This is a genomic window from Nocardioides cynanchi, assembly GCF_008761635.1.
GTDB lineage: Bacteria > Actinomycetota > Actinomycetes > Propionibacteriales > Nocardioidaceae > Nocardioides > Nocardioides cynanchi.
Map to the genome: position 1 here is coordinate 1,516,009 of NZ_CP044344.1, position 228,233 is coordinate 1,744,241.

215 protein-coding genes, 2 tRNA genes, 3 pseudogenes and 1 riboswitch (2 of these 221 only partly in view) are annotated in these 228,233 nt (G+C 71.8%); of the genes and pseudogenes, 84 read left to right on the plus strand and 136 right to left on the minus strand.

The genetic code is table 11. The features are described from left to right. Nucleotides 1–46, plus strand: the 3' end of a protein-coding gene (locus tag E3N83_RS07515) for a phytoene desaturase family protein (protein WP_151082697.1). It extends 1,244 nt beyond the left edge of the window; 46 of the gene's 1,290 nt are visible here — the last part of the coding sequence; its start codon lies off the left edge, out of view; its stop codon occupies nt 44–46. 1 nt (nt 47) lies between these two features. Here E3N83_RS07515 and E3N83_RS07520 read toward each other — a convergent pair whose 3' ends face one another. Together E3N83_RS07520 and metF are read right to left on the minus strand one after the other, a co-directional pair. Then, nucleotides 48–650, minus strand: coding sequence for an SIMPL domain-containing protein (locus tag E3N83_RS07520; protein WP_151082698.1), 603 nt, complete (start codon nt 648–650; stop codon nt 48–50). Nucleotides 651–682: 32 nt separating this feature from the next. After that, nucleotides 683–1,564 (minus strand): methylenetetrahydrofolate reductase [NAD(P)H], encoded by an 882-nt coding sequence (gene metF, locus E3N83_RS07525; RefSeq protein WP_151082699.1) that lies wholly within the window; start codon nt 1,562–1,564, stop codon nt 683–685. Nucleotides 1,565–1,664: 100 nt separating this feature from the next. On the opposite strand from metF, the gene E3N83_RS07530 reads away from it, so the two are divergent. Continuing rightward, entirely contained in the window at nt 1,665–2,774 is a 1,110-nt protein-coding gene (locus tag E3N83_RS07530; RefSeq protein WP_151082700.1) for a polyprenyl synthetase family protein, read from the plus strand. A gap of 188 nt (nt 2,775–2,962) precedes the next feature. Here the strand turns inward: E3N83_RS07530 and E3N83_RS07535 are convergent, their stop codons facing one another. From E3N83_RS07535 to E3N83_RS07560, 6 genes are all read right to left on the minus strand, one after another. Next, nucleotides 2,963–3,397 carry a barstar family protein gene (locus tag E3N83_RS07535; RefSeq protein ID WP_151082701.1) on the minus strand — a complete coding sequence of 145 codons (435 nt, stop codon included), beginning with the start codon at nt 3,395–3,397 and terminating at the stop codon, nt 2,963–2,965. Further along, entirely contained in the window at nt 3,394–3,798 is a 405-nt protein-coding gene (locus E3N83_RS07540) for a guanyl-specific ribonuclease (protein ID WP_238343116.1), read from the minus strand. The genes E3N83_RS07535 and E3N83_RS07540 overlap by 4 nt, the downstream gene beginning before the upstream one ends. A gap of 5 nt (nt 3,799–3,803) precedes the next feature. After that, nucleotides 3,804–4,175 carry an Rv2175c family DNA-binding protein gene (locus E3N83_RS07545; RefSeq protein ID WP_151082702.1) on the minus strand — a complete coding sequence of 124 codons (372 nt, stop codon included), beginning with the start codon at nt 4,173–4,175 and terminating at the stop codon, nt 3,804–3,806. Continuing rightward, entirely contained in the window at nt 4,172–5,272 is a 1,101-nt protein-coding gene (locus tag E3N83_RS07550; RefSeq protein ID WP_151082703.1) for a hypothetical protein, read from the minus strand. Before E3N83_RS07550 ends, E3N83_RS07545 begins: the two co-directional genes overlap by 4 nt. Before the next feature lie 105 nt (nt 5,273–5,377). Continuing rightward, nucleotides 5,378–6,496, minus strand: coding sequence for a glycosyltransferase (locus E3N83_RS20200; RefSeq protein ID WP_202879347.1), 1,119 nt, complete (start codon nt 6,494–6,496; stop codon nt 5,378–5,380). Between the two features lie 26 nt (nt 6,497–6,522). Continuing rightward, nucleotides 6,523–7,098: a TetR/AcrR family transcriptional regulator gene (locus tag E3N83_RS07560; RefSeq protein WP_191908001.1), complete on the minus strand. Its 576-nt coding sequence runs from the start codon at nt 7,096–7,098 to the stop codon at nt 6,523–6,525. A gap of 161 nt (nt 7,099–7,259) precedes the next feature. Here E3N83_RS07560 and pknB point away from each other — a divergent pair, with 161 nt between their 5' ends. Genes pknB through E3N83_RS07580 form a run of 4 tightly spaced genes read left to right on the plus strand, consistent with a single transcriptional unit; the run spans nt 7,260 to nt 11,964 of the window. Beyond that, complete coding sequence (pknB, locus tag E3N83_RS07565) at nt 7,260–9,254, plus strand: Stk1 family PASTA domain-containing Ser/Thr kinase (RefSeq protein ID WP_151082705.1); 1,995 nt, start codon at nt 7,260–7,262, stop codon at nt 9,252–9,254. A gap of 34 nt (nt 9,255–9,288) precedes the next feature. Next, nucleotides 9,289–10,182: a DMT family transporter gene (locus E3N83_RS07570; RefSeq protein WP_202879348.1), complete on the plus strand. Its 894-nt coding sequence runs from the start codon at nt 9,289–9,291 to the stop codon at nt 10,180–10,182. A 27-nt stretch (nt 10,183–10,209) separates the two neighbouring features. Continuing rightward, nucleotides 10,210–11,103 carry an NADase-type glycan-binding domain-containing protein gene (locus E3N83_RS07575; RefSeq protein ID WP_151082707.1) on the plus strand — a complete coding sequence of 298 codons (894 nt, stop codon included), beginning with the start codon at nt 10,210–10,212 and terminating at the stop codon, nt 11,101–11,103. Nucleotides 11,104–11,151: 48 nt separating this feature from the next. After that, complete coding sequence (locus tag E3N83_RS07580; RefSeq protein WP_151082708.1) at nt 11,152–11,964, plus strand: COG4705 family protein; 813 nt, start codon at nt 11,152–11,154, stop codon at nt 11,962–11,964. Nucleotides 11,965–11,985: 21 nt separating this feature from the next. Here E3N83_RS07580 and E3N83_RS07585 read toward each other — a convergent pair whose 3' ends face one another. Genes E3N83_RS07585 through E3N83_RS07600 form a run of 4 tightly spaced genes read right to left on the minus strand, consistent with a single transcriptional unit; the run spans nt 11,986 to nt 15,811 of the window. Beyond that, the gene (locus E3N83_RS07585) at nt 11,986–12,981 is read right to left on the minus strand and encodes a threonine aldolase family protein (protein ID WP_272950295.1); all 996 of its coding nucleotides are present in this window, start codon (nt 12,979–12,981) and stop codon (nt 11,986–11,988) included. Nucleotides 12,982–13,013: 32 nt separating this feature from the next. Next, nucleotides 13,014–13,685 carry a hypothetical protein gene (locus E3N83_RS07590; RefSeq protein ID WP_151082709.1) on the minus strand — a complete coding sequence of 224 codons (672 nt, stop codon included), beginning with the start codon at nt 13,683–13,685 and terminating at the stop codon, nt 13,014–13,016. 5 nt (nt 13,686–13,690) lie between these two features. Then, complete coding sequence (locus E3N83_RS07595) at nt 13,691–14,467, minus strand: glycosyltransferase family 39 protein (RefSeq protein WP_151082710.1); 777 nt, start codon at nt 14,465–14,467, stop codon at nt 13,691–13,693. A 9-nt stretch (nt 14,468–14,476) separates the two neighbouring features. After that, nucleotides 14,477–15,811, minus strand: a complete 1,335-nt coding sequence (locus tag E3N83_RS07600; protein WP_151082711.1) for a class II 3-deoxy-7-phosphoheptulonate synthase — start codon at nt 15,809–15,811, stop codon at nt 14,477–14,479. Between the two features lie 99 nt (nt 15,812–15,910). Between E3N83_RS07600 and E3N83_RS07605 the strand changes: the two genes are divergently transcribed. Continuing rightward, a complete protein-coding gene (locus tag E3N83_RS07605; protein WP_191908002.1) occupies nt 15,911–16,858 on the plus strand; it encodes an NADP-dependent oxidoreductase in 948 nt (315 codons plus the stop codon). Next, nucleotides 16,855–17,538: an MOSC domain-containing protein gene (locus E3N83_RS07610; protein WP_238343117.1), complete on the plus strand. Its 684-nt coding sequence runs from the start codon at nt 16,855–16,857 to the stop codon at nt 17,536–17,538. Before E3N83_RS07605 ends, E3N83_RS07610 begins: the two co-directional genes overlap by 4 nt. An 18-nt stretch (nt 17,539–17,556) precedes the next feature. On the opposite strand, the gene E3N83_RS07615 is transcribed toward E3N83_RS07610, so the two are convergent. From E3N83_RS07615 to E3N83_RS07625, 3 genes are all read right to left on the minus strand, one after another. Next, nucleotides 17,557–18,597, minus strand: a complete 1,041-nt coding sequence (locus E3N83_RS07615) for a 6-phosphofructokinase (RefSeq protein WP_151082712.1) — start codon at nt 18,595–18,597, stop codon at nt 17,557–17,559. 218 nt (nt 18,598–18,815) lie between these two features. Next, entirely contained in the window at nt 18,816–20,525 is a 1,710-nt protein-coding gene (locus tag E3N83_RS07620) for an NHL repeat-containing protein (RefSeq protein WP_151082713.1), read from the minus strand. 212 nt (nt 20,526–20,737) lie between these two features. Next, nucleotides 20,738–22,018, minus strand: coding sequence for an MFS transporter (locus E3N83_RS07625; protein WP_191908003.1), 1,281 nt, complete (start codon nt 22,016–22,018; stop codon nt 20,738–20,740). 85 nt (nt 22,019–22,103) lie between these two features. On the opposite strand from E3N83_RS07625, the gene E3N83_RS07630 reads away from it, so the two are divergent. Then, nucleotides 22,104–22,928, plus strand: coding sequence for a DUF1028 domain-containing protein (locus E3N83_RS07630; RefSeq protein ID WP_151082715.1), 825 nt, complete (start codon nt 22,104–22,106; stop codon nt 22,926–22,928). Continuing rightward, a complete protein-coding gene (glpK, locus tag E3N83_RS07635) occupies nt 22,925–24,409 on the plus strand; it encodes a glycerol kinase GlpK (protein ID WP_151082716.1) in 1,485 nt (494 codons plus the stop codon). Before E3N83_RS07630 ends, glpK begins: the two co-directional genes overlap by 4 nt. Before the next feature lie 86 nt (nt 24,410–24,495). Here the strand turns inward: glpK and E3N83_RS07640 are convergent, their stop codons facing one another. From E3N83_RS07640 to E3N83_RS07665, 6 genes are read right to left on the minus strand one after another with little or no spacing between them, the layout of a single operon-like run. Continuing rightward, the gene (locus E3N83_RS07640) at nt 24,496–25,380 is read right to left on the minus strand and encodes a hypothetical protein (RefSeq protein WP_151082717.1); all 885 of its coding nucleotides are present in this window, start codon (nt 25,378–25,380) and stop codon (nt 24,496–24,498) included. Further along, nucleotides 25,377–25,832 carry a GNAT family N-acetyltransferase gene (locus E3N83_RS07645; protein ID WP_151082718.1) on the minus strand — a complete coding sequence of 152 codons (456 nt, stop codon included), beginning with the start codon at nt 25,830–25,832 and terminating at the stop codon, nt 25,377–25,379. Before E3N83_RS07645 ends, E3N83_RS07640 begins: the two co-directional genes overlap by 4 nt. Further along, nucleotides 25,825–26,508 (minus strand): response regulator, encoded by a 684-nt coding sequence (locus E3N83_RS07650; RefSeq protein WP_151082719.1) that lies wholly within the window; start codon nt 26,506–26,508, stop codon nt 25,825–25,827. Before E3N83_RS07650 ends, E3N83_RS07645 begins: the two co-directional genes overlap by 8 nt. A gap of 9 nt (nt 26,509–26,517) precedes the next feature. After that, complete coding sequence (locus E3N83_RS07655; RefSeq protein WP_151082720.1) at nt 26,518–27,015, minus strand: flavin reductase family protein; 498 nt, start codon at nt 27,013–27,015, stop codon at nt 26,518–26,520. Between the two features lie 9 nt (nt 27,016–27,024). After that, the gene (macS, locus tag E3N83_RS07660; protein ID WP_151082721.1) at nt 27,025–28,173 is read right to left on the minus strand and encodes a MacS family sensor histidine kinase; all 1,149 of its coding nucleotides are present in this window, start codon (nt 28,171–28,173) and stop codon (nt 27,025–27,027) included. Beyond that, nucleotides 28,170–28,943: a lysophospholipid acyltransferase family protein gene (locus tag E3N83_RS07665; protein ID WP_151082722.1), complete on the minus strand. Its 774-nt coding sequence runs from the start codon at nt 28,941–28,943 to the stop codon at nt 28,170–28,172. The genes macS and E3N83_RS07665 overlap by 4 nt, the downstream gene beginning before the upstream one ends. A 171-nt stretch (nt 28,944–29,114) precedes the next feature. Between E3N83_RS07665 and E3N83_RS07670 the strand changes: the two genes are divergently transcribed. The 3 genes from E3N83_RS07670 to E3N83_RS07680 all read left to right on the plus strand — a co-directional run bounded on the left by E3N83_RS07670 (nt 29,115) and on the right by E3N83_RS07680 (nt 31,628). After that, a complete protein-coding gene (locus E3N83_RS07670) occupies nt 29,115–29,894 on the plus strand; it encodes an alpha/beta hydrolase (RefSeq protein WP_151082723.1) in 780 nt (259 codons plus the stop codon). 10 nt (nt 29,895–29,904) lie between these two features. Next, the gene (locus tag E3N83_RS07675; protein WP_151082724.1) at nt 29,905–30,294 is read left to right on the plus strand and encodes a hypothetical protein; all 390 of its coding nucleotides are present in this window, start codon (nt 29,905–29,907) and stop codon (nt 30,292–30,294) included. Nucleotides 30,295–30,437: 143 nt separating this feature from the next. Continuing rightward, the gene (locus E3N83_RS07680; protein ID WP_151082725.1) at nt 30,438–31,628 is read left to right on the plus strand and encodes a hypothetical protein; all 1,191 of its coding nucleotides are present in this window, start codon (nt 30,438–30,440) and stop codon (nt 31,626–31,628) included. 21 nt (nt 31,629–31,649) lie between these two features. On the opposite strand, the gene E3N83_RS07685 is transcribed toward E3N83_RS07680, so the two are convergent. The 5 genes from E3N83_RS07685 to E3N83_RS07705 all read right to left on the minus strand — a co-directional run bounded on the left by E3N83_RS07685 (nt 31,650) and on the right by E3N83_RS07705 (nt 36,134). After that, entirely contained in the window at nt 31,650–33,074 is a 1,425-nt protein-coding gene (locus E3N83_RS07685) for a hypothetical protein (RefSeq protein ID WP_151082726.1), read from the minus strand. Between the two features lie 65 nt (nt 33,075–33,139). Beyond that, a complete protein-coding gene (locus E3N83_RS07690; RefSeq protein ID WP_151082727.1) occupies nt 33,140–34,081 on the minus strand; it encodes an ROK family glucokinase in 942 nt (313 codons plus the stop codon). After that, the gene (locus tag E3N83_RS07695; protein ID WP_151082728.1) at nt 34,078–34,488 is read right to left on the minus strand and encodes a hypothetical protein; all 411 of its coding nucleotides are present in this window, start codon (nt 34,486–34,488) and stop codon (nt 34,078–34,080) included. The genes E3N83_RS07690 and E3N83_RS07695 overlap by 4 nt, the downstream gene beginning before the upstream one ends. Then, entirely contained in the window at nt 34,485–35,678 is a 1,194-nt protein-coding gene (locus E3N83_RS07700; RefSeq protein WP_151082729.1) for an ArsA family ATPase, read from the minus strand. Before E3N83_RS07700 ends, E3N83_RS07695 begins: the two co-directional genes overlap by 4 nt. 15 nt (nt 35,679–35,693) lie before the next feature. Continuing rightward, nucleotides 35,694–36,134 (minus strand): SRPBCC family protein, encoded by a 441-nt coding sequence (locus tag E3N83_RS07705; protein ID WP_151082730.1) that lies wholly within the window; start codon nt 36,132–36,134, stop codon nt 35,694–35,696. Nucleotides 36,135–36,285: 151 nt separating this feature from the next. On the opposite strand from E3N83_RS07705, the gene E3N83_RS07710 reads away from it, so the two are divergent. The 11 genes from E3N83_RS07710 to E3N83_RS07760 all read left to right on the plus strand — a co-directional run bounded on the left by E3N83_RS07710 (nt 36,286) and on the right by E3N83_RS07760 (nt 47,321). Further along, nucleotides 36,286–38,073, plus strand: a complete 1,788-nt coding sequence (locus tag E3N83_RS07710; protein WP_151082731.1) for an AMP-dependent synthetase/ligase — start codon at nt 36,286–36,288, stop codon at nt 38,071–38,073. Between the two features lie 257 nt (nt 38,074–38,330). Then, nucleotides 38,331–39,119, plus strand: coding sequence for a Flp pilus assembly protein CpaB (gene cpaB / locus E3N83_RS07715; protein WP_151082732.1), 789 nt, complete (start codon nt 38,331–38,333; stop codon nt 39,117–39,119). A gap of 6 nt (nt 39,120–39,125) precedes the next feature. After that, nucleotides 39,126–40,313 carry an AAA family ATPase gene (locus tag E3N83_RS07720; RefSeq protein ID WP_151082733.1) on the plus strand — a complete coding sequence of 396 codons (1,188 nt, stop codon included), beginning with the start codon at nt 39,126–39,128 and terminating at the stop codon, nt 40,311–40,313. A 4-nt stretch (nt 40,314–40,317) separates the two neighbouring features. Then, the gene (locus E3N83_RS07725; protein WP_238343119.1) at nt 40,318–41,820 is read left to right on the plus strand and encodes a TadA family conjugal transfer-associated ATPase; all 1,503 of its coding nucleotides are present in this window, start codon (nt 40,318–40,320) and stop codon (nt 41,818–41,820) included. 8 nt (nt 41,821–41,828) lie between these two features. Beyond that, nucleotides 41,829–42,848 (plus strand): type II secretion system F family protein, encoded by a 1,020-nt coding sequence (locus E3N83_RS07730; RefSeq protein ID WP_151082734.1) that lies wholly within the window; start codon nt 41,829–41,831, stop codon nt 42,846–42,848. A gap of 1 nt (nt 42,849) precedes the next feature. Continuing rightward, nucleotides 42,850–43,788, plus strand: coding sequence for a type II secretion system F family protein (locus E3N83_RS07735; protein ID WP_151082735.1), 939 nt, complete (start codon nt 42,850–42,852; stop codon nt 43,786–43,788). Between the two features lie 9 nt (nt 43,789–43,797). Beyond that, the gene (locus E3N83_RS07740; RefSeq protein WP_151082736.1) at nt 43,798–45,393 is read left to right on the plus strand and encodes a sensor histidine kinase; all 1,596 of its coding nucleotides are present in this window, start codon (nt 43,798–43,800) and stop codon (nt 45,391–45,393) included. Continuing rightward, nucleotides 45,390–46,055, plus strand: a complete 666-nt coding sequence (locus E3N83_RS07745) for a response regulator transcription factor (protein ID WP_151082737.1) — start codon at nt 45,390–45,392, stop codon at nt 46,053–46,055. The genes E3N83_RS07740 and E3N83_RS07745 overlap by 4 nt, the downstream gene beginning before the upstream one ends. 201 nt (nt 46,056–46,256) lie before the next feature. Continuing rightward, on the plus strand, nt 46,257–46,463 hold the full coding sequence (locus tag E3N83_RS07750; protein ID WP_151082738.1) for a Flp family type IVb pilin: 207 nt from the start codon (nt 46,257–46,259) through the stop codon (nt 46,461–46,463). Between the two features lie 261 nt (nt 46,464–46,724). Continuing rightward, nucleotides 46,725–46,931, plus strand: a complete 207-nt coding sequence (locus E3N83_RS07755; RefSeq protein ID WP_151082739.1) for a Flp family type IVb pilin — start codon at nt 46,725–46,727, stop codon at nt 46,929–46,931. 180 nt (nt 46,932–47,111) lie between these two features. Next, a complete protein-coding gene (locus E3N83_RS07760; protein WP_151082740.1) occupies nt 47,112–47,321 on the plus strand; it encodes a Flp family type IVb pilin in 210 nt (69 codons plus the stop codon). Between the two features lie 62 nt (nt 47,322–47,383). Here E3N83_RS07760 and E3N83_RS07765 read toward each other — a convergent pair whose 3' ends face one another. The 4 genes from E3N83_RS07765 to E3N83_RS07780 form a co-directional block, all read right to left on the minus strand. Further along, a complete protein-coding gene (locus E3N83_RS07765; protein WP_238343120.1) occupies nt 47,384–48,637 on the minus strand; it encodes a M48 family metalloprotease in 1,254 nt (417 codons plus the stop codon). After that, the gene (locus tag E3N83_RS07770) at nt 48,634–49,836 is read right to left on the minus strand and encodes a hypothetical protein (protein ID WP_151082742.1); all 1,203 of its coding nucleotides are present in this window, start codon (nt 49,834–49,836) and stop codon (nt 48,634–48,636) included. The genes E3N83_RS07765 and E3N83_RS07770 overlap by 4 nt, the downstream gene beginning before the upstream one ends. Before the next feature lie 73 nt (nt 49,837–49,909). Further along, the gene (locus E3N83_RS07775; protein WP_151082743.1) at nt 49,910–50,839 is read right to left on the minus strand and encodes a C40 family peptidase; all 930 of its coding nucleotides are present in this window, start codon (nt 50,837–50,839) and stop codon (nt 49,910–49,912) included. 80 nt (nt 50,840–50,919) lie between these two features. After that, nucleotides 50,920–51,103, minus strand: a riboswitch (cyclic di-AMP (ydaO/yuaA leader). Between the two features lie 179 nt (nt 51,104–51,282). Further along, the gene (locus E3N83_RS07780; protein ID WP_151082744.1) at nt 51,283–51,489 is read right to left on the minus strand and encodes a hypothetical protein; all 207 of its coding nucleotides are present in this window, start codon (nt 51,487–51,489) and stop codon (nt 51,283–51,285) included. A 110-nt stretch (nt 51,490–51,599) separates the two neighbouring features. On the opposite strand from E3N83_RS07780, the gene E3N83_RS07785 reads away from it, so the two are divergent. The 3 genes from E3N83_RS07785 to E3N83_RS07795 all read left to right on the plus strand — a co-directional run bounded on the left by E3N83_RS07785 (nt 51,600) and on the right by E3N83_RS07795 (nt 57,272). Then, a complete protein-coding gene (locus tag E3N83_RS07785) occupies nt 51,600–53,423 on the plus strand; it encodes a DEDD exonuclease domain-containing protein (protein WP_151082745.1) in 1,824 nt (607 codons plus the stop codon). Nucleotides 53,424–53,432: 9 nt separating this feature from the next. Further along, nucleotides 53,433–53,711 (plus strand): Lrp/AsnC family transcriptional regulator, encoded by a 279-nt coding sequence (locus E3N83_RS07790; protein WP_151082746.1) that lies wholly within the window; start codon nt 53,433–53,435, stop codon nt 53,709–53,711. 126 nt (nt 53,712–53,837) lie between these two features. Beyond that, nucleotides 53,838–57,272: an Ig-like domain-containing domain gene (locus E3N83_RS07795; RefSeq protein WP_151082747.1), complete on the plus strand. Its 3,435-nt coding sequence runs from the start codon at nt 53,838–53,840 to the stop codon at nt 57,270–57,272. An 80-nt stretch (nt 57,273–57,352) separates the two neighbouring features. Here the strand turns inward: E3N83_RS07795 and E3N83_RS07800 are convergent, their stop codons facing one another. The 12 genes from E3N83_RS07800 to E3N83_RS07855 form a co-directional block, all read right to left on the minus strand. After that, the gene (locus E3N83_RS07800; RefSeq protein WP_151082748.1) at nt 57,353–58,852 is read right to left on the minus strand and encodes a DUF2142 domain-containing protein; all 1,500 of its coding nucleotides are present in this window, start codon (nt 58,850–58,852) and stop codon (nt 57,353–57,355) included. Beyond that, entirely contained in the window at nt 58,849–59,853 is a 1,005-nt protein-coding gene (locus E3N83_RS07805) for a Gfo/Idh/MocA family protein (protein WP_151082749.1), read from the minus strand. Before E3N83_RS07805 ends, E3N83_RS07800 begins: the two co-directional genes overlap by 4 nt. Continuing rightward, complete coding sequence (locus E3N83_RS07810) at nt 59,846–60,925, minus strand: DegT/DnrJ/EryC1/StrS family aminotransferase (protein ID WP_151085020.1); 1,080 nt, start codon at nt 60,923–60,925, stop codon at nt 59,846–59,848. Before E3N83_RS07810 ends, E3N83_RS07805 begins: the two co-directional genes overlap by 8 nt. 10 nt (nt 60,926–60,935) lie before the next feature. Beyond that, nucleotides 60,936–61,520, minus strand: coding sequence for an acyltransferase (locus tag E3N83_RS07815; RefSeq protein WP_151082750.1), 585 nt, complete (start codon nt 61,518–61,520; stop codon nt 60,936–60,938). Beyond that, on the minus strand, nt 61,517–62,449 hold the full coding sequence (locus E3N83_RS07820; protein ID WP_191908005.1) for a glycosyltransferase family 2 protein: 933 nt from the start codon (nt 62,447–62,449) through the stop codon (nt 61,517–61,519). Before E3N83_RS07820 ends, E3N83_RS07815 begins: the two co-directional genes overlap by 4 nt. A gap of 71 nt (nt 62,450–62,520) precedes the next feature. Further along, on the minus strand, nt 62,521–63,738 hold the full coding sequence (gene hemW, locus E3N83_RS07825) for a radical SAM family heme chaperone HemW (protein WP_151082752.1): 1,218 nt from the start codon (nt 63,736–63,738) through the stop codon (nt 62,521–62,523). A 181-nt stretch (nt 63,739–63,919) separates the two neighbouring features. Continuing rightward, nucleotides 63,920–64,255, minus strand: coding sequence for a hypothetical protein (locus E3N83_RS07830; RefSeq protein ID WP_151082753.1), 336 nt, complete (start codon nt 64,253–64,255; stop codon nt 63,920–63,922). A gap of 121 nt (nt 64,256–64,376) precedes the next feature. Further along, a complete protein-coding gene (locus tag E3N83_RS07835; RefSeq protein ID WP_151082754.1) occupies nt 64,377–66,026 on the minus strand; it encodes an MFS transporter in 1,650 nt (549 codons plus the stop codon). A gap of 31 nt (nt 66,027–66,057) precedes the next feature. After that, on the minus strand, nt 66,058–67,875 hold the full coding sequence (locus tag E3N83_RS07840; RefSeq protein ID WP_151082755.1) for an AMP-dependent synthetase/ligase: 1,818 nt from the start codon (nt 67,873–67,875) through the stop codon (nt 66,058–66,060). A gap of 102 nt (nt 67,876–67,977) precedes the next feature. Beyond that, complete coding sequence (locus E3N83_RS07845; RefSeq protein WP_191908006.1) at nt 67,978–69,390, minus strand: AMP-binding protein; 1,413 nt, start codon at nt 69,388–69,390, stop codon at nt 67,978–67,980. 93 nt (nt 69,391–69,483) lie between these two features. After that, nucleotides 69,484–70,416, minus strand: coding sequence for an aminoglycoside phosphotransferase family protein (locus E3N83_RS07850; protein ID WP_151082757.1), 933 nt, complete (start codon nt 70,414–70,416; stop codon nt 69,484–69,486). A gap of 46 nt (nt 70,417–70,462) precedes the next feature. Then, nucleotides 70,463–70,786, minus strand: a complete 324-nt coding sequence (locus tag E3N83_RS07855) for a hypothetical protein (RefSeq protein WP_191908007.1) — start codon at nt 70,784–70,786, stop codon at nt 70,463–70,465. A 176-nt stretch (nt 70,787–70,962) separates the two neighbouring features. On the opposite strand from E3N83_RS07855, the gene E3N83_RS07860 reads away from it, so the two are divergent. Beyond that, nucleotides 70,963–72,081: a winged helix DNA-binding domain-containing protein gene (locus E3N83_RS07860; RefSeq protein ID WP_151082759.1), complete on the plus strand. Its 1,119-nt coding sequence runs from the start codon at nt 70,963–70,965 to the stop codon at nt 72,079–72,081. A gap of 7 nt (nt 72,082–72,088) precedes the next feature. On the opposite strand, the gene E3N83_RS07865 is transcribed toward E3N83_RS07860, so the two are convergent. From E3N83_RS07865 to E3N83_RS07890, 5 genes are all read right to left on the minus strand, one after another. Then, nucleotides 72,089–72,727 carry a hypothetical protein gene (locus E3N83_RS07865; protein ID WP_151082760.1) on the minus strand — a complete coding sequence of 213 codons (639 nt, stop codon included), beginning with the start codon at nt 72,725–72,727 and terminating at the stop codon, nt 72,089–72,091. Nucleotides 72,728–72,794: 67 nt separating this feature from the next. Further along, nucleotides 72,795–74,324: a GNAT family N-acetyltransferase gene (locus E3N83_RS19770; RefSeq protein ID WP_202879349.1), complete on the minus strand. Its 1,530-nt coding sequence runs from the start codon at nt 74,322–74,324 to the stop codon at nt 72,795–72,797. Then, the gene (lepA, locus tag E3N83_RS07880) at nt 74,324–76,189 is read right to left on the minus strand and encodes a translation elongation factor 4 (RefSeq protein ID WP_151082761.1); all 1,866 of its coding nucleotides are present in this window, start codon (nt 76,187–76,189) and stop codon (nt 74,324–74,326) included. The genes E3N83_RS19770 and lepA overlap by 1 nt, the downstream gene beginning before the upstream one ends. Nucleotides 76,190–76,283: 94 nt before the next feature. Beyond that, nucleotides 76,284–77,099: a S8 family serine peptidase gene (locus E3N83_RS07885; RefSeq protein ID WP_191908008.1), complete on the minus strand. Its 816-nt coding sequence runs from the start codon at nt 77,097–77,099 to the stop codon at nt 76,284–76,286. Next, on the minus strand, nt 77,096–77,647 hold the full coding sequence (locus E3N83_RS07890; protein ID WP_151082763.1) for a GAF domain-containing protein: 552 nt from the start codon (nt 77,645–77,647) through the stop codon (nt 77,096–77,098). Before E3N83_RS07890 ends, E3N83_RS07885 begins: the two co-directional genes overlap by 4 nt. Nucleotides 77,648–77,779: 132 nt before the next feature. Between E3N83_RS07890 and E3N83_RS07895 the strand changes: the two genes are divergently transcribed. The 4 genes from E3N83_RS07895 (at nt 77,780) to E3N83_RS07910 (ending at nt 79,710) form a co-directional block, all read left to right on the plus strand. Continuing rightward, nucleotides 77,780–78,448 carry a Crp/Fnr family transcriptional regulator gene (locus tag E3N83_RS07895; protein WP_191908009.1) on the plus strand — a complete coding sequence of 223 codons (669 nt, stop codon included), beginning with the start codon at nt 77,780–77,782 and terminating at the stop codon, nt 78,446–78,448. 25 nt (nt 78,449–78,473) lie between these two features. Then, nucleotides 78,474–78,674 (plus strand): hypothetical protein, encoded by a 201-nt coding sequence (locus E3N83_RS07900; protein WP_151082765.1) that lies wholly within the window; start codon nt 78,474–78,476, stop codon nt 78,672–78,674. 119 nt (nt 78,675–78,793) lie between these two features. Next, nucleotides 78,794–79,294 carry a hypothetical protein gene (locus E3N83_RS07905; protein WP_151082766.1) on the plus strand — a complete coding sequence of 167 codons (501 nt, stop codon included), beginning with the start codon at nt 78,794–78,796 and terminating at the stop codon, nt 79,292–79,294. Nucleotides 79,295–79,335: 41 nt separating this feature from the next. Continuing rightward, on the plus strand, nt 79,336–79,710 hold the full coding sequence (locus E3N83_RS07910; protein WP_151082767.1) for a VOC family protein: 375 nt from the start codon (nt 79,336–79,338) through the stop codon (nt 79,708–79,710). A gap of 48 nt (nt 79,711–79,758) precedes the next feature. Here E3N83_RS07910 and E3N83_RS07915 read toward each other — a convergent pair whose 3' ends face one another. Both E3N83_RS07915 and E3N83_RS07920 read right to left on the minus strand, forming a co-directional pair. Next, nucleotides 79,759–81,486, minus strand: coding sequence for a thiamine pyrophosphate-dependent enzyme (locus tag E3N83_RS07915; RefSeq protein ID WP_151082768.1), 1,728 nt, complete (start codon nt 81,484–81,486; stop codon nt 79,759–79,761). 9 nt (nt 81,487–81,495) lie between these two features. After that, the gene (locus tag E3N83_RS07920) at nt 81,496–83,079 is read right to left on the minus strand and encodes an FMN-binding glutamate synthase family protein (RefSeq protein ID WP_151082769.1); all 1,584 of its coding nucleotides are present in this window, start codon (nt 83,077–83,079) and stop codon (nt 81,496–81,498) included. A 107-nt stretch (nt 83,080–83,186) separates the two neighbouring features. Here E3N83_RS07920 and E3N83_RS07925 point away from each other — a divergent pair, with 107 nt between their 5' ends. From E3N83_RS07925 to rpsT, 3 genes are all read left to right on the plus strand, one after another. Further along, a complete protein-coding gene (locus E3N83_RS07925; RefSeq protein WP_238343122.1) occupies nt 83,187–84,134 on the plus strand; it encodes a phosphotransferase in 948 nt (315 codons plus the stop codon). Continuing rightward, nucleotides 84,131–85,108, plus strand: a complete 978-nt coding sequence (locus tag E3N83_RS07930; RefSeq protein ID WP_151082771.1) for a phosphotransferase — start codon at nt 84,131–84,133, stop codon at nt 85,106–85,108. Before E3N83_RS07925 ends, E3N83_RS07930 begins: the two co-directional genes overlap by 4 nt. Before the next feature lie 100 nt (nt 85,109–85,208). Then, complete coding sequence (gene rpsT / locus E3N83_RS07935) at nt 85,209–85,469, plus strand: 30S ribosomal protein S20 (protein WP_151082772.1); 261 nt, start codon at nt 85,209–85,211, stop codon at nt 85,467–85,469. Between the two features lie 67 nt (nt 85,470–85,536). Here the strand turns inward: rpsT and holA are convergent, their stop codons facing one another. From holA to leuS, 5 genes are all read right to left on the minus strand, one after another. Further along, complete coding sequence (gene holA, locus E3N83_RS07940; RefSeq protein ID WP_151082773.1) at nt 85,537–86,520, minus strand: DNA polymerase III subunit delta; 984 nt, start codon at nt 86,518–86,520, stop codon at nt 85,537–85,539. A 61-nt stretch (nt 86,521–86,581) separates the two neighbouring features. Then, nucleotides 86,582–88,885, minus strand: coding sequence for a ComEC/Rec2 family competence protein (locus E3N83_RS07945; RefSeq protein ID WP_238343123.1), 2,304 nt, complete (start codon nt 88,883–88,885; stop codon nt 86,582–86,584). Between the two features lie 6 nt (nt 88,886–88,891). Further along, nucleotides 88,892–89,860: a ComEA family DNA-binding protein gene (locus E3N83_RS19775; RefSeq protein ID WP_202879350.1), complete on the minus strand. Its 969-nt coding sequence runs from the start codon at nt 89,858–89,860 to the stop codon at nt 88,892–88,894. Between the two features lie 71 nt (nt 89,861–89,931). Further along, the gene (locus E3N83_RS07955; RefSeq protein ID WP_151082774.1) at nt 89,932–90,849 is read right to left on the minus strand and encodes a DegV family protein; all 918 of its coding nucleotides are present in this window, start codon (nt 90,847–90,849) and stop codon (nt 89,932–89,934) included. Nucleotides 90,850–91,153: 304 nt separating this feature from the next. Further along, on the minus strand, nt 91,154–93,643 hold the full coding sequence (leuS, locus tag E3N83_RS07960) for a leucine--tRNA ligase (protein ID WP_151082775.1): 2,490 nt from the start codon (nt 93,641–93,643) through the stop codon (nt 91,154–91,156). A gap of 187 nt (nt 93,644–93,830) precedes the next feature. Between leuS and E3N83_RS07965 the strand changes: the two genes are divergently transcribed. Beyond that, entirely contained in the window at nt 93,831–94,604 is a 774-nt protein-coding gene (locus E3N83_RS07965) for a hypothetical protein (protein WP_151082776.1), read from the plus strand. A gap of 18 nt (nt 94,605–94,622) precedes the next feature. On the opposite strand, the gene E3N83_RS07970 is transcribed toward E3N83_RS07965, so the two are convergent. Further along, nucleotides 94,623–94,949 carry a hypothetical protein gene (locus tag E3N83_RS07970; RefSeq protein ID WP_202879351.1) on the minus strand — a complete coding sequence of 109 codons (327 nt, stop codon included), beginning with the start codon at nt 94,947–94,949 and terminating at the stop codon, nt 94,623–94,625. A gap of 12 nt (nt 94,950–94,961) precedes the next feature. Continuing rightward, nucleotides 94,962–96,665 carry a sodium:solute symporter family protein gene (locus E3N83_RS07975; protein WP_151082777.1) on the minus strand — a complete coding sequence of 568 codons (1,704 nt, stop codon included), beginning with the start codon at nt 96,663–96,665 and terminating at the stop codon, nt 94,962–94,964. An 80-nt stretch (nt 96,666–96,745) separates the two neighbouring features. On the opposite strand from E3N83_RS07975, the gene E3N83_RS07980 reads away from it, so the two are divergent. Then, nucleotides 96,746–97,507, plus strand: a complete 762-nt coding sequence (locus tag E3N83_RS07980) for an SDR family NAD(P)-dependent oxidoreductase (RefSeq protein ID WP_151082778.1) — start codon at nt 96,746–96,748, stop codon at nt 97,505–97,507. Here E3N83_RS07980 and E3N83_RS07985 read toward each other — a convergent pair. Genes E3N83_RS07985 through E3N83_RS19500 form a run of 3 tightly spaced genes read right to left on the minus strand, consistent with a single transcriptional unit; the run spans nt 97,500 to nt 99,388 of the window. Beyond that, nucleotides 97,500–98,345, minus strand: coding sequence for a nucleotidyltransferase domain-containing protein (locus E3N83_RS07985; protein WP_151082779.1), 846 nt, complete (start codon nt 98,343–98,345; stop codon nt 97,500–97,502). The two genes, E3N83_RS07980 and E3N83_RS07985, sit on opposite strands and share 8 nt — an antisense overlap. A gap of 20 nt (nt 98,346–98,365) precedes the next feature. After that, a complete protein-coding gene (locus E3N83_RS07990; RefSeq protein ID WP_337692373.1) occupies nt 98,366–99,196 on the minus strand; it encodes an NAD(P)H-binding protein in 831 nt (276 codons plus the stop codon). A 39-nt stretch (nt 99,197–99,235) separates the two neighbouring features. Continuing rightward, nucleotides 99,236–99,388 carry a hypothetical protein gene (locus E3N83_RS19500; RefSeq protein ID WP_191908010.1) on the minus strand — a complete coding sequence of 51 codons (153 nt, stop codon included), beginning with the start codon at nt 99,386–99,388 and terminating at the stop codon, nt 99,236–99,238. 498 nt (nt 99,389–99,886) lie between these two features. Here E3N83_RS19500 and E3N83_RS07995 point away from each other — a divergent pair, with 498 nt between their 5' ends. Beyond that, nucleotides 99,887–100,738 (plus strand): hypothetical protein, encoded by an 852-nt coding sequence (locus tag E3N83_RS07995; RefSeq protein WP_151082781.1) that lies wholly within the window; start codon nt 99,887–99,889, stop codon nt 100,736–100,738. Between the two features lie 67 nt (nt 100,739–100,805). On the opposite strand, the gene E3N83_RS08000 is transcribed toward E3N83_RS07995, so the two are convergent. From E3N83_RS08000 to E3N83_RS08055, 12 genes are all read right to left on the minus strand, one after another. Continuing rightward, a tRNA-Ala gene (locus tag E3N83_RS08000) sits at nt 100,806–100,881 on the minus strand. Nucleotides 100,882–100,920: 39 nt separating this feature from the next. After that, on the minus strand, nt 100,921–101,586 hold the full coding sequence (locus E3N83_RS08005; RefSeq protein ID WP_151082782.1) for a histidine phosphatase family protein: 666 nt from the start codon (nt 101,584–101,586) through the stop codon (nt 100,921–100,923). After that, on the minus strand, nt 101,579–101,962 hold the full coding sequence (gene rsfS / locus E3N83_RS08010) for a ribosome silencing factor (RefSeq protein WP_151082783.1): 384 nt from the start codon (nt 101,960–101,962) through the stop codon (nt 101,579–101,581). Before rsfS ends, E3N83_RS08005 begins: the two co-directional genes overlap by 8 nt. Continuing rightward, entirely contained in the window at nt 101,959–102,630 is a 672-nt protein-coding gene (gene nadD / locus E3N83_RS08015; protein ID WP_420371839.1) for a nicotinate-nucleotide adenylyltransferase, read from the minus strand. Before nadD ends, rsfS begins: the two co-directional genes overlap by 4 nt. A 155-nt stretch (nt 102,631–102,785) precedes the next feature. After that, complete coding sequence (locus E3N83_RS08020) at nt 102,786–104,042, minus strand: glutamate-5-semialdehyde dehydrogenase (protein WP_151082784.1); 1,257 nt, start codon at nt 104,040–104,042, stop codon at nt 102,786–102,788. Nucleotides 104,043–104,083: 41 nt separating this feature from the next. Then, on the minus strand, nt 104,084–104,785 hold the full coding sequence (locus E3N83_RS08025) for a phosphoadenylyl-sulfate reductase (RefSeq protein ID WP_151082785.1): 702 nt from the start codon (nt 104,783–104,785) through the stop codon (nt 104,084–104,086). A 1-nt stretch (nt 104,786) separates the two neighbouring features. After that, nucleotides 104,787–105,956, minus strand: a complete 1,170-nt coding sequence (locus E3N83_RS08030; protein WP_151082786.1) for an NAD-dependent epimerase/dehydratase family protein — start codon at nt 105,954–105,956, stop codon at nt 104,787–104,789. Nucleotides 105,957–106,244: 288 nt separating this feature from the next. Further along, nucleotides 106,245–107,210 carry an electron transfer flavoprotein subunit alpha/FixB family protein gene (locus E3N83_RS08035; protein WP_151082787.1) on the minus strand — a complete coding sequence of 322 codons (966 nt, stop codon included), beginning with the start codon at nt 107,208–107,210 and terminating at the stop codon, nt 106,245–106,247. Between the two features lie 21 nt (nt 107,211–107,231). Further along, nucleotides 107,232–108,035, minus strand: a complete 804-nt coding sequence (locus tag E3N83_RS08040) for an electron transfer flavoprotein subunit beta/FixA family protein (protein WP_151082788.1) — start codon at nt 108,033–108,035, stop codon at nt 107,232–107,234. Nucleotides 108,036–108,243: 208 nt separating this feature from the next. Next, on the minus strand, nt 108,244–109,167 hold the full coding sequence (locus tag E3N83_RS08045) for a hypothetical protein (RefSeq protein ID WP_151082789.1): 924 nt from the start codon (nt 109,165–109,167) through the stop codon (nt 108,244–108,246). A gap of 141 nt (nt 109,168–109,308) precedes the next feature. Continuing rightward, a complete protein-coding gene (locus E3N83_RS08050) occupies nt 109,309–109,722 on the minus strand; it encodes a hypothetical protein (RefSeq protein ID WP_238343124.1) in 414 nt (137 codons plus the stop codon). A 101-nt stretch (nt 109,723–109,823) separates the two neighbouring features. Next, a complete protein-coding gene (locus tag E3N83_RS08055; protein ID WP_151082790.1) occupies nt 109,824–110,603 on the minus strand; it encodes an enoyl-CoA hydratase/isomerase family protein in 780 nt (259 codons plus the stop codon). Between the two features lie 196 nt (nt 110,604–110,799). Between E3N83_RS08055 and glgX the strand changes: the two genes are divergently transcribed. Further along, complete coding sequence (glgX, locus tag E3N83_RS08060) at nt 110,800–112,971, plus strand: glycogen debranching protein GlgX (protein ID WP_151082791.1); 2,172 nt, start codon at nt 110,800–110,802, stop codon at nt 112,969–112,971. Between the two features lie 134 nt (nt 112,972–113,105). Here glgX and glgP read toward each other — a convergent pair whose 3' ends face one another. Continuing rightward, nucleotides 113,106–115,685, minus strand: a complete 2,580-nt coding sequence (gene glgP, locus E3N83_RS08065; protein ID WP_151082792.1) for an alpha-glucan family phosphorylase — start codon at nt 115,683–115,685, stop codon at nt 113,106–113,108. A gap of 149 nt (nt 115,686–115,834) precedes the next feature. On the opposite strand from glgP, the gene E3N83_RS08070 reads away from it, so the two are divergent. The 7 genes and pseudogenes from E3N83_RS08070 to ppdK all read left to right on the plus strand — a co-directional run bounded on the left by E3N83_RS08070 (nt 115,835) and on the right by ppdK (nt 128,078). After that, entirely contained in the window at nt 115,835–117,853 is a 2,019-nt protein-coding gene (locus E3N83_RS08070; protein ID WP_151082793.1) for an alpha-1,4-glucan--maltose-1-phosphate maltosyltransferase, read from the plus strand. Then, nucleotides 117,775–119,595: pseudogene (treS, locus tag E3N83_RS08075) on the plus strand (maltose alpha-D-glucosyltransferase); the annotation flags it as partial. The gene E3N83_RS08070 and the pseudogene treS, both read left to right, overlap by 79 nt. Nucleotides 119,596–119,755: 160 nt before the next feature. Further along, a complete protein-coding gene (locus E3N83_RS08080) occupies nt 119,756–121,135 on the plus strand; it encodes a maltokinase N-terminal cap-like domain-containing protein (RefSeq protein ID WP_191908012.1) in 1,380 nt (459 codons plus the stop codon). After that, the gene (gene glgB, locus E3N83_RS08085) at nt 121,132–123,363 is read left to right on the plus strand and encodes a 1,4-alpha-glucan branching protein GlgB (RefSeq protein WP_151082794.1); all 2,232 of its coding nucleotides are present in this window, start codon (nt 121,132–121,134) and stop codon (nt 123,361–123,363) included. Before E3N83_RS08080 ends, glgB begins: the two co-directional genes overlap by 4 nt. A gap of 253 nt (nt 123,364–123,616) precedes the next feature. Then, nucleotides 123,617–124,345, plus strand: coding sequence for a hypothetical protein (locus E3N83_RS08090; protein ID WP_151082795.1), 729 nt, complete (start codon nt 123,617–123,619; stop codon nt 124,343–124,345). After that, entirely contained in the window at nt 124,342–125,400 is a 1,059-nt protein-coding gene (locus E3N83_RS08095; protein WP_151082796.1) for an NUDIX hydrolase, read from the plus strand. The genes E3N83_RS08090 and E3N83_RS08095 overlap by 4 nt, the downstream gene beginning before the upstream one ends. A 17-nt stretch (nt 125,401–125,417) precedes the next feature. Then, nucleotides 125,418–128,078: a pyruvate, phosphate dikinase gene (gene ppdK, locus E3N83_RS08100; RefSeq protein WP_151082797.1), complete on the plus strand. Its 2,661-nt coding sequence runs from the start codon at nt 125,418–125,420 to the stop codon at nt 128,076–128,078. Between the two features lie 36 nt (nt 128,079–128,114). Here ppdK and E3N83_RS08105 read toward each other — a convergent pair whose 3' ends face one another. The 9 genes from E3N83_RS08105 to E3N83_RS08150 form a co-directional block, all read right to left on the minus strand. Further along, a complete protein-coding gene (locus tag E3N83_RS08105) occupies nt 128,115–128,909 on the minus strand; it encodes a PIG-L family deacetylase (RefSeq protein ID WP_151082798.1) in 795 nt (264 codons plus the stop codon). A gap of 7 nt (nt 128,910–128,916) precedes the next feature. Further along, on the minus strand, nt 128,917–129,888 hold the full coding sequence (locus E3N83_RS08110; RefSeq protein ID WP_151082799.1) for a tetratricopeptide repeat protein: 972 nt from the start codon (nt 129,886–129,888) through the stop codon (nt 128,917–128,919). 10 nt (nt 129,889–129,898) lie between these two features. Further along, nucleotides 129,899–131,128 carry an acetyl-CoA hydrolase/transferase family protein gene (locus E3N83_RS08115; protein ID WP_151082800.1) on the minus strand — a complete coding sequence of 410 codons (1,230 nt, stop codon included), beginning with the start codon at nt 131,126–131,128 and terminating at the stop codon, nt 129,899–129,901. 12 nt (nt 131,129–131,140) lie between these two features. Then, entirely contained in the window at nt 131,141–132,883 is a 1,743-nt protein-coding gene (locus E3N83_RS08120) for a coenzyme B12-dependent isobutyryl-CoA mutase large subunit (protein WP_151082801.1), read from the minus strand. A gap of 46 nt (nt 132,884–132,929) precedes the next feature. Further along, entirely contained in the window at nt 132,930–133,931 is a 1,002-nt protein-coding gene (locus E3N83_RS08125) for a beta-ketoacyl-ACP synthase III (RefSeq protein ID WP_151082802.1), read from the minus strand. Nucleotides 133,932–134,002: 71 nt separating this feature from the next. Continuing rightward, the gene (locus tag E3N83_RS19780; RefSeq protein ID WP_202879352.1) at nt 134,003–134,551 is read right to left on the minus strand and encodes an MmcQ/YjbR family DNA-binding protein; all 549 of its coding nucleotides are present in this window, start codon (nt 134,549–134,551) and stop codon (nt 134,003–134,005) included. A 15-nt stretch (nt 134,552–134,566) separates the two neighbouring features. After that, nucleotides 134,567–135,058 (minus strand): MarR family winged helix-turn-helix transcriptional regulator, encoded by a 492-nt coding sequence (locus tag E3N83_RS08140; RefSeq protein ID WP_151082803.1) that lies wholly within the window; start codon nt 135,056–135,058, stop codon nt 134,567–134,569. Between the two features lie 25 nt (nt 135,059–135,083). Then, nucleotides 135,084–136,046 carry a methylmalonyl Co-A mutase-associated GTPase MeaB gene (gene meaB / locus E3N83_RS08145; protein ID WP_151082804.1) on the minus strand — a complete coding sequence of 321 codons (963 nt, stop codon included), beginning with the start codon at nt 136,044–136,046 and terminating at the stop codon, nt 135,084–135,086. Between the two features lie 8 nt (nt 136,047–136,054). Next, nucleotides 136,055–137,242 carry an acetyl-CoA C-acetyltransferase gene (locus E3N83_RS08150; RefSeq protein ID WP_151082805.1) on the minus strand — a complete coding sequence of 396 codons (1,188 nt, stop codon included), beginning with the start codon at nt 137,240–137,242 and terminating at the stop codon, nt 136,055–136,057. A gap of 157 nt (nt 137,243–137,399) precedes the next feature. On the opposite strand from E3N83_RS08150, the gene mce reads away from it, so the two are divergent. From mce to E3N83_RS08175, 5 genes are all read left to right on the plus strand, one after another. After that, nucleotides 137,400–137,849 (plus strand): methylmalonyl-CoA epimerase, encoded by a 450-nt coding sequence (gene mce, locus E3N83_RS08155; RefSeq protein ID WP_151082806.1) that lies wholly within the window; start codon nt 137,400–137,402, stop codon nt 137,847–137,849. Between the two features lie 107 nt (nt 137,850–137,956). Next, on the plus strand, nt 137,957–139,294 hold the full coding sequence (gene ccrA / locus E3N83_RS08160) for a crotonyl-CoA carboxylase/reductase (RefSeq protein ID WP_151082807.1): 1,338 nt from the start codon (nt 137,957–137,959) through the stop codon (nt 139,292–139,294). Nucleotides 139,295–139,385: 91 nt separating this feature from the next. Beyond that, entirely contained in the window at nt 139,386–140,711 is a 1,326-nt protein-coding gene (locus E3N83_RS08165) for a coiled-coil domain-containing protein (RefSeq protein ID WP_151082808.1), read from the plus strand. A 47-nt stretch (nt 140,712–140,758) separates the two neighbouring features. After that, entirely contained in the window at nt 140,759–142,069 is a 1,311-nt protein-coding gene (locus E3N83_RS08170) for an AI-2E family transporter (RefSeq protein WP_151082809.1), read from the plus strand. A 30-nt stretch (nt 142,070–142,099) separates the two neighbouring features. Then, nucleotides 142,100–143,047 (plus strand): formylglycine-generating enzyme family protein, encoded by a 948-nt coding sequence (locus tag E3N83_RS08175; protein ID WP_151082810.1) that lies wholly within the window; start codon nt 142,100–142,102, stop codon nt 143,045–143,047. A 33-nt stretch (nt 143,048–143,080) separates the two neighbouring features. Here the strand turns inward: E3N83_RS08175 and E3N83_RS08180 are convergent, their stop codons facing one another. After that, a complete protein-coding gene (locus tag E3N83_RS08180) occupies nt 143,081–143,848 on the minus strand; it encodes a helix-turn-helix domain-containing protein (protein ID WP_202879353.1) in 768 nt (255 codons plus the stop codon). Between the two features lie 18 nt (nt 143,849–143,866). Beyond that, entirely contained in the window at nt 143,867–144,166 is a 300-nt protein-coding gene (locus E3N83_RS08185) for a putative quinol monooxygenase (protein ID WP_151082811.1), read from the minus strand. 165 nt (nt 144,167–144,331) lie between these two features. Between E3N83_RS08185 and E3N83_RS08190 the strand changes: the two genes are divergently transcribed. Both E3N83_RS08190 and E3N83_RS08195 read left to right on the plus strand, forming a co-directional pair. Beyond that, nucleotides 144,332–144,781: a VOC family protein gene (locus tag E3N83_RS08190; RefSeq protein WP_238343125.1), complete on the plus strand. Its 450-nt coding sequence runs from the start codon at nt 144,332–144,334 to the stop codon at nt 144,779–144,781. 6 nt (nt 144,782–144,787) lie between these two features. After that, nucleotides 144,788–145,285: a GNAT family N-acetyltransferase gene (locus E3N83_RS08195; protein ID WP_151082812.1), complete on the plus strand. Its 498-nt coding sequence runs from the start codon at nt 144,788–144,790 to the stop codon at nt 145,283–145,285. A gap of 39 nt (nt 145,286–145,324) precedes the next feature. Here E3N83_RS08195 and E3N83_RS08200 read toward each other — a convergent pair whose 3' ends face one another. From E3N83_RS08200 to E3N83_RS08210, 4 genes and pseudogenes are all read right to left on the minus strand, one after another. Beyond that, nucleotides 145,325–146,461: a zinc-binding dehydrogenase gene (locus tag E3N83_RS08200; protein WP_151082813.1), complete on the minus strand. Its 1,137-nt coding sequence runs from the start codon at nt 146,459–146,461 to the stop codon at nt 145,325–145,327. A 107-nt stretch (nt 146,462–146,568) separates the two neighbouring features. After that, the gene (locus tag E3N83_RS20205; protein ID WP_337692381.1) at nt 146,569–147,042 is read right to left on the minus strand and encodes an isocitrate lyase/phosphoenolpyruvate mutase family protein; all 474 of its coding nucleotides are present in this window, start codon (nt 147,040–147,042) and stop codon (nt 146,569–146,571) included. Between the two features lie 97 nt (nt 147,043–147,139). Further along, nucleotides 147,140–147,550, minus strand: a pseudogene (locus E3N83_RS20305) (isocitrate lyase/phosphoenolpyruvate mutase family protein); the annotation flags it as partial. Continuing rightward, entirely contained in the window at nt 147,445–148,599 is a 1,155-nt protein-coding gene (locus E3N83_RS08210) for a sterol desaturase family protein (RefSeq protein ID WP_151082814.1), read from the minus strand. The pseudogene E3N83_RS20305 and the gene E3N83_RS08210, both read right to left, overlap by 106 nt. Before the next feature lie 137 nt (nt 148,600–148,736). Between E3N83_RS08210 and menC the strand changes: the two genes are divergently transcribed. The 4 genes from menC to arr are packed head-to-tail and all read left to right on the plus strand — an operon-like array spanning nt 148,737 to nt 153,711. Then, nucleotides 148,737–149,849: an o-succinylbenzoate synthase gene (menC, locus tag E3N83_RS08215; protein ID WP_151082815.1), complete on the plus strand. Its 1,113-nt coding sequence runs from the start codon at nt 148,737–148,739 to the stop codon at nt 149,847–149,849. Beyond that, nucleotides 149,846–150,637 carry a GNAT family N-acetyltransferase gene (locus E3N83_RS08220; RefSeq protein ID WP_151082816.1) on the plus strand — a complete coding sequence of 264 codons (792 nt, stop codon included), beginning with the start codon at nt 149,846–149,848 and terminating at the stop codon, nt 150,635–150,637. Before menC ends, E3N83_RS08220 begins: the two co-directional genes overlap by 4 nt. 55 nt (nt 150,638–150,692) lie before the next feature. Beyond that, on the plus strand, nt 150,693–153,257 hold the full coding sequence (locus tag E3N83_RS08225; protein ID WP_420371840.1) for a DEAD/DEAH box helicase: 2,565 nt from the start codon (nt 150,693–150,695) through the stop codon (nt 153,255–153,257). Nucleotides 153,258–153,276: 19 nt separating this feature from the next. Continuing rightward, a complete protein-coding gene (arr, locus tag E3N83_RS08230; RefSeq protein ID WP_151082817.1) occupies nt 153,277–153,711 on the plus strand; it encodes an NAD(+)--rifampin ADP-ribosyltransferase in 435 nt (144 codons plus the stop codon). Nucleotides 153,712–153,756: 45 nt separating this feature from the next. Here the strand turns inward: arr and betC are convergent, their stop codons facing one another. From betC to E3N83_RS08255, 5 genes are read right to left on the minus strand one after another with little or no spacing between them, the layout of a single operon-like run. Beyond that, nucleotides 153,757–155,316: a choline-sulfatase gene (gene betC / locus E3N83_RS08235; RefSeq protein ID WP_151082818.1), complete on the minus strand. Its 1,560-nt coding sequence runs from the start codon at nt 155,314–155,316 to the stop codon at nt 153,757–153,759. After that, nucleotides 155,313–157,181 (minus strand): ABC transporter ATP-binding protein, encoded by a 1,869-nt coding sequence (locus tag E3N83_RS08240; RefSeq protein WP_202879354.1) that lies wholly within the window; start codon nt 157,179–157,181, stop codon nt 155,313–155,315. Before E3N83_RS08240 ends, betC begins: the two co-directional genes overlap by 4 nt. Beyond that, a complete protein-coding gene (locus tag E3N83_RS08245; protein ID WP_151082819.1) occupies nt 157,178–158,086 on the minus strand; it encodes an ABC transporter permease in 909 nt (302 codons plus the stop codon). The genes E3N83_RS08240 and E3N83_RS08245 overlap by 4 nt, the downstream gene beginning before the upstream one ends. Further along, nucleotides 158,083–159,054 (minus strand): ABC transporter permease, encoded by a 972-nt coding sequence (locus E3N83_RS08250; protein WP_151082820.1) that lies wholly within the window; start codon nt 159,052–159,054, stop codon nt 158,083–158,085. Before E3N83_RS08250 ends, E3N83_RS08245 begins: the two co-directional genes overlap by 4 nt. A 15-nt stretch (nt 159,055–159,069) precedes the next feature. Then, the gene (locus E3N83_RS08255) at nt 159,070–160,713 is read right to left on the minus strand and encodes an ABC transporter substrate-binding protein (protein WP_151082821.1); all 1,644 of its coding nucleotides are present in this window, start codon (nt 160,711–160,713) and stop codon (nt 159,070–159,072) included. A 170-nt stretch (nt 160,714–160,883) separates the two neighbouring features. Between E3N83_RS08255 and E3N83_RS08260 the strand changes: the two genes are divergently transcribed. The 9 genes from E3N83_RS08260 to E3N83_RS08300 all read left to right on the plus strand — a co-directional run bounded on the left by E3N83_RS08260 (nt 160,884) and on the right by E3N83_RS08300 (nt 169,974). Next, nucleotides 160,884–162,005 (plus strand): serine hydrolase domain-containing protein, encoded by a 1,122-nt coding sequence (locus E3N83_RS08260; RefSeq protein ID WP_191908013.1) that lies wholly within the window; start codon nt 160,884–160,886, stop codon nt 162,003–162,005. Between the two features lie 56 nt (nt 162,006–162,061). Then, complete coding sequence (locus tag E3N83_RS08265; RefSeq protein ID WP_202879355.1) at nt 162,062–162,856, plus strand: IclR family transcriptional regulator; 795 nt, start codon at nt 162,062–162,064, stop codon at nt 162,854–162,856. Nucleotides 162,857–162,958: 102 nt separating this feature from the next. Then, on the plus strand, nt 162,959–163,894 hold the full coding sequence (gene kce, locus E3N83_RS08270) for a 3,5-dioxohexanoate:acetyl-CoA acetone transferase (protein ID WP_151082824.1): 936 nt from the start codon (nt 162,959–162,961) through the stop codon (nt 163,892–163,894). Continuing rightward, nucleotides 163,891–164,859 carry a 3-hydroxyacyl-CoA dehydrogenase NAD-binding domain-containing protein gene (locus E3N83_RS08275; RefSeq protein ID WP_191908014.1) on the plus strand — a complete coding sequence of 323 codons (969 nt, stop codon included), beginning with the start codon at nt 163,891–163,893 and terminating at the stop codon, nt 164,857–164,859. Before kce ends, E3N83_RS08275 begins: the two co-directional genes overlap by 4 nt. Further along, nucleotides 164,852–165,340, plus strand: coding sequence for a thioesterase family protein (locus tag E3N83_RS08280; RefSeq protein WP_151082826.1), 489 nt, complete (start codon nt 164,852–164,854; stop codon nt 165,338–165,340). The genes E3N83_RS08275 and E3N83_RS08280 overlap by 8 nt, the downstream gene beginning before the upstream one ends. Further along, a complete protein-coding gene (locus tag E3N83_RS08285; protein ID WP_202879356.1) occupies nt 165,337–165,912 on the plus strand; it encodes a thioesterase family protein in 576 nt (191 codons plus the stop codon). Before E3N83_RS08280 ends, E3N83_RS08285 begins: the two co-directional genes overlap by 4 nt. A 9-nt stretch (nt 165,913–165,921) precedes the next feature. Then, on the plus strand, nt 165,922–167,082 hold the full coding sequence (locus E3N83_RS08290; RefSeq protein WP_151082827.1) for an acyl-CoA dehydrogenase family protein: 1,161 nt from the start codon (nt 165,922–165,924) through the stop codon (nt 167,080–167,082). A gap of 6 nt (nt 167,083–167,088) precedes the next feature. Continuing rightward, nucleotides 167,089–169,164: an acetate--CoA ligase family protein gene (locus E3N83_RS08295; RefSeq protein ID WP_151082828.1), complete on the plus strand. Its 2,076-nt coding sequence runs from the start codon at nt 167,089–167,091 to the stop codon at nt 169,162–169,164. Nucleotides 169,165–169,191: 27 nt separating this feature from the next. Continuing rightward, nucleotides 169,192–169,974 (plus strand): enoyl-CoA hydratase-related protein, encoded by a 783-nt coding sequence (locus E3N83_RS08300; protein ID WP_151082829.1) that lies wholly within the window; start codon nt 169,192–169,194, stop codon nt 169,972–169,974. A 2-nt stretch (nt 169,975–169,976) separates the two neighbouring features. Here E3N83_RS08300 and E3N83_RS08305 read toward each other — a convergent pair whose 3' ends face one another. Further along, nucleotides 169,977–170,945, minus strand: coding sequence for an EamA family transporter (locus E3N83_RS08305; RefSeq protein WP_151082830.1), 969 nt, complete (start codon nt 170,943–170,945; stop codon nt 169,977–169,979). A gap of 39 nt (nt 170,946–170,984) precedes the next feature. Between E3N83_RS08305 and E3N83_RS08310 the strand changes: the two genes are divergently transcribed. Beyond that, nucleotides 170,985–171,515, plus strand: coding sequence for a CGNR zinc finger domain-containing protein (locus tag E3N83_RS08310; protein WP_151082831.1), 531 nt, complete (start codon nt 170,985–170,987; stop codon nt 171,513–171,515). A 47-nt stretch (nt 171,516–171,562) separates the two neighbouring features. Here the strand turns inward: E3N83_RS08310 and E3N83_RS08315 are convergent, their stop codons facing one another. Next, nucleotides 171,563–172,429 (minus strand): alpha/beta hydrolase, encoded by an 867-nt coding sequence (locus tag E3N83_RS08315; RefSeq protein ID WP_151082832.1) that lies wholly within the window; start codon nt 172,427–172,429, stop codon nt 171,563–171,565. A 64-nt stretch (nt 172,430–172,493) separates the two neighbouring features. On the opposite strand from E3N83_RS08315, the gene E3N83_RS19505 reads away from it, so the two are divergent. Next, nucleotides 172,494–173,030: a hypothetical protein gene (locus E3N83_RS19505; RefSeq protein WP_191908015.1), complete on the plus strand. Its 537-nt coding sequence runs from the start codon at nt 172,494–172,496 to the stop codon at nt 173,028–173,030. Between the two features lie 25 nt (nt 173,031–173,055). Here E3N83_RS19505 and E3N83_RS08325 read toward each other — a convergent pair whose 3' ends face one another. The 4 genes from E3N83_RS08325 to E3N83_RS08335 are packed head-to-tail and all read right to left on the minus strand — an operon-like array spanning nt 173,056 to nt 175,775. After that, nucleotides 173,056–173,847 (minus strand): alpha/beta fold hydrolase, encoded by a 792-nt coding sequence (locus E3N83_RS08325; protein ID WP_151082833.1) that lies wholly within the window; start codon nt 173,845–173,847, stop codon nt 173,056–173,058. Nucleotides 173,848–173,884: 37 nt separating this feature from the next. Further along, nucleotides 173,885–174,649: an endo alpha-1,4 polygalactosaminidase gene (locus tag E3N83_RS08330; RefSeq protein WP_151082834.1), complete on the minus strand. Its 765-nt coding sequence runs from the start codon at nt 174,647–174,649 to the stop codon at nt 173,885–173,887. A gap of 1 nt (nt 174,650) precedes the next feature. Further along, a complete protein-coding gene (locus E3N83_RS19510; protein ID WP_191908016.1) occupies nt 174,651–174,797 on the minus strand; it encodes a hypothetical protein in 147 nt (48 codons plus the stop codon). 9 nt (nt 174,798–174,806) lie between these two features. Continuing rightward, on the minus strand, nt 174,807–175,775 hold the full coding sequence (locus E3N83_RS08335) for a helix-turn-helix transcriptional regulator (protein WP_151082835.1): 969 nt from the start codon (nt 175,773–175,775) through the stop codon (nt 174,807–174,809). A gap of 99 nt (nt 175,776–175,874) precedes the next feature. On the opposite strand from E3N83_RS08335, the gene E3N83_RS08340 reads away from it, so the two are divergent. Genes E3N83_RS08340 through E3N83_RS08350 form a run of 3 tightly spaced genes read left to right on the plus strand, consistent with a single transcriptional unit; the run spans nt 175,875 to nt 177,504 of the window. Then, on the plus strand, nt 175,875–176,468 hold the full coding sequence (locus E3N83_RS08340; RefSeq protein WP_151082836.1) for a DinB family protein: 594 nt from the start codon (nt 175,875–175,877) through the stop codon (nt 176,466–176,468). Beyond that, complete coding sequence (locus E3N83_RS08345) at nt 176,465–177,046, plus strand: DinB family protein (RefSeq protein WP_238343127.1); 582 nt, start codon at nt 176,465–176,467, stop codon at nt 177,044–177,046. The genes E3N83_RS08340 and E3N83_RS08345 overlap by 4 nt, the downstream gene beginning before the upstream one ends. Next, complete coding sequence (locus E3N83_RS08350; protein ID WP_151082837.1) at nt 177,043–177,504, plus strand: VOC family protein; 462 nt, start codon at nt 177,043–177,045, stop codon at nt 177,502–177,504. Before E3N83_RS08345 ends, E3N83_RS08350 begins: the two co-directional genes overlap by 4 nt. 8 nt (nt 177,505–177,512) lie before the next feature. Here the strand turns inward: E3N83_RS08350 and E3N83_RS08355 are convergent, their stop codons facing one another. Together E3N83_RS08355 and E3N83_RS08360 are read right to left on the minus strand one after the other, a co-directional pair. Then, nucleotides 177,513–178,112 (minus strand): TMEM175 family protein, encoded by a 600-nt coding sequence (locus tag E3N83_RS08355; protein WP_151082838.1) that lies wholly within the window; start codon nt 178,110–178,112, stop codon nt 177,513–177,515. Nucleotides 178,113–178,132: 20 nt separating this feature from the next. Beyond that, nucleotides 178,133–179,944, minus strand: a complete 1,812-nt coding sequence (locus E3N83_RS08360) for a 3-hydroxyacyl-CoA dehydrogenase family protein (protein WP_151082839.1) — start codon at nt 179,942–179,944, stop codon at nt 178,133–178,135. A 161-nt stretch (nt 179,945–180,105) separates the two neighbouring features. On the opposite strand from E3N83_RS08360, the gene E3N83_RS08365 reads away from it, so the two are divergent. Beyond that, entirely contained in the window at nt 180,106–181,890 is a 1,785-nt protein-coding gene (locus tag E3N83_RS08365) for an ABC transporter substrate-binding protein (protein WP_151082840.1), read from the plus strand. A 41-nt stretch (nt 181,891–181,931) separates the two neighbouring features. Here the strand turns inward: E3N83_RS08365 and E3N83_RS08370 are convergent, their stop codons facing one another. Next, nucleotides 181,932–182,831, minus strand: a complete 900-nt coding sequence (locus tag E3N83_RS08370; protein ID WP_151082841.1) for an FAD-dependent oxidoreductase — start codon at nt 182,829–182,831, stop codon at nt 181,932–181,934. Nucleotides 182,832–182,884: 53 nt separating this feature from the next. Between E3N83_RS08370 and nucS the strand changes: the two genes are divergently transcribed. After that, nucleotides 182,885–183,559, plus strand: coding sequence for an endonuclease NucS (gene nucS, locus E3N83_RS08375; RefSeq protein WP_191908017.1), 675 nt, complete (start codon nt 182,885–182,887; stop codon nt 183,557–183,559). A 13-nt stretch (nt 183,560–183,572) separates the two neighbouring features. Here the strand turns inward: nucS and E3N83_RS08380 are convergent, their stop codons facing one another. Next, a complete protein-coding gene (locus E3N83_RS08380) occupies nt 183,573–184,040 on the minus strand; it encodes a hypothetical protein (RefSeq protein ID WP_151082842.1) in 468 nt (155 codons plus the stop codon). Between the two features lie 131 nt (nt 184,041–184,171). Beyond that, nucleotides 184,172–185,701, minus strand: coding sequence for an MFS transporter (locus E3N83_RS08385; RefSeq protein ID WP_151082843.1), 1,530 nt, complete (start codon nt 185,699–185,701; stop codon nt 184,172–184,174). Between the two features lie 101 nt (nt 185,702–185,802). On the opposite strand from E3N83_RS08385, the gene E3N83_RS08390 reads away from it, so the two are divergent. Next, nucleotides 185,803–186,420, plus strand: coding sequence for a TetR/AcrR family transcriptional regulator (locus E3N83_RS08390; RefSeq protein ID WP_151082844.1), 618 nt, complete (start codon nt 185,803–185,805; stop codon nt 186,418–186,420). A gap of 19 nt (nt 186,421–186,439) precedes the next feature. Here the strand turns inward: E3N83_RS08390 and E3N83_RS08395 are convergent, their stop codons facing one another. Next, a complete protein-coding gene (locus E3N83_RS08395; RefSeq protein WP_202879358.1) occupies nt 186,440–187,588 on the minus strand; it encodes an MGH1-like glycoside hydrolase domain-containing protein in 1,149 nt (382 codons plus the stop codon). Continuing rightward, a complete protein-coding gene (locus E3N83_RS08400) occupies nt 187,585–188,172 on the minus strand; it encodes a histidine phosphatase family protein (RefSeq protein ID WP_151082845.1) in 588 nt (195 codons plus the stop codon). Before E3N83_RS08400 ends, E3N83_RS08395 begins: the two co-directional genes overlap by 4 nt. A 40-nt stretch (nt 188,173–188,212) precedes the next feature. Between E3N83_RS08400 and E3N83_RS08405 the strand changes: the two genes are divergently transcribed. Continuing rightward, nucleotides 188,213–188,773: a DUF952 domain-containing protein gene (locus E3N83_RS08405; protein ID WP_151082846.1), complete on the plus strand. Its 561-nt coding sequence runs from the start codon at nt 188,213–188,215 to the stop codon at nt 188,771–188,773. Continuing rightward, the gene (locus E3N83_RS08410) at nt 188,770–189,258 is read left to right on the plus strand and encodes a DUF427 domain-containing protein (protein ID WP_151082847.1); all 489 of its coding nucleotides are present in this window, start codon (nt 188,770–188,772) and stop codon (nt 189,256–189,258) included. Before E3N83_RS08405 ends, E3N83_RS08410 begins: the two co-directional genes overlap by 4 nt. 4 nt (nt 189,259–189,262) lie before the next feature. On the opposite strand, the gene ppk2 is transcribed toward E3N83_RS08410, so the two are convergent. The 4 genes from ppk2 to E3N83_RS08425 form a co-directional block, all read right to left on the minus strand. Continuing rightward, entirely contained in the window at nt 189,263–190,123 is an 861-nt protein-coding gene (gene ppk2, locus E3N83_RS08415; RefSeq protein WP_238343128.1) for a polyphosphate kinase 2, read from the minus strand. Nucleotides 190,124–190,328: 205 nt separating this feature from the next. Next, nucleotides 190,329–190,493: a hypothetical protein gene (locus E3N83_RS19515; protein ID WP_191908018.1), complete on the minus strand. Its 165-nt coding sequence runs from the start codon at nt 190,491–190,493 to the stop codon at nt 190,329–190,331. Nucleotides 190,494–190,530: 37 nt separating this feature from the next. Beyond that, nucleotides 190,531–192,570 carry a protein meaA gene (locus E3N83_RS08420; RefSeq protein WP_151082848.1) on the minus strand — a complete coding sequence of 680 codons (2,040 nt, stop codon included), beginning with the start codon at nt 192,568–192,570 and terminating at the stop codon, nt 190,531–190,533. 76 nt (nt 192,571–192,646) lie between these two features. Then, nucleotides 192,647–192,955: an STAS domain-containing protein gene (locus tag E3N83_RS08425; RefSeq protein ID WP_151082849.1), complete on the minus strand. Its 309-nt coding sequence runs from the start codon at nt 192,953–192,955 to the stop codon at nt 192,647–192,649. A 179-nt stretch (nt 192,956–193,134) separates the two neighbouring features. On the opposite strand from E3N83_RS08425, the pseudogene E3N83_RS08430 reads away from it, so the two are divergent. The 3 genes and pseudogenes from E3N83_RS08430 to E3N83_RS08440 all read left to right on the plus strand — a co-directional run. Then, nucleotides 193,135–193,704 (plus strand): annotated as a pseudogene (locus E3N83_RS08430) (cob(I)yrinic acid a,c-diamide adenosyltransferase); the annotation flags it as partial. Nucleotides 193,705–193,825: 121 nt separating this feature from the next. Beyond that, nucleotides 193,826–195,298, plus strand: a complete 1,473-nt coding sequence (locus E3N83_RS08435; protein WP_151082851.1) for a S10 family peptidase — start codon at nt 193,826–193,828, stop codon at nt 195,296–195,298. A gap of 52 nt (nt 195,299–195,350) precedes the next feature. After that, nucleotides 195,351–195,767, plus strand: a complete 417-nt coding sequence (locus E3N83_RS08440) for a ribonuclease H family protein (RefSeq protein WP_238343129.1) — start codon at nt 195,351–195,353, stop codon at nt 195,765–195,767. 7 nt (nt 195,768–195,774) lie between these two features. Here the strand turns inward: E3N83_RS08440 and E3N83_RS08445 are convergent, their stop codons facing one another. Both E3N83_RS08445 and E3N83_RS08450 read right to left on the minus strand, forming a co-directional pair. Next, nucleotides 195,775–197,163, minus strand: coding sequence for an NAD(P)/FAD-dependent oxidoreductase (locus E3N83_RS08445; protein WP_151082853.1), 1,389 nt, complete (start codon nt 197,161–197,163; stop codon nt 195,775–195,777). A gap of 19 nt (nt 197,164–197,182) precedes the next feature. Then, nucleotides 197,183–200,515: an ATP-binding protein gene (locus E3N83_RS08450; RefSeq protein WP_191908019.1), complete on the minus strand. Its 3,333-nt coding sequence runs from the start codon at nt 200,513–200,515 to the stop codon at nt 197,183–197,185. Nucleotides 200,516–200,637: 122 nt separating this feature from the next. Here E3N83_RS08450 and E3N83_RS08455 point away from each other — a divergent pair, with 122 nt between their 5' ends. Next, nucleotides 200,638–202,041 (plus strand): FAD-binding oxidoreductase, encoded by a 1,404-nt coding sequence (locus E3N83_RS08455; protein ID WP_151082855.1) that lies wholly within the window; start codon nt 200,638–200,640, stop codon nt 202,039–202,041. 40 nt (nt 202,042–202,081) lie between these two features. Here E3N83_RS08455 and E3N83_RS08460 read toward each other — a convergent pair whose 3' ends face one another. The 18 genes from E3N83_RS08460 to rho form a co-directional block, all read right to left on the minus strand. Then, nucleotides 202,082–203,209: an MFS transporter gene (locus E3N83_RS08460; protein ID WP_337692374.1), complete on the minus strand. Its 1,128-nt coding sequence runs from the start codon at nt 203,207–203,209 to the stop codon at nt 202,082–202,084. Nucleotides 203,210–203,244: 35 nt separating this feature from the next. After that, the gene (locus E3N83_RS08465; RefSeq protein WP_151082857.1) at nt 203,245–203,682 is read right to left on the minus strand and encodes a DUF2550 domain-containing protein; all 438 of its coding nucleotides are present in this window, start codon (nt 203,680–203,682) and stop codon (nt 203,245–203,247) included. A 39-nt stretch (nt 203,683–203,721) separates the two neighbouring features. Then, the gene (locus E3N83_RS08470; protein WP_151082858.1) at nt 203,722–204,054 is read right to left on the minus strand and encodes a F0F1 ATP synthase subunit epsilon; all 333 of its coding nucleotides are present in this window, start codon (nt 204,052–204,054) and stop codon (nt 203,722–203,724) included. A 37-nt stretch (nt 204,055–204,091) separates the two neighbouring features. Beyond that, a complete protein-coding gene (gene atpD / locus E3N83_RS08475; protein WP_151082859.1) occupies nt 204,092–205,546 on the minus strand; it encodes a F0F1 ATP synthase subunit beta in 1,455 nt (484 codons plus the stop codon). A gap of 59 nt (nt 205,547–205,605) precedes the next feature. Next, entirely contained in the window at nt 205,606–206,520 is a 915-nt protein-coding gene (locus E3N83_RS08480) for a F0F1 ATP synthase subunit gamma (RefSeq protein WP_151082860.1), read from the minus strand. A 3-nt stretch (nt 206,521–206,523) separates the two neighbouring features. Further along, complete coding sequence (atpA, locus tag E3N83_RS08485; protein ID WP_151082861.1) at nt 206,524–208,167, minus strand: F0F1 ATP synthase subunit alpha; 1,644 nt, start codon at nt 208,165–208,167, stop codon at nt 206,524–206,526. 60 nt (nt 208,168–208,227) lie between these two features. Further along, the gene (locus tag E3N83_RS08490) at nt 208,228–209,037 is read right to left on the minus strand and encodes a F0F1 ATP synthase subunit delta (RefSeq protein WP_151082862.1); all 810 of its coding nucleotides are present in this window, start codon (nt 209,035–209,037) and stop codon (nt 208,228–208,230) included. Then, nucleotides 209,037–209,567 (minus strand): F0F1 ATP synthase subunit B, encoded by a 531-nt coding sequence (locus E3N83_RS08495; RefSeq protein ID WP_151082863.1) that lies wholly within the window; start codon nt 209,565–209,567, stop codon nt 209,037–209,039. Before E3N83_RS08495 ends, E3N83_RS08490 begins: the two co-directional genes overlap by 1 nt. A gap of 43 nt (nt 209,568–209,610) precedes the next feature. After that, nucleotides 209,611–209,871, minus strand: a complete 261-nt coding sequence (locus tag E3N83_RS08500; RefSeq protein WP_420371842.1) for a F0F1 ATP synthase subunit C — start codon at nt 209,869–209,871, stop codon at nt 209,611–209,613. A 71-nt stretch (nt 209,872–209,942) separates the two neighbouring features. Further along, nucleotides 209,943–210,785, minus strand: coding sequence for a F0F1 ATP synthase subunit A (atpB, locus tag E3N83_RS08505; RefSeq protein ID WP_202879359.1), 843 nt, complete (start codon nt 210,783–210,785; stop codon nt 209,943–209,945). Beyond that, nucleotides 210,782–211,237, minus strand: coding sequence for an ATP synthase subunit I (locus tag E3N83_RS08510; RefSeq protein ID WP_151082864.1), 456 nt, complete (start codon nt 211,235–211,237; stop codon nt 210,782–210,784). Before E3N83_RS08510 ends, atpB begins: the two co-directional genes overlap by 4 nt. A 9-nt stretch (nt 211,238–211,246) precedes the next feature. Further along, entirely contained in the window at nt 211,247–211,462 is a 216-nt protein-coding gene (locus E3N83_RS08515; protein ID WP_151082865.1) for an AtpZ/AtpI family protein, read from the minus strand. A 301-nt stretch (nt 211,463–211,763) separates the two neighbouring features. Next, a complete protein-coding gene (locus E3N83_RS08520; RefSeq protein WP_151082866.1) occupies nt 211,764–212,915 on the minus strand; it encodes an MraY family glycosyltransferase in 1,152 nt (383 codons plus the stop codon). Next, nucleotides 212,915–213,592, minus strand: a complete 678-nt coding sequence (locus tag E3N83_RS08525) for an L-threonylcarbamoyladenylate synthase (protein WP_151082867.1) — start codon at nt 213,590–213,592, stop codon at nt 212,915–212,917. The genes E3N83_RS08520 and E3N83_RS08525 overlap by 1 nt, the downstream gene beginning before the upstream one ends. A gap of 49 nt (nt 213,593–213,641) precedes the next feature. Beyond that, on the minus strand, nt 213,642–214,523 hold the full coding sequence (gene prmC / locus E3N83_RS08530) for a peptide chain release factor N(5)-glutamine methyltransferase (protein ID WP_151082868.1): 882 nt from the start codon (nt 214,521–214,523) through the stop codon (nt 213,642–213,644). A gap of 1 nt (nt 214,524) precedes the next feature. After that, complete coding sequence (gene prfA / locus E3N83_RS08535; RefSeq protein ID WP_151082869.1) at nt 214,525–215,598, minus strand: peptide chain release factor 1; 1,074 nt, start codon at nt 215,596–215,598, stop codon at nt 214,525–214,527. Between the two features lie 74 nt (nt 215,599–215,672). Continuing rightward, a complete protein-coding gene (rpmE, locus tag E3N83_RS08540) occupies nt 215,673–215,921 on the minus strand; it encodes a 50S ribosomal protein L31 (RefSeq protein ID WP_151082870.1) in 249 nt (82 codons plus the stop codon). A 131-nt stretch (nt 215,922–216,052) separates the two neighbouring features. After that, nucleotides 216,053–217,984, minus strand: a complete 1,932-nt coding sequence (gene rho / locus E3N83_RS08545; protein ID WP_151082871.1) for a transcription termination factor Rho — start codon at nt 217,982–217,984, stop codon at nt 216,053–216,055. 303 nt (nt 217,985–218,287) lie between these two features. On the opposite strand from rho, the gene E3N83_RS08550 reads away from it, so the two are divergent. The 3 genes from E3N83_RS08550 (at nt 218,288) to E3N83_RS08560 (ending at nt 220,264) form a co-directional block, all read left to right on the plus strand. After that, nucleotides 218,288–218,638: a VOC family protein gene (locus E3N83_RS08550; RefSeq protein ID WP_151082872.1), complete on the plus strand. Its 351-nt coding sequence runs from the start codon at nt 218,288–218,290 to the stop codon at nt 218,636–218,638. 158 nt (nt 218,639–218,796) lie between these two features. After that, nucleotides 218,797–219,768: a cupredoxin domain-containing protein gene (locus tag E3N83_RS08555; protein WP_151082873.1), complete on the plus strand. Its 972-nt coding sequence runs from the start codon at nt 218,797–218,799 to the stop codon at nt 219,766–219,768. 73 nt (nt 219,769–219,841) lie between these two features. Next, nucleotides 219,842–220,264, plus strand: a complete 423-nt coding sequence (locus tag E3N83_RS08560) for a VOC family protein (RefSeq protein ID WP_151082874.1) — start codon at nt 219,842–219,844, stop codon at nt 220,262–220,264. Nucleotides 220,265–220,266: 2 nt separating this feature from the next. Here E3N83_RS08560 and thrB read toward each other — a convergent pair whose 3' ends face one another. Genes thrB through argS form a run of 5 tightly spaced genes read right to left on the minus strand, consistent with a single transcriptional unit; the run spans nt 220,267 to nt 226,659 of the window. Continuing rightward, nucleotides 220,267–221,166 carry a homoserine kinase gene (gene thrB, locus E3N83_RS08565; protein ID WP_151082875.1) on the minus strand — a complete coding sequence of 300 codons (900 nt, stop codon included), beginning with the start codon at nt 221,164–221,166 and terminating at the stop codon, nt 220,267–220,269. Next, nucleotides 221,163–222,263, minus strand: a complete 1,101-nt coding sequence (gene thrC, locus E3N83_RS08570) for a threonine synthase (RefSeq protein WP_151085057.1) — start codon at nt 222,261–222,263, stop codon at nt 221,163–221,165. Before thrC ends, thrB begins: the two co-directional genes overlap by 4 nt. 29 nt (nt 222,264–222,292) lie before the next feature. Continuing rightward, nucleotides 222,293–223,594 (minus strand): homoserine dehydrogenase, encoded by a 1,302-nt coding sequence (locus tag E3N83_RS08575; RefSeq protein ID WP_151082876.1) that lies wholly within the window; start codon nt 223,592–223,594, stop codon nt 222,293–222,295. Next, entirely contained in the window at nt 223,591–224,994 is a 1,404-nt protein-coding gene (gene lysA / locus E3N83_RS08580; protein ID WP_151082877.1) for a diaminopimelate decarboxylase, read from the minus strand. The genes E3N83_RS08575 and lysA overlap by 4 nt, the downstream gene beginning before the upstream one ends. Nucleotides 224,995–225,003: 9 nt before the next feature. Then, on the minus strand, nt 225,004–226,659 hold the full coding sequence (gene argS, locus E3N83_RS08585) for an arginine--tRNA ligase (RefSeq protein ID WP_151082878.1): 1,656 nt from the start codon (nt 226,657–226,659) through the stop codon (nt 225,004–225,006). 123 nt (nt 226,660–226,782) lie between these two features. Between argS and E3N83_RS08590 the strand changes: the two genes are divergently transcribed. Continuing rightward, nucleotides 226,783–226,854 (plus strand) — tRNA-Arg (locus tag E3N83_RS08590). A 180-nt stretch (nt 226,855–227,034) separates the two neighbouring features. Here E3N83_RS08590 and E3N83_RS08595 read toward each other — a convergent pair. Both E3N83_RS08595 and E3N83_RS08600 read right to left on the minus strand, forming a co-directional pair. Continuing rightward, nucleotides 227,035–227,649, minus strand: a complete 615-nt coding sequence (locus tag E3N83_RS08595) for a hypothetical protein (protein WP_151082879.1) — start codon at nt 227,647–227,649, stop codon at nt 227,035–227,037. A 128-nt stretch (nt 227,650–227,777) separates the two neighbouring features. Beyond that, a protein-coding gene (locus E3N83_RS08600; RefSeq protein ID WP_238343130.1) for a penicillin acylase family protein crosses the window boundary here: on the minus strand, nt 227,778–228,233 show its end. 1,965 nt of this gene lie beyond the right edge of the window; 456 of the gene's 2,421 nt are visible here — the last part of the coding sequence; its start codon lies off the right edge, out of view — the gene reads right to left on this strand; its stop codon occupies nt 227,778–227,780.

Genomic DNA, 228,233 nt, shown 5'->3' on the forward strand with positions numbered 1-228,233 from the left:
CGGCCTGTCGGCCGCTCTGGTCGCCCAGGTGGTCGGGCCGGCGTGAGCTAGCGGAGCTGGAAGGTGACGGTCACGCTGGCGCCGACCGACGTCTCACCGGGCTGGAACGACGCGTCCGAGGCCGCCGCCGCCTTGGCCATCCGGACCGGGCCACCGCCGAACCCGCCGCCCTCGGTGATCTCCTGGACGTCGCCGAGCTCGGCCGAGGCCAGCCCGGCCAGATGGGTCGCGCGGTCGACCGCGTCGGCGTAGGCCGCTTCCCACGCCGCGGTCGACGCCTCCGCCTGGTCGGCGACCTCGAGCGAGACCGCCTCGATCTCCAGGTGCTCGCCGACGGCCTCGGCGAGGGCGGTGACCAGGCCGCCGGCGGCAGCGATGTCGGGGCACCGGATCACCAGGGAGTGCCGTGCCGAGAAGCCGGTGGGCCGGTTGGTCTGGTCGTGGTCGCGCCAGATCTGGAGCGAGGTCGAGCGCACCCGCTCCGGCGTGATGAAGCCGTGGGCGGTGGCCGCGATCGCACCGGCTGCGCTGTCGGCCCCGGCGAGGGCCTCGGCCACGCCGGGTGCGGTGTGGACGGCGGAGACACGGACGACGGCGGAGTCGGGAGCGACCCGGGCCTCGCCTTGGCCGGTCACGGTGACGGTGCGCATGGTCGAAACCGTAGCCCCGCACACCCTCCGGGTCAGGCGGTGATCTTCAGCGCCTCGAAGATCTCCAGCGTCGCCCGGGACCGGTTCAGCGTGTAGAAGTGCAAGCCCGGAGCTCCGCCCGCGAGCAGGTCCTGGCACAGCTCGGTGGCCAGCCGCACCCCTTCACGTCGTACGTCGGCAGGCTCGGTGAGGCCGTCGAAGCGGGCCAGCACGGAGGCCGGCACCTCGGCACCGGAGAGGTCGGCCATCCGGCGGACCGAGCCGAGGTTGGTGATCGGCATGATCCCCGGGAGGATCGGGATGTCCGAGCCGGCGGCACGCACCCGCTCGACGAGGTCGAAGTAGTCCGCGGGCCGGAAGAAGAGCTGGGTCACTGCGAAGTCGGCGCCCGCCGCGGCCTTGGCCGCCAGGACCTGGGCGTCCTGCTCCCGCGACTCCGCGGCGGGATGGCCCTCCGGGAAGGCGGCCACCCCGATGCTGAAGCCACCCAGCCCGTGCACCAGCTCGACCAGCTCCGAGGCGTAGGTGAGGCCGCCGGGGGTCGACGTCCACGGGGCGCTGGGGCCGTCCTTGGGATCGCCGCGCAGCGCCATGATGTTGCGCACCCCGGCCGCCCGGTAGGACTCGACGATCGCGACCAGCTCCTCGCGGGTGTGACCCACGCAGGTGAGGTGACCCATCGCCCGCATCGAGGTCTCGCGGGCGATCCGGCCGGTGATCTGCACCGTGGTGTCGCGGGTCGAGCCGCCGGCGCCGTAGGTCACCGAGACGAACGTCGGCTGGTAGGGCTCCAGGTCGCGGATCGCCGACCACAGCTGCTCGGCCCCCGCGGCGTCGCGCGGCGGCATGAACTCGAAGGAGATCGAACGCTCCCCGTCGCGGACGAGCTGGCCGATGGTCGGCTTGTCGGTCATGTCCCGAGTCTAAGGAACCCGGGCGTCGTGACCGAGTCGGCGTCCAGCCGGGCGACCGGTCGCCGTGCCCTCAGCCGGTGCCTGCACCTAGGCTCGCCCCGTGACCAGCACCGCGAGCGAACTCGCCGGCGGACCCGCTCCCGCGTGGGACGCCGCCGGCTTCCGGGACCGCGTGCAGGTGGCGCTCGACGCCTTCCTCGACGAGCAGGCCGCGCGGCTCGCGCCCCTCGGCGACGACGCCGCCCGGCTCCTCGCCGAGGCGCGGGCGTCGGTCTCCGGGGGCAAGCGGTTCCGGGCCGCCTTCTGCTACTGGGGCTACCACTCCGTGGCCGGCCCGGCCGATGACGATGCCGTCGACGCGGCGCTCGTACGGGCCTGCGCCTCTCTCGAGCTGCTGCACGCCAGCGCGCTGGTCCACGACGACTACATGGACGCCTCCGACACCCGGCGCGGACGCCCGGCCACCCACCGCGGCTTCGCCGACGAGCACCGCGGTGACGGGTGGCGCGGCGACCCCGAGCAGTACGGCGCGGCGGCCGCGATCCTCCTCGGCGACCTGCTCCTGAGCTGGTCCGACGAGCTGCTGCGTCGGTGCGGGCTGCCGCTGGAGCCGGTGGTGGACGCGCTCGACGTCTTCGACCGCTGCCGCAGCGAGGTGATCACCGGCCAGTTCCTCGACGTGTCCGTGCAGGCTCGCGGTGCGGCCGACGTCGACGCGGCGATGACCGTGCTGCGCTACAAGTCCGCCAAGTACTCCATCGAACGGCCGCTGCACATCGGCGCCACGCTGGCCGGCGCCGACCAGGGCCGGCTGGCCCGGCTCAGCTCGTTCGGGCTGCCCCTCGGCGAGGCCTTCCAGCTGCGCGACGACCTGCTCGGCGTGTACGGCGACCCGGCCGCCACCGGCAAGCCCGCCGGTGGCGATCTGATCGAGGGCAAGCGCACCGTGCTGGTCGCGCTGGCCCTCGACGGCGCGCCCGCCAGCGACGCCGCCCGGCTCGACGCGGCGCTGGGCACCGAGCTCGACGAGGCTCGAGTGGCCGAGCTGCGCCGGATCATCGACGACTCCGGCGCGCACGCGCAGGTCGAGTCGGTGATCACCGACCTCGCGGCCCGGGCGACCACGGCGCTGCGTGCCGCCGACGTCGACGAGCATGCACGCGGCGTACTCCTCCAGCTGGCCGCCGCTGCCACGGACCGCCTCCACTGAGGTCGGCCCGACCGGTTGACTGCCTTGCCCGCAAGCGGGCGGGTGGCGCTCCTTGCGGCCGGCGGCCCCTCGCCTTGCCCGCAAGCGGGCGGTGGCGCTCCTTGCGGCCGGCCCTTCGCCTTGCCCGCAAGCGGGCAGCGGCGCTCCCTGCGGCCGTGGCGCCCCGGCTGCGCCGGGTCGCCACGTCCTCAGTCGAGGCTGGGGACGCCGGGTACGTCGGGCCCGTCACCTCGCAGCAGGACGGCGAACCGCCCGCCCTTGTCGGCGTTGACGCGTCCGCCGAGCACCGACAGGGCCACGGAGAAGGCGCGCTCGTCGGCGCGGGCGAGCGGGCCCCAGCCGTCCCAGAGCAGGACCCAGCCCTCGCTGTCGCCGGCGGTGACGTCGGCGAGGCAGTCCGCCAGCGCGTCGAAGTTCTGCCCGTAGTGCTCGGGGAAGTCGAGCGCCTCACCGATCGCGGCCAGGAACTCGGCCTTGGTGTCACCGTGCCAGCCGTCGACCTCGGCGAACCTCCAGCCGGCATGCTCGACGGTGTGCCGCACGTCGGCCACCTCGAACGCGCCGTGCCAGCGGTAGATGCCCGGCGGGGAGTGGTGGGCCAGCAGTCCGGCGAGTCCGCTCATGGGGTCGTGATCCTCTCGAACGATCGGTAGTGGTCGCCGGTGTAGTAGAGCTCACCGGCGCTGCCCGCGATGATCCGCCGTGCCCCGCGGTCGGGCGAACCCGGGGTCGGCACGGTGTACTCGTGGTAGTAGCCGGAGTCGTGCGCGGGCAGCAGTCCCTCGCGGTTCTCGAAGACGACGCCGTCCTGGTCGTAGGGGAAGGGTCCCCCGCTGTCGATCAGGGCCAGGGTGTGCCGGGCCTCGGGAGGCAGCACCGACGCCGCGACCGTGCTGCTGCTGCTCGGCGCACGGCCGCCGCTGCCGGCGCCACCGTCGAACGCGCCGTGACCGAGCACCCAGGCCAGCAGGACCAGGGCCACGGCTCCGGCGACGGGAGCCCACGACCGCCCGCGCGCCGCCACCGGTCTCAGAAGCCCATGGACTGGGCGCGGCGCTTGGCCTCGGAGCCGCGGTTCTCACGGAGCGCGTCGATCGGCCGGCCGGGCAGCGAGGCGTCGGTGAAGAGCCACGCGATGCACTCACGGTCGTCGTACCCGTTGTCGTGCAGCACGGTGAGGAGTCCGGGCAGGCCCTTGACCACCAGGCCCTCGTCGTCGATGAAGGCCGCGGGCACCTGCTGGCCGGTCCCGGGAGCAGGTACGGCGGCGGCCAGCTCGTGGTCGCGGATCATCGTGCGCACCTTGGCCGCGGTGACGCCCAGACGCGCCCCGGCCTCCGCCCAGTCGATCCACTCGTCCACCAGCGCGCTCAGGTCGGCGTCGGCGAGTGAGGAGCTCATGGGCCAACTGTGTCACCGACCCGCGCCGCACTCCACCCAGGGGCGTCGATCGGGCGCAGCACGACCACCAGCTGGTCGTCGGGCAGTCGGACCCGTGGCCACCTCCGTCGGTAGGCGGCGAGGGCGGCGGCCTGCCCGGCGTCACCGGCTCGGAGCACGGCGCCCGTGGCCCGGCACCAGCGGCCGGCGTACAGCACCTCGAGCGGCGCCTCGGCCAGCAGGTTGCGCCACCAGGTCTTCCCCTCCGGGTGCGCGGGTACGACGACGAGCCGGTCGGTGGCGCCGACCTGCTGGACGGCGTACTGGACGGGAAGCTCGAAGACTCGCCCGCTGCGCCTGCCGTGCACCCGGAGTCCGAGCAGCCGGTGCCCCGCACCGGCACCCCACCGGCTGCCGAGCAGTGCCAGCAGTGCCTGCGCAGGTGGCGGCGGGCCGTCGAGCGCAGGTCGCAGGGCGCCACAGACGAAACCGAGCACGGCTCCTGCGACGAGGCCGGTGACGACGCCGAGCGAGATGGTCTGTTCCGGCTGCCAGCCCGCCGACGGAGCGGTCGCCCCGGCGAAGATCACGACCATGGTGGGGAGCCAGGCTGCCGAGCTGATCGACACCCATCGCCACGGATGGGCGACCCAGCCGCGCAACGTGAGCGCCTGAGCGAGTCCCAGCACCGCACCCAACACCACGCCCAGCCCGGCAGCTCCGAGCAGCACCGGACCGAGCGCTGGCGCCGTCCCCGAGTCGTCCGCGCTGAGGGCAGCGGGTGCCGAGGCGGCCGCCCAGCCCAGCCCGGCGACACCGATCGTGACCAGGGACCAGGCGCGTGCGCGAACACCGAGGACCGGCCGCATCAGCCAGGCCTGGGCGACTCCGAGCGCTGTTCCCTCCACGAGCCCGCCCGCCACGATCACGGCGAGCACGGACAGGCGGTCGCGGTCGGTCTGGCCGAGGCGGTCGGACACCACCGCGGCCGCGGACGCGGCCGTCATCCCGACCGACTCGGCGGCCGCGCACGCGACCACCCAGTCCCGGACCCGTCGTTGCGCTCTCCCCCGCGCACCGCCCCGGGCCGACGTGCCGACGACCTGGATCCTGGTCATGGGCCCTCCTCCGTTCTGCGCACCCCCAGTCCATCGAGGGAGCACGGGAGGCGCCAGAGGACCAGGCCGCCACGGCTCGGGACGTTGGTCCGTCCCGGTGGGCACTCAGGGTCGCGCGAGGGGATGCTCCGGTTGCGGTGCGCCGTCGGTCATCAGCGACTCGATCCGGTCCGCCGCGTTGCGCGCACCGGGCAGGGCGCGGATCTCGGCACCGAGCCGCGCGGCGGCCTCCCGGTGCGGCCCGTCGGCCAGCATCGCCGCGACGACCGGGGTCAGGTCGGCCGCCGAGGCCTTCTTGGGTACGACGCGTCCCGCGCCGGCCGACGCGACCGAGCGCGCCACCATCGGCTGGTCCAGCAGCGGGTGCATCGGCATCAGCACCAGCGGTACGTCGTGCGCGAGCGCCTGCATGGTGGTGCCGTGGCCGCCGTGCCCGATCACCAGCGCAGCCCTCGGCATCAGCTCGGCGTGCGGGACGAACCGGTGCACCTCGGCGTTGTCCGGCGCCCGCAGCTCGGCCGGGTCGACCACCGGACCGGTGGTCACGACCACCCGGGCGTCCAGCCCGGCACAGGCATCGAGGATCGTCTGGAGGCAGCCGGCCATCTTCGGGAACCGGAAGGTGCTCAGGCTGACCAGCACCAGCGGGTCAGCGGGCACGCGCTCCGCGACCGGCACCACGGGCCCGACCCAGGTCAGGTCCGACCGGGACCGGGCACCGGCCGGGTCGAGCGACGGCAGCGAGGCGACCAGGCGGAGGCGGGCTTCGGCCAGCGAGCGGGCCGGCTGCAGCCGCTGGAGCCGCATCCCCAGCCCCATCGGGCCCTTCAGCCAGCCGCCGCGCAGATAGGCGTCGTACAGGTGCTCGAGGACGACGTACGGCGTGCCGGCCGCCCGGAGCTCGGCCATCACGCCGAACAGCAGGCAGTCGACCACGACCACGTCGGCCGGCCGGTCGGCCAGCGCCGCGAGGACGTCGCGTCCGAGGCCACGGTCGCCGAACATCGCGACCAGGGCCAGCGGCGAGTTGGCGTCGAGCGCCGAGAACGCCCGGGCGTGCAGGGACGGCGCGACCTCGAGGCCCGCGGCAACCAGCGACTCCCGCTGGCGCGGGTGACCGACGAAGCGGACCCCATGGCCGCGTGCGACCAGCTCGGTGGCGATGCCGACCGCCGGCGGCACGTTGCCACCACCGTCCCAGGTGACGAACACGATCTCGGCCATGGCGGGCTCCTCGGTTGTGGGGTGACTCAGGGCAGCAGTGCGTCGACAAGGCGGCGGATCCGGCTCTCGGTGCGCTCGCGGCTCAAGCGGCGGTCGCGCCGGAGCAGCTTCCAGGTGTAGACGTCGGTGGCGACGACGAGCAGGTCGGTGAGCTCCTCGGCGTCCTCGGCGGCGGCGAGGAACGGGGCGAACACCTCGGTCACCCACGCCCGGTGGAGGGCCTTGCCCTGCTCGGTGATCCGGGCCATCAGGTCCTGGTGGGTCTCCTGGGCGAGCATCAGCAGGGCCTGGTCGCCACGCCGCTCGTAGTGGTCGACGATCACGTGCACGGCGGCCCCGACATCTCCGACCGGCGTACGACGCTCGTCGGTGACCGCCTGCTGCGCGTGCTCGAACGACGCCTCCTCGAGCCCGGCCCGGCTCCCGAAGTGACGCAGCACGGTCTGCACGCTGACGCCGGCCCGGCCCGCGACGTCGTCCAGCGCGATCTCGGTGACCGGCCGCTCGCCGTGCAGGGCGACGCAGGCGTCGATGATCCGGGCCCGGGTCTCCGCGACCGCCACGGCCCGAGCGGTCATCGTGTAGGAACGAGTCGTGTTCATGTCAGTGACAGTTGACATCAATATCCTATTGATGTCAATGGCCATTCACACGAAGTCGTCCGGGGACGGCGCGCCGACGGTCGCGGAGTCGAGGTCGGTGACCGGGAATCCGTAGGATGGCTCCGCCGGAGCACTTCCCCGACCGGTGACGGAGGGTCGACGTGGAGCAGGAGTCGCGCGCCCACGCGGGCAGCGCTGTGCTTGCCGACCCCCTGAGCGGGCAGGTGCTCGACGGCCGCTACCGGATCGGCCGCCGGATCGCGCGTGGCGGCATGGCCGGCGTCTACGAAGCGCTCGACACCCGGCTCGACCGCATCTGCGCGGTCAAGGTCATGCACCCGGGGCTCGGTGACGACGAGGCCTTCGCGGCCCGGTTCGTCCGGGAGGCACGCTCGGCGGCCCGCCTCTCCCACCCGCACGTGGTCAACGTCTTCGACCAGGGCGAGGACCCCACCGTCGACGGCGGCACGCTCTACCTGGTGATGGAGCTGATCTCCGGCCACACGCTGCGCGACGTGATCCGCGACGAGGCCCCGGTGCCTCCGGCGCGGGCCCTGGCCCTGATCGAGCCGGTGGTCTCGGCCCTGGCCGCGGCCCATCGCGCGGGCCTGATCCACCGCGACATCAAGCCCGAGAACGTCCTGATCGCCGATGACGGCCGGGTCAAGGTAGCCGACTTCGGCCTGGCCAAGGCGGTCAGCGCCGACACCCAGCACACCGCGACCGGCGGGGTCATCATCGGCACCGTCTCCTACCTCGCGCCGGAGCTGGTCGTCGACGGCACCAGCGACGCCCGCGCCGACGTGTACGCCGCCGGCGTGGTCCTCTACGAGCTGCTCACCGGCAGCAAGCCGCACGAGGGCGAGTCCCCGATCGCGGTCGCCTACAAGCACGTGCACGAAGACGTCCCGCCGCCGTCGCGCTCGGCGCCCGGCATCCCGGCGTACCTCGACGCGCTGGTCGCCCGCGCCACTGCGCGCGACCGCGCCCAGCGCCCGGCCGACGCAGGCGTGCTGCTCCACCAGCTGCACCGGGTCTCCCAGGCCCTCGCCAGCGGCGCCTGGGCCGACCACGAGCTGACCACCGACCTCGCCCTGACGCCCTTGTCGCAGTCGGTTGGCAGTGCGCCGGTCACCGAGGACACCAGCGACCTCGACCTGGTGCCGATGACCCCCGCCGAGTTCGTCTCCCCCGAGCCGCAGCCCACGACGGTGCGCTCGGTGCCGCCGCCGTCGGAGCCACCGACCACGCCGGTGCGCGGGCGCCGCTCCCGGCGCGGCCCGGTGCTCCTCGGCCTCGCCCTGGTGATCGCCCTCCTCGCCGGTGTCGGTGCCTACTGGTTCGGCTGGGCCCGCTACACCGCCACCCCCGGCGTGCTCGGGCTCACCCAGCAGGCCGCCACCCACAAGCTGGAGAAGGCCGGGCTGCACGTGACCGTCGGCGCCGCGGCCTTCTCCTCGAGCGTGCCGAAGGGCGAGGTGGTCGGCACCGACCCCGGGCCCGGCGCGCGCGTGCTCGACCACGGCACCGTCACTCTCACGCTGTCCAAGGGCCAAGAGCTGTACGCCGTCCCGCAGCTGCGCAACCTCACGGTCAACCAGGCCCAGGACGCGCTCCTCCGGTCCCACCTCACCTACGGCAGGTCGATCCGGCAGTACGACGAGAAGGTCGCCCGTGGCCACGTGATCGGCAGCAACCCCTCGGCCGGGAAACGCGAGAGCCCGAAGACGCTGGTCGACCTCGTGGTCAGCCGGGGACCGCAGCCGATCCACATCCGCGACTGGACCGGCGCGCCCGCGGCGCGCGCCGAGCAGGTCCTCAAGGCCCAGCACCTCGATGTCGTGCTCGGCACGGCGGAGTACTCCGACCAGGTCGCGCAGGGGCACGTGCTGTCCCAGACCCCGCCGAGCGGCGTCCTGCACCGCGGCGACCAGGTGACGCTCGTGGTGTCGAAGGGTCCGCAGCTGGTGCCGGTCCCCGACAACCTCACCGCGATGGGCGTCGCCGCGGCCACCGCCGAGCTGAAGGGCCTGGGCTTCCAGGTGAGCGTCGTGAAGTCGCCGTACTACATCGGCGTCGGCTACGTGTACAGCTCGAGCCCGGGGGGCGGCGAGATGGCCCCGAAGGGCAGCGTCGTCGTCCTGCACATCATCTGACCGGCGCCGCGAACCCGCGCGATAGCGTGCCGTGGTGCCCGCGTCCCGTCGTACCACCCTGCTGGCGACGGCGGCGCTGCTCGGCGTCACCGCCACCTGGGGCAGCACGTTCTTCCTGATCCACGACCTGCTGTCGCGGGTGCCGACCCTCGACTTCCTGGCCCTCCGGTTCGCGATCGCCAGCATCACTCTCGTGGCGCTCGCCCCCCGGGCCCTGGGCCGGCTCACCGCCGCGTCGCGACGGCAGGCAGCGGTGCTCGGCGGTCTGTACGGCGTGGCGCAGATCCTCCAGACCGCCGGGCTGGCGAAGACACCGGCCAGCGTCTCCGGCTTCATCACCGGGATGTACGTCGTGGCGACGCCGATCTTCGCCGCCCTGATCCTGCGCACCCGGATCGGCCGCGCGACGTGGGCGGCGGTGGTGCTGGCGATGGCCGGTCTCGGCGTGCTCACCCTGAGCGGCTTCTCGATCGGCTACGGCGAGGGCCTGATCTTCGTGGCCGCGATGATCTACGCCCTCCACATCGTCGGGCTCGGCGCCTGGTCGGAGCCGGGACAGGCCCTCGGCATGTCGATCGTCCAGCTGATGGTGATCACCGTGATCTGCCTCGTGTGCACCGCGCCCGACGGCATGGTCTTCCCCGACCGGCTCGGCGACTGGCTCAGCGTCGTCTACATGGCGGTGGTCGCCGGCGCGGCAGCGATGATCGGCCAGACCTGGGCACAGGCCCACCTGCCACCGGCCAGGGCCGCGATCATCATGAGCATGGAGCCGGTCTTCGCCGCTCTCTTCGCGGTGCTCTTCGGCGGCGAGAGCGCGACGGTCCGGATGCTCGTCGGCGGTCTCATGGTGCTGGCGGCGATGCTGATCGTGGAGCTGGTGCCCCGCCGCAGGGTCGAGGTCGAGGTCACCCATCTCGCGGTCTGAGGCGTTCTTCGCCTAGCGTGCTGCCTCATGGACAGGACGGCGGCGTACTGCGTGAACTGCGGCGCGCCCGTCAGCGGCCGGTTCTGCAGCAGCTGCGGGGCCGCCGTCGCCGGCGTACCGGAGACGCTCACCCGCGAGCCCGACCTCCTGGCCCCGCCTCCCGCTCCCCTGCCGCCACCGGCCCCCGGCACCGACGACAGGGCCGTCGGAGGGCCCGGTCCCGGTCTCTGGATCGGCGCAGCGGCGGTGCTGCTGGTGATCGTCCTGCTCGGCGCGTTCCTCCTGCTCCGTGGAGGCGGCAGCCCGTCAGCCGGGCCGACGCCGCCGATCATCCCGCCGAAGAGCCACCCGACGCGGGCGTCGCAGACCTCGCCACCGACGACGGCACCCACGACGCCGCCGACCAGCCCGGCGACCTCCGCCCCGACGGGTCCGGCCGCCGAGGTCGCAGGCCTGGCCCGGGCCGTCGCGCCGGCCCACGCGCCCGCGTCCGTCGACTTCGCAGGCAACCCGGTCACCTATGACGCGTCCAACCTCGTCGACGGCGCGCCCGACACCTGCTGGCGGGTCGCCGGCGACGCGACCGGGACGACCCTGACCTTCCGCCTCGACCAGCCGACCCGGCTGACCCGGGTGGGCCTGATCAACGGCTACGCGAAGACGGCGTACTCCCGCGGGCACCGCTTCGACTGGTACGCCGGCAACCGTCAGGTCCTCTCCGTGGAGTGGCTCTTCGACGACGGCTCCTCGGTGAGCCAGACGTTCGCCAGCACCCGGGCGATGCAGACCCAGACCATCGACCCGGTCACCACCTCGACGGTCCGGCTCCGGATCACCTCGGTCTCCCCTCCCGGCACCGGGCGGGCGGCGCGCGACGACACGGCGATCAGCGAGGTCTCCCTGGTCGGCAGTCCCGGCTGACCTCGTCGGTCAGGTTCGCATCAGGTCGACGTTCCTACGTTCGAACACATGACTGCGCCACGCTCCTTCCTGATGCCCAAGGTGCCCGAGGTCTTCCTCCTCTTCTGGGTGATCAAGCTGCTCACGACGGGCATCGGGGAGACGGCGTCGGACTTCCTCGGCACGTGGAACCTGGCGGCGGCCGGCGTGATCGGCGTCGGCGGCTTCTTCGCCGCGCTCCGGTGGCAGACCCGGGCCACGACGTACCAGCCCGTGCGCTACTGGGTGACCGTGCTCATGGTCGCGGTCTTCGGGACCATGATCGCCGACGGCCCGCACGTCGCCCTCGGCGCGCCGTACTACGTCGACGCCGGCGTCTACGTCGTGCTGCTGTGCGCGCTGCTCGCCTGGTGGCACCGCTCGGAGGGCACCCTGTCGGTCCACTCGATCACGACCAGCCGGCGGGAGCGCTTCTACTGGGGCACGGTGCTGCTCACCTTCGGCCTGGGCACGGCGCTCGGCGACACCACCGCGACGAACCTGCACCTGGGCTACTGGTGGTCGGCGGTCCTGTTCACCGCGCTGATGGCCCTGCCGATCCTCGCCTGGCGCCTCGGCGCGAGCTCGGTCGTCTGCTTCTGGGCGGCGTACTCCCTCACCCGGCCCCTGGGCGCCAGCGTCGCCGACGGCCTGGCGGTCCCCCGCGTGCACGGCGGCCTCGGGTGGACCACCGGTGTGGTCTCCGCCCTCGGGCTCGCCGGCTTCGCCGCCCTGGTCGCCTACGTCGCGCTCACCCACTCCGACGAGGAGGGCGCCCACGCCGCGCACGCGGCCGGACGCGAGCTCGACGACGAGCCGCTCCCCGAGTTCGAGCTCGACTGAGCCCCGGTCGTCGGCTCCCGGCTACAGCCGGCGCAGGACCGCAGCGGCCTGCTCGGCCTGCTCGCGGCTGACGTCGAGGTGAGTGACCAGGCGTACGGCGCGTGGTCCGACCGGCGCGACCAGCACGCCGCCGGCGCGGGCCCCGGCCACGAAGTCGGCGGCGTCGTCGCGCGGGACCACCACGATGTTGGTGTCGACCGTGGCCGGGTCCAGCCCGCAGGCCTCGGCGAGCAGCCGGGCGTGCGCATGGTCGTCCGCGAGCCGCTCGAGGTGGTGGTCGAGCGCGTACGACCCGGCGGCGGCGAGGATGCCCACCTGGCGCATGCCGCCGCCCATCCGCTTGCGCCGCACCCGGGCTTCGGCCACGGCGGCGGAGGAGCCGACCATCAGCGAGCCGACCGGGGCACCGAGCCCCTTCGACAGGCACACGGACAGCACGTCCACGCACGCGCCGTACTCGGCGAGCGGGACGCCGGTCGCCACGTGGGCGTTCCAGATCCTGGCGCCGTCGAGGTGGACGCTCACCCCGACGGAGTCGGCCCAGGCGCGCAGGGCGCGCAGGTCGTCGATCGGGAGCACGGCACCGCCGGCGAAGTTGTGGGTGTTCTCCACCGACACCCCGGTGGTGCGGACGAAGAACGGCCCCATGTCGGGGGCGTACATCTCGGCGATCGCGTCGAGGTCGACCTGGCCGCGCGGATGGCGCCAGGTCCGCATGGTCAGCCCGGTGATGGCGCCGTGCGCGCCCAGCTCGGCGCGGGCGATGTGGGCCGAGGCCTCGCAGAGCACCTCCTGGCCGGCCGCCACCAGCGAGGCGACCGCGAGCACGTTGGCCATCGAGCCGGTCGGCGTGAACAGGGCGTCCTCGTGCCCGAACAGCTCCGCGACCCGCCGCTGGAGGGCCAGCACCGTCGGATCCTCGCCGTACACGTCGTCGCCGACCTCGGCCTCGGCCATGGCGCGACGCATCTCGGGGGTCGGCCGGGTCAGGGTGTCGGAGCGCAGGTCGACGGTCACGCCCCCACGCTAGCCAGCGCGGCGCCGCTCGGTCAGTCGAGGTGGTGCAGCCGCGGCCAGAGCAGGGTCCACGGCGCCTTCGGGGCCTGGCACACCGCGATCGGCAGACCCTGCTCCTCGTTGTCGACACTCGTGCCACTCTCGAGATGGTCCACCACCCGGCAGCTCGCGAACAGGCGGCTGGCCTGGTCGTACTGGCCCCCGACGACGACCACGGTGGTCGCGGTCGCGGGCGGCCGCGCCTGGTCGTAGAGGGCGTTCTGGGCGCTGTACACCGGGACGTCCGGCGCGTAGTGGTGGACGGCGCCGGCCTCGCCGTAGTTGGAGGTGAGCACCACCGCGTGGCCGGGGTCCGGCAGGGCGTCGTACGCATGCGTCACCTGGTCGACGTACGCCGGCCAGCCGACCGAGTCGCCGACGATCGGGTTGACGCCCGGCACGGGGGTGGAGCCCACCGTCCCGACCGCGAGGAGCGGCAGGCCGATGAACGCCGAGACCACGCCGTTGACGGCGAACAGCCCGGCCCAGACCCGGCCCAGGTGACGCTCCATCGCGACGACGCCGGCCGCGAACGGCAGGGGCAGCAGGAAGACCGGGTAGTGCGGCTGGGTGCCGCCGACGAAGGTGAACACCAGGAGCAGCCCGAACGCGGGCACGAAGAAGCGGACCCGCCGGTCGCGCCAGAGGGCGCGGAGGCCGGCCACCCAGATCACCACCAGCGGGGGCCGAACAGGACCACGAGCAGCGGGAACATCGCGACCCGGGTGTCGGCGGCGTTGTTGGCCGCGAGGGCCCGGCCCATGTCACCCTCGGGCCAGCCGTTCAGCGCCTGGTACAGCACGTTCGGGAGCCCGACCAGGAGCGCCACCAGGGCGCCACCGAGCACGGGTGGGGACACCAGCCGGCGGCGCGGGCCGACCAGCAGGAGCCCCAGGGCGATCCCGGCCACGAGCACCCCGACGAGCAGCCGGTTGTACGTCGCCAGCCCGGCCAGGGCGCCGGCTGCGAGCCACCAGCGGGGGCTCGGGCGCAGCTCGGCCCTCAGCACGCACAGGCAGATGGCCGGCCACAGCGTCAGGTCGGCGGTCGAGGTGAGGAAGACGTGGGCCAGCACGGTGACCGCCGAGGTCGACGCCACGCCCCACGCCGTCCAGGCCTGGGCCGTGGCTCCTCCCCCGAGCTCGCGGGCCAGGAGGGCGGTGAGGATGACGCAGCCGGCAGCGAACAGGGTCGCGGGGACCCGCAGCAGCCACGGCCCGCCGTCGTACACCGAGGCGATGGCGTGGGAGAGCAGCGGCGTGAAGGGTGGCTGGTCGACGTAGCCCCAGGCCGGCTTGAGCATCGAGAAGTAGAGCTCGTCGCGGTGGTAGCCGTAGCGGTCGGAGAACGCCGTGAGCACCACGACGACGACGAGCACCGGTGGCGTGATCCGCCGCCAGGCGACCGCCGGCGGGGCGCTCCCCTCGATGGAGCCTGTCGAGACCACGCGAGCAGGCTAGGCGCTGCGCAGCATCTCGGCGACGAGGAAGGCGAGCTCGAGGGACTGCACGCGGTTGAGCCGCGGGTCGCAGACCGACTCGTAGCGCGAGCCGAGGTCGATCTCGGCGACCTCCTCACCACCTCCGACGCACTCGGTGACGTCGTCGCCGGTGAGCTCGACGTGGACGCCGCCGGGCCAGGTGCCCAGCGAGCGGTGGACGTCGAAGAAGCCCTGCACCTCGGCGATCACGTCCTCGAAGCGACGCGTCTTGTAGCCCGACGACGCCTCGAAGGTGTTGCCGTGCATCGGGTCGCAGACCCAGGCCACGTCGAGCCCGGCGGCGGTGACCTTCTCGACCAGCGAGGGCAGTGCGTCGGCGATCCGCCCGGCGCCCATCCGGGTGATGAAGGTGAGCCGCCCCGCCTCGTTGTCGGGGTTGAGCTTGGCGGCCAGCGCGATCAGGTCGTCGGCACTCGAGCGCGGCCCGACCTTGACCCCGATCGGGTTGCGGACCCGGCTCAGCAGCTCGGCGTGGGCACCGTCGAGGGCGTTGGTGCGCTCGCCGATCCACACGAAGTGCCCCGACACGTCGTACGGCGTACCGGTGCGGCTGTCGATCCGCGTCATCGCGTGCTCGTACTCCAGCAGCAGCGCCTCGTGGCAGGTGTGGAAGTCGACCCGGTGGAACTCGTCGGGGTCGGCGCCGATCGCGGACATGAAGCTCATCGCGCGGTCGATCTCGCCGGCCAGGGCCTCGTAGCGCCGGCCGACCGCCGAGCTGACCACGAAGTCGGTGTTCCAGGTGTGGACCTGACGCAGGTCGGCGTAGCCGCCGGTGACGAAAGCGCGCACGAGGTTCAGCGTCGAGGCACTGGAGTGGTAGGCCTCGATCAGCCGCTCGGGGTCGGGGACCCGCGACTCGGCGGTGAACTCGAAGCCGTTGACCGCGTCGCCGCGGTAGGCCGGCAGCGTCACCCCCGCCCGGGTCTCGAGATCGGAGGAGCGCGGCTTGGCGTACTGCCCGGCGAGGCGGCCGAGCTTGACCACCGGCACCGACGCGGCGTAGGTCAGCACGACCGCCATCTGGAGTAGCACCCGGAGCTTGTTGCGGACGTTGTCGGCGGTGGCGCCCTCGATGGTTTCGGCGCAGTCGCCGCCCTGGAGCAGGAAGGCCTTGCCGTGCGCGACGTCGGCGAGCTTGGCCTTGAGCTCGTCGCACTCGCCGGCGAAGACCAGGGGCGGCATCTTCCGCAGGCGCTCGACCACGGCGTCCACCGCCACGGGGTCGGGGTACGTCGGCTGCTGTGCTGGGCCCAGCGCGCGCAGCGCAGCCAGGTCGGGGATGCTCACGCCGCAAGGGTACGGCGTACACCCGGGCGGACCCGCGCCGGCGACGTCATCCGGACGCAGGCCGTGGAATGCCCGACCGACCGGAGTGGTTGGCCGCACATGAGCATCTCGAGCCGCCGGGTCGTGGCCACCGCCTTCGGTGGGCCGGAGTCTCTCGCCGTGGAAGAGGTGAGCCTGGCCGAGCCGGGCTCGCGCCAGGTCCACGTGGAGGTGCGGGCCAGCGGGGTGAACCCGGCCGACGTGAAGTCCTACGCCCGGGCCGGGAAGCCGTCGGACCTGCCGCTCCCGCTGGGCTACGAGGCGGCGGGGGTGGTGCGGGCCGTCGGCGAGGGTGCGGCAGACGACGCCGGGCCGCTCTCCGTCGGCGACGAGGTGATCGTGTTCCGGACCCGGGGCGCCTACGCCGCCGACCTGGTGGTCCCCGACAGCGCCCTGACCCGCAAGCCGGCCGGTCTCGGCTGGCCCGAGGCGGGCGGTCTGCTGCTGGCGGGGGCGACGGCCTTCCACACGCTCGAGGCCACCGCGGTCGCTGAGGGCGACACGGTGCTCGTGCACGGTGGGGCCGGAGGCGTCGGGCTGGCCGCGGTCCAGCTCGCCCGGCTGCGGGGCGCGCGGGTCATCGCGACGGCCGGGGAGCGCAACCACGACCTGCTGCGCGAGCTCGGAGCCGAGCCGGTGACCTACGGCGACGGCCTGCTGGACCGGGTCCGGGCCCTCGCCCACGACGGCGTCGACGCTGCCCTCGACCTGGTCGGCAGCGACGAGGCGATGGACGTCTCCCTGGCCCTGGTCGACCGCGACCGGATCGCGTCGATCGCGAACTTCACCCGTGGACCGGAGGAGGGCATCCGCCTGCTGGGCGGAGGGCCCGGCGCCGACGCCGGCGACCAGCTGCGGGCGGCGGCTCGCCCCGAGCTGGCCCGGCTCGCTGGTGAGGGCCGCCTGCGGGTGCTGGTGGCCGCGACGTACCCCCTCGACGACGCGGCGCAGGCCCACCGCCAGATCGCGACCGGCCACACGACGGGCAAGATCGTGCTGGTCCCGTGACCGGCGCCAGCCGGTCGCCGGACATCCGCGTCTCCCGGGTGCAGAGCGTCAACGTCGGCCGAGCGGAGCCCAACCCGTGGAAGGCCGGTCTGCTGACCGGCATCGGCAAGCGGCCGACGTCCGGCCCGGTCGAGGTGCGCGCGCCAGGACCGAAGGGCAGCGGGCTGGGCTCGGGCCTGGTCGGTGACTACGTCGGCGACACCCTGCACCACGGCGGCGACACCCAGGCCGTCTACGCCTTCGCTCGCGAAGACCTCGACCGGTGGGCGGAGCGGCTCGGCCGCGAGCTTCCGGACGGCTTCTTCGGCGAGAACCTCACCACCGTCGGCATCGACGTGGCCGACGCCCGGATCGGCGAGGTGTGGCGGATCGGCGACGAGGTGGAGCTCCGCGTCACCGCTCCGAGGATCCCCTGCTCGACCTTCCGCGGCTGGACCGGCGAGCAGGGCTGGCTGCGGACCTTCACCCTCGACGCCCGGCCGGGCACGTACCTCGAGATCGTCGCTCCTGGCCCGATCGCCTCCGGCGACGCCCTCCTCGTCGTACGACGTCCGGAGCACGACGTCAGCGTCTCGCTGGCGTTCCGGGCGATGACGGTCGAGCGCGGGCTGGCCCCGCGGCTGGCCGCTGCTCGAGAGGACATGACCGACGAGCTGCGCGACTGGCTCGGCCTCGACTGAGCGGCGGGCCGTCGGCGCTCAGCCGAAGAAGACCTCGGCCTCGGCGTACTCGGCCGGGCTGACCAGCTTCAGCTCACCGGTGCCCTCGAGCAGGGGCACCCGCACGATGTCCGCGCCGCGGAGCGCCACCATCTTGCCGAAGTCGTGCTCGGCGACAGCGTCGACGGCGTGCAGCCCGAAGCGGGTGGCCAGCCAGCGGTCGAACGCCGTGGGGGTGCCGCCGCGCTGCACGTGACCGAGCACCACGGCCCGCGCCTCGGCGCCGGTGCGGTGCTCGATCTCGCTGGCGAGCCGGTCGCCGATGCCGCCGAGCCGGACGTGGCCGAACGCGTCGGTCTCCTGGTTCAGGAGCGTCATGCCGTTCTCCCCCTCTTTGGCCTCGCGCGGCACGGCGCCTTCGGCCACCACGATGATCGGGGCGTACTGCGTCTCGAACCGCTTCTTGACCAGGTCGCAGACCTGCTCGATGTCGAAGGCCTGCTCGGGGATCAGGACGACGTTGGCGCCGCCGGACATCCCGGAGTGCAGGGCGATCCAGCCGGCGTGCCGGCCCATCACCTCCACCACGAGCACGCGGTGGTGCGACTCGGCGGTGGTGTGCAGCCGGTCGATCGCCTCGCTGGCGATGTTGACCGCGGTGTCGAAGCCGAACGTGAAGTCGGTGCCGGACAGGTCGTTGTCGATCGTCTTCGGCACGCCCACCACGGAGACGCCGAGATCGGCGAGCTTGGTGGCGACGCCGAGCGTGTCCTCGCCCCCGATCGCGATCAGCGCGTCCACGCCGTCGGAGGCGAGGTTGTCCTTGATCCGCTCCACCCCGCCGTCGATCTTGAACGGGTTGGTCCGGCTCGATCCGAGGATGGTTCCGCCGCGGGGCAGGATGCCGCGCACCTGCGGCACCCCCAGCTGCATGGTCAGGCCCTCGAGCGGACCCTTCCAGCCGTCGCGGTAGCCCACGAAGTCGAGCCCGTGCACCCCCACGCCCTTGCGAACGACCGCGCGGATCACCGCGTTGAGTCCGGGACAGTCGCCGCCACCGGTGAGCACTCCGACCCGCATTGCGAACTCCTGATCTCGTCGTTTGAACGTTACAAGCCGGTCGTCAGCCTAGGGCCAGCCGCCGCGGGCGCGTCAACCGTCCGAGGACCCTCTCCCGGGTGCCAGTTCCTCCGGAATCCGACAGCAGCCGGCCCACGGACCCGCACCTGTGCGGGATCCGTGGGCCGGCCGGAGGGCCGCCCCGGACCACGGGGGTCCGGGGCGGCCCGGTGGCTGGGTCAGCCGACCAGCGTCGTGCCCTCGACCGCCGCAGCGCTGCGGTTCCTCGCCGGGGTGACCACGATGACCTGCTTGGCCTTCCCGGGCTGGTAGTCGGGGTTGCCGGTCTGGATGGCGAACACCGTGCAGGTCCCGCGGTGGTTGAAGCTCACCAGACCGTGGCGACCGACCGAGCAGGCACCGAGGCCGGTGATCCGCACCTTGCGACCGGACTCCGTGTTGCCGGTGGCCTTCGCCTTGTACGTCGTACCGGCGTGCGCCCGGTGCGGCGCCTGGGAGGTGAAGGCGACCGTCTGGATCGCGCGGCGGGTGTGGATGACCTGCGTGGCGGAGCCGGCGAGGTAGTCACCGTTCCCGGGCTGGGAGGCGTGCACGGTGCAGTCGCCGGCGTGGAGGAAGGTCACGACCCCGTCGGTCGAGACCGAGCAGGAGTTCGGCGAGCTCGACTCGAAGGCGACGGCCTCCGGCGAGTCGCTCCCGGCCGTGGCCCGGTAGGTGTCGCCGACCCGCGGCGTGGAGGGCTCCGACGTGAACGCCAGCGCCCCGGCGGCCAGCACCTGGAAGGACTGCTGCTGGGCGCCGGCCAGGTAGCCACGCGTGTCGCTCTGGGCTGCATCGATCGTGCACGTGCCACGCCCGGTCAGCCGGACGGTGGCCGAGCTGTCGAGGTGGCTGACGACGGTGCAGACGTCCGCGGAGTCCGGGCCGGCCGAGAAGGTGACCGGCTTGCCCGAGTCGCCGCCCGTGGCGGTGACGTCGTACCGGTCGCCGACGGTGGGTGTCGCCCCCGGGTCGGAGGTGAACGAGACGGCCTGGGGTGCGCGGTTCTGAGAGACGGCGATCCCGTAGACGTACCCCGAGTTGCTCGACGTGAGCGCGGTCTCGGGTCCGTCGACACCCTTCTGCCAGATCACGCTCCCGCTGTTGAACATGAAGTCGTCCTGGCTGCTGGCGATCACGGTGCCGGTCGCGTCCACGGCGAGGCTGCGCGCGTAGTAGACGTTCTGGAAGCCGACGTCGGTCTGGGTGCCGTCGGCCGCGATCTGCAGGATCCGGTTGTAGGAGTCGGCGACGACGACGCTGCCGTCAGGGCCGGCCGCCACAGCCGTGGGGTAGGACAGGGACGTGGCGACGTCGGACTGGACACCTCCCGGGGTCACCTTGACGACGCGTCCGTTGCTGCCGTCCGCGACGAGGAGGTTCCCCTCGGCGTCGGCGGCCACGCCGGAGACCCCGTTCAGTCCGTCGATCGGAACCGTCTGCTCGACCCCGTCGGTGGTCATCTCCACGACCCGGTTGTTGTTCGGGTCCGCGAGGAAGATGTTCCCCGCCGGGTCGGCGGCGAGCTGGTAGCCGTAGGAGACCGTTCCGAACACCACGTCGGTCCGGGTGCCGTCGGCGGCGATCTTGACGACGTCGTTGCTGTCCTGGGCGATGAAGAGGTCGCCGGCGTCGTCGAGGCTCAGTCCGAAGGGCTGGACCCCGCTGACGTAGACGGACTTCGTGCCGTCCGGCGCCACGGCCAGCACCTGGTCCTGCCAGACGTCGGAGATGAAGACGGTGCCGGGCACGGCCGGGGTGAAGCCGGGGCCGGCATAGGCGGCTCCGGCCAGGGAGGCCATACCGACCACCGAGACGGCGGAGGTCAGGGCGACGACGGCGAGGCCGGTGACGCCGAGACGGCGCGGACGAGCGAGACGTTCGGGCATGGGGGTCCTTCTGCTTGGGCTGGCGAGCACACCGAGATCAGGGGGCAGAACCAGAGAGGAGTCGGCGGTGAGTACCACCGGCCTGCAGCCAAACACGCGTCCTCCCCAGACGTACGACGCATGGCCGAGACGGACGGAATGGACCAGAGAGTCTGACCGATCGGCCACACCCACAAGGGTGGGCGAGCCCGGGTCGCCGGCCGGCTACCGGCTCAGTCCGGCAGGGTCGCCGGATCGGGCACGGGCGTCGGGTCGACCTGCGCCAGGTTGGTGACGGCCCGGCCCGCCAGCGGCATCCGGACCCCCAGCACCTGCACGAGCAGCGCCCAGACGAGGCACAGCAGCAGGGTGCCGCCCCACAGCGCGAGGGCGCCGCGGTGCAGCAGGGCCGAGTACAGCAGGGGTGCCACGGCGCCCGACGTGCTCCACGCCAGCTGCATCGAGGCCATGTAGCGGCCCCGCTGGTCGGGCGGCGGCGCCTCGGCGGCGAGGGCGGCCACCACCGGCCCGGCCGTCATCTCACCGAGGGTGTAGACGACGGCGGCGACCAGGACCAGTGCCGCCGCCCCGGCGACCGGGAGCCGTCCGGCGGCGTAGAACATCGCGAACGATGCCGCGGTGAAGGCGATCGCCGCCTGCAGCACTCGACGGCGTACGGCGCCGGTCATGGCGCGCACCACGAGCCCCTGGCCCACGCCGATCATCACCGTGTTGATCACGAAGACGGTGCCCGGCACCCAGCCGGGCAGTCCGACGGTGTCGACGAAGTAGACCGGCATCGCGACGTTGAGCGTCATCTCGGCGAGGGCGTAGCAGAGGATCACCGCGAGCAGCGCGCGGTAGCCGCGGTCGGCGAAGCCCACCCACCAGCGCCCGTCGTCGCGGGCCGGGGCGTCGTCGGCACGGACCGGCCGGGCACCGCCGGCCACTCCGAGCATCAGCAGGAACGCCAGGACGTAGGAGCCGGCGTTCAGCAGCACGACGGACTGGTACGCCGCGCCGGTCCCGATCGTGAGCGCGACCGCCGCCAGCACCCCGCCCACGCCGTAGCCGGCGTTGCGCATGGCCTGGAGGAAGCCGAACCAGATCTCGCGCTCACCGGTCTGCGTGATCTGGGTGACCATCGGGCCCAGGGCGCTCCAGAACCCGGACCGGGTGGCGCTCGCGGCGAAGACCAGCAGCGTGACCATCAGCATCGAGTGCGCGAAGGGGTAGAGCGCGAAGGCGGCGGCGGCGCCCGCGTTGCCGGCCTGCATCACCAGCCGTGGCCCGTGCCGGTCGACCAGGGTGCCGATCAGCGGCACCACCGGGATCACCGCCAGGTTGGCGACCGTCATCGCCAAGCCGAGCTGGACCAGCGTCAATGACGTCTGGTGGAGGAAGTACAGCATCGACAGCGGGATCCACACCCCGCTGCCCACGGCGTCGATCGCCAGGGCGGAGACGAACCTCCGGTGGGGACCCACGTCGGGGAACCCGAGTCGCTGCAGCACTGTGCCATCCTCCAACCTCAAGCGGGGTCGAGGGCAAACGGTTAAGCCCCGATGGGTGCCGAGGCGCAGGTCGTAGGCTCCCGCCATGACGTTCTCCATCGTGGCGCGCTCCACCGACGGTGAGTCGTGGGGAGTGGCCGTCGCCTCCAAGTTCCTGGCCGTCGGCGCCGTCGTACCGGCCGCGGTCGCGCAGGTCGGCGCCATCGCCACCCAGGCCGATGCCAACGTCGCCTACAAGGGTCTGGGGCTGGCACATCTCGACGACGGAGCGACCGCCTCGGTGGCGTTGCAGCGCCTGCTCGAGGAGGACGACAAGCGCGACGAGCGTCAGGTCGGCATCGTCGACTCGGACGGCGGGGCGGCCAGCCACACGGGGCACGGCTGTCTCCACTGGGCCGGCGGCGTGACCGGTGAGGGCTACGCGATCCAGGGCAACGTCCTGGCCGGGGAGTTCGTGGTCGAGGCGATGCAGGACGCCTTCGAGGCGACCGATGCCGACGAGCCGCTCGCCCGGCGGCTCCTGGCCGCGCTGGCTGCCGGCGACGACGCCGGCGGTGACAAACGGGGGCGGCAGTCGGCCGCGCTGCTGGTGGTCAGCGACGGTGCGGGGTACGCCGGCGGCGACGACATCGTGGCCGACCTGCGGGTCGACGACCATCCCGACCCGGTCACCGAGCTGTCCCGGCTCCTGGACCTCAACGACCTGTACCTGACCGCCTCCACCGAGGCCGAGAAGGTGCCGATCACGCCCGCCCTCGAGGAGGAGATCGAGAGCCTGGTGCACCAGCTGGGCCATCCCGACCTGAACAGCTGGGCCGGCACGGAGAACTTCGAGATGCGGGTCGACCCGCACGGCGCGTGGATCGACGAGAAGGTGCTCGACGCGTTGCGCGAGGCTGCCGACTCGTGAGCGTCCTGGCCATCGACGCCGGCACCACCGGCGTCACCGCGGTCGTGGTCACCGCCGACGGCCGGATCGCTGCGCGGGGCTACCAGGAGTTCTCCCAGCACTTCCCCCAGCCGGGCTGGGTCGAGCACGCGCCCGAGGAGATCTGGCAGGCGACTCTCGAGGCGACGCGCGAGGTGCTGGCGACGTACGACGCCTCGCAGCTGGAGGCGGTCGGCATCACCAACCAGCGTGAGACGGTCCTGCTCTGGGACCGCGAGACCCTCGGCTCGCCGCGCCGGGCGATCGTGTGGCAGGACCGTCGTACCGCCTCGATCTGCGACCGCCTGCGCGACGCGGGCCACGAGGGGCGGGTCGCCGAGCTGACCGGGCTCCGGCTGGACCCCTACTTCTCGGGCACCAAGCTGACCTGGCTGCGTGAGAACGAGCCGCGCACCTGGGCCCTGGTCGAGGAGGGCCGGTACGCCGTCGGCACCGTGGACTCCTACCTCGTCGCCCGGATGACCCGTGGCACCTGGCACGTCACCGACGTGTCCAACGCCTGCCGCACCCTGCTCTTCGACCTGACGACCGGGGACTGGTCCGACGAGCTGTGCGCGCTGTTCGGCGTACCCCGCGACGCGCTGCCCGAGCTGGTCCCCAACTGGGGCGAGATCGCGACCACCGACCCGGCGTCGTTCTGCGGGCTGTCGCTGCCGATCTCCGGGATGGCCGGCGACCAGCAGTCCGCGCTGTTCGGCCAGACCTGCTTCGAGCCGGGCGACGCCAAGTGCACCTACGGCACGGGGTCGTTCATCCTCACCAACACCGGGTCGTCGCTCGAGCGCTCCGACGCCGGGCTGCTCTCGACCGCGGCCTGGCGCTCCCCCGACGGCGAGCTCACCTATGCCCTCGAGGGTGCCATCTTCGTGACCGGCGCCGCGGTGCAGTGGCTGCGGGACGGGCTCCAGATCGTGGGGTCGGCCTCCGAGACGGCCGCGATCGCGGCCACGGTCGACTCCTCCGAGGGGGTGGTGTTCGTGCCGGCGCTCACCGGCCTCGGCGCACCGCACTGGGACCCACGCGCCCGCGGCCTGATCATCGGGCTGACCCGCGGCACCACCCGCGCCCACATCGTGCGCGCCACGCTGGAGGCGATCGCGTTCGAGGTCCGCGACGTGCTGGCCACGATGCCGGCGGCCGCCGCGGGTGCGAACGCCCTTCGGGTCGACGGCGGCGCGAGTGCGAACGACCTGCTCTGCCAGCTCCAGTCCGACCAGCTCGGAGTGGCCGTCGAGCGCCCCGAAATCGTCGAGACCACAGCTCTGGGCGCGGCGTTCCTGGCCGGGCTCGGGGTCGGGGTCTGGGGCTCCACCGACGACCTGCGCGAGACCTGGCAGCTCGACCGCCGCTTCGAGCCCGCACCCGACCGCTCCGCCCCGGACGCGTCGTACGCCCGCTGGACCGAGGCCGTCCAGCGCTCGAAGGCCTGGGCCACCGACTAGCCCCACCATCGGGATAGTCCGTGACGAAACGCATCCGAGATCGCCCTCAGGACCTGCGTTTCGTCACGGACTATCCCGACAAGCGGTCAGTCGAGGGTGGCGAGGGTCGCCAGCGCAGCGTCCCGATCGCGTACGGCGTGGGTGTGGGCCGCCTCCGCCTCACCGTGGGCCTCCTCCGCCTCGGCGAGCTCCTCGTCGGTCTCCTCGGCATCGCTCTCGAGGGCGGCCAGCTTGCGCTTCAGCTCGTCGATCTCCGACTGGAGCTGGAGGCTGCGCGCCTGGAGCTCCTCGACCGCCGTGCGTGAGGTCTCCAGCTCCCCGGCCGCCTCGGTGACGGCGGCCTCCGCCTCGGCCAGCGCCTCCTCCGCCTGCTCGCGCTTCCGCGCCGCCTCGTCACCGGGTACGACGTGCAGCTCCGGCGGCGCGGGGGTCTCGGCCGCGGTCGGCGAGGCCGCGAAGCCCAGCGCGTCCGGAAGGGCGACCGCCGCGGAGACGTCGACGGCGTCGACGCCCGTGGCGGTCAGTGACCGGACCAGCAGCCCGCTCCGCACGGCCCGCGCCGCGTCGGCGTCGACCATCGCCGCCGTCAGGGTCGCCTCGACCTCGTCGGCCACCGACTGGGTGACCCGGACCCCCTCCTCGAGCGCCAGTGCGCGGGCCTGGCCGGTGACCGCGGAGGTCACCTGTCGGCGCTGCCGGGTCAGGACCCGCAGCTCGGCACCGTCCATCCCCTCCTGGGCCTCACGCAGGGCCGCCCCGACGGCCAGCACCTGCTCCACCTGCGCGGCGTCTCGGCGTACCAGCAGGTTGACCACCCAGGCCGCCACCGACGGCTTGCGCAGCGCCTTGATCGCGGCCACGAGCTCCCGGTCACCCTTCGCGGCCTTGGCCCGGGCGTCGCGGTCGGGGGTGAAGCGGTCCAGCGGCAGCGCGTACAGCTCGTCGGCCAGCGCCAGGAGGTCGTCGTTCATCGGGCGTACTCCATCTCCCGTGGGTACGGCGGCCACTCGGCCGCGCCGTCCCGGCCGGTCGGGCTCCAGCCGAGGTGCTCGTAGAGCCCCCGGGCGCGCCGGTTCTCGACCAGGCACCACAGCCGGGTGGCGCCGACGGCCCGCTCGACCGCCAGCCGGCCCAGCCCGGTCCCCCACCGCTCCGGCCGGACCGCGAGGTGGCGCAGGGTGGTCGGGTCCCAGCACACGTAGGCGTCGAGCAGGACGTCGGGCCCGCAGACCTCGACCCGCACCTCGGGATCGGCCAGCACCCGCGACCACCGGGCCAGCACCTCGTCCTCGGGGTAGGGCACGCCCGGGAAGACGTGGGCCAGCGCGACCAGGTTGGCGTCGCGCTCCAGGCCGGTCAGGGCGACGGCGTCGTCAGGCCCGGCCACGCGGAACGCCGACGTCCCGGACCTGACCTCACTCATCGTCCTCGTCACCGAGCCCGCGCTCGAGGACGTAGCGGGTCAGCTCGACCCGGTTGTGCATCTGCAGCTTGCGCAGGGTGTTCTGCACGTGGTTCTGCACGGTGCGGTGCGAGAGCACGAGCCGGTCCGCGATCTGGCGGTAGCTCATCCCGGTCGCCACCATCTTCAGGATCTCGGTCTCGCGCGGGGTCAGCTCGTTGTCCGGCTGCGGCGCCGGGCCCTCGGCCATCCGCCGGAACTCGCCGAGCACCAGCCCGGCCAGGCCGGGGGTGAAGACCGTGTCGCCGCGGGCCACCCGTCGTACGGCGTCGACCAGCTCCTCGCGGGACGCGGACTTCACCAGGTAGCCGGTGGCACCGGCCTTGACGGCCTCCAGGACGTCGCGCTGCTCGCCCGAGGCCGAGAGGATCAGCACCCGCGCCGACGGGTCACGGCCGAGGACGTCGGCGGTCACCTCGACGCCGCCGGGGCCGGGGATCTGCAGGTCCAGTACGACGACCTGCGGCCGCGCCGCCGGGAAGCGGGCGATCGCCTGGTGGCCGTCGGCCGCCACGGCGACGACGTCGAAGCCGGCGGCCACGAGGTCGCGCTCCACGGCGTCCCGCCACATCGGGTGGTCGTCCACGACCATCACCCGCAGCGGCGGCTCCACCCCGCTGGCGACCCCGTCGGACATGGGCCGACCCTAACGCGCGTAGCGCCCGCGACGGTGCTGCAACGGCTCGTCGTCGTCACCGACCTCGAGCTCCTCGACGACCGTGGTGACCAGCCGCGACCACCCGACGGCGAGCTCGGACTCCACGCGTACGCCGGCCCAGGTCGTCGCGCCGGCCAACCGGGGCCCCCACGTCACCTGGTCGAACGGGGCCTGGCTGAACATCCCGCCCGGAGCCGGCGCGGTGCCCGCGAACATCTCGGCGAGGTCGCGGTGCTCCCACGTCAGGAGCTGGACGACACCCACCCCGGTGGCCAGCAGGGTCTCGGTGAGGTCGGCGTCCGGGTCGAGCAGCCCGATGATCCGGGTCTCCTCCCCCGCCCCCACGAGGTACGACGTCACGGTCAGCCCGGCACGGGACCGGCCCGCGCCTGCGGTCCACAGGCTCACCGTGCCGCCCACCCTCCCGCGGAGCCGGCGGGCGGGGTCGGGCTCCTCGGCGAACGGGTGGCCGGTATGGATCGTCACGGCTCGAGGCTAGTCGGCGGGCCGACGCGGCACGGCGAGCTGCCACTCGGTGCCGAAGGAGCCCGACGAGACCTCCGCGGTGCCGCCGATCTCGGCGAGCCGGCCCCGGATCGACGACGCCACCCCGAGCCGACCCTCGCGCTCGGCCTGCTCGACCCGGCCCGGCGGGATCCCCGGCCCCTCGTCCCGCACAGTCAGGTGCACCGCGTCGGCCGAAGCCTCCAGCAGCACCCAGGCCGGGGCGTCGGTGCCCACGTGCGCCACCACGTTGTCGAGGCAGGCCGAGACCGCGGCCACCAGCGCCTCGGCGGTCCGCCCGGACAGCAGCACGCTCTCCGACGGAGTTGCCACCGAGACGCCGCGCCGTCGCTCGAGCACGGACAGGGCGCCCACGAGGTCGACCACGCCCGGCGTCGCCTCGACGGTGTCCTGCTGGCGGATCAGCGCCCGCAGTGCGGTCTCCTGCTCACCGGCCAACCGGCCCAGCTCGGCGCCGTCCGGGCCGAGGTCGGGGGCCCGCCGCTGCACCAGGGCCAGTGCCTGGAGGACGCCGTCGTGCACGACCCGCGCGAGCCGGGTGCGCTCCTCGGCGGAAGCGGCCGCGCGCTCGGCGGCCGCGGTGCGGGCCGCGGAGCGCAGGAGAGAGTCGACCATCAGCCCGACGATCGGGCCTCCGACCAGCAGCAGGAAGAGGTTGCCGTAGATCGTCTCCGACAGGTAGTGCCGGGTCAGCACGTCGTCGACGCACAGCAGCACGGCCGCGACGAGACCGCCCGGGAGCCGCCAGTGGATCGACCAGGCGAACATCGCGGCCATCACCCAGAAGCCCGGCACCGTCGAGTGGTAGCCCGGTTCCTTGACTGCCGCGGTCAGGGCCACGGCCGTCAGCGCGACCGCGAGGTCGGCGACCACCCAGGCCGTCGTACGCCGGACGAAGGAGTGGTAGACCCAGCTGATCAGCAGGCTCCAGCCCACGAGCGCGGCGACCAGGGCGGCGGCGGCGACCGGGTGGGAGAAGTCGCCGCGGTACAGGTTGAGCCCCACCGTGTTGGCGACCAGCACGAGCCGCAGCACCGCCAGCCAGCGGTACATGCGGTCCTCGACCGCGATCGCGGCGGGCTCGGTCGGTCGCAGCGGGAGCCGGAGGCCGGGGGTCAGGACGCCTGCTTCTGCTCGTCGGCCACGGCGTCGCCGGCCGCCTCCACAGCCTCGCGGGCCTCACGGTCCGCGCGCTTGGCGTCGGCGGCGGCCTTCGCCGAGGCCTCCTTGGCCTTGCTCGCGTACAGGTCGACGTACTCCTGGCCGGAGAGCTGCATGATCTCGTACATGATCTCGTCGGTGATCGCGCGCAGGATGTAGCGGTCGTTCTCCATGCCCTCGTAGCGGGAGAAGTCCAGCGGCGTGCCGAAGCGCACGCCCGGGCGGGTGAAGGTCCCGAACTTCTTGCCCGGGGGCGCGACCTTGTCGGTGCCGAGCACCGCCACCGGGATCACCGGCGCCCCGGTCTCGAGCGCGAGGCGGGCCACGCCCGTCTTGCCGCGGTAGAGCCGGCCGTCGTGGGAGCGGGTGCCCTCGGGGTAGATCCCGAACAGGTCGCCCTCCTCGAGGATCGCGCGCGCGGACGACAAGGCGCCCTCCGCGGCGTTCGCACCGGACCGGTCGATCGGCACCTGCCCGGCACCGGAGAAGAACTTCTTCTGGAACCAGCCCTTGATGCCCGGCGTGGTGAAGTACTCCGCCTTGGCCACGAAGGTGACGCGGCGGGGCAGCGTCAACGGCATGAACATCCAGTCGGCGTAGGACAGGTGGTTGCTGGCCAGGATCGCGGGGCCGGTGGCCGGCACGTTGTCGGCGCCCTCGACCCGGGGCCGGAACACCAGCTTCAACCAGGGGCCGAGCGCGATCCACTTCAGGAACCAGTAGAACACCGGGCCCCCTCCTGCTCGAACGTCCAGTCGGAGCACGCTGCTGGTGCGTGCTGGGGCACACCCTAGTCCCAGACCCGCGGCCTCGACCGGGCCCGACACCGGCCCAGCGGTGGCTCACCACGGGGCGGGCACCGCCTGACAAGCCCCACGCCGTACGGCAGGATGCGCGGCATGACCAGCCCTGCCGACGCCGGCGCACCCGAGGCCCCGCTCTCCGTCGCCGCCCGTCCCGAGCTCACCGGCGGGAAGCGGATCGGGGTGCTGCTCAGCCACGGCTTCACCGGGTCGCCGTACTCCATGAAGCCGTGGGGTCACTACCTCGCCGACCTGGGGTACGCCGTGGCGGTGCCCCGCCTGCCCGGGCACGGCACCAGCTGGCAACAGCTCAACGTCACCACCTGGGACGACTGGTACGGCGAGCTGTCGCGCACCTTCGACGTCTTGCGCAGCGAGAACGACGCCGTGGTCGTGGGCGGCCTGTCGATGGGCGGCGCCCTGGTCCTGCAGCTCGCGGCCCGGCACGACGCAGACATCGCCGGGGTGGTGCTGGTCAACCCGGCGGTCGCCACCAAGCGCAAGGACGTCAAGCTGCTGCCGGTGCTCAAGCACCTGGTGTCGTCGTTCCCGGCGATCGCCAACGACATCAAGCGGCCCGGCCAGGACGAGCACGGCTACCCCAAGACCCCGCTCAAGGCGGCACACTCGATGATGTCGGCCTGGCCCGGGGTGATCGCAGGGCTGGGCACGATCACCAAGCCGGTGCTCTACCTCCGCTCCACCGAGGACCACGTCGTCGACGAGCTGTCGGAGGGGATCATCACGCGCGGGCTGGGGTCGACCGACGTCCGACGCTCGGCGCTGACCAACAGCTACCACGTGGCGACCCTCGACAACGACGACCAGCAGATCTTCGCGGAGTCCGCGGCGTTCATCGCCGAGGTGACGGCCTAACCTTGGTCCGGTGAGCAGGAGGGACGACGACGCGACCTGGCGCGAGATCGTCGACAACTACGGCGACCGGCCGGTCGTCCCCGCCGAGCCCCCCGCGCCCGCGGAGTACGTCGTACCCGAGCCCGTGCAGCCGGACCCGTTCCGGCTCGAGGTGTACGACGAGGCGTTCGTGCCACCGCCGCTGCCGCCGCCACCGGTGATCGCACCCGAGCGCCGCCTCGCCTGGGTCGGCCTCGTCGCCGCCCCCCTCCTGCTGGTGCTGGTCACCCTGATCGACTACCGGCTGCCGTCGGTGCTGACCGGCGGCCTGGTGCTGGCGTTCCTCGGCTCCTTCGGCTACCTGGTCGCCACGATGTCGCAGGAGCCCCGCGACCCCGACGACGACGGCGCTCGGCTCTGAGCAACGGCCGCCGCGAGCCGGGTGGACCGACCTGTCCGGTCGGACGGAATTCTGCGGAGATCCGCGCCGACGGCTTCGTCGCGTGTCATCCTGCGCTGGTTTCCTGACGTCGGGAAGCACGACGACGGCCCGGGGGGTGCTGGGTGGACAGGGTGCGGGGCTGGAAGTGGTACGCCGTACCGCTGCTGATCTTCGTCGTCACCCGGCTCGTCGACGTGGTGCTGATCCTGGTGGTCGCTGCCCACCAGCTGCCGGCGTCGACCTTCCCGTCGACCCTGGTGGCGCCGATCATCGTCGACCCGCCGACGTACTTCCACGTGATCGCGAGCTGGGACGGGCAGTGGTACCGGATCATCGTGGAGCACGGCTACCCGTCGCACCTCCCGATGCTCCACGGGGCCGTCAACCAGAACCCCTGGGCCTACTACCCCCTCTACCCCGGCCTGATCCGCCTGGTGATGCTCACCGGACTCCCGTTCGGGGCGGCGGCCTCCGTCGTCAGCCTCGTCTGCGGCGCGCTGGCGATGTGCCTGCTGTACCGGCTGCTGGTGCCGCGCACCGGCCGGTTCGTCGCGGCGATCACGGTCCTGGCCCTGTGCACCTATCCGGCGGCCGTCACCTTCCAGCTGGCCTACGCCGAGAGCCTGGCGCTGCTGCTGGTCCTCGCGGGTCTCTGGTGTCTGCGCCATCGGCGCTACGGGCTGCTGGTCATGGCGGCCCTGCTGCTGGCGCTGACCCGCCCGATCGTGCTGCCCCTGGCGCTCGTGGCGGCCGTGCACTGGCTCGGACGATGGCGGAGCCGGGCGACGGACCCGTTCCCCCGACGCGAGGCGATCACCGTCGCCGCAATCACGGTGGCGATCGCCGCGTCGTTCCTGCTGTGGCCGGCCATGGCCGCGATCCACACCGGACGGCTCGACGCCTACTTCGTGACCGAGCAGGCATGGCTACCCCCGGGCCAGACCGGCTGGCCGTCGTGGGTGACCGTGCTGGGCGGTGGCAGCAAGATCGTCGTGGCCTGGCTCGCGCTGGTGCTGCTGTGCGCCCTGGTCCTCCGCCCGTCCGCCGCCATGTGGGGGCTGGAGCTCCGGTCGTGGGCCATGTTCTACCCGCTCGACGTGCTGGCCTCCACCCGGCCGACGCCCAGCGTGTTCCGCTACGTGATGCTGGCGACGGTGCTGTGGTGGCCCTTCCCCGAGGTGGGCAAGGTGGTGACGACGACCCGTGAGCGGGTGGCTCTCGCCGTCGCCATCGCCACGATGGGGTTCGCCTCGCAGTTCGCCTGGCTCTCCTACGAGTTCGTGGTGACCGGAGCCCTCCGCGGCTGGCCCTGACGGCCACCCGACCCCGAGAAATCAGCCAGCGCTCGCGGGCGAGGGGCTGCGCAGCAGGACATAGCCGTCGGACTCGCCGTCGGGCACCCAGCCGTGGTGCTCCAGCCCCGCCGCCAGCGCGGACCCGGTGCGGAGCAGGGCCACCGGTGCCGCGGAGTCCCGGACGACGCCGTACCACCCGGTGGAGGTGCTCACTGCCTGCTCGTAGCTCGATGCGTGCGCACTCGAGTACGGCGTGATCAGCCCGTCGATGTAGGGGTCGAGGCCGGGGTGGCGCCAGTGGATCCACCCCCCGAGCTCGTAGGCGTTGAAGACCTTGGTGCCGGGCGCCAGCTGGTCCAGTCGCGCGTCGAGCCCGAGCGGGACGTCGCCCGGTGTGGCCGAGGTGTGGGGCACCACGGCCGCCAGGCCGGTCAGCAGCACGGCCGCCGAGGCGATGAGCACACCCAGCTCGACCCGGCCGGGCCCGCGGGAAGCGTCTGCTTCCTCGGGCGAGCCGAACCTGGTCAGGAGGGTCTCGAGCGCCGCGGTGAAGACCGGAGCGACCGTCAGCCCGGCGATCACCACGGTGCGGCCGGCGTACCAGAGCCAGAAGGTGGCGCCGACGAGCACGAGCACCCGCGCCCAGGTGACGCCTCGCCTGGTCAGGAGCCAGACCACGGCGGTGCCGACGATCATCGCCGCGGCGCCCAGCGGCCCCGAGAGCAGGAGATCGGTGCGGTCCCACTCCTGGATGAACTGCGAGGTCGAGCTGACCGCGAAGGGCGCCTTCAGCACCCCGAGGCCCACGGGGTTGAGCAGCACCACGGCGAAGGAGCCGAGCGCCACCGCACCGAGCCGCGCGAGCTCTCCGGCGGTCGCGCGACGCGAGAGGGCGATCCCGACCAGGAAGAGGAAGCCGTAGGCGACGCCCACGAACCAGAAGCCGTGGCACAGCGACCACACCCACGCCAGCGGCACCAGCCACCAGCGCGGCCGCAGGTCGCGCTCGCTCTGCAGCCACGCGGCCATCAGCACCGGCAGCAGCACGAAGCTGACCAGCTGCGGGCGCGAGGTCAGGGAGCCGGAGGACGCCAGAACCGCGAGCACGGTGGCCACCCCCGCCGCCAGCATCCGGCCCTCCCGACGGTTGGCCAGGTAGACCACGACCACCACGACCATGGCCGCCAGCCCGAACAGCCAGGCCAGCCCCGGCAGTCCCAGCCAGCGCTCGACCCACGCGGCGACGACCTCGGGCACGGGCTCGGTCGGCACCCAGGAGACCGTGGCGAAGCTGGACCAGTGGTGCGGCGTGGCCAGCGAGTGCTGGTCGATGAGGTCGTTGCCCAGGCGCAGGTGCCACCAGTCGTCGGGGTCGGCGATCGGACGCGCCGCCCGGCCCGCGACCCAGGCGAGCAGGCCGCACACCATGGCCAGCGGCAGCCAGCGCAGCAGACGGTCGGCCATGCCCCGGATCGTCGCAGCAAACCGGGGGTCCGGCGGGCAGATCGGTACGGCGCGCCCGGGTCCGGTCAGTGACGCGTGAGGTCGGCGGCGCCGATCATGCCCGCCCGGTTGCCCAGTTCGGCCTTCCGGATCTCGAGCATCGGTCGGCGGTCGTGCCCCGGCCGCTGGGCCGCGAACCCGTCGCGGATCGGGTCGAGCAGCAGGTCGTCGGCGGCGCTGACGCCCCCGCCGATCACCACCAGGGCCGGGTCGAGGACGGCGGTGATCGAGGCGATGCCCTCCCCCAGCCAGCGCCCGAGCTCGGCGAGCTGCTCGCAGGCGAAGGCGTCACCCTCGTGTGCCGCGTCGGTGATCAAGGGGCCGGTGATCCCGGCCGGGTCACCGCCGGCCCGGCCCAGCAGGTCCGCGGCCGCCGGGGACCCGGTCGAGGCCGCTGCCCTCGCCCTGCGGACCAGGGCGTTCCCGCTGGCATACATCTCGAAGCAGCCGCGGTTCCCGCAGCCGCACGGCAGCCCGTCGGGTACGACGCGCAGGTGTCCGATCTCCGCGCCCACTCCGAAGGCCCCGCGGTAGAGCTGACCGTCCAGCACGACCCCACCGCCGATGCCGGTGCCCACCGTGACCAGGAGCAGCTCCTCGACGTCGTGGCCGGCGCCGAACTGGAACTCGCCCCACGCCGCGGCGTTCGCGTCGTTCTCGATGAACACCGGCAGGTCGAGCCGCTGCTCGAGGTCGGCCTTGAGGTCGAGGTCGCGGACCGCCATGTTCGCCGCGAACATCACCACCGAACGGGCGCGGTTGATGTAGCCGGCGACGCCGACCCCCACCGCAGCGATGTCGTGGCGGGCCCGGAGCTCGGCGACGAGCGTCTCGATGGCCTGCTCGATCGCCTCCTCGTCGGTGGCGGGCGACTCGACCCGCAGCTCCTCGATGATCCTGCCGGCCTCGTCCACGACGCCGCCCGCGATCTTGGTGCCACCCACGTCGATGCCGCAGGCCAGCGTCATCGGTCGTCCTCCGGCCAGTCGCCGTCGTCGTCCTGGTCGAGGTCGATCCGCTCGACACCGCCGTCCCGCGCCGGGGGCTGGGTGGCCATCATCCCCGACACCGCCAGCATCAGCGACGAGGCGGCGCCGGCCAGATGGGCGCGCACCTCGGGGCTGGTCTGGCGGATCGCGTTCACCGTGCGGCAGACCGGGCACCACGTGCACGACGCGTCGCCGGTCCCCAGGTGGTCGTGCAGGTCGTCGCCCAGGTTGTCGCCCAGCTGCTCGGTCAGGGTCGAGAGGCCGTCGCCGTGCTCCCGGGCCCAGCCGGCCACCGCGCCGAACAGCTTGGCCGCCTCCTCGGCGACGCTGCCCACGGGGTCGGACGGCGCGCCGGACGCGGGGCCTGGCCCCTCGCTCTGGCTCACGCTTCCTCCTGGGCTGCTCGCTGGTCGGTTCGGGCGGCGAACCTGACCCGCAGCTCGCCGTCCTCCACGCGGGCTCCGGCGACACGGTGCCGGGCGAGCCCGGCGGGCAGGGTCAGGAGACGACGATACGGGGCCACGGTCACCACCAGGTCGTCGCCGTCCCTCGCGAGATCGACGTCTCCGCGGACCACGAAGGGCAGCCGCAGGTGCAGCACGGCACCACCCGTCGTCCGGGTGATCCGGAGGGGCTCCCGCGCCGGGGGTACGACGAGCGGGTCGCCATCGCCGTACAGGTGGGACGCGAGCTCCCCGAGCGCCTCGAGCCCCACCGGCTCGGACGGGCGGTACTCCGACCGCCACACCCGGAGCCCGGCGAAGGAGTCCTCGACCTGGGCCAGGACGTCGTCCTGCGCGGCGACCCACCGGGCCCGCCACGGGTCCGCGTCGCCGGAGGGGAAGACCCGGTTGGCCACCACTCCGTCCACCCGGTAGCCGAACAGCGACAGGGTGGTGTAGCTGCGCCGGGCCTCGGCCAGCACCACCTGCTCCGGGGTCAGCACGAGCCGCACGCTCGCCTCCGGTCCGGTGAGCAGGGCTCGCACCTCGTCGAGCTCCGCGTGCAGCCGCTCGACCGCACCGAACACCCCGTCGTCGGGCATCGGCACACCGACCGCCCGGGACAGGACCGGGCGCAGGGCACGGACCATGCGCCGTTCGACCGGGAAGACCCGCGTCATGTACCAGCCGAGGGCCTCGGGGAGGGCGAGCAGGCGGAGCGTCTCGGCGGTCGGGGCGCAGTCGACCACGACGAAGTCCCACTCGTCGCTGAGCGCGTGCAGTCGCAGCTCCAGCAGCGCCAGGACCTCCTCGGCGCCGGGCAGGACGGTCAGCTCCTCGGCCGCGACCGGGTCGACACCGGCGATCTCGAGCACGCTGAGCAGGTAGCGCTGGATCTCGGCCCACGACTGCTCGAACCGCAGCTGGGCGTCGACCTGGTGCACGAAGAGCCGGGGCGCCACCGGGACCGGTTCGGCACCCACCGTGGTCCCGAACGCGTCGGCCAGCGAGTGGGCGGCGTCGGTGGACAGGACCAGCGTCCGTAGCCCGGACCGGGCGGCCAGGGTGGCCGTGGCCGCGGCCACCGTCGACTTGCCGACGCCGCCCTTACCGGTGAACAGGAGGATCCGCACGGAGTCGGGACGCCGTCAGCCGAGCGACTCGACGCGCTTCTTCAGACCCTTGAGAGCGGCGTCGATCAGGATCTTCTCGCCCTTGCGCTTGAGCATCCCGATCAGCGGGATCGCGACGTCCAGGGCGAGCCGGTAGGTCACCTCGGTCGAGCCGTCGCCGCGGTCCTCCAGGATGTAGGCGCCGTCGAGGGCCTTGAGCATCTTGCCCTCGTGGAGGACCCAGGTGACCTGCTCACTGCCGGTCCAGACGTAGGCGAGGGTGTACTCGTCCTTGATCGGGGAGACGTCCAGCTTGAAGAAGACCTTTTCGGCACGGCCGTCGGGGAGCTCGGCGACCACCTCGGCGGTCCGCACCCCGGTGGCCCAGTGGGGGTAGGAGTCGAAGTCGGCGATCACGTCCATGATCTCGCCCGGCGAGGCCTCGATGGTGATCGACGAGGTGGTCTGTTCTGCCATCGTGGTCCCTTCGGGCTCGAACGTCTCTCGGGCGGAGCGGGTCACCGTCCCGAGCCCGGTGAGCCTATCGGATCGGGCCGGGACCGACCGGCGGTAACCTCCCCCCGAGAGTTCCCAGTGAAGACCGGCCGACACCGCCAGAGGAGGCCCCGTGCGCGAGTACTCCGCGCCGCTGAACGTCGAGATCGCCGCCACGGGCAACCTGACCGACGACGTGGTGGCCAACGCGGCCGCCGCACCCGACGCGGTGGTCTTCTCCCGTCGGGTCGGCGAGGGGTGGGAGGACGTCACGGCCGCGGGGTTCCTCGACGAGGTCCGTGCGGTCGCGAAGGGGTTCGTGGCCGCCGGGATCGAGCCGGGTGACCGGATCGCCCTGATCTCCAAGACCCGCTACGAGTGGACCCTGGTCGACTACGCGATCTGGTTCGCCGGCGCGGTCACGGTGCCGGTCTACGAGACGTCGTCCGCCGACCAGATCGAGTGGATCCTCGCCGACTCGGGAGCCCGGGCCGTGGTGGCCGAGGGGCACGGGCACACCGCCCGGATCGCCGAGCGACGCTCCGCCCTGACCGAGCTCAACCACGTGTGGTCGCTGGAGGACAACGCGATCGGCCTGCTCGTCCGGCTCGGCGAGGACATCACCGACGACCTGCTCGAACGCCGGCGCTGCGCCGCCACCCCGCTCGACCTGGCCACGCTGATCTACACCTCCGGCACGACCGGGCGCCCCAAGGGCTGCCTGCTCACCCACGGCAACTTCATGTTCGAGGTGGGCGTGGCCGTGCCGGAGCTCCACCAGCTCTTCGAGGCGGAGGACGCCTCGACCCTGCTGTTCCTCCCCCTGGCCCACGTCTTCGCCCGGATCATCCAGGTCGGCGCCGTACGCGCCCGGGTCCGGCTGGGCCACAGCGCCGACATCAAGAACCTGCTGCCCGACCTCGCCCAGTTCCAGCCGACGTTCGTGCTGGCCGTGCCACGGGTGTTCGAGAAGATCTTCAACACGGCCTCGCAACGCGCTACTGCCGAGGGCCGGGGCGGCATCTTCGACCGGGCCGCGGAGACCGCGATCGCCTACTCGCGGGCGCTCGACCGCGGCAAGGTGCCGCTGCCCGTGCGCGCGCGCCACGCCCTCTTCTCCCGGCTGGTCTACGCGCGGCTGCGCGGTGCGCTGGGCGGGGGCTGCGTCTACGCCGTCTCCGGCGGGGCGCCGCTGGGCGACCGCCTGGGGCACTTCTACCGTGGCATCGGCCTGTCGGTGCTCGAGGGCTACGGGCTGACCGAGACCACGGCCGCGCTGACGGTCAACCGCCCGGACGCCCTCAAGGTGGGCACGGTAGGCCAGCCCCTGCCGGGCACCGAGGTGCGGGTCGCCGACGACGGCGAGCTGCTCTTCCGCGGCGGGCAGGTCTTCGCCGGCTACTGGGCCAACGAGCCCGCGACTACCGAGGTCCTCGAGCGCGACGGCTGGTTCCACACCGGTGACATCGGGGAGATCGACGAGGAGGGGTTCGTCCGGATCACCGGCCGGAAGAAGGAGATCCTGGTGACCGCCGGCGGCAAGAACGTCGCACCGTCCGCGCTGGAGGACCGGATCCGGTCGCATGCCCTCGTCAGCCAGTGCCTGGTCGTCGGGGACGGCCAGCCCTTCATCGCGGCGCTGGTGACGATCGACCCCGACGTCTTCCCCGACTGGGCCGCTACGCACGGCAAGACCGGCGACCTGTCCTCCCTCGTCGACGACGCCGACCTGCGAGCCGCCGTGCAGGCGGCGATCGACGACGCCAATGCCGCGGTGTCGCGGGCCGAGTCCATTCGCAAGTTCGTGATCCTCCCGGACGACTGGACAGAGGAGGGCGGGCAGCTGACACCGAGCCTGAAGCTCAAGCGCAACGTCGTGGTCCGCGAGCGCAAGGACGACATCGCCGCCCTGTTCGGCTGACGTCGCCTGCTCGTCCGCACGGGTCGCGCCGAGCCCTGCCCGTCCGTCGTACGCCGGCAGACGAGGACACCGCGCCATCGTGACGTCGGGGGCCCGCTTTCTTTGCCATTCCGCTCCGCCACGCCGATGAACACCCATAACATCTGTCTCGCGTGTTTCGGGACGTCGGCGCACCTCGGCTGGACGCTCTCGACTCGCCCCAACTGCCGGTCCGGCCTCGCCGGGGTGGCAGGTGTCCCAGCGAAAGGTACGCCCGAATGGACCGCCGCAGACTGCTGCTGATCCTCGCCGTGTTCGTCGCCGTGATCGGAACGGCCCTCGTCTTCCTCTACGTCCGCGGCGCGGACAGCCGCGCGAAGTCGAGCGTGTCGAACATCCAGGTGCTCGAGGCGACGTCCAACGTCGCCGCCGGCGAGAAGTACGACGACGCGCTGGCTGCCGGCAAGATCTCCCTGCAGCCCGTGCCCAAGGACTTCGCAGTCGCCAACACGGGCTACCAGACCAGCGTGGACACGCTGAAGGGCAAGATCGCCTCGGTCCCGATCTTCGCCGGTCAGGTCATCGTCGCCAGCCAGTTCGGCGACACGGTCGTGGCCACGTCGAGCTCCCTGGCCATCCCGCCGGGCATGATCGCGATCTCGGTGAACCTCACCGACCCCGACCGCGTGGCCGGCAACATCCAGAACGGCCAGAACGTCGCGATCTTCGTGACCGGGCAGCTGCTGGCCAAGGCGAACTCCGGCACCAGCAGCTCCACGACCAGCACCGACATCCAGGCCACCCGCCTGCTGCTGCCCAAGGTGACGGTGCTCAACGTCGGCTCGCCCCAACCGCCGACCACGACGACGAGCACGGACTCGAACGGTACGCAGACGACCGAGCAACTTCCACGTACGCTGCTGACCATCGCCGTTACGCAGAAGGACGCTCAGAAGGTGATCGTTGCCTCCAAGGCCCTCGATCTCACCTTCGGGCTGCTGACCCCGCAGAGCAACGTCAAGCCGGGCCCCGGCACCTCGACCCTCATCTCTTCTCTCTTCAAGTGAGCCGACATGCCAGTCATCGTCGATCCTGACAGCACCACAGCCCGCAGGCTGCTGGGCGCCCTTCCGCCCGGTTGCCAGTCGGTGGACACCACCGAACGGCTGCTGCCGTGGCTGGCCCAGCACCCCGAGGAGTACGTCGTGGTGCTGGGGCCGAACATCGCGTTCGGCGACGGGGTGACGGTGTGCGAGAGCCTGCGCACCTCACGTCCGGCGACCAGCGTCGTGTTCGTCCGGCCCGCCCTCGACACCGCGGTGCTGGCTCGGGCGATGCAGGCCGGCGCCCGTGAGGTCGTGGCGATGGATGACCTGCACCTGGTCGCGGGTGCGGTCAACCGGGCCCACCAGTTCTCGCAGGCCCTCCGGGGCCCGGAGGCGTCGCGCCACAACGGCACCGTGATCTCGATCTTCTCCCCCAAGGGCGGGGTCGGGAAGACCACCGTCGCGGTGAACCTGGCGCTCGCGCTCACCGACAAGGGCGCCCGGCAGGTGTGCCTGGTCGACTTCGACCTCGCGTTCGGCGACGTCGCGATCACCCTGCAGCTGTTCCCCTCGCACACCATCGAGCACGCGATCGGCTCGGAGAACGACCTGGACGCGCCGATGCTGAACTCCCTCCTCACCCGCTACCAGGACAACCTCAAGGTGCTCGCCGCGCCGAGCCACCCGGACGTCCGTGAGCGGATCGCTCCGCTGCTGATCTCGAAGGTCCTGCGGACCCTGCGCACGATGTACGACTACGTCGTGGTCGACACGGCGCCGGCGTTCGACGAGCAGACCCTGACCGCCCTCGACGAGACCGACGAGTGCATCATCGTGGCCACGCTCGACGTCCCGACCCTGAAGAACGTCAAGGTCGCCCTCGACACCCTCGAGATGCTCAACATCGGTCGTGGGCACCGCCACCTGCTGCTCAACCGCGCCGACGACGCGGTCGGCATCGGGGCCGAGAAGGTCGAGACCATCCTCGGGATGCACGTTGCCTCCCAGATCACCACGTCGATCGACATCGCCGCGGCGACCAACGCGGGCACCCCGATCATCGCGGCCAGCCCGAACCACCCGTCCAGCGCCGCCTTCCGCAACCTGTCGGCGATGCTGAGCGGCGACCCACAGAACGCACCGGGAACCGACTCCGGGCGGCATTCCGACACCGAGAACGACCGCTTCTCGAAACTCTTCCGGATCAAGAGGTGACATCGTGAGCAGTCTCGCCGAACGGTTGGCCGCGGCCCGCAAGCAGACCGAGAGCGGCGGCGCCCCGCCGCCTCCGCCGCAGCCGGGTGGCACCGACGGCCCCGAGACCGACGCACCGCCTCCCCCGCCGCGCGACGTCTCCGGCGCCGGTGAGGACGGTGGCGTGCGCGCCCGCAACGCCCCGCCGAGCACGACGGCCCTGAGGGTCGGGCGCCGCGGCAACGCCGAGACCGAGCGGCTCGAGGAGCTCAAGCACGAGGTGCACAGCGAGCTGCTCAAGGAGCTCGGCCCGCAGCTGTACGACGCCAACATGGACCAGGCCGAGCTCGACAAGCGCGTCCGCTCGGTGCTCGGCACGCTGATGAGCTCGCAGGAGCGGCCGATCAGCAACGCCGACCGCAACCGGCTCACCCAGGAGATCAGCGACGACATCCTCGGCTACGGCCCGATCGAGCCGTTCCTGCGCGACGTCGACGTCTCCGAGGTCATGGTCAACGGCCCGGACTCGATCTACCTCGAGCGCGACGGCAAGCTGGTCAAGGCCAACGCGCACTTCACCGACGAGGCCCACGTCCGCCGGACCATCGACAAGATCGTGTCCCGGATCGGCCGGCGCGTGGACGAGTCGAGCCCGATGGTCGACGCCCGCCTGCCTGACGGCAGCCGTGTCAACGCGATCATCCCGCCGCTGGCGGTGGACGGTTCGTCCCTCACCATCCGGAAGTTCGCCGCCGACCCGCTGACCTCGGACGACCTGATCGCCTTCGGCACGCTCAGCGAGCGCTCCGTGGCCTTCCTCGAGGCGTGCGTCCGCGGCCGGCTCAACATCATCGTGTCCGGGAGCACCGGCGCCGGGAAGACCACGACCCTGAACGTGCTCTCCTCCTTCATCCCCGAGGACGAGCGCATCGTCACCATCGAGGACGCCGCCGAGCTCCAGCTCAAGCAGGACCACGTGGTCCGGCTCGAGTCGCGCCCGGCCAACATCGAGGGCCGTGGTGCCGTCGACATCCGCGACCTGGTCAAGAACAGCCTGCGTATGCGTCCCGACCGCATCGTCGTCGGTGAGGTTCGTGACGCCTCCGCCCTCGACATGCTCCAGGCGATGAACACCGGTCACGACGGCTCGATCTGTACCGTCCACTCCAACGGCCCCCGTGACACGCTCGCGCGTCTGGAGACCCTGGTGCTGATGGCGGGCATGGACCTGCCGGTGAAGGCGATCCGCGAGCAGGTGGCCTCCGCGGTCGACCTGATCGTGCACCAGACCCGCTTCAAGGACGGCTCGCGCCGGATCACCAGCCTGACCGAGGTGGAGCGGATGGAGGGCGACATCATCACCCTCCAGGACATCTTCGTCTACGACCACTCGGCCGGCTTCAACGACGAGGGCAAGGCCCAGGGCTACCTCCGCTCCACCGGTCTCCGGCCGAAGTTCCTGGAGAAGATGGAGTACGCCAACGTGTTCGTCGACCCGATGATCTTCGCGATGGACGGCGCGCGGTGAGTGCTCTGGTGACGCTGCTCCCGCTGGTGACCACCGGCGGGACGTCGTGGATGATGTACGCCGGCATCGGCGCGGTGGGCCTCGGCCTGCTCGGTCTGCTGGTCCTGATGGTCCCCTTCGAGCGGAAGCTGAGCACCGAGGAGCGGGTCCAGCAGTACGCCGCCCGCGCCGGCAGCGGCGCCCCTGCGTCGGCGCCGGTGACCGTGACCAGTCGGCCTCAGGAGTCGGCGCTGCAGACCGCCAAGGACGTCGCGGCCACCGCCCTGAGCCACAACGTCGGGCTGGAGCAGAAGATCGCCCGGCGCCTCGACGCAGCCGGTAGCCAGATCCGGCCGGCCGAGTGGCTGATGCTGCACGCCGCCGTTTTCATCGGGGTCTCCGTGCTCGGGCTGATCATCGGCGGCGGCAACCTGATCGTGGGCCTGATCTTCATGGGGATCGGTGCGCTCGGGCCGAGCATGTACCTCCGGCGGCGGGCCAGGCGGCGCAAGAAGCGGTTCGAGTCGGCTCTGCCCGACACGCTGCAGCTGATGTCGGGCTCGCTGGCCGCCGGCCTCTCGCTGGCCCAGTCAGTCGACACCATCGTCCGCGAGGCCAACGAGCCGATCGCCTCGGAGTTCAAGCGGGTGCTGGTCGAGACGCGTCTCGGCCTCTCGCTCGAGGACGCCCTCCAGGGCATCGCCGACCGGTTCCAGAGCGAGGACTTCGACTGGGTCGTGATGGCGATCAACATCCAGCGGCAGGTCGGTGGCAACCTCGCCGAGCTGCTCAACACCGTGGCCGGCACCATGCGCGAGCGCGAGTACATCCGCCGCCAGGTGGCGGCTCTGGCCGCGGAGGGCAAGCTGTCGGCCTACGTGCTGGGCGGTCTGCCTCCGGGCTTCATGCTCTACCTGCTGCTGGCCAACCGCCCGTACGTCATCGTGCTCTTCCAGCGACCGCTGGGGTGGCTGATGATCGGTGCCGGCGTCGTGATCCTGTCCGTGGGTGTCTTCTGGATGAGCCGCATCGTCAAGGTCGAGGTGTGACGTGACCATTCTGCTGATCATGGGCGCTGCCCTCGTCGTGCTCGCGATCGTGCTGGTCTCGGCCGCCGTCGGCACCACCGCCTCGGGCCGGGCCGTCAGCGGCGTGGACCGCTCGGTGGCGCTGCTCCAGGCCGTCACCACCGCGCCGAAGGAGCTCACCAAGGACTACGACGAGTCCTTCGCCGACCGGGTGATGGCACCTCTGCAGGGCAAGGCCTTGCTCGTCGCGCGGAGGCTGTCGGGCAGCGACGCCGCCGAGCGGATCCGCAAGCGCCTCGACGTCGCCGGGAACCCGGTGGGCTGGACCGTCGAGCGGGTGCAGGCCGGGAAGGTGATCGGTGCGATCGCCATGTTCCTGGTGTCCGTGGCCCTGACCGCGGCCCTCGGCACCCACTTCCCGCTCCGTGGGCTGCTGATCGTGCTGGCCACGATCGTCGGCTGGTTCGGCCCCAACCTCTACCTCTACCAGCGCGTCTACGAGCGCTCCCTGCTGATGGGCCGCTCCCTTCCGGACGCCATCGACCTGATGACCATCAGCGTGGAGTCCGGCCTCGCCTTCGACGCCGCCATCCAGCAGGTCGCCCGCAACACCACCGGCCCGCTGGCCGACGAGTTCTCCCGCGTGCTGCGCGAGATGCAGATCGGCCAGGGTCGCGCCCAGGCACTCCGTGGCCTGGCCGACCGCACGAACGTCGACGACGTCCGCAGCTTCGTGACGGCCATGGTGCAGGCCGACAGCTTCGGCATCCCGATCGCCAACGTGCTGCGCGTGCAGTCGTCCGAGATGCGGGTCAAGCGCCGCCAGCGAGCCGAGGAGAAGGCTCAGAAGGTGCCGGTGAAGATGACCGTCCCGCTGATCTTCTGCATCCTGCCCTGCCTGTTCATCGCGGTCATGGGCCCGGCGGTGATCCACATCATGGACTCCTTCTCCGGGAGATGACCCACGACGATGATCTGGGGTAGCCCTCGCCGGCAGTACACCTGGCTCGCCATTGGGGCGCGGGCCTTCGCGCTGCTGACTCTGGCGATGCCGATCATCGTCCAGCACAGCCAGCTGATGCTGCTGGCGCTGGTGGCGATGGGCAGCATCTGGGCCGCCGTGACGGCCGGCGAGCTGCTCGAGATCCCGGTCGTCGCGCTGTTCGTGCTCGACGCCGCTCTGATCGGCTCGGTCGTCGGGCTGTCGTCCCACAACCACACCGCCGTGATCGGGGCCCTCGCGGTGCCGCCGTTCACCGCCGGCCTGCAGCGCGGCACGCGGGGCGTGGCACTGTCCATGTCGGCCCAGCTCGCGTCGTACGTCGTCGTCAGCACCTTGACCCAGGGCCGGCCCGGGACGGACCAGGCGGGGGCGACGTTCACCTGGACGATCACCGGGCTGGGGCTCGGGCTGATCGCGAGCTTCGTCCGCGCCAACTTCCTCGACGGCAACGACCCGCAGCGCGCCTACCGCGACGCCCAGTCCCTGATCCGGGAGCTGATCGGACTGTCCGGCCGCCTCAGCTCGGGCCTGGACCCGGTCGCCCTGGGCGGGCAGATCGAGAGCGCCGTCCGCGACGAGCTCCCGGTCGCGGCGCTGACCGTGCACATCCCTCGCGGCGAGGTGCTGACCCCGCTGGTCGGTGACACCACGACGTCGACGCCCGACCTGGTCGTCAGCGAGGCGCTGGCCCAGGAGTGCCTGGCGACCGGCAACGTCCGGGTCTCGGGCCACTCCTTCGCCTTCCCCCTCAACAGTGGGAGCGGGCCCGCCGCGGTGGTCTCCGGCGTCCTGGCCCCCGGCCTCGACCCCGACGTGATGGACCTCCCACGCCGCCTGTCCGCACTGGACCGCAAGCTGAGCCCGGCCACGGTCCGGCTCGACACCGCCGTCCTGTTCCTGGCCTTCCGCGACTCCGCAACGGTCGAGGAACGACGCCGGCTCGCCCGCGAGATGCACGACGGCGTGGCCCAGGAGATCGCCTCGCTCGGCTACTTCGTCGACACCCTCGTGCAGCAGGAGCCGGAGGACTCGGCCCGGCACCGTCAGCTGACCATGCTCCGCGAGCGCCTGACGATGGTGGTCGGGGAGGTACGCCGCTCGGTGCAGACCCTGCGCACCTCGATCGGCGAGAACGACTCCCTCGGTACGGCGATCGGCTCCCTGGCCCGGCACCTCAGCGCCAGCAGCGGCATCCCGATCCACGTCACCCTCGACGAGCAGACCACACGCCTGCGGTCGGAGGTCGAGAGCGAGCTGCTCCGGATCGCGCAGGAGGCGATGACCAACGCCGTCCGCCACTCCGGTGCCGCCACCATCGACGTGCTCTGCCGGGTCGCACCCCCGAGCGCGGAGATCGTCGTCAGCGACGACGGCAACGGGCTCGGCACCGGCCGCGACGACTCCCACGGCATGGAGATCATGCGCGAGCGGGCCACCTTGATCGGTGCGTTGCTCGACGTCGACGACCGGGCACCGCGCGGGACCACCGTCGCCGTACGTCTCAGCTCCAACGGCGTGTCGGCAACCGAACCCTCCACCCGACCCGACACCCTGACCGCATGAGCAACGCCGAGCTGCCGAGCGCCCTGCGGGTGCTGATCGTCGACGACCACGACCTGATCCGCGAGGGACTGGTCGGCGCGTTCGCCCGCGAGGAGGGCACCGACGTGATCGGCGCCGTGGGCACGGTGGCCGACGCTGTCGCGATCTACCACGACCAACATCCAGACGTCGTCGTCACCGACCTGCAGCTGCAGGACGGCACCGGCCTGGACATCATCCGCACCATCCGCCAGACCGACGAGAAGGCCGGCCTCGTGGTGGTGACCATGCACTCCGGCGACGACCAGATCTTCGCGGCCATGGAGGCCGGTGCCTCCGCCTTCGTCGGCAAGGACGCCCCCTCGACCGAGGTGGTGCGGGCCGCCCGTCACGCCGCGGTCTCGCCGCGCTCCTTCCTCTGCACCGGGCTCGCGGGCGCGATGATGCGCCGGATGAACGCCGAGTCGACCAGGCTCTCGAGCCGCGAGCACGACGTGCTGCTGCTGCTCGCGGACGGCGCCAACGCCGCCGCCATCGGCCAGCAGCTCTACATGAGCGAGTCCACGGTGAAGTCGCACATCGCCCGGATCTACCAGAAGTTGGGCGCGAACAACCGCGCCCAGGCGCTGGTCACGGCCATGCGGATCGGGCTCCTCTCCAGCGTGCAGCGCCGCGAGTCCTGACAGCACAACACCGGCCCGCCTGAAGGCGTTTTGCCACATCTGGTCCCACTTCGCTCGCAGGAATGGTCCCAACGGACTACGCAGCGGGGTGCGAACGCCGGATGTCCGGCCCCCGTGGATTCGACATCATTGTCGACGGAGGCCTCCGGCCTTCTCGGCTCTCAAACGCCAGATACAATTCACACTGTAGGAGAAACGAAAATGCTGGACTACCTCCGCATCATGCTCAACGCCCGTATGGCCAAGATGGACGAGCGCGGCGCCTCTGCCGTCGAGTACGGCCTGCTGATCGCCGGCATCGCCGCCCTCATCGTCGTCATCGTGTTCGCCTTCGGTGGCGTCCTCAGCAACATCTTCAAGAACACCTGCAACAAGGTCGGCTCCGGCGCCAGCGCCGGCACCTGCTGACCACAGCACAGCAGCTGTTCAGCGGCGATGGCCGCGGGGGAAACCCCGCGGCCATCGCCCATTTCTGCCTGCCGGACCCAGGTCCGGGAGCCGGAATCTGAGCCGATCGGACTATGCCGGGTAGTCCGGTCGGACCCCAAGGTTCGACGCGAGTGACTCATCCGGCCGCCCTGGCCGGTGCGGGATCCTGTGATACGAGGGGGCCCTTGCCCCGTCTGTGCTCGGGGGCACACAGATGCTTCAGACCCTGGGAGTTCGACAATGCTTGATTACCTTCGGATCATCCTCAACGGCCGGATGGCCAAGATGGACGAGCGCGGCGCCTCTGCCGTGGAGTACGGCCTGCTGATCGCCGGCATCGCCGCCCTCATCGTCGTCATCGTGTTCGCCTTCGGGGGCGTCCTGAGCAACATCTTCCAGAACACCTGCAACAAGGTCGGCTCCGGCGCCAGCGCCGGCACCTGCTGACCCAGCCCGCCATGGTGGCCGCGGATCCTGGGTCCGCGGCCACAGGCATTCCCAGGGTCGGGTGTGCGGCCTAGTCCCAACGGATCAGATGCATTGGATCGTTCGCCCGATCCGCCCAGGCCCACTCGTCCCCGACAATCGATCCACAGGCAGTGCGTCACCACCACGAGGAGTCCTCCGATGCTCGACCACCTGAAGCTCCTGTTCCTCACCCGTGCGACCCGGCTCACCGAGCGCGGCGCATCGGCCGTCGAGTACGCGCTCCTGATCGCCGGCATCGCCGCCCTGATCGTCGTCATGGTCTACGCCTTCGGTGGGATGGTCGGCACCCTGTTCTCGAACACCTGCAACAGCCTCGGCTCGAAAGCCGGGTCCGCCGGCACCTGCTGAGCTCGGTCTCGCCCAACGGGGGTTGGCCGTGGCTCCTTCGGGAGCCACGGCCAACGGGCATTTCAGGGGGCGTTGGCCACCGCGGCGCGCTCGATCACGTGGCCGACCTGGCGGGCGATGGCGATCCGCTCCAGGGTCGTCGGGTGTGAGCCGAACCAGAACTGGGACCAGGCCGGTGGGTCGTCGCTGAGCGAGTGCAGGGCCAGCTGCTTCTGCATGGTCACGAAGGCACTGGTGTCGCGGGTCGCCTCGAGACCGCCGACGTCGGCGCGGGTCTCGATCAGCCGGCTGAGACCGTTGTTCACCGGGCTCGACAGCAGCGTCCCCACCGCCAGCAGGGCCAGCAGCAGGGGCACCACCGTGGGCTCGGCCAGGGCGCCGGGCCGGCGTCGTACGACGTGGAGCGCCAGACCCAGCAGCCCGACCCCGCCGAGCGTGCCGAGCGCCGCCAGCACCGAGCCGGTCAGGACATCGTCGTGACGTGCGTGGGTGAGCTCGTGGCCGACCACGGCCAGGATCTGCCGCCGCGGGAGGTCGTGGACGACCGTGTCGTACAGGACCACCCGGCGGGTGCTGCCGTAGCCCGAGACGTAGGCGTTGAGGGTCGTCGTACGACGCGAGGCGTCGGCGACGAGCACGTCGTCGAGGTGCACGTGCTCGGTGGCGGCCAGCTGGAGGATCTGGGTGCGCAGGGGGCCGTCCGGGAGCGAGGTGAAGTGGTTGAACGCCGGCTCCACGAGCACGGGGTAGACGAAGGACCCGAGCATCACCAGGCCACCCAGGGCCACCCCCGCCACCGCCGGCCAGGCCCGGGACCAGCGCCGCGCACAACCGACGAGGACCACCACCGTGAGCCCGGAGATCACCCACGAGAGCAGCAGCGACTTCACCTGGTCGACGGCCCACGGCGACCAGGCCTCGGTGGTCAGACCGTAGCCCAGCGCCCGGTGGTGCCCGACGATCGCGAAGGGCAGGGTCACCAGCCGTCCGACCACCGCGAGCAGGAGCACCGCGAGCAGCACCCGGACCCACCACCAGCCCCGCAGGCGCCCGGCCAGCCGGGCACCGAGTGAGGTGAACCCGAGCACGCAGGTCACCGCCAGGGAGACCGCGAGGGAGGCCCAGGCGAGATGCCGGGCCGGGTCGGTGTAGGCGTTCGCGCGGGCGATCTGGGCGGCGTCGAAGACCGACGAGGCCGACGCGGGGGCAGGGGTGCCACCGGGGACCGGATGCCACGGGATGCGCCAAGCAGCGACGACCACGAACGCGATCGCGCCCACCAGCAGCGTGACCAGGCTCCAGCGACGCTCACTCACGCCGGCAAGTGTGACAGGACGGTCCGCCACCGGGCGGTCAGCGCAGCGAGGCCGAACCCGAAGTGGTGCCGCAGCTCCGGGCCCAGCGGCCGGCCCGCGTCCACCGCCCGGTAGAAGCTCACCAGCGCGTCGGGACCGCCGAGACGGGCCAGCAGGCGGCAGGCCAGCCAGGCGCTCTCGTAGCGAGCCTCCAGGTGTGAGGCACCGGCGGCGAACTCCGCCTGGCCGGGCAGCCGGGCCGGGGGGCCCTGCCGGTGCACCAGCGAGGCGATCCGGGACGCCGTGGTCGCCAGCGGGAGGCGCTGGGCGCGCAGCGCGACGTAGTCGGCGAACCCCTCGACCAGCCAGATCGGGGCCGGACTCGTGGCGGCACCGGTCGCCACGTGCGTCGCCTCGTGGGTCACCACGACCTGCGCCCCGTGAGGCTTCAGGGGCCCGAACACGGCCGGGTTCACGAAGACGTGCACCGGCGCGGAACGCGAGCGCGACCCGTTCACCGTCGTGGTCACGGCCGCGATCGAGTCGTACTGACCGGGGTGGGCGTCCAGGGCCTGCTCCAGCCCCTGCTGCGTCGCCGGCACCTCGAGCACCAGCCCACCCGTCCAGTGCTGCAGGACCGCCCTGACCTGGGGTACGGCGGTGCGGGCCAGGCCGGCGAACCGGTCGGCCTCGCGGTGGCTGCCCTGGACCAGCACGAGGCTGGAGGCGGTACGCCGTACCTGGAGCGGGCCGGTCAGCCACAGCGGCGTCCGCCGCCCTCCCCCGCCGACACCCGCGATCCCCAGACGGCCGTCGTGCTCGGCGAAGCGGAACCGCACCTGCACCTGCTCGGGCCGCCGGTCGAAGCCGGCGAAGCGCCACGCGGCCTGCACGTCGGCGGCGAAGCCACCGCCCGCCGAGACTCCCCCGACCTCGTCGACGTAGCGCAGGGACAGCCCCGACACGTGCAGGCGCGTGCCGTTGCGGACCACGCCCCGCAACGACCGGCGAGCCGCGGCGGAGGACGCGAGCCGCGCGGCCGCGGCGGGCCGGTCACGGCGTACGGCGTCGGTGAGGTCGTGCAGGAGCAGCGCAGCCCGGGCCGGTGAGGCCTGTGGCGCGGTCGGTCCGCTGAGAGGTGCGTGATAGGTGGGCGTGCGCAGGGTGAGCCAGGCGGTCGCCCCGACCACCAGGGCCAGGAACGTCGCGAGGCCGACCACCCACCGACGGGGGCGGCCGGCCCGGCTCAGCGACCTGAGAGACGACCAGCGACGAGAGCCGTCGCGCCCGGGGTCAGCCAGGGCGCACGGCGCCGACGAACGGCATCGAGTAGAGCGGAACGACCCGGATCCCCGCCGAGGGGTTCTCGGCGTTCACGATCATGCCGTTGCCGATGTACATGCCCACGTGCTGGCTCGGGCTGTAGTAGAAGACCAGGTCACCGGGCTGGAGCTGGCTCGGGGACACGTGCGTGCCCTCGCTCCACTGCACACCCGAGGAGTGCGCCAGCGCGACGCCGGCGGCCCCCCACGCGGCCATGGTCAGCCCGGAGCAGTCGTACGCGCTCGGTCCGGCCGCGCCGTACACGTAGGCCTTGCCGACCTGCGCCAGGGCGAAGTGGACCGCCACCGCCGCTCGGCCGGAGGCGGGGACCGCCGACATCGGGACCCGCACGCTGCTGCTGCGCGAGGCCTCGAGCATCCGGTTGCGCTCGGCGGTCTTCAGCTTGTCGAGCACGCCCTTGGCCGCCGCCAGCTGACGGGCGATCGTGGCCTTGTCCTGGGCAGCCTGCTGCTCGAGATCCGCGACCTTGGCGAGCTGGGCGCTGGTGGCGTCCTGGCGGATGCTCAGCGCCTTCGCCTGCGTCAGGTAGGAGGAGTACTGGTTGGCCTGCATCGAGTTGAAGGCCGACATCGTGGTCAGCTTAGAGACGAACGCCGTGGGGTCGCTGGAGACGACGGCCTGGCCGACGTCGGACAGCGAGTCGCCTTCGTACTGGCTCACGATGGAGTCGGCGACGAGCCGGCGGGCCTGCTCGGTGCGGTGCTGCTGGCGGGCCTGGTCCTGGCGGAGGGCCTGGACGGCGCCGCGCATCTGCTTCAGCTGCACGTGGACCTGGTTGTAGTGCTCGGAAGCCTGCTCGGCGGCGCGGTAGAGCCGGTCGACCTGGTTCTGCACATCGGTGATGGAGGGCTTGGCCTGGGCTGATCCCGAAGGGACCATGCCGACCGTGGCGGTGATGGCCGCGGTGGCGATGAGTGTGACGAGGCTTTTCCGGCCGTTGAGCACGAGCGGAAGGTCTCCCTTGCTGTGTCGTACGCCTACCAGGTGAGCTGACGGATTCGGGCACGACATGCCCTACCCCACCTCCACGCCGAGCACTTGCGTGCCCGCCGCCTTGATGAGGATTCACCCCAGAGTGGTGGTTCCCCGGCTCTTCGTCGTGACCCCGAGCTGGTCACGCCTCAGACTCGGCGCGACGTACGCATGGGCCCGGACTGGTCCATGGGTACGCACGTCTGGCGGTCACCCTAACCACACCCCGGCAGGACTGCAAAACTTTCAACCAGGCTGTCGTGACATTTCCGTGACCTGGTCGGGGAACGGTCAGGACGGGTGTCACACGGGTCACATGTGCCACAACGGCCACGCCTTCTCACATCTGTTCAGGCCGACTCGATCACCGGTCCCGGCACCGCGGTGACCATCCGCAGGGGAGGCACGAGGCCGCCGGCGGCGAGCACGTCGAGAGCGTGGGTCTCGTCGTCGGCCAGGGTCAGCTCGGGCGGTGGGCCGAGCAGGACGGTCACCACGCAGTCGTGGCACGCCAGGCCCCGCACGAGGCAGGTGTCGCAGTCGATTCGCGTCGTCATGCAGAGCACGATCACAGGCACCACCGACAGTCGCCCCCCGGAGACCGGGGTGCGGGCGTCGTACGGCGTGTCGGCGGGGGTTGTCGGTGCCCGGTCCTAGCGTCGAGGACGTGACCACCACGGCCCCCCTTCCCGCCGTCCGGGCCGACCCCGGCCGGCGCTGGGAGGCGCAACGCAGCTTCGACGAGCTGGGCCGCCCGCTGCGCGACCTGACCTTCTGCGTGGTCGACCTCGAGACCACCGGCGGCTCCGCCCAGGGCGGGTCGATGATCACCGAGGTCGGTGCGGTCAAGGTGCGCGGCGGCGAGGTGCTCGGGGAGTTCCAGACGTTGGTGAACCCCCACACCCAGATCCCGCCGTTCATCGCGGTGCTGACCGGCATCACCAACTCCATGGTCAGCGACGCCCCGCCGATCGAGTCGGTGCTGCCCGCCTTCCTCGAGTTCGCCGCCGGCACCGTGCTGGTCGCCCACAACGCGCCGTTCGACATCGGCTTCCTGAGCTGGTTCGCCGCCCGCCAGGGCGTGCCCTGGCCGAAGTTCGAGGTGCTCGACACAGCGAAGATCGCGCGCCGCGTGATCACCCGCGACGACGCACCCAACTGCAAGCTCTCCTCCCTCGCGAAGGTCTTCCGGTCGGCGACCACCCCCGACCACCGGGCGCTCTCCGACGCCCGGGCCACCGTCGACGTGCTGCACGGCCTGATGGAGCGGCTCGGCGGGCTCGGGGTCCACACCCTCGAGGAGCTCTCGACGTTCAGCGCCAAGGTCAGCACGGCGCAGCGACGCAAGCGCCATCTCGCCGAGGGGCTCCCCCACGCGCCGGGCGTCTACCTGTTCCGCGACGACCGCGACCGGGTCCTCTACATCGGCACCTCGCGCGACCTGCGCACCCGCGTCCGCTCCTACTTCACCGCCTCGGAGACCCGCTCCCGGATGGGTGAGATGGTCGGCCTGGCCGCGTCGGTGACCGGCATCGAGTGCGCGACGGCGCTGGAGGCCGAGGTGCGCGAGCTCCGGCTGATCGCCGAGCACAAGCCGAAGTACAACCGGCGCTCGCGGTTCCCCGAGAAGGTCCACTACCTCAAGCTCACCCGCGAGGCCTGGCCGCGGCTCTCCCTGGTGCGCCGGGTGCTCGACGACGACGCCGACTACCTCGGCCCCTTCTCCAGCAAGCGGACGGCGGAGAAGTCCCTGGCCGCGCTGCACGACACCTTCCCGGTGCGCCAGTGCTCCCAGCACCTGGGCCGGACCCCCGCCGCCTCCCCGTGCGTGCTCGCCGAGATGGGTCGGTGCCTGGCGCCCTGCGACGGCAGCGTCGACCTGACGACGTACGCCGCGGTGGTGCGCCAGCTGCGAGACAACCTCCTGCACCGTCCCGACGACGTGGTCGACCTGATCACCCGCCGGATGGCCGTGCTCGCCGCCGACCAGCGCTACGAGGAGGCCGGCGTGCACCGCGACCGGCTGGCGGCCTTCGTGCGGGCGGCTGCCCGCACCCAGCGGCTCTCGGCACTGACCGGCATCCCCCACCTCGTGGCCACCCGACGGGAGGACGACCCTTCGACCGGCTCAGGACACCGCCGCCGCTGGGCGGTGCACGTCGTCCGCCACGGTCGGCTGGCCGCGGCCGGCGTCATCCCGTCCGGCGCCGACGCTCATGCCTACGTCGCCCAGCTCGTCGCCAGCGGCGAGACGGTCCACGGCGGTCCGGGTCCGGTGCCGGCCGCGACGGCCGAGGAGACCGAGCGGATCCTGCGCTGGCTCGAGGCGCCGGGGGTCCGGCTGGTCGAGGTCGACGGCGAGTGGACCTGCCCGGTCGGCGGCGCCACCCGCCATCTCGCGCTGCACGACGCCGTCACCCAGTCGCGGCTCGACCTGGTGCCCTTCGACGACCGCCGCGCGCTGTCCCCGACGACCCGACCGGCTCGCTAGAGTCAGCCCATGATCACCGCCATCGTGTTCGTGAAGGCCGACGTCGCCGCGATCCCCGAGGTGGCGGAGGCGATCGCCGACCTCGAGGGCGTCAGCGAGGTCTACTCCGTGACCGGCCAGATCGACCTGATCGCCCTGGTCCGGGTCCGCAACCACGACGACGTCGCCTCCGTGGTCGCCGACCGGCTCAACAAGGTGCCCGGCGTGACCTCGACCGAGACCCACATCGCCTTCCGCGCCTACTCCCGCCACGACCTCGAGTCGGCCTTCGCGGTCGGCGTGGACTGACCCGTCGGCCCCTTCGGACACGGTTTTGCCAAACGCCCGACAGCATCGGGGCGGCCGACTTAGGCTGCGGCGTCCAGACTGTCTCGGGGAAGGCCCGCCGTGTCCGGTGTTCGTCGATCATCTCGCGTGCTGACCGTTCTCTGTGCCGCCGGCACGGTCGCCGCCTCTCTGCTGCTCGTGGCGCCGGCCCAGGCAGGCGTCAAGGCACCAACCGGGCTGGCGCCCACCGGACCGGTCTCCACGAGCACCCCGACCTTCACCTGGAACCGGGTCTCTGGTGCGACCGCCTACCAGATCGTGGTCGACGACTCCTCGTCGTTCAACAGCCCACTGATCTCCACCGCGACGGCCAACAACAAGTTCGTACCGACCACGAACCTCCCGGACGGTCAGATCTTCTGGCAGGTCAGGACCCAGACCGCGAACGGCCTGAGCGGCTGGTCCAGCGCGTCCGCGACCATCTCCCCTCACGCCGCCCCCACCCCGATCTCACCGGTCGGCGGCGTGGTGCTGGCGCAGCCCGACGCGCCGCCGTTGTTCACGTGGTCCGCGGTGACCGGAGCCGTGTCGTATGAGATCCAGGTCGACAACTCCGGCACCTGGACGTCCCCGACCACCTACGCCGCCACCGGTACGTCGTACTTCGTGGACACGCCGCAGGTACCTGGCACCTGGTTCTGGCGGGTGCGCGCCAACCGCGGCGGTGGACTGTTCACTGCCTGGAGCAGCTCGGCGAGCTACGTCGTCGGACAGCTCGACGACCCGACCCCCGGCGCGGACATGAACACCGGCGCTCCGATCCAGGACGTCTCGATCGACTGGCTGCCGGTTCCCGGTGCCACGAGCTACCAGCTGCAGGTCGGCAGCGATCCCGACTTCAACACCATCATCGACAACGTCGTCGTGGCGGGCACGCGGTACTCGCCTGCCACGACCTACGACAACGACCAGTACTACTGGCGCGTGCGGGCCATCGACGCCGGCACCAACCGGATGCCTTGGACGACAGCGGCGCCCTTCACGTTCCAGCGCAACTGGCCCGACCAGCCGACCCTGCAGTACCCCGCGAACCAGTTCAACCCGACCGTGGGCGACCCGATGTACTACCAGTGGACCGCCGTCCGACACGCCTCCCGCTACCAGCTCGACGTCGGCAGCGACCCGAACTTCTCGCCTGGCACGTTCGTGACGTGTGTGACGACGGGAACCACCTTCCCGGTCAACAATGCCTGTGGTCCGATGGGCGCCGGCGCCACGACATACTGGCGGGTCAAGGGTCTCGACGACCCGCGAGGCGTCGAGGGCATCTTCTCCGAGATCCACCACTTCGTGTACAGCAGCGGGCAGGTCACCCAGCTGTCGCCGACCAACGGCGCAACTGTCGACGTGCCGACGCTCAAGTGGCAGACCACCTCGAACGTGCAGACCTACCAGGTGGTGGTCAAGGACACGAATGGCACCACCGTCGCTTCCACGTCCACCAGCTCGAACACCTGGACGCCGGAGACGAACCTCCCCACGAGCGGAAACCCCTACACGTGGACGGTGCGCACCGTCTCGGCACAGAACGTCGTCTCTCCGCTGTACCCCGGCAAGACGTTCTCGGTGTCCGGGACCGTGCCGACGGCCAGCCCGGCACTGATCCCGATCACCGGGGTCTCCGGTGACCCGGCAACGTCAGACTTCCCGAATCTGACCTGGGGCGCGCAGTCCGGAGCTGCGTACTACCAGGTGCGGGTCGGGGTCCAGGGGACCGGCTTCTGGGACGCCAACGCATCGCACATCAGTGTGGCGACCTACCCCTACCCGGCCGCGACCGACACCGGTGTCCACTACCTCTCGCCCGGCACGTACTTCTGGTTCGTGGATGCCTACGACGCGAGCAACCACCTGGTCGGTGAGACCCCGAGTGGACAGTACGGCCAGTTCACAGTCAAGGACCTGGCAGACGCGTCCGGCCAGGAGGTGGCCCTCGACGGCAACGCGGCCGTGGCCTCTGCTCCCTCTGGCTGCACCAACGCCCTCTCGAACGTCGACGTGAACAGCCAGATCTGTGTGGGCGTCCCGGCGACCCCGGTCCTCAAGTGGAACCCGGTTCCCGGCGCCTCGGGCTATCTCGTGTACCTGGCTCAGGACCAGGAGCTGACCAACCGGGTCTCCAACGTCAACCCGTACGCCCAGACCACCAACACCGTGTGGCGGCCTCCGACAGATCTTCCGGACAACACGGCGCAGGACTCCTACTACTGGTTCATCCGGCCATGCAAGAGCCTCGGAGCCGGCATCTGCAACCCCGACCCGATCTCTACCCACGCCGCTGCCACGAACGCCTTCCGCAAGCAGTCGCTGCCGGTGAACCTGCAGAGCCCCGCGGACGGCGCGTCGGTGACGAACGAGCCGTCGTTCAGCTGGTCGGACTACTACGACACCAACCAGGCGAAGAAGTACGCGAACGGAGCCGAATCGTCCTACCAGACGGCGCGAACCTACCGGATCCAGATCTCGCAGAGCCCGACCTTCAACAGCCAGGTGGACGACCGTGAGGTCGACCAGCCGTTCTACACCCCGAACGACAGGACGCTGCCGCAGGGGCTGCTCTACTGGCGGGTCCAGGTGGTCGACCCAGCGTCCAACCACCTCACGTGGAGCCAGGTCCGCAGCTTCAGCAACGACCAGGCAGCGGTGAGCCTCGCGCCGACTCCGGGCAACGTCCCGTCCCCGGTCGGCGGGGAGACGGTCTCCGGGTCGACCCCGTTCCGTTGGGCACCGATGAACGGCGCGTCGCTCTACACCATCGAGGTGTACCGCAACGACGACGCGACCCACTCCCCCGCCAACCTGGTTTTCGCCGGCAACACCCGGGAGCCGGCGTTCGTCTGGCAGAACTACCTGCCGCCGTCGTCGACCGCCTACCGGTGGCGCGTGCGCTGGGTCGACGCGGGCAACCAACCTCGTCCGTTCTCGGCCGACGGCCGGTTCTTCGTGAGCTCCTCGTCGGTGACCCTGAACGGCCCGGCCGCAGGCACCTACCAGAAGGCCAACGGCCTGTACTTCACCTGGGCGGCAGCGCCGTTCGCGGCGAACTACCGCCTCGACATCCGCGATGCCAACGGCAACGTGACTTACTCAGCGACGACGGCCGCCACCGCGCACGCGCCTTCGTCCCTGGGCGACGGGGCATACCAATGGCGCGTGACGGCCCTGGATCCGAGCGGAGGCGCCATCGCCGTCAGCACCTGGCGGTCCTTCAAGATCGACTCGGCCGGGCCGACGGTCGTCGCGATCAGTCCGTCGGGGGTCGGCAAGCCCACGTCGAAGGTCAAGGTGACCTTCAACGAGAAGGTCAAGGGCGTCTCGACCACGTCGTTCTCTCTGCACGTGGCCGGGCGGACATCGAGGCTGCCCGCCAAGGTCAAGATGGCGAGCAACCACCGCGGGGCGACCCTGATCCCGAAGGCGAACCTCAAGAAGGGCAGGACCTACACCGTCAAGCTCTCCAAGGCGATCCACGACGCCGCCGGCAACCACATGGTCGCCTACACCTGGAGCTTCACGGTCTGAGGCGGCCCTCGGGGTTCGGCGGCCCTGGGTGACGGATCCCAGGGGCGGCCTCGGGTTCCGAGGTGGTGGACCTGACTGCGTCAGCCGGTGGTGCTTGCCGCTTCGTCGAGCACGGGAAGTCCGGCCTCGACGTCCGAGGTGACCGTGGTCCGGACGCCGTACCAGGCGACCCCGCAGGCCAGCGCCATGATCGCGCCGATGACCCACGGTGAGGGATGGACCCACGAGGGGTCTCCGGCGGAGATGCGTCGCTGGAGCTCGAGCTGCTCCACGTGCACGACGCAGGCGACCTGCACCACGGTCAGCAGCACTGCGCTGATCGCGATCAGCCGACCCCCCTCGGTCGGCGCGAAGCCGGCCTGGTCGAGCAGGAGCCCGCACAACGGGAGGAAGCCGATCAGGAACGGAAGCTCGTAGCGTCCCTGCCAGGCGGCCCCCATGCTGGGCATCAGGGCCAGGGCCAGGAGGATCGGGACCACGAGGGAGGCGACCACGAGCCAGAGCAGGACCCGGGAGCGCCGCGGGTCCGCGCCCCGTCGCCAGGCACCCCACGTCAGCAGCCCGATCACGAGGAAGGCCAGCGGGTAGGTCCAGATCGGGGCCGGGATGTCCCGGAACGGGAAGGCCCCGACCATCTGCATCATCCACAGGGGCACGTAGAAGGCGTGCGACCACTGGGCCGGGGCCTCGTAGACCTTGGCGCCGACCGGGACGTGGTAGCGCCCGGCGATCACCATCCACACCAGGCCCCACGCGGTGGCGGCCCCGACGGCGACCACGCCCGCGACGACCGTCGCGCGCCGGCGTACGACCAGCTGCCAGGTCGAGGCCCATCCCCGCAGCGTGACCACGCTGATCACGATGCACACGAGCCACAGCGGTCCGAGGTAGCGAAGGAAGGCGAGAGGTACGGCGGCCGCGAAGGCCGTCGCCAGCAGCAGTCGTTCGCGCCTCGCGCCGGCCGAGCCGTCCAGTGCCAGCAGGCTGGACCACAGGACGAGCCCCAGCCCCATCTCGGGACCGTTCGGGGCCGGGAGCACCCCGCTGAACAGCACCTGCGGCGTGATCGCGGCGACCAGCCCGAGCGCGGCCCAGCGTCCGGCCCCGGCGAAGGACAAGAGCCCGGCACCGAGCGCCAGCAGGCAGGCGGTGACCAGGGCAGTGGTGATCCGCATCGCGTACAGGGCCGCCGCCCCGTGGAAGGGACGGGCCACGGTGCCGACCACCCAGTAGAAGAGAGGGTTGTACTGGCCGGCGGTCGTGGCGATCTCCACCTGGTCGCCCCGAGTGGCGACCGGTCGACAGTTGTCGGGTCCGGTGTAGGGCAGGGCCTCGCACTGGGCACGAGCCCCCTCGACCAGGTCCGCGGGCACCCACACCAGCCAGCCGCGGCCGTCGACCGGCGCCTCGGTGAGGTGCCACTGTCCCGAGGCCACCCCCGCTGCCCGGTACGCGTGGTCGAACTCGTCGATGCCGCGGAACGGGGGGACGGCCAGGATCCAGGCCGCCTGCGCCAGCAGTACCGCGACCAGCACCCACGCACTGCGTCGTACGGCGAGACGCACCCGCTCGTCCGTCACGTCGTCACGACCTCGCCGACGGTCTGGGCCTCGCCCGTGGCGGCCGCCCGGAGCATCGTCTCGGCGACCTCGACGGTGTGGGTGGCGTCCTCGACGGTGACCACGCGCCGGTTTCCTCCGCCGACGGCGTCGCGGAAGGCCTCGAGCTCGACCACGAGCGGCTCGCGCTTGGGGATGGCGTAGCGGATCACGTCGCCCTGGACGACGCCGCGGAAGGAGGCGAGCGTGTCCCACGAGACCGGCGCCAGCCCGTTGGAGTAGAACGTGAGGTCGCCGGCGATGGTGTCGGCGACCAAGGTGCCGCGCTCACCGGTGACGACGGTGATCCGTTCCTTGAGCGGGGAGAGCCAGTTCACCAGGTGGTTGACCACGATTCCGCCCTCGAGCGTCCCGACCGCTGCGACCAGGTCCTCGTGCTCACGCCCGGAACGGTTGGCGGTGTGTGCCGAGAGCGTGACGTAGGAGCGCTTGGTGACCCAGGCCGTGAGGTCGACGTCGTGCGTCGCCAGGTCGAGCACGACGCCGATGTCGGCGATCCGGGCCGGGAACGGACCCTGCCGTCGCGTCGCGATCTGGTAGATCGCCCCCAGCTCGCCGTTCGAGAGCCGACGGCGGAGCTCCTGGAGCGCCGGGTTGTAGCGCTCGATGTGACCGACGCAGGCGACGAGTCCGGCGCTGGTGAACGCCGCGGCGATGCGGCGAGCCGACGCGACATCGGGCGCCACCGGCTTCTCGATCAGGGCGTGGACCCCCGCCTCGGCGAGCTGTACGGCCACGGCCTCGTGGCTCGACGTCGGGACGCACACGACCGCGAGGTCGATCCCCAGCGCGAGCAGGTCCTCGACCCGGGGTACGACGTTCAGGTGCGCGTTGGTGCGGTCCAGCTGCGGGGCCGGGTCGGCGATCCCGACGAGCTCGACTCCCTCGAGGGACGACAGCACGCGCGCGTGGTGGCGACCCATCTGTCCGAGACCCACGAGCCCGGCGCGGAGATCAGCCACGACCGCTCCCCCCGTCGTTCACCGCGTCGACCACCCGGTCGACCTCGTCGGGCGTGAGCCCGGGCCGGATCGGCAGCGAGAGCACCTCCCGGCAGGCGCGTTCGGTCTCGGGCAGGGCCAGGTCGAGGTCGTAGGCCGGCAGCCGGTGCACCGGCACCGGGTAGTAGACCGCGCAGTCCACGCCGGCGGCGTCGAGGCGTCCGGCCAGCCCGTCGCGGTCCGTGGACCGGACGGTGTACTGGTGCCACACCGGCTCGGCCAACGGGTCCACGACGGGGGTCACCACGCCGCGCAGCCGTGCGCTGTAGGTCGCGGCGAGGGTCTGCCGCTCACGGTTCCAGCCGGCCAGCCGACGCAGCTGGACCCGGCCGATGGCGGCCGCGAGGTCGGTCATCCGGTTGTTCAGGCCCGCCACCTCGTTGTGGTAGCGCTGCTCCATGCCCTGGTTGCGCAGGAGCCGCACCAGGCGGGCGGTCTCGGGGTCGCGGCACACCACCATGCCGCCCTCTCCGGTGGTCATGTTCTTGGTGGCGTAGAAGCTGAAGGCGGCGATCTGGCCCAGCGCGCCGACCGGTGTCCCGGCGTACGACGCGCCGTGGGCCTGCGCGGCGTCCTCCAGCAGGAGCAGTCCGTGTCGCTCGGCCAGCCGCTCGAGCTCGGCCCACTGCACGGGGTGCCCGTAGAGGTGAACCGGCATGATCGCGACCGTGCGCTCGGTGATCGCGTCTGCGACCGCGCGGGGGTCGAGCCCGAAGGTGCCGGGCTCGATGTCGGCGAACACCGGCGTCGCGCCGGTCAGGGCGACCGCGTTGGCGGTCGCGGCGAAGGTGAAGGACGGCACCACCACCTCGTCGCCGGGGCCGATGCCTGCCGCCAGCAGGCCGAGATGGAGCGCACTGGTGCCCGAGTTCACGGCCACGCACTCGCGGCCGGCCACGAGCGAGGAGAACTCCTGCTCGAAGGCCGCGACCTCCTGCCCCTGGACCACGCGGCCGCTGCGCAGGACCCGCAGCGCGGCATCGGCCTCGTCACCGCCGAGGTCGACGTGAACCGCGGAGACCCTGGTGGCCACCTCCGGCTCGCTACTCGCTGTCTGCTTCACGCAGGGCTCCCTCTGTCTCGACGAACGACGACCCGGTCACGGGACAGTGCCAGTGACCGCCCCCGTCGTCGCTGAGGCGGTGTCCGGCTGGTCCGACCCACCCGACGCGTCGTGCCGGCGACCCGACCACCAGCGCGAAGTCGGGGACGTCGCGCACCACGACGGCTCCGGCGGCGACCATCGCCCACCGTCCGATCTCCACCGGCGCGACGCACACCGCACGGGCGCCCAGCGAGGCGCCGTACCGGACGCTGACGCCCACCGGCTCCCAGTCGTCGGCTCCGGCAGGCTGCCCGTCGGGTCGCACCGCCCGCGGGTGTCGGTCGTTGGTGAGCACCACGTGCGGCCCGACGAAGACGCCGTCCTCGATGACGGCAGGTTCGTAGACCTGGGCGAAGTTCTGGATCTTGACGTGGTCGCCCACCCGGACACCCACCCCGACGTAGGCACCGCGTCCGAGCACGCAGCCGCGCCCGATCACCGCACCCTCGCGCACCTGGGCCAGCTCCCACACGCGAGTGCCCTCCCCCACGACGGCACTCGTCGACACCTGCGCCTCGGTCACAGGTTGCCTTCCTGGATGTCCAGCTGGAGCGCGGACACCAGGAAGTGCAGACCGCTCAGCAAGGGGGCCACGGCCAGCAGCACCGTCCCCGGGGTGGCGACGGGTGGACCGAGCGTGGTCACGATGGTGAAGACGCTGAAGACCAGCCCGACGGTGACCAGGAAGAGCCCGGTGAAGAACATCAGCGCCACCGCCGAGAAGGACTGGAGGACGTACTTCCACCACATCCGGTGCCAGAAGCCACGCCACAGGTTGCGGAACATCCGGGGCGCGGCGCTGCGCAGCTTCAGGCCGGAGACCTCGTCGCCGTACAACGCCGGGATCGGGACGTCGCGGGCCGGGACGCGCAGCACGTTGAGCTTGATCAGGAGGTCGTTCTCGAACTCGTAGCGCTGTGAGAGCCGGTCGAGGTCGAGCCGTTCCAGCGCCGACCGGTGGATCGCGGTGTAGCCGTTCTGCGGGTCGAAGAGTCCCCAGTAGCCGGAGGCGGCCTTGGTCAGGAACGACATCACGATGTTGCCGACGATCCGGTGCCGGGGCATCCCGGCGAAGGAGCCTTCGCCGTAGAACCGGTTGGCCTTGGTGAAGCGGGCATCGCCGTCCGCGATCGGGTCCAGCAGCAGGGGCAGGTACGCCGGGTCCATCTGGGCGTCACCGGCCATCACCACGCTGACGTCGCAGCCGAGCTCGAGCGCCCGCTTGTGCCCGGCGATGATCGCTCCGCCGACGCCGCGGTTCTGCTCGAGGCGATGGACCTCGCACCGCGGGTCCCCGACCGCCTCGGCGCTCTGCCCGGTCTGGTCCGTGCTGGCGTCGTCGACCACGATCACGTGGTCGACGAATGCGGGGGCGGTCTGGACGACACGGCCCACCAGACGCTCTTCGTTGTGGGCGGGGACGACGATCGCGACGCGCAGATCCCTGTACACGTCAGCTCCTTCTGGTTCGCAACGAGAATAGGGGCTGACGCGACGTTTGGGGCGCAAATGCACGCGTGGGGTCAGGGCAAGAGTTCCCGCACGACCGCGTCGGCGAGCAGCCGTCCCTCCCGGGTCAGGACCAGTCGCTCGGCCGCGAGCTCGACCAGGCCGCGCTCACCCAGCTCGGCGACGGCTCGCCGGCCGGTCGCCTCCAGCACCGAGACCGGGAGGCCGTCACGCAGCCGGAGCTCCAGCAGCACCCGCTCGACCCGCCGGGTCTCCTCGTCGAGGACCTCCCGCGCGGCGGCCGGGCTGACGTCCTCGGCCAGGCGGGCGGCGTACGCCGCGGGGTGCTTGACGTTCCACCAGCGCACTCCCCCGACATGGCTGTGCGCGCCGGGGCCGACCCCCCACCAGTGACCCCCCGTCCAGTAGAGCTCGTTGTGGCGGCACCGGCTGTCGAGGTCGCGCGCCCAGTTGGAGACCTCGTACCAGCGCAGCCCGGCGGCGGCCAGCCGCTCGTCGGCCACGACATATTTGTCCGCGAGGTCGTCCTGGTCCGGCATCGGCAGCTCCCCGCGAGCCACCCGCCGGGCCAGCGCCGTACCGGGCTCGACGATCAGCGAGTACGCCGAGACGTGGTCGGGCGCGCACGCCAGCGCGGCCTCGAGCGAGACCTCCCAGTCCGCGAGGCTCTCCCCCGGGGTGCCGTAGATCAGGTCGAGGCTGACCTGCTCGAACCCGGCCGTGCGCGCCCAGTCCACGACGGCAGGCACCCGGAGCGGGTCGTGGGTGCGGTCCAGCGTGGCGAGCACCGCGTCGACGGCCGACTGCATGCCGAAGCTGAGCCGGGTGAAGCCCGACGCGCGCAGGGCCTCGAGGTCCCAGGCGGCGACGCTGTCGGGGTTGGCCTCGGTGGTGACCTCCACCCCCGGCGCCAGCCCGAACTCGGCGGCCACCGCCGCCAGCACGGACGCCAGGTCGCTCGAGCCGAGCAGCGTCGGCGTCCCTCCGCCGAAGAAGACGGTCGAGACCGGCAGGTCGACGTCGCCGAGCACCCGACGGGCCAGCCTGACCTCGGCGATGGCCGCCTCGGCGTACGTCGTCCGCGAGGCACCGGGGAGGTCGCCGAGCTCTTCGGCGGTGTAGGTGTTGAAGTCGCAGTAGCCGCACCGCACCGTGCAGAACGGCACGTGGACGTAGATGCCGAACGGGCGGCTCCCCAGCTCGGCCCGGGCGGACTCGGGCAGCGAGCCGTCCGCGGGGGCCGGGTCTCCCGAGGGCAGCGAGGACGGCACCCGGCCATCCAACCACCCGTACGGTCTCCCACCGGCCCTAGCCGGGTGGCACCGGCGTCGAGTCGGCACCACAGAGCAGGGGGCCGGGCCGCGACGCGACCCGACCCTGCCCTGCCGGACACGACCCCTCGTGCCCGCCCCCGTCGTACCGTTCCGGGCGGCTGCCCGGTCACTGTCTCGGTCAGCGAGGGCGCTCGAAGTCGATGCCCTCGTCGGTCACGTCGTCGGCGGGAGCCTGGCGGACCGCGTGTCCCTCGACGTCGTCGTCCTCGACCAGCCCCTGACGGACCCGCTCGTCCACGGGCGCCTGACGCACGCGGTGGCCCTCGACGTCGTCGTCCACGAGCCCCTGACGGACCCGCTCGTCCACGGGCGCCTGGCGCACACGGTGACCCTCGACGTCGTCGTCGACCAGGCCGGACTTGGTGCGCTCGTCGATCGGAGCCTGGCGCACGCGGTGACCCTCGACGTCGTCCTGGTCAGCCCCGGTGGTGTTCTCGTTGATGTTCTCGGTCATGGCCTGCTGCCTCTCTGATGAGCCCGGCGGGCTGCTGATGACCTGATCGTGCTCTGCCGCCACCCATCCGTCTGTCGGATGCCCGACACATCGTCGAGGTCGGCCGTCCGGTGCCGGGCGCTCACACCGCGAGCCGGTGCGTGACGACCTCCTCGGTCGCGGCGAGCGAGTCGTCGTGCCCGGTCACCGCGCCCAGGAACTCGGCGCGGTCCAGCGCATAGAGCCGGGTCGGGGACGTGGCGGTCACGGAGGCGGTGCGGGGGACGTCGCGCAGCAGCCCGATCTCGCCGAAGAAGTCGCCATCCGTCTCCGTGCGCAGCAGGGTGCCGGCCTGGGTGACCTGCACCTCGCCCGACCCGATCACGTAGAACCGGTCCGAGACCTCGCCCTCGGCGACCACGACCGTGCCCGGCGCCACGTCGACCTGGACCAGCCGGCGGGCCAGGGACTCCCGAGTGGCGGGTGACAGCGGGGCGAAGAGGGCCAGGGAGCTGAGCAGCGGGAGGGTGACGGGCTGCTCGAGCCGCACGTCGAGGCGCCGCATGTGCGGCCAGGTCGAGACGGCGTACGCCGTCACCACGACGCCCAGGAGCGCCAGCGACCCGCGCAGCCCCAGCGTGTCGAGCAGCCACGGTGCGACCAGGGCGCCGAGCGCGATCGCACCGGTCAGCGAGCTGTCCACGGCGGCATACACGCGCGAGATGGCGCGCTCCGGAGCGATCCGCTGCGGGATCGTCTCCAGGCCGAGGTTCACCCAGGGATCCATCAGGCCGATCACGGCCAGGGCGAGGACGGTGGTGATCGGCGACGGCACCGCCGCCATCACCAGCAACGGCACGGACCAGCCGAGCACCCCGAGCGTCATGTCGGACCCGAGCCGCCCGCCCTTCATCCGGCCCAGCACCACGGCCCCGCCGACGATGGTCATCGCTCCGATCACGGTGTTCAGGAAGCCGACACCGGCGGGGCCGGTGTTCAGCGTCGTCACGGCGAGCACCACGAGGAACACCATCAGCGCACCCCAGATGAACCCCTGGCAGAACGCCAGCAGCGAGGTCGTGCGCAGGTCCCGTTCGCGGGCCACCAGCGCGAATCCCGCGGTGACCTGACGCAGGAAGCCCCCCTCCTCGTCGTCGGCGGCCGGGTCACCGGTGGTCGCCGGCCGGTGCGGCACCCGGACGCCGAGCACCAGCAGGAAGGAGACCAGGAAGCTGCCGACGTTGACCCAGAAGACGAGCTCGACCCCGGTCAGCCCGACCAGCGCAGCCCCGAGGGCCGGGCCGACGAAGACCACGACGTTCTCCAGGTTGGCGGCCACCGCGTTGGCCGCGGTGAGCTGCTCGGGCTCGTCGACCAGCTGGGGGATCAGGCCGGCCTGGGCGGCCCGGAACGGTCCGCCCACGACCGCCGCCAGCAGCCCCAGCGCGTAGATCGTCCACGACGGCCCACCGACGCCCAGGGACAGCGCAGCACCGGCGACCAGGACGGCCCGGACCAGGTCGAGGGTGATCATGAACGCGCGGCGCGGCACCCGGTCCGCGACCACCGCCCCGAGCGGCGCCGTGAACGCCATCGAGACGAATCGCGCCGCGGTGAACGCGCCGACCGCGGCCGCCCCGCCGTCGCGGTAGGCCCAGACGGTCAGTGCCGTCCCGTAGGCCCAGTCCCCGACCAGCGAACCGAAGAAGGCCAGCTGCACCCGGCGCAGCGGCTTGTTGGCCAGGACGCGCCGCAGGGACTGGCCGACCGTCACCTCCACCGTGCCGGCCATCGGGCCCCCTCCGTCGCTGTGGCGGGGCGGGTCAGGAGTAGAAGCCGTCGATCACCGAGGCGTAGTTGTCCTCGACGACGTTGCGCTTGACCTTCATCGAGGGAGTGAGCTCACCGGACTCGACGGAGAGGTCGTGGTCCAGGAGCTGCCACTTCTTGATGGTCTCCCACCGGTTCAGGCGACCATTGAGCTCGTCGACGTACCCGGCCACCATCTTCTGGCACGCGTCCGACTTGACGATCTCGGCGTAGTCGCCGCTGACGGCGTGCTCCTTGGCCCAGTCGGCCAGGGCGTCGGGGTCGAGGGTGATCAGGGCGACCACGAAGTTGCGTTCGTTGCCGAACACCACGAACTGGCTGGCGTAGGGACAGATCGCCTTGAACTTCGACTCGATCGCGGGCGGGGCGATGTACTTCCCGCCGGAGGTCTTGAAGAGCTCCTTGATCCGGCCGGTGATCCGCAGGAAGCCGTCCGCGTCGACCTCGCCCTTGTCACCGGTCCGCAGCCAGCCGTCGTCGGTGAGTGACTTCTCGGTCTCCTCGGGCAGGTTGTGATAGCCGTCCATCACGCCCGGCCCCTTGATCTGGATCTCGTCGCCGTCACCGAGCCGCACCTCACTGCCCGGGAAGATGTGTCCGACGGTGCCCATCTTGTAGCTGTCGGGCAGGTTCACGAACGAGCCGGCCGAGGACTCGGTCAGCCCGTAGCCCTCCAGGATCAGGATGCCCGCGGCGTGGAACCACTCGGCGATCTCCTGGTTGAGGGCGGCGGCGCCCGAGATGAAGAAGCGCACCCGGCCGCCGAAGCGTTCCCGCACCTTGGCGAAGACCAGCCGGTCGAACACCGCGTGCTGGGCGTTGAGAAGGAGCCCGGGGCTGCGGCCGTCGCGCTTGGCCCGGTCCACGGCGAGGCCGACCTTGAAGGCCTGCTTGAAGATCGCCTCCTTGGCGCCGCCCTCCGCGGCCTGCATGGTGACGATCCGGGCGTGCGCCTTCTCGAAGATCCGCGGTGCGGCCCCCATGAACGTCGGCTTCACGACCCCCAGGTTGTCCACGATCTTCTCCACGCGTCCGTCGATGGCCGCCGAGTAGCCGATCGCCAGCTGGGTGGAGAGCAGGACCTTGCCGAAGGAGTGGGCCATCGGCAGCCACCGGAACTCGAGGTCGTCCTCGCTGAGGATGTTCTGGGCGGCGATCGCCGAGCCCTCGTAGACCCACGAGCGGTGCCGCAGGCGCACGCCCTTCGGGCGGCCGGTGGTCCCCGAGGTGTAGATCAGCGTCGCCAGCTGGTCGGGGCCGATCTTCTGCGCGGTCTCCTCGATCACGTGGGGGTGCTCGGCGAGATAGGTGTCCCCGAGCGCAGCGAGGTCATCCAGGCCGATCACCCAGTCACCGTCGGTGGTGCCGTCGAACGTGACGACCTTCGTCAGGTGCGGCAGCTCGGACTTGTTGTCCTTGAGCTTGGCGATCTGCTCGTCGTCCTCCGCGAAGACCACCCGGCACTCGCTGTCACTGAGGATGTACGCCGTGTCCTCGGCGTTGGTCGACGGGTACACCGTCGTGGTGGCGCCGGCCGCGCACATCACCGCGAGGTCGGCCAGGATCCACTCGTAGCGGGTGCCCGAGGCGATCCCGACGCGCTGCTCCGGCTGGAGGCTGAGCGACAGCAGCCCGGCCGCGAGCCGCGACACCTGGGCGCCTGCCTCGGCCCAGGTGACCGGCACCCAGCCGTCACCCTCCACCGTGCGGAAGGCCTCCGCGCGCGGGCTGCGAGCAACCCGGTCGAGGAACTGGAGGGCGACGTTGGCGACCATGTCGTCCACGAAGCTGCTGTCGGTGTTGACGGGCATGACTCTCCTGGCGGCTGGACGTGGGCCGCGTCGCGTCGGGCGGCCGGGCCACAATGTAGTTGACGAAGTTACGCTCCGGTAGGGACGCAGGTCCCGGCGCGCTCAGTCCGCGAAGCGAGCCGCTCGGCGACCCAGGATCCGCAGCCGTCCGTCCTCGTCCAGCACCCCCGCGTCCCCGGTGGACAGCCAGCCGCGCCGCAACACGGTGGCGGTGTCGAGTCGGCGGCCGTGGTAGCCCTCCATCAGACCCGGGCCGGCGACCTGCACCTCGCCGTCGTCGGTGATGCGAATACTGGTCCCGGGCAGAGGCCGGCCCGCGGTGCCCGGGCGGTGGTCCCCCGGCAGGTCCACACAGACCGCACCCCCGGCCTCGGTCACGCCGTAGCTGCCGAGCACCTCCACCCCGGCCAGCTCGAAGAACTCCATGAGCCCCGCCTCCAGGCTCGCGGTACCCGCCACCACGAACCGCAGCCGGTCACCGAAGGCCTCGCGGACCGGGGCGAGCTGCCGACGGTCCAGCGAGCGGTGCCGCCGGCTGACCCGCGGCGGCACGGCCGTCCCCTGCGCCTCGAGCTCCCGGACCCGGCGGGCACTCTCGTAGGCGTGGTCCATCGCCCGGCGCTGGAGCCGCCCGGACTGCTCCTTGGACACCGCCGCCCGGACCCGGGTGAGCATCTCGGGCGGCGCGCCCAGGAAGGTCGGGCGCACGACCGCGAGGCTGCCCAGCAGCCGCTCGGGATCCCCGTCCACGGCCGCGGGGAAACCGCCGCTCAGCTGCACCGCGAGCAGCGTCTGCCCGAAGGTCTGTGCCAACGGGACGGCGAGGTGGAGCAGGTCGTTCTCGCCGAGCACGCCCAGCGAGGTGAGCGCGGCACCCTGATAGGTCAGCGCCGAGTGCCGCAGCCGGACCCCGCGCGACTGCGGGTCCGAGCCGTCGGGGTACCGGATCGCGGCCAGCCCCTCGCGACGTACGGCGTAACGGCGCTGCGCGGTCGCCCGCGGCTGCTCCTCCAAGTGCTCGGACCCCCGGCGCAGGAGACCGTCCAGGGAGAGCACCCGCTGGTCGGGGTAGCTCCCGTCGATCTGGACGACCTTGGCCACGTCGCGGATCCGGGCCCGGACCCGCCACAGCTGGCGGACCTCGTCGTCGTCCTCGGCGATCACCACCCGGGCACCGGAGTCTGCCAGCACGTGGGCGAGACGGTCGTCGTCGGCACCGGGGCTGACCGAGGTCACCGCCGCCCCGACCGACCAGGCCGCGAGCGCCGACAGGATCCACTCGAAGCGGGTGGTGGAGACGATCGCGACGCGGTCCTCGACGCCGACCCCGAGGGCGAGCAGCCCGGCCGCGAGCCCCTCGACGAGCTCGGCGGTCTGGCCCCACGTGGACTCCTGCCAGCCGCCGTCGACCGGGTAGTAATAGGCGGGAGCGTCGGGAGCGACCTCCACGCGATCCCAGAAGGCGTGGGCCAGGGACCGAGGTCGTCGCTCGATCCCCACGGGTTCGCTGCCCACCCGCACGCTCCTCCGGTCCACGAGCACGTCACTCTAGCCAGCAGGGAGGCCGGGTTCACGTGGGCGCGACCGACGCGACCGCTCCGATCCCGGTCAGTCCTGCACGGCCTTGGTGATGGTGATGCAGCGGGTGATCCACTCGCGGTCCTCCGCGGTGAGCGAGCGGTTGACCCTCACCGCGTCCTCCACCGACCAGTGGGCGTTGAGGACCATCCGCACCACCACCCAGTCCCGCGCGCGGTCCTCGTCGAGCCCGGCCACGTCGACGAGGGTGTGGAAGCGCCGCCGGACCCCACCGCGCACGTCGTCGGCGAGCTCGCCGAACCGGTTCCACAGCATCGGGGCCGGCTCGAAGTGCGGGTCACCGGACATCGGCTTGGGGTCGATCACCAGCCAGGGCTCGCGGTCGGCGGCCAGCACGTTCTCGTAGTGCAGGTCGCCGTGCACGATGCGGCCGACGCTCGCCGGGTCGGAGACGAGGTCGGCGCCGAGCGACAGCGCCTGCTCCACCAGGCGGCGCGGGATCGGGGCGTCGTTCGGCATCGCCGCCAGGTTGTCGAGCCAGCGTTCGACGTACGACGTCACCGTGGCCAGCTGCGGGAGGGCCGGCCGGTGGATGCGTGGGTAGAAGCCGGCCACCACCTCGCACGCCTCGAGGTCCCAGAGCCCGCTGAGGTCGCGTCGGTGCAGTCGCTCCAGCAGGAGGGCCCGACGGTGCGGGTTGGCCCGCAGCAGCCGCACGAAGCCGTCGCCGTGCCAGTGCTGGAGAGCCAGCGCCTCGTGCTCGGACTCGTCGTCCCCGTCGAAGCCGAGCTTGAGCACGGCCGAGTCGCCGTCGGCGGTGCGGACCGGCGCGACCAGCGAGCAGAAGCCGTGCCACAGGTCGTCGCCGTCTCGGGTCAGCTCCCAGTCGGCCAGCACGTCGGCGAGGCGAGCCGGGAGGTCGTCGAGCCACCGACCCCAGTCGGGTCCGAGCCCTCGCTGCTCCTCGAGCCCGCGGGGCAGCCGGATCGTCACGGCGGTCATCGTGGCACGGACGGATCCGTCTGGCCGAGGCGGTCCGGTCGCACCCTCAGCTGTCGGGCGAGCCGGCCGCGGCGTGGCAGGCAGAGCAGCGCAGGTGCGCCTCGAAGTGCTCGAACGCGTAGCGGCTGCGTCCGAACTCGTGCAGCGAGTCCAGCGGCAGCCCGCACAGCGACCGGTCGGCGACCAGCTCGGCGGCATGGACAAGACCGGCCGGCATCCGGCGTTCACGACGGCGCCACGGCGGACCCGAGCGTCGGGTCTCGGCCGCATCGGCGAAGGTCCGGTGCACGGTGCCGGGCTGGGTCGGGACGAGGGTGAGCCGCTGGGCGGAGGACACGGGCCGCGGAACGGCGAGCTGCGTCTCGTCCACGGGAAGTGCCTGTCGACCGATCATGGCCCCAGCGTTGCAGCGGGCAGGTGCCCGGTTCGTCGTTCCTGCCATCTCCGACCGACCGACGGTCCGGACTGGTCTCCTGGGGTCATCCGCCACCGACGATCGGACCAGGCACCCCGACTGCCACGCGTGTGCAGCCGTAGCCTGAGCCGGTGACGGGCTACGACCTCGAGGAGCTCCGCGGGCTCTCGTTGGCCCGCCAGTTCCCGGACGTCGTGGGCCGCGACGCCACCGCCGTCGTCGACGCGGTCGCCCGCTCCGGTCCGATCCAGTCCCAGAGTGCGAGAGCGCCGTTCGTCGGCCTCGGCGCGCGCCTGCCCGGGCTGACCCACGAGGCGATCACCGAGGCCTACGAGTCGCTGGCGATCGTGCGCGGCAGCAACATCCGTGGCACCGTCCACACGTCGACCGCCGACGACCAGGCGCTGCTGGACGCCACCACCCGGGTCGGCAACCGTCCCCTGTGGAGCAGGATGCTGCGGCTCGACCACACCGAGCTCGAGGAGGTCTGGGCGGCCATCGAGGGGTTCGCCGACGACGAGTGGCGCACGCCCGCCGAGCTGCTCGGCTTCCTGAAGGGCTGGCTCGCCGGGCACGGCGAGGAGGCGTCCTCGTCCCGGCTGGACCACGACGGGGGACGCTACTTCGCGTTCGGCCACGGAGGGCTGGTCCGGCGGCCGCTCACCGGCGCCTGGTCCGGACAGGGCGCTCCCGGCTACCGCACGGCAGCGGCGTTGCTGCCGGGTCGGGTCGTGCCCGACGACCCCGTGCTGGAGGCGGCACGACACCACCTGGCCGCCCACGGGCCGTCGAGCCGTCACGACCTCGCCTGGTGGTCGGGCCTCGGCCTGCGCCAGGTCGACGCGCTGCTCGAGCGCCTCGGGCCGGACTGGCGCGAGGGCCCGGACGGACGGGCCTACGCCGACCTGCCGGGCGCTCCCCCACCGCGCGACCTGCCCGGCGTGCGCCTGCTGCCGGAGTTCGACGCCCTGCTGTGCGGCTACGACCCGAAGGCCCGCGACCGCTTCGTCGGCACCGCCGACAACGAGGTGCTGTGGCACCGCGCCAACGGGCTGATGCTGGCGCCGCTCCTGGTCGACGGGCGGATCGGGGGGCACTGGCGTCTCGACGGCACGGGCCGGGCCCGGTCACTGACCGTGACGTCGTTCCCCGGGTCGCGACGGCCGCGGCGGACCGAGGTCGACGACGCGGTCGCGGCGCTGGTCGCCGGTCTCGGCGTGACCGTCTCCGTGGTCGCGTTCGGCGACTGAGGTCGCCTCAGGCGGCGGTTCCGACGTAGTACGCCGTGCCGACGCCACGGGTGACCACTCGCGACCGCGTGCCGCTCTTCCAGACGTGCACGGTCCAGACCGGCGTGCTCCGGTCGATGCCGTCGCCGGACGGAGGACCGTAGACGCTGCCCTTGGTGCAGGAGTCGAACCCCAGCCAGTTCGGGTGCGACGGCAGCTGGCCCCAGGCACCGCCGAACCGGATCGAGCACCGCTGCCCCCCGGTCAGGTCGAGGTCCTGGGGCGTGGCGTGGGCGGGTGCGTTCGGTGCGGTGAAGGCCCCGCTGTAGCGCACCCGGACCAGGGCCTTGGATCGCGCGTCACGCAGGCACAGAGCTGTGTGGTGGTGCGACTTCCAGCAGGCCGGCAGGTACGCCGCGGTCGGGAAGCAGGCGCCGATCCCGTCGTCGACCGCAGCGGGGGCCGGACCGTCGCACTGCACGGTGAACCCGCGTTCGCGGTGCACCGTCCAGCCGCTGACGGCGTGACCGCTCGCGTCGACCGGCCGGACGACGACGCGGTGGGTGTGGGAGGCGGGGGCCGCGCCGGCGGCCGGCAGACCGGTCAGGGGCACGAGAGCGGCCGCCGCGAGCGCGGCGGCGAGAGCGGTGGCGGCGAGCAGTCGCATGTGGGTCACCCTTTCCGGTGTGCTGTCACGGGTGTGACGCCCGAACCGTTGCCGGGGTTGCCGCGACTCACCGGAAGAAGGTGAACAGTCTCTCGCCGCCCAGCTCGCCGTCGCCCTCCGCGCCGGTCCACCGGTGGACTCCCACGCTGAACGCGACGTCGGCGGGCGCCTCGAAGGCGACCTCCTCGAACCCGCCGTCCCGGAACCAGCCGCGGATCGCCGGGGTCAGGTCCGGCGGGTTGCGGTGCCGGGTCCAGACCACGGTGGCGCCCGGGGCGCTCACCGCCGGCAGCCGGCCGATGGTGCGGCGTACGTCGTCGTCCGGCACGTTGCCGAAGATCCCGGACGCCAGCACCAGGTCTGCCGCCCCGACCCCGGCGTACGTCGTGGGGTCACCCGCGTCGCCGGTGCGGACGTCGATGCCGGTCAGCCCCGCGACCGCCGCTGCCGAACGGGCCCGGTCGCAGAGATCGGGGTCGAGCTCCACGAGGGTCGCGATCACCCGATCGGCGTCCGGGCGGCCGGCCAGTACGCCCAGCAGGTCGCGGCCGTCCCCGGCGCAGATGCTGAGCACCCGCACCGGCCGAGGGGAGGTCTCGTCGAGGACCCGCACGACGTGTGACTGAACGATCGCCAGCCTCCTCGACAGGGCGGACGCCGGATCGGCGTACGGCGCGTGCCAGTCGACCCAGTCGGTGGCGACCGCGCCCGCCAGCCAGACGTCCGGCGGCAGGTGCGGCTTGCCGGGCACCGGCACCCGACGCTCCGAGACACCGGTCATCGTCTCCGCGGCGAACCGTCTCCAGAAAGCCGCCGCCCTCGGGTTCTCGTCCTGGAACGGGATCTCCCAGGGGCCGGGGTGCGCGCTCACCACCGAGCGGGCGAGCTCAGCGGCGACCCCGCGACGGCGCGCCGACCGGGTCACGAAGAACTCCCCCATCCGACGCGTGCGGCCGTCGGCGAGCCCGCGGACGAGGGCGAAGCCGCAGGGCACGTCGCCCAGCCGGGCCACGTAGGCGGCCCGGTCCGGACGGTCGGCGTACGACCGGAGCCGACCGGCATCGAACCTGCCGTCCGGCCCGGGTGCCGAGTGCCGGAACTCCGAGAGGTCGTGCTGGTAGAGCTGCCACAGCGCCTCGACGACCGGGCGGTCGGCGGCGCCCGCCTCGGTCACGGTCAGCGGCCACGCTGCCTGCACGAGCAGCGGCCGGATCTCCTCCGGCAGCAGGTCGAGGAGCTCCAGCTCGGGCGCGGTGGCCCAGAGCGGCTGGAAGGTGTTCTCCGGGTCCTGCTCCTCGGCCTCGGCCCCACCGAGCACCGGCTCCCCCTCGGCCACGTCGACCAGGAAGTACGACGCGGTGCGGCCGCCGTGGTCGCCGTCGAAGAGGTGCCGCAGCACGGTGCCCTCGAGGGTGCACTCCTCGGCCAGCTCGCGGACCGCCGCCTGCGCCGCTGTCTCCCCCTGCTCGATGCCTCCGCCCGGCAGCACGGCGTACTCGCGTCCGTCGAGGCGCCGCCTGATCACCAGCACCTTGTGGCCGCGCACCACCACCGCGACGGCGCGCGGCACCGGGCTCCCGAGCGGCGTCCGGGCCACTACTTCCTGCCGGTCTTCTCACCGGTCGGAGCGTTGGACAGCGCGGCGATGAAGGCCTCCTGGGGCACCTCGACACGGCCCACCATCTTCATCCGCTTCTTGCCCTCCTTCTGCTTCTCCAGCAGCTTGCGCTTGCGGGTGATGTCACCGCCGTAGCACTTGGCGAGCACGTCCTTGCGCATCGCGCGGATGTTCTCCCGCGCGATCACCCGGGCCCCGATCGCGGCCTGGATCGGCACCTCGAACTGCTGTCGCGGGATCAGCTCCTTGAGCTTGCCCGCCAGCATCACGCCGTAGGAGTAGGCACCGTCGCGGTGCACGATCGCGCTGAACGCGTCGACCGGCTCGCCCTGGAGCAGGATGTCGACCTTGACCAGGTCGGCCGCCTGGTCGCCGGAGCGCTCGTAGTCGAGCGAGGCGTAGCCCTTGGTGCGCGACTTGAGCTGGTCGAAGAAGTCGAAGACGATCTCGCCCATCGGCAGCGTGTAGCGCATCTCGACCCGGTCGGCGGAGAGGTAGTCCATCCCGAGCAGGTTGCCGCGCTTGGTCTGGCACAGCTCCATGATCGTGCCGATGTAGTCGCTCGGGCTCAGGATCGTGGCGCGGACGACGGGCTCCCGGACCTCGGCGATCTTGCCGCCGTCGGGGTACTCGCTCGGGTTGGTGACCGTGTGGACGCTGCCGTCCTCCATCACCACCTCGTAGACCACGTTGGGCGCGGTCGAGATCAGGTCGAGGTCGAACTCGCGCTCCAGCCGGTCGCGGGTGATCTCCATGTGCAGCAGGCCGAGGAAGCCGCACCGGAAGCCGAAGCCGAGCGCTCCCGAGGTCTCCGGCTCGAAGGCCAGCGCGGCGTCGTTCAGCTGGAGCCGTTCGAGAGCGTCGCGCAGGGTCGGGTAGTCGTCGCCGTCGATCGGGTAGAGCCCGGAGTAGACCATCGGGTTGGGGTGCTTGTAGCCGCCGAGCGCCTCGGTGGCGCCGTGGTGCTGGCTGGTGACGGTGTCGCCGACCCGCGACTGGCGGACGTCCTTCACGCCGGTGATCAGGTAGCCGACCTCGCCGACCCCCAGGTCGCCGGCCTTGACCGGCTCAGGGCTGATCACGCCGACCTCGAGCATCTCGTGCACGGCGCCGGTCGACATCATCTTGATCCGGTCGCGATGGCTGAGCCGGCCGTCGATGACCCGGACGTAGGTGACGACACCGCGGTAGGTGTCGTAGACCGAGTCGAAGATCAGGGCCCGCGGCGGCGCGCTCTCGTCGCCCACCGGTGCCGGCGTCTGCTTCACGATCTCGTTGAGCAGCCGCTCGACGCCGAGCCCGGTCTTGGCCGAGGTCTGCAGCACGTCGGCGGGGTCGCAGCCGATGATGCCGGCGAGCTCCTCGGCGTACTTCTCCGGCTGCGCCGACGGCAGGTCGATCTTGTTGAGCACCGGGATGATCGTGAGGTCGGCGGCCAGCGCGAGGTAGAGGTTGGCCAGCGTCTGGGCCTCGATCCCCTGCGCCGCGTCCACCAGGAGCACGGCGGCCTCGCAGGCCTCGAGGGAGCGCGAGACCTCGTAGGTGAAGTCGACGTGGCCCGGGGTGTCGATCATGTTCAGGACGTAGGTGCCCGGCTCGGCGCCCTCGTCGTTGCCGACCGGCACGGTCCAGGGCATCCGCACAGCCTGGCTCTTGATCGTGATGCCCCGCTCGCGCTCGATGTCCATCCGGTCGAGGTACTGCGCGCGGGCGTGCCGCTCGTCGACCACGCCGGTCAGCCGGAGCATCTGGTCGGCCAGCGTGGACTTGCCGTGGTCGATGTGGGCGATGATGCAGAAGTTGCGCAGCACCGCGGGGTCGGTCCGGCCGGGTGTCGGCGGCACGGGCGAAGGGGTCGGCACGGCGGTCTCTGAGCTGCCTTTCGGGCGTCGGTCGGGCGAACCCTCATCCTCCCACGCAGGTTTGCAGGGCCCGAATTCAGCCACTCGTGCTGTTGTCGCTGGCGGCGTGCAGCACGGCCTTGACCTGGAACGGCGTGAGCCAGGGATGCTTGGCCCGCATCAGTGCGACCATGCCGGCCACGTGCGGAGCCGCGAAGCTGTTGCCGGTCGCGGTGATCGAGCTGCCCTCGGCCCAGGCGACGTCCACGTCGATGCCGCGGGCCCCGAACTCCACCGGCGGGCTCGGGTTGTAGAACAGGCTCCGCTCCCCCGCACCGGGCGTCGCGGCCACCGACACCACCGACGCGTACTGCGAGGGGTAGGTGGGTCCGGGCAGGTTGTTGGCCGCGCAGACGAGCACCGTCCCGGCGAAGAACGCCTCGTCGGCGATGCCGTGCAGCGGGGCGTACATCGCCGCCGCCTTGCTCGACAGCGACAGGTTGGCGACGTCCATGCCGTGGTCGACCGCCCACTCGACGCCGGCCTGCAGCATCGCGCCGCGGCCCTTGAGGTTGGGCCCCAGCACCCGCACGCTGTAGATCTCGACATCGGGCGCCAGCGACCTGATGATCGCGGCGCAGGCGGTGCCGTGCCCGACGAGGTCCTCGTGCGGGCCCTCGTGGGCGAGGAACTCCTGCTCGTCGTCGGGGTCGACCTCGAAGGCGACCCCTCCGGAGATCCCACCGACCCGGGGGTGGGCGCCGTCCACACCGCTGTCGACCACCGCGAGCCGGACGCCGGCCCCGGTGCTCCCGGAGAAGGCCCACTCCCGGACGTCGCCCAGCGGCAGCGAGACCACGCCCTCGATCGCACCGCGCTCGAAGGCCGACGACCAGGCCGGGGCGGTCGTCACGGCTGCGTGCTCCCGCCGTCCCGATCGGCGCGCCAGTCGGCCACGACCCGGAGCACGTCACGGCCGAGCCGGTCGAGCCCGGTGTCCTCCCGCGCCGCGGCCGGGCCGCCCTCGACCAGGAGGGCGACCAGGCTGGCGCCCGTGCCGAGCACCCGGAGCACCCAGTCGCTGGTCTGGTCGACCGAGGGGTCGAGCACCGAGAGCACGCCCAGGACGTCGCCGTCGCTGCCCATCAGGGGCGCCGCCAGGATCGAGCGGGGGACGTACGCCGTCGACTCGGCGACGTCGCGGGCGAAGCGCGGGTCGGCCTGGACGTCGCTGACCGCGATCGGCTGCCCGGACATGGCGGCCCAGCCGGCGATCCCGCGTCCGACCGGGACCGTCTGCCCCACGATCTCGGCCGCGCCGGCGCCGTCGGCGGCGACGAACTCCAGCGCGGCGCCCTCCTCGTCGACCAGCGAGACCGAGCAGGCCGCGGCGTCGAAGAGCCGGCGCAGCGCCTCGACGGCGGAGCCGAGCGCGGGTGACGTCCCGGGGCCGACGACCATGGGTCCTCCTCAGGCGGCCAGGGCCGAGCGCCCACGATGGGAGCCGACCCGAAGGCTCCGGGCGGCTGCTGCACACACCGTAGGAGGTGGCGTACGGCCCCAACAAGGGCCTCCGGATGCGAGACTCGCCCGGTGTACGTTCCCAAGGTCCTGCGACCTCTGCCCGACGACGACCGCAAGCGGTTACTCCGGGCGGCCCGGGTGAACACCTACCAGCGGCGCGAGATCCTGGTGCACGAGGGCGCGGCGTCCGACGACTTCCACATCCTGCTCGAGGGCCGGGTCGCGATCCGCGTCCACACGTCGTCGGGCGACAGCGCCATCGTCAACATCCTCGGCCCGGACGACCACTTCGGCGAGGTGTCGCTGCTCGCCGAGTCGCCCGACGGCACGGCCTCACGCACCGCCACCGTCGTCGCCCTCGAGCAGGTCCGGACCATGAGCATCCCGGCAGCGATCTTCCACGAGCTGCGCGGTCGCAACCCCGGGCTCGAGCAGCTGGTCTCCCGGCTGCTGGCCCGCCGGGTCGACGAGCTGTCGATGCAGCTGAAGGAGGCGATGTACGACCCGCTGGAGCGGCGCGTCGTACGCCGGCTCGCGCGGCTCACCGCGACGTACGGCACCGACGACGGGCCGGTGACCATCCCGCTCACCCAGGACGAGCTCGGCCAGCTGGTCGGCGGGACCCGCCCGTCGGTCAACCAGGCGCTGCAGCCCCTCGTCGAGGCCGGCCTGGTCCGGCTGGGTCGGGGCCGGATCACCGTCACCGACCAGGAAGCCCTCCGCCAGGCCGCCGAGTGAGTGGGTTTGTCCCTAGGATGCCCGCATGGGCGACGGCGGGACGCAGCTGACCGCGATCTTCGGGATGATCGGCTTCGTGGTCCTCGCCGCCGGCATGGGCGTCTCGGCCTACCGCGTGTCGCAGGCGCGGCGCCAGGCCCGTGAGGCCGGCGAGAGCCCCAACGTCGCCACCTTGCGGGCCCTCAGCGGCGAGGACGACGACCGCGAACCACCGCAGGCCGGCTGACCGTCGACGGAGGTCCCGAGGGGTGACGCGACCCCCGACGGGCTGCTAGGAAGAGGTGGGCACCCCGTCGGCTGCCCTGATCTCGGGATCCCGGCTCGGGCCGGGGAAGGAGCACCTCCATGTCCACCAGAACCCTCGCCCGCGCCGCCTCGGCCGTGATCGCCCCGCTCGTCGTCGCCGGCGTCGTCGCCCTGCCGTCGCCCGCCCAGGCGGTCACCAAGCTGACCGATGCGCAGGCGGCCGCGCAGCTCTCGGCGGCCGGCATCACCCGCACCTCGAGCGGTGGCTGCACGAGCCGCTACGTGTCCACGTGCACGTCGTACGACCAGATCAACCAGTCCACGGTGAGCGGGATCATCACCTACAAGCGCGCCAGCGGCTGCGCGGTGAACATCACCGGCGGCACCGAGACCGGCCACGCCAGCGGCACCTACAGCCACTGGAACGGCTACAAGGTCGACATCGCCCGCTCGACCTGCAACGACGGCTGGATCCGCGGGACCTACACCTACATCGGGCTGCGCGGCGACGGCTACCCGATGTACCAGGCCGCCTCGGGCAACGTGTACACCAACGAGGGCAGCCACTGGGACATCGTCTACTACACCTGCGGCTGCTAGCGGCGCGGCTCCCTGTCGGCGGCCGGTGGCAGACTCCGGCCATGATCGATCACTTCGGCATCAACTGCGCCGACCTCGAGGCGGCCAAGGTCTTCTACGACAAGGTGCTGGGCACCCTCGGCCACCGCCGGCTGATGGACTTCGACGTGGCGGTGGGCTACGGCACGACGATGCCGGCGTTCTGGCTGTCGCGCTTCGAGGGCATGGGTCCCAACCGCGAGGTCCACGTCGCCTTCACCGCCGAGTCCGTCGAGCAGGTCCGGGCCTTCCATGCGGCCGCGACCGAGCTGGGCGCCGAGACGCTGCACGAGCCCCGCCTGTGGCCGGAGTACCACGCGCACTACTACGGCGCGTTCGTGCGCGACCCCGACGGCAACAACGTCGAGGCGGTCTGCCACACCGCGCCCGTCGACTGAGTCCGCCACCCGCCCGGTGGCCGAGCGGCGTCGAGACCGCGCGGCAGCTCACTCGGCGCTGTCGACGAACTCCCGGCTCTTGGCGATCGCGAAGCCCCAGCCCTGCTCGAGCGTCGGCTTGGGCGGGATCGCGATCTCGTCGGCGTTGGTGACGCAGTCGACCAACGCCGGGCCGTCGTGCGCGAACGCCGCCCGGAGCGCGGCCTCGACGTCGCCCGGCTGCTCGACCCGGAACCCCTTCATCCCGATCGCCTGGGCCACGGCGGCGAAGTCCGGGTTGTGCAGGACGGTGCCGAACTCCGGCAGCCCGACCTGCTCCATCTCCAGCTTGACCATGCCGAGCCGGCCGTTGTCGAAGACCACCAGCTTGACCGGGAGGTCGTGGCTGACCGCGGTGATCAGGTCGCCCAGCAGCATCGAGAGCCCGCCGTCGCCACAGAAGGCGACCACCTGCCTGGTGCGGTCGAGGCCCTGCGCGCCGAGCGCCTGTGGCATGGCGTTGGCCATCGAGCCGAGGTTGTAGGAGCCGATCAGGCGCCGGCCCTCGCTCATCCGCACGAAGCGCGACAGCCAGACCGTGGACATGCCGGTGTCGGTGGTGAAGATGGCGTCGGTCGCCGCCAGCCGGTCCACCGCGGCCGCCACCACCTCGGGCCGGATCCGGCCCTCCGGGTTGTCGACCTTGCGCCGCAGGATGCCCTTCGGCTTCCCGTCGTACTCCGGGTCGGCGAGCTCCTGCTGCCGACCCTGCCAGCCGAGGTACGACGAGCGCGCCTTCTCGAGGTGGCCGGTGTCGGTCTGGGAGTCGATGAGCGGCAGCAGCGCCCGGAGGCCGAGCCGGGCGTCGCCCACGAGCGGGTGGGTGACCGTCGTCCGCCGCCCGATGTGCGAGCCTCTGACGTCGAGCTGGACCACGGTCTTCCCCATGGGCAGGAAGTTCCGGTAGGGGAAGTCGGTCCCGAGCAGGACCAGCGTCTCGCAGCCGTCGAAGGCGAGCTTGGTGGCGCGGTTGCCGATCAGCCCGGACTGGCCCACCTCGTAGGGGTTGTCGTGCTCGAACCCCTCCTTGGCCTTGAGCGTGAGCACCATCGGGGCGTTGAGCCGGGCGGCCAGCGCCAGCACCTCCTCGCGCGCGTCCCGCGCCCCCTGGCCGACGAGCAGGGTGACCGGGCCGCCGTCGTTGATCGCCGCTGCGGCGGCGCGCAGCGCGTCATCGGCCGGTACGGCGTCGGGCCGGGTGTCGACGAACTGCGGGACGGCGGTGTGCTTGGGCAGGTCGAGCCCGCCCACGTCGCCCGGGAGCGTGAGCACCGCGACGCCCTGCTCCTGGATCGCCGCGTTGCCGGCCTGCTCCAGGGTGTGCGGCAGCTGGTCGACGCTGGTGACCGTGTGGCAGAAGACGGAGACGTCGGCGAACAGCGCGTCGTTGTCCACCTCCTGGAAGAAGTCGCTGCCCATGTCCTCGCGGGGCACCTGGCCGATGATCGCCAGCACCGGCGCGTGGCTCTTCTTCGCGTCGTACAGGCCGTTGAGCAGGTGGATGGCGCCCGGGCCGACGGTGCCCATGCAGACCGCCATCCGGCCGGTCAGCTGGGCCTGCGCGCTGGCCGCGAACGCCGCGGCCTCCTCGTGCCGGACCCCGACCCACTCGATCCGGTCCTCGCGGCGGATCGCGTCGGTGACCGGGTTCAGGGCATCGCCGACCACGCCCCAGACCTGGGTCACGCCGTGGTCGGCGAGGGACTGGATCAGGAGCTCGGCAACGGTGAGTGTCATGCGGTCCTCTCAGACGGTGAAGCGGTCGGGGTCGGCCTCGGCCCAGTCGCGGGCCCAGCGACCCTCGGGCGGCTCGGTCAGCAGCTGGCCGGGCTCGAGGTGGTGGAACATCTCGGCGTACGACCGGACCTCGTCGTGGTCGACGCGGCGACGCAGCATGTGCGGCCGCAGTCCGTCGGGGCCGTGGACGCCCATCGAGCCCATCACCTGCAGCGCCTGCTGCACGCACTGCTGCTGGTAGTGGAAGACCCGCTCGGTCTTGTCGGGAACGTTCAGGGCGCGCATCCGCTTGGGGTCCTGGGTGGCGACGCCCACCGGGCAGGTGTTGGTGTGGCAGGTCTGGGCCTGGATGCAGCCGACCGCCATCATCATCGAGCGCGCGGAGTTGGTGTAGTCGGCGCCTTGGATCAGCCTCTTGACGATGTCGATGCCACTGGCGACCTTCCCGCTCGCGCCGACCTTGACCTGGTCGCGCAGGCCGACGCCGACCAGGCAGTTGTGCACGTTCAGCAGGCCCTCGGTCAGCGGCGTGCCGATGTGGTCCTCGTACTCCAGCGGTGCCGCGCCGGTGCCGCCCTCACCGCCGTCCACGATCACGAAGTCGGGGGTGACCCCCTCGGCCACCATCGCCTTGCAGATCGCGAGGAAGTCGACCCGCGAGCCCAGGCAGAGCTTGAAGCCGGCCGGCTTGCCGCCGTTCAGCTCGCGCATCCGGGCCATGAACAGCACCAGCTCGCGAGGTGTCGAGAACACCTTGTGGGCGCTGGGCGAGACGCACTTCTCACCTTGGGGTACGCCGCGCACGTCGGCGATCTCCTTGGTCACCTTCGCGCCCGGCAGGACACCGCCGATCCCGGGCTTGGCGCCCTGGCTCAGCTTCAGCGAGGTCATCTTGACCTGGTCGTCGGCGGCGACCTCCTGGAACTTCGCCGGGTCGAAGTCACCGTCCTTCGTCCGGGCACCGAAGTAGCCCGAGCCGATCTCCCAGACCAGGTCGCCACCGCTGCGGTGGTAGTCGCTCAGCCCGCCCTCGCCGGTGTCGTGGGCGAAGCCACCCTTCGCGGCCCCCTGGTTGAGCGCGCGGATCGCGTTGGCGCTGATCGCGCCGAAGCTCATCGCCGAGACGTTCATCAGCGCCATCGGGTAGGGCTTCGTGCAGTCCTTGCCGCCGATCAGCACGCGGGGTGGGTCGTCGGCCGGGTCCACGGGCCGGGTGGAGTGCACGAGGTACTCGTAGCCGGGTGCGTCGACGTCGCGCTCGGTGCCGAACGGCTGCTCCTCCTTGAGGTTCTTGGCCCGCTGGTAGATCGAGGAGCGGGTGTCGCGGTCGAACGGCCGGCCGTCCCAGTTGCGCTCGATGAAGTACTGCTGGAGCTCGGGCCGGATGTCCTCCATCAGGAAGCGCAGATGACCAAGGATCGGGTAGTTGCGCAGGATCGAGTGCTTGCGCTGCACCACGTCGTACACCCCGAGCAGGAGCAGGGCGGCCAGCACCGCGAGCAGCACCCACCAGCCGGGGCCGCCGATCGCGGCGGCCAGGGTGGTGAGGGCGCCGAGGACGAGCAGGACCCCGATCACGAAGAACTTGAGCACGCCGTCGTGTCTATCACCGCCGCCCTCGCGGCGACTCACCCCGGAGGTGAGGATCGGCTGAGAATCCGGTTCGCGGCGCCGCCGCCCCGTGGGTGAGGATGAGCCGCGTGACGACCGCCATCCCGAGCACGATCCCGCACGGCCGGACCGCCCGGCGCCTCGAGTGGCCGCATCTGCCTCCCGCGGTCCGCGCCCGGATCGAGGAGCACTGCGGGTCGCCGGTCACCTCGGCCGCCTCCCAGGGCGGCGGCTTCACGCCCGGGTTCGCGTCGGTGCTGACCTGCGAGGACGGCAGCCGCCACTTCGTGAAGGCAGCCTCCAGCGCCGCCCAGCGGATGTTCGCCGAGTCGTACCGGGAGGAGGCGCGCAAGCTACGGGAGCTGCCGGACGGCGTACCGGCGCCGCGGCTGCTCTGGTCGGAGGACGGCGACTGGGTGGTGCTCGGCCTGGAGTACGTCGCGGCGCGGCCGCCACAGCGGCCCTGGCGAGCCGACGACCTGGCCGCCTGCCTCGACGCCCTGGAGACGGTCGCGACGGTGCTCACCCCGGTGCCGCCGGCGCTGGGGCTCGACTCCTTCGCCGACGACTTCGGCACCTGGCCGGCCTACTGGGACCACGTCCGGGCGACCCGCGACCTGCCGCACGCCGACGAGGCAGCGGCCCTGGCGGCGGGCTTCGCCGAGGTGGTGGGTGGCGACACCCTGGTCCACACCGACGTGCGCGACGACAACGTGCTCCTGACCACCGACGGCCGGGCGCTGTTCTGCGACTGGAACTGGCCCTGCGCCGGCGCCGACTGGCTCGACTCCCTGATCATGCTGATCGGTCCGCGCGGCGACGGCCTCGACGTGTCCGCCGTGATCGCGGAGCGGCCGCTGCTGCGCGACGTACCCCCGGACCACGTCGACCGGGTGCTGGCGGTGATCTGCGGCTACTTCCTCAAGTCCGCCGACGACCCGGTCCCTCCGACGTCCCCGCACATCCGCGACGCCCAGCGCTGGCAGGGCGACGTCGTGTGGGACTGGCTCTGCGAGCGGCGGGGCTGGGGTCGGTGACCGCCCCCCGCGCGGTGGGCGTCCGTACGCCGTACCCGGCGATCCCCGCGCGGGTGCGCACCTGGGTCGATGGGTGCCTGGGGTCGCCGGTGGTCGGCTGGGAGGAGCAGATCGGCGGCTTCTCCCCCGGCTGCGCGACCCGCGTGGTGACCGCGGACGGGACCCGCGCCTTCGTCAAGGCGGTGGGCTCCGAGCTGAACGCGGACACCCCGACCCTGTTCCGCCGGGAGATCGAGGTGCTGGGGCTGATCGGCGCGGATCGGCTGTGGGCGACACTCCGGGCGTCCTACGACGCCGACGGCTGGGTGGCACTGTTGCTCGAGGACATCGAGGGCGGGCACCCCGACCTGTCCGACGACGCGCAGATGGAGCAGCTGCTCGTTGCCGCCGAGGCGCTCGGGGAGCAGCTCTCCAGGGTCGTCCTGCCATCCGGCCAGCGGGCCCAGGAGTTCGCGCATCCCGGGCTGATCGACGTCCGGGCGTCGTTCACCCGGTGGTTAGGCGCGTTCGAGCACCTCGACGAGATCCCGACCGAGCTGCTCCCGCCCCTCGTCCGCGACCGGGCCGACCACTGCCGGTCACTGGTGGCCGGACTGCTCGAGGAGCGCGACTACCGGCTCACCCACTGGGACATCCGCAACGACAACCTGCTGCGTCGGGCGGACGGCTCGCTCGTGTTCGTCGACTGGGGAGCGGCCGGGGTCGGGCCGGCCTGGGTCGACCCGCTCCTGGCCCGGCTGGAGCGGGTCGACACACCGTGGTTCGACCTCTCCGTGCGCCGGTCCCCGCTCCTGGTCGCCGCGGGCGAGCAGCAGGTGACGGGGTGGCTGATCGGGCTGGGCTGCTACCTGGCTTGGCGCTCGACCTTCGCCGCCGACCCGAGCCTCCCGACCCTCAACGAGTTCCGCCGGACCGAGGCCCGGCGGTTCCTCGCCGGTGCCGTCCGGCGTCTCGATGCTGATTTGGGCGGCTGATCGGCCCGCTGGTAGCCTCTTCCCTCGTGTGTGCGCCGTCCGCGCCCACCTCCACAGTCTCCTGTTCCATCCCGTCCCGACCCAGACCGAAGGCTCCTCAGTGGCGAACATCAAGTCCCAGATCAAGCGGATCAAGCAGAACGAGAAGCGTCACCAGCGCAACAAGGCTGTGAAGTCCGAGCTGAAGACCGTCGTCCGCAAGTTCCGCGAGGCCGCCGAGGCCGGCGACAAGGACACCGCCGTCGAGGCCGGTCGCGTCGCCGCCCGCAAGCTGGACAAGGCCGTCTCCAAGGGTGTCATCCACAAGAACCAGGCCGCGAACCGCAAGTCGGCCATCATGAAGCAGGCCTCCTCTCTCTGACGAGAGCCGGCCCGCCGCCGAGGCGCTGATCCCCCGGGATCGGCGCCTCCGCTCATTTCCGGGCGGATCAGGGCCGGTCGTGCAGGCCGGTCACGGTCAGCACCATCCGCTCCAGGGTGTACGACGCGTCGCTGGCGTGGCCCTTGATGTCGGCGTCGGCGCGGGCGATGGTCCGGATCGCCCGAGCGATGCCCGCGTCGGACCAGCCGCGCGACTGGTCACGGATCGTGCGGAGCTTCCACGGCGGGACGCCCACCTCACGCGCGAGGTCGACCTCCCGCAGGCCGCGCGGAGCGGAGAGGTAGCGGGCGATGCCCCGGGCCGAGCCGGCGAAGGCCGACGTGACCAGCACCGGCGCGGTGCCACCGTCGAGGGCCCAGCGCAGCTCCTCGAGAGCCGGACGGCGCCGGCCCCAGAAGGCCGCGTCGGCGACCGCGAACGACTTGGCCTCGGCGCGTCCGCCGAAGTAGCGCTTCACCTTCTCCTCGGTCAGGGTCTCGCCGGGGAAGTCGTTGGCCAGCTGGTCGGCCGCAGCCGAGAGCGAGCGCAGGTCCTGGCCGATCGCCTGCACGAGCGCCGCGGCCGCCTCGGGCTCGATGGTGGCGCCGTGGTGTCGTGCCTCCGCGGTCACGAAGCCGGGGAACTCCGACGGCCGCAGCTCCTCGGACTTCACCTCGGTCACCGTCGCGAGCTTGCGGAGCTTGGTCAGCACTCCGGAGCCTCGCTGACCGCCTCCGTGGACCAGCACGAGGGCGACGTCCTCGACCGGGGCGCCGGCGTAGTCGAGCAGGCCGTCCACCGACTCCTCGGGCAGGCTCTCCAGACCCCGGACCACCACGCAGCGCGTCGAGGAGAACAGCGACGGCGCCGCGAGCTCACCGAGCTGGGCCAGGCTCAACCCGGACGCGGCGGTCTCGGAGACCTCGGCCTCCGCGTCGTGGCGCCGCACGGCCTCGCGCACCCCGACGACGGTCCGCTCGGAGAGGAACTCCTCCTTGCCGGTGACCAGGGTGACCCGACCGAGTACGTCGTGAGCCGTCGGACCTCGCATGGCGGAAGCCTGTCACACGCCACCGACGGCCACCGGCGCCGGAGGTCGTTGCCGCAACGTGTCAGCCGCCGGTGACCGCGGCCAACCGGCCGTCGTGCTCGACCACGGCGATGCTGCCGTCCAGATCGGTGCGCAGCACCCGCTCGCCGGTGGCCGCCAGCCCGGCCACGGTCGCCGCCGCGGGATGGCCGTAGTCGTTGTCCGCGCCGACCGAGATCAGGGCGAGCCGCGCGCGGAGCGACTGGAGGAACGGCAGGTCCTGGTAGCGGCTGCCGTGGTGCGGCACCTTGAGCACGTCGACCCGGAGCCCGGGCAGCATCGTGGCCAGCGTGGCTTGGCCCTCGGGCTCCACGTCGCCGCCGAGGAGGATCGTCACCCCGCGCACCCGCGCCAGCATCACCACGCTGGCGTTGTTGGCGGTGCTGCCGTCACCGGGCCCGACGGTCGGTGAGTCCGGCAGCGGCCAGAGCGGCTCCAGCTCGAGGTCGCCGATCCGGCGGGTCCGGGCGTACGGCGCGACCGTGGGCGTGAGCCCGGCGGCCGCGGCGGCACGGCGTACCAGCGCGACGCCCTCGGGCGGATCGGCCAGCCGGGTCACCTCGATCGCGTCGACCCGCCGTCCGGAGAGCACCCCGGGCAGGCCGTCGACATGGTCGGCATGGAAGTGCGTCAGCACGACCAGCGGGATCCGCCGGATCCCGAGGCCGGTCAGGCAGCGGTCCATCAGGCGAGGGTCGGGGCCGGCGTCGACCACCACGGCGGTGCCGGCCACACCGGTGTTGAGCACCAGCCCGTCGCCCTGACCGACGTCGCACATCACCATCACCCAGCCGTCGGGTGGCCAGCCCGGCGTCGGCAGCCGGACCAGGACCGCCAGCACCAGGACCGCGGCGCAGGCGACTCCGGTGGTACGTCGCCGGATCAGGTGGGGGGCACCCAACGCCACGCCCACGCTGAGACCGGTCAGGACGGTCAGCGCCACCGGGCCGCTCCCCCAGCCGATCGCCGCGGTCGGCAGGGCGGCTCCGTGTCGTGCCACCACGACGATCCAGCCCACGAACCAGCCGGCCACACCAGCGACCAACCGTCCGGGCGCCGGCCACGCCAGCGTCAGCACCCCACCGATCAGCCCCAGGACCGTGGCCGGCCCGACGGCCGGAGCCGCGAGCAGGTTGGCAGCCACCGCCACCAGGCTGACCTGACCGGAGATCGCGGCGATCAGCGGAGTGCACATCAGCTGAGCGGCAGCCGGCACCGCGATCGCCTCGGCCAGCCAGCGTGGCAGCCAGCTGCCCAGGGCGTCACGCCAACCGGGCGCCAGGAGCAGGATCCCGGCCGTGGCCAGCACGGACAGCGCGAAGCCGACCGACGAGGCCAGGCCGGGGTCGACGAGCAGCAGCGCCACCGTGGCCACGCTGAGCGCCCGCGTCCCCCGGTCGCGACCGTTGGAGCCCAGCCCGACCAGAGCGACGGTGCCCATGGCGGCCGCCCGGAGCACGCTCGGCTCGGCCCGCGCGAGCAGCACGAAGCCGACGATGCCGCCGGCGCCCACGACGTACAACCAACGGCCCCGGACCCGCAGCCACCGCGCGACCACGAGCACGAAGCCGACGACCAGGGTGAGGTTGGTGCCCGACACCGCGAGCAGGTGGGTCAGCCCGGTGGTCCGGAAGTCGTCGACCAGTGCCGGGTCGAGACCGGCGTCGTCGCCGTCGACCAGCGCCGGCACCAGCACCCGGCGGTCGGGCGGCAGCCGGGCCGTGGAGTCGCGCAACGCCTGTCTGATCCGGTCCGAGGCCCGCCACCACGGGTCGGGACCCGCCCGGATGTCGGGCCCGTCGCTGGTGGAGAGGACCGCCGCCACGTCACCACCGGTGCTCGACGACAGTCGCCCCGAGACCCCGACCGTCGCACCCAGCGGAGCTCCCATCCAGGATCTGGCGCCGAAGACCAGCAGTGGTTCCCTCAGCGTCAGCGTGGTGCCGCCCTGACGCACCCGGGTCACCTCAAGTCGGACCAGCACCTCCTGGGCGAAGCGGCCCTGGATCAGCCGAGGGTCGTCCACGACCGAACCGACGACCGTGACCGAGGCATCGGCCCGTCCGAGAGCGGCCAGCGGGTTGTCGGCGACCCGGGCGGCCCGGACTCCGGCCGAGGTGGCGGCCGCACCGGCCACCAGGAGCGCCGCCAGCACCGTGAGGCCGGCGAGCCGGCCGCGGCGTCGCCAGGCCACGACCGTCGCACCGCACCCGAGAAGTGCTGCGAGGGCCGGCCAGCCGGGACCGGATGCCCGAGCGAGGAGCGCTCCCGACCATGCCGCCGCGGCCAGCGCCGGCATCCGGAGGTCGGGCACCTCGGGTCGCACGACAGCTCAGATCGTGACGTAGGGGGTGAGCTTGGCCAGGGTCGCGTCGCCGATGCCGTCGACCTCGAGGAGCTGGTCGACCGAGCTGAAGCCACCGTGCTGGGTGCGCCAGGTGATGATCGACTGGGCGGTCACCGGCCCCACCTCGGGAAGCGTCTCGAGGGTGGTCTCGTCGGCGGTGTTGATGTCGACCAGCCCGCTGACCGGCGACCCGGAGGGCGCACTGGTCGCGACCGCGACCGGCCCCCCGCCGACCACGATCTGCTCACCGTCACTGACCACCCGGGCGAGATTGAGCGTGGTCAGGTCGACTCCGGCCCGGGCGCCGCCTGCAGCCCGGATCGCGTCGATCACCCGGGCACCGGACCGCAGCACGGCGATGCCGGGACGGCGTACCTTGCCGGTGACGTCGACGACCACCCGGGTGCGCGGGGCCGTACTGCCCGATAACGCGGCTCCTGACGGGAGCTCTCCGCCCCCAACCGGTGTCGCCAGCGCAGCACGTGGGCTGGTCAATGCCACGGGTGCCGGCACCTGGTGGCTGCCGCCGCGGACCAGCCACCAGCAGGTGAGGGCCAGACCGACCGCAGCCACCACGGCGACCACGGCGAGCTGACCCGCACCGAGCAGGACCCGTCCGCGCAGCGTGTCGGGAAGCGCTCCGGCCAGGGAGTCCGTGACGCCGCCGGTGAGTCGCCGCGACGCGTGCCGCCCGGGGGTCAGCACCGTCCGGGGCTCCGGCCCCGGGGGGACCGACTCGTCGGGCAGGGCCCGCGGGACGACCGGGCGGATGCGGGTGTAGCCGCGTGGGACCCAGGCGTCGTGCTCGACCTCGTCATCCGCCCCGATCGGCACCAACCGCGGCCGGGTGACCGGCGAGCCGTCGCCGCGGACGCCCGCGAGCTCGTCGGTCAACAGCTCCAGCCGCCGGGCGACGGCGGCCTCGTGATCGGAGGCGGTGGGTCTGCTGCGCATGCCGACGACGCTAGGCAGGGCCTCCGACCGGCTGACCGCGGCCGAACGGAGACTGTGGATCAGCCGGTCGTCTACGCGTCCTGTGGACGGCTGGCGGGTCCGCTGCCCGACTCGGGCACGACACCGTCGACCAGCAACGGCGCCACGCACGCCGCCACCATCCCCGGCCCCACGTGAGCCCCGAGGACGGCGCCGAGCTCCCCGCACCACACCGGGCGGCCCTCCAGGTTGGCGGCCAGCCGTTCGCCGAGCCGCCCGGCGAGGTCTCCGGCCCGGTCCGGGTTGGCCAGGTGGGAGACGCACACGTCGACGGCGCGGCCACCGGCGGCCTCCACCAGGAGGTCCTCCATCCGGCTCAGGGCCCGCGCCGAGGTGCGCACGCGCTCCAGGTTCGCGACCCGGCCGTCCCGGATCTGGAGCAGCGGCTTGACCGCGAGGGCCCCGCCGAACAGGGCAGCGGCGGCGCCGATCCGGCCGCCGCGACGCAGGTACTCCAGGGTGTCCACGTAGAACAGGGCCGTGGCGCCCGCCGCCCGTCGGCCGGCCGCCTCGGCGGCTCGCTCCGCCGTTCCGCCGCTGTCGATGACGTCGGCGGCCGACAGCGCGGCGTACCCCGTGGCCACGCCGACCTGCCGGGTGTCCACGACCGTCACCGGGATCGACGCGTCCCGAGCGGCCAGCAGGGCCGACTCGTAGGTGCCGCTCATCTCGCCGGACAGGTGGATCGAAACCACGCCCGCTGCGCCGTCGGCCCCCGCCTTCTCGTAGACGTCGAGCAGCGCTGCCGGCGCGGGCCGGGACGTGCTCACCGGCCGGAAGTCACGCAACGCCTGGGCGACCAGCTCCGGCGTCGCGCCCTCGGCACCCTCGTCGTACACCGTCGCACCGATCACGACCTGCAACGGCACCACCACGATGCCGCGCGCCGCCGCGACCTCCGCGGGCAGCGAGGCGGTCGAGTCGGTGACGATCACGGTCCGGCCGGCCATGCGCGGAAGGCTACAGGCGAGGTTTCCCCGGTCCACCGGGGAAACCGCCGCTTACCAGGCGAAATTTCGGCCAGGAAGCGACGGTTTCGGCCGGGAAGTCTTCCGCCACCTCACGCTTGACGACCCCACCCACTGGCCGCCTCACAGCTCGGCCACTCGCTGGCGCTCGCGACCTCACGCTTCGACGACCCCACCCACTGGCCGCCTCGCAGCTCGGCCACTCGCTGGCGCTCGCGACCTCACGCTTCGACGACCCCACCCACTGGCCGCCTCGCAGCTCGGCCACTCGCTGGCGCTCGCGACCTCACGCTTCGATGACGATGTTGACCAGGTGGGGCTCGCGCACGATCACCCGTCGTACGGCGGCACCGTCGATTGCGCGCACCACACCGGGGTCGGCCAGTGCGGCGGCCTCCAGGTCGGCGGCACTGATCGTCGGGGGGACCTCCAGGCGGGCCCGGACCTTGCCCAGCACCTGCACGACCGCCGTGACGGAGTCCTCGACCAGCAGGGCCTCGTCGACGACCGGCCAGCCGGCCCGGGCGACGGTGGGTTCATGGCCCAGCCGCTCCCACATCTCCTCCGCGGTGTACGGCGCGACCAGCGACAGCAGGATCGCCACGGCCTCCGCGGCCTCGCGCACCGCGGGGTCGGCGGGTCCGCACCCGGAGTCGATCGCCTTGCGGGTGGCGTTCACCAGCTCCATGGTGCGGGCGACCATCACGTTGAAGCGGTGGCCCTCGATCAGCTGCGCCGCATCGTGCAGGGTCCGATGGGTGACCTTGCGCAGGGCGACGTCACCCCCGGCGGGGTCGGCGCCCGCTTCGGAGGTCACGTCCCCGCTCAGCCGCCACGCGCGCTGCAGGAACCGCACCGACCCCGACGGCGACATGTCCGCCCAGTCGATGTCGTCCTCGGGCGGTCCGGCGAAGACCAGGGTCAGCCGCACCGCGTCCACGCCGTACGCCGATAGTTGCTCCCCCAATCGAACGCCGTTGCCCTTGGACTTCGACATCTTGGCGCCCTGGTTGATCACCATGCCCTGGTTCAGCTGGGCCGAGAACGGCTCGCCGAACTCCAGCAGGCCCATGTCGCGCAGCACCTTGGTGAAGAAGCGCGCGTACAGCAGGTGCAGCACCGCGTGCTCCACGCCGCCGATGTAGATGTCGCACGGCCCCCACAGGTCGGCCAGCGCCGGGTCGAAGGCCTGCGTGTCGTCGTGGGGCGAGCAGTAGCGCAGGAAGTACCACGACGAGTCGACGAAGGTGTCCATGGTGTCGCTGTCGCGGGTCGCCGGTCCGCCGCACGTAGGGCAGTCGACGTTGACCCAGTCGGTCGCCGCCGCCAGGGGCGAGACGCCCTTCGGGGTCAGGTCGGCGCCACGCAGCTCGGGCAGCTCGACCGGCAGCTGGTCCTCCGGTACGGCGACCTCGCCGCACGAGGGGCAGTGGATGATCGGGATGGGCGCGCCCCAGTAGCGCTGGCGCGACAGCAGCCAGTCGCGCAGCCGGAAGTTGACCGCGCCCTTGCCGACGCCCTGCGCCTCCAGCCAGTCGATCATCGCCCGCTTGGCCTCGGCGACCCCCATCCCGTCCAGCGACAGCGAGTCGTTGGTCGAGTTCACCGCCGGTCCGTCACCGGTGAAGGCCTCGCCGTCGAACCCGGGGGACGGCTGCACCGTGCGGATCACCGGCAGGTCGAACACCTTGGCGAAGTCCCAGTCGCGCTGGTCCTGACCGGGCACCGCCATGATCGCGCCCGTGCCGTAGTCGGCCAGCACGTAGTCGGCGGCGTAGACCGGGATCGAGGCACCGGTCACCGGGTTGGTCGCGTGGACTCCCAGGAACACGCCGGTCTTCGGCCGGTCGGTGGACAGCCGCTCGATGTCGCTGGCCTTGCGCACCTCGGCCAGGTAGGCGTCGTACACCGGTCGCTGCTCGTCGCTGACCAGCTCGCCGGCCAGCGCCGCGTCGGCAGCGACCACCATGAACGTCGCTCCGAACAAGGTGTCGGGTCGGGTGGTGTACACCGCCAGCGGCTCGTGGCCCTCGACCGGGAAGGAGACGTGGGCACCCTCGGAGCGCCCGATCCAGTTGCGCTGCGAGTTGATCACCCGCTCCGGCCAGGTCGGGGCCAGCTCGTCCAGCCCGTCCAGCAGCTCCTGCGCGTACTCGGTGATCTTGAAGTACCACTGGGTCAGCTCGCGCTTGGTCACCTCGTTGCCGCAGCGCTCGCAGTGCCCGTCGATCACCTGCTCGTTGGCCAGCACGGTCTGGTCGAAGGGGCACCAGTTGACCGGGCTCTTCTTGCGGTAGGCCAGGCCCCGCTCGCGGAACTTCAGGAACAGCCACTGGGTCCAGCGGTAGTACTCCGGGTCGGAGGTGTTGAAGGTGCGCGACCAGTCGAAGCTGACCCCGAACTTCCGGCACGACTCGGTCGACATCGCGATGTTGGCGTAGGTGAACGTCGCCGGGTGGGCGTTGTCGCGGATCGCGGCGTTCTCGGCGTTCAGCCCGAACGAGTCGAAGCCCATCGGGTTCAGCACCTCGTAGCCACGCTGCCACCAGTAGCGCGCGATCACGTCGTGCAGTGCGAAGACCTCGGCGTGCCCCATGTGCAGGTCGCCCGACGGGTAGGGGAACATCGTCAGGGCATAGCGCTTCTCGCGCGTGCCGTCGCGCACGACGTCGTCGTCGGCGCGGAACGGCTGCAGCGCCTCCCACACCGGCTGCCACTTCTCCTGCACCGCGGCGGCGTCGTACGTCGCGGCCTCGGTGGACTGGTCCTCGGTCATGGTGGTGCTCTCTTCTCTCGTCTTCCTCCGGGCAGAAAAAAACCCCTCGCAGGGAGGGGTGGCCGCGCGACGTCGTCAGACGTCAGCGCGGCTGCGGAAGAAGCAGGGTGCTCTGGTGGTGCTGCATGGGCCCATCGTAACCGAAACGTGCTGGCTCGCGCGCCGGGGTGACCCTAGGTTCGGCGGCGTGACGGATCTGAGCAGGTACGACGACTGGCTGGCGTGGCTGCGCGAGCAGGGCCGGACCGACCCCGCGATCCGGGTCGTGTTCCTCGGCGGCTCGGCCGTCACCGGCGGGTACGACGACCACTCCGACATCGACGTCGAGGTGCTGGCGACTCCGGGCGAGGCCGTCGCGGCGTACCAGCGGCTGGTGGACGCCGCGCGCCGCGACTTCGAGGTGTACGGCGTGTGGGAGCTGCCGGAGGCGACCTGGCCGGACGGGCGCCAGGCGTTCCTGGAGCTGACCCCCGACGCCGGCGACCTGAGCGTCCCGACCCGGATCATCGACCTGCACGTCTCGGACCTCGCCGACCACCATCGGATCGTCGACCCACGACGGCACGGCGAGCCGCTGGTCCTCCACGACCCCGACGGCCTGATCGAGCTCCGGCCGGACGACGAGGAGGCGATGGAGCGGGCGCGCCGCGACGCGGTCACCCAGATCGCGGCGAGGCGGCGTACCTCGGCCTGGTTGGTCAACCGGGCGATCGCCCGCGGCGACCTCGCGGAGGCGGTGACCTTCCACTTCCAGTTCGCGGTCAACCCGCTGGTCAGGCTGCTCCGGATCCGGCACTGCCCGGCCCGGCACGACTTCGGTCTGCGCTACCTCCGCACCGACCTGCCGCCGGGCTACGCCGAGCGGGTCGAGGCTCTGCTCCCGGGCCCGGACCTCCAGGCCCGCGCGGACGCGGCCTTCGCCTGGCAGGACGAGCTGCTGGCGGAGCCGGTCACGCACTGAGCGGTCCGTCGACCGCAGTCACTCCTCGGGTCCCGCGACCCCGTGGGACCGGGCCGCGATCTCGTCGACCTCGCGCTTGTCGCGCTCCAGCTGCTCCTCGTCCACGACGATCGGCCGGGTGACCGCCCAGACCACGAAGAGCGCCCCGACCACCAGCAGCACCAGCCCGACCCACAGGTTGGCGTTGATCCCGTCGGCCTTGGCCCGCTGCGCGTCGGAGGTGCTGAAGGAGGTGATCACCAGGATCACGCCGTACAGGAACAGCAGCGCGCCCACGATGTTGCGGACGTCGAACAGTCCGGCCTTCGACCTGGTCGGCTCCGACTGCGCGTTGTCGTGACTCATGCGACCCAGCTCCTAGTGGAAGGCGATGTTGAGGATGACGACCAGGACCAGCGAGACCCCGGCGAGCTTGGTGGGAGCGAGCCACCAGTGGTCGGCGTGCTCGTCGTGGAGGTCCTCCTTAGGGGTCAGCGAGTAGACCAGCCCACGCAGCTCGGACTCCTTCCGGGGTTGCGTCACGAGGGTGACGAGGACGCTGACCACGAGGTCGACCACGAACGCCGCCCCGGCCGCGGCGAAGCTCGCGCCCTGGCCGCCGATGTGGAGGGCACCGGTGCTGGCAGAGCCGAAGGCGTCCTCGGAGAGGAAGGCCACCAGCACCGCGGCGAGCGTCCCGGACACCAGGCCGGTCCAGCCGGCGGTGGCGGTCATCCGCTTCCAGAACATGCCGAGGATGAAGGTGGCGAACAGCGGTGCGTTGAAGAACCCGAACAGCGTCTGGAGGTAGGTCATCATGTTCGGGAACTGGCTGGCGAAGTACGACGTCCCGATCGCCAGCGCGGTGGCCACGACCGTCGCCCCGCGGCCGAACGCGGTGTAGAAGCCGTCCGGCTTGTCCTTCTGGATGTAGGTCTGCCAGATGTCGTAGCTCATCACGGTGTTGAAGGCCGAGATGTTGGCCGCCATCCCGGCCATGAACGCGGCCAGCAACCCGGCGATCGCCACCCCGAGCAGGCCGTTGGGCAGGAGCTGCTTCATCAGCAGGAGCAGGGAGTCGTTGTAGGTGACCCCGCCGGCCCCGGTGGCCGCCCCGGAGTGCTTCATCTGGGCCAGCGGGGTGACCAGCGCGGCGGCGATGATGCCGGGGATGATGATGATGAAGGGGATGAACATCTTCGGGAAGGACCCGATGATCGGCGCGCGCCGGGCACTGTTCATGTCCTTGGACGCCATCGCCCGCTGCACCTCGACGAAGTTGGTGGTCCAGTAGCCGAAGGACAGCACGAAGCCCAGCCCGAACACGATGCCGACCACCGACCAGAAGGACGAGCTGTAGGTCGTGATCGTCGTACCGGGCCAGGCGTTGAGGTCGCCGCCGGTGCCGGCACTCGCCATCTTGTCCTGGAGACCGCCCCAACCGCCGATCTTGTTCAGCGCCAGGAGCGTCAGCGGCAGCAGCGCCGCCACGATCACGAAGAACTGCAGCACCTCGTTGTAGATGGCGGCCGACAGCCCGCCCAGGGTGATGTAGGAGAGCACGATGACCGCCGCGACGACGGTCGAGAGCCAGATGTTCCAGCCGAGGAGGGCGTTCACGATCGTCGCCAGCAGGTAGAGGTTCACCCCGGCGATCAGGATCTGGGCCAGCGCGAAGCTGACCGAGTTGACCAGGTGGGCCTCGGGGCCGAAGCGCCGGAGCATGAACTCGGGGACCGAGCGAACCTTGGAGCCGTAGTAGAACGGCATCATCACCACGCCGAGGAACAGCATGGCCGGGATCGCACCGATCCAGTAGTAGTGGAACGTCGCCATGCCGTACTGCGCACCGTTCGCGGACATGCCCATGATCTCGACCGCACCGAGGTTGGCGCTGATGAACGCCAGCCCGGTCACCCAGGCCGGCAACGAGCGCCCGGACAGGAAGAAGTCGATGCTGCTGGACACCGACGCGCGCGCCGAGAGCCCGATGCCCAAGACGAACACGAAGTACAGCGCGATCAGCAGGTAGTCGACCCAGTTCGCGTCCAAGCGAAGAATCGACGAAGCCAGCACCGTCATCCGGACCTCCGAGTCGTCGTTGAATGAGAGGGCAAGTACCCCGTCCCTGCCGATCCATGCGTCGCCCCTACGATGCGGCCATGACCTCCCTCGACCTGTTCCGGCTCGACGGCCGCGTCGCGATCGTGACCGGTGCCTCCGCCGGGCTCGGCGTCGCCTTCGCCCAGGGGCTCGCCGAGGCCGGAGCCGACGTCGCCCTGGGCGCCCGCCGTGCCGAGCGGCTCGCGACGACCGCCGACCTGGTCCGCGCGACCGGCCGCAAGGCGATCGCGGTCGCCACCGACGTCTCCGACCCCGACGCGTGTACGGCGCTCGTCCAGGCCGCGATGGACGAGTTCGGCCGGGTCGACGTGCTGGTCAACAACGCCGGCATCGGCACCGCCGTGCCCGCAACCCGCGAGACGCCCGAGCAGTTCCGCTCGGTGATCGACGTCAACCTCAACGGCTGCTACTGGATGGCGCAGGCCTGCGGCCGGGTGATGCAGCCCGGCAGCTCGATCATCAACATCTCGTCGGTCCTCGGGCTCACCACCGGTGGCCTCCCCCAGGCGGCGTACTCCGCCTCCAAGGCCGGCCTGATCGGCCTGACCCGCGACCTCGCCCAGCAGTGGACAGGACGCAAGGGCATCCGCGTCAACGCCGTGGCGCCCGGTTTCTTCGAGTCGGAGATGACCGAGCAGTACCCGGAGGGCTACCTCGACCTGATGGGCTTCCGCATCCCGTCGGGCCGCAAGGGTGACCCCGCCGAGCTGGCCGCGACCATCGTCTTCCTCGCCTCTGACGCCGCCGCCTACATCACCGGGCAGACGCTGGCCGTCGACGGCGGGATGACCATCACCTGAGCCGCCCGGGGAGCAGGTCGGGAGGAGCCGCCGGCCAGACCAGCCCGTGCCGCGCCCAGTAGGCGCCGATGGCCTCCGACACGTCGTCGGGCCAGACGCCGCCGGCTGCCTCCAGCGCCGCGCGCCCGTGCTCGGCGATCGCCGCCGCCACGGCCACCATGGCCGCGGTGACCGGCTCACGCTCGGCCGCGGGCGGCACCAGCGCCCGCAGCACCTCGCGCTGTCCGTCGTTCAGTCGGCTGCTCCACTGCTTGACCCCCATCACCGGCAGCGGCTGGTTGGCCTCCACGAACAGGTCGTAGAGCATCGTCCGGTAGTGGTGCACGGCGGACTGCCCGAGCAGCCAGTCCTCGCGGGCCACCACGGCGGCCGGGAAGATCGCCGCCTGCCGGTGGAACTCGGTCACGATCGCCTGCATGCGCTCGAGGTCCGGCCCTTCTCCGGCCACGTCGGGCGAGGGCGGCTCCAGCCCGTCGCGGTCGAAGACGCGGACCCGCCGGGAGTACGGCGAGCCGGCCACGTCGGCGGGCGTCTCGAGGACGACGTCGACCCGCAGCCCCTCCCGGGTCGTGAACGCGAAGCAGCCGGGCAGGCCGGGGATCGGCGTCGTGATCACCGGATCGAGCACGGCCCACACCGTCGGGTCGGTGAAGCCGGCCGGGGAGACCACCGTGACCACCAGGTCCAGGTCGCTGCCGGCGTCCGCGGCCCCCCGGCCCACGGATCCGGACAGCCAGAGGGCGCGCACCCGGGCGTCCGCCTCCAGCACCTCGACGACGCGCGCCAGCAGCGCGTCGTACCCGGGCTCCAGCGGCGCGATCGCCTCGTCGACGTCCATCCCGAGCTCGCCGACCGGGCTCAGACCGGGTCGCCGGACACGAGCAGCTCGCGCAGGCTGACCGGACGGCGCCCGGTCACGGCCTGCACGTCGTCGAAGACGTCCTCGACCTCGCCGGCCCGGATCGCGGTGTACGTCGACACCCACGCGTCGTACTGCCACGGCGGCGCGTCCCATCTGCGGCGCGACGCATAGGCCTCCTCGACCGTCTCGTCGTGGAAGGTGACGTCGCGCCCGGTCACCTCGTGGATCGTCCGGGCGGCGTCGGCGAGGGTCAGCGCCTCGGGACCGGTCAGCGTGTACGTCGTGTCCCGGTGCGAGCCGGGGTCGGTGAGCACCGCTGCCGCGACGCGGGCCACGTCGGCGCGCGCCACCGCGGCGACCCGGCCGCGGCCGGCCGGGCCACGGATGACGCCGTCCTCCCCCACCATCAGCGGCAGGAAGTCGAGGTAGAAGTTGTCGCGCAGGAACGTGTGCCGCATCCCGCTCGCCCGGAGGTGCTGCTCGGTGGCGTAGTGGTCGCGTCCGAGGGTGAACGTGCAGTCGGCCGCAGCGCCCGCGAACGACGTGTAGACGACGTGCGCGACACCGGCCGCCGCTGCCGCGTCCACGAAGGCCCGGTGCTGGTCGAGCCGGTCGGCCGACTCCGACGCCGAGACCATCAGCAGGGTGGTCACGCCCTCCAGCGCCGCCCGGGCCGCGTCCGGGTCTGCGTACTCGCAGACCGCGGTGACGGCGCCGTCGAGCGCCGGCGCACGAGCGGGGTCACGGACCAGCAACCGCTGCTCGATGCCCCGGTCGGCGAGCAGACGCGCGACCAGGCCGCCGACCGCGCCCGTGGCGCCGGTCACCGCCAGCGAGGGTCGGGTCATCCGGGCGGGCCGGTCACGTCATGCCTCCGGACCGAGCAGCATGAACCCGAGCCAGGCGGCGAACAGCACGCCGGCACCCAGGAACAGCCAGGCCTGCTCGAGCTCGAATCCCGCGGCCACGCCCAGACCGAGCACCGCACCGATGAACTTGCGTCCGAGGTTGCCTTCCACGGGACCAGAGTACCGGGGTGCGCCGGACGGTCGTCCGCGCCGAAGCCGCCCCTGCTGGTCGGGCGAGCCGCACCGCGCGGCCCTCGCGCCTGGCCGCAACGGGCCAGGCAACGGCTCATGACGCAGCTCCTGGTTAAAGGAAATCCAGTTCCTGCCCCGTGGTCGCGACCGCAGACCACAATGGCTCCCATCGGACCGTTGGGGGGTCGGCGGCGAAGCATCAACGCCGAGGTGCGTCCGCCTCTCCCCCCGGAGGACCGCATGACCTACCAGCCCCGCCACCGAGCCGACTCCCGAGGATCCAGCTCTGGCCATCGCGCCACACCCGAGCCAACCGGCCCACCCCTGTCACGCAGGAGTCTGCTGGGGGTCGGCGGCCTCGCCGTAGCGGCCGCCGGAGCGGCCCCCCTGGTCGTACCCGCAGCCGCCGCCGCTGCGACCACCGCGCCTGCGTCGCCGTTCCTTCCGTACACCCCCACCTCCTACTTCCGCACCCCCGTGGCAGGCCTCAGCGCCGACCCGGCGCGGACGGCGGCGTTCCGCACCTTCATGGCCACCTTCCCCGACCAACGGTCCTACGCCTACCCACGGATCTCCGGGACCGGTGCCAACCGCTGGGGCACCGCCTATGCCATGAGCACGGCAGCCGACCCCCTCTGGAAGCTCACCGGGGGCGTGACGTCGATCTGCTCGAGCCTGGCGACGGTCGGCTTCCACGCGCCCGACTGGCTCGGGTCCGTCCTGACCGGCACCACCGACAGTCCGTTCTGCGTGGTCGACCTCGGGTCCGGCATCACCGTCTTCGGGACCAAGGCCTCGGTCGTCGCGCCGCGGACGATCTCGGTCCAGTCGGCCGGGGTCACCTACCACTCCAGCAACGGCCTGCACCGCAAGGACCCGCTCAGCAACGACACGCGCAACTTCACCAGCCGCGGGCGGATCTCCGAGGCGATGGTGATCAGGTCGGACCTGGTGGACTACGGCATCGCCCACGGCACCGACCTCGGTCACGTCCTGCACCTGTTTCTCGCAGAGACCAGCTCCAGCGACGGCTACCGGCACCCGATGGTGGCGTGCGAGGGTGGCAAGAACGGCTTCGGCGCCGAGGGCGAACGGCTGGCCATCGACCCGGCGGTCGACCTGACGAGCCGTGGCCTCTCACCCGCGGGGCTCGTCGTGGCGCGCACCTTGCAGCGCTACGGCTGCTACATCGGTGACAACGCCGGCCGGGAGTCCATGCTCAAGGCCGAGCAGGAGACCCCAGCGCACCCCGTGTGGAACGGACGCCTCTGCCAGGACAGCCTGGCGGGTCTCCGCTGGGACGACTTCCTCGTCCTGCGGGCCACCTGAGCCTCGCCGTTCCCGGTGGACCCGGACCCCACGTGGGTTCGGGCACCGGGGCTCCGAGCTTCTGATCTGGTGGAGCTGAGGGGACTCGAACCCCTGACCCTCTGCATGCCATGCAGATGCGCTACCAGCTGCGCCACAGCCCCGCACTCGTCGCCGCAACCGCGCCGGCAACTCGGGAGATGTTAGCCAACCGGTCCGTCGGTTGCGAAATCGGGTCCGTGACGAGCGCCCACCGCCTTCTCGTTGTACGACGTCAGCCGGACCCGCCCGCGGTCGCCGTGCTCGGACAGCACGCAGTAGCCGCAGTTCTCCGGCCCCTGCAGCGACGCCGCGAGCTCCCACGGCCAGTCGAGCAGTCCCATCACGCCGACCTTGAGGCAGGCGCCGTGCATCACCACGATGCCGGTCTCGCCCCAGGCCAGCGCGGCCAGGCACTCGCGCAGGGCGGGCACCACCCGGGCGTGCACCTGGGCGCTGGACTCCTCCCCCGGCACGAGGTGCGAGGAGTCGTTGGCCAGCCACGCGGCGTACTCGCGCGGGAACCTGGCCGCGAACTCCGCCCGGGTCAGCCCCGAGCGCAGGCCCACGTCGTACTCCCGCAGCCTCGGGTCGGTCTCGATCGAGAGCCCGGTGGCAGCGGCCACGTGGTCGGCGGTCTGCACGGCACGGGTCAGGTCGCTGGACCACAGTCGCGACGGCTCGAGCTCGGCCAGGACCGGTGCCACGACCGCCGCCTGGGCCTGCCCGACCGCGTTCAGCGGGACGTCGGCGTGGCCCTGCGCCCGCTCCTCGGCGTTCCAGTCGGTCTCGCCGTGCCGGACCAGGACGAGGGTCCGCGGGTCAGGCACCCGTCGAGCCGGCCTTCACGTCGGCCGGCAGGGAGATCAGGGGGCAGTCACGCCACAGCCGCTCGAGGGCGTAGAACTGCCGCTCCTCCTCGTGCTGGACGTGCACCACGACGTCGCCGTAATCGATCAGCACCCAGCGCCCGTCGCGCTCACCCTCCCGGCGGATCGGCTTCGCTCCGATCTCGCGCAGCTTGTCCTCGATCTCGTCGACGATCGCCTTGACCTGCCGGTCGTTGGTCGCCGAGGCCAGCAGGAAGGCGTCGGTGATCGCCAGCTCGTCGCTGACGTCGAAGGCCAGGATGTGCTGGGCCAGCTTGTCGGACGCCGCGCGGGCCGCGGCGTGCACGAGGGAGACGGCATGCTCGGTGGCGGTCATCGATCGCTTCCTGTGAGGTGGTCCCGACTGCGCTCGGCCGCCGGGGCGGCAGGGTCGGGAGCCGGATAGAGATGGTGCTTGGCGATGTACTGGACGACGCCGTCCGGCACGAGGTACCAGACCGGCTCGCCCCGCGTCGTCCGACGGCGGCAGTCGGTGGAGCTGATCGCCAGGGCTGGCACCTCCACCATGGTCACCCGGTCGGCCGGGATCTGGCCGAGGGTGGCGGCGTCCATGGTGTAGCCCGGGCGGGTACAGCCCACGAACTGCGCCAGCGCGAACAGCTCCTCGGCGTCGCGCCAGGTGAAGATCTCGGCGAGCGCGTCGGCACCGGTGATGAAGTAGAGCTCCGCGTCGGGATAGGCCGTGCGCAGGTCGCGCAGGGTGTCGATCGTGTACGTCGGCCCGCCGCGGTCCACGTCGACCCGGGAGACCGAGAAGCGCGGGTTGGACGCGGTCGCGATCACGGTCATCAGGTAGCGGTCCTCGGCCGCGGTGACCTGGCGCTCGGACTTCTGCCAGGGCTCGCCCGTGGGCACGAACACGACCTCGTCGAGGCCGAACCACGACTGGACCTCCGAGGCGGCCACGAGGTGCCCGTGGTGGATCGGGTCGAACGTGCCACCCATCACCCCGACGCGGCGGGGGCCGGGCGCCGTGGTGGGCACGTCGGGTGCCGTGCTCAGCTGTGCTCGCGCCCGGCGCCGAAGACCAGCATGCCCAGCAGCAGGAGCAGCAGGAGCCCGAGGGCGGTGCCACCGGCGACCCAGTGGTTGATGATGAGCGGGCTGGTCATGGCACAACCTTATCGGACGGCTCCGGCTCAGCGGATCTGGCCGCTGCCGGTCACGACGTACTTGGTGGAGGTCATCTCCGGCAGCCCCATCGGGCCGCGTGCGTGCAGCTTCTGGGTGCTGATCCCGATCTCCGCGCCGAACCCGAACTCGCCGCCGTCGGTGAACCTGGTGGAGGCGTTGACCAGCACGGCCGCGGCGTCGACCTCCGCGACGAATCGGCGGGCGGCGACGAGGTCGGCGGTCACGATCGCCTCCGTGTGGCCGCTGGACCAGCGCTGCACGTGGTCGATCGCGGCGTCGAGGTCCGGCACCACCGCCGCGGAGATGTCGAGGCTGAGGTACTCCCGCCTGAAGTCGTCGTCGTCGGCCGCCACCACCCCGTCGTACGACGTGAACGCGGCGTCGCCGTGGATTGTCACGCCGGCGTCCCGGAGGGCCGCGACGACCCGCGGCAGGAAGGCATCGGCCACGTCGGCGTGCACCAGCAGCGACTCGGCCGCGTTGCAGACGCTGGTGCGGTCGGTCTTGGAGTTGAGCACGATCGCCAGCGCCATCTCGAGGTCGGCGGCCGCGTCGACGTAGACGTGGCAGTTGCCGATGCCCGTCTCGATGACGGGCACGGTCGAGCCCTCGACCACCGAGCGGATCAGGCCGGCTCCGCCCCGCGGGATCAGCACGTCGACCAGGCCGCGGGCCCGCATCAGCGCGGTCACGGTGTCGCGACTGTCGGCCGGCACCAGCAGGACGGCGTCCGGCAGCAGCCCGGCCGTGGCGACGGCGTCGCGCAGCACCTCCACGATCGCCGCGTTGCTGTCCGCAGCGCTGCCGCTGCCACGCAGCAGCACCGCGTTGCCGGACTTGAGGCAGATCCCCGCGGCGTCCGCGGTGACGTTGGGGCGACCCTCGTAGATCATCGCGACGACACCGAAGGGCACCCGCACCTGCCGCAGCTCCAGGCCGTTGGCCAGGGTGCTGCCGCGCACCACCTCGCCGACCGGGTCCGGGAGCCCGGCGACCTGGCGCAGTCCGTCGGCCATGTCCTCGACCCGGGTCGGGGTCAGGCGGAGCCGGTCGACGACGTTGGCGGGAGTCCCGGCCTCCTCGGCACGGTGTACGTCGTGGGCGTTGGCCTCGAGCACGTCGTCGGCACGCTTGACGAGCGCGTCGGCCATGCCGTGCAGGGCCGCGTCCTTGGCGGACCGGTGGGCCAGCGCCAGGTCGCGGCTCGCCGCGCGGGCCCGCCGCCCGAGCGCGGCGACCTGCTCCGCCGCCGACTCCGTCATGGGGCGAGGGTAGTCGGCCGGGACCGGGCCGGAGCCGGTGGTCAGCCCAGGTGGATGCCGCACTCGTTCTTGCCGGTGCCCGACCAGCGACCGGCCCGGGCGTCCTGCCCTGGCGCGACGCGGGCGGTGCAGGGGGCGCAGCCGATCGAGGCGTAGCCGTCGGAGCGCAGCAGGTTGACCAGCACCTCGCGCTCCTCGACGTACGACGCCACGTCGTCGTCGCTCCAGTCCACGATCGGGTTGATCTTCACCATCTGGCGACGCTCGTCCCACTCGACCGGGCCGGCCTTCTCGCGGGTCTCGGTCTCGCTGCGCCGCAGCCCGGTGACCCAGCCGTCGTACAGGCCCAGGATGGTGTTCAGCGGCGTCACCTTGCGCAGCGAGCAGCACAGGTCGGGGTTGCGCTCGTGCAGCCGCTCACCGTGCTGGGCGTCCTGCTCCTCGACGGTCTGTCCGGGCAGGACGTTGATCAGGCGTACGTCGTACGTCGAGGCCACGGCGTCGCGCAGCAGCAGCGTCTCGGCGAAGTGGTAGCCGGTGTCGAGGAAGACCACGTCGAAGCCGGGCCGCACCTGGGCGGCCAGGTCGACGACCAGAGCGTCCTGCATGCTCGACGCGACGACGACCCGCTGGCCGAGGGCCTCGTCGGCCCAGGCCAGGATCTCCGTGGCCGTCGCACCGTCGAGCTCCTCGGCACCACGGCGGGCCGTCTGCTCGAGACGGCTTACGTGGTCGAGCCCCATGTCAGGACTTCTTGCGCCACAACGACCGTGCCTCGATCTTCGACAGGTCCACGCGGTCGGCGTACTTGCCGGCGATCTCGGTGACCTCCTCCATGAGCGTGTCCTCCAGGAGGATCGGCTCCAGGCCCAGCTCGATCAGCTGGCGGTTCTCCACGAACAGGTCGTTGGAGTCGGCCTCGTTGCGCGGGTTCTCGATGTGGTCGATCTCCGCGCCGGTGAGCCGGGAGACGATCTGCGCCAGGTCGATCAGCCGGTGCGTCTCGGTCATCTGGTTGAACACCTGGACGCGCTCGCCGGCGGCCGGCGGGTTCTCGATGGCCAGCTCGATGCAGCGGACGGTGTCCTGGATGTGGATGAACGCGCGCGTCTGGCCACCGCTGCCGTGGACGGTCAGGGGGTACTTCACCGCGGCCTGCATCAGGAAGCGGTTGAGCACGGTGCCGTAGTCGCCGTCGTAGTCGAACCGGTTGATCAGCCGCTCGTCCAGCCGGGTCTCCGTCGTCTGGGTGCCCCACACGATGCCCTGGTGCAGGTCGGTGACCCGCACGCCGTCGTTCTTGTTGTAGTAGGCGAAGAAGAGCTGGTCCTGGGTCTTGGTGAGGTGGTAGATCGACCCGGGGTTGGGCGGGTAGAGGATCTCCGACTCGACCACCGTGCCGTCGTCGGTCGGGACCTGGATCCGGAGGTAGCCCTCGGGGATCTTCACGCCGGCCGTGCCGTAGCCGTAGACCCCCATCGTGCCGAGGTGGACCACGTGGGCGTCGCACTCGGCCTCGACCAGCGCCGCCAGCAGGTTGTTGGTGGCGTTGAGGTTGTTGCTCACGGTGTAGCGCTTGTGCCACGACGACTTCATGGAGTACGGCGCGGCGCGCTGCTCGGCGAAGTGCACCACCGCGTCCGGCTGCCACTCCTTGATCAGGGTCAGCAGGCGGTGGTAGTTCTCCGCGACGTCGAACCGCTCGAAGCCGATCTCCCGACCGGTCAGCACGTTCCATGCAGCCAGCCGGCTGCCCATCGGCGAGATGGGCGTCAGCGACGAGACCTCGAGCTCGACATCGGCGTTCCGGCGGGCGAAGTTGTCGACGATCTTGACGTCGTGGCCCTTCGCGGACAGATGCAGCGAGGTGGGCCAACCGCAGAAGCCGTCACCACCGAGCACGAGTACCTTCATGTCAGACCTCTCCTTGGTTACGCCGGGCAGGATAGCCGGATCACCCCCGAATCCCCGCCTCGGCGGGCCTCCCGCGCCGGTCACGGATCAGCGTCCCGGGGCCCCTTCGCAACAGCGCAGGTCCAGCCGGACCCCGCCAACGCCCCACGGCTCGTCGAGGCCTTCGACCTCGTCACCGCCTGACCGGGTGTCGCGTCGGAGGTCCCCGGGCGAAACCTGAGGTTCTCGCGCGAAATTTCCCCCGAGAACCTCAGGGTTGCCCGGTGAACCGGTGAAACCGCCCGGCGCTCAACCCTTGCGCTGGGTGACTTCCTCGGTGACCGCGGGGAGCACCGTGTGCAGGTCGCCGACGACGCCGAAGTCGACGAGCTCGAAGATCGGCGCCTCCTCGTCCTTGTTGACCGCGACGATGGTCTTCGAGGTCTGCATGCCGGCCCGGTGCTGGATGGCGCCGGAGATGCCCGCGGCGATGTACAACTGGGGCGAGACGGTCTTGCCGGTCTGCCCGATCTGGTAGCTGTGCGGCTTCCAGCCGGAGTCGACCGCAGCCCGGGAGGCGCCCACGGCGGCGCCGAGCGCGTCGGCCAGGCCCTCGACCGGCTCGAACTTGCCGCCGGTGCCACGGCCGCCGGAGACCACGATCGCGGCCTCGGTGAGCTCCGGACGGCCGGTTGCCTTGCGCGGCTGGGAGGCCACGATCTGGGCGCCCTTCGCCGCGTCGGACACGGTGACCGCGAACTCCTCGAGCGCGCCCGCGCCCTCGGCCTCGACGGGCGCGGCGGAGTTCGGCTTGACGGTGATGATCGGGGTGCCCTTGGTGACCTTCGCCTTCACCGTGTAGCTGCCGGCGAACACACTCTGCGTCGTGACCGGCCCCTCCTCGACGTCGACGGCGTCGGTGATCAGGCCGGAGTCGGTCTTGATCGCGAGCCGGGCCGCGATCTCCTTGCCCTCGGCGGAGGAGGCGATCAGCACCGCACCCGGGGAGGTCTTCTCCACCAGCTGCTGGAGCGCCTCGGCCTTGGGCGCGACCAGGAAGCCCTTGAGCGGGGCGTCGTCGATCGCGTAGACCTTGGCGGCGCCGTACTTCTTGACGGCCTCGACGACCTCGGCGTTATGGGCGGTCGGGCCGATGAAGACCGCGGACGGCTCGCCCAGGCGGGCAGCGAGGGTGAGCATCTCGAAGGTCGGCTTCTTCACCGACAGGCCCTCGGGGGACTCGGCGTGGTCGACGACGACCAGGATCTCGGTCATGACGGTGTCTCCCGGCTCTCGTTAGATGAACTTCTTGGCGGCGAGGAAGTCGGCCAGCGCCTTGGCGCCCGCGCCGTCCTCGTCCTTGACGATCTCGCCGGCCTCGCGCGGTGGGCGGGCGGTGGTGTCCTCGACCGTGGACCACGCCACGGACAGGCCCACGTCGCCGGCGTCGATGCCGAGGTCGGTCAGGGAGAGGGTCTCCAGCGGCTTCTTCTTGGCCGCCATGATCCCCTTGAACGACGGGTAGCGCGCCTCACCGGACTGGTCGGTCACCGACAGCACGAGCGGCATCGTCCCACCGACCACCTCGGTCGCGGTGTCGCCGTCGCGCTGCATCCGGACCTGGTCGCCCTGGGTCTCGACCTTGGAGGCCAGGGTCAGCTGGGGCAGGCTCAGCCGCTCGGCCAGCATCGCGGGCACCACGCTCATGGCGCCGTCGGTCGAGGCCATCCCGCACATGACCAGGTCGTAGGCGGCGCCGTCCCGGCCCCGCTCGACGGCCTTGGCCAGCACCAGGGAGGTCGCGATCGCGTCCGACCCGGCGATGGCCTCGTCGCTGACGTGGACACCCTGGTCGACGCCCATCTGCAGGGCCTTGCGGACCGCGTCCACCGCCTGCTCCGGACCGACGCAGAGAGCCGTCACCACGACGTCGTCGGGGCTCTCGGCCTTCTCCTTGATCTGGAGGGCCTGCTCGACGGCGTACTCGTCGAGCTCGGACAGCAGCCCGTCGACGCCCACGCGGTCGACGGTCTTGTCGTCCTCGAAATGCCGGTCGCCGGTGGCGTCGGGTACGTACTTCACGCAGACAACGATGTTCATGGCCGCGACGGCCCTCCTGTGTCCTCGGGTGTCCTGCGAGGCTACAAGGGGTTCCGACGCCGGAGGAACTTCCGGGGTGGTGGCATCTCTCACAGTGACACTGTCACGGTCGCGGGACCCCCGGCCAACGACGCCGGGTACGACGCCGGGCATGACAACGGCCCCGGCGACCAGGTCGCCGGGGCCGAAGGTGTGTCAGTTCCTCAGATCAGGCGGTGACGCTCTTCGCGCCCTTGGAGCCCTTGAGGTTGCTGCTGCCGCCGTACACGGTCTTGACCGTGTACTTGCCGTGCTTGGTGACCTTGAAGGACGCCTTGGCGACACCCTTCTTGTTCAGCTTGGCGGTGACGGTCTTGAGGGTCTTGGTGCCCTTCTTCAGGCTGACCTTGACCTTGCCGGTGGCCTTGATGCCGAACTTCGACTTCACCTTGCTCACCGAGCTGATCTGGTGCTTGGCGGCCGAGAAGGAGGCCGCGACCTTGGTGGTGGTCTTGTCCTTGACGACCTTGACCGTGGCGGCCTGGGCGGAGCCGTTCATCGGCGTGGTGGCGCCGCTCGGGTCGAGGTTGGCGCACGCAGGACCCGCGGGAGGCGGCGTGGTGTTGGGGTTGTCGGACAGGATGAACGGGTCACCGTGCTTGGTGCCGTCGGCGTTGTAGCCCTGCAGGACCACGTCGAACTTGGCGAAGTTCACGGTGTAGGTGCCGACCTTGGTCGAGCGGAGCAGCGCGTTGCCCGTGCCGTGCGTCGTGGTCGTACCGTCACCGTTGTTGTTCAGGTCGGTCTTGGGCAGGGTCAGGCTCAGACCGCTGTGGGCGTTGGAGGGCGTCGAGGCGACGCTCCCGCCCACCTTGCTCCAGCCCAGGGCCGTCCCGGCGAGCGTGGTGGTGCCCGCGTCCAGCGTGAAGTCCGACTTGTCGGGGACCTTGACGGTCTGCCCGGCTGCCATCGTGGCCGGCGGGGTGTTCACCGCGAAGGTCACCGTGGGCGCCGCCACCGTGCAGTTGTACGTCGTGGACCCGGTGAACTCGCCGGCGGCCAGGGCGGGGCCAGCAACGGTTGCGGCCAGGGCCAGGGCCGCACCAGCGGCACCGGTCAGCTTGAGATTCTTCTTCGTGAGGCGAACTGCCATGGTGTTGAAACCCTCCGGGTTCTCGTCGTCACGCCACCCTCCCGGCGACGCGGACCAGCAGCCCATCACACCCGCGGGGCAATTGCTAGGGTCGACAGGCCTTGCGCCCGGGGATTCTGTGCGGAATCTCAGGGAACCCGTTCACGGACGGACGATGCGCTCCACGATCCGGCCGCCGACCAGCCACACCACGGCGGCCAGGCCCCAGTTGATCAGCGCGTTCTTGGTCTGCGCCGCATGCGTGTGCCCCTTGAAGTGGGCGACGCCGTCCTTGCCGCGGGAGAAGACCCCGAAGTCCAGCTTGTCGGCGGTGTCGACGAAGAACTTGACGAGCCCGTTGCTCGGGTTGGCCTTCAACGCGATGCACAGCGCGGCGATCGCGAGGACCAGCGCCGCCAGGACGCAGACGATCCAGATCGCCTGCGCCACCAGGGTGCGGACCTTGGTCACTGTCGCGCCCACCGGCACCGTCCTCCTGGGCTTGGTCGTGGACTTCTCGTCGGTCGCCTCGTCCCCGCCGGTCTCGGCGGAGGTGTCGTCGGTCCTGCGTGCCATGCGCGACCACTCCTTGTCGACGGGGGCGGGAGCCCACCCGGGGAAGGATCCCATACGAGGTCCGCTCCGCGCACCGGCTTCGGCGGGTCGGGACACCGTCCTCAGCGGCCGGTGAAGGCGGCCTTCCCCGGGCCCTGCTCGACGAACGATGTCATCCCGATCCGGCGGTCGTCGGTGGCGAAGAGGGCCGCGAACTGCTGACGCTCGATCGCCAGCCCGGTCGGGAGGTCGACCTCGAGACCCGTGTCGATGGTCTCCTTGGCCGCCCGGAGGGCATAGGTCGCGGCCCCGGTGAACTGCCGCGCCCAGGCCACCGCCTCGTCGTACACCGAGGTCGCGGGTACGACGCGGTCGACGAGGCCGATCGCCAAGGCCTCCTCGGCCTTCACGAAGCGGCCGGTGAAGATGATGTCCTTGGCCCGGCTCGGGCCGACCAGGCGGGTCAGCCGCTGCGTGCCGCCGGCGCCGGGGATGATCCCGAGCAGGATCTCGGGCTGTCCGAGGACGGCGTCGTCGGCCGCGAACCGCACGTCGGCGCACAGGGCCAGCTCGCAGCCGCCGCCGAGCGCGTAACCGGTGACCGCGGCGACCACCGGCTTCGGGATGGCGGCGACGCTGCTGAACGCCGACTGGAGCTTCCCGGAGCGCTCGACCATGTCGACGTACGACATCTCGGCCATCTCCTTGACGTCGGCACCGGCCGCGAAGACCCGCTCCCCGCCGTAGACGACGACGGCCTTGACGTCGTCGCGGGCCGCCGCTTCGGTGGCGGCCGCCCGGATCTCCTCCTGCATCTGGGCGTTCAGGGCGTTCATCTTGGGCCGGTCGAGCCGCAGGGTGGCCACGCCCCCGTCGACCTCGAGTCGTACGAACTCCGCCATGGTGCCTTCTTTCGCCGTCGGGGTGGTCTCGACTCCGCTCGACCACCGAATGCTCCGCTCGACCACCGAATGGGCCGCGCGACCACCGAATGGGCCGCTCGACCACCGAGGGGGCTGCTCGACCACCGAGTGGCCGCGCGACCTCCGAGTCTGGATCCTCCCGGCATTGTGCCGACCGTCCGCCACAATGTCGCGGGTGACCCCCGGAACCTGGAGCCGACGCGGCGAGACCGCCGCCGTGTGGCCGGGCCGCACCTGGCCGCTCGGGGCCGACCACGGCGAGGAGGCCACCAACTTCGCGGTGCGCGCGCCGGAGGCGAGCCGGGTCTGGGTCTGCCTGTTCGACGACGACGGGCCCGGCGGCGCCGGCCGGGAGACCCGGCACGAGCTGACCGAGGTGTCGCTCGGGATCTGGCACGGCGCCGTCCCCGGGGTCCAGGTCGGCACCCGTTACGGCTACCGCGCCGACGGCCCGTGGCAGCCGGAGCTCGGCCTGCGCTTCAACCCCGACAAGCTGCTGCTCGACCCCTACGCCCGCGCCATCAGCGGTGACCTCGCCGACGACCCCGCCATCTTCGGCCACGACCTGGCGTCGCCGCACGAGCGCGACCACCGCGACAGCGCGCCGTACGTGCCCAAGTCCGTCGTCGTCGACGAGCCCGACTTCGACTGGGGTGACGACCGCAGGCCCTACACGCGCTGGCGTGACACGGTCATCTACGAGCTGCACGTGAAGGGGATGACGGCCCTGCACGACCGGGTCCCGGAGCACCTGCGCGGGACGTACGCCGGGTTGGCGACGCCGGCGGTGATCGACTACCTGCGCGACCTGGGCGTGACCGCCGTCGAGCTGTTGCCGGTGCAGCAGTTCGTCAGCGAGCCGAAGGTGATGGCGCGCGGGATGGCGAACTACTGGGGCTACAACACGATCGGCTTCTTCGCTCCCCACCACGCGTACGCGTCAGCGGGCGACCGGGGCGGGCAGGTGCGGGAGTTCAAGGAGATGGTGCGGGCCTACCACGCGGCCGGCCTCGAGGTGTTCCTCGACGTGGTCTACAACCACACCGCCGAGTCCGACGCGCTCGGGCCGACGCTGTCGTTCCGCGGCCTCGACGACAAGGGCTTCTACCGCCGCGTCGACCACACCCCGCCTGGCGACCCCTACGACGACACCTACTGGGACATCACCGGCTGCGGCAACACGGTCGACACCTCCAACCCCGCCGCGTTGCGGCTGATCCTGGACTCGCTGCGCTACTGGACAAGCCAGATGCGGGTCGACGGCTTCCGGTTCGACCTGATGTCGGCGCTGACCCGGGTCGGGTACGACGTCGACATGCGGTCCCACCTGCTGACCGCCATCGGGCAGGACCCCACGCTGCGGCACGTGAAGCTGATCGCCGAGCCGTGGGACGCCTCCGCGGACGGCTACCGGGTCGGGGAGTTCCCGCCGCCCTGGGTGGAGTGGAACGACCAGTTCCGCGACACGGTGCGCGACTTCTGGCGGGGGCGGGCGCCGGGGGTGCGGACGGTGGCGACCCGGCTCGCCGGCTCCTCGGACCTGTACGCCGACGACGGGCGCTCGCCGTACGCCTCGGTGAACTTCGTGACCGCGCACGACGGCTTCACCGTGCGCGACCTCGTGTCCTACGAGAACAAGCACAACGAGGCCAACGGCGAGGGCAACCGGGACGGCACCGACGACAACCGCTCCCAGAGCTTCGGGGTCGAGGGCGAGACCGACGACCCGGAGATCCTGGCGCTGCGTCGCAAGGTGGCGGCGGGCCTGATGGTCACCCTGTGCCTGTCGAACGGCGTACCGATGATCACCGCGGGTGACGAGCGCGGGCGGACGCAAGGCGGCAACAACAACCCCTACGTGCAGGACAACGAGACGTCGTGGATCGACTGGCGCCCCGACGACGCCTGGCTCGACGTCTACGAGACCACCAAGGCGGCGCTGCGGCTGCGCCGCGACCACCCGGCGCTGCGGCAGCGGCACTGGTTCGAGGGGCGACCGACGATCGAGGGCGGCCCCAAGGACCTGGTCTGGCTGCACCCCAGCGGCCGCGAGATGTCGGGCGACGACTGGGCGGACGACGCGCTGGCGGTGGTGGGCATGCTGGTCACCGGCTCGCCCCTGCGCTCCCCCGGGCCGCGCGGCGAGCAGCAGTGGGACAGCTCCTTCCTGATCTGGCTCAACGCCGAGGCCGATCAGGTGGCGGTCACGCTGCCGGGACAGGACTGGTCGGGGACCGGTGAGGTCGTGGTGTCGACGTGTCCGGGGTGCCCGGTCGGCACGTCGGTGATGCCGGGCGGGTCGCTGGCCCTCGGTGGCCGCACGGTCGTCGTACTCCGGGAGGCCTGAGAAGTCCGGTGCGACCGCCTCTTTGCGCCGGCTCAGCGTGTAGTTGCTGCCTCTTTGCGCCGGCTCAGCGTGTAGTTGCTGCCTCTTTGCGCCGACTGAGCGTGCAGTTGCTGCCTCTTCGCGCCGAGTGAGCGTTACGGGAGGGCGACCAGGCCCATCTCGGCGACGCCGGCGAGGGCGCTGTTGTGGGGCACGATCCGCACCGTGTAGCCGAAGGAGCCGCCGCGGGCAAGCCGCACCTCGCCGTCGAAGCGGTAGCGGCCGCCGTCGTAGGAGTCGGCCAGGGTGAGGTCGATGACGTGGGTGTCGACGAGCTCGTCGTCACCGTCGATCACCCCGTGCACGACCTCGACCGAGACGTCGTCGGGAGTCAGCGCGCCGAGGGCGACGAACGCCCGGACGGTCAGTGCGGACCCGACCTCGGGACTGTCGCCCACGCCGTGGCTCTCGACGTGCTCGACCCGGACGTCGGCCCAGGCCTCGCGGACACCCTTCTTCCAGGCGGCCAGCTCGGTGGCGCCCTTGTAGTCGGAGTTCAGGGCCCGGCCGGTGACCGCCGCGGGGGTGTAGAGCTTGCGGACGTAGTCGCGCACCATCCGCGTGGCCAGCACCTTGGGCCCGAGCGACTTCAGGGTGTGCCGGACCATCTCGATCCAGCGCGCGGGCACGCCGTCGTGGTCGACGTCGTAGAAGCGCTGGGCGATGTCGTTCTCGATCAGGTCGTAGAGCGCGGTCGCCTCGAGGTCGTCGCGGCGGTCGGCGTCCTCGACACCGTCGGCGGACGGGATCGCCCAGCCGTTGTTGCCGTCGTACCACTCGTCCCACCAGCCGTCGAGGATCGACAGGTTGAGCCCGCCGTTCAGCGCCGACTTCATGCCGGAGGTGCCGCACGCCTCGTAGGGCCGCAGCGGGTTGTTCAGCCAGACGTCGCAGCCGGGGTAGAGCGGCTGGGCCATGGCGATGTCGTAGTTGGGCAGGAAGACGATGCGGTGCCGCACCTCGGGGTCGTCGGCGAAGCGGACCATCTCCTGGATCAGCTTCTTGCCCCCGTCGTCGGCCGGGTGCGACTTGCCGGCGATGATCAGCTGGATCGGCCGCTCGGGGTGCAGGAGGAGCCGCTTGAGCCGCTCGGGGTCGCGCAGCATCAGCGTCAGCCGCTTGTACGACGGCACGCGGCGCGCGAAGCCGATCGTCAGCACGTCGGGGTCGAGGGCGGTCTCCACCCAGGTGCACTCAGCGGCCGGTGTGCCACGCGCGGCGCAGGACTTGCGCAACCGCTTCCGCGCGTCCAGCACGAGCCGCTCGCGGAGCTGGCGCTTGACCGCCCAGATGTCCGCACCCGGGATCTGGTCGACGGCGCTCCAGAACGAGTCGGCGTCGTCGGACCCGCCGTCCGCGCCGTACCGGCCGGCCAGCGCGAAGACCTCGCGGCCCACCCAGCTCGGCGCGTGCACGCCGTTGGTGATCGACGTGATCGGTACCTCGGCCTCGTCGAAGGCGGGCCACAGCCCGTGGAACATCTCGCGGCTGACGTGACCGTGCAGCTGGGAGACGCCGTTGGCGCGCTGGGAGAGGCGGAAGCCCATCACCGCCATGTTGAACACGCTGGGGTCGCCGCCCTGGTAGTCCTCGGCGCCCAGGGCCAGGATCCGCTCCAGGGGTACGCCGGACACGGCGCCCGACGTACCGAAGTACTGCTCGATCAGGTCGCGCGAGAAGCGGTCGATGCCGGCCGGGACCGGGGTGTGGGTCGTGAACACCGTCGAGGCCCGGGAGACCTCGAGCGCGGTGTCGAAGTCCAGCTGCGGGCCGGTCTCCTCGACGGTGAGCTCCCGGATCCGCTCCAGGCCCAGGAAGCCGGCATGTCCCTCGTTGGTGTGGAACACCTCGGGCTCGGACGCGCCGGTGATCCGGGCGTGCACGCGCAGGGCCCGGACCCCGCCGACGCCGAGCAGCAGCTCTTGCCGCAGCCGGTGCTCGGAGGTCCCGCCGTAGAGCCGGTCGGTGAGGTCGCGGTAGTGGTCGGGGTTGCCCTCGACGTCGGAGTCGAGCAGCAGCAGCGGCACGCGGCCGACCTGGGCGACCCAGATCTTGGCCAGCAGCTCGGGACCGTCGGGCAGGGCGATCGAGATCACGGCCCGCTCGCCGTTGGCCTCGCGGAGCAGGCTGATCGGCAGCTCGTCGGGATCCAGGACGGGGTACTGCTCCAGCTGCCAGCCCTCGCGCGAGAGCGACTGCTTGAAGTAACCCGCGTGGTAGAGCAGACCCACGCCCACCAGCGGCACACCGAGGTCGCTGGCGGCCTTCAGGTGGTCGCCGGCCAGGATGCCGAGACCGCCGGAGTACTGCGGCAGGACCGCGCTGATGCCGAACTCAGGTGAGAAGTAGGCGATCCGGTGCGGCGCCTCGGCACCGGCCTTCCGGGTGTACCAACCCTCGCCACCGAGGTAGGCGTCGAGGTCGGCCTTGGCCTCGTAGAGGCGGTCCAGGAAGGCCTGGTCACCGGCCAGCTCCTCGAGACGCTCCGCGCCCACGGCGCCGAGCAGGCGCACCGGGTCGTGTCCGGTGCTCTCCCAGATCTCGTCGTCGACCAGGGCGAAGACGTCCTGGGTCGGCGGGTGCCAGGACCAGCGCAGGTTGCCGGCGAGGTCGCCGAGCGCCAGCAGGGCCGGAGGCAGGACAGGGCGGACCGTGAACCGTCGAATCGCACGCACGACAGGGACGGTATAGGAGAATCACTGGATCGTTCCAATTTTCCACGCTCCGGCGGGGTGCGTCCCGGTACGCCGTGCATGGAGGGCGGGCCCGAGGGGCACGGAGGCCCGGCTTGCATGCGCGGTGGCGATTCGGAAGGGTGGCGAGCATGGTCGGTCGGATTCCGGTGATGGACGTGATGCCCCTCGTGGATCTGGGGAGGCTCGCGGCGAAGGCGACCGTCGGTGAGCCGCTGCCGGTCAGCGCGACCGTGTTCCGCGAGGGACACGACCGGTTGGGCGCCGAGGTGGTGCTGGTCGCGCCCGACGGCACCCGCCGGGCGCCGGTGCGGATGCGACCGGACGGCGACGTCCCCGACCGCTACCTCGCCTGGGTCGCCCCCGACACCGAGGGCGCCTGGGGCTTCGAGGTGCAGGCGTGGTCCGACCCGCTCGCGACCTGGTCGCACGCCGCCGGCCTGAAGATCCCCGCAGGTGTGGACGTCGAGCTGATGTTCACCGAGGGCGGGCTGCTGCTCGACCGCGTCGTCGCCGAGCTCGACCAGCTCGACCAGCGGGCAGATGTCGCCGCGGACACCGGCGTGGTCCGGGCGGCTGCGAAGGCCGCACGCGACACGTCACGTCCCCCCGAGGCCCGGCTGGCCGCCCTCCAGGCCCCCGAGCTGATGGCGGTGCTGGCCGCCCATCCGTTGCGTGAGCTGGTCACCGTCGAGGGTCCCTACCCGCTCTACGCCGACCGGCCGCGGGCCCTGTTCAGCAGCTGGTACGAGTTCTTCCCGCGCTCCGAGGGCGCGTCGTACGACGCCGACGGCGCCGTGGTCAGCGGCACCCTCCGCACCGCCGCCGAGCGGCTCGACGCCGTGGCCGCGATGGGGTTCGACGTGATCTACCTGCCGCCGATCCACCCGATCGGCCGGGTCAACCGCAAGGGGCCCAACAACACCCTCGACCCCAAGCCGAGCGACCCGGGGTCACCCTGGGCCATCGGCAGCAAGGACGGCGGGCACGATGCCGTCCACCCCGACCTCGGGACCCTCAAGGACTTCGACGCGTTCGTGAAGAAGGCCCGGGGCCTCGGCCTCGAGGTGGCCCTCGACCTGGCGCTGCAGTGCGCGCCCGACCATCCCTGGGTGAGCGCCCATCCCGAGTGGTTCACCACCCAGGCCGACGGCTCGATCGCGTTCGCCGAGAACCCGCCCAAGAAGTACCAGGACATCTATCCCCTGAACTTCGACAACGACCCGACCGGCATCTGCAAGGAGGTGCTCCGGGTCGTCCGGCACTGGATGAAGCACGGCGTGCGGATCTTCCGGGTCGACAACCCGCACACCAAGCCGGTCGCCTTCTGGGAGTGGCTGCTCAAGGAGGTCCGCCGGACCGACCCCGACGTGATCTTCCTGGCCGAGGCCTTCACCCGCCCGGCGATGATGCGCGCCCTCGGCGCGATCGGCTTCCACCAGAGCTACACCTACTTCACCTGGCGCACCGCGAAGTGGGAGATCGAGGACTACCTCCGGGAGGTGTCCCGCGAGTCCGACCACGTGATGCGGCCGAACTTCTTCGTCAACACCCCCGACATCCTGCACGCCTTCCTCCAGTACGGCGGCCCGGCGGCGTTCCGGATCCGGGCGGTGCTCGCCGCCACCGGCTCCCCGAGCTGGGGGGTGTACGCCGGGTACGAGCTGTTCGAGCACGTCGCGGTCCGCCCGGGCAGCGAGGAGTACCTCGACTCCGAGAAGTACCAGATCCGGGTGCGCGACTGGGCTGGGGCGGAGGCCGACGGCCGCACCCTCGCGCCGTACCTCACCCGGCTCAACGCCGTACGACGTGACCACCCGGCCCTGCAGCAGCTGCGCAACGTGGTGATCCACTCCAGCGACGACGAGAACGTCCTGGTGTTCAGCAAGGGCACGGGAGCGTGGTCACGATTCCGCTCGACCACCGAGCCCGACGACCTGGTGATCGTCGTGGTCAACCTCGACCCGCACGGTGCCCGCGAGACGATGGTGCACCTCGACCTGCCGGCGCTGGGCCTCGACTGGCACGACAGCCTGGCCGTGCACGACGAGATCACCGGCCAGGACTGGCACTGGGGCCAGCACAACTACGTCCGGCTGGACCCGGGCGTCGAACCCGCCCACGTGCTGACCGTCCGGAGAACCTCGTGACCTCGACCGGCGGCGGCGGCAGCGACCACGAGAGCAGCATCGTCGGGTCGACCCTCGAGCAGCAGCAGCCCGACTGGTTCAAGACCGCGGTCTTCTACGAGGTGCTGGTGCGGTCGTTCCGCGACTCCAACGGCGACGGCACCGGCGACTTCCGGGGCGTGATCGAGAAGCTGGACTACCTCCAGTGGCTCGGCGTCGACTGCCTCTGGGTGCCGCCGTTCTTCACCTCTCCCCTGCGCGACGGTGGCTACGACGTCGCCGACTACACCTCGATCCTCCCGGAGTGCGGGACGGTCGACGACTTCCGTGAGTTCGTCGAGGCCGCGCACCGGCGCGGCATCAGGGTGATCATCGACTTCGTCATGAACCACACCAGCGATGCGCACCCGTGGTTCCAGGCCTCCCGCAGCGACCCCGACGGGCCCTTCGGCGACTTCTACGTCTGGTCGGACACCGACGACCTCTACGAGGACGCACGGATCATCTTCGTCGACACCGAGCCGTCCAACTGGACGTGGGACCCGGTCCGCCAGCAGTACTTCTGGCACCGCTTCTTCTCCCACCAGCCGGACCTCAACTTCGACAACCCCAAGGTCCACGAGGCGATGCTCGAGGCGATGTCGTTCTGGCTCGACATGGGCCTGGACGGGTTCCGCCTCGACGCGGTGCCCTACCTCTACGAGCGGCCCGGCACCAACGGGGAGAACCTCCCGGAGACCCACGAGTTCCTGCGCATGGTCCGGCGCTTCATCGACGACAACTACCCCGGCCGGGTGGTGCTCGCGGAGGCCAACCAGTGGCCGTCCGACGTCGTGGACTACTTCGGCGGCAAGCGCGACCCCGACACCGGGCAGTACGTCACCGACGGCGACGAGTGCCACATGTGCTTCCACTTCCCGGTGATGCCGCGGATCTTCATGGCCGTACGGCGTGAGTCGCGCTTCCCGATCTCGGAGATCATGGAGCAGACCCCGTCGATCCCCGACAACTGCCAGTGGGGCATCTTCCTGCGCAACCACGACGAGCTCACCCTCGAGATGGTCACCGACGAGGACCGCGACTACATGTGGGACGAGTACGCCAAGGACCCCCGGATGAAGGCCAACATCGGGATCCGTCGGCGGTTGGCGCCCCTGCTGGACAACGACGTCAACCGGATGGAGCTGTTCACCGCGCTCCTGCTCTCGCTGCCCGGCAGCCCGGTCCTCTACTACGGCGACGAGATCGGGATGGGCGACAACATCTGGCTCGGCGACCGCGACGGCGTCCGCACCCCGATGCAGTGGACCCCCGACCGCAACGCCGGCTTCTCGTCCGCGACGCCGGGCAGGCTCCACCTGCCGGCGATCCAGGACCCGGTCTACGGCTACCAGAGCGTCAACGTCGAGGCCCAGCTGGAGGACTCCTCCTCGCTCCTGCAGTGGACCCGCAGGATGATCCACGCCCGCCGTGGCCACCCGGCGTTCGGCCTGGGCACCTTCCTCGACCTCGGCGGCACGAACCCCTCCGTGCTCTCCTACGCCCGCGAGCACTCCACGCACGGCCCCGGCAACGACCAGCAGGACATCATCGTCTGCATCAACAACCTGTCCCGCTTCGCGCAGCCGGTCGAGCTCGACCTGCGTCGCTGGGAGGGCTACACGCCGGTCGAGCTGATCGGCGGCGTCCCGTTCCCTCCGATCGGTGAGCTGCCGTATCTCCTGACCCTCGGTGGGTACGGGTTCTACTGGTTCCGGCTGACCGCGCCCCACCCGAGGAGGCCACCACCCCGTGACCGACGACCCCACCACCGACCGCCCGACCGACACCGACCAGGCCCCGACGACGTTCTCCAGCGACGGACGACAGCAGATCGCCGACTTCATCGAGGGGGCGCGGTGGTTCGGCGGCAAGGGGCGTGGGATGACGGTGACCGGCGTCCGGCCCCTGGGCGTGATCGCCGACTCCGGACCCCGCGTCGTGGTGGAGCTCTGCGAGCTGACGTACGACGACGGCACCGTCGAGCACTACCAGCTCCCGCTGGCCCTCTACACCGAGCCGGAGCACCGCCTCGACCACGCCTTCGTCGGCTGGTGGGAGGACCCCGACAGCGGGTGGACCCACGCCTACGACGCGGTGCACGACCGTGAGGCGATGGCGGCGTACCTGCGGGCCTTCGCCGAGCCGGGCGACGGTGACATCGTGTTCCACCGGCTCCCGGGCGAGCCGATCGACCCCCACGCCCTCTCGACGCCGTTCACCGGCGAGCAGTCCAACTCCTCGGTGGCGTTCGGCGAGGAGGCACTGCTGAAGATCTTCCGCCGGGTGACCCCGGGCACCAACCCCGACATCGAGATCCACGACGTGCTGACCCGAGCCGGCTCGGACAACGTGGCGGCGCTGTACGGGTGGATCGAGGTCTCGACGGGCTCGACCAACGAGGACGGCTCGACCAACGAGGACGGCTTGACCAACGTGGACGGCTCGGCCAACGGTGAGATGTTCCAGCTGGGGATGCTGCAGCAGTTCCTGCGGACCGCCAGCGACGGGTGGGAGCTCGCGCTGGCCAGTGTCCGCAACCTGTTCGCCGAGGCCGACCTGTACGCGGACGAGGTGGGCGGCGACTTCGCCGGCGAGGCCACGCGGCTCGGTGAGGCCGTCGGCCGCATCCATGCCCTGCTGGCCGAGCACTTCCCGACGGCTACCCGCTCGGGTGCCGACCAGGCCCGGCTGGGCGCCCAGATGACGGCCCGGCTCGAGGCCGCGTTGGCCGTCGTACCCGAGCTCGCGGCGCACGCTCCCGCTCTCCGCGAGCTGTACGACGCCGTCGCTGCGGTCCCGGGTGGCGACATCCAGCGCGTGCACGGCGACCTGCACCTGGGCCAGACCCTGCGCACCGCGAAGGGCTGGAAGATCGTGGACTTCGAGGGCGAGCCGGCCAGGCCGCTGGCCGAGCGGGTCGAGCCCGACTCCCCGTGGCGCGACGTCGCCGGGATGTTGCGGTCCTTCGACTACGCACCGCGGGTCGCGGCGATGACCGCCGGCATCGCCGACGACACCGGCGCCGAGCAGCGCATGTTCCGCGCCGCCGAGTGGTCGGCGCGCAACCAGACCGCGTTCCTCGAGGCCTATGCCGGGCATCAGCTCACGGCCGACGAGCGCACGCTGCTGACGGCGTACGTCGCCGACAAGGCCGTCTACGAGTGCGTCTACGAGGCGCGCAACCGCCCCGGCTGGCTGGCGATCCCGCTGGCTGCGCTGGGCCAGCCGACCCATGTGTCGAACACCGAGGGAGCCCGATGAAGCAGGTGTCGCGCGACGAGATCGAGCAGCTGGTCCGCGGGGAGCACGGGCAGCCGCATGCGATCCTGGGCCCCCATCCCGACGGGGACGGGGTGACCTTCCGGATCTACCGGCCGCTGGCGCAGTCGGTGACCGCGGTGCTGCACGGTGGGACCCGCGTGGAGCTGGGCCACGAGCACGAGGGCGTGTGGGTCGGCGAGGCCCCGGTCTCGGCGAGCTCGACGGACGGGGGGCTCGCCCTGGCGCCCGGTGACGTGCCCGACTACCGGGTCGAGGTCGACTACGGCCAGGGCCCGATCACCGTCGACGATCCCTACCGCTTCCTGCCCACGCTCGGCGAGATGGATCTGCACCTGGTCAACGAGGGCCGTCACGAGCTGCTCTGGACCGTGCTGGGCGCGCGGGTGCACCACTACCGCGCCTCGACCGGCGACGTGTCGGGCACGTCGTTCGCGGTCTGGGCGCCGAGCGCCCGGGGGGTGCGCCTCGAGGGCGACTTCAACAGCTGGGACGGTCGGGAGCACCCGATGCGCCAGCTGGGCGAGTCGGGGGTGTGGGAGCTGTTCGTGCCCGGGGTCGGCGCCGGCACCCACTACAAGTTCATCGTGCTCGGCGCGGACGGCGTGTGGAGCGAGCGGGCCGACCCGATGGCCTACTACGCCGAGGTGCCGCCGCAGACCTCCAGCGTCGTCTTCGAGTCCCGGCACGAGTGGAGCGACGACGCGTGGATGCAGCGGCGCCGAGACGAGCAGCCGGTGCACGCGCCGATGTCGATCTACGAGGTGCACCTGGCGTCGTGGCGCAAGCGCGACGGCCGGGTGCTGGGCTACGACCAGCTGATCGAGGAGCTGGTCCCCTACGTCGCCGACCTGGGCTTCAGCCACGTCGAGCTGATGCCGATCATGCAGCATCCCTTCGGCGGCTCGTGGGGCTACCACGTGACGTCGTACTTCGCTCCGGACTCGCGCTTCGGCGACCCCGACGGGTTCCGCCGGCTCGTCGACGCCTTCCACCGCGCCGGGGTCGGGGTGATCCTGGACTGGGTGCCCGGTCACTTCGCCACCGACGCGTGGGCGCTGGCGCGCTTCGACGGCACACCGCTCTACGAGGACCCCAACCCGCAGCGCGGCTGGCACAAGGAGTGGGGCTCGCACATCTTCAACTTCGGCCGCCGGGAGGTGCGCAACTTCCTGTACGCCAACGCCCTCTACTGGCTCGAGGAGTTCCACGCCGACGGGCTGCGGGTCGACGGCGTCGCCTCGATGCTCTACCTCGACTACGCGCGCGAGGAGGGCGAGTGGAGCCCCAACATCCACGGCGGTCGGGAGAACCTCGAGGCCGTGCAGTTCCTCCAGGAGATGAACGCCACCGTCTACAAGCGGGTCCCGGGCATCTCCACGATCGCCGAGGAGTCGACCTCCTGGCCGGGCGTCACGTCCGCGACGTCGGCGGACGGCCTGGGCTTCGGCTTCAAGTGGAACATGGGGTGGATGCACGACAGCCTGAACTACCTCGCCCACGAGCCCGTGCACCGCGCCTGGCACCACAACGACCTGACCTTCGGGCTCACCTACGCCTTCACCGAGAACTTCGTGCTCCCGCTCAGCCACGACGAGGTCGTGCACGGCAAGGGCTCCCTGCTACGGAAGATGCCGGGTGACCGGTGGCAGCAGCTGGCCAACCTGCGCGCCTACCTCGCCTTCATGTGGGCCCACCCCGGCAAGCAGCTGCTCTTCATGGGCTGCGAGATCGGTCAGGAGTCGGAGTGGGCCGAGTCGCGCGAGCTGGACTGGTGGCTCCTCGACCACCCCGAGCACCTCGGCGTGCACCACATGGTCAAGGACCTCAACGCCGCCTACGCCGCCTCGCCGGCCGTATGGTCGCGTGACGAGGACCCCGCGTCGTTCGAGTGGATCGACGCCAACGACGCCGGTCGCAACACCTTCTCGTTCATCCGGCGCGGGGCCTCGACAGGCTCGACCGACAGTGGTGGCGAGGTGGTCTGCGTGAGCAACTTCTCGGCCGTCCCGCACTCCGAGTTCCGGCTCGGCCTGCCCGTGGCCGGCGAGTGGCACGAGGTGCTCAACACCGACGCCGCGTCGTACTCGGGCTCGGGCGTCGGGAACCTGGGCTCGGTCACCGCCCACCCCGAGCCGCACGGCGGTCAGCCGGCCCACGCCACGATCGTGGTCCCGCCGCTGGCCACGATCTGGCTCCGCCGGGCCTGACCTGGAACACCCTGTACTGACTGAGCACCGCCCGCGAGACCCGAGATGGAACACCCTGTGCTGCTTCAGAGATCCTCGCGAAGCTCGACCTGGAACATCCCGTTCCACATCGGCCTGCGCGACCGGTCTAGAACGGCGACACCCCGTTCCACATCGGCCTGCGCGACCGGTCTTGAACGGCAACACCGTGTTCCATCCGCGAGCCTGTGGAGAGCCGGTGCGGGCGGCAGCCAGTTACGGGTAGGACTGGGGCATGGTGAAGCTCGTCGACTACTCCAGCAGGTTCGAGTTCCTCCGGCAGGCTGCATTCGCGCTGGTGCTCGACGTCGGGGTTCATGCCTTGACGTTGCGGGCGCTCGCAGCCGACCTGGGCCTCGGCGTGAACACCGTCCGCCGTCTCGTGGACCCCTCCATCGATCTGGCGGTCCTGGCAGCCGACGAAGTGCTGACCCGACGGCGCCAGGATCGCTGGGGTCGGCTTCCCGACGGCCCTGGAGCCGCGGCTCGCACGCTGATGCGGCGACTGCTGCCTGACGACGCGAGCCGGATCGACGAGGAGCTGGTATGGCTGCGACTGGTCACCTCGTGCGAGCCACAGCCGCTCGAAGTCGATGCTCGGGCTCGGGTGCGGCACGACTTCCAGGTGGCCGAACGGGGGTGGAGTGACCGCGACCTGGACCTCGACTCGGAGGACGGCCCGGCCCCGCGCTCACCTCGGGAGGGCGGGCGGAGCGCCCGCCCCGCCTTGAGTCGTCACCTCGAGGACCGTCGCCACCACATCGAACAGGTGTGTGGGCGGGTGCTCGACCTGCTCGAGGTCGACGACGAGGAGCGGGCGGCCGAGAGCACGAGGCTGCGCGCGCTGGTGGACGGGCTGACGATCGCAGTGTGCCTGGGCCGGATCAGTCCCGAGGAGTGCGGGGCGAGCATGGATCGACACCTCGCCGAGCTGGTCGGACGCCCGGTTAGGGTGGCTGGGTGAGTGATCAGCCCGAGCAGCCGACCCTCACCGACGGCGAGGTGACGCTCCGCCCCTGGCGCGACGACGACGTCGACGAGGCGGTCGCGGGTCACGACGAGGTCATCGCCCACTGGTTCGGTTGGCCGGCCGACGGGGTGACGGCCGAGCGGATGCAGCGGGCGATCCGTGACTGGCGGACGGGGTACGCCGACGACCGGGCGGTGATCGCCTTTGCGATCGAGGTCGACGGCACCCTGGCCGGGAGCGTCGACGTCCGGCGCCGGGAGGCCGGCGTCGGCGAGCTCTCGTGGGCTCTCTACTCCGGCCGGCGGGGACGCGGTGTGGCCACCCGGGCCGTCCGCCTCCTGGCCGACTGGAGCCTGACCGACGCCGGGCAGGGCGGCCTCGGCTACTCCCGGGTCGAGGCGAAGGTGGAGCCCGGCAACGAGGCATCGCTGCGGGTGGCGACCCGGGCCGGGCTGCGCCGCGAGGGTGTCCGCCGGGTCGAGCCGGGCACGGGTGACCGCGCCGAGACCACGTCGTATGTCGTCCTGGCCCGGCTGGCCGGTGACCCGCCGCTCTCCGAGCCCACGGCGTTCCGGGCCCTCCTCAACTCCTTCCTGCCCCGCAAGCGGGCGATCAGCCAGCTGCTGGTCCGCGACGACGCCGGGCGGGTGCTCCTCTGCCAGCTGACCTACAAGCGCGACTGGGACCTCCCGGGCGGCGTCGTCGAGGTCGGTGAGTCACCGCGCCTGGCCGCCGCCCGCGAGATCCACGAGGAGCTCGCGCTCGACCTCGAGGCCGGCGACCTGGTGCTCACCGACTGGCTGCCACCGTGGGGAGGCTGGGACGACGCGGTCTGCCTGGTGTTCGACGGCGGCACCCACGACCCGGCCCTGGTCGACACGATGGTGCTCCAGACCCGGGAGATCCGCAGCGCCGAGTTCGTCACCCTCGAGCAGGTCCGCGAGCGGTGTGCCGACTTCACCGCACGCCGGATCGAGACCGCCATCGGTAACGCCCAAGCGGGACTTTCGTCCTATGTCGAGAGCGGGTCCTCGCCAACGACGGCGTGACGCGCAAGGATCGGCCCATGACCTACGTCTACGACTTCGCAGAGGGCAACAAGGATCTCAAGGACCTGCTCGGAGGCAAGGGAGCCAACCTCGCCGAGATGACCAACCTGGGTCTGCCGGTGCCTCCCGGGTTCACCATCTCCACCGAGGCGTGTCGAGCGTTCCTCGAGGCCGGCGACGTGCCCGACGGCCTCTCCGGTGAGATCGACGCGCACCTGCACGCCCTCGAGGAGGCGATGGGTCGTCGGCTCGGCGACCCCGCCGATCCGCTGCTGGTCAGCGTGCGGTCGGGCGCGAAGTTCTCCATGCCCGGGATGATGGAGACCGTCCTGAACGTCGGTCTCAACGACCGTTCGGTGCTCGGGCTGGCCGAGCAGAGCCACGACGAGCGGTTCGCGCTGGACTCCTACCGCCGCCTGCTCCAGATGTTCGGCTCCACGGTGCTCGGCATCGAGAGCGAGATCTTCGCCAAGGCCCTGGACCGGCTGAAGAAGGACCGCGGCACCCAGGCCGACACCGATCTCGGGGTCGACGACCTGTCCGGACTGATCGACACCTACAAGCACGCCATCTCCGAGCACGCCGGGCGCGACTTCCCCCAGGACCCGCGCGAGCAGCTCGACCTGGCGATGCGGGCGGTCTTCGAGTCGTGGAACACCGAGCGCGCCGTGCTCTACCGCCGCCAGGAGCGGATCGAGGAGGGCCTGGGCACCGCCGTCAACGTGCAGGCGATGGTCTTCGGCAACCTCGGCGAGGACTCCGGCTCGGGCGTCGCGTTCACCCGCGACCCGGCCTCGGGCAACCAGGGGGTGTACGGCGACTACCTGCAGAACGCGCAGGGTGAGGACGTCGTCGCCGGCATCCGCAACACGGTGTCGCTGGCCGACATGGAGAAGGTAGACAAGCGCTCGCACGACGAGCTGCTGGAGATCATGGCCACGCTCGAGACCCACTACCACGACATGTGCGACATCGAGTTCACCGTCGAGCGGGGCCGGCTCTGGATGCTCCAGACCCGGGTCGGCAAGCGCACACCGGCCGCGGCGTTCCGGATCGGGCGGCACATGACGGAAGAGGGCCTGATCGACGCCGACGAGGCGACCCGCCGGGTGACCGGAGCCCAGCTCGCCCAGCTGATGTTCCCCAGCTTCGACGAGAGCGCGGAGCGGACGCTGGTCGCGACCGGCATGAACGCCTCCCCCGGCGCAGCGGTCGGCAAGGCCGTCTTCGACTCCGACACCGCCGTCGAGTGGGCCGAGCGCGGCGAGGACGTGATCCTGGTCCGCAAGGAGACCAACCCCGATGACCTGCGCGGCATGGTCGCCGCCAAGGGCATCCTCACCAGCCGTGGCGGCAAGACCTCCCACGCGGCGGTCGTCGCGCGTGGCATGGGCCGCACCTGCGTCTGCGGTGCCGAGTCGCTGGACGTGAGCGTGAAGAAGCGTCGCGCCAAGGTGCGCGGCGGAGACGCGATCAACGAGGGCGACGTGATCTCGATCGACGGCACCACCGGTGAGGTCTTCCTCGGCTCGGTGCCGGTGGTCGACTCCTCGGTGATGCGCTACTTCGAGGGCGACGAGTCCGACGAGGACATCGTGCTCGCGGTCGACGGGGTGATGCGGCACGCGGACGACGTACGCCGGCTCCGGGTGCGCGCGAACGCCGACACCCCGGAGGACGCACGCCGGGCCCGGCGGTTCGGCGCCGAGGGGATCGGCCTGTGCCGGACCGAGCACATGTTCCTCGGGGAGCGGCGCCAGCTCGTCGAGAACCTGATCGTGGCCGAGGACGAGGACGGCCAGGAGGCCGCGCTGTCCGCCCTGCTGCCGCTCCAGCGGGACGACTTCGTCGGGATCCTCGAGGCCATGGACGGCCTGCCGGTGACGATCCGGCTGATCGACCCGCCGCTGCACGAGTTCCTGCCCGACTACACCGACCTGTCGGTGAAGGTCGCCCTCGAGGACGACCACCACGACATGGACGAGCACGACCAGAAGCTGCTCGAGGCGGTCAAGCGCCTGCACGAGCAGAACCCGATGCTCGGCCTGCGCGGCGTCCGGCTCGGGATCGTGATCCCCGGCCTGTTCAAGATGCAGGTCCGCGCGATCCTCGAGGCCACCGCCGACCGGATCGAGGCCGGCGGCGACCCCCATCCGGAGATCATGATCCCGCTGGTCGCCTCGGTCACCGAGCTCGACCTCGTGCGCGGCCAGATCAGCGGGGTGGCGGAGGCGGTCGAGCGGGAGCGCGGCATGAAGGTTCCCCACAAGATCGGCACCATGATCGAGCTGCCGCGGGCCGCGGTGACCGCCCACGAGATCGCGAAGTCGGCCGAGTTCTTCTCGTTCGGCACCAACGACCTGACCCAGATGACGTGGGGCTTCTCCCGCGACGACGTGGAGTCGTCGTTCTTCAGCCACTACCTCGAGAGCGGCATCTTCCAGGTCAGCCCGTTCGAGAGCCTCGACGTGGACGGCGTCGGGCGCCTGGTGCGGCACGCCGCCAAGCTCGGCCGCAAGGCCAACCCCGACCTGCATCTCGGGGTCTGCGGCGAGCACGGTGGCGACCCCGCCTCGATCCACTTCTTCGACGAGGTCGGGCTCGACTACGTGTCCTGCTCGCCGTTCCGGGTGCCGGTCGCGCGGCTGGAGGCGGGCCGCTCGGCGCTGGGGACCTGAGACCCGTCCCGTCGGTCGAGCTGAGGGTCGAGACCCTCAGGCGAACGGCCAGCCCTCGCGCATCGGGCCGTCGTCGCCCGGCTCGATCAGGTGCTCGTGGCCGAAGAACAGGTCGAAGACCTCGGGTGGCATCGACAGGAACATCTCGATGTCGGTGGCCTGGGAGCGGTGCGCCTCGAGCGAGGCCCGTTTGCGGTCGAGGTAGCCCGACACGTCGACCCGCCAGGTGATCTCGTCCTCGGTGGAGCCGAAGGGGTTGCCGTCGTCCATCGGCTGCTCGGGGTCGAAGTCGTCGATCTCGAAGCCTGCCTCGCGGCCGGTCGCGATCAGCCGGACCATCTCGTCGCGGTTCATCGTCGACTCCAGCAGCCGCGGTCGCTGCGCAGCGAGGTCCGCGGCACGGCGTACGACGTGATGCACCTTGACGTGGTCGGGATGGCCGTAGCCACCGTGCCAGTCGTAGCCGACGACCACGTCGGCCCGCTCCTCGTCGAGCACGTCGGCCAGCCGCTGCGCGGCCTCGTCGAGGTCGGCCTGGTGGAGGGAACCGTCGTGGTCGTTCTGCTCCCAGCCGGCCATCCCGGAGTCGGCGTAGCCCAGCCACGCGACCCGGGCGAGCCCGATCGCGGCGGCCGACGCAGCGGCCTCCCGCGCGCGGTAGGTCGCGACTGTCTCGCCCTCCACGGCGTCGGCCGCGACCTCGCCGTGGTCGCCGTTGGTCGCGAAGACGACCACGACCCGGTGCCCCTCGGCAGCGGCGCGGGCCATGGTGCCGGAGGTCTGGGACGCCTCGTCGTCGGGATGGGCGTGGCAGTAGACGATGGTGGCCATCGGGACCTCAGAAGAGCGCGGAGGCGAGGGCCTGGCGGCCCCGCAGGACGCGCGGGTCGTCGTTGCCGACCGCAGCGAACAGCCCGATCAGGTGCTCGCGCGAGCGGTTGCGCTCGTCGCCGGTGGTGCGTCGTACCAGCTCGACCAGGCGGGTGAAGGCGTCGTCGACCTGCCCGCCGAGGAGGTCGAGATCGGCCACCAGGGTCTGCGCCTCGACGTCGTCGGGGGCGGCCTCGGCTGCCGCACGGGCAGCGGCGTCGTCGACTCCCTGGGTGCGTTGGAGCACCTTCGCCATGGCCAGGCCGGCCGCGGCCTCGACGTCGGCGGGGTTGGCGTCCACGAGTCGTTGGTACTCCGCGACGGCGCCGTCGATGTCGTCGGCCTCCAGCGCCTGCTGGGCCGCGGCGTACCGGGGGTCCACCGGGGCCTCGCCGTCCTCCGCGTCGGGGACGGCCGCGGACAACGGCTGGTGGCGACCGGTGATGCCCTGGGCCGTCAGTCCCTGGGCCAGCTGGTTGAACAGCGTGCGCAGCTCGTCGAGGGTGAGCATGCCGGGGATCGGCTGGGCAGCGGGGCGCCCGTCCAGGATCACCAGCAGCAGCGGCACCTGCGGGATCTGCATCGCCTGGGCGATCGTGGGCGAGGCGTCGATGTCGATCAGCCCGGCCAGGAACCGGCCGTCGTACTCCCCTGCTGCCGTGGCGGCGTCCTCGGCCATGCCGACGCTCTCGGGTGCCCGGGTCGGCGAGTAGAACACCAGCACGACCGGGGCGGTGACCGAGGCGTCGAGCAGTGACTGGAAGTTCTCCTCGCTGACGTCGAGGGCGTACGACGCGGAGCCGGCGGCCGAGCCGCTCTCCGCGGCACCGGTCGGTGCGGCACCGGACCGCGGACCACCCGCCGGAGGCCCGGCGGGCGAGGGCCGGGTCAGCCCCGACAGGTCGACGGCGCCCGGGCGGCTGAAGGGTTGCTGCGTCATGCGGCCAATCCTAGGGATGGCCCCACGGCGGCTGGAGGAGGCCCAGTGCGACGGCCTCCTCACGCAGCTCCTCACGGACGCTGGGGTGAGCTGCGTTGTCGATCAGCTGCCGGGCCTGCTCGCGCTGGTCGTTGCCGTAGATCTCCGCGACCCCGACCTCGGTGACCACCGCCGTCATCTGGAACGACGTCACCGGCTCGTCGACCAGCGGCACGATCGTGGAGCAGTCGGCCTTCGGGTGCCACGAGCGGAGCGCGATGAACGCCTGGCCGCCCTGGCTGTGCATCGCCCCGACGATGAAGTCGGTCTGGCCGCCGAAGCCGGAGTGGATGCGGGCGTTGATCCGGCTGGCGTTCGCCTGAGCGAAGAGGTCGACCTGGAGGGCGGTGTTGACGCTGACCATGGCCGGGTTGCGCGCGATCAGGGCCGGGCTGTTGGTGACCTCGGTGCGACGCATCTCGACCCGGTGGTTGCCGTCGACCCACTCCAGCAGCTCCGGCGAGCCGAACAGGAAGGACGCGGTGAGCGGGACCGCGCGGTCCAGGGCTCCGGCTCGCTCGAGGGCCAGCACGCTGTCGGAGAACATCTCGGTCCAGACCCGGAGTCCCCGGCGCCCGGTCAGCCCGTGCATGGTCGCATCCGGCACGGCGCCGATCCCGGCCTGGATCGTGGAGCCGTCACCGACCCGCTCGGCGACCAGCTGCCCGATCGTCGCGGAGTCGTGGTCGACCACCGACACCGGCGCGTGCGGCATCGGGCCGTCGGCCTCCACCAGCAGGTCGACCTGGTCGACGGAGAGCTCGGCGTCACCGAAGGTCCACGGCATGTCGCGGTTGGTCTGCGCGATCACGAGACCACCGTTGCGGCGCGCGGCCTCCACCGCGGAGGGCAGCACGTTGACCTCGACCCCGAGCGACACCTTCCCGTCACGCGGCGGCGTCGTGTGCAGCACGACCGCGTCCGGGGGCAGCCGGGTCTCGAACAGCGTGGGCACCATCGACAGGCGGGACGGCACGTAGCTCAGCCGCGGGCTCCGGCGCATCCCGGGGCCGACGAACGACGTCTCGAGGGTGACCCCGTCCCGGTCCGGCAGCCCCGGCGGCGCATTGAGCACCCACAGCCTGTACTGGTCGAGCGTCTGGTCCACCAGACCGACCGTGTGCCACGGCAGCGCATGGTTGCCGGCGACGACGATGCGGGGGTCGGGAGGGAGCGACCGCAGGGCGGTCTCGAGGTTCACACGATGATTGGATCAGAAGCGGGCGGGTTCGCGATACTCGCCCCACTCGGCGCGCAGTGCGTCACAGATCTCACCGAGCGTCGCCTCGGCCCGGCAGGCCTCCAGCATCGACTCGATCATGTTGCCGTCCGTGCGGCTCACCTCGACCATCCGGTCCACCGCGGCGCGGGCCGCGGCCTCGTCGCGCGTCGTACGACGCTCGGCCAGCGCCCGGACCTGCTCGACCTCCACCTCGTGCGAGACCCGCAGGATCTCGAGGTCGTGGGTGATCGAGTCGGTGTGCACGTTGACGCCGACGATCTTCTTCTCGCCCTTCTCCAGCGCGACCTGGTACTGGAAGGCCGCCTCGGCGATCTCGGCCATGAACCAGCCGTCCTCGATGCCGCGCAGCAGCCCCTGGGTGACCGGGCCGATCCCGCCGGTCGAGCCGGTCGAGACCCGGGTCGCCTCGGCGAGGCCCGCGGCGTCAGACGAGGTCAGGTCGGAGCCGCCCATCGCCAGGATCTTGTCGAAGATCGCGTTGGCCTCGGCCTCGATCTGGTCGGTGAGCGCCTCGACGTACCAGCTCCCGCCGAGCGGGTCGGCGACGTTGACGACGCCGGTCTCCTCCATGATCACCTGCTGGGTGCGCAGGGCGATCTCGGCGGCCTGCTCGGAGGGCAGCGCCAGGGTCTCGTCGAGCGCGTTGGTGTGCAGCGAGTTGGTGCCGCCAAGCACGGCCGAGAGTGCCTCGATGCCGGTCCGGACCACGTTGTTGTAGGGCTGCTGGGCGGTCAGCGAGACCCCGGCCGTCTGGGTGTGGAAGCGGAGCCACTGCGCCTTGTCGGTCTGGGCGCCGTACACGTCGCGCAGCCAGCGCGCCCAGATCCGGCGCGCGGCACGGAACTTCGCGATCTCCTCGAAGAAGTCGACGTGGGCGTCGAAGAAGAACGACAGCCCGGGCGCGAACACGTCGACGTCGAGCCCGCGGCTCAGGCCCAGCTCGACGTACCCGAAGCCGTCGGCGAGGGTGAACGCGAGCTCCTGCGCGGCCGTGGAGCCGGCCTCGCGGATGTGGTAGCCCGAGACGGAGAGCGGCTTGTACGCCGGGATCTTCTCCGCGCAGTACTCCATCAGGTCGCCGATCAGGCGCAGGTGCGGCTCGGGACCGAACAGCCACTCCTTCTGCGCGATGTACTCCTTGAAGATGTCGGTCTGCAGGGTGCCGTTGAGGAGCCCGGTGTCCACGCCGGCTCGCTCGGCGGCGACGATCATCATGCAGAACACGGGTACGGCGGGGCCGCTGATCGTCATCGAGGTGGTGACCGCGCCGAGGTCGATGCCCTCGAAGAGCCGCTCCATGTCCGCGGCGGAGTCGATCGCAACGCCGCAGTGACCGACCTCTCCCAGGCTCACCGACGCGTCGGAGTCACGGCCCATCAGGGTCGGCATGTCGAAGGCGACGCTGAGGCCGCCACCGCCGCGACCCAGGATCATCTTGTAGCGCTCGTTGGTCTGCTCGGCGTTGCCGAAGCCGGCGAACTGCCGGATCGTCCAGGTGCGGCCGCGGTAGCCGGTCGGGTACAGACCGCGCGTGAAGGGGAACTCCCCCGGCCACTCGGAGGTCTCGGTCCCGTAGGCCGGCTCGACCTGCATGCCGCTCAGCGTCGTGAAGTCCGCCTCACGCACCCGCGACTGCTCGTAACGGGCCTGCCAGCGGGAGCGCGCGTCGTCGGTGCCACCGCTGGTCGAGCTTGTCGAGCCCTGGTCGTCCATGCCTTGGATACTAGGACGTCCTACTAGTTTCCCCCAACCTCGCAGGTCAGATGCCGGCGACCGGCGGGAGGGTGACCACCTGCGAGGCGAAGCTGAGGCCGGCACCGAACGCGATCAGCAGCGCGGTGTCCCCGACCGCCGCCTCCCCGTGGCGCACCATCGCCTCGATCGCCAGTGGCACGGACGCCGCCGACGTGTTGCCGGAGTCCTGGACGTCGCGCGCGACCGCGATCCCCTCGGGCAGCTTCAGGTTGCGGGCCAGGGTCTCGGTGATCCGGAGGTTGGCCTGGTGCGGGATGAAGGCGTCGAGGTCGGCCAGCTCCAGTCCGGCGCCGGCGACGGCCTCGCGGGCCACGTCGGCCATCGCGAACGGCGCCCACCGGAAGACCGCCGTCCCCTCCATCTGCACCACCGGATGCTCCGCACCGGTCTCCTGGCAGCCGGGGTGCTGGGTGATCACGTGGGACTTCGAGCCGTCGGAGCCCCAGGCGACCGGGCCGATCCCGGCCGCCTCCGCCGCGCCGACGATCACCGCGCCGGCACCGTCGGCGAAGATGAACGCGGTGGACCGGTCGGTGGGGTCGAGGAACAGGCTGAGCTTCTCGACGCCGATCACGAGCGCGTAGCGAGTGCTTCCTCCGCGGACCAGGTCGGAGGCGACCGACAGGGCATGGCAGAACCCCGCGCAGCCGGCGCCCATGTCGAAGGCGGCAGCCCGGGACCCGAGCCGGTCGGCGACGAGCGGTGCGGCGGCCGGGGTGTGCTGGGCGTGGGTGGACGTCGCCACGATCACGGTGCCGAGGTCGTCGGCCGCGATGCCGGACACCTCCAATGCCGCCCGGGCGGCGGCGGTGGCCATCTCGACCAGCGTCTCCTCCGGCCCGGCGTACCGCCGCGTCCGGATGCCCGAGCGGCTCTGGATCCACTCGTCGCTGCTGTCGAGGACCTCGCAGACCTCGTCGTTGCTCACCACCCGCTCCGGGCGGTACACCCCGAGCCCGAGCATCGCCGTCGCGGTCGCACCCTGACGCTGGCTGATCGTCGCCATCTCGGCCCACCTCTCCTGCCGGCCGGGCGCCCGGTCGGGCGCCTGGTCAGTGCGAAGGCTACGACCCCGGCTCAGCGGCGCCAGCGGTAGACCTGTCCGGCGCGCACCTCGACCTCGGTGGGCGGCCGGGGCGTCGGATGGCTCGCGAGGTGGTCGAGCACCTGCCGGCGGCCGCGCAGGGACAGGGTGCGGTCGTCGAGGTGGAGCCGGGGATGCAGCAACGGGCGTACGTCGTCCCACTGCCGGCGCTCGATCAGCTCCCAGACCCGCATCGTCGGCTCGGGCAGCTCGGGCAGGTCGTGCAGCATCCTCGGCGTGCACATCCGCCAGGCGTCGACCACCAGCTCACGCATCTCGTCGTCGGGGAGCCGGTCGACGTGGGCGCACACCCACTGGTAGCGCAGGTCGGTGGTGCCGGGAAGGAAGAACGTCTCGGGGTCGGAGGCCACCAGCCCGTCGCGCTCGGTCGTGGGGAACCCGAAACCCATCAGCGACTCGTCATGGCTGAACGCCACGAACACGATCTGCCCGACCCGCAGCTTCGACCGGCCCCGCACCTCGACCTCGTAGGCACGGGGCAGCGCGAGCCCGACCCGGCGTACGGCGTCCGCCGTGGTCACCGGCTCGTCACCAGCTCACTCGAAGTCTCCGGCCGCCCGTCGGACGGGAGCGAGCAGGCCGGAGAGCTCACCCAGCTGCTCGTCGGTCAGGGCCCCGAGCCCGAAGTCGACCCCGACCAGGTCGGACGTCGCCCGCTCGACCAGGAGCCGACCGGCGTCGGTGACCTCGGCGAGCACCGCGCGCCCGTCGTCGGGGTGGGGGCGCCGCATGACCAGCCCGTCGGCCTCGAGCCGCTGCACGATCGAGGTGATCGAGGTCGGGTGCACCTGGAGCCGCTCGCCCATCTTGCCCAGCGGCAGCGAGCCGCGCGAGGAGAAGCAGAGCAGCACGAGTGCCTCGTAGCGGGCGAACGTGAGCCCGTGCGGCCGCAGGATCGCGTCGAGCCGGCCGAGCACCAGCTGCTGCACGCGCATCAGCGAGGTGACCGCGTGCATCGCCGGGACGCCGCTCCAACGCAGCCCCCACTGCCGTGCGGCCTCGTCGATCGGGTCGAAGGGCAGCGGCATGGGCGCAGCCTAACCACGCCCGGGGTCAGAGCTCGGCGAGCAGCGTCTCGGCGGCGGCGTAGGGGTCGGACTCCCCCGCCGCGACCGCGGCCGCGAGCTCGTCGAGCTCGGACCTTCCGTGCACGTCGCCCCACCGCTCGCGCAGGGCGGTCACCGCGATCGCCTCGATCTCGTCGCGTGCCCGCCGGGTACGACGTGCCGCGAGCTCGCCGGTCTCCCGCAGCCACTCGCCGTGCCGGTCGATCTCGGCCAGGAGCTCGTCGAGCCCCTCACCCTTCGACGCGACGGTCTTCACGATCGGTGGCCGCCAGGCACCCTCGGGCCGGTCGGCCAGCGCCAGCATCGACCGGAGCTCGCGCCGCAGCGTGTCCGCACCGTCGCGGTCGGCCTTGTTCACGACGTACAGGTCGCCGATCTCGAGGATGCCGGCCTTGGCCGCCTGGATGCCGTCGCCCATGCCCGGGGCCAGGAGCACCAGGGTGGTGTCGGCCAGACCGGCCACCTCGACCTCGCTCTGCCCGACTCCCACGGTCTCGATCAGGACGACGTCGCAACCGGCCGCATCGAGCACGCGCAGCGCCTGCGGGGTCGTCCAGGACAGCCCGCCCAGGTGGCCGCGGGAGGCCATCGAGCGGATGTAGACGTCGCGGTCCAGGGCGTGTTCCTGCATCCGGACCCGGTCGCCGAGCAGGGCACCGCCGGAGAACGGCGACGACGGGTCGACAGCGAGCACACCCACGCGCTTGCCGGCCCTTCGGAGCTCGCCCACCAGCGCGGACGTCGACGTCGACTTGCCGACGCCGGGCGAGCCGGTGATCCCGACGATGTGGGCGTGCCCCGCGTGTGGGGCCAGCGCGGCCATCACCTCGCGCAGCAGCGGCGACTGGTCCTCGACCAGCGAGATCAGCCGGGCGACCGCCCGCGCGTCACCGTCGCGGGCGCGTCCGACCAGGTCGGGCACGTCGCCGGTCGAACGGCGACCCGTCACGCCGGGGCTCAAGCGGGGACGCGGACGATCAGGGCGTCGCCCTGACCGCCACCGCCGCACAGCGCCGCCGCGCCGACACCGCCACCGCGGCGCTTGAGCTCGAGGGCCAGGTGCAGCACGATCCGGGCACCGGACATGCCGACCGGGTGGCCCAGGGCGATCGCTCCGCCGTTCACGTTGACCTTGGACTCGTCGAGGCCGAGGGCGCGGGTGGAGTCGATGCCGACGGCGGCGAAGGCCTCGTTGAACTCGACCAGGTCGAGGTCGGCGGGCGCGATGCCCTCCTTGTCGCAGGCCAGCTTGGTGGCGTTGGCGGGCTGCAGCTGGAGGGTCGAGTCGGGGCCGGCGACCATGCCGTGCGCCCCGATCTCCGCCAGCCACTCCAGGCCGAGCTCCTCGGCCTTGGCCTTGCTCATCACCACGACGGCGCAGGCGCCGTCGGAGATCTGGGAGGCGGAGCCGGCGGTGATGGTGCCGTCCTTGCCGAAGGCCGGACGCAGGGCCGACAGCGACTCGGCCGTCGTGTCGCCGCGGACGCCCTCGTCGGACGAGACCACGATCGGGTCGCCCTTGCGCTGCGGGATCGAGACCGGCACGACCTCCTCGTCGAAGACGCCGTTCTTCCAGGCCTGCGCGGCCTTCTGGTGGGAGGCGGCCGCGAAGGAGTCCTGCTCCGCGCGGGTCAGCTGGGTGTGCGCGGTGTTGTAGTCCTCGGTCAGGCTGCCCATCGCCTGCTGGGTCGCCTGGTCGTAGAGCGCGTCGTAGGCCATCGAGTCGACCAGGGCGGTGTCGCCGTACTTGAAGCCCTCGCGGGACTTCGGCAGCAGGTGGGGAGCGTTGGTCATCGACTCCATGCCGCCGGCCACCACGATCTCGGCCTCGCCGGCGTTGATCAGCAGGTCGGCCTGCGCGATCGCGTTGAGACCGGAGAGGCACACCTTGTTGATGGTGATCGAGGGCACCGACAGCGGCAGGCCGCCCGCGATGCCGGCGGTGCGGGCGGGGTTCTGCCCGGCGCCGGCCAGGATCACCTGGCCCATGATCAGGTAGTCCACCTGGTCCGCCGAGACGCCCGCCTTCTCCAGGGCACCCTTGATCGCCACGCCACCGAGATCGGCCGCGGACAGGGACTTCAGGCCGCCGAGCAGACGCCCGATCGGCGTGCGAGCTCCGGCGACGATGACGGTTCCGGACATGGTGCCTCCAACCAGGGAACGGTGATGCCGGTGACGATACCGACCGTCCCACGGGGGCGGCGAGGCCGGAGCGCTCGGGGCCGCTGAGGAAAAGGTCACACGACGCGGGGTCGCATGCCCCGTGCACCGCCGACCCACGTCGTACGACGATGGGGGCATGGCCCTCGACGTCCCCGCCCACCTGTTCACCCAGATCGACCACGTCGGCATCGCCGTGCCCGACCTCGACGTGGCGACGGCGTTCTACCGCGACACCTTCGGCATGGAGACCGTGCACGAGGAGACCAACGAGGAGCAGGGCGTGCGCGAGGCCATGGTGAGCGTCGGCGGCTCCGACGACCCGGGCGCCATGCTCCAGCTGCTCGCCCCGCTGACCCCGGACTCCACGATCGCGAAGTTCCTGGACCGGTCCGGGCCGGGGCTCCAGCAGATCGCCTACCGGGTCACCGACCTGGAGGCGGTCTCGGCCATCCTGCGCGAGCGCGGCGTCCGCCTGCTGTACGACGTGAGCCGGCGCGGCACGGCCGGGTCGCTGGTCAACTTCGTCCATCCCAAGGACGCCGGCGGCGTGCTGGTCGAGCTGGTCGAGCCCGCCCCGATCGCCTGAGCAGGACCTGCGCGGTCGGTGGGTGAGAAGGCGCACAGGACGCCCCACGGGCGCCGACCCGTCGGTACTCTCCGAGCGCACCGCCCCTCGACGCATCAGGAGATGACGTGCAGCACATCCTCGACGCCATCCAGTCCGGAAACGCCACCCCCGAGGACTTCGCCGCCCTCGACCTGCCCGAGAGCTACCGCGCCGCCACCGTGCACAAGGACGAGGTGGGCATGTTCGAGGGTCTGCCCAGCAAGGAGAAGGACCCGCGCCGGTCCCTCCACGTCGACCAGGTGCCGGTGCCCGAGCTCGGCCCGGGCGAGGCCCTGGTCGCGGTGATGGCCAGCGCGATCAACTACAACACCGTCTGGACCTCGATCTTCGAGCCGGTGTCGACGTTCTCCTTCCTGGAGCGCTACGGACGGCTCAGCCCGCTCAGCAAACGGCACGACCTGCCGTACCACATCGTCGGCTCCGACCTCGCCGGCGTCGTGCTGGCCACCGGCGCGGGCGTGCACCTGTGGCACCCCGGGGACGAGGTCGTCGCGCACTGCCTGTCGGTCGAGCTCGAGAGCCCCGACGGCCACGACGACACGATGATGGATCCCGAGCAGCGGATCTGGGGCTTCGAGACCAACTTCGGCGGCCTGGCCGAGATCGCGCTGGTGAAGTCCAACCAGCTGATGCCCAAGCCCGCCCACCTGACCTGGGAGGAGGCCGCGTCGCCCGGCCTCGTCAACAGCACGGCGTACCGCCAGCTGGTCAGCCGCAACGGCGCCGGGATGAAGCAGGGCGACAACGTGCTGATCTGGGGGGCCAGCGGCGGGCTCGGCGGCTTCGCCACGCAGTACGCCCTCAACGGCGGCGCGGTGCCGGTCTGCGTCGTGTCCAGCGAGGAGAAGGCCGACATCTGCCGGGCGATGGGCGCCGAGCTGATCATCAACCGGTCCGAGGCGGGCTACCGCTTCTGGAAGGACCCGCAGACCCAGGACCCCAAGGAGTGGCGCCGCTTCGGCTCCGACATCCGCGAGCTCACCGGCGGCGAGGACGTCGACATCGTCTTCGAGCACCCGGGCCGCGAGACGTTCGGGGCGAGCGTGTACGCCGCGCGCAAGGGCGGCACGATCGTCACCTGCGCCTCGACGTCGGGCTTCATGCACGAGTACGACAACCGCTACCTCTGGATGAACCTCAAGCGGATCATCGGCTCCCACTTCGCCAACTACCGCGAGTCGTGGGAGGCCAACCGGCTGATCGCCAAGGGGATGATCCACCCCACCCTGTCCAACACCTACCCCCTCGACGAGGTCGGCCAGGCCGCGCTCGACGTGCACCACAACCTCCACCAGGGCAAGGTCGGGGTGCTCTGCCTGGCCCCCGAGGAGGGGCTCGGGGTGCGTGACGAGGCGATGCGGTCCCGCCATCTGGACGCGATCAACTCCTTCCGGGGCGTGTGACGATCTTCGTAGGTGTGCCGGGGTGTGCCCGGACGGAGCGATCGGACAGACTGGTCGTCGTACAACGAGATCCGGGAGGTTTGTCCACACCATGAGCAACGAGGGCCTGTCCATCTTCGACGAACCAGACGACGCGACGGCGACCGACGAGGAGCCGACGCAGGTGATCGAGGCCCAGAAGCCGGCGGCGAAGGGGCGCCCGAAGCCTCCCGCGCAGGCGAGCGCGCCGGCCCCGGCGGCCCCGGCCCCCGCAGCGCCGGCCCCGGCAGCCCCGGCCCCAGCGGCCAAGGCCCCGGCCGCGACATCCTCGGCGGACCCGAACCCGACGCAGCGCACGCCCGTCGTACCCGCGGCGTCGCCGGCCCGCCCTGCGGCGCAGCCGAGCGGCACCCCGGTGACCGGGGGCGGCGCGGCCGCGCCGTCGTTCGCCGTCGTCCGACGCGGCGGCTACGACAAGGACGCCGTCGACGCCGCGGTGCGTCAGCTGCTCCAGGACCGCGCCGGCGCCGCCGCCGCGGTGACCCGCTCCGAGCAGCGCGTCACCGAGCTGGAGGCGCAGCTCGAGAGCCTGCGCCAGGAGCTCGCCGAGCAGGCGACCCCGTCGTACGCCGGGCTGGGCGGCCGCGCCAGCGCGATGCTGCGCCTGGCCGAGGAGGAGGCCGCCGACGTCCGCGAGCAGGCCGCCCGCGACGCCGACGACATCCGCGGCCAGGCGGGCCGGGACGCGGTGGCGATCCGTGCCGAGGCGTCCCGCGAGGCCGACGACATGCGGCTGGTGCAGCTCAAGGAGCTCGACGAGATGCGCGCCCGGATCACCGGCGACGCGGAGCAGGAGCGGAGCCTGGCCCAGAGCGAGGCGGCCGACATGCTCGCGTCGGCCAAGCGTGAGAGCGACCAGCTCCGACTGGCCGCCGAGCAGGAGACCAAGGAGCTGCGGGTCTCGGCGACCCGCGAGGCCGAGCAGGCGCGGGCGGCCGCGGACCGCGAGGTCCAGGAGGCCCGTCGGACCCTGGCGGTGGAGAAGGAGCGGCTGGCCCGCGAGGCCAGCGACCACCACACCAGCGCCACGGCGGAGACCAAGCGGCTCGTCGAGGACGCCGAGCAGCGTGCCGAGGCGGCCGAGCAGCGCGCCCGCGAGGCGACCACGCAGGCCAACACCCACCGGCAGCAGGCGCAGACGGAGGCGGAGGCGCTGCTGGCCAGGTCCCGCCGCGAGGCCGAGCAGATCGTGGCCTCGGCCCGGACCCAGGCCGAAGCCGTCGCCGCCTCGGGCAACGCCGAGCAGGAGCGCAACCTCGCCGCCCTCAAGGCCGAGGTGGACCGGATGTCGAAGCGCCGCGAGGCGATCTCCGCCCAGCTCGGCTCGCTGCGCGACCTGATGGCCGGGTTCGGGGACGACGCGGACTCCGAGGCGTAGACCCGGGGGGTGAGGCCCCGCAGTCAGGTACGCCGTAGGGTCCCCGCATGAGCGATGACCGGGGCGCCACCGACGCCGAAGAAGCCGCCGAACGGGCGGCCGAGGAGGCTGCTCACGAGGCCGAGCGGGCGGAGCGGGCCGCCGACCGGGCCGAGGACGTCGCCGAGCACGTCGACACGACGGCGGAGGAGGTCTCCCGCACCGCCGAGCACCTCGTCGAGCGGGTCGAGGACGTCGAGGAGGAGATCGCCGAGGAGATCGACGACAAGGTCGAGTTCCTGCACGACCCGGACCAGTCCCCCGACGACCTCGGGACGCCCGGCCGCCCGCTGAACCACCGCTCGCCGTTCATGTGGGGGCTGCTCGGCGGCATCGGTGCCCTGGTCGCGCTGTGGCTGGGCACCATGGTCCTGGCCATCGCCTCGGTGCTGATCCTCGTGGTGGTCGCCCTGTTCCTGGCCGTCGGGCTCAACCCGGCCGTGGAGTTCCTGATGCGGCGCGGGCTCACCCGGCCCTGGGCCGTGCTCTGCGTGATCATCGGGGTGCTGCTCGGGTTCGGGCTGTTCCTGGTCGCGATCGTGCCGGTGGTCAGCCACCAGGTGTCCGGGATCGGCGACGCGCTGCCGGCGTGGTTCGACCAGCTCCAGAAGAACGGCACGATCCGCAGCTTCGACAACAAGTACGACGTCAGCACCAAGGTCACCGACTACCTCCAGAGCGGGGCACTGGCCAAGAAGCTGTTCGGCGGCGCGCTCGGTCTCGGTCTCGCGATCCTCGGGATCCTGGCCAACGTCTTCGTCGTCATCGTGCTCACGCTCTACTTCCTGGCCTCGCTGCCGTCGATGAAGCACGCCGCGTACCAGCTGGCTCCCTCCTCGCGCCGCGAGCGGGTCTCGCTGCTCGGCGACCGGGTCCTGCGCAACATCGGCGGCTACGTCTCGGGGGCGTTCGTGGTGGCGCTCTGTGCCGGCGTGAGCACCCTGGTCTTCCTGTTCATCATCGGCCTCGGCAGCTATGCCGTGGCGCTGGCCCTCGTGGTGGCGCTGCTCGACGTGATCCCGATGATCGGCGCGACCATCGGCGCGGCCATCGTGTGCATCATCGGGTTCGCGACCGACCCGACCACCGGGCTGATCTGCGTCGTGTTCTACATCGCCTACCAGCAGCTGGAGAACTTCCTGATCTACCCACGGGTGATGGCGCGGTCGGTGGAGATCCCTGGCGCTGTCACGGTGATCGCCGCACTGATCGGAGGCTCCCTCCTGGGCGTGGTCGGAGCGCTACTCGCGATCCCGACTGCGGCCTCGATCATGCTGCTGGTCAAGGAAGTGTGGGTCCCCCGGCAGGACGCGCGCTAGCGGTCCCACCGTCGTGGCAGACTCGCCGCCATGAGCGCCTGCTGCGTCCCCGGGCGGCCCGAGGGCGAGGCCGCCCCGGCGTGGGAGCCTGCCGGGCGGGACGTCGTACCCGGTCGTGCGGCGGGTCCCGAGGCCGGCCTGACGTCCGTCCCGGCCGGGGCGTTCCTGATGGGGACGACGGACCCGCGGGGCTACCCGGCCGACGGCGAGGGTCCGGTGCACCCGGTCGAGCTGGGTGGCTACCGGATCGGCACGTACGCCGTGACCAACGCCGAGTTCGCTGCCTTCGTGGACGCGACCGGGCACCGGAGCACCGCCGAGCAGTTCGGTTCGTCGTTCGTCTTCGCGGGCCTCCTGCCCGACGACTTCCCGCCCACCCGCGCGGTCGCCGCGGCGCCCTGGTGGCGCGAGGTCCTCGGTGCCGACTGGCGGCACCCGGAGGGTCCGCAGAGCTCGGTCGCGGACCGTGCCGACCACCCGGTGGTGCACGTGAGCTGGGACGACGCGATCGCCTACTGCGCATGGAGCGGCACCCGGCTCCCCACCGAGGCGGAGTGGGAGCGGGCCGCCCGCGGTGGCGCCGACGGCCACCACTACCCGTGGGGCGACGACCTCGAGCCCGGCGGCGAGCACCGGATGAACGTCTTCCAGGGCACCTTCCCCAGCGCGGACACCGGTGCCGACGGCTGGGTCGGCACCTGCCCGGTCGGGAGCTTCCCGGCCAACGCCTTCGGTCTGCACGAGATGACCGGCAACGTGTGGGAGTGGTGCGCCGACTGGTTCGACCCCGGCTACTACGGCATCTCGCCCAGCACCGACCCCACGGGTCCGAGGTCCGGCGCGGTCCGGGTCCTCCGGGGCGGCAGCTACCTGTGCCACGTCAGCTACTGCTGGCGCTACCGCGTGGACTCCCGCAGCGGCAGCACCCCCGACAGCAGCACCGGCAACACCGGCTTCCGGGTCGCCGCCGACGTCTGACTCGGACCCGCCGCGTGGCCCCGGCGCCGGAGGTCAGGGCTGGAACGTTGCGCGGTAGTCGGTAGGAGTCCGTCCGGTGAGCTCACGGAAGGCGAGGTTGAACGCGGACAGGGACGTGTAGCCGACCGCGTGGGCGATCGAGGTCACCGACTCCTGGGTGGCGGCCAGCCGCTCGATCGCCCGGAGCACCCGCATCCGTCGTACCACCGCGGTCCAGGTCATGGCGCACTCGTCCTCGAAGCGACGTGCCAGCGACCGCGGCACCAGGCCGACCTCGCGAGCGATGTCGTCGAACCTGAGCTCCTCGCCCAACCTGTCCTCGGTCAGGGCGAGGGCCCGCCGGAGCTCCGGCGACCGGCCGGCCGGAAGGGTGACCGGGCTGGGGTCCTCCGCCAGTCGCCAGGCCACCGCCGCCAGAGCGCCGAACAGACTGCGGGCGTACGGCGGGAGCGGCTCGTCGGCGTCCGGCCAGCCGACGCACTCCGTCACGAGGGCACGAGCCAGGGCGGTGAGGTCGAACACCGTCAGCGGTGCCGGTGGCTCCGGGGCGAACCCGGGGTCGAACAGCACCGACGACGTCGTCACCGGCTGCGGGATGGCCACCTGGATCGGCTCACCCGCCGCGATCAGCGCGGCCCGCGCCGGGGGCAGCACCCACACCTTTCCGTGGGCCTCCAGACGCAGGGCACCCCGTGAGGCGCACAGCAGATAGTGCCGGTCGACCCGGAGCTGCGAGGGTGGGGACACCGGGAAGTCGCGCGCGAAGGCGAACGCCTCGCGCGTCACGAGCCCCTCTGCCACCCGTTCACCCTAGGTGGATCAGACCGTCTCCAGCAGCGAGGCATGGAATCGGCGACTGACCGGAGGTGCAGCCATCAGCGGCCGGAGCACCGCGCCGGAGCGCGCGAACGAGTCAGAGGCGAGATAGGCGGCGAACGAGGGCTCGTCGGCCCACTCGTGGATCACCAGGACGTCCTCGCCGTTGTCGCGAGCGGCGTACACCCGAAAGTCGAGACTGCCCGGCATGGCGCGGATCTCCTCGCGCTCGGCGTCGAGCTGGGCCAGGGCCGCGGCCCGGTCGTCGGAGGTGGTGTGGAGGTCGAGCAGAGCGATCAGCATGGTCTTCTCCAAGCATCTGGTGGTGGGTCGGTCGGCCCCTCGATCGTGCCGCCGCTGCCCTCGGTCCCGCTCGCGTCAGTCAGACGGGTTCGCACGGCCAGCGGACACATCCGGGCCAGCAGCGCACGTCGTTCCGTTCCCCGCACCACGAGCTCCTGTTGCAGGATGGAGCCCATGACACACGTACGACGGTTCGACCACGTCGGCATCACGGTCGCCGACCTCGAGGTGGCGACGGCGTTCTTCGTCGGGCTGGGGCTCGAGGTGGAGGGCACCGGCTCGGTGGAGGGCGAGTTCGTGGAGACCGTGTGCGGCATCCGGGGCGCGCAGTGCAACCTGGCGATGCTGCGGGCGCCCGGTAGAGGGTCCCGCCTGGAGCTCTCCAGCTTCGTGACGCCGGAGCACCAGCCCGGCTCGCCGAGCGCGATGGCCAACGAGCTCGGACTGCGCAACGTGTCCTTCGAGGTCGCCGACCTCGACGCGGCTCTCGCTTCGGTGGCTGCCGACGGCTACGGGCTGGTCGGAGGCGTCGGCGAGTACGAGCACAGCGTGCGGATGGCCTACGTGCGCGGGCCCGAGGGGATCATCGTGTCCCTGTTCGAGCAGGTCGGCTGACCGCCGGTGCCCGAGCTGCAGGTGCTGCACGCCGACCACTCCGCAGCGGTGCTGGCCTTCGAGTCGGCGAACCGCGCGTACTTCGGGCGGTCGATCTCCGACCGCGGTGACGAGTGGTTCGCGAGGTTTCCCGAGCGGCACCAGTCGATGCTGACCGACCAGGAGGCGGGCCACGGCGCCTACTACGTGCTCGTCGACGAGGACGGTGCCGTGCTCGGCCGGTTCAACCTGTACCTCACCGGGGAGGGCGTGGCGGAGCTCGGCTACCGCGTCGCAGAGCGGGTCAGCGGCCGCGGAGTCGCCACCGCGACGGTTCGCGACCTGTGCCGGCTGGCCGCGTCCCGACACGGGCTCCGCACGCTCCGCGCCGCGACCTCGCACGCGAACGTCGCCTCGCAGCGAGTGCTGCGCAACGCCGGGTTCGTCGAGGTCGGCCCGGCCGACCCGGCGGAGATCGGCGGCAAGAGGGGCAGCTGGTACGAGCGCGAGCTCGAGCCTGCTTGAAGGGCCGAGGCCTGACGGCGCCGACCGCCGACGGGCGACTCAGAGCTGGGGGCGGAGCAGGAACTTCTGTCCGGTGGCCTGCTGCGCGTAACGCTGGAGGGTCGGCACGTCCAGGGCCTGCCCCAGCGAGATCTGGTCGGTGTAGGAGCTCGCGAACGTCGTGGTCAGCTCGTCGGAGACCCGCTGCCGCAGCCGGGCCAGGTCTTCCGGAGGGGTCCGGGCCAGGAACGGCGTCAGCAGCCACCCACCGACTCCCCACGCGAAGCCGAAGCGCCGGTGCAGCTCGATCGGGCGCCGGTCCAGCGCGCCGTACACGTAGACCTGCTTGTGCACGTCGCTGCCGTAGCGGCTGTACGGCGCGTCGTCCGGCACGATCGCGGCCTCCATCGCGTTCAGGATCTGGCTCACCAACGGCCCGCCCCCGATCGCGTCGAAGGCCAGCGTGGCCCCGGTCTCCCGCAGCGCCGCGACCAGGTCGCCGTCGAAGGTCGGCTCGCTGGAGTCGCAGACGTACGTCGCGCCCTGCTCGCGCAGCAGGTCCGCCTGCTCCGGGCGCCGGACGATGTTGACGAGCGGGACTCCGTCGTTTCGGCAGATCCGGTTCAGCATCTGTCCGAGGTTGGAGGCGGCCGCCGTGTGCACGAGTCCGGTGTGACCCTCGCGGCGCATGGTCTCCACCATCCCCAGCGCCGTCAGCGGGTTGACGAACGACGACGCGCCGTCGGCTGCGTCGGAGCCGTCGGGGAGGGGCAGGCACATCCGCGGCGAGGCCAGGCAGAACTCGCCGTAGGTCGCACCACCGATGAACCCCACGGTCCGGCCGAGCAGGGCCTGCGCCTCCGGCGACTCCCCCGCCGCCACCACGACTCCGGCGCCCTCGTTGCCCACCGTCATCGGGTCGCCCACCCGGGCGGCCAGCAGGCGCAGGACCGGCTCCGCGATCGGCGCGGTCACGGTCGGCTCGTCGGCCGCACCGCCCGCTGCCGCCTGTGAGACGTCCGCCATCCCCAGCAGCAGGCCCAGGTCGGACGGGTTGATCGGCGCCGCCTCCACCCGCACCAGCACCTCGCGCTCGGCCGGTCGCGGCGTGTCGACGGTCGCCACCGAGAGCCGCAGCTCCCCCTCGGGAGTGACCAGGCTGCGGAGCTGACGCATGGTGGCGGGGATCTCGTTCATGGGCGGTTCCTTCGCTGGGGGTGGACTGCTCGGAGCCTATGCCGCGACACCCGGACCGCCGCGGAGGCCGCAGAGCCCGCCAGGCACGCCGCCGCCGTCAGCAGCGGTCACCTCTCGAAGCGCTGCTGGAGGTCGGCGTACCCCATCGCGCCGTCGAGGAAGCCGAGCGTGCCGGAGTCGAGCAGCTCCCGGCCGGCGCGCTCGACGAGGCCGAGCGCGGCTCGCGCCACACTGCCGCCCAGGCTGACCCGCCGGACACCGAGCGAGAAGAGCGCGGGGGCGTCGATCGTGCTGGCCAGCCCGGCCACCACGTTGAGCGGCCCCGGGATCGCCGCAGCCAGCCGGCGGATCGTGTCCGCTTCGACGACGCCGGGCACGAAGACGCAGTCCGCGCCCGCGGTGAGGTAGCGCGTCGTCCGCTCGACGGTCTCGGCGAACGCGTCTCCGGGGGCACCGCCGAAGTAGGTGTCGGTGCGGGCGTTCAGCACGAACGTGCCGCTCGGAGCGGCTGCTCGGGCGGCGGCGATGCGCTCGGCCGCCTCGTCGATGCCGAACAGGCCGTCCCCGCGGGCATCCTCCAGGTTGGCCCCGACCGCCCCGAGCGCCGCGGCGCGGGCAAACGGTGTCGCCCACGTCGGCCGCGGTCATGCCGTACCCCGACTCGAGATCCGCGGTCACCGGGACGCTCACCGCCGCGACGATCCGGCCGACATGATCGAGCATCGTGTCGCGGTCGAGGGCGCCGCCGTCCGGGACCCCGCAGGCCCAGGCGATGCCCGCGCTGGTCGTGGCGATCGCCGGGAAGCCGACCTGCTCCAGGATCCGGGCGGAGCCGCCGTCCCAGGCGTTCGGGAGCACGAAGCCGGGGCCGCTGTGCAGGGCGAGCAGGGCGGCGGCCTTCCTGCGGGAGGCGTCAGTGGTCACCGGGCCATCATGGCCCTGAGCGGTACGTCGCGTCGCCCGCCCACCGTCGGCGTCGAGGCTCAGGCCACCCGCCGTCCGTAGGCCCAACCGGGCCGGCGCAGCACGTAGGACCACCGGTCGCGCCACGACTGGGCCGACGCGACGTCGTACGCCAGGTCGGCCCACTCGTGGCTCGCGATGGTGACCGGACTGTAGGAGCCGACGTTCTTCGTCAGCCCGTAGACGACCGGCTCGTCCTCCTCCTCGAACGTCCCGAACAGGTGGTCCCAGATGATCAGGATGCTGCCGTGGTTGCGGTCGAGGTACTGCCGGTTGGACCCGTGGTGCACCCGGTGGTGCGACGGGGTGTTGAAGACCCGCTCGACCCAGCCGAGCTTCCTGATCGCCTCGGTGTGGATCCAGAACTGGTAGAGCAGGTTGATCCCGCGGGCCTGCTCGATCAGGCTCGGGCGGACGCCGGCCAGGGCCAGCAGACCGTAAGGAACGCTGAGGGTGATGCCTTCCGCGACCGGCTGCCGGAGCGCCGTCGACAGGTTGTAGCGCTCGCTCGAGTGGTGGACGACGTGGACCGCCCAGAGCCAGCGGCTCTCGTGGCTGGCCCGGTGGTTCCAGTAGTAGATGAAGTCCCACCCCAGGATCGCCGCACCCCACGCCCACGGACCGGTGCCGAGGTCGAGGCGCGAACGCTCGAAGAGCTGCTTGCCCGACGTCATCGCCGCCCACGTCGTCGACACGACCAGGGCCGTCGACGCCACCGCCGTGACCGCCAGTCCGGCGTGCGCCTTCCGGAAGACCGGGCCGACCGGTGCCCGGCGGCCGGGGTCGACCGCCGGCCCGAGCCGGATGCCGGCCAGCTCCTCCTGGACGGCGCGCACGTCCGCGGGCACCGTCTGGGGCTCGGGCAGGCCGCCGTCCCGGAGCCTCCGGCGCACCACGTCGCCGACCGTGGTCAGCGCCGCCGTCGCCGCCCCGAGCGCCAGCAGCGTCCGGCCGTGCCGACCGACGCCGGGGGTGACCGGGTCGAGAACCTTGGCGGCGACGTACGGCGCGATGAGGCTGCCCACGCCCATCGCCAGGCTCGCCATGGTGTCGGCCAGCTGGTAGTCGCCGGCCCGCGTGCCCGGCTCGACCGGGTGCGACCGCTGCCAGAGGTACTCCGCGCCCATCGCCCCGATGAACGCCGGGATCGCGAGGACCGTGAGATCCGCCTTCATGCGCACATTCTGCCCGGCTGGTCCGCGCCGGTCAGCGCTGCTGTCCGGGGCTCCGGACCGTTAGGCTCCGGTCGGAGGGACCGGGCCGCACCCGGAGTGCGTCTGGACGGTCCTGCCCCACCCACCAGGAGGACCCGGTGCGGATCGAACGCGTCGTCGCCCATCGCTGCGCCCTGCCCCTGGTGCGGCCGTTCCGGACGTCGTTCGGCACCGAGTACACCAAGGACGTGCTGCTCCTCGAGGTGACCACCGACCTCGGCGTCGGGTGGGGCGAGTGCGTCGCCGCGCCGGACCCGCTCTACAGCCACGAGTTCAACGAGGCGGTCCTGCTGGTGTGGCGCGACCACCTGGTCCCGAGGTTGATGGGTCGCGACCTCGGCGCCGAGGAGGTACCGGCCCTGCTCGGACCGGTGCGCGGACACCCGATGGCCAGGGGCGCACTGGAGCTCGCGGTGATCGACGCCCAGCTGCGCGCCTCCGGGGAGTCGTTCGCGTCGTACCTCGGTGCGGTGCACGCCCGGATTCCCTGCGGCGTCTCGACCGGGATCCCCGACGACGACTCGATCGACACCCTCGTGCGTGAGGTCGACGGCTACGTCGCCGAGGGCTACCGCCGCGTCAAGCTCAAGATCCAGCCCGGCTGGGACCTCGAGCCGGTTCGCGTGATCCGCGAGCGGCATCCGGACATCCCGCTGCAGGTCGACGCCAACCAGGCCTACTCGCGCCGCGACATCGAGCACCTCAGCGGCCTCGACGAGTTCGACCTGATCCTCGTCGAGCAGCCGATCCACGAGGAGGACTACCTCGGGCACCGGCTGCTGGCCGAGCGGATGCGCACCCCTGTCTGCCTCGACGAGTCGGTGCTGTCCGCGGACAACGCCGAGAGCCTGATCGACTACGGCGCCTGCGAGATCGTCAACATCAAGGCCGGCCGAGTGGGTGGGTACCTGAGCGCCCGGGCCATCCACGACATGGCCGTGGCGCGCGGGGTGCCGGTCTGGTGCGGCGGGATGGTCGAGACCGGCATCGGTCGGGCCGCCAACGTGGCGCTCGCGGCGCTGCCCGGGTTCACCCTGCCCGGCGACACCAGTGCGTCGTCCCGCTTCTTCAGCCTCGACGTCACCGAGCCGTTCGTGATGGACGCCGAGGGGATGATGACCGTCCCGACCGGACCCGGCCTCGGGGTCACGCCGATCCCGGAGGTGCTCGCCGACCTGAGCGTGGGCAGCGACGTGCTGGCGCAGCGATGACCGGCGAGATCCCGGCCGTCGAGATCCGGGAGCTGGGCACCCTCGACGAGTGCCGCACCCTCGACCCGTTCTTCGAGGGCGTCTGGGGAACGGGCACCCCGCCGCTCGGCGTGGAGGTGCTGCGCGTCCTCGCCCACACCGGCGGGTACGTCGCCGGCGCCTACGTCGGCGGCGACCTCGTCGGGGCGTCCGTCGGGTTCCTGGCGCAGCGCGGCGAGAGGTCGCTGCACAGTCACGTGACCGGAGTCGCCGCCGCGGCGCGCGGGCGTGGCGTCGGAGCGCTGCTCAAGGCCCACCAGCGGCAGTGGGCGCTGGACCGGGGCATCGGCCTGATCACGTGGACCTGTGACCCGCTGGTCCGCCGCAACTCGTGGTTCAACATCGTCAAGCTCGGTGCGCTTCCCGGCGAGTACCTCGTCGACTTCTACGGCCCCATGGGGGACGCCATCAACGGGTCCGACGAGTCGGACCGGCTGCTGATGGAGTGGCCCGTGACGCCGCACCCTGCCGCACCGGAGCCCGAGGTCGGCACCGTCCCCGCCATCCTGGCCTGCCGGGAGGAGGCGCCCGTCGCCCGTGCCTCCGACGCGGAGCGGGTGCTCGTGGCGACACCGGCCGACATCGAAGGACTGCGGCAGCACAGCCCCGACCTGGCGCGACGGTGGCGCTCGGCGCTGCGCGCGGCGCTGGCGCCGGAGCTGGCCACGGGTCGCGTGGTGGGCTTCACGCGGGCCGGCGAGTACGTCGTACGCCGCGACGCCGCGGCCGGCGGGACGTCCGGGGCCTGACGGTACTGTCGCCCCGTCGTCGGGCCGGGTCCCGGGCGCGTACAGGAGGTCACGGGTGCAGGTGGGCGGAGGGCGCTGGGTCCCCAGCACCGACGACCCCGGCACCGTGTACGACGCGGTGACGGCCTGGGTCGACCAGCAGGGCCTGACCCTCTACCCGCACCAGGACGAGGCGATCATCGAGCTGCTCGGTGGCAGCAACGTGGTGCTGGCCACCCCGACCGGGTCCGGGAAGTCACTGGTGGCGGTGGCGGCGCACGCGGCGGCGCTCGCGGGTAGACGGGTCAGCTTCTACACCGCGCCGATCAAGGCGCTGGTCAGCGAGAAGTTCTTCGCCTACTGCGAGATCTTCGGCGCCGACAACGTCGGCATGCTCACCGGCGACGCCTCGGTGAACTCCACGGCACCGATCATCTGCTGCACCGCCGAGGTGCTGGCCAACATCGCGCTGCGCGAGGGCCGGGACGCCGACGTCGGACTCGTCGTGATGGACGAGTTCCACTTCTATGCCGAGCCCGACCGCGGCTGGGCCTGGCAGGTCCCGCTGCTCGAGCTGACCCGCGCCCAGTTCGTGCTGATGTCGGCGACGTTGGGAGACATCAGCGCGCTGGCAGCCGATTTGACCCGGCGCAACGGCCGGGCGACCGCTGTCGTCGACGACGCCGAACGCCCGGTGCCGCTGCTCTTCTCCTGGGCGATGACCCACGTCGCCGACACGCTTGCCGAGCTGATCGAGAGCCATCAGGCCCCGGTGTACGTCGTGCACTTCACCCAGGCGGCCGCCGTCGAGCACGCCACCTCGCTGCTCACGGTCAGGCCCGGGATCGAGACCACCCGCGAGGCCCGCGACGCGATCAACGCCCGACTGGTCGGCTTCCGGTTCGGCGCCGGCTTCGGCAAGACTCTGCACAAGCTGGTCCGCCGTGGCATCGGCGTCCATCACGCCGGGATGCTGCCGCGCTACCGCCGTCTCGTGGAGCAGCTGGCCCAGGCCGGGCTGCTGGTCGTCATCTGCGGCACGGACACCCTCGGCGTGGGCATCAACGTGCCGATCCGGACGGTGCTGTTCACCGGCCTCGCGAAGTTCGACGGCACCCGGCAGCGGATCCTGCGCTCCCGCGAGTTCATGCAGATCGCGGGCCGCGCCGGCCGGGCCGGCTTCGACACGATGGGGTACGTCGTCGTGCAGGCGCCGGAGCACGTGATCGACAACGCGATCGCGCTGAAGAAGATCGGTGACGACCCGAAGCGGCAGCGCGGCTACCGCCGCAAGAAGCCGCCGGACGGCGAGGTCGTCTGGTCCGAGGAGACGTTCGACAAGCTGGTCGCCGGCACCCCCGAGCAGCTCGTCTCGCGGATGAAGGTCGACAACGCGATGCTGATCAACGTCGTCGCCCGCGACACCGACGCCTTCCCGATCCTGCGGCGGCTGCTGACCGACAACCACGAGAGCCCGGCCAACCGGCGCAAGCTCGCGCGGCGGGCCCTCCGGCTCGGCCGCAGCCTGCTGAGATCCGGGGTGCTGACCCGGCTCGACGAGCTCGACGAGCTCGGCCGGCGCTACGTGCTGACCATCGACCTGCCGGTCGACTTCGCCCTCAACCAGCCGCTGTCGCACTTCGCGTTGGCGGCCTTCGACGTCCTCGACCCGGAGTCGGAGGACTACACCCTGGACCTGGTGTCGGTCGTGGAGTCCGTTCTCGAGGCACCGCGCCAGATCCTGTCGCAGCAGCAGTACGTCGCCCGCGGCCTCGCGGTCGCCGAGATGAAGGCCGACGGCATCGAGTACGAGGAGCGGATGGCGCTGCTCGACGAGATCACGTGGCCGATGCCGCTGCGTGAGCTGCTGGAGGCGACGTACGCGATCTACCGGCAGACGCACCCGTGGCTGCCGGAGGACGCCCTGTCACCGAAGTCGGTGGTGCGGGAGATGTACGAGCAGGGCATGAGCTTCACCGACTTCGTGACGCGCTATCAGCTGGCCCGCTCCGAGGGGCTGGTGCTGCGCTACCTCACCGACGCCTACCGGACCCTGCGGCAGACCGTCCCGGACCACCACCGGACCCCCGAGCTCGAGGAGCTGTCGGAGTGGCTCGGCGAGACCGTGCGCCAGACCGACTCCTCGCTGCTCGACGAGTGGGAGGCGCTCACCGACCCCGAGGCGATCCACCGACACGCTGTCGAGGCGGAGCGGCTGCCCCACAACCCCCGGCCGATCTCCAAGCAGGAGCGGGCGTTCGCGGTGATGATCCGCAACGCGATGTTCCGTCGGGTCGAGCTGGTGGCCCGCGACGACCTCGACGGGCTGATGGCCCTGGAGCGCGCGGCCGCCGACCGGACGGACCCCCCGGGCGAGGTGGTGATGCTGCGCTCCACGTGGGACGAGGGCATCGAGGCCTACTACGCCGAGCACGACCGGGTGCTGCTCGACGCCGACGCGCGCGGCCCCGACCTGCTCCGGGTCGACCGCACCGGGCGGTCGTGGCCGGTCACGCAGACGGTGCACGACCCTGCCGGTCACCACGACTGGGTGATCGAGGCGCTCGTCGACGTGGACGCCTCCGACGAGACCGGCGAGCTGGTGCTGGTCACCCAGGCCTTCCGCAGGCTCGACGGCTGAGCAGAACTATTCTCGGCCCATGAGCCCGACCAGCGCCCCGGTGCCCTTCGAGATCTACCAGGACGGCGTCTACCTGCACGGCACCAAGGCGGAGCTCGAGGTCGGCGACCTGCTGGTGCCCGGCCGCGAGTCGAACTTCGAGACCGGGCGGACGATGAACCACATCTACTTCACCGCCACCCTCGACGCCGCCGTCTGGGGTGCCGAGCTCGCGGCAGGCCCCGGCAGCGGGCGGATCTACGTCGTCGAGCCGGTCGGCGAGTTCGAGGACGACCCCAACGTCACGGACAAGAAGTTCCCCGGCAACCCGACCCACTCCTTCCGCAGCCGCGAGCCGATCCGGGTGGTCGGCGAGCTCGTCGACTGGGTGGGGCATCCGCCGGAACGCCTGCAGGCGATGCGGGACGGGCTCGCCGCGATGCAGCGAGAGGGCACCGCGCAGATCTTCGACTGAGACCTGCCGGCGCCCGGGTGGGCCGGTGGGAGTCCAGGAGTCCGCCTACGGCTCGGAGAGCCGCTCGGTCCCCAGGTCGGCGTGCGAGCGCACCGAGGGGTAGCGGGCCACGGCCTCGAGCTCGCCGAGGTCGGTGTGGTTGCGGATGTAGCGGTGCGCCGCGTCGTACGGCGGGGCGTAGTCCCAGTCCGGTGGCCGGCCGTGGGTGAGCGCCTCCCCCACGATCCTGCGGCGACGCTGGCTCTCGCGCACCTCGCGGTCGATGCGGGCGAGGTCCCACCGCTCGGCGACCGCCGCGCGGAGCTCGGCCAGCACCTCGGCGGCTGCCGGGTCGTCGGCCCGGTTGGAGCGCTCCAGCGGGTCTGTCGACAGGTCGAAGAGCTGGTCCGGATCGACCGGTGAGTGGATCAGCTTCCACGGTCCGCGGCGGTACATCACGATCGGTGAGACGGCGCCCTCGGCGAGGTACTGGCCGACCACCACGTCACGGTCGTCGCGCTCACCGGTCAGCAGCGGCATCAGGCTCTCGGCGTCCAGCTCCTCGGCGACGGCGGCGTCCTCGCCGCCCGCGATGCCGACCAGGGTGGGCAGCAGGTCCATCGTGGAGACCGGGGACGCCACCCGGGACGGTGCGAACCGGCCCGGGGCGGAGACCACGAGCGGCACCCGGGCCGAGCCCTCGTAGAAGCTCATCTTGTACCAGAGCCCACGCTCGCCCTGCATGTCTCCGTGGTCGCTGGTCAGGATCACCACCGTGTTGTCCAGCCGCCCGGTCACGCGCAGGATCTCCAGCAGCCGCGCGAGGTGGTCGTCGACGTAGGAGATCGCCCCGAGATAGGCGTGACGCGCGTCGCGGACCATGTCGTCGGTGAGCTCGACGGCGTCCATCGCGCACACCGCACGCAGCCGCTCGTCGTGGGGATGGGTGACCGCCGCGTCGTAGCCGTACGTCGGCATCGGGATGTCGGCGGGGTCGTAGCGGTCCCAGTACTCCTGGGGGATCGCGTAGGGGTCGTGCGGGTGGGTGAACGAGACGACGAAGCAGAACGGCCGCTCGTCACCGGAGCGGATGTGCTCGTAGAGCCCGCGTTCGGCGGCGAAGGCGACCTCGTCGTCGAAGTCGAGCTGGTTGGTGCGGATGGTGACGCCGGCCTCGGTGACCGACGACATGTCGTGGTACCAGTGCGGCCGCTCGTCGGAGTCCCAGTCGGGGGTCCAGTCGTAGTCGGCCGGGTAGATGTCGGTGGTCAGCCGCTCCTCGAAGCCGTGCAGCTGGTCGGGCCCGCAGAAGTGCATCTTGCCGGACAGGGCGGTGCGGTAGCCCAGCGCACGCAGGTGGTGGGCGAACGTCGGCACCTCGGAGGAGAAGCCGGCGGCGTTGTCGTAGGTGTGGGTGTTGGACGGCAGCAGCCCGGTCATCAGGGAGGCCCGGGCCGGCGTGCACAGCGGGCTCGCGGTGTAGGCGTTGTCGAAGACCACGCCCCGTTCGGCCAGCCCCGCCATCGCCGGCGCCCGCGTGACGTCGTTCCCGTGGAAGGGCATGGCGGCAGTCGTCAGCTGGTCCGCGATCACGATCAGGATGTCGGGCCGGTCCGCAGCGGTCACTCGGGGGACGTCCGGTCGTGCGGAAGGGCGGCCGCCGGGACCTCTCCGGTCGCGGTCTCCAGCGACGGCGTGTCGGAGATCAGGTGCCGGGTGTACTCCTGCTGCGGGTTGGCCAGCATCCCCGCGGTCTCGCCGTACTCCACGATGTTGCCGTCGGCCAGGACGGCGACCTTCTGCGCGATCGAGCGGACCAGCGGCAGGTTGTGGGTCACGAAGACCATCGACAGTCCCAGCTCGCGCTGGAGATTGCCGAGCAGCTCGACGATGGCCGCCTGGACGCTCACGTCGAGGGCCGAGGTGATCTCGTCGCAGATCAGGATCGACGGCTTCGAGATCAGCGCGCGGGCGATGGCCACCCGCTGCCGCTCCCCACCCGAGCACTGGTCGGGGTAGCGCCTGGCGTAGGCCGCCGAGAGGGACACCTGCTCGAGCATCTCCCCCACCATCGTCTCGGCCTCCTTGCCGGACGCGATGCCGAACACGCTGAGCGGCTGGCCGACGGACTCGCCGATCGTCTTGCGGGGGTTCAGCGAGCCGTAGGGGTTCTGGAAGATGTACTGGATCTGCCGGCGTACGTCGGTCGAGCGCGAGCGGGCGGACTTGGCCAGCTCGGTGTCGCCGAGCCTGATCGAGCCGGTCCAGTCGTGGTGCAGACCGGCAATGGCCCGAGCTGTCGTGGTCTTGCCCGAGCCGGACTCACCGACGATGGCGAGCACCTCACCCTGCTCCAGCGTCATGTTGATCGAGTGCAGCACCTCGGTCGTGCCGTAGTAGCCGACGACGTTCTCGATGCTGAGCACCGGCTGGTCCGACTCGGACTCCGGGAGGGCGACGGGCTCGCCGTACTCGTCCTGCTTGAAGTCGACCACCTCGAGCGCCTTGATGCAGCGGGAGGCGTGGTCGGGGGTGATCTGGAGCATGTCGGGGACGGCGGTCTCGCACTCGTCGACGCGGAGCCGGCACCGCGGCGCGAACGCGCAGCCACCGGGACGCTTGCCCGGGGACGGCGCGTGCCCGGGGATGCCGACCAGGCTTCGGCCACCGGTCAGGCGTGGGATGGCACCGACCAGTCGACGCGTGTAGGGGTGGCCCGAGGACTCGAACAGCACGTCGGCGGGACCGAGCTCGACGATCCGGCCGGCGTACATCACCGCGACCCGGGTGGCGACGGCGGCGACCACCGCCAGGTCGTGGGTGACGTAGAGCGCGGCGACGCCGTGCGAGGTGGCGAGGTCGCGAACCGTGGACAGGACTGTCGACTGCGTGGTGACGTCGAGCCCGGTCGTCGGCTCGTCGAGGATGATCAGGCGGGGCCGGTTGGCGAAGGCCATCGCCAGGCCGACCCGCTGCTGCTGGCCGCCCGAGAGCTGGTGCGGGTAGCGGCGCAGATAGGCCGGGTCGTCGCTGAGGGCGACCTCGCGCATCATCTCCGCGATCCGGGCGTCGTTGGTCTTGTTGTCGTTCTGGCCGTGCGCCTCGAGCACCTCGCGGAGCTGTACGCCGATCCGCAGGGCCGGGTTCAGCGACGACGCCGGGTCCTGCGGGACGTAGGAGACCTGAGAGCCGCGCAGCCGGCGCAGCTCCGAGTCGCCCATCGTCAGGATGTCGCGGTCGCCGAGCATCACGGTGCCGCCGGTGATCTTCAGGCCGCGACGGGCGTGACCGAGCAGCGAGAGGCCCACGGTGGTCTTGCCGGAGCCCGACTCACCGACCACGCCGAGGACCTCCCCGGGAGCGATCTCGAACGACGCGTCGGGGACGACGGCCACGCCGCGGGTCGTCTCGATCCGGAGGTTGCGGACGGTGACGGCGGCCTCCCCTCCGGTGCTCGGTACGCCCTGCTGGGGCAGCTGGTCGGTGGTCACTCGTCACCCCGTTCGCGGTCGATGCCGGCGGCGGTGCGGCCGATGCCGTCACCGATCAGGCCGGTGCCCATGGTGAGCAGGGCGATGGCGAGGATCGGCAGCAACGCGCCCCACGGCTCGTAGGCGAGCGCGCCCTGGTTCTTCTGGATCATCGTGCCCCAGTTGGGTGCGTCAGGGTTGGCGGAGAGTCCCAGGAAGGCCAGGGCCGAGATCACTGCGATGGAGTAGGTCAGGCGCAGGGTCGCCTCGACCATCATCGGACCGAGGATGTTGGGCAGGATCTCCCCGGACAGGATCCGCACCCGGGACAGCCCCATCGCCTCGGTCGCCCCGATGAAGTCGCGCTCGACGACCGGTTGGGCCGCGCCGCGGGCGACCCGGGCGACGCGTGGCGCGGTGGTCAGGGCGATCGCGACGATGATCACCCAGTTCTTGGCGCCGACCAGGCTCACCGCCACCAGTGCGAGCATGATCTGGGGGAACGCCATGATCACGTCCATCAGGCGCATCAGGATGTCGTCGAGCGCGTTGCGGGCGTACGCAGCGACCAGGCCGATGATGACGCCGAACACCACGCCGATGCCGGTCGAGACCACGGCGATCACGAGGATGCTGCGGCCGCCGTACAGGAAGCGGCTGAGCACGTCGTAGCCGAGGTAGTCGGTGCCGAACACCGTCCCGCTCGCCGAGCCCGATGTGTAGGGCACGGCGATGAACTCGGCGGATCCGTGGGGGGCCACGAGGGGGCCGAAGATCGCGATCAGCACCAGGGCCAGGGTGAGAACCGCCCCGATGCGCGTGCGCCACAGGCGCAGGGAGCGCGCGAGCAGCGTCGTGGAGCGCACCGACGGGGTCGGGGTGTCGACGCCCTCGGCCAGGGCGGGTGCCTCCTCGGTCTGGCTCATAGTCGCGTCCTCAGTCGGGGTGTGACCAGGATCGTGGCCACGTCGGCGAGCAGGTTCAAGGTGACGTAGACGGCCGCGATCAGCATCGCCAGCGCCTGGACGACGGGGATGTCGTGGTTGCTCACCGCGTCGACCAGCGCGAGGCCGATGCCGGGGTAGTTGAACACCGACTCGACCACGACCACACCCCCGGCGAGGTAGGCCAGGTTGATCGCGATCACCTGGAAGACCGGCCCGATCGCGTTCGGCAGCGCGTGCCGGATCAGCACCGTGCGCTCGGGCAGTCCCTTGAGCCGCGCCATCTCGACGTAGTCGCTCTCGAGCACCTCGATCATCGAGGCCCGCATGATCCGGGAGACGTACGGCGCCACCGCGATCACCAGCGTGGCAACCGGCATCACCAGCTGGTTGGGGTAGTCCCAGGCGTGGGTGCCGGGCGGGACGGGACTCGTCGCCGGCAGCACGTGGAAGACGTTGGTCGACAGCAGGATCACCAGCAGCACCGCCACCACGAACTCGGGCAGCGCCGCCAGCAGGAGCATCAGGTTGGAGGAGAGCGTGTCGAAGAGCTTCTCGCGGCGCAGGGCGGCGTAGGAGCCGATCGCGATCGAGATCGGCACCGAGATGACCGCCGCCAGCACCACGAGCACCAGCGAGTTCGCGATCCGGGTCCCGAGCACGGAGGAGACCGGCTGCGACGACGCCAGCGACGTCCCGAGGTCACCGTGCAGCAGACCACCGAGCCACTGGAAGTACTGGCCGACCTTGGAGCTGTCGAGGTGGAGCTGCTTGTGGAGCGCGGCGAGCCGGTCGGGCGTCGCGTCGCGGCCCAGGATCGCCCGCGCGGGGTCGCCGAGCAGCTGGGTCGAGGCGAAGACGATGACCGAGACCAGGAACAGCACCAGGAGGCCGAGGAGCACCCTTCGGATGATGAAACCGGCGATCCCTCCGCCACGCAGGAACTTCATCAGGCGGCGCCGGACTCAGGCGAACCAGATGGTTCGGAATCCGTGACCGAAGCCCGCCAGGTTCAAGGTCCCCTTGCTCGGCGAGAGCCCGGCGACCTTGGCTGAGTGACCGTCGATCAGGCTGTTGAAGTAGGGGATGATGTAGCCGCCGGTGTCGTACTCCGCCTTCTGCATCTCGTGCTCGATCTCGATCCGCTTGGCGGAGTCGGTCTCGGCCAGGGCCTGCTTGTACAGGTCGCCGAAGTTCGAGCCCTCGCCCGACGAGGGCGGCCAGTGGGTCTCGTTGTAGGGCGAGTTGGGCAGCGAGCCCTGCTGCACCTGGTTGAGGTAGCCGCGCGTACCCCAGAAGTCCACGGAGAACGCCAGCTTCAGGTAGGCGTCGCCGTAGTAGTTGGGGTCGTTCTTCACGGTGATGTTCACGCCCGCGGCCTTGGCCTGCGAGGCGAAGACGCTGGCCAGCTCGACCATGCCGGACGCGCCGTTGGTGGTGTGCAGGTCGACGGTGAGGCCTTCCTTGCCCGCCGACTTCAGCAGCGACTTGGCCTGCTCGATGTCCTGCTCGCGCTGCGGGAGGTCCTTGTTGTAGCCCTCGTCGAACGGCGAGTAGATGTCGTTGGCGACCTGCCCGTAGCCCGACCCGAGCTGCTCGAGGATCTGCTGGCGGTCGACGATCAGCCGCATCGCCTGGCGGACCTTCGGGTCGTTGAACGGCGCCATGTCGATCGCCATGCAGATCGGGATCCAGCCACCGGTCTGGGAGATCAGCGGCACGACACCCGACGACTTCACGGCGTTGACCTGGTTGGCGGGCAGGTCGGTCATCGCGTCGATCTGGCCACCCTTGAGGGCGTTGATCTGCGCGGTGGAGTCGCTGAAGTCGATGATCGTCACGCTGTCGAAGTACGACTCGCGCCAGTAGCCGTCGTACCGCGTGTGAACGCTCTGCTGGCCCGGGGTGAAGCTCTTCAGCTTGTAGGCGCCGGTGCCGATCTGGGTGGAGACGTCGCCCTTGAAGGCCTTATAGCCCACGGGCACGATGCCGAAGGTGTAGCTGGCCAGCGTCTGCGGGATCGTCGAGTCGGCGGTGAGCAGCGGCAGCTGCACGGTGAGCTTGTCGATCTTCTTGACGTTCTTGATGTCCATCGTCGCGGTCGCGGCGAAGCCGGTCAGCCCGTTGGCCTGCGTGCCGATCCGCTGCAGCGAGTAGATGACGTCGTCGGCGGTCAGCGGCTTGCCGTTCTGGAACGTGATGCCGTCGCGCAGCTTGATCGTGTACTGCTTCGGGTTGTCCGCCGAGACGCTCTCGGCCAGGCCGGTGGTCTGCAGCTGGTAGTTGTCGTCGAACTCCAGCAGCGTCTCGAACGCCGAGACCAGGCGGGCCTGGTCGGGCTTGGTGACGATGTTCTGGCCGTCCATCATGTCCTTGGAGCCACCACCGGTGACACCGAGCTTGAAGTCGCCCCCCTTCTTGGGCGTGCCCGCGGCGGCCGTGTCCGTGCCGCCGGCCGGGGCCGGGGCGCTGCCGCCGCCGCACGCGGCCAGCGAGCTCGCCATGATGACGCCGCCCGCACCCATCAGGAGGTTGCGTCGCGAGAGGGGCAGCCAGAGGCCGTCCTGCCTCTCGACGACCTGCCAACGCTTGTCGTCTGTTCCGGTCATCTGCGTGCCCCTATCGCTGGCCGGTCGCCCGCGGCGCCGCCGAAGATCGGCATCGCCCTGTTCCGAGTGTTCACATGATGAACGTACGGTTCACTTGCGTGTCAAGGATCACGCGCATAAAAAGCGCGACAGCGGGTAATAGGGCTGAATTGCCCGGAAATGGGTGCGTCATGAGCAACAACGACGACCTCGAGGACCTCGACACCTTCCGCGAGCCGCAGCGTGGCTTCCACCACGTGGAGGTGCCGGCGCCGGCACCGCAGCCCTGGCCGGTCGAGCCCCGGCACCTGGCCGTCCGGTTCGCCGGCGCCGGCCGCGAGCTGGGTCTCGACGACTTCCTCACCTCCACCTCCGCCACGTCGTGCGTGGTCGTCGTGGACGGCGTACTCGTCCACGAGTGGTACGCCGCCGGGGTCGGCCCGCAGGACCGGCTGCTGGGCAACTCCGCCACGAAGTCGGCGCTCGCGCTGCTCACCGGCATCGCCGTGCGCGACGGGCTGCTCGAGCTCGGGTCACGAGTCGCCGACCACGTCCCCGAGCTCCGCCGTGGCGGCTACGCGGACGTGACGTTGCGGCACCTGCTGACGATGACCACCGGCGTCGGCTGGGTCGAGGACTACCACGACCCCGACAGCGAGGCGTCGCGGATGATCGCCCGCTGGCGCGCCGGTGCCGGCGGGATCCGCGAACAACTGGCGAGTATCCCGGCGGGCGACGAGCCCGGAACGCGCTACGCCTACTGCAGTCCGGACTCGATGGTGCTCGACTGGGTCCGCGAGCGGGCCACCGGCCAGTCGTTCCCGGACGCGCTTGCCGAGGTGTGGTCGGTCGTCGGCGCCGAGCAGCCGGGCGTGGTCGGCCTGGACGGGCCGGTCGAGGGCGGCGGTGTGGCCATGGCGGCCGCCGCGCTGGCCGCCTCGGCCCGCGACTGGGCGAGGATCGGCTGGCTGCAGGTGGACGGCAGCTGGGCCGGCAGCCCTGTGGTCGACCCGGCCTGGGTGGCGGCGAGCAGCCGCCCGGAGCTCTCCTTCCTGGCACCCGGTCGGCTGCCGAGCACGATCACGACCCATGCCGGGTTCGGCTACCACTGGTGGCCGCTGGACGCCGACGGGACCCGGGTGATGGCCGACGGCATGCGCGGCCAGTTCGTGTACGTCGACCGGCCCCGTCGTACCGTCGTCGTGAAGACCTCGGCGTGGCCCTACGCCGATGCCTGGTGGGACCGCCAGTGCCGCGACCTGTCCTACCTCGCGCTGCCCGCGATCGCCGAGGCCGCGGTCGTGGGCTCATGACGGCCCGGCCCCGGCGGGCCCTGCGCGCCGACGACGCCCCATGCCACCATGACCCCGTGGCCACCACTACGGACACCGGCGTGGACGACTCGGACGTCGAGCCTCCGGCGCGTGTGCAGTCCGTGGACCGCGCCCTGCGACTGCTGGAGGTCGTGGCCGCCACGGCTCCCCGCGGCGAGACCGTGACCACCCTCGCCACCCGGTGCGAGATCAACCGGGCCACGGCGTGGCGGCTGCTGGGCACCCTCGAGGCCCGCGGCCTCGTCGAGCGCGACCCGAGCACCAACCGCTACCGGATCGGCCTGGCCATGATCCGGATGTCCGCGTCGGCAGGCTACGACGGGCTCGTCCGCCGGACCCGGCACGTGCTCGAACGGGTCTCGGAGCAGACCGGGGAGACCGCCGACCTCGCGGTGGCGGGCCGGCACGGCGTGACCTACGTCGGCGAGGTGGCGCCGCCGTCGGTGATGGCGATCAACTGGGTGGCCCGCGAGGTGCCCCTGCACGCCACGTCGACCGGGAAGGCCTTCCTGGCCTGGCTCCCAGCGGAGGAGGCCCGGGGCCTGCTCGACCTGCCGCTCCCCCGGTTCACCGACACCACCGTGACCGACCCCGACGTCCTGATGGCCGATCTCGCCGGCATCCGCGAGCGCGGCTACGCCGAGTGTTCCGGGGAGCTGGAGCCGACCCTGTACGGCGTGTCCGCGCCGATCCTGAACCTGGACGGGCGACCGCTGGGCGTCTTCAGCATCTGGGGGCCGGTCAGCCGGGTCCCCACCGCCCGCTTCGCCGAGCTGGGGCCGGTGGCCGTGCAGGCCGCCGAGGAGGTCCGGGACGCGCTGCTGGGCTGACCCGCGCGGGCTCTTGACAGGGAGCCGGACGAGGAAGACCGTTTCACATGATGCGACGACCGTTCGCATCGTGCGACGAACGTCTCGACTCAGGAGCACCCCATGGCGGCACGCAAGGTCATCATCACCTGCGCGGTGACCGGATCGGCACACACGCCGACCATGTCCCCCCACCTCCCCTACACGGTCGAGGACGTCGTGGCGCAGTCCGTGGCGGCCGTCGAGGCCGGCGCGGCGATCATCCACCTCCACGCCCGCGACCCGCGCGACGGCAGCCCGACCGCGGACCCCGCCGTGTTCCTGGACTACCTCAAGGGCATCAAGGACTCCACCGACGCGGTCGTCTCGATCACCTCCGGCGGTGGCACCGGGATGTCGGTCGAGGACCGTCTCCGCGTGATCTACCAGACCCGCCCGGAGCTGTGCACGCTCAACCTCGGGACCTTCAACTACGGCAGCTTCCCGATGATCCCGAAGTACGCCGGGTCCTGGAAGTTCGAGTGGGAGGAGCCCTATCTCGAGAGCACCCGGGTCGAGCCGTTCGTCAGCACGTTCGCCGACATCGAGCACATGCTCACCGACGTCCGCCGGCAGACCGGCTCGCGCTTCGAGTACGAGGCCTACGACATCGGCCATCTCTACACGCTGGCCTACTACCTCGAGGCCGGGCTCGTCGAGCCGCCGATCTTCCTGCAGACGATCATGGGCGTGATGGGCGGGATCGGGGCCACGGTCGAACACCTCGCCCACATGAGGTCGACCGCCGACCGGCTCCTGGGTGACGCCTACGAGTGGTCCGTGCTCGGCGCCGGCCGCCACCAGTTCGAGATGATCACGGCCTCGGCGGTGATGGGGTCCCACGTGCGGGTCGGGCTCGAGGACGGGCTGTTCATCGGGCGCGGTGAGCTCGCCGAGTCCAACGCCCAGCAGGTCGCCAAGATCCGCAGGATCCTCACCGAGCTCTCGATCGAGGTCGCGACCCCGGAGGAAGCGCGGGCCATCCTCGGGCTCAAGGGCCTCGACCAGGTCGGCTGGTGAGCCCAGCCGGAGCACGACCGGCACCGGACGCCGTACGCACCGTCACCGTCATCGGCACCGGAGTCATCGGGGGCGGCTGGGCCGCCCACTTCCTGCGCCGGGGGTACGACGTCGTCGCCTGGGACCCGGGACCCGGCGCGGAGGCCCGCCTGTCCGGACTGCTCGACACGGCGTGGCCGTCGCTGGAACGCCTCGGCCTGGCGCCGGGAGCCGACCGCGCCCGGCTGCGGTGGGCCGACACCCTCGCGGAAGCGCTGGCCGACACCGACTTCGTGCAGGAGTCGTCGCCGGAGGTGCTGGAGAAGAAGGTCGCCCTGCTCGCCGAGATCGACCGGCTGACCGACCCGGACGTCGTGGTCGCGTCGAGCACCTCGGGCCTGCTGATGACCGACATGGCGGTGGACTGCGTGCACCCCGGTCGGTTCCTGGTCGGCCACCCGTTCAACCCGCCCTACCTGATCCCGCTGGTCGAGGTGGTCGGCGGGCGGAAGACCGACGCGGACGCCGTGGCCTGGGCCGACGAGTTCTACACCGCGGCCGGCAAGACCGCGCTGACCATGGAGCAGGAGGTGCCCGGCTTCGTCGGCAACCGGCTCCAGGAGGCGCTGTGGCGCGAGGCCCTGCACATGGTCGACTCCGGCCAGGCGACGGTCCAGCAGATCGACGACTCGATCGTCCACGGGCCGGGCCTGCGCTGGGCGATCATGGGGCCGATGCTGACCTTCCACCTCGCCGGGGGCCAGGGCGGGATGGCGCACATGCTCGACCACTTCGGTCCCGCGCTGCTCGAGCCCTGGACGCGGCTCGAGGCTCCGGTCCTGACTCCCGACCTGCGCGACCGCGTGGTCGCAGGGGCGGTGGCGCAGGCCGGTGACCGCACGGTGTCCGAGCTGGAGCGGAGGCGCGACGCGTTCCTGGTCGACCTGCTGCTGCTTCTCGAGCGACACCGTGGTGACGATGCCTGAGAGCGGCCCCGCCGCCGGCCCGCCGTTCACCGCCTACCGACAGCCGGTCCGCGCCGAGTGGCTCGACTACAACGGCCACCTGAACGACGCCAGCTACGCGGTCGTGCTCAGCGCCGCGCACGAGCTGGTGCTGGAGAGTCTCGGCCTCAGCGCCGACTACCGGTCCAGCCACCGGGCGTCGATGTTCACCGTCGAGACCCACCTGCGCTTCCTCGCCGAGGTCGCCTCCGAGCAGGTGCTGACCGCGGCGACGATCCTGGTGGAAGCGGACCGCAAGCGGTTGCGCCTGCACACCGAGCTGTCCGCGGACGGGCAGCTCGCAGCCACCGGGGAGAGCCTGTACCTGCACGTCGACACCGTCGCGGGGCGCACGGCCCCGATCCCCGACGACCGCTATGCCCGGGTCGAGGCGATGCTCGAAGCGCACGCCGGGCTCCCGCGCCCGGCGCACCTCGGGCTCGGCGTCGGGTCCCGGCCGTGACCGAGCCGACCGGTCGCCGGGTCACCACGCCGTACGAGGGACGCCCCGCAGTCTGGGACGACGCGGCACCGATCGAGGCGCCTCTGCGGCTGCACCGCACGACCGCTCCCCCGGAGTGGATGGACTACAACGACCACATGAGCGAGTCGTGCTTCCTGCTCGCCTTCGGTGACAGCGCCGACGCCTTCTTCCGGTTCCTCGGGATCGACGAGGCCTACCGGGCGGGCGGACACTCGCTCTACACCTCACAGACCCACCTGCACCACCGGCACGAGGTCTCACTCGGCGAGCCCCTGGCGATGACCGTGCAGCTGCTCGACCACGACCGGCGTCGGCTGCATGTCTTCCACGAGATGCGCGACGGCGAGACCGGCCTGGTGCTCGCCGAGGCCGAGCAGCTCCTGGTGCACGTCGACACCGCGGCTGGGCGCTCCACCGACCTGCCGCCGGAGCTGCTCCGGCGGCTCGACAGGATCGCCGAGGCGCACGGGGTCCTGCCCCGACCCGACGTGGTGGGCAGACCGATGGGCATCCGGCGTACGACCAACGACGACCCGGCACAGCAACGATAGGGAGCGGTCATGGACTTCGGCCTGGACGACGAGCAGCGCGCGATCGTCGACACGGTACGCACGTTCGTCACGCGGGAGCTCTACCCCCACGAGGAGGCGGTGGAGCGGGCCGGCGACGTGCCACCGGAGCTGGTCACCCAGATCCGGACCAGGGCGATCGCGGCCGGGCTGCACGCCGCGAACATGCCCGAGGAGCTCGGCGGCGGCGGGCTCGACGCCGTCGCGATGACCCTCGCCGAGGGCGAGCTCGGCAAGGCCAGCTACGCCCTGCAGTGGCTGGTCGCCAGGCCCAGCAACATCCTGCTCGCGTGCGAGGGCGACCAGCGTGAGCGCTACCTCCTGCCGGCCGTCCGCGGCGAGCGCTACGACTGCTTGGCGATGAGCGAGCCGGGGGCGGGCTCCGACGTCCGCTCGATGACCACCCGAGCGGTCCGCGACGGCGACGACTACGTGGTCGACGGCACCAAGCACTTCATCAGCCATGCCGACAAGTCCGACTTCGTGGTGCTGTTCGCCGCGACCGGGACCGAGGAGGTCCGCGGCCGGTCGGTGAACCTGATCACCGGCTTCCTGGTGGACCTCGACACTCCCGGCCTGACCGTGCGTCCCGGCCCGGACAGCGTCTCGCACCGCGGCTACCACCACAGCGAGCTGGTCTTCGACGGCTGCCGGATCCCCGCGGCCAACCGGCTCGGCGAGGAGGGTCACGGCTTCGACCTGATGGGTCAGTGGCTCGGCGCCAGCAGGCTGACGGTCGCTGCGACCAGCGTCGGGCGGGCCCGGCGGGTGCTGGAGATGACGCTGCGGTGGGCCGCGGACCGCGAGCAGTTCGGCCAGCCGATCGGGCGCTTCCAGGGCGTCGGGTTCCAGCTCGCGGACATGGCGACCGAGCTCGAGGCCGCCGGGCTGCTGACGATGCGGGCCGCGTGGAAGCTGGACCGGGGGACGATGACCGACCAGGACGCGGCCATGGCGAAGGTCTTCGCCTCCGAGGCGCTGGGCCGGATCACCGACGCCGCCCTCCAGATCCACGGTGGCATGGGCCTGATGACCGAGCTGCCGATCGAGCGCTTCTGGCGCGACGCGCGCGTGGAACGGATCTGGGACGGCACCAGCGAGATCCAGCGCCACATCATCAGCCGCGCCCTCCTGCGCCCACTGGGCGGCTGACGCCGGGTGGCCGAGAACCTCCGCACCCCTCTCCAACGTCTGCTCGACCCCCGCACGGTGGCCGTGATCGGCGGGCGCCCGGCCGAGGTCGCCGTCGAGCAGTGCCGGGCGATCGGCTACACCGGTGAGATCTGGCCGGTCCACCCCGGCCGCGAGCGGCTGGGTGGGATCGCCTGCTTCCCCGACCTCGCGGCGCTGCCCGGCGTGCCGGACGCGGCGTTCGTGGCGGTGAACCGCGAGCGCACCGTCGAGGTGGTCGGCGAGCTGGCCCGGCTCGGTGTCGGCGGCGTGGTCTGCCACGCGTCGGGGTACGCCGAGGACGGCGAGGAGGGCGCGCGGCTCGAGCGGGACCTGGTCACCGCGGCCGGAGGCCTTGCCCTGATCGGGCCCAACTGCCTGGGCCTGGTCAACTACCTCGACGGCGTGGCCCTGTGGCCGGAGCAGCACGGTGGGGTCCGGGTCGAGCGCGGGGTCGCCCTGATCGCCCAGAGCGGCAACATCGCGGAGAACCTCACCATGCACCGACGATCGCTCCCGATCGCGGCCCTCGTCACCATCGGCAACGGGGCCGTGACCGGCGTCGTGGACCTGGTCGAGGCGATGCTCGACGACCCACGGGTCACCGCGATCGGCCTGTGCCTGGAGGAGATCCCGGAGGTTGCGGCCTTCTCGCGGGTGGCGATCGAGGCGCTGCGTCGGCGGGTGCCGGTCGTTGCCCTGAAGTCCGGCTCCTCCGAGCTCGGGGCCCAGGTCACACTGAGCCACACCAGCTCCCTGGCCGACTCCGACGTACTGGTCGACGCACTCCTCGCGCGGCTCGGGATCGCCCGGGTCCACGACGTGGAGACCTTCCTGGAGACCCTCAAGCTCCTCCACGTCCACGGCGCCCGGCCCGGTACGACGATCGCGTCGGCGAGCTGCTCGGGCGGCGAGGCCGCGCTGCTCGCCGACCTGGCGCACCAGACCGGGCTCACCATGCCGGCGCTGCCCGATGCCGTGCGGGCGCGCCTGCACCACGTGCTCGGGGACCGGGTCTCGGTCCGCAACCCGCTCGACTACCACACCTACATCTGGGGCGACGCCGACCGGCTGACCGAGTGCTTCACGGCGTTGCTCGGCGCCGGTCTCGACCAGCACCTGCTGATGCTCGACTTCCCGCGCAGTGACCGCTGCGACGTCGGTGAGTTCGAGACCACCGTCGCGGCCTGGCAGGCCGCCCATCGCGCGACCGGCGCGCGCACGTGCGTGGTGTCCTCGCTGCCCGAGTCGATGCCCGAGGACCTCGGTCGGCGACTGCTCGATGCGGGGATCGCCCCGATGCAGGGGATCAGCAGCGCCCTCACCGCGATCGCCCTGGCGGCCCGGGTCGGTGAGGCGCAGGAGACGGTCGACACGATCGTGCCGCTGCCCACAGTCGGTCCGCTCGAGGTCGGGCCCGACGGCGACACCGCCTGGGACGAGGCACGCGCCAAGGCTGCGCTGACGTCGTACGGGCTGAGCGTTCCGGCCTCGGCGGTCACCGACGACCTGGAGGAGCTGCCCGCCCTGGCCACCGGGCTCGGCTACCCGGTGGTGCTCAAGGCGCTCTCGCCCGGCCTGGCCCACAAGTCCGACGTGGGCGGCGTGGTGGTCGGCCTGGACTCCGAGGACGCGGTGCGACGCGCAGCCGTCGGGCTCGCCCGGGTCGCCGACCGCTTCCTGGTGGAACGGATGGTGCCCGGCGCCCTGATCGAGCTCCTGGTCGGCGTGCAGCGCGACCCTCGACTCGGTCTGGGTCTGACCGTGGGCGCGGGCGGCGTGCTGGTGGAGCTCGTCGACGACACCGCGACGCTGCTGCTGCCCGCGACCCGCCCCCAGATCCGCGCCGCGCTGACCTGCCTGCGGATCGGTCCGCTGCTCACCGGCCATCGTGGTCGGGTCGCGGACCTGGCCGCGGCGGTCGAAGCCATCGAGGCGATCGCGGCCTTCGCCATCGACCACGCCGACCGGCTGGTCGAGGTCGAGGTCAACCCCTTGCTCGTGCTCGCGGAGGGGGCGGTGGCGGTGGACGCGCTGATCCGCTTGGCTGGCCCGGTCGGCTGACCGGACGACCCGAAGGAGCTGCTGGGCATGGTGGACGTACGTACCGAGGTGCTCGACGGCGTGCTGGTCGTCACCCTGGACCGGCCCAGCGCCAACGCCGTCGACGTGGCGACCAGCCACGCGCTCCACGACGCCTTCACCCGGCTGGAGCGCGACCCGGACCTGCGCGTGGGGGTGGTGACCGGCGCGGGCGACCGCTTCTTCTGTGCCGGCTGGGACCTCAAGGCCGCGGCGGCGGGCGAGGCCGTGGACGCCGATCACGGACCCGGCGGCTTCGCCGGCCTGACCGAGCTCTTCGGCCGGACCAAGCCGGTGATCGCCGCGGTCAACGGGCTGGCCCTGGGCGGGGGGCTGGAGCTGGCGCTGGCCGCCGACCTGATGGTGGTGGCCGAGCACGCCCAGCTCGGCCTGCCCGAGGTACGGGTCGGGCTGGTGGCCGACGCGGGCGGACTCCTGCGGCTCCCGCGTCGTCTCCCGGAGGCGATCGCCCGCGAGCTGTTGCTGACCGGGCGCCGGATGACGGCCGCCGAGGCGGGTCGCTGGGGACTGGCCAACCGGATCGTCGACTCGGCCGAGCTGATGGACACGGCCTTGGCGCTGGCGGCCGAGATCACCGCCGGCGCGCCCCTGGCGGTCGCGGCGATCCAGGAGATCCTGGCCGCCACCGCCGGGCTCGACGTCCGCGAGGGCTACGCCCGGCTGCGGGCCGGCGACCTCACGTCGTACACCCGGATGCAGCGGTCGGAGGACGCCGTCGAGGGACCGCGCGCGTTCACCGAGAAGCGCGAACCGCGGTGGCGCGGCCGGTAGCCCTAGCCGGAGACGACGACCTCGACGCCGGCGACGCGGGGCTCGCCGGCGCGCACGATGACGACGCCGGTGAGCAGCAACAGGCCGCCACCGAGCTGGAGCAGCCCCGGCAGCTGGCCGAGCAGGAGCCACGCGAAGACCACGCTGAACAGCACCTCGAGCAGGGCCGCGAACGACGCGACCCGGGCACCGAGGGCGCGGCTGGCCAGGATGCCGGAGACGTAGGACACCGCGGCGGTGAACACACCGAGCGCCAGCACCGGCAGCCACCACGGCACGTCCACGCCGTTGTACGTCGCGTCCCCGGCCGTGGCGGACAGGTCGACCAGCCCGACGGCGCCGGCCAGCCCCAGGGCGACGGTGCCGACGACGAGGCCGCCGGCCGCGAGCACGATCGGGGGCAGGCCGTTGTCCTCGCCCGCCGAGACCACGAAGAAGAACGCACAGCCGACCATGCCGCCCAGCGCCCAGAGCACGCCGATCCCGTCCACCGAGCCGACCGAGAACACGTCGAGCACCAGCAGCAGCCCGGCGATGGCCACCGCGGCCCCGGTCAGGGTGACCCGCCCGGGCCGCTGGCCGTGCCGGGCCCAGAGCCAGCCGATCACCGCGACCGGCGCGGCGTACTCGACCAGGATCGCCACCGCCACCGGGAGCCGGGCGACGGCGTTGAAGTAGGAGAACTGGCAGCCGGCGACGGCGACCAGGCCGAAGGCCAGCAGGAAGCCGGCGTTGCTGCGGAGCAGGTGCCAGCGACCCCTCAGCGCGACCAGGGCCGGCCCGGACAGGGCCAGGGCGCCGACACCGATCCGGCAGAGCACCAGGGCGCCCGGCGACCAGCCCGCGTCGAGCAGGCCGGCGGCCAGGGCACCGGAGAGCCCGAACGAGGCCGCCGCGACCACGGCGAAGGCCAGGCCCGCGCCGGTACGGCGCTGACGCGTGACCTGCTGGTCATGGGTCAACGTCGTCATGGCAGATGACGCTACGTGTGACTCGTGTAATCTGTCAACGTGCTTTTCACTCATGACGCGGAGATGTCACTGAAGGCCGCGGTCGCGCTGGCGAACTCCGCCCTCGAGCCGGACACCCTGACCACGGGCGAGGACCTCGAGCTCTTCCTCGACGAGTACGACAACACCGGAGCCCGGCGGGGCGACTCGGGAGAGCTGGAGGCCGTCCGCGAGCTGCGGCCCCGCCTGCGCACGCTGCTGACCAGCGACCGCGACACCGCCGCCACGCTCGTCAACGAGCTCCTCGCCGAGACGCACGCCCTCCCCCAGCTCGCGCGTCACTCGGGTTACGACTGGCACATCCACGCCGTCGCCATGGACGCCCCCGTCGCCACCCGGATCGCGGTCGAGACCGCGATGGCGATGGTCGACGTGATCCGGGCCGACGAGATGTCGCGCCTCGACGTCTGCGCCGACCCCGACTGCGACGGGGTCGTGCTCGACCTCTCCCGCAACCGCTCCCGCCGCTTCTGCAGTACGACGTGCGGCAACCGGGCCGCGGTCGCGGCCTACCGCGCCCGCCAGCGCTGACCCCCCACCTCGCCCTCGGGGCGTGAGGGTCGACCCGCCAGTGCTGCTCAGCTCTCCGCCGGCTCCGCAGCCCGGAACACCCAGCGCAAGGCGTCGGGCAGCAGGACCCCGAGGTGGTTGGGGCTGTGGCCGCCGTCCCCCAGCACCAGGCGGACGTCGTACTCCGCCTCGGCCAGCGCCGCGGCGACCCGGAGGTTCTCGGCCAGCCAGTTCCCCTCCGGCTCGTTCCAGCCGAGGTCGCGGTGACCGGCCTGCATGAAGACGCGCAGCGGCTTGCGCGGCGACACGGGGATCAGCGCGGGATAGGGGTTCCCGCCGGGCATCTGCGCGAAGCTGGACAGGGAGCAGATGACGCGGCCGAAGACGTCCGGGCGCAGCCACGCCGCGGTGAAGGCGCAGTTGCCGCCGCTGCTGCCGCCGCAGACGCCGCGTCGGGCCGGATCGTCGGTGATCGACCAGCGCCCGGTGACCTCGGGGAGGATCTCCTCGACCAGGAAAGTGATGTAGCGCTCGTCGAAGGCGTCGTACTCGGCGTTGCGGTTCTTGCGTTCGTCGGGGTCGGTGCGGTCGGCGAAGACGCCCGGGTCCACGAACACGGCGATCGTGACCGGCAGGTCACCACGATGGATCAGGTTGTCCAGCACGACCGCGCCGCGTACCTCTCCGTCGGGGTCGAGGTACCACTCTCCGTCCTGGAAGACGATCAGCGACGCCGGCTCGCCCGGGTCGTACTGCGCCGGCACGTACACCCAGACCCGGCGCGACGTACCGGGATAGACGCTGCTCGCGTTCCACTCGAGCTCGGTGATGCTGCCAGTCGGCACGCCGTCCTGGACGGTCGAGTCGGGACCGTGCAGGTAGCGGACGTCCGACTGGTCGAGCGGGAGCGGGCTGAAGGGGATCTCCGAGGTCATCCTCCGCAACCTAACAATCCGAGCCGTCGTCCCAGCACCGAGGCCACGAGTGAGGAGGGTCCGGATGCGGTGGCGTTCTCCGTGCTGGCTCCTCGCCGTCGCGGCACTCGCGGCGTGCAGCAGCGCCGCCTCGGTCGAGCCGTCCGGCCACCCGCCGGGCACGGCGGCGTCCGTCACGACGCCGTCCAGCCGACCGACCTCTCGGGCAGTCGTGGAGCACAGGATGCGGGGCACCAACGGGGACGACGTGCTGATCGGGACGGCGGGCCGCGACGTCATCGACGGGTTGCGCGGCACCGACGTCATCCGCGGCGGGCCGGGCGCCGACGAGCTGAGGGACTACTCCGGCGTCGGCACCGGCCGGAAGCTCGACACCACCGTCGATGCCTTCCACGGCGGCCCGGGTGACGACGTGATCTACGCCAGCCATCACGACCGCGTGGACGCCGGGCCTGGGAACGACACCGTCTACGCGGACTACCTCGTGCCCGGCGTCGTGATCGCCTGCGGTCCGGGCCGCGACGTGGTGATCACCAACGACGTGTTCCCGGGGATCGTGCTGAAGGGGTGCGAGAGGCTCCGCGTCCAGTACGCCGGCTGACCGCCGGCGATCCAGGACCGACTCGCTAGCCTCCCTCGACGAACCGCCGCAGCACCTCCAGGAACACCCCGGGCTGCTCGGAGTGGACCCAGTGGCCGGCGTCCTTGATGCTCACCTTGCGGTTGCCGGGGAACCAGCGGTCCATGGCCTCGGCGTACTCCGGCTTCACGTAGCCCGACCTTGCGCCCGCCACCCACAGCACCGGACCGTCGTACGCCGGGAGGCCGGCGAGGGCGGCTTCCGGCCAGCCACCGATCTCCGGGAGCGCCCGGCCCAGCACCTCCAGGTTGACCTGCCACCGCCACCCGTCGCCGTCGCGGCGCAGGTTCGAGAGCAGGAAGGCCCGGACCGTCGGGTCGGGCACGGCCGGCTCGAGGGCAGCGTCCGCGTCACCCCGCTGAGTCAGGGACGACAGGTCGAGGCCGCGCATCGCGGCGACGTAGCCCTCGAACTCGGTGAGGTGGTCGTAGGTCACCGGCGACACGTCGACCACACAGAGGCGCTCGACCAGCTCGGGGTGCCGCAGCGCCAGCACCATCGCCACCTTGCCACCGAGCGAGTGGCCGACCAGCGCAACGGGGTCGTCCTCGCTCAGCAGCCCGGCGACCCGGTCGGCGACCCGGAGGTAGTCGAAGTCCGGCTCCCAGCCCGAGTGGCCGTGGTGGGGCAGGTCCACCAGCAGCACCCGGTGCCGCTCCGCGAGCGCCTTGCCGACCTGCGTCCAGTTCCGCCCCTGCCCGAACAGGCCGTGCAGGAAGACCACCCGGGAGCCGTGGTCGCCGATCGCTCGGGTGTACGGCGGGCCAGGCTCGGTCACGCAGCCAGTCTTCCAGAGCCTCCGGCCGAGGCCGCGCTCAGCACCAGCGGCGGGTGCCGTGCCGGGTGAGGTCGACGTCGCGTCGTAGCACCGCGATCCGGTCGGACCAGTGCGTGCAGGTGTGAGCGAACGCCTTGTCGCGGTACTCCACCGCGAGCACCGAGCTGCCGTAGTGCTTCACGTAGCTGCTGCACTCGTGGTACTGCCCACACTGCTCGGCCACGGCGAAGTCGAAGCCGACCGTGGTGCCGTCCCAGCCGGCGCGGTTCTTCTGCGCCGCCGCGAGGCCGGCGCCATGGGCGCGGGCCACCAGCAGCCTGGAGTAGGCGTTGGCGTCCGCGGAGGTGAGCAGGTGGTGGCTGCGGGTGAAGGAGTCCTGGTTGTCGTACTCCACGGCCTGGTAGCCGTCGGCTGCACAGCGGTCGGTCCAGCGGCCCATGATGTCGGCCAGCGCGTGCCGCTCGGCCGAGGTGCGCAGGTCGAGCAGCCACTCGCCCCAGACCGAGTCGACCACGGGCGTTCCGTGGCGCTTGAGCACCAGCGACCAATGTCGGTGCCAGAAGGCCTTCTCGTCGGCCTGGGTCTGGAAGCCGTTGACGTAGCAGATGTCGTACTTCCCGGCCACCGGCGCGGCTCGCCGGTCGCGCTCGACGATGCCGACGTGAGCGGGCACCGGGCGCGCGCCTCCGAGCTGGTAGTCCCAGTCGGTGCCGGTCGGCGGCAGGGTGATCGTCTGCGCCGCTCCGCCCGTGGCCGGGGCACCGACCAGCAGGAGCAGCAGGGTCAGCAGGACGGCGCGCACGTCAGCGCCGCTCGCCGTCGCCCGGTGCGCCGTCGGAGCCGGGCCCGACCCGGCGAGCGTGCTCCTCGGCCTCCAGCCGTCGGCGCCGTACGACGACCAGGCCGAGCAGCACGACCACCACGACCACGCCCACGACGACCCATTCCATGGGTCGACCCTACGGCGCTTCGGCGGCCGGGTCTGCCGAAGCGCGCAGCGCCCGGCGGCCCATCGTCGCGAGCACCTCGCGCAGCTCGGCGGGCTCCTGAACCTCGAACTCGAAGCCGATCCACGACAGGTGGAAGGCCAGCCCCTGCAGGCTCTCCGCACCGGCCTCCAGCAGCGTCGTCCGGTCGTCGACGGCGGTGAGCGTGACCGCCCGGACGCTGGTGCGTTCCGCGACCTCGGCGAGCGGGGCGTGGACCAGGACCCGGGCCTCGACGTGGTACGCCGAGCGGGTCACCGAGCGCTGCACATAGGCGGCGGGATCCTCGTGCTCGCGCGCCCTGAACCGCCACGTCGAGGCCTCCACCTCGGCCATCCGGTCGAGCCGGAACGTGCGCCAGTCGTCGCGGTCGACGTCGTACGCCATCAGATACCAGCGCCGGCCCGTGGCCACCAGGCCCACCGGCTCCACCGTCCGGGAGCTGGGAGTGCCGTCGCGGGCCTCGTAGTCGAAGCGCACCCGGACGGTGTCGCGCACGGCTCGGGCCAGTCGGAGCAGGGCCTCGCCGTCGACCGTGGCCTGCCCGCTGTCGAGGGTCTGCGTCGCCTCGTGGATCGCCCGCACCTCGCCGCGCAGCCGCGGCGGCATCACCTGGTCGAGCTTGGCCAGGGTGCGCAGCGCCGCCTCGCTGGCCCCCGAGACCGTGCCCCCGGCGGCGAGCCGCAGGGAGACCGCCACCGCCACCGCCTCGGCGTCGTCGAGCAGGAGCGGCGGCAGGCCCTTGCCCCGGCCCAGCTGGTAGCCGCCGCCGACGCCCTGCGCCGCCTGCACGGGGTAGCCCAGGCCACGCAGCCGCTCGACGTCGCGCCGAATGCTGCGGGTGGTCACCCCCAGCCGCTCGGCCAGCTCCGGGCCGGTCCACACCGGGCGCTGCTGGAGCAGCCCCAGGAGGTGCAGCACGCGTTCGGTGGTCTCGGCCATGCCCGGCAGTCTGTCAGAGGTTGCGGACAGGAACTGTCCTGTTTGCCGCTGAGGCTGGAGGCAACCACCACGACCCCGTCACCGAAAGAGGACCCTCTCATGGCGCTGCACGCTCCCCCGGTCGCGAACGAGACCGACGCGATCATCGGCTTCCTGGGCCAGGCCCAGGACGCCTTCCCGGCCCTGCTCCACGGTCTCACCGCCGCCCAGGCGGCCCGGTCCCCCAGCGCGTCGTCCCTCAGCCTCGGCGCGCTGGTCAAGCACGTCACCGACGTCCAGCTGTCCTGGCTGGCGAAGGCCGAGGCGGCCCCGGGGCCGGTCCAGGAGACGCCGGAGGACGAAGCGGCCTACCTCGAGAGCTTCCGCTTCGAGGAGTCCGACTCGCTCGACGACGTGCTGGCGGCGCATGCGGAAGCGTCCGCGGCCGTGCTCGACGCAGTACGCCGGATCGACCTCGGCACCGTGGTCCCGGTCCCCGACGCGCCGTGGTTCCCGACGGACGGGCCACCCTGGTCGGTGCGCTGGATCTGGTGGCACCTGATGGAGGAGCTGTCGCGCCACGCAGGGCACGGCGACATCATCCGCGAGACCCTCGACGGGGCCACCATGTACGCGCTGGTGGCGGCTCGGGAGGGGCTCGCCGACCTGCCGTTCATCGAGGCCTGGCAGCCGGCCACCGAGGTGGACGCGTGACGGCGGTGGACTGGACGGCCCAGCTCCACGACCAGCTGGACTTCCACTGGCAGCACCTGTTCCGCCCACGGCTGGACGGGCTGACCGACGAGGAGCACCTCTGGGAGCCGGTCGCCGACTGCTGGAGCATCCGACCCCGCGGCACCTGCACCTCGCCGAGTCCGATCGGCTCGGGCCCCTGGCAGCGCGACGACGCCCCGGACGAGCCGGCGCCGGCTCCGGTGACCACCATCGCCTGGCGGGTCGCGCACCTGACCGTCGAGGTGCTCGCGATGCGCAACGCCAGCCATCTCGGCGGTGCGCCTGCGGACTACGAGACCTGGCCCTACGCCGGCGCTGCGGCTGCGTCCCTGGCCGCGCTCGACGAGCAGTACGCCGTGTGGTCGGCCGGGGTGCGTGGGCTCGACCACGAGGCACTCGCCCGCCCGTGCGGAGAGGCCGAGGGCCCGTTCGCTTCGTACCCCCTGGCGGCACTGGTGCTCCACATCAACCGCGAGATGATCCACCACGGAGCCGAGATCTCCCTGCTCCGAGACCTCTACGCCCACCGCCCGACCAGCATCGAGGAGCCCGCATGAGCCGCACCTTCCAGGTCACCTTCGACTGCGCCGACCCGATCGCCCAGAGCAGGTTCTGGGCGGAGGTGCTGCACTACGTCATCCAGCCACCCCCGGGTCGCGACCTGGCGCCCGGCGAGGACCCGATCGACGCGTGGATGGAGTTCCTCGAGCAGGCCGGCGTCCCCGAGGACCAGCGCAACACCGCCTCGGCGATCGTGGACCCGGACGGCGACGGCCCGCGGCTGTTCTTCCAGAAGGTGCCCGAGGGCAAGACCGCGAAGAACCGCGTGCACCTCGACGTGCGAGCGGCCGTCGGCCTCGAGGGTGACGAGCGGATGGCGACGCTCGAGGCTGAGCACGACCGACTCGTCGGCCTCGGCGCGAGCCGCCTCGAACGCCACGAGCCGGCGCCCCCGATGAGCGGAGGCTTCATCGTGATGCAGGACCCGGAGGGCAACGAGTTCTGCCTGGACTGAGGTCGACGTCAGTCGACGGCGTTGCCGAGCTCGCGCTGGCGCTGGAGGTAGCGCTCGATGCGCGGGTCCGGGACGAGCCACAGCAGGGCGACCACCACGAACGGGACCAGGCCGAGCCAGGGCTGGACGAAGGCCAGGGCGATCCCCAGCGCGTAGAGCACCGGCGACGCCTTCCCCTTGCGGTCGGCACCGAACACCTCGGCCATCCGCTCGCGGCTCTCGGGCATCCGCGTCATCCTCCGCTGGAGGATGGTGAACGCGATCGCCGCCAGCAGCAGGTTCACGCCGTACACGACCGTCGAGGCCCGGCCGAAGTGCTCGTCCATCCACGCCGTGGTGAACGGGTAGAGCGACAGCCAGAACAGCAGGTGCAGGTTGGCCCACAGCACGGTGCCGTCCACGGACTTGCAGATCTGGAACAGGTGGTGGTGGTTGTTCCAGTAGATACCGATGTAGACGAAGCTCAGCAAGTAGGTCAGCAGGCTGGTGGCCGAGCTGCGCAGGTCGGAGAAGTCGGCTCCGTCCGGTGGCTTCAGCTCCAGCACCATCACCGTGATGATGATGGCGAGGACGCCGTCGCTGAACGCTTCGAGGCGGCCCGTGGACATGGGCCGATCCTAGGGGGCGCTCAGACGGAGTAGTCGCGGAAGCCGCGCTGCGTCTTGCGGCCCAGGTAGCCGGCGGTCACCAGGTGCTCGAGCAACGGCGCGGGGGCGAAGCCGGGCTCGCGGAACTCCAGGTAGAGCTCGCGCTGGATCGCCAGCGACACGTCGTTCCCCACCACGTCGAGGAGCTCGAACGGCCCCATCGGGAGGGCACAGCCCTGCTTCATCGCGATGTCGATGTCGTCGGCCGTGGCGTAGTGGGCCTCGAGCATCTTCACCGCGTCGTTGAGGTAGGGGAACAGCAGCGCGTTGACGATGAAGCCGGCCCGATCCCCGCACGAGACCGCCACCTTGCCGACCTTCTCGCACAGGGCGAGGACCGTCTCGCGGACGTCGTCGCCGGTGCTCACCGTCGAGACCACCTCGACCAGCTTCATGATCGGCGCCGGGTTGAAGAAGTGCATCCCGATGACGTCCTGCGGTCGCTTGGTCGCGGTGGCGCAGGAGATGATCGGCAGGCTGCTGGTGGTCGTGGCCAGGATCGCGCCCGGCTTGCAGATCTCGTCGAGGTTCTCGAACAGGGTGGTCTTGACGGCGAGGTCCTCGGCGATCGCCTCGACGGCGAGGTCCACCGTGGCCAGGTCGTCCAGGCTGGCGGTGCCGCTCAGGCGCGCCAGCACGTCGGGCTTGACGGCCGCGTCGAGCTTGCCGCGCTGGATCGCCTTGTCGAGCGACCGCTCGATGGTGGCCCGGACCGCGTCGACCTTGGCCTGTGACCGGCCGACGTAGGTCACGTCGTACCCCGCCTTGGCGAAGACCTCGACGAGCCCGGTGGCCATCGTGCCGGTGCCGACGACACCGACCGACGTGATCGGGCGACGCAGCTGCGGCCTGTCGTCGGCGCTCGGCGTGTGCGCGTCCGCCACGACGACCGGGCTGTCCGACCCCTCGTAGGTGTAGAACCCACGGCCGGCCTTGCGGCCGAGGAACCCCGCGGTGACCAGCTGCTTGAGGATCGGGGTGGGCGCGTGCAGGCGGTCGCGGCCCTGCTTGTACATCGTGTCGAGGATCTCGTACGCCGTGTCCAGACCGATCAGGTCGAGCAGCGCAAGCGGCCCCATCGGGTAGCCGCAGCCGAAGCGCATCGCAGCGTCGATGTCCTCGCGGCTGGCGAACTTCGCCTCGTACATCGAGGCGGCGTGGTTGAGGTAGCCGAACAGGAGCGTGTTGGCGATGAAGCCGGCGCGGTCGCCGCAGATCACGGGGTTCTTGCCGAGCCGGCCCACGAGCGCCTTCACGTCGTCGAGCACGTCCGGCTCGGTGACCACGGTCCGGATGATCTCCACGAAGCTCTGCACCGGCGCGGGGTTGAAGAAGTGGACCCCGATCACGCGACCCGGGTGGGCGTTGGCGGTGGAGATCTCGGTGACGCTCAGGCTCGAGGTGTTGGTGGCCAGGATCGTCTCCGGCTTCACGATCGCCTCGAGGTCACGGAAGATCGACTTCTTCAGCTCGACCGACTCGACCACCGCCTCGACCACGAAGTCGGCGTCGGCGAGGTCCTTCATCGAGGTCGTGAAGGTCACCCGCTCGACCAGGGCCCGCTGGTCCTCCTCGCTGAGCTTCCCGCGGGCGACGGCGCGAGCCGTGGAGTGCTGCAGGTGCTGGCGACCGCGCTCGAGGCTCTCCTCGTTGACCTCGACGCCGACGACCGCGAAGCCGTTGCGGGCGAAGACCTCGGCGATGCCGGCACCCATCGTGCCGAGCCCGACCACCCCGATCGTGGTGAACTCGCGGGAGGTCGACGCCTGGCCTTCGGTCACGGTGCTGCTCATGGGCCGAATCCTCCCACGCGTACGACGGCGTCGGCCGCGAGGTTCCTCACACCCCGGCCGGTGCCGGGAGCACCCGATCGTGACCGGTTCGTGGCCCGGGCGAGACCACGGCGCCGTACGCTCGGAGGTACCCGCCATGCGTCGTACCACGGGAGGCCACCATGGAGCGACGGCTCGTGCCGGTGCTGGCGGCGGCCGCACTCGCGCTCACGGCCTGCGGTGGAGGTGGCGGCGGTGCCGCTCACTCGGCGTCGACCAGCCCCTCGGATCCCTCGAGCCCGCCCGTGTGCAACGGCTGCTGGATCGGCGACTCGGTGCCCGCGCACGGCCCGGTGGTGATCCAGGGCGCGCAGAAGGGCGGCACGGTCACCGTGCTGGTCCACGCGGGGCTCGGCACCACCCTCGACCCGGCCGAGACCTACCAGCCGGACACCCTCTCGATCGAGAGCAGCCTGGTCACGCGCTCGCTCACCCAGTACAAGTACGACCCTGCCCGCAGACGGATGCTCCTCGTGCCGGACCTCGCCACCGACCTCGGGAGCCACACGGACGACTACACGAAGTGGCGGTTCACCCTCCGGCCCGGCGTGCGGTTCGAGAACGGCGCACCGGTCACGGCGACGACCGTCGCCTGGGGCATCCGGCGCTGCCTGGACGCCACGACGTTCCCCACCGGTCCGTGCCAGTACTACCTGAACCCGAACCTCGAGGGCGGCCCGTCGTACCGCGGCCCCTACACGGCTCCGCGCCAGATCCTCAGGTCGGTGCGCGCCGCCGGGCACACGGTCACACTGGTGTTCGCCCGGCCCTTCCCGGACCTGCCCTACCTCGCCGCCCTGCCGGCGCTGGGTCCGGCCCCGCTCGGCAGCCGGTCGGACCCCGCGACCTACCGCACCCGTCCGCTGGCGACCGGCCCCTACCGGATCGCCTCCTACCGACCCGGTCATGCCCTGGTGCTGACCCGCAACCCACGCTGGGACCCGGTCACCGACCCCGGTCGTACGGCGTACCCCGACGGCTACGACTTCCGGGCCGGACTGTCGTCGCGGCGGATCGACCGCGAGCTGCTCGCGGACCGCGGCCGAGCGCAGACCACGCTGACGTACGACGACGTGACGGCCGCCGACTACCCCCGCTGGGCCCGGTCCGCCAGGCATCGCCTGACCCTGGGCCCGACGCCGTGCACGACCTACCTCGCACCGGACAACCGCGTCTTCACCGACCCCCGGGTGCGCCGGGCGCTGTCCTGGGCCTACCCCTACCGGGCCGTGATCCGCGCCGAGGGCCTGGTCCCCGGAGTCACGGCCGTGCCCGCCACGAACCTGATGCCCCCGGGGATGCCGGGCCGGATCCAGCACGACTCCGTCGCCAGGCGGGGGTTCGACACGAGCCCGGCGACGGCCCGGTCCCTGCTGCGCAGAGCGGGTGCCACCGGCCTGCCGGTCCGGTTCGCGTTCGACCCCCAGGACCCGTCGTCCGTGCGGGTCAAGGACGCGCTCGTCCGTGCCCTGGCCGCGGCCGGGTTCGCGCCGCGTGCCGAGGCGTCGTACACCGGGACCAGCCTGCCCGGCAGCGCCCAAGGACCGCGGGTGGACCTGCGCTCGGTCACCCGCTGCGGCGACTGGCCGTCGGGCGGGCAGTGGCTGCCGCCGGTGTACGGGTCGACGAACGGCGGGCCGGGCGCCGGCCGGGGCAGCAACCTCGAGGCGTTCTCCCAGCCGGGGGTGGACCGGCGGATCGCGGCCATCGAGCGGCTCCCCTACGTGCGGCAGCAGCAGGCGTGGAGCCGGCTCGACAACACCACGCTGCAGCAGTGGTTCCCGATCGTGCCAATCTCGTACAGCGGGGTGGCGATGGCGCACGGCTCCCGGGTCGAGGGCATGTACGACGACGACGTGCACGCCATGCCGACCTGGAGCCAGATCTGGGTGGCCCCCGCGTCCTGACGTCAGGCGATGGTTGCGGAAGCGAGCCCCGGCGCTTGCCGCTATCCCACCAGGGCGACGACCTCGTCGGCGCAGCCCCAGGAGAGCGTGACGCCCGCGCCGCCGTGCCCGTAGCAGTGGACGACGTCACCGACGCGCTCCAGGCGTACGGCGGGGCGAGCCGGCCGCAGCCCGACCTTGTGTCGCAGCACCCGAGCCCGAGCAACCTCCGGGACCAGCACGGCGGCCCTGGTCAGGATCTCGCCAGCCACCTCGGGAGCCGGCCGGCGGTCCCACTCCCCGGCGTCCTCGGTGCCGCCGACCACGACGTCGTCGCCGCGCGGGATGACGTAGGTCGGCCCGTCCTCAGCGAGCCACCACTCCTCCAGGCCGAACTGCTCCACGACCACGACCTGGCCCCGCACCGGCGTCGTCGTGGGGTCGGCGGCCAGCAGCCGCGAACCGAGGCCCGAGCAGTTCACGACGAGCGGTCCCTGGGGCAGGGCGGCGAGCGCCAGCCGGGTGACGGTGCCGCCGGCCTCGAGCACCCGCCGGCCCAGCCACGCCAGGTACAGCGGCATGTCCACCACCGGCGTGACGAAGGACCAGGCGTCCGCGAAGCCGGCCGGGGCCTGCACCCGGTCGAGCCGGGGGACGGCGTCGATCCACCACGGGTCGGGGGCCGGCTCGTGGAGCACCTCCGTGCCGGCGCGCAACACCACGCCCGCTCCCTCGATGCCGGCCAGCGCGGCGAAGGCGGCGTACGTCGTCCGACCCCAGGCGCTGACGCGCTCCTGCGGGAAGGCGAGGTAGGGGTACCAGATCGCCGCCGCGACGCTCGAGGTCGTCTCCAGGGGCAGGTCCCGCGCCACCACGTCGACCCGGTGCCCGGCCTCCAGGAGCCGGAGCGCGCAGGAGAGTCCGACGACTCCCGCACCCACCACGAGCACCCGCTCCGCCATGGGCCGAGTCTGCCGCACCGGGCTGCGCGGGCGCCCCTGTAGATTCTCGCCCCGTGAGAGTCGTGGTCGCGCGCTGCCAGGTCGACTACGCCGGGCGGCTCACCGCCCACCTCCCGATGGCGACCCGCCTGCTGATGATCAAGGCCGACGGCTCGGTGCTCGTGCACTCCGACGGCGGCTCGTACAAGCCGTTGAACTGGATGTCACCGCCGTGCACCCTGCGGGAGGGCACCACCGACGAGGGCGTCGCGCTCTGGACGGTGACCTCGCGGACCGACGACACCCTGCGGATCCTGATCGAGGAGGTCCTCAGCGACACCGCCCACGACCTCGGCGTCGACCCCGGGCTGCAGAAGGACGGGGTCGAGAAGCACCTCCAGGAGCTCCTCGCCGAGCACCCGGCCACGCTGGCCGACGGGCTGACGCTGGTACGCCGGGAGTACCCCACCGCGATCGGACCCGTCGACCTGATGTGCCGCGACGCGGCCGGCTCGTCGGTGGCGGTGGAGATCAAGCGTCGCGGCGAGATCGACGGGGTCGAGCAGCTCACCCGCTACCTCGAGCTCCTCAACCGCGACCCGCTGCTGGCTCCGGTGCGCGGGATCTTCGCCGCCCAGGAGATCAAGCCGCAGGCGCGGGTGCTGGCCACCGACCGCGGCATCACCTGTGCCGTCGTCGACTACGACGCGCTGCGCGGGCTCGACAGCTCCGAGGACCGCTTGTTCTGACCGGTCCTGATCGTCAGCCGCCGATCTGGAGCGAACCGATGCTCGACGCCTTCTGCCAGCCGATCGTCTGGTCGGCACGCACGCAGAGGTACTCCGGCGGTACGGCGTCCGAGACGGCGAGCACCGTGACGGTCTCGGTCCCGTCGTGCAGCTGGAGGCCCGCGGTGAGTGGTGCCTCGAACCGCAGCATCCGGGTCCGCGCCGAGGCCGTCTTCTCGGCCGAGGTCGCGATCCCGCGTGCCAGCACGTCGGCCGATGACGTCACCGCCAGGAACGCGACCAGGGCGATGATCAGAGCGGTGATCTGACCTTCGTCGAAGTGCACGTTCTTGATCCGGCTGGTGAGCAGCGTGGCGAGCACGGTCACGACCGGAGCCACCACCGCCATCACCTTGGTCAGGCTGAAGGCCGGCGCATCGACCACGGAGGCGGTCTGGTTGGCAGCACCCTTGTTCAAGAAAAAGTCGGCAACGTCGCTCATGGTGTCCCTCCCCGAGCAGTCTCGATCCAGTTCGTCGATTGTGCGCTCGTGAAGCGGTGCTGACCAGAGCCGTCACGTCGCGGTCGTGTGCCTGAGGACGCGCTGTGGCGCGTCGTCAGGCACACGACCCCTCAGGCGGCGACCGGTGCCCGTGCGGGTTCGGACTCGATCTCGACCGGCACCGGGATCCGGCCCGGCAGGAGGAAGGCCGCCGCCACGGCGCCGGCCAGGCAGAGCAGCCCGACGACGACGCAGGCGGTGGACATCGCGGCCATGAAGGAGTCCTGGAAGGCAGCGACCAGGCGCGGGTCGGCGGCCGCGACCGACTGCGCGACCCCGACCGAGTCCTGAGCCGTGGCCAGCACACCGCCCGGCAGCGCGGCGTAGGCACCGGAGGCGAGGTGCGAGCCGAAGACCGAGGAGAACACCGACCCGACCACCGCCACCCCGAGGGTGCCGCCGAGCTCGCGGGTGGCGTCGTTGACCGCGCTGCCGACCCCGGCCCGGGCCGGCGGGAGCACGAGCAGGATCGACTCCGTGGCCGGCGTCGAGATCAGGCCCATGCCCAGGCCCATGATCACCATCTGCGGCACGATCACGTGGGCGTACGACGTGGTGACGTCGGAGGTGGAGATCCACAGGAACGCCGTGCCGAAGAGCACCAGCCCGGTGGTCACCACGACCTTGGTGCCGATCCGCGGCGCCAGTGCCGCACCGGCCACGGAGGCGACCGCGATCGAGAGCGCCACCGGCAGGATCCGCGCCCCGGTCGACAGCGCGCCGTACCCACGCACGAACTGGAAGTACTGCGTGACCAGGAAGATGAAGCCGAACAGCGCGAAGAACGTCACCGTGACCGCGCCGCTGGCGGCGCTGAAGCGGCGGTCCCGGAACAGGGTGACGTCGAGCATCGGGTGGGAGGTACGGCGCTCCCAGAGCACGAAGCAGGCCAGCAGCGCAGCGGCGACAAGGAAGCCCCCGACGGTGGCCGGTGCGGACCAGCCGCGGCTCGGCGCCTCGATGATCGTGTAGGTCAGGGCGGCCAGCATCGCCACCGAGATCACCAGTCCCGGCCGGTCGAGTGCGGGCACGGAGGCGTCCCTGGACTCCGGGACGAACAAGAAGGCCGCGAGGGCGGTGACCAGAGCCAGCGGGACGAGGGCCCAGAACACGCTGCCCCAGTAGAAGTGCTGGAGCAGGACACCGCCCAGGACCGGCCCGGCGGCCACCCCGAGGCCCACCACCGCTCCCCAGATGCCGAGTGCGGCCGCACGCTCGCGACGCTCGCGGAAGGTGTTGCTGATGATCGACAGGGTGGTCGGGAAGATCAGCGCCGCGAAGGTGCCCATCGCGAAGCGCATCGCCACCAGCGCGCCGGCCGAGGTGACCAGGGCGCCGGCCGCACTGGCCAGGGCGAACCCGATCAGGCCCACGATCAGGGCCGGCCGCCGGCCGAACCGGTCCGACAGGCTGCCCGCGGCCAGCACCAGCCCGGCGAAGGCGAGGTTGTAGCCGTCCACGATCCACTGGAGCTGACGGGTGCCGGCGGACAGCTCGCGGGACATGGACGGCAGCGCCACGTTGACGATCGTGGTGTCCAGGTTGATGGCCAGGACGGCCGCACAGATGGTGGCCAGGACGGCCGCCTTGGAACCCCTCATCGACTCCTCCAGGAGAGCTCGGGCACCGCCTCGTGTGGACAGTGACAACATTAAGGTAGAGCCAGATGTAGTCAGTGTCAACATAGGCGTAGGATGACCGCATGCCCGACCGCAGCCAGCCCTACCACCACGGCAACCTGCGGCCGGTCCTGATCGACACCGCCGTCCAGCTGGCCCGCACCACCGGCCCCGACGGGGTGGTGCTGCGCGAGGTCGCCCGCCGGGCCGGCGTGTCGCACAACGCGGCGTACCGCCACTTCGACGACCGTGCCGCGCTGCTGGCCGAGGTCTCCGGCTGCGCGATGACCGACCTGGAGGAGGCCATGCAGGCCCGGATCGACGCGGTGACCCTGACCGACCCGACCGCCCGCGCGACCGAGCGGCTCCGCGAGACCGGCCGCGCCTACGTCGACTTCGCGCTCCGCGAGCCCGGGCTCTTCGCGGTCGCCTTCGGCTCCCCCGAAGGTCCGAAGATCCACAGCGACCCCGCGACCCTGACCGGACCGTACGCCGTGCTCAACGCCGTGCTCGACGAGCTCGTCGCGTGCGGGGCCGTGCCCCCCGAGCGCCGGGTGGGGGCCGACGTCGCCTGCTGGGCCACGGTGCACGGCTTCGCCTCCCTCAGCGTCGACGGCCCGCTGCGCGAGGTGCCGCAGGAGCTGCGTGACCCACTGCTGGAGATCGTCCTCGACGTCGTGCACCGGGGGCTGGTGGGCTGACCCACCCGGCCCGACCGGGTCAGAGTGCGGCCGCGACCGCTGCCCATCCCTGCGGCACGGCGCCGAGGCCGGTGCCGTCCTCCGGGTTCCAGTACTCCGCGAACCCCGACGCCAGCACCCCCTCGAACGTCATCTCACGGATGCGCGCGTACGTCGCGTGGTCGCCCCAGCGCTGCGCCGCGACGGCCATCAGGTAGTTCAGCTGCGGCCACGCGGCCCCGCGCCAGTACTCGCCGGGTTGGTACGACGCGTGGCCGCGCGGCAGGTAGGCCAGTCCGTACGGCGCGCCGAACCGTCCGGGATCGGTCAGCTGCTCGAGCACCCGGGCGGCCCGGGCGGAGTCGCCGGTGACCAGGGCCCCGAGCGCCCCGTCCAGCGTCGGGACCCGGCACCGCGCTCCCCCGCCGGTCAGGGGCCGGTCCACCCAGAGCCCCGACTCCTGGTCCCAGAGCAGGTCGTCCACCACGCCGGCCAGCTCCTCGCTGCGGCTCCGCCACCGGTCGTCACCGGTCAGCTCGGCGCACTCGATCGCGGCGTGCGCGGCGAGGGCGTTGAACGACGCGGGGGCGCACGCGAACGACCGCGACCAGACGGCCGCACCGGACTCGTCGAAGAACGTCTCGGCGACCAGGCGCCGGTCCCAGGCGCTGTAGTCGGCGTGGTCGTAGGCCGGCAGCGCGACCCAGTCGTCCCAGCGCGGGGAGTCGTCGGTGCCGGTCTCCCAGGGGTGGACGACGTACAGCAGGCCTTCCGGGGTCCGGCGATGCGCCCAGAGCCACTCCAGACCGGCTGCGACCCGGTCGACCAGCGCGTCGCCGAGGTCCGCGCCGCCGGAGGCCAGGACCCGGGCCGCGTGTGCGTAGATCGGTGGCTGGGTGAACGACGACCGGTCGGTCAGGGGTCCGCGTCCCGCGCTCGGTCCGAGGTAGCGCATGTGCGGGACGAACCCGCTCGGCAGCTGCCCCTGCAGGCAGCTGTCCAGCTCCCGGGCACCCCGCGGGTCGCCCAGCGCGGACCATGCGATCGCGTGGAAGCACGAGTCCCACAGCCACTGGTGCGGGTAGACGTCGGGGTTCGGCGGGCAGAAGCCGTCCGTCTCCCGCCAGCTGTTGCTCAGCACCTCCAGCGCGCCGCCCCGGACCCTGGACGCGAGCTCTGCGTCGCTCACCGTCCGAGACGCCAGCCGTCGGCGTCGCGCTCGACAACGTACGACGCACAGTTCGGCACCAGGTCCTCGACCGGCGCGTGCGCCGCTCCGGGTGCGAGCGCGCCCCAGAGGGACAGGATCACGCCACCGTGGCTGACGACGAGGACGGTCTCGCCGCGGTACTGGTCCGCGATCCCGTCGAGCACCGCGAGGACCCGATCGGCGGTCTGCCGCCCGGTCTCGCCACCGGGAACACCCAGCGCCAGGTCGCCCGCCAACCAGGCCTGCACCATCGGGTCGAATAAGCCATGGTCGTAGGGCCGGCCCCGGAAGTCGCCGGCCGGGAACTCCTGCAGCCCCTCGCGCACCGTCACCGGCAGCCCGAGGACGGCGGCAGCGATCTCGGCGGTCTGCACGGCCCGGGCGAGCTCGCTGCACACCACCCCGGCGACCCGTTCCCCTGCCAGCCGCTCGCCCAGCTCCCGCGCCTGGGCGCGGCCGAGCGGGGTCAGGCTGCCGCCGGCCTCGGACATCAGGTCGGACTCGTAGGCCGCCTCACCGTGCCGGGCCACGACCAGCCGGGCCGGGCAGTGCACGTCGCTCATGGCGCCAACCTAACGACCCCGGGTGAGGCAGGATGCCCCCATGCGGATCTACCACGTGGCGACGCTGGCGGACTGGCAGCGGGCGAAGGCCTCCGGGAGCTACACCACCTCGACGTACGGCGCGTCCCTGGCGGACGTGGGCTTCATCCACGCCGCCCGACGTGAGCAGGTCACGCGCGTCGTGGACACCTTCTACGCCGAGGTCGACGAGCCGATCCTGCTGCTCGAGATCGAGACCGACCTCCTGGACGTGCCCTGGCGCGAGGACGACGTCGACGGCGAGAGGTTCCCGCACATCTACGGCCCGCTGAGCCCGAGGGCGGTCGTGGGCTTCCACTCCGCCCGGGAGACCCCGGACGCCCCGATGCTGCCGCCGCGCCCGCGCGACCCGGTGGCCCGAGCCTTCTGGGGCCTGTCGGCCGTCCTGTTCGCCGCGACGTTCTCCCTGTTGGTGCTGGGAGTGATCGCCTCGGTCCACGAGCGCGACTACGTTCGACCTTCCGCGGCGCCCACGGTCCTCTGGTCGCTGACCCTGACCGCCGGCGTCGCGACGATCACCTGCTGGGTCGTCGCCCTGACCTCCGACCGGCACCCACGATGACGCCCGAGCGGCCCGGGCCGGGCCAGGAGTCCGTGTGGGACTACCCGCGCCCGCCGCGCCTGGAGGCGACCTCCGCGAGCATCGAGATCCGGCTGGGCGGCGAGGTCGTGGCCCGCACGACGAGCGCTCTGCGGGTCCTGGAGACGAGCCACCCCCCGACCTACTACCTGCCTCGCTCGGACTTCGCCGACGGCGTCCTCCGGCCGGTCGACGGCGCGTCGTACTGCGAGTGGAAGGGCGTGGCCGCCTACTACGACCTGGTCACCCGGGCCCGCTCGGCGCCACGCGCGGCGTGGACCTACCCGCAGCCGTCCCCGGGGTTCGAGGCACTGCTGGACCACGTCGCCGTGATGGCCGCCGCGATGGACGAGTGCACCGTCGACGGCGAGGTGGTGACATCGCAGGAGGGCGGCTTCTACGGCGGCTGGATCACCAGCCACGTGGTCGGACCGTTCAAGGGCGGCCCCGGCACCCGGGGCTGGTGACGGGTCAGAACCTGCGCGGCACGAAGGTCTGCTCGTGCATCGGTGGCCGCACGTAGGGGATCTCGCGCATCGTCGGCAGCGCCACCACGTCGGGTGCCACGTCGACGAAGTCGAACTGGCTGAGCAGGTGGCTGATGCAGTTCAGCCGCGAGGCCCGCTTGTCGTCGGACGGTACGACGTACCACGGCGCCTGCTTGATGTCGGTGTACTGGAAGGTGGTGTCCTTGGCCATCGAGTAGCGGACGTAGAGCTCGTGCTCGGCCAGGTCCATGTCGGAGAGCTTCCAGCGCTTCAGGGGCTCGGCGTTGCGGGCCTCGAAGCGCCGGCGCTGCTCCTCGAAGGACACCGAGAACCAGTACTTGAGGACCGTGATCCCCGACCGCACCAGCATCCGCTCGAACTCCGGGCAGCTGCGCAGGAACTCCTGGTGCTCCTCCTCGGAGCAGTAGCCCATCACCCACTCGACGTTCGAGCGGTTGTACCAGCTGCGGTCGAACAGGACCATCTCGCCCGCGGCCGGGAGATGCTCGACGTACCGCTGGAAGTACCACTGCGTCCGCTCGCGCTCGGTGGGCCGCGGCAGGGCGACAACGCGGACGGTGCGGGGGCTGGTCCGCTCGGTGATCCGCTTGATCACCCCGCCCTTGCCGGCCGAGCCGCGGCCCTCGAAGATCACCGCGACCTTGAGCCCCTGGGAGGCGATCCAGTACTGCAGCAGCACCAGCTGCTCCTGCAGCCGCTCCATCTCGGCCTCGTAGACCGTCGCCTTGAGCCGGCCGGACCTCGTGTAGTCCGACACCTCGTGGCCCGGCGGCAGCAGCATGCCGCCGACGTCGTCGGCGCCCTCCGGCGGTGTCCTGGTCATCTGGCCTCCCTGGCTGTCACCGTGCTCTGCCCGGAGGGGTGCTGGCAAGGGCCGTCGGCCTCCGAAACCGGACGATGCGAGGTGCGGCAGCCGGCGCGGGGGCCGTCCGTGCGCTACGTCGCTGCGACCGATCGGACTCATCTCCCCAGGACTCCCCCAGGCTTCGCCTCCAGGGTCGGCCCGCCGGACATGGTCGCGGGTACCCCTAGCTCGAGGCGGGCTCGTCGTCCTCGAACGCCGCCCGCATCCGCAGGTCCTTCGCGGGGTCGGCGACCGCGCAGCACGAACCCAGGCGCACCCGCCCGGTGAGGCCGCCGTACACCAGGGCGAGGAGGAAGAGCAGCACGGGAACGCCGAACACGTACTCCATCCGACCCTCCTTCGACAGGCCTCGAGCCTACCGGCCGTCAGTCGAGGTCGTTCGCGTCGCGGATCGCGTCGACGATGCCGCCCATGATCTCGGTCAGGCCGAAGTCCTTGGGGGTGTAGACCGCGGCGACCCCGGCGTCGATCAGCCGACGGGCGTCGGCATCGGGGATGATCCCGCCCACGATCACCGGTACATCGCCGAGGCCGGCCTGCTCGAGGCCGACCAGCACCGCGGGCACCAGCTCCATGTGGGAGCCGCTCAGGATCGAGAGCCCCACGCAGTGGACGTCCTCGGCGACGGCCGCCGCGACGATCTCCTCCGGCGTCAGCCGGATGCCCTGGTAGATCACCTCGAAGCCGACGTCGCGGGCGCGTACGGCGACCTGCTCGGCACCGTTCGAGTGGCCGTCGAGCCCCGGCTTCCCGACCAGCAGCCGCAGCCGCCCGCCGAGCTCCTCTCCGGTCTCCTTGACCCGCCGGCGTACGTCGGCCAGCTCGGCGCCGGCCGACCCGGCCGTCGCCGGCGCGCCGACCGCGCCGCTCACCCCGGTCGGTGCCCGGAACTCGCCGAACACCGAGCGCAGGGTGCCGGCCCACTCCCCCGTGGTCGCCCCGGCCCGTGCGGCCGCCAGGGTGGCCGGCATCAGGTTGGCCTCGGTCTTGGCGTCATCGGCCAGCTTGGCCAGGGCCTCGGCGAGGGCTTCCTCGTCGCGCTGCGCCTTCCAGGCCTCGACGCTGGCGATCGCCGCCCGCTCGGCCTCGGGGTCGGCGGCCTGGATGGCGGCGTCGAGGTCCGAAGTCAGCGGCGACGGCTCGGTGGTCTCGAACCGGTTCACCCCCACCACGATCTCCTCACCGCTCTCGATCCGGGCACGCCGGGCGGCGTGGGCGGAGACCAGCTCCTGCTTCATGTAGCCGCTCTCGACGGCGGCGATCGCGCCGCCCAGTGCCTGCACCCGATCGATCTCGGCCCGGGCGCTCTCGACCAGCTCGGCGACCTTGGCCTCGATCACGTGCGAGCCCTCGAAGATGTCGTCGTACTCGAGCAGGTCGGACTCGTAGGCCAGCACCTGCTGGAGCCGCAGCGACCACTGCTGGTCCCACGGCCGCGGCAGCCCGAGCGCCTCGTTCCAGGCAGGAAGCTGGACGGCGCGGGCGCGGGCGTTCTTCGAGAGGGTCACGCCGAGCATCTCGAGCACGATCCGCTGGACGTTGTTCTCCGGCTGGGCCTCGGTCAGGCCGAGGCTGTTGACCTGGACGCCGTACCGGAACCTGCGCATCTTCGGGTCGGCCACGGCGTACCGCTCGGCGGTCAGCTCGTCCCAGAGCTGCACGAAGGCCCGCATCTTGCAGGTCTCCTCGACGAAGCGCACCCCGGCGTTGACGAAGAAGGAGATCCGCCCGACCACCTTCTCGAAGTCCTCCTCGGAGACCTGTCCGGACGCCTTGACCGCGTCCAGCACCGCGATCGCCGTGCACAGGGCGTAGGCCAGCTCCTGCGTCGGCGTCGCCCCCGCCTCCTGGAGGTGGTAGCTGCAGATGTTGATCGGGTTCCACTGCGGGATCTCGTGGACGGTGTAGGCGATCACGTCGGTGATCAGGCGCAGGGAGTGCTCGGGCGGGAACACGTAGGTGCCACGCGAGAGGTACTCCTTGATGATGTCGTTCTGGGTGGTGCCCGCCAGCTGGTGCGCGACCGCGAGCCGCTCCTCGTCGGTCGGTGGTCCGGACTCCGCCCGACCGGCGAACACCTGCTCCTCGGCGACGACCTGGTAGAGCGCCAGCAGCCACATCGCGGTGGCGTTGATCGTCATCGAGGTGTTCATCGCGGTGAGCGGGATGTCCTCGAAGAGCCGGCGCATCTCACCGAGGTGCGGGACGGGTACGCCGACCTTGCCGACCTCGCCGCGGCTGAGCGCGTCGTCGGGGTCGTAGCCGGTCTGGGTGGGCAGGTCGAAGGCGACCGAGAGCCCGGTCTGGCCCTTGGCCAGGTTGGTCCGGTAGAGCGCGTTGGAGGCTGCGGCGGTCGAGTGCCCGGCGTACGTCCGCATCAGCCAGGGGCGATCCTTCTCGGTCATGGAACCGAGGTTAGGGCGCGCCACGGCGCTGGTCAGCGCGGTGTGAACAAAGCCTCAGGCGCGCAGCGGGCCGCGCTCAGGCCGAGGCAGCCGCCCGGTCGACCTCGACGAAACGCGCCAGCCGGGTCAGGTGCAGCATCCGGCGGACCGCTGGGCCGCAGCCGCGCAGGCGCAGGTGGTGGCCGGCCCGGCTCGCCTCGAGTGTCGCGTAGGCGAGCACCCGGGCCGCGGTCAGGTCGATCGCGTGCACCTCGGTCAGGTCGATGACGACGTCGTCGTCGTAGGCCGACATCGCCTCGTGGATGGCCGAGCGGACGTCCATCGTGCTGCGCACGTCGAAGTCACCGCTCAGCAGGAGTGTGTGCCCGTCGTTCACGATCTCCATGGTGGGTCCCCGCCCGTTCCCCGTGCTCCCGCAGGAGCCCCCGTGTGTGGTGCAGTGTGTGGTGCCGTGTGTTGCGTCAGATGCATCAGCGTCCTACCCACTATGACGCGCGAGCAACCCATTTCGGTTGCGCCCCACGCGAACATTTTCTCGATCCCCGGCCGACTAGGGTCATCACCATGGTCAACCTGACGCGGATCTACACCCGAACGGGTGACGGCGGGACGACCCGCCTCGGCGACATGAGCGAGACGACGAAGAACGATCTTCGGCTGCATGCCTACGCCGATGTCGACGAGGCCAACGCCACGCTCGGAGTCGCTCTTGCCCATGATGACCTCGAGGAGGGGGTCCGGGCCGTCCTGATACATGCCCAGAACGACCTCTTCGACGTGGGGGCGGACTTCTGCACGCCGGTCACGCCCGACCCGGAGTTCCCGCCGCTGCGGATCACCCCGGACTACGTCGATCGGCTCGAGGCCTGGTGCGACACCTACAACGAGGACCTGCCGAAGCTGCGCTCGTTCATCCTCTCCGGCGGCACCCCGGCAGCGGCCCGGCTGCACGTGGCGCGCACGGTGATCCGGCGGGCCGAGCGCTCGGCCTGGGCGGCCTACGACGTGCACGCCGCGACCATGAACATCGTGGCGATCACCTACCTCAACCGGCTCTCGGACCTGGTGTTCATCCTGGCGCGCTACGTGAACAGGGAGCAGGGCGACGTCCTCTGGGTGCCCGGAGGTGAGCGGTCGCAGCGAGGAACGAGCGGAGACCGTGAACCGACCAGACAAGCCGGAGGTGAGCGGTCGCAGCGAGGAACGAGCGGAGACCGTGAACCGACACAAGCCGGAGGGGAGAGAGACTGAGCCCATGAGCGAGACCACCGCGGAGCAGAAGCCGGACCCCAAGACCCCCGAGAAGCCGGACCCGGTCGACGACCTGGTGATCACCCACCACACGCTGCGCAGCGCTGCCGGCGAGCTGGCCTACACGGCCCGGACCGGCCGGGTGGTGCTGCGCGAGGAGGAGGTCAAGGACGACGTGTTCCGGGGGTGGAAGGCCCGCGCCGAGATGTCGGTGACGGCGTACACCCTGGACGACACCGACGTCACGACCCGGCCGATCACGTTCGTCTTCAACGGCGGGCCCGGCTCGTCGTCGGTCTGGCTGCACATGGGGCTGCTCGGCCCGCGTCGCGTCGACTTCGGCGACGTCGAAGCGCCCCACCCACCGCCGTACCGCCTCACCGACAACCGCGAGACCCTGCTCGCGGTCTCCGACCTGGTCTTCATCGACCCGATGTCGACCGGCCACACCCGCGCCGTGGAGGGCGGGAAGCCGAAGGACTTCCACGGGTTCGCCAAGGACGTCGAGCAGGTCACCGAGCTGATCCGGCTGTGGTGCACCCGCGAGGACCGCTGGATGTCACCGAAGTACGTCATCGGCGAGTCCTACGGCACCGTCCGCGCCGTGGCCGTCGCCGAGCGGCTGTCCACCCGCCACTCCATGGGCCTCAACGGTCTCGTGCTGATCTCCAGCGTGCTCGACTTCGGCAGCCAGGACTTCGAGTTCCACCGCGCGGACGACGCCTGCCTGAACTTCCTGCCGACCTACACCGCGATCGCGCACTACCACGGCAAGGTCAAGGGCCGGCTGACCAAGCTGCGGCAGGAGGCGGAGGCCTTCGCGGCCGGCCCCTACCGCACCGCCCTGGCCGCCGGCCGCCGCCTGCCGGCCAAGGAGCGGGCCTCGGTGGTGCGGACCCTGGCCCGGCTGACCGGGCTCTCCGAGGAGTACGTCGAGCGCACCGACCTGCGGATCGAGCACTGGCGCTTCTGCACCGAGCTGCTCCGCGACCAGGGCCGCACGGTGGGCCGGATCGACGGGCGCTTCAGCGGCCCGCTGTACGCGAAGATCGCCGAGAACATGGACGCCGACCCGTCGATGGACGCGATGGAGGCGCCGTTCACCGCGGCGCTGCACCACTACCTGCGCCAGGAGCTCGGCGGCACCCTGGAGATGTCGTACGAGGTCTTCTCGGAGGCCGCCATGAAGGACTGGTCGTTCAAGGAGTTCGAGGGCAAGCCGATCTTCGTCGCCGACCGGCTGGAGCGGGTGATGCGGGCCAACCCGCACCTGCGGGTGCGGATCGAGTACGGCTACTACGACCTCGCCACGCCGTACCACGCGGCCGAGGACATGGTGGCCCACCTGCGCCTGCCCGACGAGGCGTTCGACCGGATCGAGCACGCGTACTTCGAGACCGGCCACATGCCCTACCTCGACGAGCCCTCGCGGAGACGCGAGTCCGCCGGGATCGCCGCCTTCGTCGGACGGCGCTGACCAGATGGCCCGACGGCCCTCACCGCCACCGATGCCCGTTCCGGTCGGCGCCGTGTCGGTGTACACCGACGGCGCGTGCTCGGGCAACCCCGGCCCCGGCGGCTGGGCCTGGGCGGTCGACCCGACGACGTACGCCTCCGGTGCGGAGCACCCGAGCACCAACCAGCGGATGGAGGTCCGGGCCGCACTCGAGGCCGTGCGCGCGCTCGACGGTCCGGTGCTCGTGGTCAGCGACTCGACCTACGTCGTGAACTGCTTCCGCGACCGCTGGTGGGAGGGCTGGCTCGACCGGGGCTGGCTCACCTCGGCGAAGAAGCCGGTCGCCAACCAGGACCTCTGGGAGCCGCTCGTCCGCGTGGTCGCGGAGCGCGGCGACATCGCCTTCGCCTGGGTGAAGGGTCACTCGGGGCACGCCATGAACGACTTCGTCGACGGCCTCGCCGTGGCGGCGAGCCGCGACGCCGGCTGAGCACCGGTCAGGAGTCGAAGCCGAGGCCCAGCCGGTCGAGGCTGCGCAGCCAGAGGTTGCGCCGGCCCTGGTGCCGGTCGGCGGACGCGAGCGAGCGCCGGGTCGCCTCGATGCCGAGCCAGGCAGCGGGCTCCGGCGGGAAGGGCAGGGGCTTGGAGCGCACCAGGTCGAGGCGGGTGCGCTCGGTGTCGGCACCGTCCAGGAGGTCGAGCATCACCTCGGCGCCGAACCTCGTGGCGCCGACCCCGAGGCCGGTGTAACCCAGCGCGTAGGCCGCACGACCGCCGTACGCCGTACCGAAGAAGGCACAGAAGCGGGTGCAGGTGTCGATCGCTCCGCCCCAGCGGTGGGAGAAGCCCAGTCCCTCGAGCTGGGGGAAGGTCTCGAAGAACTGTCGGGCCAGGAGCTCGAAGGTCGCCGGGCGCTGGTCGTACGACGGCCGCACGTGACGGCCGAAGTGGTAGACCGCGTCGTAGCCGCCCCACAGGATCCGGTTGTCGGAGGTGAGCCGGTAGTAGTGGAACTGGTTGGTCATGTCGTCGAGGCCCTGCCGCCCGGCCCAGCCCACCGACGCCAGCTGCTCGGCGCTCAGCGGCTCGGTCATCAGCGCGTAGTCGTAGACCGGGACCGTGTAGAGGCGCAGCCGGCGGACCGGCGAGGGGAACGCGTTCGTGCCCAGGGCCACGTGCCGCGCTCGCACCACGTGGCCGGCGGCGGTGCGCACGTCGATGCCGGCGCCACTGCGCGAGACCCCGGCGACCGCGGTCTGCTCGTGGATCCGGACACCGAGGGAGACGGCGGCAGCGGCCAGGCCCCACGCCAGCTTCGCGGGGTCGACCAGGGCAGTGTCGTGGGGCTCGTGGACGCCCGCGAGGTAGGTGGGCGAGGCCACCTCGGCGCGGACCGCGTCCCGGTCGAGGAACCGGCTGCCGGGCGACGCTGCGGCGAGCTCGTGCAGCCACTCGACCTGGTGCGGCTCGGTGGCGAGGGTGATCGCGCCCGGCCGCTCGAAGTCGCAGTCGACGCCGTAGCGGCCCAGCGTGGCCTCGATCGCGTCGAGGTTGTCGTGCCCGAGCTGTTCGAGCCGGTCGATCTCGTCGGGGAAACGCTCGGCGCCGTTGGCGCGACCGTGGGTCAGGGAGGCCGAGCAGAAGCCGCCGTTGCGTCCCGACGCGGCCCAGCCGATCCGGTTGCCCTCGAGCAGCACCACATCTCGCGAGGGGTCGCGCTCCTTGGCCAGGATGGCGGTCCAGAGGCCGGAGTACCCACCGCCGACGATGCAGAGGTCGGTCGCCGCGTGCGCCTCGAGCCCTCCCCGGGGCGCCGGACGCTCGGGGCGGTCCAGCCAGTACGGCGCGGGCGCGGCGTCGCGCAGGGAGGGATGCTCGGCGCTCATGGAGACACTCTCCCACCGGTCAGAACGAGTAGCGCACGCGCTGCTCGCGCAGCCACTGGGCCGCGAGCGGGATCTGCCACTCGGCACACAGCCGCTCGGCGTCGTCGGCATGTCGCGCAGCCAGCCCCTGGTCGCCCCTGGCAGCGGCCGCCAGGGCCAGGAAGAGGTCCACCGGCCCGGTGTGGTTGCCCGAGCCCGCGCAGCAGGAGGCGCCGGCGTGCGGCAGCAGCCGGGCATAGGCCGTGTCGGCCAGGACCGGGTCGTCCAGGTGGAGCGACACGTCGGCGGCCATCCCCCAGTTCAGCAGGGAGAACCAGTCCTCCGGCGAGAGGTCGACGTCGTGCGCAGCGTAGTGGGCTCGCGCGGCGTCCTCCTGGCCGCCGCGCCACAGCGTGGAGACGATGGTGGCCGTGACCGGGAACGGCCCACCTTCCATCGACTGCAGGATCGCGGCGGCCTCGCCCGCCTCACCACGCCAGGTCGCGACCACGACGAACGCGCCGGCCGTGGCCGCCTCGGACTGGTCCAGCGAGATCTGCGCGTCGAGCGCCTTGATCCGCTCGAAGGTGGCGGCGCAGTCGTCGAACCTCCCGGCCATCGCCAGCCAGGGAAGCAGCAGATTGTCGATCACCAGGAGCCCGTAGGGGATGCGTAGGCGCTCGGCAGCGGCGCGGGCGACCTCGGCGGCTCGGAACATCTCCGCCGGGCGCCCCAGCTCGCCGAACGCCACCGCGCGAAGGCACGCGGAGACGACGTGGGCCCGCTCGTTGCCGAGCCGCTCGGCCAGCAGCAGCGACTCCTCAGCCAGCCCGAGCCGCTCCCGGGCGGTGTCCGCCCGCCAGAGGGAGGAGAAGGCGATCTGGCAGGCGTCGAGCAGCAGTGCGTCGTCGTCGAGCCGGCGCGCCATGGCCAGCGCCTCGTCGACGAGGGCGCGCCGCTCGTCGTACGGCGCGCCGTAGTAGAGCTCGTTGGCCAGGCCCAGCAGCACCCGGCAGCGCAAGGGGTCGTCGGTCTGCGGCAGCCGGTCCAGGCTGCGTCGCAGGGCGGCGACGATCTCGTGGTGCACCTGCCCGGGAGCCGCGGACTGCCAGAGCGTCCCCTGGGTGGTGGCGACCGCAGCCCGGGCGGTCAGCTCGACGTCACCGAGGCTCTCCCCCACCGCCACCGCCTCGGCCACCGCGCCGGTCAGCTCGGTCCAGAGCGCCGCCCAGCGGTAGGCGTCGATCAGCTGCATGAGCACGTCGTAGCGGTCCCGGGGGGTCGCCGCAGGATCGTCGGCCATGGTGTCGAGGGCACCGCGCAGCAGCTCGGCGGCCTTCTCGTGGGCGTAGCGCCGTCGCGCGAGCTCGGCGGCGTCGACCGCCGCCCGCCAGGCCCGCCCGGCGTACGACGGCCCGGCCGAGCGCCAGTGGAGGGCGCGCTCGGTGGCGCGCTCGGGCCGGCCCTCCAGGGCCTCCGCGACCCGGCTGTGGACCCGCGCCCGCCGGGTCGTGGTGAGGCCGGCGGCCAGGGTGTCGCGCACCAACGCGTGGGCGAAGGCGAAGCGGTCCACCCCGACGTCGCGTACCAGGCCGGCCGCCTCGGCGGGCTCCACCACGTCGAGCAGGTCGTCCGGGTCGATGCCGGTGGCCAGGGCCAGGGTCGGGGCGTCGAAGCGGCGGCCGATCACCGCAGCGGTGCGCAGCGCCCCGACCGTCGACTCCGGCAGCCGGGCCAACCTGCGCACCAGCACCTCCTGGACGCCGTCGGGCGGACGCTCCTCGGCGAGCAACCGCGCCAGGTCGGCCCGCTCCCCCGCCAACCGGGCGTACTCCACGACGTAGAAGGGGTTGCCGTCGGTGCGCTCCTGCAGCGCCTTCGCCTGGTCCGGGGTCGGCCGATTGTGGGCCACCGTCGCGAACACCTCGCCCACGGCGTCGGGCTCGAGCCCGACCAGGCGGCGTCGTACGGCGTGCCGACGAGCCAGCGCCTCGGCGACGTCGGCCAGTGTCCCGGTCGGCTCCGGGCTGTCGCGCCAGGTGACGAGCACCATCAGCCGACCCGTGTCGGCCGTCTCGAGGAGCAGCCGCAGGACCCGGAGACTGCAGGTGTCGGCCCAGTGGAGGTCGTCGAGCACCACCAGCACCGGCTCCTCGCGCGCGGCGTCCCGCACGAACCGGGCGATCCGCTCGAACGCCGCGAACTCGTCACGGTCGACCTCTTCCCGGGACTCGGGCAGGTGGCCACCGAGCGCCTCCAGCACGCTCGCCCACGGCCAGAGCGGCGGTGCGCCGTCGTCCTGGGAGCAGCGCCCGACGCAGATCCGGGCACCGGTCCGGCGGGCCTCGGCGACCAGCTCGGCCGCCAGCCGCGACTTGCCGATGCCGGGCTCGCCGATGAGCACGGCGTAGTCCGGAGTGCCCGCCCGGGCCCGGTCCCAGGCTTCGCAGAGCGCCGCCAGGTCGGCGGCGCGACCGAGCATCGGCCAGTCGGCACCGGACGGAGCCGACGGCGGTGTCTCCGGCTCCGTGCGCGCCGCGACGAACGGCGTACCGGGTCGGGACGGGGGCGGCACCCACTCCAGCGACGGGTCCTGCCGGAGGACGGCCGTCTGCAGGTCTCGCAGCTCCGCACCGGGCTCGATCCCGAGCTCGTCGTCGAGGACGTCGCGCACCTCGCGCAGCACCTGCAGGGCGTCGGCCTGCCGCCCGGCCCGGGTCAGGGCCAGGGCGCGCAGGCCCCAGAGCCGCTCGCGGAGGGGGTGCTCCGCGGTCATCGCCTCCAGGTCGGCAGCCACGGTGGCGTGCCGGCCGAGCGCGAGCTCGGCGACCGCGAGGTCCTCGCGCGCGACCAGGCGCAGCTCCTCGAGGCGGGTCCGCTCGGCCACCGCCCGGGGCGCGTCCTCCAGCTCGGCGTACGGCGTGCCCCGCCAGAGGCCGAGCGCCTCCTCCAGGGCCCTCGCCCCGGCCAGGAGCTCGTCCGCCGACAGGGCCGGCGGGCCGTGCCCGGAGAGCAGCCGGAGGCGCCGGTGCTGCTCGTCGACGACCCGCTCGAAGCGCTCCGCGTCGAGGGCACCCGCCGCCAGTCGCAGGGCGTAGCCAGGCGCGGCTGTGACCAGGACCGTGGCCGGGGCACGCCGCTGCCGGGTCGGCTCCAGGACCCGCCGCAGGCCGCTGACGTAGGCCTGCAGCGTCCCGGCGACGCCGGCCGGCGGCGCGTCCCCCCACAGCAGGTCGACGATCACGTCGACAGCGACCGGCCGGCCGGCCGACAGCGCCAGCGCGGCGATCAGGGCGCGCTGCTTCGGCGTCCCGAGGTCGATCGCCCGCGCGTCGATCCGGGCGACGACCGGACCGAGGACCCCCACCTCCACGACGCGCAGCATAGGCAAGTCCCACGCGATGGTCACGCTCCAAGTCGGCTCCAAGTCGGCTCCAAGAGGTCCGGGACAACCTCGTCCCGACATCAACGACACCGAACAAGGAGCACCACCCCATGTCCATCGACTTCATCGACACCGACTCGCGACTCGGCCTCCCCGCCGACCGGGTCTCCTTCCCCGGCGACGCGTCGTACGACGTCCAGCGGATGCCGTGGAACGTCGCCATCGACCAGTGCCCGGCCGCCGTGGCCGTCCCCCGCAACGCGGACGAGGTCTCCGCGGTGGTCCGCGCGGCCGCCGCCGCAGGTCTCCGCGTCGCCCCGCAGAGCACCGGCCACAACGCCGGTCCCCTCGCCGCCCGGGGGCTCGACGACGTGGTCGTCGTCCGCACGTCGTCCATGAGCTCCGCGGTCTCCGACCCGGCCCGCGGGATCGTCCGGGTCGAGGGCGGCACGATCTGGGAGCCCGCCGTCGACGCGGCCGCGGCGCACGGCCGGGCCGTGCTGCACGGCTCCTCCCCCGACGTCGGCATCGCCGGCTACTCGCTCGGGGGCGGGATCGGCTGGTACGCCCGCAAGCTGGGCCTGGCCGCCAACAGCCTGACCGCCGTCGAGCTCGTGATCGGCGACGGCACGCTGGTGCGGGCCAGCGCCGAGGAGAACGCCGCCCTGTTCTGGGCGCTGCGGGGCGGCGGTGGCAGCTTCGGCGTGGTCACCGCGCTGGAGTTCCGCAGCTACCCTGTCGAGACGGCGTACGCCGGCATGCTGATGTGGGACGTCGCCGACGCCGAGCCCGTGCTGCGTGAGTGGAGCCAGTGGGCCCCGACCGCGCCGGACGAGATCAGCACGTCGTTCCGCATCCTGCGCCTGCCGCCGATGCCCGACCTGCCGCCGTTCCTCCAGGGCCGCTCGGTCGTCGTCGTGGACGGCGCGGTGCTGGGCTCGGACGACGAGGGTGCGTCGCTGCTGCGCGGCCTGCGCTCGCTGCGGCCCGAGCTGGACACGTTCGGCCGGGTGCCCGCATCATCCCTGGTGCGGCTGCACATGGACCCGGAGGGCCCGTCGCCCTTCGTGTCCGACTCGGAGATGCTCGGCTCGCTGCCCGAGGCAGGGGTGTCGGCGTTCCTGGAGGCCGTGGGCCCGGACGCCACCACCTCGTTGCTCCTGGCCGAGCTGCGTCAGCTCGGGGGCGCGCTGGCCCGTCCGCACGGGGGCGGTGGGGTGCTCTCGCACCTCGAGGGCGAGTACGTCGCGTTCGGGGGCGCCATCGCCGCCACCCCGGAGATGGGTGAGCACGGGTACGCCGACGCGCAGCGCTTCACCGCGGCGCTCGCGCCGTGGACCAACGGCCGGAAGTACCTCAACTTCGCCGAGACCCCGGTCGAGGTGGAGAGGGCCTACCCGGACGGCGTGTGGCGTCAGCTGGCCGGGATCCGGGCCGCGGTCGACCCGCACGGCACGTTCGCCGCCAACCACCCGGTGCCGCGCCTGTTCGAGGACGGTCGCGCCCAGGCCTGAGGCGAGCACCATGCGGCGTCACACCGAGGCGCCCGGCCGGTCACTCGGTGACCGGCCGGGTGCCGGGCCGGCGGACCGACAACGACAGGACGGCGGCCGGGACCATCGCGGCCGCGACGACCAGCAGCGAGTCGAGCGTGCCGACGTGGTCACCCACGAACCCGAGCAACGGCGGTCCGCCCAGGAACGCGCCGTACCCGATGGTGGAGATGACGCTGACCCGGCGAGCGGCTCGCAGCGGGTCGTCGGCGCCGGCGCTCATGCCGACCGGGAAGCCGAGCGCGGCCCCGAAGCCCCACAGCACGATCCCGAGGACCGCGAGCACCGCCAGCCCGGACCAGACCACGACCAGGATGCCGACCAGGGCGGCCAGCGACGATGCCAGCAGGACGCGGGTCCGGCCGAAGCGGTCGAGCGCCGGCGGCCCGCCGAGCCGGCCGGCGGTCATGCTGGCGACGAACAGGGCGAAGCCGAGGACGCCGACCCAGTGCGGAGCGCCGTACCCGTCGACCAGCCCGAGGGCCAGCCAGTCGTTCGCCGAGCCCTCCGCGAGGGCGAAGCCGAGCACCATCAGGCCCACGGCCAGGGTCCGCGGCTCCAGCCAGGCCGACCCCTGCGACGGCGCCGGCGTCGGCTCGTCGGGAGACCCCGAGGGGAAGGACCTGGACCGCAGGACGGCGACGCTCACCCCCGCAGCCGGCACCAGGGCGAAGTGCACCGGCAGCGGCAGGTTCACGGCCGCCGCCATCGCACCCAGGCCGGCGCCGGTGAAGGTGCCCAGGCTCCAGCCCGCGTGGAACCGCGGCATGATGCTGCGGCCCAGGAGCCGCTCCACGAACGCACCCTCGACGTTCATCCCGACGTCCCAGATGCCGGTGCCGAAGCCGTCCACGCACAGGCCGACCGCCGCCAGCGGAACCGAGCCGAGGGCGGCGCCGACACCGGCGACGGTCAGTCCGGTCAGCACCATGGCCGCGCCGAGCCGGACCACGGCGTCGGCACCGAAGCGCTCGATCAGGTGGCCACTGGTGGGCATCCCGATCATCGAGCCGAAGGCGATCGAGAGCAGGAGGAGTCCCAGACCTCCGTTGGACAGCTCCAGCGAGGAGCGGAGGTCGGGCACCCGCGAGGCCATGGTGGCGAAGCAGAGGCCGTTCATCGCGAACACGACCGCTACTGCCGTCCGGGCGCGCTCCGGATCCGTCACAGGTGCTGGGCGCCGGGAGGTGCACCCTCGAGCCAGGACTGGAAGCCCATCAGGGAGGACGGCCCGAGCGCCAGCTCCACCGCACCCGCCGGGGTCTCGCAGCGGATGATCACGTGGCCCGGGTAGAGCGACATCTGCTCGCTCCGCTCGGGCTCACGGCGGTCGACGTACGTCAGGGTGCTGCGCTGCCAGATCCGCTTGGGACGTGGCGACAGCGAGAAGATCCGGAACCACTCCAGGGTGTCACCGGCGTACCGGCCGACGCCGAGCAGCCAACCACCGCCCGACTCGGAGGACCGGGCGCGGAAGCTGACCTCGAAGGTGCCGCCGTTCCGCGTGAGCCAGCGACGCCGCACGATCAGGGCGATGCCGAGCAGCAGGACGAGCACGAGCACGCCGGCGGCTGACTCCAGCAGCCACTCCCAGATCGGCATGCACTCCCCCGTCGCGGTCAGAGCCGGTACGGCGCGCGGTCAGGCGTCGCCTTCCAGCGCCGCCTTGCGCTCGTCCATGAGCCGCTTGGCCTCGTCGAAGTTGCTCTCGTGGGACAGCTCGGCGTACTCGCACAGCAACCGTACGTGGTTGTCGGCCACCGAGATGAAGCCGCCGTCGACGGCCGCCACCCAGTGACCGTCGTCCACCGTGCGGACGTCGACCTGGCCGGCCGCGAGCACCGACATCACCGGCTGGTGGTCGGCCATGATCCCGATCTCGCCGGCGAGGGTGCGCGCGTTGACGACCGTCGCCTCGCCGGACCACACCTCGCGGTCGGCGGCGACGAGAGAGACCTGCATCGTCTTGGCCATCAGCGCACCTCGCTCCTTCGCTCGATCAGCTCGTCGGTCACAGGCTCTTTTGGATCTCGTCCCACTTCTTCTCGACGTCGTCCAGACCGCCGCACATGAAGAAGGCCTGCTCGGCGACGTGGTCGTACTCGCCGTCGGCGATCTTGTTGAACGCCTCGACGGTCTCGGTGACCGGAACCGTCGAGCCCTCGAGGCCCGTGAACTGCTTGGCCACGTAGGTGTTCTGAGACAGGAACCGCTGGATCCGGCGGGCCCGGGACACGATGATCTTGTCCTCCTCCGACAGCTCGTCGACGCCGAGGATCGCGATGATGTCCTGGAGCTCCTTGTTGCGCTGGAGGATCTGCTTGATCCGGATCGCGCAGTCGTAGTGGTCCTTGCCGATGTACTGGGCGTCCAGGATCCGCGACGTCGAGGTCAGCGGGTCCACGGCGGGGTAGATGCCGAGCGAGGCGATCTCACGCGACAGCTCCGTGGTCGCGTCCAGGTGGGCGAAGGTGGTCGCGGGCGCCGGGTCGGTGTAGTCGTCGGCCGGCACGTAGATCGCCTGGAGCGAGGTGATCGAGTGACCGCGGGTCGAGGTGATCCGCTCCTGGAGCGTGCCCATCTCGTCGGCCAGGTTGGGCTGGTAGCCCACCGCGGACGGCATCCGCCCGAGCAGGGTCGAGACCTCGGACCCGGCCTGGGTGAACCGGAAGATGTTGTCGATGAAGAGCAGCACGTCCTGGCTCTGCACGTCGCGGAAGTACTCCGCCATGGTCAGCGCCGACAGGGCGACCCGCAGCCGGGTGCCGGGCGGCTCGTCCATCTGGCCGAACACGAGGGCGGTCTGGCCGATGACGCCGGCCTCCTCCATCTCCACGATCAGGTCGTTGCCCTCACGGGTGCGCTCGCCGACTCCGGCGAACACCGACACACCGCCGTGGTCGCGCGCGACCCGGGCGATCATCTCCTGGATCAGCACCGTCTTGCCCACGCCGGCACCGCCGAACAGGCCGATCTTGCCGCCCTGGACGTACGGCGTAAGCAGGTCGATGACCTTGATCCCGGTCTCGAACATCTGGGTCTTCGACTCCAGCTGGTCGAAGGCAGGGGCCTTGCGGTGGATCCCCCAGCGCTCCTTGACCTCGAGCTTCTCACCCTCCTCGAGGTTGAGGCACTCGCCGAGGGTGTTGAAGACGTGTCCGAGGGTGGCGTCCCCGACCGGCACCGTGATCGGGCCGCCGGTGTCGCTGACCTGCGCACCGCGGACCAGTCCGTCGGTGGGCTGGAGCGAGATCGCGCGGACCATGCCGTCACCGATGTGCTGGGCCACCTCGAGCGAGAGCGTCCGGGTCTCACCGAGGATGGTCAACTGAGTCTCGAGCAGGTTGTACATCTCGGGCATCGAGTCCACGGGGAACTCGATGTCGACGACCGGCCCGATCACGCGGGCGATCCGGCCACCCGTGCTCTGGGTGCTCTCGGTGGTCTCTTCAGCCGTGGCAGTCATGTCTCTCAACTCACTCTGGTTCGGTGTTCAGCGTCTCTGGTCTGGTCGATCGTGCGAGGTCAGTCGCTGGCGGCGTTCGCGTCGGCGAGCGCGTTCACGCCACCGACGATCTCGCTGATTTCCTGGGTGATGCCCGCCTGCCGAGCCTGGTTGGCGATGCGGGTGTACTTCTTGATCAGCTCTTCGGCGTTGTCGGTCGCGGACTTCATCGCCCGCTGGCGGGCCGCGAGCTCTGAGGCCGAGGCCTGGAGCAGGGCGAAGAAGATCCGGCTCTGCACGTACTTCGGCAGCAGCGCGTTGAGCACCTCCTGGGCCGACGGCTCGAACTCGTAGAGCGGGAGCACCTCGTCCTTGGCCGGCGCCTCGTCGCTCTCGACGATCTCCATGGGCAGCATCCGCACCGAGTGCGGCTCCTGCACCAGCATCGATCGGAACTGCGTGTAGACGAGGTGGACCTCGTCGACCTTGTCGGCGTCGCCCTCGTCGAGGGTGAACGCCTCGATCAGGGACTCACCGATCTCCCGGGCGTTCTCGTAGCGCGGCTGGTCGGAGAACCCGGTCCAGGTCTGCGCCACGGGGCGGCCGCGGAACCGGTAGTAGGCCTCACCCTTGCGTCCGGAGATGTAGGTGACGACCTCCTTGCCCTCCTCCCGCAGTCGCTCGGCCAGCCGCTCGGACTCCTTGAGCACGCTCGAGGAGTAGGCGCCGGCCAGACCGCGGTCGCTGGTCACGATCAGCACGGCAGCCCGGCGCGGGTTCTCCGGCTCGGTGGTCAGCGGGTGGTCGACGTTGGAGTAGGTCACCAGGGCCTGGACCGCCCGGGTCAGCTCGCGGGCGTACGGCGCGGCCTGCTGAGCCCGCTGCTGCGCCTTGATGATCCGGGACGCAGCGATGAGCTCCATGGCGCGGGTGATCTTCTTGGTCGACTCGACCGACTTGATCCGGGCGCGGTACTCACGCAGCGATACGGCCATGTGTCAGCCCTTCTTCTGCTTGACGATCTGCTCCTGCTCGAGCTCGTCGTCCTCGACCGGGTCGACCTTGGCCTCGGTGCCGACCTTGATCGAGTGGCCCTCGGAGGTCTCGAACTGGTCGAGGAACTCGTCGTAGGCGGACTCGAGGTCCTTCTCCGTGCCCTCCTCGAACTTCTTCGACTCCGTGATCGTGTCGAGCACGCCTTCGTGCGAGCGCTTCAGGAAGTCGAGGAACTCCTGCTCGAAGCGCAGCACGTCGTCGGTCGGCACCTTGTCGAGCTTGCCGGAGGTGCCGAGCCACAGCGACGCGGTCATCTGCGCCAGGGGGTACGGCGAGTACTGCGGCTGCTTGAGCAGCGCCATCAGGCGCTGGCCACGGTCGAGCTGCTGACGCGAGGCGGCGTCGAGGTCGGAGGCGAACATCGCGAACGCCTCCATCGCGCGGAACTGCGCGAGGTCGACCTTGAGCGAACCGGTGACCGACTTCATCGCCTTGGTCATGGCGGCACCGCCCACGCGCGAGACCGAGACCCCGACGTCGATGGCCGGGCGCTGGTTGGCCGCGAACAGGTCGGACTGCAGGAAGATCTGACCGTCGGTGATCGAGATGACGTTGGTCGGGATGTAGGCCGAGACGTCGTTGGCCTTGGTCTCGATGATCGGCAGTCCGGTCATCGAGCCGGCGCCCATCGCGTCGGAGAGCTTGGCGCAGCGCTCGAGGAGGCGGCTGTGCAGGTAGAACACGTCACCGGGGTAGGCCTCGCGACCGGGCGGACGGCGCAGCAGCAGCGACACCGCACGGTAGGCCTCGGCCTGCTTGGTGAGGTCGTCGAACACGATCAGGACGTGCTTGCCGTCGTACATCCAGTGCTGACCGATGGCCGACCCGGTGTAGGGGGCGAGGTACTTGAACCCGGCGCTGTCGGAGGCCGGGGACGCCACGATGGTGGTGTACTCCAGCGCACCGGCCTCTTCCAGGGCACCGCGGACGGCGGCGATGGTCGAGCCCTTCTGGCCGATCGCGACGTAGATGCAGCGGACCTGCTGGTCGGGGTCGCCGGTCTCCCAGTTCTGCTTCTGGTTGATGATCGTGTCGATCGCGATCGTGGTCTTGCCGGTCGAGCGGTCACCGATGATCAGCTGGCGCTGGCCGCGACCGATCGGGGTCAGCGCGTCGATCGCCTTGATGCCGGTGGCCAGCGGCTCGCTCACCGACTGGCGCAGCATCACGCCGGGAGCCTGGAGCTCCAGGGCGCGACGCTCGTCGGACTCGATCTCGCCCAGACCGTCGATGGGGGTGCCGAGGGGGTCGATGACCCGGCCCATGAACGCGTCGCCGACCGGGACCGAGAGGATCTCGCCGGTACGGCGGACCGTCTGGCCCTCCTCGATCTTGTCGTAGTCACCGAGGACGACGACGCCGATCTCGCGGGTGTCGAGGTTCAGGGCGATGCCGAGGGTGCCGTCCTCGAACTCCAGCAGCTCGTTGGCCATGGCCGAGGGGAGACCGGCCACGCGGGCGATGCCGTCGGCGCACTGGGCAACCGTGCCGACCTCCTCCTTGCTGGCAGCCTCGGGCTTGAAGTCCTCGACGTACTTCGTCAGCGCGTCGCGGATCTCCTCCGGACGGATCGTGAGCTCCGTCATCTCATCCCTACTCTCTGTGTCTGCTTGCGAAAATCGTGTGGTGGTCGAACGGGTCGCGACTCAGCCGGCCAGGCGACGACGGGCGTCGTCCAGGCGGCCAGAGATGGTGCCGTCGATGACCTGGTCGCCGATCTCGACGCGGATGCCGCCGATGACGTCCGGGTCGATGATGACGTTGAGGCGCACCGTGGTGTCGTACTGCTGGTTGAGGATCTCGCCGAGCCGCCGCTGGTCGGCAGCCGACAACGCCCGGGCGACGCGGACCGTGGCCACGGCCTCGCCCTGGGACTCCGCGGCCACCACGCGATAGGTCGCCAGCGCGGCGGTCATCGTGCGGTAGGTGCCCGAGAGCGCCTGCTTGGCGAGCGTCACCGTGGCCGGCAGCGCGACGTCGCCGAGCAGCGAGTCGAGCAGCGCGGCCTTGTCGTCCACCGACCGGCCCGGGTCGGACAGGGCGTCGCGCAGCGCCGGGTCACCGTCGATGATCCGGGCCAGCTGGAACACCTCGTCGGACACCTGGCCCGCCTTGGCGCCCGCCGAGCGGACCACGGCGATCTCGCTGAGCCGCTCGAGCACGTCGGGCAGGTCGCGCGAGAGCGTCCACCGACGGCCTGCGGCCTCGGTCAGGAGGTCGAGGGTGCGCTCGTCGAGGCGGTCCTTGAAGACCTGCTGGACCATGCCCTGCTTGGCCTCCGCCGGCAGCGAGGCGTCCGTGGCGAAGCGACGCAGGGCAGCCTCGGTCCGGAACAGCCGGCTGACGGTGAACAGCTCGTCGGCGAGGTCCGCCGCCTGGCGCACCCCACCGATCGCGTCGTCCAGCCGCCCGGTGAGGTCGGTCAGGGCCTCGGCCGAGGCTCCGCGCAGATCCATCAGCCCGCGCTTTCCAGGTCGGCGAGGAAGCGCTCGACCACACGGCCCTGACGCTCGTCGTCATCGAGGGACTCGCCCACGATGCGCCCGGCCAGGGTGGTGGCCAGGCTCCCGACGTCGCTGCGCAACGAGGTGAACGCCGCCTTGCGGTCGGCCTCGATCTGGGTGTGCGCGTGCTCGATGATCCGGTCGGCCTCCGTCTGCGCCTTCTCCCGGGCCTCCTGCACGATCTGGGCGCCCTGCTCGCGTGCCTCCTCGCGGATGCGCGCGGCCTCGTGCTTGGCGTCGTTGAGCTGCTCCTTGTAGTCCGCCTCGGCCTTGCGAGCGTCGGCCTTGGCCTCGTCGAGCTCGGCGAACTGGGTACGGATCGCCTCCTGGCGTGCCGTCATCGCCCGGTTGATCGGGGGGATGAGGTACTTCCCGAAGATGTAGACCAGGATCGCGAACGCGAGCAGCTCGACCAGGAAGGTGCCGTTGGGCACGAGGAAGTTGCTCGACAACGGCATCACCGTCGTGGCAAGAATGCTCATCTGTCAGTCCTGTCTTCCTGCTGGTTGCGTCGTCGCCCTCGGGTCACTTGCCGAGGACGAAGACGAACAGCGCCATGAAGGCCAGGTTGATGAAGTACATACCTTCAACCAGTGCGACCGTCAGGAAGAAGATCGTCTGCAGGCGACCCTGTGCCTCGGGCTGCCGGGCCACGCCCTGGATGTACGACGAACCGGCCAGGCCGTCACCGATGCCGGCACCGATCGCGCCACCCGCGAGGGCCAGGCCACCGCCGACGAACGCGCCGGCCGTCTTGACGGCGGATTCCATGGTGGTTGCTGCCACTGTCTCTCCTTGGTTCCGCGCCGGGGATCCGGCGCAATGGGTGTACCTCTGGTGCGGTCGAGCGGGGTCGCTCAGGCCGCGAACTCGGGTTCTGCTTCGGTGGTGGTCTGGTCGGCCGTGGTGTCGTCGGCCGCGGGCTCCTCGGCGTGCTCGTCGTGCCCGGCGCCCGCCATCCCGAAGTAGAGGACGGTCAGGAGCGCGAAGATGAAGGCCTGGATCGCGCCGATCGCCATGTCGAACAGCTTCCACAGGATCGCGAAGACGATCGTCAGGAAGCCACCGACCGGGATGGCGCCGACCGTCCAGGCGGTCATCGAGGCGATCAGGGCGAGCAGGATGCCGCCGGCGAAGATGTTGCCGAAGAGCCGCAGCGCCAGGGAGATCGGCTTGGTGATCTCCTCGATGATGTTCAGCGGGAGCATCGCCCAGTGCGGGGTGACGAAGTGGCTGAGGTAGCCCTTGAGCCCCTTCTGGCGGATCCCGAAGGTCCAGACCCCGATCATCACCATCACCGCCATCGCGTAGGTGAGATTGGTGTCGGAGGTGGGAGCCGGCAGGAAGTGGAAGTCCTTGTTCGGCTCGCTGGGGATCATCTCGAGCCAGTTGGCGACCAGGATGAAGAAGAACTCGGCGACGGCGAGCATCACGACGTTGCGGTTGGCGTGGCCGAGGTTGTCCTCGACCTGGGTCTGGACCTGGTCGATCACCGCCTCCCACATGATCTGGAGCTTGCTCGGCACGTGGTTCTCGACGTCGCGGGTGAGCTGGCGCCGGGCCCAGAAGCCCAGGGCCAGCACGATCGCCCCGGCGATCGCGGTGGTCCAGATCGTGTCCATGTTGAACGTCATGCCGAGGAAGTGGCGCTCGACGTGCACGCCGATCGGGATGTCGGTGGCGAACGGGAGGACGCTCACGGGTTCTTCAGCTCCTTCAACAAAGGCACGGTCGTCATCACGAGGGCGATCAGGCGGAAGATCGCGAGGCCGAAGAGCAGGCCGATGCCGTCGGGCCAGAACCACACCGCGATGCCGACCGCGATCACCGAGAGCACCAGCAGGCGCACCAGGGTCGAGACCGCCAGCTTGTTGCGGGTGGGCTCCTGACCGGAGGTGATGATCTTCAGCAGCCAGTACTCGGTGGTCAGGTGGTTGGCCAGACCGAGCGCGACCCCGCCGGCGATGCAGCCGGCCAGCCGCCACTCGTCGAGCTGGCCGAGCACCCAGTAGGCCGCGACGGAGAGGACGACGGCGACGATGATCGTCTTGCGCTGGTCGCGCAGGACCCGCCCGAACGACGCGGTGCCGAGGTCGGCCGGGGCCGCGGGCGAGGTGGTCTCGTGGTCAGCCACGATCGGGGTCCCGGTCATGCGACACGCTCACTTGAGGACGCTCCGGACCCGGATCCAGAAGCCGACCGAAGCCGCCAGGATGCCGGCGAAGATGCCGACCAGCGTCCAGACCGGTGAGGTGCCGGCAGCGTGGTCGGCCAGCAGGCCGAGGACGAGGCCGACGACGACCGCACCCGCGAGCATCCCGCCGAGGCCTGCGAGGTCGCGACCCCGGAGACTCCGGTCCGGCTGTCCATCGGCCATCCACTCAGGTCGCTCTCACAGGTGTCGGGGTTGGCTTGCACGGCAACGTCGGCGCGCGCTCCACGGGGCACCGGCGACTGCGCGAAACTATCACAGCGCGAGAGGCCCGCGAATTCGCTGGGAAGGCCGCACACCACACCCCGGGAACGGGTCTCCGGGCGTTCGGTCGTCATGGTCGCGGCGGCCGTTTCTGTGGTGGCGTGGGTGGCGTCAGAGGGTCTCGATCGTGCTTGTGAAAACTAGCACAAGCGGCTCTTGCTCGGCCAAACGGCCCCGTCGTACCGGGCACGACGCACGGCACTCAGGCCTGGTCGTGGGCCGGGTCGTGGACCGGCAGATGGGGCCGGTGGACCACCGGCAGCACGAACGTGAGCCCGATCGTCAGGACAGCCGCCGCGGCGATGCCGCTCCACATCACCGGGCCGGTGTAGAGGCTGATCACGACCGTGCTGCCGGCGACCAGCGCCGCCCACATCCACATGATGAACACGGCCCGGCGCTGGGAGTGCCCGATCTCGAGGAGCCGGTGGTGGAGATGCTGCTTGTCGGGGGCGAACGGCGAGCGGCCGGCGCGGGTACGCCGGATCACCGCCAGCACGAGGTCGGCGATCGGGACGACGAGCAGGGTGATCGGCAGGGCCAGCGGCAGGAAGGTCGGCGCCAGGCTCGCCGGGGAGCCCATGGCGCCGTGGCTCAGGTCGGCGCCGGAGTACTGACCGGTCAGCGTGATCGCGCTCGCCGACAGCACCAGCCCGATCAGCATCGAACCGCTGTCGCCCATGAACAGACGAGCGGGGTTGACGTTATGCGGCAGGAAGCCCGCGCAGGCCCCGCCCAGCATGGCGCTCAGGAGCGCTCCGGTGGAGGCCAGGGAGGCGTTGTTCAGGCTGGTCAGCTGGTAGCAGAACGCGAAGAAGGCCACCGCCCCGATGCCGACCACCCCGGTGGCCAGGCCGTCCAGACCGTCGACCATGTTCACGGCGTTCACGGTGGCGACCACGATGAAGGCGGTGAGCAGCGCGCCCTGCGCGGACTGCAGGGAGAGCTGACCGCCGCCGGGCAGCGGGAAGAGGATGTACTGGATCCCGTTCAGGATCAGGAAGCCCGCGGCCAGCACCTGGCCACCGAGCTTGGTCAGCGCGTCCAGCTCGAAGAGGTCGTCGAGGGTGCCGATCGCACAGATCATCGCGCCGGCGATAAGCACGATCCGGGCGTCGTGGAAGACGAACGGCTGGCTGCGCGAGAGGAACGGCAGCTGGTGGGCCACGAGGTAGGCCGCGACCAGCCCGCCGAGCATCGCCAGCCCGCCGAGGTAGGGCACCGGCTCCGCGTGCACGTCGCGGTCGCGGACCCGGGCCACCGCGCCGGTGCGCAGGGCGATCTCGCGGGCGATGACCGTGAGCAGGTAGGTCGCCGCGGCGGCGACCAGGAAGACCAGGAGGTACTCCCGCACTACTCCGCCTCGGCGGGGGTCTCGGCATCGGGGATGGCCGCCCCCAGCGGCTCGAGGACGGCGTTGATCGCCTCGACCGACAGGGCACCCAGCCGCAGCACCCGGGGGACCGCCCCCCTGACGTCGAGGATCGTGGAGGCCTCGCCCTGGGGCGACGTGCCGCCGTCGAGGACCACGTCGACCCGGTCGCCGAGCATGGTCTCGGCAGCAGCCGCATCGGTCGCGGCGGGCTGTCCGGTCAGGTTGGCCGAGCTCACCGCCAGCGGGCCGGTCCGCTCGAGCAGGGCCAGGGCGACCTCGTGGTCGGGCATCCGGACCGCCACGGTGCCACGGGTCTCCCCGAGGTCCCACGTCAGCGACGGCTGCTGGGTGCAGACCAGGGTGAGCGGGCCGGGCCAGAACTCCTCGGTCAGCGCCTCGACGTACGCCGGCACCCCGGAGGCCAGCGCCTCCAGCGTGGTCACCGCGCTGACCAGCACCGGCGGAGGCATCTCCCGGCCGCGACCCTTCGCGTCGAGCAGCGACTGGACGGCGGCATGGTCGAAGGCGTCCGCCCCGACGCCGTACACCGTGTCGGTCGGGAGGATCACCAGGCCGCCCTGCTGCACCGCGCGCGCTGCCGCCTCGATCGCGGTCTCGCGCTCGTCGTCGGTGGCGGTCGGGTAGGTCGTGCTCACGGGCGTGCCTCTCGGATCTGCTCGCAGTTGGGACGCAATCTAACCGGGTTCAGGAACCGGGTGGGCCACACGGTACGGCGCGCGCGGTGACGAACCGGGCCCGTCCGGCGAGGTCTCGATGGTCGCGCACCTGCTCCCAGCGTCCGCTACCGGTGAGGACGGCGGGCGCGGTCTCGCCCTGGACGTCGGCGTGCTCGATGCCCACCACTCCCCCGGCCCGCAGGAGCAGTGCGGCTCGCCGCTCGACCACCCGGATCACGTCGAGACCGTCGCCGGTCGCGTAGAGCGCGAGGTCGGGGTCGTGGTCGCGGACCTCGGCGGCGACCGACTCCCACGCCTCGTGCGGGATGTACGGCGGGTTGCTGACCACGACGTCGACGCTGCCGGCCAGGTCGTCGAAGGCCTCGCCGAGATCACCCTGGCGCAGGTCGACCCCGGTGCCGGCCAGGTTGCGCGCAGCCCACGCGTGGGCCGCGGGGTCCAGCTCCACGGCGTGCACGCGGGCGTGCGGGACCTCGTCGGCGACCGCCCGCGCGATCGCACCGGAGCCGGTCCCGAGGTCGACCACGACCGGCGCGTCGAGCGCGGACGCCTGCTCGATCGCCCAACCGGCCAGCAGCTCGGTCTCGGGACGTGGCACGAACACACCGGGCCCGACGGCCAGCTCCACGTGGCGGAACCAGGCGGTGCCAGTCAGGTGCTGGAGGGGCTCGCGTCGGGCGCGGCGCGCCACCAGCGCGTCGTACTCCCGGGCGAGCGGCGGCGGTACGTCGTCGACGAGCGGGAGCCGGGACAGCTCGACGCCGAGCACGTGGGCGAGCAGCAGGCGGGCGTCGGGGCCGGGCGACTCGATCCCAGCGGCGGCGAGCCGCGCCGTGGCGTCGTCGACGAGGCGGCGCCGGGCCGGCCGGTCGGCTGGGCTCTCGGACATCTCAGGCGTCGACCGCGTCGAGCCGCGCGTTGAGGTCGGCGTCGATGCACGAGTCGATCACCGGCTGCAGGTCACCGTTGAGCACCTGGTCGAGGTTGTAGGACTTGTAGCCGGTGCGGTGGTCGGAGATCCGGTTCTCCGGGTAGTTGTAGGTGCGGATCCGCTCCGAGCGGTCGACGGTCCGGACCTGGCTGCGGCGAGCCTCGCTGGCCTCGGCATCGGCCTCGTCCTGGGCGGCGACGAGCAGCCGGGCCCGCAGGATCCTCAGCGCCTGCTCCTTGTTCTGGAGCTGGCTCTTCTCGTTCTGGCAGCTGACCACGATGCCGGTCGGGACATGGGTGATCCGGACCGCCGAGTCGGTGGTGTTGACGCTCTGGCCGCCCGGGCCGCTGCTGCGGAAGACGTCGATGCGCAGGTCGTGCTCGTCGATCTGCACGTCGACCGCCTCGGCCTCGGGCAGCACGAGCACGCCGGCGGCACTGGTGTGGACCCGGCCCTGCGACTCGGTCACCGGCACCCGTTGCACGCGGTGGACGCCGCCCTCGAACTTCAACACGCCGTACGGCGCCTGGCCCGGCTCCGTCACCCCCCGGGCCTTCACGGCCAGGGTGACCGACTTGTAGCCGCCGAGGTCGGACTCCGCGGCATCGAGGATCTCGGTGGTCCAGCCCCGGGTCTCGGCGTACCGGGTGTACATGCGGAGCAGGTCGCCGGCGAACAGTGCCGACTCCTCGCCACCCTCGCCGGACTTGATCTCGAGCAGGGCGTCCTTGTCGTCGACCGGGTCGCGTGGGACCAGCAGCCGCCGGAGCCGCTCCTCGGCGACCTCGCGCTGGGTCGCGAGCGCATCGACCTCGGAGGCGAATCCGGGGTCCTCGGCGGCCAGCTCGCGGGCCGCCGTGAGGTCGTCGGCGGTGCCCTGCCACTCGCGCCAGGTGGAGATGATCGCGGTCAGCTCGGCGTACCGCTGGTTGAGCTTCTTGGCCAGCCGGGCGTCGGCATGGGTCTCGGGCAGGGCGAGGCGCGTCTCGAGCTCGGCGTGCTCGGCGAGCAGCCCCTCGACGACCTCGAACATCCCTACTCCTTCATCCTGCGGCCGGACGTGCGACGACGCCGGCCTCCATGGAGGGAGGCCGGCGTCGTACGGAGCTACTTGGAGGAGTCGGCGGTCTCGGCCGCTTCGTCCTTCTTGGCCATCTTGGCGTAGCGGGCCTCGAAGCGGGCGACGCGGCCGCCGGTGTCGAGGATCTTCTGCTTGCCGGTGTAGAACGGGTGGCACTGCGAGCAGACGTCGGCGTGGATCGAGCCGCTCGTGGCCGTGCTACGGGTCGTGAAGGTGCTCCCGCAGGTGCAGGTCACCTCGGTCACGATGTAGTCGGGGTGGATGTCATTCTTCATGGTTTCCTTTCGGGCCGCCGGGTCGCACCCGCGTCGTGCGGGGACGTGAACCGGAGCCAAGGGGCGATTCTGCCACCTGCTCCAACACCGGGACCAATCTGCGGATTCCCGAGGTCAGGCCGTACGACGGCTCAGTCGGTGCCGCTGATCGCGCCGGGGGTGGTCTTCTGCACCTGCATCAGGAACTCGATGTTGGTCGAGCTCTTCTTCAGCCGCTCGAGGAGCAGCTCGAGGGCCTGCTGGCCGTCCAGTCCGGAGAGCACCCGTCGGAGCTTCCAGACGATGGCCAGCTCCTCCTTGCTCATCAACAGCTCCTCGCGGCGGGTGCCGCTCTGGACCGCGTCGATCGCCGGGAAGAGCCGCTTGTCGGCGAAGTCGCGGCGCAGCCGGATCTCCATGTTGCCGGTGCCCTTGAACTCCTCGAAGATCACCTCGTCCATCTTCGAGCCGCTCTCGATCAGGGCGGTGGCCAGGATGGTCAGCGACCCGCCGTTCTCGATGTTGCGCGCAGCGCCGAAAAACCGCTTCGGCGGGTAGAGCGCCGCCGAGTCGACACCACCGGACAGGATCCGGCCGGACGCGGGCGCGGCCAGGTTGTAGGCACGGCCGAGCCGGGTGATGCCGTCGAGCAGGACGACCACGTCGTGCCCGAGCTCGACGAGGCGCTTGGCGCGCTCGATAGCGAGCTCGGCGACCATGGTGTGGTCGGTGGCCGGGCGGTCGAAGGTCGAGGAGATGACCTCGCCCTTCGTCGAGCGCTCGAAGTCGGTGACCTCCTCGGGCCGCTCGTCGACCAGCACCACCATCAGGTGGCACTCGGGGTTGTTGGTGGTGATCGAGCTGGCGATCGACTGCATGATCATCGTCTTGCCGGCCTTGGACGGCGACACGATCAGGCCGCGCTGGCCCTTGCCGATCGGCGAGGCGATGTCGATGACGCGGCCGATCAGGTTGGTCGGCTCGGTCTCCAGCCGCAGCCGCTCGCTGGGGTAGAGGGGTGTGAGCTTGGCGAACTCGACCCGGTGCCGCGACGCCTCGGGGTCGGCGCCGTTGACCGAGTCGATGCGGACCATCGGGTTGAACTTCTCCTTGCGCTCGCCCTCACGGGGCTGGCGCACCTGACCGACGATGGCGTCGCCGCGACGCAGGCCGTACTTGCGGACCATCGACAGCGAGACGTAGACGTCGTCGGTGCCGGGCAGGTAGCCGCTGGTCCGGACGAAGGCGTAGTTGTCGAGCACGTCGAGGATGCCCGCGGCCGGGATCAGCACGTCGTCCTCGAGGATCGTCGTGTCCGGCTCGTTGCGCTGGCCGGACGACGTCGCCGGCTGGCGGGTGCTGGTCCGGTCGCGACCGCGGCGGCGGCGGCTGCGCCGGCTGCCGCCCTCGTCGTAGTCCCGGTCCTGCGACTGGTCCTGCGACTGGCCGGTCTGGGCGCGGCCCTGGTTCTGGTTCTGGTTCTGGTTCTGGTTCTGGTTCTGGTTGCCCTGACGGCCCTGGTCCCGGCCACCGCCCTGGTTGCCCTGGCCGGCCTGCTGCTGCTGGCGCTCCTGCCGCTGCTGGCGGCCGCCCTGCTCCTGGCCGCCGCGCGGAGCGGCTTCCTGTGCCTCGGAGACCGGCTTCTGCTCGTCGCGGCGGTCGCGCTGCTCGGTACGGCGTTCCGTCTCGGCCGGGCGCTCCTCACGGGATCGCTCCGGCTGGGTCCGGCGCTGCTGCTGCTCCGCCGGCTGCTCGCCAGGGTCGGCGCCGGACCGCTCCGAGGGAGCCGTCGACCTGCCGCCCGACTGCTCGGCCGACTGGCCGCCGGACTGGCGAGCAGATTCGCCACCGGACTGGTCACCGGACTGGTCACCCGACTGGCCACGGGACTGGCCACCCGACTGGGCCGCCTTGATCGCGTCGACCAGCTGGGCCTTCTTCATGGAGCCCGCTCCCCTGATGCCGAGGCCGCCGGCCATCGACTTCAGGTCCGCGAGGAGCAGCGAGTTGAGCCCACCCGAGCGCTTCTTGGAGCCGCCGCCGGGCGCCGACTCCGCGGGGGTGGATTCGATGGTTTCCGTCACGTGAGGTCCTTCCCACGTATCAGTGCCGCCCGGCGCAGATGCCGGCGGCGACTTGGACACTGCTTCCCCGGCCAGGTAGCGGTGCTGGATGCACGCGTCTGCACGATGGAGAGGAAGGGGTGCGTCGGGCGGGCAGCTCCGGGACGAGGCTGCGTCGCGATCCTGACGCGCTACCCACGATACCACCGGGCCGCTGCGTCGGTGCCATCCCCGGGACACCCCGTCGACGCTGTCGAAATCCGCGCGGCTCGCCCGTCATCGCGACGAGGTCACCACCCAGGTGCCCCGGAAGCGGAGGTCATCATGAGCCACCCGATCGTGCACGCCGAGATCCGTTCCAGCGACCCCGACGCCACCCGCGCCTTCTTCGGCGACCTGTTCGGCTGGACCTACCCCCAGGAGGGCGCGTTCCCCGGCTACACCTTCGTCGAGACCGGTGTGCCCGGCGCCCTCTACACCGCGATCAGCCCGCTCCAGGGCGACGGTGACCTCGTGACCTTCTTCGTGGGGGTCGACGACATCGCCGACGCGATCGCCCGGACGACCACGCTGGGGGGTCGGGTCGTGCAGGAGCCGGTCACCGTGCCCGGCGTGTCCTTCGCGCTGATCGCCGACCCGCAGGGCCACATCGTGGGTCTCGCCCAGCAGCTGTGAGCCGGTCGGCGGCCGATCACCTGCCCGATTGGTGTTATTGCGGTGACGAGCGGCCTGGAGTACACCTTTCGGGGTAGGACGATCTCGGGGTCCGGCACGCGGTGACTCGGACCCGCGGTCCGACGTCATCGACGTGTGGCCGAACCGAAGGATGCCTCTTGAAGAACAGACTGCTGAATCGACCGGTCGGCGCAGCGCTCGCGCTGGCCCTCCTGCTCGTACCCACCGCGATCGGAGCGACGGCCGCGACGGCTCATGCCGGGGGGGTGGTACCGAACTTCACCGTGCTGGTCGGCTCGGAGACCTCCAACATGGCCGTCCAGGGCCAGCGCTTCCTGCCCGGTGACATCACCATCAACGCCGGTGACACGGTCACCTGGCAGGCGAACTCGACCGAGATCCACACGGTCACCTTCGTCGACGGCGGAACGCCCCAGGACACCCCTCCGGCGTTCAACCCGGGCGACGCGAGCCAAGGCCTGCCCGCGGGTGGCAGCGCGATGGCGAGCCACACCTACTTCAACTCCGGGCTGCTGACCACGGGTGCCACCACCGGTCCGCTGCCGTGGCCCGCCCAGCACAGCTACACCCTCAGCTTCCCCGACGCCGGCACGTTCACCTACTACTGCCTGGTCCACGGGAAGATGATGCGCGGTGTCGTCCACGTGGTCGGGGCCACCGATGCGCTGCCGTACACCCAGGCCGACATCGACGCGGACGCCGCCTTCCAGGCCGCCGCCATCAACGCCGACGGTCGTGCCTCCATGGCTGCCGCCACGGCCGCCAGCACCAACCACAAGGTGTTCACCGGCACCGACGACGGCATCGCGATGACGATGCGGTTCTCGAAGCACAAGGTGGTCATCCACAAGGGCGACAGCGTGAAGTTCCTGAACAAGATGTCGATGGGTGCTCCGCACACGGTCACCTTCGGCGCCGTGCCGGTCGGGCTGGCCCTGTTCAACCCGGCCGGGAACCCGGCCAACTTCAGGGGTGGCAACCTCCACTCCGGCATCATCGGTCCGGGCGGGAAGTTCAAGGTGACCTTCAACAAGGTGGGCCGCTTCCACTACGTCTGTGCCCTGCACCAGGACATGGGCATGAAGGGGCTCGTGGTCGTCAAGCCGTAGCCTGCAGCACCATCGACCACGTCCGTCCGCCTCTGTCGGGAGGCTGAGGCGGCGGACGTGGCACGATCGGTCGATGGACGAGGACAGCTCCTTCCCGTGGCTCCTGCACACGGCCATCGACACGACGGACGCCCGAGGGCTCGCGGAGTTCTACCGCGAGCTCCTCGGGCTCCGCTATCGCACGGGTGACGAGCCTCCCGCCGACGGTGAGGTCGACGACGCCGACTGGCTGGTCCTGGTCGACGGTGACGGCAACCGCAAGCTCGCCTTCCAGCAGGTGCCGGTCCTGACGCCGACGACGTGGCCGGCGCACGACGTACCGATGCAGATGCATCTCGATCTCAGCGTCGCCGACGTCGCCGACCTCGAGCGCCACCGGACCCGTGCCGAGTCGCTCGGCGCCCGGCTGGTGCTGGACCGCAGCGACGACGACGGCGAGCCGCTCTACGTCCTGGCCGACCCTTCGGGCCACCCGTTCTGCCTGCTGGTCCGCTGAGGTCAGGCCGGCCGGGCGCCGACGCCGGCGGCCGCGATGTCGAGCACCCGGACGTCCCAGCCCGGGGGCGCGAAGCCGAGCACGTCTCCGGTCTCGGCGGCGGTCAGCACCAGCACCGTCGGCCCCGCGCCCGACACCACCGCTGCGTGTCCGGCGGCGCGCAACCGGTCCACGAGGTCCAGCGAGTCCGGCATCGCCGGGCGGCGGTAGGACTGGTGGAGCAGGTCCTCGGTGGCGCTCAGCAGCAGTGCGGGCTGGCCGGCAAGCGCAGTCATCAGGAGTGCGGCGCGGCCGGCGTTGGCCGCCGCCTCTCCATGGGGTACGACGTCCGGGAGCAGCCCGCGGGCCACGGCGGTCGACAGCGGCGTCGGCGGGACCAGGACGACGGCCCGGACCGTCGGGGAGACCGGGGCCCGGGCTGCGAAGAAGCCGTCGTCGGCCCGGCCCGACACGGTGAGCCCCCCGAAGCAGGCCGCTGCGACATTGTCCGGATGCCCCTCGATGCCGGCTGCCAGCCGGAACGCCTCGAGGTCGGACATCGCCTCGGAGCCGCCGTCCACCAGGGCCCGGGCCAGGTGGACGCCTCCGACGATCGCGGCCGACGACGACCCGAGGCCACGGGCGTGCGGGATCCTGTTGGTGCAGGCCAGCTCGAGACCCGGAGCCGCTGCGCCGAGCGCCGCGAAGGTGGCCCGCATCGCCCGGACCACCAGATGGGACTCGTCGCGGGGCACCGCGTCGGCGCCCTCTCCATCCACCGTCACGGTCAGACCGCTCGGAACGACCGAGCCGCGCAGGGTGTCGCGCAGGTCGAGGGCCAGGCCGAGGGAGTCGAATCCGGGCCCGAGGTTGGCGCTGCTCGCCGGCACCGTGACGACGACCGGGCCGGGCGCGTGGCTCATCGCAGCCCGGCCGCCGCGGCCGCCTGGTCCACGTCGGCGTCGATCACCGCGTCCACGAGGTCTCCGGCGGACTCCAGCGCCGTGGCGGTGTCCTTGAGCCCGTGCCCGGTCACGGTGATCGCGACGGTCAGGCCGGCGTAGGACTCCCCCGCCGCCAGGTCGGCGAGCAGGCCGGCCACCCCGGCGGCCGAGGCGGGCTCCACGAAGACGCCCTCGCGGCGCGCGAGCTCCGACTGCGCGGACAGGATCTGGGCGTCGCTGAGGGCGCGGAAGCGTCCGTCCGACTCGCGGGCGGCGGCCTCGGCCTGCTTCCACGACGCCGGGTTGCCGACCCGGATCGCGGTCGCCTTGGTCTCGGGGTCGGGGAACGGCTCGCCGGTGACCAACGGGGCAGCGCCCTCGGCCTGGAAGCCGCGCATCCGCGGCTTGCGGGTCGAGCGGCCCAGGGCGGCGTACTGCTCGTAGCCCAGCCAGTACGCCGTGATGTTGCCGGCGTTGCCGACCGGCAGCAGGTGCACGTCCGGCGCGTCGCCGAGGAAGTCGACGATCTCGAAGGCCGCGGTCTTCTGGCCCTGGATCCGGACCGGGTTGACCGAGTTGACCAGGCAGACGGGGTAGTTCCACGACAGCTGGCGGGCCAGCTCGAGGCAGTGGTCGAAGTTGCCACGCACCATCACGATCAGGGCGCCGTGCACGATCGCCTGGGCCATCTTCCCGGCCGCGATCTTGCCCTCGGGCATCAGCACGATCGGGGTCAGTCCGGCTCGCGCCGCGTAGGCCGACATCGACGCCGAGGTGTTGCCGGTCGAGGCGCAGACCACGGCCCGGGCGCCCTCGTGCAACGCCACCGAGATCGCGGCGGTCATCCCGCGGTCCTTGAACGAGCCGGTCGGGTTGTCGCCCTCCACCTTGAGCCAGACGTCGCCGTCGGTCAGCTCCGAGAGCCAGGCCGAGTGCACCAGCGGGGTGCCGCCCTCGCGGAGCGTCACCGGCTCGAGGTCGTCGGGCAGCAGGTCGAGCAGCGGGCGGTACTCCGCGATCACACCCCTCCACTGCCGGGTGCCCCCGGGCCGGGCTGCGGAGTCGACGTCGGCCAGGTCGCCCTCGTCGCTGCGGTCGAGAGGGTTCACTCCACAGTCCCTTCCACACGCATCACCGACGTCACCTCGCGCACGCAGGCCAGGCCGCGCAGCCGCTCCACCGTGCTCGACAGCTGCGCGTCGGTCGCCTCGTGGGAGACCACGACGAGCTGGGCGTCCTCACCCCGGCCCTCCTGGCGCAGGGTCTGGATCGACACGTCCTCCTCGGCGAACGCGGTGGCGATCTCGGCGAGCACACCGGCGCGGTCGTCGACGTCGACGGCGACGTGGTAGCGGGTGCGGGTCTCGCCCATCGGCAGCACGACCCGGTCGGCGTACGCCGACTCGCCGGCCCCGCGGGTGTTGCCCAGCCGGTTGCGGGCGACCGTGACCAGGTCACCGAGCACCGCGCTGGCGGTCGGGGCACCACCGGCACCCGGTCCGTAGAACATCAGCTGACCGGCGGCCTCGGACTCGACGAACACCGCGTTGTAGGCCTCGCGCACGCTGGCCAGGGGGTGCGACCGGGGGATCATCGCCGGGTGCACCCGCACCGAGATGCCCTCGTCCCCGCCGGCGCCGGTGACGATCTCGGCGATCGCCAGCAGCTTGACCACGCTGCCCATCTCGCGCGCCGACGCGATGTCGGCCGCGGTCACGTCGGTGATGCCCTCACGGTGAACGTCGGCCGCCGTCACCCTCGAGTGGAAGGCGAGGCTGGCCAGGATCGCGGCCTTCGCCGCGGCGTCGAAGCCCTCGACGTCGGCGGTCGGGTCGGCCTCGGCGTACCCCAGGTCCTGCGCCTCTTCCAAGGCCTCGTGGAAGCCGGCGCCGGTGGAGTCCATCTTGTCGAGGATGAAGTTGGTCGTGCCGTTGACGATGCCGAGCACCCGGGTCACCCGGTCACCGGCCAGTGACTCGCGCAACGGCCGCAGGATCGGGATCGCGCCGGCCACGGCGGCCTCGTAGTAGAGGTCACGGCCGGCCTTCTCGGCCGCCTCGAACAGCGTCGGCCCGTCGTCGGCCAGCAACGCCTTGTTGGCGGTGACGACGCTGGCGCCGTTCTCCAGCGCGGAGAGGATCAGCGCCCGGGCCGGCTCGATCCCGCCGATCACCTCGACCACGAGGTCGACGTCGTCGCGGGCCACCAGTGCGGCGGCGTCCGTGGTGAGGAGCCCGTCGGGGACGACCACGTCGCGCGCCGCGTCGATCCGGCGTACGGCGACGCCCACGAGGCGCACGGGTGCACCGACCCGTGCGGTCAGGTCGCCGGCCTGCTCGGTGAGCAGCCGCACCACCTGGGATCCCACGGAGCCACAGCCGAGCACGGCGACGTTCAGCGGCTTCACTCGTGCGCTCCCAGGTCGGTGGCCAGCAGGTCGTCCACAGTCTCGCGCCGGACGAGGGTCGTCGCGACGCCGTCCCGCACCGCGACCACCGGCGGGCGCAACGCGTGGTTGTAGTTGGAGGCCATCGATCGGCAGTAGGCCCCGGTCGAGGGTACGGCGACCAGGTCGCCGGGCCGCACGTCGGCCGGCAGGAACTCGTCCTGCACCACGATGTCACCGGCCTCGCAGTGCTTGCCGACCACGCGGGAGAGCGCGGGCGGAGCAGCCGACGTGCGGGACGCGAGGGTGCAGGAGTAGTCGGCGTCGTAGAGGGCGGTGCGGATGTTGTCGCTCATCCCCCCGTCGACGCTGACGTAGGTGCGCACCGCTCCCCCGTCGAGCTCGACCCGCTTGACCGTGCCGACGGTGTAGACGGTGCACATCGCCGGGCCGACGATCGCTCGGCCGGGCTCGATCGACAGCCGCGGCTCGGCGACGCCCAGCGCCCGGCACTCGTGCTCGACGATCTTGGTCATCTCGGTGGCCAGCTGCGCCGGGTCGGCCGGGTCGTCCTCGGTGGTGTAGGCGATGCCGAAGCCGCCGCCGAGGTCCATCTCCGGCATGGTCACGCCCAGCTCGGTGCCGACCTGCGCGTGCAGCGCCAGCACCCGCCGGGCCGCGACCTCGAAGCCCGAGGTGTCGAAGATCTGGCTCCCGATGTGGGAGTGCAGCCCGAGCAGCTCGAGCCCTGGGGCGGCGACCACACGTCGTACGGCCTCGAGAGCGTCGCCCGCGGTGATCGAGAAGCCGAACTTCTGGTCCTCGTGGGCGGTGGCGATGTACTCGTGGGTGTGCGCCTCGACGCCCGGCGTCACCCGCACCATCACCGGCTGGGAGCGGCCCAGGCTCACGGTGACCCGCTCCAGCCGGTCGAGCTCGTCGAAGGAGTCGACGATCACCCGACCGACCCCCTCGGCCACCGCGCGCCGCAGCTCGGGCTCGGTCTTGTTGTTGCCGTGGTAGCCGATCCGGGCCGGGTCGAAGCCGGCCCTCAGGGCGACCGTCAGCTCCCCGTCGGAGCAGACGTCCAGGCTCAGGCCCTCCTCGGCGACCCAGCGGGCGACGGCCGTGCAGAGGAACGCCTTGCCGGCGTAGTAGACGTCGTACCCGGCGAACCCGTCCCTGAAGGCGCGGGCCCGGGCCCGGAAGTCGGCCTCGTCGAGCACGTACGCCGGGGTGTTGACGTCGGCGACCAGGTCGGGCACGGAGACCCCGCCGACCACCAGCTCGCCGTCGACCTTGTGCGCGGTCGTCGACCAGAGGCGGTCGACCAGCACGTCGTGGTCCGCGGGCGGCCGCAGCCAGGCGGGTCCCCGCAGGGCGCCGTCGGCGTGCGCCCAGCCTGCCTCGTGAGTGGGCATCGTCGACCGCTACATCCGCTCGGGCGCGGAGACGCCGAGCAGGGCCAGGGCGTTGGCGAGGACGATCCGGGTGGCCTCGAGCAGCACCAGCCGGGCCCGGTGCAGGTCGGACGGCTCCTCGTCACCCATCGGCAGCACCCGGCAGCCGTCGTAGAAGCGGTGGTACGACGCCGCGGTGTCCTCGAGGTAGCGGGCGACGCGGTGCGGCTCGCGCAGCGTGGCTGCGGCGGACACGACCCGCGGGAGCTCGGCCAGCGCACGCAGGAGCTCGCGCTCCCTGTCGTCGGTGAGCAGCTCGGGGTGCGAGGCCGGCTCGAGGCCGAGGTCGGCGGCGTTGCGCAGGATCGAGGCCACCCGGGCATGGGCGTACTGGACGTAGAAGACCGGGTTGTCGGACGCCTGCCGGGTCATCTCCGCGGCGTCCAGGGTGAGCGGCGAGTCCGAGGGATAGCGGGCCAGGGTGTAGCGCAGCGCATCGACGCCGATCAGGTCCATCAGCTCCCGGAGCGTGACCAGGGTCCCCGCCCGCTTGGAGAGCTTGAGCTCCGCGCCGTCCTGCATGATCTTCACCATCTGGCCGATCAGCACCTCGACGGTGGCGTCCGGGTCGTCGCCGGCGCAGGCAGCCATCGCGCGCAACCGACCGACGTACCCGTGGTGGTCGGCACCGAGCAGGTACAGGCACCGGTCGAAACCCCGCGCCCGCTTGTCGAGGTAGTACGCCGTGTCGCTCGCGAAGTAGGTCAGGTCACCGTCGGAGCGGATCAGCACCCGGTCCTTGTCGTCGCCGAAGTCGGTGGTCCGCATCCAGACCGCGCCGTCCGCGTCGAAGACGTGTCCCTCTCCCCGCAGCTTCTCGAGGTTGTCGACGACCGACGAGTCGTCGTGGAGCGACCGCTCGCTGAACCAGACGTCGAAGTGGGTGCGGAACTCGTCGAGCTCGGCCTGCTGCTGGGCGAGCTGGATCCGGTAGCCCTCCTCGCGGAACGCGACCAGCCGCTCGTCGTCGGGCAGGTCGAGGATGCCCGGCCGCGCTGCCAGCACCTCCTGGGCCAGGTCGGCGACGTAGGCGCCGTGGTAGCCGTCCTCCGGCACCTCCTCACCCAGGGCGTGCGCCAGGATCGAGGCACCGAACTTGTCCATCTGGGTGCCCCGGTCGTTGACGTAGAACTCCCGGTCGACGACCGCGCCCGCGGCCTCCAGCACTCGCGCCAGGGCGTCGCCGACCGCGGCCCATCGGGTGTGCCCGAGGTGGAGCGGACCGGTCGGGTTCGCGGAGATGAACTCGACGTTGATCTTCTCGCCCCCGAGTGCCGTCGAGGTGCCGTACGCCGCGCCCAACGCCACGACGTCGTCGGCCACGGCCCCCTGGGCACCGGCCGCGACGGTGATGTTGAGGAAGCCCGGCCCGGCGATCTCCACGCCCGTGACGGCGTCGGCGACCTCGAGCCGGGCGGCGATCAGGGTGGCCAGGTCCCGCGGGGGCAGGCCCGCCCGCTTGGCCAGCTGGAGGGCGACGTTGGTGGCGTAGTCGCCGTGACCCTGCTGCCGCGGTCGTTCGACGGTCACCGCGGCGGGCACACCGTCGGGCAGCTCGATGGCGCCCTCACCGCACAGCTCCGCCAGCGCGGCGACGACGAGGTCGGAGAGCTGCTCGGGGTTCACCGGCTCAGGGTATCGGCGCGCCTCGCGGCTCCCGACCGACTTCCAGCACGCGGATCCTGCTCCCCGGCGGGCTGTGCCGGTTTTCGTCGCCACCCCCGCCGCCGGTATGGTCGTCCCACCTGAGCCCCCGTAGCTCAGGGGATAGAGCACCGCCCTCCGGAGGCGGGAGCGAAGGTTCGAATCCTTCCGGGGGCGCTCGTTCTTCTCGCACTGATCGGTCCGCGCCCCTGACGCCGCCTCGACCGTGCATGTCAGACCCAGGCTCTGGGTACCGACCCTCCGCTGGTAATCAAGCGAGCTCGGGTCCGTGTGGGGCGCGCCGGGAGTGTGGGTCCCGGCGGGCCGACGGACCCGCCGAGGCGCACCCCGGCGCTCTCACTCCGCGGCGGCGCCGCCCTCGGGCGGGGACGCGCTCCGCCAACCCGGCGCGCTGGCGGGCGACGGACGCCGGGACAGCCACGCGGCGAACATCCCGCTGTTGCGGCGCTCCATCTCGTCGAGCAGGCTCCGGCGCAGGGCCGCCGCCGCGGCCCGCTCGTCGACCGTGGACGCCGACTTCACCCGCACGAAGCTGTTGCTCCACAGCTCGCACAACGCTCGCCCGTCCAGGGCACCGAGGAAGGCCTCCAGGTCGTACGCCGTGTCGACAGTGCCTTCGGGCGTCACCGAGGCCCCCGGGGCGACCGCCGAGGACCGTCGCGACACTCGGCCGACCAGGGACGGCGAGCTGAGGCCGGCGAGGAGCAGCAGCGGCAGGGTGGCCCCGCCGAGCGCCGGCGCCGCCGCGACGAGGAGGACGCCGGCGCAGGCCGGCTCCCGCCAGGCGTGACCGGAGTCAGGGACGAGGACCGCGCCGGCCCCGATGACCAGTCCCAGCCCGGTCACGGTGACGACCACGCCGAGGATCGGCGCCATCGCCATCCCGACCGCCGCGCCGGGCAGCCCCACCATCAAGAGCACGACCCACCAGAGCCGTCGGTAACCGCTCATGCCACCACTCCGCACTTCTCGCCGCATGCCGAGGCCGCTGTGCGGCGTCTCCTCGACTCGCCTCCTGCACCGGATCCCCGTGCTTGAGAAGTACCCCGGCGCGGGGTCCCCATGTATGCGGCGTGGCGTCAGCCCCCGTGCACGACCTCGACGTCGATCAGGCGCCGGTGGATCTCGGCCCGCGTCCAGGCGAAGTGCACCCAGCGCTTGTCGGAGAACATCCGGGTCTGGTCGCTGGAGTACGGCGACGTCGGGTCCTCGGACTGCCCGTAGGTCAGGATCGAGTGCACGCTGACGCGTCCTCCGGGCAGGAACGCGACCGCCTGGATGTGTGACGAGCCGTAGTTCACCGGACGGTAGAACCGCTTGTTCGCGGGCGCGTCGCGGGAGGCCAGCGCGTTGGCGTTGCCGGCGGAGTCGCCGGACCCGCCGCCGAGCGGGATCGGCGGGGCACCGCGGTCGCCGGCGACCTGCAGCGATCCCCAGCGGGCGTCCAGCGGGACGCCGGCCTGGTGCAGGGCGGCGATCGCGTCCGACATCGCCGTGACGACGGCCGGTGCCCGGGCGATCAGTCCACGAGGCGT

What these genes read in the sequence shown, in the direction of transcription:
- E3N83_RS07980 (WP_151082778.1), top strand. Translation starts at nt 96,746, where the DNA reads ATGACCTCCCTCGACCTGTTCCGGCTCGACGGCCGCGTCGCGATCGTG.
- glgB (WP_151082794.1), top strand. Translation starts at nt 121,132, where the DNA reads ATGAAGCAGGTGTCGCGCGACGAGATCGAGCAGCTGGTCCGCGGGGAG.
- E3N83_RS07955 (WP_151082774.1), bottom strand. Translation starts at nt 90,849, where the DNA reads ATGGCCGGCCGGACCGTGATCGTCACCGACTCGACCGCCTCGCTGCCC.
- E3N83_RS08050 (WP_238343124.1), bottom strand. Translation starts at nt 109,722, where the DNA reads ATGGCACGCAGGACCGACGACACCTCCGCCGAGACCGGCGGGGACGAG.
- E3N83_RS08560 (WP_151082874.1), top strand. Translation starts at nt 219,842, where the DNA reads ATGGACGAGGACAGCTCCTTCCCGTGGCTCCTGCACACGGCCATCGAC.
- E3N83_RS08510 (WP_151082864.1), bottom strand. Translation starts at nt 211,237, where the DNA reads ATGACCGGGACCCCGATCGTGGCTGACCACGAGACCACCTCGCCCGCG.
- E3N83_RS08380 (WP_151082842.1), bottom strand. Translation starts at nt 184,040, where the DNA reads ATGAGCGACGTTGCCGACTTTTTCTTGAACAAGGGTGCTGCCAACCAG.
- E3N83_RS19510 (WP_191908016.1), bottom strand. Translation starts at nt 174,797, where the DNA reads ATGGAATGGGTCGTCGTGGGCGTGGTCGTGGTGGTCGTGCTGCTCGGC.
- E3N83_RS08030 (WP_151082786.1), bottom strand. Translation starts at nt 105,956, where the DNA reads ATGAAGGTACTCGTGCTCGGTGGTGACGGCTTCTGCGGTTGGCCCACC.
- E3N83_RS07685 (WP_151082726.1), bottom strand. Translation starts at nt 33,074, where the DNA reads ATGGCCGACCGTCTGCTGCGCTGGCTGCCGCTGGCCATGGTGTGCGGC.
- E3N83_RS08465 (WP_151082857.1), bottom strand. Translation starts at nt 203,682, where the DNA reads ATGCCGATCTGGGAGTGGCTGCTGGAGTCAGCCGCCGGCGTGCTCGTG.
- E3N83_RS20200 (WP_202879347.1), bottom strand. Translation starts at nt 6,496, where the DNA reads ATGGCCGAGATCGTGTTCGTCACCTGGGACGGTGGTGGCAACGTGCCG.
- E3N83_RS07975 (WP_151082777.1), bottom strand. Translation starts at nt 96,665, where the DNA reads ATGACGGTGCTGGCTTCGTCGATTCTTCGCTTGGACGCGAACTGGGTC.
- E3N83_RS07905 (WP_151082766.1), top strand. Translation starts at nt 78,794, where the DNA reads ATGTCCACCAGAACCCTCGCCCGCGCCGCCTCGGCCGTGATCGCCCCG.
- E3N83_RS07650 (WP_151082719.1), bottom strand. Translation starts at nt 26,508, where the DNA reads ATGTCCGACGGGGTCGCCAGCGGGGTGGAGCCGCCGCTGCGGGTGATG.
- E3N83_RS07620 (WP_151082713.1), bottom strand. Translation starts at nt 20,525, where the DNA reads ATGCCCGAACGTCTCGCTCGTCCGCGCCGTCTCGGCGTCACCGGCCTC.
- E3N83_RS07865 (WP_151082760.1), bottom strand. Translation starts at nt 72,727, where the DNA reads ATGCGACTGCTCGCCGCCACCGCTCTCGCCGCCGCGCTCGCGGCGGCC.
- E3N83_RS08490 (WP_151082862.1), bottom strand. Translation starts at nt 209,037, where the DNA reads ATGGATCTGCGCGGAGCCTCGGCCGAGGCCCTGACCGACCTCACCGGG.
- E3N83_RS08400 (WP_151082845.1), bottom strand. Translation starts at nt 188,172, where the DNA reads ATGAGCGACGTGCACTGCCCGGCCCGGCTGGTCGTGGCCCGGCACGGT.
- E3N83_RS07740 (WP_151082736.1), top strand. Translation starts at nt 43,798, where the DNA reads ATGATCTGGGGTAGCCCTCGCCGGCAGTACACCTGGCTCGCCATTGGG.
- E3N83_RS07970 (WP_202879351.1), bottom strand. Translation starts at nt 94,949, where the DNA reads ATGAGTCACGACAACGCGCAGTCGGAGCCGACCAGGTCGAAGGCCGGA.
- E3N83_RS08360 (WP_151082839.1), bottom strand. Translation starts at nt 179,944, where the DNA reads ATGAGCAGCACCGTGACCGAAGGCCAGGCGTCGACCTCCCGCGAGTTC.
- E3N83_RS08045 (WP_151082789.1), bottom strand. Translation starts at nt 109,167, where the DNA reads ATGGCAGTTCGCCTCACGAAGAAGAATCTCAAGCTGACCGGTGCCGCT.
- E3N83_RS08445 (WP_151082853.1), bottom strand. Translation starts at nt 197,163, where the DNA reads ATGAGCGCCGAGCATCCCTCCCTGCGCGACGCCGCGCCCGCGCCGTAC.
- E3N83_RS08040 (WP_151082788.1), bottom strand. Translation starts at nt 108,035, where the DNA reads ATGAACATCGTTGTCTGCGTGAAGTACGTACCCGACGCCACCGGCGAC.
- E3N83_RS07780 (WP_151082744.1), bottom strand. Translation starts at nt 51,489, where the DNA reads ATGACGACGCGAATCGACTGCGACACCTGCCTCGTGCGGGGCCTGGCG.
- holA (WP_151082773.1), bottom strand. Translation starts at nt 86,520, where the DNA reads ATGCGAGGTCCGACGGCTCACGACGTACTCGGTCGGGTCACCCTGGTC.
- E3N83_RS08020 (WP_151082784.1), bottom strand. Translation starts at nt 104,042, where the DNA reads ATGACGGAGTCGGCGGCGGAGCAGGTCGCCGCGCTCGGGCGGCGGGCC.
- E3N83_RS08190 (WP_238343125.1), top strand. Translation starts at nt 144,332, where the DNA reads ATGGAGCCCATGACACACGTACGACGGTTCGACCACGTCGGCATCACG.
- E3N83_RS07915 (WP_151082768.1), bottom strand. Translation starts at nt 81,486, where the DNA reads ATGACACTCACCGTTGCCGAGCTCCTGATCCAGTCCCTCGCCGACCAC.
- E3N83_RS08105 (WP_151082798.1), bottom strand. Translation starts at nt 128,909, where the DNA reads ATGGCCACCATCGTCTACTGCCACGCCCATCCCGACGACGAGGCGTCC.
- E3N83_RS08385 (WP_151082843.1), bottom strand. Translation starts at nt 185,701, where the DNA reads ATGAGGGGTTCCAAGGCGGCCGTCCTGGCCACCATCTGTGCGGCCGTC.
- E3N83_RS07840 (WP_151082755.1), bottom strand. Translation starts at nt 67,875, where the DNA reads ATGCCCGTCAACACCGACAGCAGCTTCGTGGACGACATGGTCGCCAAC.
- E3N83_RS08340 (WP_151082836.1), top strand. Translation starts at nt 175,875, where the DNA reads ATGGCGCTGCACGCTCCCCCGGTCGCGAACGAGACCGACGCGATCATC.
- E3N83_RS08515 (WP_151082865.1), bottom strand. Translation starts at nt 211,462, where the DNA reads ATGGCCGATGGACAGCCGGACCGGAGTCTCCGGGGTCGCGACCTCGCA.
- E3N83_RS08315 (WP_151082832.1), bottom strand. Translation starts at nt 172,429, where the DNA reads ATGACCTCGGAGATCCCCTTCAGCCCGCTCCCGCTCGACCAGTCGGAC.
- E3N83_RS19515 (WP_191908018.1), bottom strand. Translation starts at nt 190,493, where the DNA reads ATGGAGTACGTGTTCGGCGTTCCCGTGCTGCTCTTCCTCCTCGCCCTG.
- E3N83_RS07835 (WP_151082754.1), bottom strand. Translation starts at nt 66,026, where the DNA reads ATGGCCGGCACGGTGGAGGTGACGGTCGGCCAGTCCCTGCGGCGCGTC.
- rsfS (WP_151082783.1), bottom strand. Translation starts at nt 101,962, where the DNA reads ATGACCGCCACCGAGCATGCCGTCTCCCTCGTGCACGCCGCGGCCCGC.
- E3N83_RS08595 (WP_151082879.1), bottom strand. Translation starts at nt 227,649, where the DNA reads ATGAGCGGTTACCGACGGCTCTGGTGGGTCGTGCTCTTGATGGTGGGG.
- E3N83_RS07575 (WP_151082707.1), top strand. Translation starts at nt 10,210, where the DNA reads ATGGACAGGACGGCGGCGTACTGCGTGAACTGCGGCGCGCCCGTCAGC.
- E3N83_RS08365 (WP_151082840.1), top strand. Translation starts at nt 180,106, where the DNA reads ATGGAGCGACGGCTCGTGCCGGTGCTGGCGGCGGCCGCACTCGCGCTC.
- E3N83_RS08120 (WP_151082801.1), bottom strand. Translation starts at nt 132,883, where the DNA reads ATGGACGACCAGGGCTCGACAAGCTCGACCAGCGGTGGCACCGACGAC.
- E3N83_RS08470 (WP_151082858.1), bottom strand. Translation starts at nt 204,054, where the DNA reads ATGGCCAAGACGATGCAGGTCTCTCTCGTCGCCGCCGACCGCGAGGTG.
- cpaB (WP_151082732.1), top strand. Translation starts at nt 38,331, where the DNA reads ATGGACCGCCGCAGACTGCTGCTGATCCTCGCCGTGTTCGTCGCCGTG.
- E3N83_RS08370 (WP_151082841.1), bottom strand. Translation starts at nt 182,831, where the DNA reads ATGGCGGAGCGGGTGCTCGTGGTGGGTGCGGGAGTCGTCGGACTCTCC.
- E3N83_RS08305 (WP_151082830.1), bottom strand. Translation starts at nt 170,945, where the DNA reads ATGACGACGTTGACCCATGACCAGCAGGTCACGCGTCAGCGCCGTACC.
- E3N83_RS07580 (WP_151082708.1), top strand. Translation starts at nt 11,152, where the DNA reads ATGACTGCGCCACGCTCCTTCCTGATGCCCAAGGTGCCCGAGGTCTTC.
- E3N83_RS08245 (WP_151082819.1), bottom strand. Translation starts at nt 158,086, where the DNA reads ATGAGCCAGACCGAGGAGGCACCCGCCCTGGCCGAGGGCGTCGACACC.
- E3N83_RS08200 (WP_151082813.1), bottom strand. Translation starts at nt 146,461, where the DNA reads ATGAACGAGATCCCCGCCACCATGCGTCAGCTCCGCAGCCTGGTCACT.
- E3N83_RS07745 (WP_151082737.1), top strand. Translation starts at nt 45,390, where the DNA reads ATGAGCAACGCCGAGCTGCCGAGCGCCCTGCGGGTGCTGATCGTCGAC.
- E3N83_RS08025 (WP_151082785.1), bottom strand. Translation starts at nt 104,785, where the DNA reads ATGGGGCTCGACCACGTAAGCCGTCTCGAGCAGACGGCCCGCCGTGGT.
- E3N83_RS08170 (WP_151082809.1), top strand. Translation starts at nt 140,759, where the DNA reads ATGAGCGATGACCGGGGCGCCACCGACGCCGAAGAAGCCGCCGAACGG.
- E3N83_RS07890 (WP_151082763.1), bottom strand. Translation starts at nt 77,647, where the DNA reads ATGGTCGTCGGCCCCGGGACGTCACCCGCGCTCGGCTCCGCCGTCGAG.
- E3N83_RS08185 (WP_151082811.1), bottom strand. Translation starts at nt 144,166, where the DNA reads ATGCTGATCGCTCTGCTCGACCTCCACACCACCTCCGACGACCGGGCC.
- kce (WP_151082824.1), top strand. Translation starts at nt 162,959, where the DNA reads ATGGCGGCACGCAAGGTCATCATCACCTGCGCGGTGACCGGATCGGCA.
- E3N83_RS08070 (WP_151082793.1), top strand. Translation starts at nt 115,835, where the DNA reads ATGGTCGGTCGGATTCCGGTGATGGACGTGATGCCCCTCGTGGATCTG.
- E3N83_RS08125 (WP_151082802.1), bottom strand. Translation starts at nt 133,931, where the DNA reads ATGGCGACGATCAGCCAGCGTCAGGGTGCGACCGCGACGGCGATGCTC.
- E3N83_RS07760 (WP_151082740.1), top strand. Translation starts at nt 47,112, where the DNA reads ATGCTCGACCACCTGAAGCTCCTGTTCCTCACCCGTGCGACCCGGCTC.
- arr (WP_151082817.1), top strand. Translation starts at nt 153,277, where the DNA reads ATGAGCCCGACCAGCGCCCCGGTGCCCTTCGAGATCTACCAGGACGGC.
- E3N83_RS07750 (WP_151082738.1), top strand. Translation starts at nt 46,257, where the DNA reads ATGCTGGACTACCTCCGCATCATGCTCAACGCCCGTATGGCCAAGATG.
- E3N83_RS07670 (WP_151082723.1), top strand. Translation starts at nt 29,115, where the DNA reads ATGACCAGCCCTGCCGACGCCGGCGCACCCGAGGCCCCGCTCTCCGTC.
- E3N83_RS07850 (WP_151082757.1), bottom strand. Translation starts at nt 70,416, where the DNA reads ATGACCGCCGTGACGATCCGGCTGCCCCGCGGGCTCGAGGAGCAGCGA.
- E3N83_RS07640 (WP_151082717.1), bottom strand. Translation starts at nt 25,380, where the DNA reads ATGAACGACGACCTCCTGGCGCTGGCCGACGAGCTGTACGCGCTGCCG.
- E3N83_RS07535 (WP_151082701.1), bottom strand. Translation starts at nt 3,397, where the DNA reads ATGAGCGGACTCGCCGGACTGCTGGCCCACCACTCCCCGCCGGGCATC.
- E3N83_RS08165 (WP_151082808.1), top strand. Translation starts at nt 139,386, where the DNA reads ATGAGCAACGAGGGCCTGTCCATCTTCGACGAACCAGACGACGCGACG.
- E3N83_RS08080 (WP_191908012.1), top strand. Translation starts at nt 119,756, where the DNA reads ATGACGGTGACCGGCGTCCGGCCCCTGGGCGTGATCGCCGACTCCGGA.
- E3N83_RS08220 (WP_151082816.1), top strand. Translation starts at nt 149,846, where the DNA reads ATGACCGGCGAGATCCCGGCCGTCGAGATCCGGGAGCTGGGCACCCTC.
- E3N83_RS19775 (WP_202879350.1), bottom strand. Translation starts at nt 89,860, where the DNA reads ATGCGCAGCAGACCCACCGCCTCCGATCACGAGGCCGCCGTCGCCCGG.
- atpA (WP_151082861.1), bottom strand. Translation starts at nt 208,167, where the DNA reads ATGACGGAGCTCACGATCCGTCCGGAGGAGATCCGCGACGCGCTGACG.
- E3N83_RS07630 (WP_151082715.1), top strand. Translation starts at nt 22,104, where the DNA reads ATGACGTTCTCCATCGTGGCGCGCTCCACCGACGGTGAGTCGTGGGGA.
- E3N83_RS07520 (WP_151082698.1), bottom strand. Translation starts at nt 650, where the DNA reads ATGCGCACCGTCACCGTGACCGGCCAAGGCGAGGCCCGGGTCGCTCCC.
- E3N83_RS07910 (WP_151082767.1), top strand. Translation starts at nt 79,336, where the DNA reads ATGATCGATCACTTCGGCATCAACTGCGCCGACCTCGAGGCGGCCAAG.
- E3N83_RS08110 (WP_151082799.1), bottom strand. Translation starts at nt 129,888, where the DNA reads ATGACGCAGCAACCCTTCAGCCGCCCGGGCGCCGTCGACCTGTCGGGG.
- ppk2 (WP_238343128.1), bottom strand. Translation starts at nt 190,123, where the DNA reads ATGACCAGGACACCGCCGGAGGGCGCCGACGACGTCGGCGGCATGCTG.
- E3N83_RS07645 (WP_151082718.1), bottom strand. Translation starts at nt 25,832, where the DNA reads ATGAGTGAGGTCAGGTCCGGGACGTCGGCGTTCCGCGTGGCCGGGCCT.
- E3N83_RS07550 (WP_151082703.1), bottom strand. Translation starts at nt 5,272, where the DNA reads ATGACCAGGATCCAGGTCGTCGGCACGTCGGCCCGGGGCGGTGCGCGG.
- E3N83_RS07755 (WP_151082739.1), top strand. Translation starts at nt 46,725, where the DNA reads ATGCTTGATTACCTTCGGATCATCCTCAACGGCCGGATGGCCAAGATG.
- E3N83_RS07790 (WP_151082746.1), top strand. Translation starts at nt 53,433, where the DNA reads ATGATCACCGCCATCGTGTTCGTGAAGGCCGACGTCGCCGCGATCCCC.
- E3N83_RS07615 (WP_151082712.1), bottom strand. Translation starts at nt 18,597, where the DNA reads ATGCGGGTCGGAGTGCTCACCGGTGGCGGCGACTGTCCCGGACTCAAC.
- E3N83_RS08355 (WP_151082838.1), bottom strand. Translation starts at nt 178,112, where the DNA reads ATGTCCACGGGCCGCCTCGAAGCGTTCAGCGACGGCGTCCTCGCCATC.
- E3N83_RS08090 (WP_151082795.1), top strand. Translation starts at nt 123,617, where the DNA reads ATGGTGAAGCTCGTCGACTACTCCAGCAGGTTCGAGTTCCTCCGGCAG.
- E3N83_RS08250 (WP_151082820.1), bottom strand. Translation starts at nt 159,054, where the DNA reads ATGAAGTTCCTGCGTGGCGGAGGGATCGCCGGTTTCATCATCCGAAGG.
- E3N83_RS07900 (WP_151082765.1), top strand. Translation starts at nt 78,474, where the DNA reads ATGGGCGACGGCGGGACGCAGCTGACCGCGATCTTCGGGATGATCGGC.
- ppdK (WP_151082797.1), top strand. Translation starts at nt 125,418, where the DNA reads ATGACCTACGTCTACGACTTCGCAGAGGGCAACAAGGATCTCAAGGAC.
- E3N83_RS07690 (WP_151082727.1), bottom strand. Translation starts at nt 34,081, where the DNA reads ATGACGCTGGCCTGCGGCATCGACGTGGGTGGCACCAAGATCGCGGGC.
- prmC (WP_151082868.1), bottom strand. Translation starts at nt 214,523, where the DNA reads ATGTCCGAGAGCCCAGCCGACCGGCCGGCCCGGCGCCGCCTCGTCGAC.
- E3N83_RS07545 (WP_151082702.1), bottom strand. Translation starts at nt 4,175, where the DNA reads ATGAGCTCCTCACTCGCCGACGCCGACCTGAGCGCGCTGGTGGACGAG.
- E3N83_RS08350 (WP_151082837.1), top strand. Translation starts at nt 177,043, where the DNA reads ATGAGCCGCACCTTCCAGGTCACCTTCGACTGCGCCGACCCGATCGCC.
- E3N83_RS08420 (WP_151082848.1), bottom strand. Translation starts at nt 192,570, where the DNA reads ATGACCGAGAAGGATCGCCCCTGGCTGATGCGGACGTACGCCGGGCAC.
- E3N83_RS08290 (WP_151082827.1), top strand. Translation starts at nt 165,922, where the DNA reads ATGGACTTCGGCCTGGACGACGAGCAGCGCGCGATCGTCGACACGGTA.
- E3N83_RS07985 (WP_151082779.1), bottom strand. Translation starts at nt 98,345, where the DNA reads ATGGACGTCGACGAGGCGATCGCGCCGCTGGAGCCCGGGTACGACGCG.
- E3N83_RS08405 (WP_151082846.1), top strand. Translation starts at nt 188,213, where the DNA reads ATGCGGATCTACCACGTGGCGACGCTGGCGGACTGGCAGCGGGCGAAG.
- E3N83_RS08260 (WP_191908013.1), top strand. Translation starts at nt 160,884, where the DNA reads ATGAGCAACAACGACGACCTCGAGGACCTCGACACCTTCCGCGAGCCG.
- thrB (WP_151082875.1), bottom strand. Translation starts at nt 221,166, where the DNA reads ATGAGCCACGCGCCCGGCCCGGTCGTCGTCACGGTGCCGGCGAGCAGC.
- prfA (WP_151082869.1), bottom strand. Translation starts at nt 215,598, where the DNA reads ATGTTCGAGGTCGTCGAGGGGCTGCTCGCCGAGCACGCCGAGCTCGAG.
- E3N83_RS08140 (WP_151082803.1), bottom strand. Translation starts at nt 135,058, where the DNA reads ATGCCGCTGCCCTTCGACCCGATCGACGAGGCCGCACGGCAGTGGGGG.
- E3N83_RS08175 (WP_151082810.1), top strand. Translation starts at nt 142,100, where the DNA reads ATGAGCGCCTGCTGCGTCCCCGGGCGGCCCGAGGGCGAGGCCGCCCCG.
- E3N83_RS08410 (WP_151082847.1), top strand. Translation starts at nt 188,770, where the DNA reads ATGACGCCCGAGCGGCCCGGGCCGGGCCAGGAGTCCGTGTGGGACTAC.
- rpmE (WP_151082870.1), bottom strand. Translation starts at nt 215,921, where the DNA reads ATGAAGAATGACATCCACCCCGACTACATCGTGACCGAGGTGACCTGC.
- E3N83_RS08150 (WP_151082805.1), bottom strand. Translation starts at nt 137,242, where the DNA reads ATGTCCGGAACCGTCATCGTCGCCGGAGCTCGCACGCCGATCGGGCGT.
- E3N83_RS08210 (WP_151082814.1), bottom strand. Translation starts at nt 148,599, where the DNA reads ATGAAGGCGGATCTCACGGTCCTCGCGATCCCGGCGTTCATCGGGGCG.
- E3N83_RS19505 (WP_191908015.1), top strand. Translation starts at nt 172,494, where the DNA reads ATGCGGTGGCGTTCTCCGTGCTGGCTCCTCGCCGTCGCGGCACTCGCG.
- mce (WP_151082806.1), top strand. Translation starts at nt 137,400, where the DNA reads ATGGCCCTCGACGTCCCCGCCCACCTGTTCACCCAGATCGACCACGTC.
- E3N83_RS08300 (WP_151082829.1), top strand. Translation starts at nt 169,192, where the DNA reads ATGGTGGACGTACGTACCGAGGTGCTCGACGGCGTGCTGGTCGTCACC.
- E3N83_RS07705 (WP_151082730.1), bottom strand. Translation starts at nt 36,134, where the DNA reads ATGGCAGAACAGACCACCTCGTCGATCACCATCGAGGCCTCGCCGGGC.
- E3N83_RS08495 (WP_151082863.1), bottom strand. Translation starts at nt 209,567, where the DNA reads ATGAGCATTCTTGCCACGACGGTGATGCCGTTGTCGAGCAACTTCCTC.
- E3N83_RS08280 (WP_151082826.1), top strand. Translation starts at nt 164,852, where the DNA reads ATGCCTGAGAGCGGCCCCGCCGCCGGCCCGCCGTTCACCGCCTACCGA.
- E3N83_RS07560 (WP_191908001.1), bottom strand. Translation starts at nt 7,098, where the DNA reads ATGAACACGACTCGTTCCTACACGATGACCGCTCGGGCCGTGGCGGTC.
- E3N83_RS08480 (WP_151082860.1), bottom strand. Translation starts at nt 206,520, where the DNA reads ATGGCCGTATCGCTGCGTGAGTACCGCGCCCGGATCAAGTCGGTCGAG.
- E3N83_RS08390 (WP_151082844.1), top strand. Translation starts at nt 185,803, where the DNA reads ATGCCCGACCGCAGCCAGCCCTACCACCACGGCAACCTGCGGCCGGTC.
- E3N83_RS08550 (WP_151082872.1), top strand. Translation starts at nt 218,288, where the DNA reads ATGAGCCACCCGATCGTGCACGCCGAGATCCGTTCCAGCGACCCCGAC.
- E3N83_RS08035 (WP_151082787.1), bottom strand. Translation starts at nt 107,210, where the DNA reads ATGACCGAGATCCTGGTCGTCGTCGACCACGCCGAGTCCCCCGAGGGC.
- atpD (WP_151082859.1), bottom strand. Translation starts at nt 205,546, where the DNA reads ATGACTGCCACGGCTGAAGAGACCACCGAGAGCACCCAGAGCACGGGT.
- leuS (WP_151082775.1), bottom strand. Translation starts at nt 93,643, where the DNA reads ATGACCGAGGACCAGTCCACCGAGGCCGCGACGTACGACGCCGCCGCG.
- E3N83_RS08435 (WP_151082851.1), top strand. Translation starts at nt 193,826, where the DNA reads ATGAGCGAGACCACCGCGGAGCAGAAGCCGGACCCCAAGACCCCCGAG.
- E3N83_RS08055 (WP_151082790.1), bottom strand. Translation starts at nt 110,603, where the DNA reads ATGGCGGAGTTCGTACGACTCGAGGTCGACGGGGGCGTGGCCACCCTG.
- E3N83_RS08335 (WP_151082835.1), bottom strand. Translation starts at nt 175,775, where the DNA reads ATGGCCGAGACCACCGAACGCGTGCTGCACCTCCTGGGGCTGCTCCAG.
- metF (WP_151082699.1), bottom strand. Translation starts at nt 1,564, where the DNA reads ATGACCGACAAGCCGACCATCGGCCAGCTCGTCCGCGACGGGGAGCGT.
- E3N83_RS08425 (WP_151082849.1), bottom strand. Translation starts at nt 192,955, where the DNA reads ATGGAGATCGTGAACGACGGGCACACACTCCTGCTGAGCGGTGACTTC.
- E3N83_RS07830 (WP_151082753.1), bottom strand. Translation starts at nt 64,255, where the DNA reads ATGACCGAGAACATCAACGAGAACACCACCGGGGCTGACCAGGACGAC.
- E3N83_RS07720 (WP_151082733.1), top strand. Translation starts at nt 39,126, where the DNA reads ATGCCAGTCATCGTCGATCCTGACAGCACCACAGCCCGCAGGCTGCTG.
- E3N83_RS07605 (WP_191908002.1), top strand. Translation starts at nt 15,911, where the DNA reads ATGAGCATCTCGAGCCGCCGGGTCGTGGCCACCGCCTTCGGTGGGCCG.
- E3N83_RS08455 (WP_151082855.1), top strand. Translation starts at nt 200,638, where the DNA reads ATGTCCATCGACTTCATCGACACCGACTCGCGACTCGGCCTCCCCGCC.
- E3N83_RS08255 (WP_151082821.1), bottom strand. Translation starts at nt 160,713, where the DNA reads ATGACCGGAACAGACGACAAGCGTTGGCAGGTCGTCGAGAGGCAGGAC.
- lysA (WP_151082877.1), bottom strand. Translation starts at nt 224,994, where the DNA reads ATGCCCACTCACGAGGCAGGCTGGGCGCACGCCGACGGCGCCCTGCGG.
- E3N83_RS07775 (WP_151082743.1), bottom strand. Translation starts at nt 50,839, where the DNA reads ATGGTCCCTTCGGGATCAGCCCAGGCCAAGCCCTCCATCACCGATGTG.